The 226,606-nt window shown below is 51.9% G+C and carries 229 protein-coding genes, 2 tRNA genes, 7 pseudogenes and 1 riboswitch (1 of these 239 cut by a window edge); of the genes and pseudogenes, 96 read left to right on the top strand and 142 right to left on the bottom strand.

Going from position 1 to position 226,606, the window contains the following annotated elements; all coding sequences use genetic code 11:
• Both serA and rpiA read right to left on the bottom strand, forming a co-directional pair.
• Positions 1-433, bottom strand: the start of a protein-coding gene (serA, locus tag ACLJPE_RS10825; protein WP_001151627.1) for a phosphoglycerate dehydrogenase. The gene continues 800 nt to the left of window position 1, outside the view; 433 of the gene's 1,233 nt are visible here — the first part of the coding sequence; its start codon is at positions 431-433; the stop codon falls past the left edge of the window.
• Between the two features lie 266 nt (positions 434-699).
• Positions 700-1,359, bottom strand: coding sequence for a ribose-5-phosphate isomerase RpiA (gene rpiA / locus ACLJPE_RS10820; RefSeq protein WP_000189741.1), 660 nt, complete (start codon positions 1,357-1,359; stop codon positions 700-702).
• Between the two features lie 153 nt (positions 1,360-1,512).
• On the opposite strand from rpiA, the gene argP reads away from it, so the two are divergent.
• Positions 1,513-2,406 carry a DNA-binding transcriptional regulator ArgP gene (gene argP / locus ACLJPE_RS10815; protein WP_000828345.1) on the top strand — a complete coding sequence of 298 codons (894 nt, stop codon included), beginning with the start codon at positions 1,513-1,515 and terminating at the stop codon, positions 2,404-2,406.
• A 167-nt stretch (positions 2,407-2,573) separates the two neighbouring features.
• Here the strand turns inward: argP and ACLJPE_RS10810 are convergent, their stop codons facing one another.
• The 6 genes from ACLJPE_RS10810 to epd form a co-directional block, all read right to left on the bottom strand.
• Positions 2,574-3,320 carry an oxidative stress defense protein gene (locus ACLJPE_RS10810; RefSeq protein WP_000669854.1) on the bottom strand — a complete coding sequence of 249 codons (747 nt, stop codon included), beginning with the start codon at positions 3,318-3,320 and terminating at the stop codon, positions 2,574-2,576.
• 93 nt (positions 3,321-3,413) lie between these two features.
• Positions 3,414-4,049 (bottom strand): arginine exporter ArgO, encoded by a 636-nt coding sequence (gene argO / locus ACLJPE_RS10805; protein WP_000626876.1) that lies wholly within the window; start codon positions 4,047-4,049, stop codon positions 3,414-3,416.
• A 200-nt stretch (positions 4,050-4,249) separates the two neighbouring features.
• Entirely contained in the window at positions 4,250-5,110 is an 861-nt protein-coding gene (locus tag ACLJPE_RS10800; protein ID WP_000389833.1) for a small-conductance mechanosensitive channel MscS, read from the bottom strand.
• Positions 5,111-5,332: 222 nt separating this feature from the next.
• The gene (fbaA, locus tag ACLJPE_RS10795) at positions 5,333-6,412 is read right to left on the bottom strand and encodes a class II fructose-bisphosphate aldolase (protein WP_000034386.1); all 1,080 of its coding nucleotides are present in this window, start codon (positions 6,410-6,412) and stop codon (positions 5,333-5,335) included.
• A gap of 101 nt (positions 6,413-6,513) precedes the next feature.
• Positions 6,514-7,677, bottom strand: coding sequence for a phosphoglycerate kinase (gene pgk, locus ACLJPE_RS10790; RefSeq protein ID WP_000111274.1), 1,164 nt, complete (start codon positions 7,675-7,677; stop codon positions 6,514-6,516).
• A gap of 21 nt (positions 7,678-7,698) precedes the next feature.
• Positions 7,699-8,745, bottom strand: coding sequence for an erythrose-4-phosphate dehydrogenase (gene epd, locus ACLJPE_RS10785; protein ID WP_001630718.1), 1,047 nt, complete (start codon positions 8,743-8,745; stop codon positions 7,699-7,701).
• A gap of 373 nt (positions 8,746-9,118) precedes the next feature.
• Here epd and ACLJPE_RS10780 point away from each other — a divergent pair, with 373 nt between their 5' ends.
• The 5 genes from ACLJPE_RS10780 to ACLJPE_RS10760 are packed head-to-tail and all read left to right on the top strand — an operon-like array spanning position 9,119 to position 12,204.
• Positions 9,119-9,544, top strand: coding sequence for a PPC domain-containing DNA-binding protein (locus ACLJPE_RS10780; RefSeq protein WP_000218562.1), 426 nt, complete (start codon positions 9,119-9,121; stop codon positions 9,542-9,544).
• Between the two features lie 25 nt (positions 9,545-9,569).
• Positions 9,570-10,148 (top strand): ECF transporter S component, encoded by a 579-nt coding sequence (locus ACLJPE_RS10775; RefSeq protein ID WP_023233412.1) that lies wholly within the window; start codon positions 9,570-9,572, stop codon positions 10,146-10,148.
• Positions 10,149-10,856 carry an energy-coupling factor transporter transmembrane component T gene (locus ACLJPE_RS10770; RefSeq protein WP_000553266.1) on the top strand — a complete coding sequence of 236 codons (708 nt, stop codon included), beginning with the start codon at positions 10,149-10,151 and terminating at the stop codon, positions 10,854-10,856.
• Positions 10,844-11,521, top strand: coding sequence for an ABC transporter ATP-binding protein (locus tag ACLJPE_RS10765; RefSeq protein ID WP_001530229.1), 678 nt, complete (start codon positions 10,844-10,846; stop codon positions 11,519-11,521). Before ACLJPE_RS10770 ends, ACLJPE_RS10765 begins: the two co-directional genes overlap by 13 nt.
• The gene (locus tag ACLJPE_RS10760; RefSeq protein ID WP_000956933.1) at positions 11,515-12,204 is read left to right on the top strand and encodes an energy-coupling factor ABC transporter ATP-binding protein; all 690 of its coding nucleotides are present in this window, start codon (positions 11,515-11,517) and stop codon (positions 12,202-12,204) included. Before ACLJPE_RS10765 ends, ACLJPE_RS10760 begins: the two co-directional genes overlap by 7 nt.
• Here ACLJPE_RS10760 and ACLJPE_RS10755 read toward each other — a convergent pair.
• The 7 genes from ACLJPE_RS10755 to tkt form a co-directional block, all read right to left on the bottom strand.
• Positions 12,173-12,889: a nucleoside/nucleotide kinase family protein gene (locus tag ACLJPE_RS10755; protein ID WP_000401540.1), complete on the bottom strand. Its 717-nt coding sequence runs from the start codon at positions 12,887-12,889 to the stop codon at positions 12,173-12,175. The two genes, ACLJPE_RS10760 and ACLJPE_RS10755, sit on opposite strands and share 32 nt — an antisense overlap.
• The gene (locus ACLJPE_RS10750) at positions 12,874-13,395 is read right to left on the bottom strand and encodes an MltR family transcriptional regulator (RefSeq protein WP_001530277.1); all 522 of its coding nucleotides are present in this window, start codon (positions 13,393-13,395) and stop codon (positions 12,874-12,876) included. The genes ACLJPE_RS10755 and ACLJPE_RS10750 overlap by 16 nt, the downstream gene beginning before the upstream one ends.
• A gap of 213 nt (positions 13,396-13,608) precedes the next feature.
• Positions 13,609-14,580: a class II fructose-bisphosphatase gene (glpX, locus tag ACLJPE_RS10745; protein ID WP_001519647.1), complete on the bottom strand. Its 972-nt coding sequence runs from the start codon at positions 14,578-14,580 to the stop codon at positions 13,609-13,611.
• Positions 14,577-15,851, bottom strand: a complete 1,275-nt coding sequence (locus tag ACLJPE_RS10740; RefSeq protein ID WP_039512844.1) for a zinc-binding dehydrogenase — start codon at positions 15,849-15,851, stop codon at positions 14,577-14,579. The genes glpX and ACLJPE_RS10740 overlap by 4 nt, the downstream gene beginning before the upstream one ends.
• Before the next feature lie 23 nt (positions 15,852-15,874).
• A complete protein-coding gene (locus ACLJPE_RS10735) occupies positions 15,875-17,254 on the bottom strand; it encodes a PTS mannitol transporter subunit IICB (protein ID WP_000400411.1) in 1,380 nt (459 codons plus the stop codon).
• Positions 17,255-17,281: 27 nt separating this feature from the next.
• A complete protein-coding gene (gene cmtB, locus ACLJPE_RS10730; protein ID WP_001518319.1) occupies positions 17,282-17,725 on the bottom strand; it encodes a PTS mannitol transporter subunit IIA in 444 nt (147 codons plus the stop codon).
• A gap of 311 nt (positions 17,726-18,036) precedes the next feature.
• Positions 18,037-20,028 (bottom strand): transketolase, encoded by a 1,992-nt coding sequence (tkt, locus tag ACLJPE_RS10725; RefSeq protein WP_000098648.1) that lies wholly within the window; start codon positions 20,026-20,028, stop codon positions 18,037-18,039.
• Positions 20,029-20,303: 275 nt separating this feature from the next.
• Here tkt and ACLJPE_RS10720 point away from each other — a divergent pair, with 275 nt between their 5' ends.
• Positions 20,304-21,062, top strand: coding sequence for a M48 family metallopeptidase (locus ACLJPE_RS10720; RefSeq protein WP_023233413.1), 759 nt, complete (start codon positions 20,304-20,306; stop codon positions 21,060-21,062).
• A gap of 100 nt (positions 21,063-21,162) precedes the next feature.
• On the opposite strand, the gene speB is transcribed toward ACLJPE_RS10720, so the two are convergent.
• The 5 genes from speB to ACLJPE_RS10695 form a co-directional block, all read right to left on the bottom strand.
• Entirely contained in the window at positions 21,163-22,083 is a 921-nt protein-coding gene (speB, locus tag ACLJPE_RS10715; RefSeq protein WP_000105550.1) for an agmatinase, read from the bottom strand.
• A 227-nt stretch (positions 22,084-22,310) separates the two neighbouring features.
• A complete protein-coding gene (gene speA, locus ACLJPE_RS10710) occupies positions 22,311-24,287 on the bottom strand; it encodes a biosynthetic arginine decarboxylase (protein WP_001278580.1) in 1,977 nt (658 codons plus the stop codon).
• Positions 24,288-24,295: 8 nt separating this feature from the next.
• Positions 24,296-24,427: an acid stress response protein YqgB gene (yqgB, locus tag ACLJPE_RS10705; protein ID WP_000729109.1), complete on the bottom strand. Its 132-nt coding sequence runs from the start codon at positions 24,425-24,427 to the stop codon at positions 24,296-24,298.
• 85 nt (positions 24,428-24,512) lie between these two features.
• Positions 24,513-24,662 (bottom strand): hypothetical protein, encoded by a 150-nt coding sequence (locus tag ACLJPE_RS10700; RefSeq protein ID WP_001751809.1) that lies wholly within the window; start codon positions 24,660-24,662, stop codon positions 24,513-24,515.
• Between the two features lie 59 nt (positions 24,663-24,721).
• Entirely contained in the window at positions 24,722-25,021 is a 300-nt protein-coding gene (locus ACLJPE_RS10695; protein ID WP_001543499.1) for a hypothetical protein, read from the bottom strand.
• 55 nt (positions 25,022-25,076) lie between these two features.
• Between ACLJPE_RS10695 and metK the strand changes: the two genes are divergently transcribed.
• From metK to ruvX, 8 genes are all read left to right on the top strand, one after another.
• Positions 25,077-26,231: a methionine adenosyltransferase gene (gene metK, locus ACLJPE_RS10690; RefSeq protein ID WP_001062140.1), complete on the top strand. Its 1,155-nt coding sequence runs from the start codon at positions 25,077-25,079 to the stop codon at positions 26,229-26,231.
• A gap of 492 nt (positions 26,232-26,723) precedes the next feature.
• Positions 26,724-28,118, top strand: a complete 1,395-nt coding sequence (gene galP / locus ACLJPE_RS10685) for a galactose/proton symporter (RefSeq protein ID WP_001113171.1) — start codon at positions 26,724-26,726, stop codon at positions 28,116-28,118.
• Positions 28,119-28,196: 78 nt separating this feature from the next.
• A complete protein-coding gene (locus tag ACLJPE_RS10680) occupies positions 28,197-28,694 on the top strand; it encodes a SprT family zinc-dependent metalloprotease (RefSeq protein ID WP_000856775.1) in 498 nt (165 codons plus the stop codon).
• A 94-nt stretch (positions 28,695-28,788) separates the two neighbouring features.
• Positions 28,789-29,496: a deoxyribonuclease I gene (endA, locus tag ACLJPE_RS10675; RefSeq protein WP_000286124.1), complete on the top strand. Its 708-nt coding sequence runs from the start codon at positions 28,789-28,791 to the stop codon at positions 29,494-29,496.
• Between the two features lie 76 nt (positions 29,497-29,572).
• The gene (rsmE, locus tag ACLJPE_RS10670; protein WP_001222488.1) at positions 29,573-30,304 is read left to right on the top strand and encodes a 16S rRNA (uracil(1498)-N(3))-methyltransferase; all 732 of its coding nucleotides are present in this window, start codon (positions 29,573-29,575) and stop codon (positions 30,302-30,304) included.
• A gap of 19 nt (positions 30,305-30,323) precedes the next feature.
• On the top strand, positions 30,324-31,271 hold the full coding sequence (gene gshB / locus ACLJPE_RS10665; protein WP_000593248.1) for a glutathione synthase: 948 nt from the start codon (positions 30,324-30,326) through the stop codon (positions 31,269-31,271).
• 215 nt (positions 31,272-31,486) lie between these two features.
• On the top strand, positions 31,487-32,050 hold the full coding sequence (locus tag ACLJPE_RS10660; RefSeq protein WP_001053167.1) for a YqgE/AlgH family protein: 564 nt from the start codon (positions 31,487-31,489) through the stop codon (positions 32,048-32,050).
• Positions 32,050-32,466, top strand: a complete 417-nt coding sequence (gene ruvX, locus ACLJPE_RS10655) for a Holliday junction resolvase RuvX (protein ID WP_001285491.1) — start codon at positions 32,050-32,052, stop codon at positions 32,464-32,466. The genes ACLJPE_RS10660 and ruvX overlap by 1 nt, the downstream gene beginning before the upstream one ends.
• 31 nt (positions 32,467-32,497) lie before the next feature.
• Here ruvX and ACLJPE_RS10650 read toward each other — a convergent pair whose 3' ends face one another.
• The gene (locus ACLJPE_RS10650; protein WP_000098340.1) at positions 32,498-33,199 is read right to left on the bottom strand and encodes an IclR family transcriptional regulator; all 702 of its coding nucleotides are present in this window, start codon (positions 33,197-33,199) and stop codon (positions 32,498-32,500) included.
• Between the two features lie 131 nt (positions 33,200-33,330).
• Positions 33,331-34,311: a type IV pilus twitching motility protein PilT gene (locus ACLJPE_RS10645; RefSeq protein WP_001055645.1), complete on the bottom strand. Its 981-nt coding sequence runs from the start codon at positions 34,309-34,311 to the stop codon at positions 33,331-33,333.
• A gap of 17 nt (positions 34,312-34,328) precedes the next feature.
• Here ACLJPE_RS10645 and ACLJPE_RS10640 point away from each other — a divergent pair, with 17 nt between their 5' ends.
• Genes ACLJPE_RS10640 through hemW form a run of 5 tightly spaced genes read left to right on the top strand, consistent with a single transcriptional unit; the run spans position 34,329 to position 37,635 of the window.
• Positions 34,329-35,033, top strand: coding sequence for a YggS family pyridoxal phosphate-dependent enzyme (locus ACLJPE_RS10640; RefSeq protein WP_000997812.1), 705 nt, complete (start codon positions 34,329-34,331; stop codon positions 35,031-35,033).
• Between the two features lie 18 nt (positions 35,034-35,051).
• Entirely contained in the window at positions 35,052-35,618 is a 567-nt protein-coding gene (locus tag ACLJPE_RS10635) for a YggT family protein (RefSeq protein WP_001094848.1), read from the top strand.
• Positions 35,615-35,905 (top strand): DUF167 family protein YggU, encoded by a 291-nt coding sequence (gene yggU / locus ACLJPE_RS10630; RefSeq protein ID WP_001277203.1) that lies wholly within the window; start codon positions 35,615-35,617, stop codon positions 35,903-35,905. Before ACLJPE_RS10635 ends, yggU begins: the two co-directional genes overlap by 4 nt.
• Positions 35,906-35,912: 7 nt before the next feature.
• On the top strand, positions 35,913-36,506 hold the full coding sequence (locus ACLJPE_RS10625; RefSeq protein ID WP_001174769.1) for an XTP/dITP diphosphatase: 594 nt from the start codon (positions 35,913-35,915) through the stop codon (positions 36,504-36,506).
• Positions 36,499-37,635, top strand: a complete 1,137-nt coding sequence (hemW, locus tag ACLJPE_RS10620) for a radical SAM family heme chaperone HemW (protein WP_023214414.1) — start codon at positions 36,499-36,501, stop codon at positions 37,633-37,635. The genes ACLJPE_RS10625 and hemW overlap by 8 nt, the downstream gene beginning before the upstream one ends.
• A gap of 90 nt (positions 37,636-37,725) precedes the next feature.
• Here the strand turns inward: hemW and ACLJPE_RS10615 are convergent, their stop codons facing one another.
• The 5 genes from ACLJPE_RS10615 to trmB form a co-directional block, all read right to left on the bottom strand.
• Positions 37,726-38,733 carry a DUF1202 domain-containing protein gene (locus ACLJPE_RS10615; protein ID WP_023233416.1) on the bottom strand — a complete coding sequence of 336 codons (1,008 nt, stop codon included), beginning with the start codon at positions 38,731-38,733 and terminating at the stop codon, positions 37,726-37,728.
• A gap of 132 nt (positions 38,734-38,865) precedes the next feature.
• Positions 38,866-39,912, bottom strand: a complete 1,047-nt coding sequence (gene ansB, locus ACLJPE_RS10610) for an L-asparaginase 2 (RefSeq protein WP_000394189.1) — start codon at positions 39,910-39,912, stop codon at positions 38,866-38,868.
• A 188-nt stretch (positions 39,913-40,100) separates the two neighbouring features.
• Complete coding sequence (locus ACLJPE_RS10605; protein WP_039512848.1) at positions 40,101-40,820, bottom strand: DUF2884 domain-containing protein; 720 nt, start codon at positions 40,818-40,820, stop codon at positions 40,101-40,103.
• Between the two features lie 49 nt (positions 40,821-40,869).
• Entirely contained in the window at positions 40,870-41,196 is a 327-nt protein-coding gene (locus ACLJPE_RS10600; RefSeq protein ID WP_001107559.1) for a YggL family protein, read from the bottom strand.
• The gene (gene trmB / locus ACLJPE_RS10595; protein WP_000786890.1) at positions 41,196-41,915 is read right to left on the bottom strand and encodes a tRNA (guanosine(46)-N7)-methyltransferase TrmB; all 720 of its coding nucleotides are present in this window, start codon (positions 41,913-41,915) and stop codon (positions 41,196-41,198) included. Before trmB ends, ACLJPE_RS10600 begins: the two co-directional genes overlap by 1 nt.
• 154 nt (positions 41,916-42,069) lie before the next feature.
• Between trmB and mutY the strand changes: the two genes are divergently transcribed.
• The 4 genes from mutY to ACLJPE_RS10575 all read left to right on the top strand — a co-directional run bounded on the left by mutY (position 42,070) and on the right by ACLJPE_RS10575 (position 46,096).
• Positions 42,070-43,122 carry an A/G-specific adenine glycosylase gene (mutY, locus tag ACLJPE_RS10590; protein ID WP_001148959.1) on the top strand — a complete coding sequence of 351 codons (1,053 nt, stop codon included), beginning with the start codon at positions 42,070-42,072 and terminating at the stop codon, positions 43,120-43,122.
• A gap of 27 nt (positions 43,123-43,149) precedes the next feature.
• Positions 43,150-43,425, top strand: a complete 276-nt coding sequence (locus ACLJPE_RS10585) for an oxidative damage protection protein (RefSeq protein WP_000091706.1) — start codon at positions 43,150-43,152, stop codon at positions 43,423-43,425.
• A gap of 112 nt (positions 43,426-43,537) precedes the next feature.
• Complete coding sequence (gene mltC, locus ACLJPE_RS10580) at positions 43,538-44,623, top strand: membrane-bound lytic murein transglycosylase MltC (protein WP_000976289.1); 1,086 nt, start codon at positions 43,538-43,540, stop codon at positions 44,621-44,623.
• Positions 44,624-44,839: 216 nt separating this feature from the next.
• Positions 44,840-46,096, top strand: coding sequence for a nucleoside permease (locus tag ACLJPE_RS10575; RefSeq protein ID WP_001049804.1), 1,257 nt, complete (start codon positions 44,840-44,842; stop codon positions 46,094-46,096).
• 61 nt (positions 46,097-46,157) lie between these two features.
• On the opposite strand, the gene ACLJPE_RS10570 is transcribed toward ACLJPE_RS10575, so the two are convergent.
• Entirely contained in the window at positions 46,158-48,293 is a 2,136-nt protein-coding gene (locus ACLJPE_RS10570) for an ornithine decarboxylase (RefSeq protein ID WP_023207650.1), read from the bottom strand.
• 424 nt (positions 48,294-48,717) lie between these two features.
• Between ACLJPE_RS10570 and ACLJPE_RS10565 the strand changes: the two genes are divergently transcribed.
• Both ACLJPE_RS10565 and ACLJPE_RS10560 read left to right on the top strand, forming a co-directional pair.
• Positions 48,718-49,425 (top strand): DUF554 domain-containing protein, encoded by a 708-nt coding sequence (locus ACLJPE_RS10565; RefSeq protein WP_000234466.1) that lies wholly within the window; start codon positions 48,718-48,720, stop codon positions 49,423-49,425.
• Positions 49,426-49,530: 105 nt separating this feature from the next.
• A tRNA-Phe gene (locus tag ACLJPE_RS10560) sits at positions 49,531-49,606 on the top strand.
• Positions 49,607-49,764: 158 nt separating this feature from the next.
• Here the strand turns inward: ACLJPE_RS10560 and ACLJPE_RS10555 are convergent.
• From ACLJPE_RS10555 to ripC, 4 genes are all read right to left on the bottom strand, one after another.
• On the bottom strand, positions 49,765-50,145 hold the full coding sequence (locus tag ACLJPE_RS10555; protein ID WP_000582672.1) for a VOC family protein: 381 nt from the start codon (positions 50,143-50,145) through the stop codon (positions 49,765-49,767).
• A gap of 64 nt (positions 50,146-50,209) precedes the next feature.
• Entirely contained in the window at positions 50,210-51,535 is a 1,326-nt protein-coding gene (gene ripA, locus ACLJPE_RS10550) for an itaconate CoA-transferase RipA/Ict (RefSeq protein WP_000982337.1), read from the bottom strand.
• A 24-nt stretch (positions 51,536-51,559) separates the two neighbouring features.
• Complete coding sequence (gene ripB, locus ACLJPE_RS10545; RefSeq protein WP_001094308.1) at positions 51,560-52,087, bottom strand: (R)-specific enoyl-CoA hydratase RipB/Ich; 528 nt, start codon at positions 52,085-52,087, stop codon at positions 51,560-51,562.
• 23 nt (positions 52,088-52,110) lie between these two features.
• Positions 52,111-52,953 (bottom strand): itaconate degradation C-C-lyase RipC, encoded by an 843-nt coding sequence (gene ripC / locus ACLJPE_RS10540; RefSeq protein ID WP_001112897.1) that lies wholly within the window; start codon positions 52,951-52,953, stop codon positions 52,111-52,113.
• Between the two features lie 91 nt (positions 52,954-53,044).
• Between ripC and ripR the strand changes: the two genes are divergently transcribed.
• On the top strand, positions 53,045-53,923 hold the full coding sequence (gene ripR / locus ACLJPE_RS10535; protein WP_000423177.1) for an itaconate degradation transcriptional regulator RipR: 879 nt from the start codon (positions 53,045-53,047) through the stop codon (positions 53,921-53,923).
• A 47-nt stretch (positions 53,924-53,970) separates the two neighbouring features.
• Here the strand turns inward: ripR and ACLJPE_RS10530 are convergent, their stop codons facing one another.
• Both ACLJPE_RS10530 and ACLJPE_RS10525 read right to left on the bottom strand, forming a co-directional pair.
• Positions 53,971-55,710 (bottom strand): arylsulfatase, encoded by a 1,740-nt coding sequence (locus ACLJPE_RS10530; RefSeq protein WP_000745174.1) that lies wholly within the window; start codon positions 55,708-55,710, stop codon positions 53,971-53,973.
• 68 nt (positions 55,711-55,778) lie between these two features.
• Positions 55,779-56,963 carry an anaerobic sulfatase maturase gene (locus ACLJPE_RS10525; RefSeq protein ID WP_023207651.1) on the bottom strand — a complete coding sequence of 395 codons (1,185 nt, stop codon included), beginning with the start codon at positions 56,961-56,963 and terminating at the stop codon, positions 55,779-55,781.
• 511 nt (positions 56,964-57,474) lie between these two features.
• Between ACLJPE_RS10525 and ACLJPE_RS10520 the strand changes: the two genes are divergently transcribed.
• Positions 57,475-58,158, top strand: a complete 684-nt coding sequence (locus ACLJPE_RS10520; RefSeq protein WP_039512853.1) for a helix-turn-helix transcriptional regulator — start codon at positions 57,475-57,477, stop codon at positions 58,156-58,158.
• A gap of 104 nt (positions 58,159-58,262) precedes the next feature.
• Here the strand turns inward: ACLJPE_RS10520 and ACLJPE_RS10515 are convergent, their stop codons facing one another.
• The 4 genes from ACLJPE_RS10515 to ACLJPE_RS10500 form a co-directional block, all read right to left on the bottom strand.
• On the bottom strand, positions 58,263-58,820 hold the full coding sequence (locus ACLJPE_RS10515; protein WP_000100109.1) for a DUF3156 family protein: 558 nt from the start codon (positions 58,818-58,820) through the stop codon (positions 58,263-58,265).
• Complete coding sequence (locus tag ACLJPE_RS10510; protein ID WP_039512856.1) at positions 58,798-60,297, bottom strand: APC family permease; 1,500 nt, start codon at positions 60,295-60,297, stop codon at positions 58,798-58,800. The genes ACLJPE_RS10515 and ACLJPE_RS10510 overlap by 23 nt, the downstream gene beginning before the upstream one ends.
• 208 nt (positions 60,298-60,505) lie before the next feature.
• Positions 60,506-60,880, bottom strand: coding sequence for a cupin domain-containing protein (locus ACLJPE_RS10505; RefSeq protein ID WP_000542983.1), 375 nt, complete (start codon positions 60,878-60,880; stop codon positions 60,506-60,508).
• 14 nt (positions 60,881-60,894) lie between these two features.
• Complete coding sequence (locus ACLJPE_RS10500; RefSeq protein WP_001092825.1) at positions 60,895-62,196, bottom strand: NAD(P)/FAD-dependent oxidoreductase; 1,302 nt, start codon at positions 62,194-62,196, stop codon at positions 60,895-60,897.
• Between the two features lie 161 nt (positions 62,197-62,357).
• Here ACLJPE_RS10500 and ACLJPE_RS10495 point away from each other — a divergent pair, with 161 nt between their 5' ends.
• Complete coding sequence (locus tag ACLJPE_RS10495) at positions 62,358-63,842, top strand: NAD-dependent phenylacetaldehyde dehydrogenase (RefSeq protein WP_001286383.1); 1,485 nt, start codon at positions 62,358-62,360, stop codon at positions 63,840-63,842.
• Positions 63,843-63,977: 135 nt separating this feature from the next.
• Here ACLJPE_RS10495 and iraD read toward each other — a convergent pair whose 3' ends face one another.
• The 5 genes from iraD to ACLJPE_RS10470 form a co-directional block, all read right to left on the bottom strand.
• On the bottom strand, positions 63,978-64,358 hold the full coding sequence (gene iraD, locus ACLJPE_RS10490; RefSeq protein WP_001543513.1) for an anti-adapter protein IraD: 381 nt from the start codon (positions 64,356-64,358) through the stop codon (positions 63,978-63,980).
• Positions 64,358-64,843, bottom strand: a complete 486-nt coding sequence (locus ACLJPE_RS10485; protein WP_039512860.1) for an Hcp family type VI secretion system effector — start codon at positions 64,841-64,843, stop codon at positions 64,358-64,360. The genes iraD and ACLJPE_RS10485 overlap by 1 nt, the downstream gene beginning before the upstream one ends.
• Positions 64,844-65,567: 724 nt before the next feature.
• Complete coding sequence (locus ACLJPE_RS10480) at positions 65,568-66,491, bottom strand: polysaccharide deacetylase family protein (RefSeq protein ID WP_023207655.1); 924 nt, start codon at positions 66,489-66,491, stop codon at positions 65,568-65,570.
• Positions 66,492-66,529: 38 nt separating this feature from the next.
• A complete protein-coding gene (locus ACLJPE_RS10475; protein ID WP_000089258.1) occupies positions 66,530-67,408 on the bottom strand; it encodes a carbon-nitrogen hydrolase family protein in 879 nt (292 codons plus the stop codon).
• A 312-nt stretch (positions 67,409-67,720) separates the two neighbouring features.
• A complete protein-coding gene (locus tag ACLJPE_RS10470; protein WP_000428463.1) occupies positions 67,721-68,317 on the bottom strand; it encodes a TetR/AcrR family transcriptional regulator in 597 nt (198 codons plus the stop codon).
• A gap of 374 nt (positions 68,318-68,691) precedes the next feature.
• Between ACLJPE_RS10470 and uidA the strand changes: the two genes are divergently transcribed.
• Genes uidA through uidC form a run of 3 tightly spaced genes read left to right on the top strand, consistent with a single transcriptional unit; the run spans position 68,692 to position 73,174 of the window.
• Positions 68,692-70,503 carry a beta-glucuronidase gene (gene uidA, locus ACLJPE_RS10465; protein WP_023207656.1) on the top strand — a complete coding sequence of 604 codons (1,812 nt, stop codon included), beginning with the start codon at positions 68,692-68,694 and terminating at the stop codon, positions 70,501-70,503.
• A complete protein-coding gene (gene uidB, locus ACLJPE_RS10460) occupies positions 70,500-71,873 on the top strand; it encodes a glucuronide transporter (RefSeq protein WP_001075549.1) in 1,374 nt (457 codons plus the stop codon). The genes uidA and uidB overlap by 4 nt, the downstream gene beginning before the upstream one ends.
• Positions 71,874-71,908: 35 nt before the next feature.
• A complete protein-coding gene (gene uidC, locus ACLJPE_RS10455; RefSeq protein ID WP_000712675.1) occupies positions 71,909-73,174 on the top strand; it encodes a glucuronide uptake porin UidC in 1,266 nt (421 codons plus the stop codon).
• A gap of 79 nt (positions 73,175-73,253) precedes the next feature.
• Here the strand turns inward: uidC and ACLJPE_RS10450 are convergent, their stop codons facing one another.
• Positions 73,254-74,558, bottom strand: a complete 1,305-nt coding sequence (locus tag ACLJPE_RS10450) for an MFS transporter (RefSeq protein ID WP_000784371.1) — start codon at positions 74,556-74,558, stop codon at positions 73,254-73,256.
• A 404-nt stretch (positions 74,559-74,962) separates the two neighbouring features.
• Here ACLJPE_RS10450 and uxuA point away from each other — a divergent pair, with 404 nt between their 5' ends.
• The 3 genes from uxuA (at position 74,963) to uxaC (ending at position 79,154) form a co-directional block, all read left to right on the top strand.
• Positions 74,963-76,147: a mannonate dehydratase gene (gene uxuA / locus ACLJPE_RS10445; protein WP_000815491.1), complete on the top strand. Its 1,185-nt coding sequence runs from the start codon at positions 74,963-74,965 to the stop codon at positions 76,145-76,147.
• Positions 76,148-76,257: 110 nt separating this feature from the next.
• On the top strand, positions 76,258-77,730 hold the full coding sequence (locus ACLJPE_RS10440) for a fructuronate reductase (RefSeq protein ID WP_000437125.1): 1,473 nt from the start codon (positions 76,258-76,260) through the stop codon (positions 77,728-77,730).
• Positions 77,731-77,741: 11 nt separating this feature from the next.
• Positions 77,742-79,154 (top strand): glucuronate isomerase, encoded by a 1,413-nt coding sequence (uxaC, locus tag ACLJPE_RS10435; protein WP_000190182.1) that lies wholly within the window; start codon positions 77,742-77,744, stop codon positions 79,152-79,154.
• A gap of 299 nt (positions 79,155-79,453) precedes the next feature.
• Here the strand turns inward: uxaC and ACLJPE_RS10430 are convergent, their stop codons facing one another.
• Both ACLJPE_RS10430 and gss read right to left on the bottom strand, forming a co-directional pair.
• Positions 79,454-80,509, bottom strand: a complete 1,056-nt coding sequence (locus ACLJPE_RS10430; protein WP_000475253.1) for a methyl-accepting chemotaxis protein — start codon at positions 80,507-80,509, stop codon at positions 79,454-79,456.
• Between the two features lie 669 nt (positions 80,510-81,178).
• Positions 81,179-83,035, bottom strand: a complete 1,857-nt coding sequence (gene gss, locus ACLJPE_RS10425; RefSeq protein ID WP_000033690.1) for a bifunctional glutathionylspermidine amidase/synthase — start codon at positions 83,033-83,035, stop codon at positions 81,179-81,181.
• Between the two features lie 226 nt (positions 83,036-83,261).
• Here gss and yghU point away from each other — a divergent pair, with 226 nt between their 5' ends.
• Positions 83,262-84,128, top strand: coding sequence for a glutathione-dependent disulfide-bond oxidoreductase (gene yghU / locus ACLJPE_RS10420; RefSeq protein ID WP_000774852.1), 867 nt, complete (start codon positions 83,262-83,264; stop codon positions 84,126-84,128).
• Between the two features lie 67 nt (positions 84,129-84,195).
• On the opposite strand, the gene ACLJPE_RS10415 is transcribed toward yghU, so the two are convergent.
• The 14 genes from ACLJPE_RS10415 to ACLJPE_RS10350 all read right to left on the bottom strand — a co-directional run bounded on the left by ACLJPE_RS10415 (position 84,196) and on the right by ACLJPE_RS10350 (position 96,174).
• Positions 84,196-84,906, bottom strand: a complete 711-nt coding sequence (locus ACLJPE_RS10415; protein ID WP_001630769.1) for a molybdate ABC transporter substrate-binding protein — start codon at positions 84,904-84,906, stop codon at positions 84,196-84,198.
• Positions 84,906-85,958 (bottom strand): ABC transporter substrate-binding protein, encoded by a 1,053-nt coding sequence (locus ACLJPE_RS10410; protein WP_001032017.1) that lies wholly within the window; start codon positions 85,956-85,958, stop codon positions 84,906-84,908. Before ACLJPE_RS10410 ends, ACLJPE_RS10415 begins: the two co-directional genes overlap by 1 nt.
• A 75-nt stretch (positions 85,959-86,033) precedes the next feature.
• A complete protein-coding gene (gene hybG, locus ACLJPE_RS10405) occupies positions 86,034-86,282 on the bottom strand; it encodes a hydrogenase maturation factor HybG (protein ID WP_000334890.1) in 249 nt (82 codons plus the stop codon).
• Positions 86,283-86,309: 27 nt separating this feature from the next.
• Positions 86,310-86,651 (bottom strand): hydrogenase maturation nickel metallochaperone HypA, encoded by a 342-nt coding sequence (gene hypA, locus ACLJPE_RS10400; protein ID WP_000544945.1) that lies wholly within the window; start codon positions 86,649-86,651, stop codon positions 86,310-86,312.
• Positions 86,644-87,132 (bottom strand): hydrogenase-2 assembly chaperone, encoded by a 489-nt coding sequence (gene hybE, locus ACLJPE_RS10395; RefSeq protein ID WP_000004951.1) that lies wholly within the window; start codon positions 87,130-87,132, stop codon positions 86,644-86,646. Before hybE ends, hypA begins: the two co-directional genes overlap by 8 nt.
• Entirely contained in the window at positions 87,125-87,619 is a 495-nt protein-coding gene (locus ACLJPE_RS10390; RefSeq protein ID WP_001221960.1) for a HyaD/HybD family hydrogenase maturation endopeptidase, read from the bottom strand. Before ACLJPE_RS10390 ends, hybE begins: the two co-directional genes overlap by 8 nt.
• The gene (hybC, locus tag ACLJPE_RS10385; RefSeq protein ID WP_000083045.1) at positions 87,619-89,322 is read right to left on the bottom strand and encodes a hydrogenase 2 large subunit; all 1,704 of its coding nucleotides are present in this window, start codon (positions 89,320-89,322) and stop codon (positions 87,619-87,621) included. The genes ACLJPE_RS10390 and hybC overlap by 1 nt, the downstream gene beginning before the upstream one ends.
• The gene (hybB, locus tag ACLJPE_RS10380; protein ID WP_000017678.1) at positions 89,319-90,497 is read right to left on the bottom strand and encodes a Ni/Fe-hydrogenase cytochrome b subunit; all 1,179 of its coding nucleotides are present in this window, start codon (positions 90,495-90,497) and stop codon (positions 89,319-89,321) included. Before hybB ends, hybC begins: the two co-directional genes overlap by 4 nt.
• Positions 90,487-91,473 carry a hydrogenase 2 operon protein HybA gene (gene hybA, locus ACLJPE_RS10375; protein ID WP_001081721.1) on the bottom strand — a complete coding sequence of 329 codons (987 nt, stop codon included), beginning with the start codon at positions 91,471-91,473 and terminating at the stop codon, positions 90,487-90,489. Before hybA ends, hybB begins: the two co-directional genes overlap by 11 nt.
• Positions 91,474-91,475: 2 nt before the next feature.
• The gene (hybO, locus tag ACLJPE_RS10370) at positions 91,476-92,594 is read right to left on the bottom strand and encodes a hydrogenase 2 small subunit (RefSeq protein ID WP_000145429.1); all 1,119 of its coding nucleotides are present in this window, start codon (positions 92,592-92,594) and stop codon (positions 91,476-91,478) included.
• Between the two features lie 189 nt (positions 92,595-92,783).
• Entirely contained in the window at positions 92,784-93,071 is a 288-nt protein-coding gene (locus ACLJPE_RS10365; RefSeq protein ID WP_001059141.1) for a DUF2623 family protein, read from the bottom strand.
• Between the two features lie 84 nt (positions 93,072-93,155).
• A complete protein-coding gene (locus tag ACLJPE_RS10360; protein ID WP_001238434.1) occupies positions 93,156-94,799 on the bottom strand; it encodes a methyl-accepting chemotaxis protein in 1,644 nt (547 codons plus the stop codon).
• A gap of 306 nt (positions 94,800-95,105) precedes the next feature.
• Complete coding sequence (locus tag ACLJPE_RS10355) at positions 95,106-95,600, bottom strand: TIGR00645 family protein (RefSeq protein ID WP_000439335.1); 495 nt, start codon at positions 95,598-95,600, stop codon at positions 95,106-95,108.
• Positions 95,601-95,670: 70 nt separating this feature from the next.
• A complete protein-coding gene (locus ACLJPE_RS10350) occupies positions 95,671-96,174 on the bottom strand; it encodes an ESA_00282 family adhesion-associated protein (protein ID WP_001084409.1) in 504 nt (167 codons plus the stop codon).
• 103 nt (positions 96,175-96,277) lie between these two features.
• Between ACLJPE_RS10350 and ACLJPE_RS10345 the strand changes: the two genes are divergently transcribed.
• From ACLJPE_RS10345 to ACLJPE_RS10335, 3 genes are all read left to right on the top strand, one after another.
• Positions 96,278-96,688, top strand: a complete 411-nt coding sequence (locus ACLJPE_RS10345; protein ID WP_000936443.1) for a hypothetical protein — start codon at positions 96,278-96,280, stop codon at positions 96,686-96,688.
• On the top strand, positions 96,675-97,079 hold the full coding sequence (locus ACLJPE_RS10340; protein ID WP_000665657.1) for a hypothetical protein: 405 nt from the start codon (positions 96,675-96,677) through the stop codon (positions 97,077-97,079). The genes ACLJPE_RS10345 and ACLJPE_RS10340 overlap by 14 nt, the downstream gene beginning before the upstream one ends.
• Before the next feature lie 123 nt (positions 97,080-97,202).
• On the top strand, positions 97,203-98,087 hold the full coding sequence (locus ACLJPE_RS10335) for an SDR family oxidoreductase (protein WP_000019032.1): 885 nt from the start codon (positions 97,203-97,205) through the stop codon (positions 98,085-98,087).
• Between the two features lie 112 nt (positions 98,088-98,199).
• Here ACLJPE_RS10335 and exbD read toward each other — a convergent pair whose 3' ends face one another.
• Positions 98,200-98,625 (bottom strand): TonB system transport protein ExbD, encoded by a 426-nt coding sequence (exbD, locus tag ACLJPE_RS10330; protein ID WP_001251476.1) that lies wholly within the window; start codon positions 98,623-98,625, stop codon positions 98,200-98,202.
• Positions 98,626-98,631: 6 nt separating this feature from the next.
• A complete protein-coding gene (gene exbB, locus ACLJPE_RS10325) occupies positions 98,632-99,366 on the bottom strand; it encodes a tol-pal system-associated acyl-CoA thioesterase (protein WP_000527859.1) in 735 nt (244 codons plus the stop codon).
• Positions 99,367-99,617: 251 nt separating this feature from the next.
• Between exbB and metC the strand changes: the two genes are divergently transcribed.
• Together metC and yghB are read left to right on the top strand one after the other, a co-directional pair.
• Complete coding sequence (metC, locus tag ACLJPE_RS10320) at positions 99,618-100,805, top strand: cystathionine beta-lyase (RefSeq protein WP_000130270.1); 1,188 nt, start codon at positions 99,618-99,620, stop codon at positions 100,803-100,805.
• A 139-nt stretch (positions 100,806-100,944) separates the two neighbouring features.
• Positions 100,945-101,604, top strand: a complete 660-nt coding sequence (yghB, locus tag ACLJPE_RS10315) for a DedA family general envelope maintenance protein YghB (RefSeq protein WP_000268441.1) — start codon at positions 100,945-100,947, stop codon at positions 101,602-101,604.
• A gap of 63 nt (positions 101,605-101,667) precedes the next feature.
• Here yghB and ACLJPE_RS10310 read toward each other — a convergent pair whose 3' ends face one another.
• A complete protein-coding gene (locus ACLJPE_RS10310) occupies positions 101,668-102,567 on the bottom strand; it encodes an AraC family transcriptional regulator (RefSeq protein ID WP_024133738.1) in 900 nt (299 codons plus the stop codon).
• 192 nt (positions 102,568-102,759) lie between these two features.
• Between ACLJPE_RS10310 and yqhD the strand changes: the two genes are divergently transcribed.
• The 4 genes and pseudogenes from yqhD to ACLJPE_RS10290 all read left to right on the top strand — a co-directional run bounded on the left by yqhD (position 102,760) and on the right by ACLJPE_RS10290 (position 107,007).
• Positions 102,760-103,923: an alcohol dehydrogenase gene (yqhD, locus tag ACLJPE_RS10305; protein ID WP_001058720.1), complete on the top strand. Its 1,164-nt coding sequence runs from the start codon at positions 102,760-102,762 to the stop codon at positions 103,921-103,923.
• 105 nt (positions 103,924-104,028) lie between these two features.
• Entirely contained in the window at positions 104,029-104,856 is an 828-nt protein-coding gene (gene dkgA, locus ACLJPE_RS10300; protein WP_000013100.1) for a 2,5-didehydrogluconate reductase DkgA, read from the top strand.
• 165 nt (positions 104,857-105,021) lie between these two features.
• A pseudogene (locus ACLJPE_RS10295) lies at positions 105,022-106,507 on the top strand (DASS family sodium-coupled anion symporter).
• 44 nt (positions 106,508-106,551) lie between these two features.
• Positions 106,552-107,007 (top strand): HIT family protein, encoded by a 456-nt coding sequence (locus ACLJPE_RS10290; RefSeq protein WP_000128242.1) that lies wholly within the window; start codon positions 106,552-106,554, stop codon positions 107,005-107,007.
• A gap of 135 nt (positions 107,008-107,142) precedes the next feature.
• Here ACLJPE_RS10290 and ACLJPE_RS10285 read toward each other — a convergent pair whose 3' ends face one another.
• The 10 genes from ACLJPE_RS10285 to ACLJPE_RS10240 form a co-directional block, all read right to left on the bottom strand.
• The gene (locus ACLJPE_RS10285; protein ID WP_001274458.1) at positions 107,143-109,314 is read right to left on the bottom strand and encodes a YgiQ family radical SAM protein; all 2,172 of its coding nucleotides are present in this window, start codon (positions 109,312-109,314) and stop codon (positions 107,143-107,145) included.
• A gap of 134 nt (positions 109,315-109,448) precedes the next feature.
• Positions 109,449-110,870 carry a DUF4459 domain-containing protein gene (locus ACLJPE_RS10280; RefSeq protein ID WP_000710523.1) on the bottom strand — a complete coding sequence of 474 codons (1,422 nt, stop codon included), beginning with the start codon at positions 110,868-110,870 and terminating at the stop codon, positions 109,449-109,451.
• A gap of 64 nt (positions 110,871-110,934) precedes the next feature.
• Positions 110,935-112,359, bottom strand: coding sequence for a hypothetical protein (locus ACLJPE_RS10275; RefSeq protein ID WP_000384556.1), 1,425 nt, complete (start codon positions 112,357-112,359; stop codon positions 110,935-110,937).
• Between the two features lie 15 nt (positions 112,360-112,374).
• On the bottom strand, positions 112,375-113,280 hold the full coding sequence (locus tag ACLJPE_RS10270) for a hypothetical protein (RefSeq protein ID WP_306291964.1): 906 nt from the start codon (positions 113,278-113,280) through the stop codon (positions 112,375-112,377).
• 858 nt (positions 113,281-114,138) lie between these two features.
• Entirely contained in the window at positions 114,139-114,870 is a 732-nt protein-coding gene (locus ACLJPE_RS10265; RefSeq protein ID WP_223148965.1) for a hypothetical protein, read from the bottom strand.
• A 40-nt stretch (positions 114,871-114,910) separates the two neighbouring features.
• Entirely contained in the window at positions 114,911-116,323 is a 1,413-nt protein-coding gene (gene ftsP / locus ACLJPE_RS10260; RefSeq protein WP_000010658.1) for a cell division protein FtsP, read from the bottom strand.
• A 73-nt stretch (positions 116,324-116,396) separates the two neighbouring features.
• The gene (gene plsC / locus ACLJPE_RS10255; protein ID WP_000965733.1) at positions 116,397-117,134 is read right to left on the bottom strand and encodes a 1-acylglycerol-3-phosphate O-acyltransferase; all 738 of its coding nucleotides are present in this window, start codon (positions 117,132-117,134) and stop codon (positions 116,397-116,399) included.
• Between the two features lie 256 nt (positions 117,135-117,390).
• Positions 117,391-119,649, bottom strand: a complete 2,259-nt coding sequence (gene parC, locus ACLJPE_RS10250; RefSeq protein WP_001281852.1) for a DNA topoisomerase IV subunit A — start codon at positions 119,647-119,649, stop codon at positions 117,391-117,393.
• A gap of 110 nt (positions 119,650-119,759) precedes the next feature.
• Complete coding sequence (locus tag ACLJPE_RS10245) at positions 119,760-120,626, bottom strand: GyrI-like domain-containing protein (RefSeq protein WP_039514374.1); 867 nt, start codon at positions 120,624-120,626, stop codon at positions 119,760-119,762.
• A 71-nt stretch (positions 120,627-120,697) separates the two neighbouring features.
• Entirely contained in the window at positions 120,698-121,090 is a 393-nt protein-coding gene (locus tag ACLJPE_RS10240; protein WP_000731552.1) for a YgiW/YdeI family stress tolerance OB fold protein, read from the bottom strand.
• A 151-nt stretch (positions 121,091-121,241) separates the two neighbouring features.
• Between ACLJPE_RS10240 and qseB the strand changes: the two genes are divergently transcribed.
• From qseB to ACLJPE_RS10220, 4 genes are all read left to right on the top strand, one after another.
• Positions 121,242-121,901, top strand: a complete 660-nt coding sequence (gene qseB / locus ACLJPE_RS10235) for a quorum sensing response regulator transcription factor QseB (RefSeq protein WP_001221574.1) — start codon at positions 121,242-121,244, stop codon at positions 121,899-121,901.
• On the top strand, positions 121,898-123,247 hold the full coding sequence (gene qseC / locus ACLJPE_RS10230) for a quorum sensing histidine kinase QseC (RefSeq protein WP_000779334.1): 1,350 nt from the start codon (positions 121,898-121,900) through the stop codon (positions 123,245-123,247). The genes qseB and qseC overlap by 4 nt, the downstream gene beginning before the upstream one ends.
• Before the next feature lie 106 nt (positions 123,248-123,353).
• Positions 123,354-123,935 carry an NAD(P)H-dependent oxidoreductase gene (locus ACLJPE_RS10225; protein ID WP_000065414.1) on the top strand — a complete coding sequence of 194 codons (582 nt, stop codon included), beginning with the start codon at positions 123,354-123,356 and terminating at the stop codon, positions 123,933-123,935.
• Between the two features lie 31 nt (positions 123,936-123,966).
• Entirely contained in the window at positions 123,967-124,281 is a 315-nt protein-coding gene (locus tag ACLJPE_RS10220) for a putative quinol monooxygenase (protein WP_000958587.1), read from the top strand.
• Between the two features lie 124 nt (positions 124,282-124,405).
• Here ACLJPE_RS10220 and parE read toward each other — a convergent pair whose 3' ends face one another.
• Genes parE through nudF form a run of 5 tightly spaced genes read right to left on the bottom strand, consistent with a single transcriptional unit; the run spans position 124,406 to position 128,810 of the window.
• Complete coding sequence (gene parE, locus ACLJPE_RS10215) at positions 124,406-126,298, bottom strand: DNA topoisomerase IV subunit B (RefSeq protein WP_000195318.1); 1,893 nt, start codon at positions 126,296-126,298, stop codon at positions 124,406-124,408.
• A gap of 27 nt (positions 126,299-126,325) precedes the next feature.
• Positions 126,326-126,907 (bottom strand): esterase YqiA, encoded by a 582-nt coding sequence (gene yqiA, locus ACLJPE_RS10210; protein ID WP_000105725.1) that lies wholly within the window; start codon positions 126,905-126,907, stop codon positions 126,326-126,328.
• Entirely contained in the window at positions 126,907-127,734 is an 828-nt protein-coding gene (cpdA, locus tag ACLJPE_RS10205; RefSeq protein WP_000444735.1) for a 3',5'-cyclic-AMP phosphodiesterase, read from the bottom strand. The genes yqiA and cpdA overlap by 1 nt, the downstream gene beginning before the upstream one ends.
• Positions 127,735-127,758: 24 nt before the next feature.
• The gene (locus tag ACLJPE_RS10200) at positions 127,759-128,181 is read right to left on the bottom strand and encodes a DUF1249 family protein (protein WP_000833404.1); all 423 of its coding nucleotides are present in this window, start codon (positions 128,179-128,181) and stop codon (positions 127,759-127,761) included.
• Positions 128,178-128,810 carry an ADP-ribose diphosphatase gene (gene nudF, locus ACLJPE_RS10195; RefSeq protein WP_001231950.1) on the bottom strand — a complete coding sequence of 211 codons (633 nt, stop codon included), beginning with the start codon at positions 128,808-128,810 and terminating at the stop codon, positions 128,178-128,180. Before nudF ends, ACLJPE_RS10200 begins: the two co-directional genes overlap by 4 nt.
• A 200-nt stretch (positions 128,811-129,010) precedes the next feature.
• On the opposite strand from nudF, the gene tolC reads away from it, so the two are divergent.
• The 3 genes from tolC (at position 129,011) to ACLJPE_RS10180 (ending at position 132,539) form a co-directional block, all read left to right on the top strand.
• A complete protein-coding gene (tolC, locus tag ACLJPE_RS10190; protein WP_001663008.1) occupies positions 129,011-130,486 on the top strand; it encodes an outer membrane channel protein TolC in 1,476 nt (491 codons plus the stop codon).
• A gap of 212 nt (positions 130,487-130,698) precedes the next feature.
• Positions 130,699-131,370 carry a DUF1190 family protein gene (locus ACLJPE_RS10185; RefSeq protein ID WP_000831528.1) on the top strand — a complete coding sequence of 224 codons (672 nt, stop codon included), beginning with the start codon at positions 130,699-130,701 and terminating at the stop codon, positions 131,368-131,370.
• Between the two features lie 5 nt (positions 131,371-131,375).
• On the top strand, positions 131,376-132,539 hold the full coding sequence (locus ACLJPE_RS10180) for a glutathionylspermidine synthase family protein (protein ID WP_000442834.1): 1,164 nt from the start codon (positions 131,376-131,378) through the stop codon (positions 132,537-132,539).
• A 61-nt stretch (positions 132,540-132,600) separates the two neighbouring features.
• Here the strand turns inward: ACLJPE_RS10180 and ygiD are convergent, their stop codons facing one another.
• Positions 132,601-133,389 carry a 4,5-DOPA dioxygenase extradiol gene (ygiD, locus tag ACLJPE_RS10175; RefSeq protein WP_023213913.1) on the bottom strand — a complete coding sequence of 263 codons (789 nt, stop codon included), beginning with the start codon at positions 133,387-133,389 and terminating at the stop codon, positions 132,601-132,603.
• Between the two features lie 140 nt (positions 133,390-133,529).
• On the opposite strand from ygiD, the gene zupT reads away from it, so the two are divergent.
• A complete protein-coding gene (gene zupT / locus ACLJPE_RS10170; RefSeq protein ID WP_000115874.1) occupies positions 133,530-134,303 on the top strand; it encodes a zinc transporter ZupT in 774 nt (257 codons plus the stop codon).
• Between the two features lie 66 nt (positions 134,304-134,369).
• Here the strand turns inward: zupT and ACLJPE_RS10165 are convergent, their stop codons facing one another.
• On the bottom strand, positions 134,370-134,546 hold the full coding sequence (locus tag ACLJPE_RS10165; protein WP_000469257.1) for a hypothetical protein: 177 nt from the start codon (positions 134,544-134,546) through the stop codon (positions 134,370-134,372).
• Between the two features lie 399 nt (positions 134,547-134,945).
• On the opposite strand from ACLJPE_RS10165, the gene ACLJPE_RS10160 reads away from it, so the two are divergent.
• The 3 genes from ACLJPE_RS10160 to dsbI are packed head-to-tail and all read left to right on the top strand — an operon-like array spanning position 134,946 to position 138,125.
• A complete protein-coding gene (locus ACLJPE_RS10160; protein ID WP_000460259.1) occupies positions 134,946-136,742 on the top strand; it encodes an aryl-sulfate sulfotransferase in 1,797 nt (598 codons plus the stop codon).
• A 19-nt stretch (positions 136,743-136,761) separates the two neighbouring features.
• The gene (locus ACLJPE_RS10155; protein WP_000096230.1) at positions 136,762-137,433 is read left to right on the top strand and encodes a thiol:disulfide interchange protein DsbA/DsbL; all 672 of its coding nucleotides are present in this window, start codon (positions 136,762-136,764) and stop codon (positions 137,431-137,433) included.
• 14 nt (positions 137,434-137,447) lie between these two features.
• Positions 137,448-138,125 carry a protein-disulfide oxidoreductase DsbI gene (gene dsbI / locus ACLJPE_RS10150; RefSeq protein WP_000345576.1) on the top strand — a complete coding sequence of 226 codons (678 nt, stop codon included), beginning with the start codon at positions 137,448-137,450 and terminating at the stop codon, positions 138,123-138,125.
• A 170-nt stretch (positions 138,126-138,295) separates the two neighbouring features.
• Here the strand turns inward: dsbI and ribB are convergent, their stop codons facing one another.
• Positions 138,296-138,949 carry a 3,4-dihydroxy-2-butanone-4-phosphate synthase gene (gene ribB / locus ACLJPE_RS10145; protein WP_001076978.1) on the bottom strand — a complete coding sequence of 218 codons (654 nt, stop codon included), beginning with the start codon at positions 138,947-138,949 and terminating at the stop codon, positions 138,296-138,298.
• Positions 138,950-139,054: 105 nt separating this feature from the next.
• Positions 139,055-139,253, bottom strand: a riboswitch (FMN riboswitch).
• Between the two features lie 132 nt (positions 139,254-139,385).
• Between ribB and ubiK the strand changes: the two genes are divergently transcribed.
• Positions 139,386-139,682: a ubiquinone biosynthesis accessory factor UbiK gene (gene ubiK / locus ACLJPE_RS10140; RefSeq protein ID WP_000566824.1), complete on the top strand. Its 297-nt coding sequence runs from the start codon at positions 139,386-139,388 to the stop codon at positions 139,680-139,682.
• A 73-nt stretch (positions 139,683-139,755) separates the two neighbouring features.
• Here the strand turns inward: ubiK and glgS are convergent.
• Positions 139,756-139,964, bottom strand: a pseudogene (glgS, locus tag ACLJPE_RS10135) (cell surface composition regulator GlgS).
• A gap of 257 nt (positions 139,965-140,221) precedes the next feature.
• On the opposite strand from glgS, the gene ACLJPE_RS10130 reads away from it, so the two are divergent.
• From ACLJPE_RS10130 to ACLJPE_RS10120, 3 genes are all read left to right on the top strand, one after another.
• Entirely contained in the window at positions 140,222-140,842 is a 621-nt protein-coding gene (locus tag ACLJPE_RS10130) for an OB-fold-containig protein (protein WP_000171744.1), read from the top strand.
• Positions 140,843-140,860: 18 nt separating this feature from the next.
• Positions 140,861-142,540 (top strand): flotillin family protein, encoded by a 1,680-nt coding sequence (locus ACLJPE_RS10125; RefSeq protein ID WP_000342882.1) that lies wholly within the window; start codon positions 140,861-140,863, stop codon positions 142,538-142,540.
• A gap of 239 nt (positions 142,541-142,779) precedes the next feature.
• The gene (locus ACLJPE_RS10120) at positions 142,780-142,839 is read left to right on the top strand and encodes a type I toxin-antitoxin system Ibs family toxin (RefSeq protein WP_001804776.1); all 60 of its coding nucleotides are present in this window, start codon (positions 142,780-142,782) and stop codon (positions 142,837-142,839) included.
• Positions 142,840-142,998: 159 nt separating this feature from the next.
• Here the strand turns inward: ACLJPE_RS10120 and hldE are convergent, their stop codons facing one another.
• From hldE to ACLJPE_RS10105, 3 genes are all read right to left on the bottom strand, one after another.
• The gene (gene hldE / locus ACLJPE_RS10115) at positions 142,999-144,432 is read right to left on the bottom strand and encodes a bifunctional D-glycero-beta-D-manno-heptose-7-phosphate kinase/D-glycero-beta-D-manno-heptose 1-phosphate adenylyltransferase HldE (protein WP_000867682.1); all 1,434 of its coding nucleotides are present in this window, start codon (positions 144,430-144,432) and stop codon (positions 142,999-143,001) included.
• Positions 144,433-144,479: 47 nt separating this feature from the next.
• On the bottom strand, positions 144,480-147,323 hold the full coding sequence (glnE, locus tag ACLJPE_RS10110; RefSeq protein ID WP_023136696.1) for a bifunctional [glutamate--ammonia ligase]-adenylyl-L-tyrosine phosphorylase/[glutamate--ammonia-ligase] adenylyltransferase: 2,844 nt from the start codon (positions 147,321-147,323) through the stop codon (positions 144,480-144,482).
• Between the two features lie 117 nt (positions 147,324-147,440).
• Positions 147,441-148,742, bottom strand: a complete 1,302-nt coding sequence (locus ACLJPE_RS10105) for an inorganic triphosphatase (protein WP_031601749.1) — start codon at positions 148,740-148,742, stop codon at positions 147,441-147,443.
• 241 nt (positions 148,743-148,983) lie between these two features.
• Here ACLJPE_RS10105 and ACLJPE_RS10100 point away from each other — a divergent pair, with 241 nt between their 5' ends.
• The 3 genes and pseudogenes from ACLJPE_RS10100 to ACLJPE_RS10090 all read left to right on the top strand — a co-directional run.
• Positions 148,984-149,598 (top strand): TIGR04211 family SH3 domain-containing protein, encoded by a 615-nt coding sequence (locus tag ACLJPE_RS10100; RefSeq protein WP_001125344.1) that lies wholly within the window; start codon positions 148,984-148,986, stop codon positions 149,596-149,598.
• 62 nt (positions 149,599-149,660) lie between these two features.
• On the top strand, positions 149,661-150,902 hold the full coding sequence (locus ACLJPE_RS10095; protein ID WP_000708458.1) for a multifunctional CCA addition/repair protein: 1,242 nt from the start codon (positions 149,661-149,663) through the stop codon (positions 150,900-150,902).
• Between the two features lie 20 nt (positions 150,903-150,922).
• A pseudogene (locus tag ACLJPE_RS10090) lies at positions 150,923-151,007 on the top strand (hypothetical protein); the annotation flags it as partial.
• On the opposite strand, the gene bacA reads toward ACLJPE_RS10090, so the two are convergent.
• Together bacA and folB are read right to left on the bottom strand one after the other, a co-directional pair.
• Entirely contained in the window at positions 151,006-151,827 is an 822-nt protein-coding gene (bacA, locus tag ACLJPE_RS10085) for an undecaprenyl-diphosphate phosphatase (RefSeq protein WP_001281933.1), read from the bottom strand. The pseudogene ACLJPE_RS10090 and the gene bacA overlap by 2 nt on opposite strands.
• A 97-nt stretch (positions 151,828-151,924) precedes the next feature.
• Positions 151,925-152,284 (bottom strand): bifunctional dihydroneopterin aldolase/7,8-dihydroneopterin epimerase, encoded by a 360-nt coding sequence (folB, locus tag ACLJPE_RS10080; protein WP_000355776.1) that lies wholly within the window; start codon positions 152,282-152,284, stop codon positions 151,925-151,927.
• 106 nt (positions 152,285-152,390) lie between these two features.
• Between folB and plsY the strand changes: the two genes are divergently transcribed.
• Both plsY and ACLJPE_RS10070 read left to right on the top strand, forming a co-directional pair.
• The gene (gene plsY, locus ACLJPE_RS10075; RefSeq protein ID WP_001272785.1) at positions 152,391-153,008 is read left to right on the top strand and encodes a glycerol-3-phosphate 1-O-acyltransferase PlsY; all 618 of its coding nucleotides are present in this window, start codon (positions 152,391-152,393) and stop codon (positions 153,006-153,008) included.
• 37 nt (positions 153,009-153,045) lie between these two features.
• Positions 153,046-153,108: pseudogene (locus ACLJPE_RS10070) on the top strand (hypothetical protein); the annotation flags it as partial.
• Between the two features lie 123 nt (positions 153,109-153,231).
• On the opposite strand, the gene tsaD reads toward ACLJPE_RS10070, so the two are convergent.
• Positions 153,232-154,245 carry a tRNA (adenosine(37)-N6)-threonylcarbamoyltransferase complex transferase subunit TsaD gene (gene tsaD, locus ACLJPE_RS10065; RefSeq protein WP_001264389.1) on the bottom strand — a complete coding sequence of 338 codons (1,014 nt, stop codon included), beginning with the start codon at positions 154,243-154,245 and terminating at the stop codon, positions 153,232-153,234.
• A gap of 227 nt (positions 154,246-154,472) precedes the next feature.
• On the opposite strand from tsaD, the gene rpsU reads away from it, so the two are divergent.
• The 3 genes from rpsU (at position 154,473) to rpoD (ending at position 158,666) form a co-directional block, all read left to right on the top strand.
• Positions 154,473-154,688 carry a 30S ribosomal protein S21 gene (gene rpsU, locus ACLJPE_RS10060; RefSeq protein WP_001144069.1) on the top strand — a complete coding sequence of 72 codons (216 nt, stop codon included), beginning with the start codon at positions 154,473-154,475 and terminating at the stop codon, positions 154,686-154,688.
• A 235-nt stretch (positions 154,689-154,923) separates the two neighbouring features.
• Positions 154,924-156,669, top strand: a complete 1,746-nt coding sequence (dnaG, locus tag ACLJPE_RS10055; RefSeq protein WP_000918865.1) for a DNA primase — start codon at positions 154,924-154,926, stop codon at positions 156,667-156,669.
• A gap of 14 nt (positions 156,670-156,683) precedes the next feature.
• A complete protein-coding gene (rpoD, locus tag ACLJPE_RS10050; protein WP_001120159.1) occupies positions 156,684-158,666 on the top strand; it encodes an RNA polymerase sigma factor RpoD in 1,983 nt (660 codons plus the stop codon).
• Positions 158,667-158,789: 123 nt separating this feature from the next.
• Here rpoD and mug read toward each other — a convergent pair whose 3' ends face one another.
• The gene (mug, locus tag ACLJPE_RS10045; protein WP_000237776.1) at positions 158,790-159,296 is read right to left on the bottom strand and encodes a G/U mismatch-specific DNA glycosylase; all 507 of its coding nucleotides are present in this window, start codon (positions 159,294-159,296) and stop codon (positions 158,790-158,792) included.
• Positions 159,297-159,421: 125 nt separating this feature from the next.
• Here mug and ACLJPE_RS10040 point away from each other — a divergent pair.
• Positions 159,422-159,497 (top strand) — tRNA-Ile (locus ACLJPE_RS10040).
• A gap of 157 nt (positions 159,498-159,654) precedes the next feature.
• On the opposite strand, the gene ACLJPE_RS10035 is transcribed toward ACLJPE_RS10040, so the two are convergent.
• The 27 genes and pseudogenes from ACLJPE_RS10035 to ACLJPE_RS09905 form a co-directional block, all read right to left on the bottom strand.
• On the bottom strand, positions 159,655-159,873 hold the full coding sequence (locus ACLJPE_RS10035) for a DNA-binding transcriptional regulator (RefSeq protein ID WP_023223216.1): 219 nt from the start codon (positions 159,871-159,873) through the stop codon (positions 159,655-159,657).
• Positions 159,874-159,912: 39 nt separating this feature from the next.
• The gene (locus ACLJPE_RS10030; RefSeq protein WP_052322956.1) at positions 159,913-161,106 is read right to left on the bottom strand and encodes a phage late control D family protein; all 1,194 of its coding nucleotides are present in this window, start codon (positions 161,104-161,106) and stop codon (positions 159,913-159,915) included.
• Between the two features lie 2 nt (positions 161,107-161,108).
• Positions 161,109-161,573, bottom strand: coding sequence for a phage tail protein (locus ACLJPE_RS10025; RefSeq protein WP_023252154.1), 465 nt, complete (start codon positions 161,571-161,573; stop codon positions 161,109-161,111).
• A gap of 11 nt (positions 161,574-161,584) precedes the next feature.
• Positions 161,585-164,014, bottom strand: a complete 2,430-nt coding sequence (locus ACLJPE_RS10020; RefSeq protein ID WP_023252153.1) for a phage tail tape measure protein — start codon at positions 164,012-164,014, stop codon at positions 161,585-161,587.
• Positions 164,007-164,126 carry a GpE family phage tail protein gene (locus tag ACLJPE_RS10015; protein WP_000763326.1) on the bottom strand — a complete coding sequence of 40 codons (120 nt, stop codon included), beginning with the start codon at positions 164,124-164,126 and terminating at the stop codon, positions 164,007-164,009. Before ACLJPE_RS10015 ends, ACLJPE_RS10020 begins: the two co-directional genes overlap by 8 nt.
• Positions 164,127-164,158: 32 nt before the next feature.
• Entirely contained in the window at positions 164,159-164,440 is a 282-nt protein-coding gene (locus tag ACLJPE_RS10010; RefSeq protein ID WP_023223220.1) for a phage tail assembly protein, read from the bottom strand.
• A 62-nt stretch (positions 164,441-164,502) separates the two neighbouring features.
• Positions 164,503-165,021 (bottom strand): phage major tail tube protein, encoded by a 519-nt coding sequence (locus tag ACLJPE_RS10005; RefSeq protein WP_023223221.1) that lies wholly within the window; start codon positions 165,019-165,021, stop codon positions 164,503-164,505.
• Positions 165,022-165,033: 12 nt separating this feature from the next.
• Positions 165,034-166,221, bottom strand: a complete 1,188-nt coding sequence (locus ACLJPE_RS10000) for a phage tail sheath protein (RefSeq protein ID WP_023223222.1) — start codon at positions 166,219-166,221, stop codon at positions 165,034-165,036.
• Between the two features lie 129 nt (positions 166,222-166,350).
• On the bottom strand, positions 166,351-166,875 hold the full coding sequence (locus tag ACLJPE_RS09995) for a tail fiber assembly protein (protein WP_023252152.1): 525 nt from the start codon (positions 166,873-166,875) through the stop codon (positions 166,351-166,353).
• A 2-nt stretch (positions 166,876-166,877) separates the two neighbouring features.
• Positions 166,878-167,879 (bottom strand): annotated as a pseudogene (locus ACLJPE_RS09990) (phage tail protein); the annotation flags it as partial.
• A gap of 15 nt (positions 167,880-167,894) precedes the next feature.
• Positions 167,895-167,984: pseudogene (locus ACLJPE_RS09985) on the bottom strand (tail fiber protein); the annotation flags it as partial.
• A gap of 72 nt (positions 167,985-168,056) precedes the next feature.
• Positions 168,057-168,623: pseudogene (locus ACLJPE_RS09980) on the bottom strand (phage tail protein); the annotation flags it as partial.
• A 7-nt stretch (positions 168,624-168,630) separates the two neighbouring features.
• Entirely contained in the window at positions 168,631-169,164 is a 534-nt protein-coding gene (locus ACLJPE_RS09975) for a phage tail protein I (RefSeq protein WP_023223225.1), read from the bottom strand.
• A complete protein-coding gene (locus ACLJPE_RS09970; RefSeq protein ID WP_023252150.1) occupies positions 169,157-170,065 on the bottom strand; it encodes a baseplate assembly protein in 909 nt (302 codons plus the stop codon). The genes ACLJPE_RS09975 and ACLJPE_RS09970 overlap by 8 nt, the downstream gene beginning before the upstream one ends.
• Positions 170,066-170,069: 4 nt before the next feature.
• A complete protein-coding gene (locus tag ACLJPE_RS09965; RefSeq protein WP_000213440.1) occupies positions 170,070-170,417 on the bottom strand; it encodes a GPW/gp25 family protein in 348 nt (115 codons plus the stop codon).
• Complete coding sequence (locus tag ACLJPE_RS09960; RefSeq protein WP_023252149.1) at positions 170,414-171,055, bottom strand: phage baseplate assembly protein V; 642 nt, start codon at positions 171,053-171,055, stop codon at positions 170,414-170,416. The genes ACLJPE_RS09965 and ACLJPE_RS09960 overlap by 4 nt, the downstream gene beginning before the upstream one ends.
• A gap of 68 nt (positions 171,056-171,123) precedes the next feature.
• Positions 171,124-171,573, bottom strand: a complete 450-nt coding sequence (locus tag ACLJPE_RS09955; RefSeq protein ID WP_039514381.1) for a phage virion morphogenesis protein — start codon at positions 171,571-171,573, stop codon at positions 171,124-171,126.
• Positions 171,566-172,033, bottom strand: coding sequence for a phage tail protein (locus tag ACLJPE_RS09950; protein ID WP_023252147.1), 468 nt, complete (start codon positions 172,031-172,033; stop codon positions 171,566-171,568). The genes ACLJPE_RS09955 and ACLJPE_RS09950 overlap by 8 nt, the downstream gene beginning before the upstream one ends.
• A complete protein-coding gene (gene lysC / locus ACLJPE_RS09945; protein WP_072102654.1) occupies positions 171,996-172,241 on the bottom strand; it encodes an Rz1-like lysis system protein LysC in 246 nt (81 codons plus the stop codon). The genes ACLJPE_RS09950 and lysC overlap by 38 nt, the downstream gene beginning before the upstream one ends.
• Complete coding sequence (gene lysB / locus ACLJPE_RS09940) at positions 172,141-172,554, bottom strand: Rz-like lysis system protein LysB (protein ID WP_023252146.1); 414 nt, start codon at positions 172,552-172,554, stop codon at positions 172,141-172,143. The genes lysC and lysB overlap by 101 nt, the downstream gene beginning before the upstream one ends.
• Positions 172,551-173,060, bottom strand: a complete 510-nt coding sequence (locus ACLJPE_RS09935) for a lysozyme (protein ID WP_024150039.1) — start codon at positions 173,058-173,060, stop codon at positions 172,551-172,553. Before ACLJPE_RS09935 ends, lysB begins: the two co-directional genes overlap by 4 nt.
• Positions 173,044-173,265: a hypothetical protein gene (locus ACLJPE_RS09930; RefSeq protein WP_039514383.1), complete on the bottom strand. Its 222-nt coding sequence runs from the start codon at positions 173,263-173,265 to the stop codon at positions 173,044-173,046. The genes ACLJPE_RS09935 and ACLJPE_RS09930 overlap by 17 nt, the downstream gene beginning before the upstream one ends.
• Entirely contained in the window at positions 173,256-173,459 is a 204-nt protein-coding gene (locus ACLJPE_RS09925) for a tail protein X (RefSeq protein WP_001100637.1), read from the bottom strand. The genes ACLJPE_RS09930 and ACLJPE_RS09925 overlap by 10 nt, the downstream gene beginning before the upstream one ends.
• A complete protein-coding gene (locus tag ACLJPE_RS09920; protein WP_000177982.1) occupies positions 173,459-173,959 on the bottom strand; it encodes a head completion/stabilization protein in 501 nt (166 codons plus the stop codon). Before ACLJPE_RS09920 ends, ACLJPE_RS09925 begins: the two co-directional genes overlap by 1 nt.
• Positions 173,960-174,056: 97 nt before the next feature.
• The gene (locus ACLJPE_RS09915; protein ID WP_039514384.1) at positions 174,057-174,815 is read right to left on the bottom strand and encodes a terminase endonuclease subunit; all 759 of its coding nucleotides are present in this window, start codon (positions 174,813-174,815) and stop codon (positions 174,057-174,059) included.
• Between the two features lie 3 nt (positions 174,816-174,818).
• Complete coding sequence (locus ACLJPE_RS09910) at positions 174,819-175,979, bottom strand: phage major capsid protein, P2 family (RefSeq protein ID WP_023252143.1); 1,161 nt, start codon at positions 175,977-175,979, stop codon at positions 174,819-174,821.
• A 31-nt stretch (positions 175,980-176,010) separates the two neighbouring features.
• Complete coding sequence (locus ACLJPE_RS09905) at positions 176,011-176,874, bottom strand: GPO family capsid scaffolding protein (protein WP_023252142.1); 864 nt, start codon at positions 176,872-176,874, stop codon at positions 176,011-176,013.
• Positions 176,875-177,038: 164 nt separating this feature from the next.
• On the opposite strand from ACLJPE_RS09905, the gene ACLJPE_RS09900 reads away from it, so the two are divergent.
• The 3 genes from ACLJPE_RS09900 (at position 177,039) to ACLJPE_RS09890 (ending at position 180,334) form a co-directional block, all read left to right on the top strand.
• A complete protein-coding gene (locus ACLJPE_RS09900) occupies positions 177,039-178,808 on the top strand; it encodes a terminase ATPase subunit family protein (RefSeq protein ID WP_023252141.1) in 1,770 nt (589 codons plus the stop codon).
• Positions 178,808-179,845 (top strand): phage portal protein, encoded by a 1,038-nt coding sequence (locus ACLJPE_RS09895; protein WP_039514385.1) that lies wholly within the window; start codon positions 178,808-178,810, stop codon positions 179,843-179,845. The genes ACLJPE_RS09900 and ACLJPE_RS09895 overlap by 1 nt, the downstream gene beginning before the upstream one ends.
• A 219-nt stretch (positions 179,846-180,064) precedes the next feature.
• Positions 180,065-180,334: a hypothetical protein gene (locus tag ACLJPE_RS09890; protein WP_039514386.1), complete on the top strand. Its 270-nt coding sequence runs from the start codon at positions 180,065-180,067 to the stop codon at positions 180,332-180,334.
• Positions 180,335-180,364: 30 nt separating this feature from the next.
• Here ACLJPE_RS09890 and ACLJPE_RS09885 read toward each other — a convergent pair whose 3' ends face one another.
• A complete protein-coding gene (locus ACLJPE_RS09885) occupies positions 180,365-180,559 on the bottom strand; it encodes a hypothetical protein (RefSeq protein WP_039514388.1) in 195 nt (64 codons plus the stop codon).
• Here ACLJPE_RS09885 and ACLJPE_RS09880 point away from each other — a divergent pair.
• Entirely contained in the window at positions 180,558-180,989 is a 432-nt protein-coding gene (locus tag ACLJPE_RS09880; RefSeq protein ID WP_039514389.1) for a hypothetical protein, read from the top strand. The genes ACLJPE_RS09885 and ACLJPE_RS09880 overlap by 2 nt on opposite strands.
• Before the next feature lie 139 nt (positions 180,990-181,128).
• Here ACLJPE_RS09880 and ACLJPE_RS09875 read toward each other — a convergent pair whose 3' ends face one another.
• The 12 genes from ACLJPE_RS09875 to ACLJPE_RS09820 all read right to left on the bottom strand — a co-directional run bounded on the left by ACLJPE_RS09875 (position 181,129) and on the right by ACLJPE_RS09820 (position 187,852).
• Positions 181,129-182,079, bottom strand: coding sequence for a reverse transcriptase family protein (locus tag ACLJPE_RS09875; RefSeq protein WP_039514390.1), 951 nt, complete (start codon positions 182,077-182,079; stop codon positions 181,129-181,131).
• Positions 182,057-182,365, bottom strand: a complete 309-nt coding sequence (locus ACLJPE_RS09870) for a helix-turn-helix domain-containing protein (RefSeq protein WP_072035437.1) — start codon at positions 182,363-182,365, stop codon at positions 182,057-182,059. Before ACLJPE_RS09870 ends, ACLJPE_RS09875 begins: the two co-directional genes overlap by 23 nt.
• 36 nt (positions 182,366-182,401) lie before the next feature.
• A complete protein-coding gene (locus ACLJPE_RS09865) occupies positions 182,402-182,557 on the bottom strand; it encodes a hypothetical protein (protein ID WP_165489869.1) in 156 nt (51 codons plus the stop codon).
• 426 nt (positions 182,558-182,983) lie between these two features.
• Positions 182,984-183,424: a DinI family protein gene (locus ACLJPE_RS09860; protein ID WP_039514394.1), complete on the bottom strand. Its 441-nt coding sequence runs from the start codon at positions 183,422-183,424 to the stop codon at positions 182,984-182,986.
• Between the two features lie 116 nt (positions 183,425-183,540).
• Entirely contained in the window at positions 183,541-185,781 is a 2,241-nt protein-coding gene (locus ACLJPE_RS09855) for a replication endonuclease (protein ID WP_039514395.1), read from the bottom strand.
• A gap of 13 nt (positions 185,782-185,794) precedes the next feature.
• Positions 185,795-186,103 carry a DUF3850 domain-containing protein gene (locus ACLJPE_RS09850; protein ID WP_077917723.1) on the bottom strand — a complete coding sequence of 103 codons (309 nt, stop codon included), beginning with the start codon at positions 186,101-186,103 and terminating at the stop codon, positions 185,795-185,797.
• A complete protein-coding gene (locus tag ACLJPE_RS09845; protein ID WP_039514397.1) occupies positions 186,100-186,327 on the bottom strand; it encodes a TraR/DksA family transcriptional regulator in 228 nt (75 codons plus the stop codon). The genes ACLJPE_RS09850 and ACLJPE_RS09845 overlap by 4 nt, the downstream gene beginning before the upstream one ends.
• A complete protein-coding gene (locus tag ACLJPE_RS09840) occupies positions 186,327-186,560 on the bottom strand; it encodes a DUF2732 family protein (RefSeq protein WP_001550180.1) in 234 nt (77 codons plus the stop codon). The genes ACLJPE_RS09845 and ACLJPE_RS09840 overlap by 1 nt, the downstream gene beginning before the upstream one ends.
• A 66-nt stretch (positions 186,561-186,626) precedes the next feature.
• A complete protein-coding gene (locus ACLJPE_RS09835) occupies positions 186,627-186,827 on the bottom strand; it encodes a hypothetical protein (RefSeq protein WP_001550179.1) in 201 nt (66 codons plus the stop codon).
• Positions 186,814-187,041 (bottom strand): phage filamentation protein Fil family protein, encoded by a 228-nt coding sequence (locus tag ACLJPE_RS09830; RefSeq protein ID WP_039514399.1) that lies wholly within the window; start codon positions 187,039-187,041, stop codon positions 186,814-186,816. The genes ACLJPE_RS09835 and ACLJPE_RS09830 overlap by 14 nt, the downstream gene beginning before the upstream one ends.
• 7 nt (positions 187,042-187,048) lie before the next feature.
• Positions 187,049-187,558: a phage regulatory CII family protein gene (locus tag ACLJPE_RS09825; protein ID WP_020316738.1), complete on the bottom strand. Its 510-nt coding sequence runs from the start codon at positions 187,556-187,558 to the stop codon at positions 187,049-187,051.
• 30 nt (positions 187,559-187,588) lie between these two features.
• The gene (locus tag ACLJPE_RS09820; protein ID WP_001630878.1) at positions 187,589-187,852 is read right to left on the bottom strand and encodes a hypothetical protein; all 264 of its coding nucleotides are present in this window, start codon (positions 187,850-187,852) and stop codon (positions 187,589-187,591) included.
• Positions 187,853-187,984: 132 nt separating this feature from the next.
• Between ACLJPE_RS09820 and ACLJPE_RS09815 the strand changes: the two genes are divergently transcribed.
• From ACLJPE_RS09815 to ACLJPE_RS09805, 3 genes are read left to right on the top strand one after another with little or no spacing between them, the layout of a single operon-like run.
• Positions 187,985-188,560, top strand: a complete 576-nt coding sequence (locus ACLJPE_RS09815; protein ID WP_039514402.1) for a phage repressor protein CI — start codon at positions 187,985-187,987, stop codon at positions 188,558-188,560.
• Positions 188,560-189,597, top strand: a complete 1,038-nt coding sequence (locus ACLJPE_RS09810; protein WP_039514404.1) for a tyrosine-type recombinase/integrase — start codon at positions 188,560-188,562, stop codon at positions 189,595-189,597. Before ACLJPE_RS09815 ends, ACLJPE_RS09810 begins: the two co-directional genes overlap by 1 nt.
• Position 189,598: 1 nt before the next feature.
• The gene (locus ACLJPE_RS09805; protein ID WP_039514423.1) at positions 189,599-190,924 is read left to right on the top strand and encodes a HEPN domain-containing protein; all 1,326 of its coding nucleotides are present in this window, start codon (positions 189,599-189,601) and stop codon (positions 190,922-190,924) included.
• Between the two features lie 303 nt (positions 190,925-191,227).
• Here the strand turns inward: ACLJPE_RS09805 and ACLJPE_RS09800 are convergent, their stop codons facing one another.
• Positions 191,228-191,995 carry a siderophore-interacting protein gene (locus tag ACLJPE_RS09800; protein ID WP_000213762.1) on the bottom strand — a complete coding sequence of 256 codons (768 nt, stop codon included), beginning with the start codon at positions 191,993-191,995 and terminating at the stop codon, positions 191,228-191,230.
• 231 nt (positions 191,996-192,226) lie between these two features.
• Here ACLJPE_RS09800 and ACLJPE_RS09795 point away from each other — a divergent pair, with 231 nt between their 5' ends.
• Positions 192,227-192,874 carry a PadR family transcriptional regulator gene (locus tag ACLJPE_RS09795; protein WP_089082083.1) on the top strand — a complete coding sequence of 216 codons (648 nt, stop codon included), beginning with the start codon at positions 192,227-192,229 and terminating at the stop codon, positions 192,872-192,874.
• On the opposite strand, the gene ACLJPE_RS09790 is transcribed toward ACLJPE_RS09795, so the two are convergent.
• Positions 192,871-194,439: a methyl-accepting chemotaxis protein gene (locus ACLJPE_RS09790; protein WP_000478462.1), complete on the bottom strand. Its 1,569-nt coding sequence runs from the start codon at positions 194,437-194,439 to the stop codon at positions 192,871-192,873. The genes ACLJPE_RS09795 and ACLJPE_RS09790 overlap by 4 nt on opposite strands.
• Before the next feature lie 387 nt (positions 194,440-194,826).
• The gene (locus tag ACLJPE_RS09785) at positions 194,827-196,347 is read right to left on the bottom strand and encodes a PAS domain-containing methyl-accepting chemotaxis protein (protein WP_023212682.1); all 1,521 of its coding nucleotides are present in this window, start codon (positions 196,345-196,347) and stop codon (positions 194,827-194,829) included.
• A 429-nt stretch (positions 196,348-196,776) separates the two neighbouring features.
• Between ACLJPE_RS09785 and ygjG the strand changes: the two genes are divergently transcribed.
• Together ygjG and ACLJPE_RS09775 are read left to right on the top strand one after the other, a co-directional pair.
• Complete coding sequence (ygjG, locus tag ACLJPE_RS09780; RefSeq protein WP_001520281.1) at positions 196,777-198,156, top strand: putrescine aminotransferase; 1,380 nt, start codon at positions 196,777-196,779, stop codon at positions 198,154-198,156.
• A 170-nt stretch (positions 198,157-198,326) separates the two neighbouring features.
• Complete coding sequence (locus ACLJPE_RS09775; protein WP_039514406.1) at positions 198,327-200,345, top strand: NADPH-dependent 2,4-dienoyl-CoA reductase; 2,019 nt, start codon at positions 198,327-198,329, stop codon at positions 200,343-200,345.
• Between the two features lie 80 nt (positions 200,346-200,425).
• Here ACLJPE_RS09775 and rlmG read toward each other — a convergent pair whose 3' ends face one another.
• Positions 200,426-201,562 carry a 23S rRNA (guanine(1835)-N(2))-methyltransferase RlmG gene (rlmG, locus tag ACLJPE_RS09770; protein ID WP_000019989.1) on the bottom strand — a complete coding sequence of 379 codons (1,137 nt, stop codon included), beginning with the start codon at positions 201,560-201,562 and terminating at the stop codon, positions 200,426-200,428.
• An 85-nt stretch (positions 201,563-201,647) separates the two neighbouring features.
• On the opposite strand from rlmG, the gene ACLJPE_RS09765 reads away from it, so the two are divergent.
• The 14 genes from ACLJPE_RS09765 to ACLJPE_RS09700 all read left to right on the top strand — a co-directional run bounded on the left by ACLJPE_RS09765 (position 201,648) and on the right by ACLJPE_RS09700 (position 212,052).
• Positions 201,648-202,145 carry a M48 family metallopeptidase gene (locus ACLJPE_RS09765; RefSeq protein ID WP_000202966.1) on the top strand — a complete coding sequence of 166 codons (498 nt, stop codon included), beginning with the start codon at positions 201,648-201,650 and terminating at the stop codon, positions 202,143-202,145.
• Between the two features lie 151 nt (positions 202,146-202,296).
• Entirely contained in the window at positions 202,297-202,989 is a 693-nt protein-coding gene (locus ACLJPE_RS09760; protein ID WP_023214012.1) for a vancomycin high temperature exclusion protein, read from the top strand.
• An 88-nt stretch (positions 202,990-203,077) separates the two neighbouring features.
• Complete coding sequence (locus ACLJPE_RS09755) at positions 203,078-204,076, top strand: Gfo/Idh/MocA family protein (protein ID WP_000617682.1); 999 nt, start codon at positions 203,078-203,080, stop codon at positions 204,074-204,076.
• Positions 204,077-204,345: 269 nt separating this feature from the next.
• Entirely contained in the window at positions 204,346-205,314 is a 969-nt protein-coding gene (locus tag ACLJPE_RS09750) for a TerC family protein (protein ID WP_001098833.1), read from the top strand.
• A 254-nt stretch (positions 205,315-205,568) separates the two neighbouring features.
• A complete protein-coding gene (sstT, locus tag ACLJPE_RS09745; RefSeq protein ID WP_000235360.1) occupies positions 205,569-206,813 on the top strand; it encodes a serine/threonine transporter SstT in 1,245 nt (414 codons plus the stop codon).
• 449 nt (positions 206,814-207,262) lie between these two features.
• A complete protein-coding gene (yqjA, locus tag ACLJPE_RS09740) occupies positions 207,263-207,925 on the top strand; it encodes a DedA family general envelope maintenance protein YqjA (RefSeq protein ID WP_000422137.1) in 663 nt (220 codons plus the stop codon).
• A 3-nt stretch (positions 207,926-207,928) separates the two neighbouring features.
• Positions 207,929-208,312, top strand: coding sequence for an EnvZ/OmpR regulon moderator MzrA (gene mzrA / locus ACLJPE_RS09735; RefSeq protein ID WP_000917516.1), 384 nt, complete (start codon positions 207,929-207,931; stop codon positions 208,310-208,312).
• A 144-nt stretch (positions 208,313-208,456) separates the two neighbouring features.
• Positions 208,457-208,825 carry a DUF1090 domain-containing protein gene (locus ACLJPE_RS09730; RefSeq protein WP_000877297.1) on the top strand — a complete coding sequence of 123 codons (369 nt, stop codon included), beginning with the start codon at positions 208,457-208,459 and terminating at the stop codon, positions 208,823-208,825.
• A 41-nt stretch (positions 208,826-208,866) separates the two neighbouring features.
• The gene (locus ACLJPE_RS09725) at positions 208,867-209,172 is read left to right on the top strand and encodes a YqjD family protein (RefSeq protein WP_000031219.1); all 306 of its coding nucleotides are present in this window, start codon (positions 208,867-208,869) and stop codon (positions 209,170-209,172) included.
• 2 nt (positions 209,173-209,174) lie between these two features.
• Complete coding sequence (locus tag ACLJPE_RS09720) at positions 209,175-209,573, top strand: phage holin family protein (protein WP_000785626.1); 399 nt, start codon at positions 209,175-209,177, stop codon at positions 209,571-209,573.
• The gene (locus tag ACLJPE_RS09715) at positions 209,570-209,869 is read left to right on the top strand and encodes a YqjK-like family protein (RefSeq protein WP_000095496.1); all 300 of its coding nucleotides are present in this window, start codon (positions 209,570-209,572) and stop codon (positions 209,867-209,869) included. The genes ACLJPE_RS09720 and ACLJPE_RS09715 overlap by 4 nt, the downstream gene beginning before the upstream one ends.
• 247 nt (positions 209,870-210,116) lie before the next feature.
• Positions 210,117-210,509: a DoxX family protein gene (locus ACLJPE_RS09710; RefSeq protein WP_001592732.1), complete on the top strand. Its 393-nt coding sequence runs from the start codon at positions 210,117-210,119 to the stop codon at positions 210,507-210,509.
• A 67-nt stretch (positions 210,510-210,576) separates the two neighbouring features.
• Positions 210,577-211,563 carry a glutathione S-transferase family protein gene (locus tag ACLJPE_RS09705; protein ID WP_023217464.1) on the top strand — a complete coding sequence of 329 codons (987 nt, stop codon included), beginning with the start codon at positions 210,577-210,579 and terminating at the stop codon, positions 211,561-211,563.
• Positions 211,564-211,686: 123 nt separating this feature from the next.
• Positions 211,687-212,052 (top strand): DUF805 domain-containing protein, encoded by a 366-nt coding sequence (locus ACLJPE_RS09700; protein WP_000384139.1) that lies wholly within the window; start codon positions 211,687-211,689, stop codon positions 212,050-212,052.
• 38 nt (positions 212,053-212,090) lie between these two features.
• Here the strand turns inward: ACLJPE_RS09700 and yhaJ are convergent, their stop codons facing one another.
• Positions 212,091-212,987 (bottom strand): DNA-binding transcriptional regulator YhaJ, encoded by an 897-nt coding sequence (gene yhaJ / locus ACLJPE_RS09695; protein ID WP_001041026.1) that lies wholly within the window; start codon positions 212,985-212,987, stop codon positions 212,091-212,093.
• A 104-nt stretch (positions 212,988-213,091) separates the two neighbouring features.
• Here yhaJ and ACLJPE_RS09690 point away from each other — a divergent pair, with 104 nt between their 5' ends.
• The gene (locus tag ACLJPE_RS09690) at positions 213,092-213,793 is read left to right on the top strand and encodes a pirin family protein (protein ID WP_000633549.1); all 702 of its coding nucleotides are present in this window, start codon (positions 213,092-213,094) and stop codon (positions 213,791-213,793) included.
• A gap of 23 nt (positions 213,794-213,816) precedes the next feature.
• Positions 213,817-213,981 carry a hypothetical protein gene (locus ACLJPE_RS09685; protein WP_000039326.1) on the top strand — a complete coding sequence of 55 codons (165 nt, stop codon included), beginning with the start codon at positions 213,817-213,819 and terminating at the stop codon, positions 213,979-213,981.
• Positions 213,982-214,093: 112 nt separating this feature from the next.
• Here ACLJPE_RS09685 and ACLJPE_RS09680 read toward each other — a convergent pair whose 3' ends face one another.
• The 8 genes from ACLJPE_RS09680 to tdcA form a co-directional block, all read right to left on the bottom strand.
• Positions 214,094-215,404, bottom strand: a complete 1,311-nt coding sequence (locus ACLJPE_RS09680) for a serine dehydratase subunit alpha family protein (protein ID WP_000463082.1) — start codon at positions 215,402-215,404, stop codon at positions 214,094-214,096.
• A gap of 25 nt (positions 215,405-215,429) precedes the next feature.
• Positions 215,430-216,761, bottom strand: a complete 1,332-nt coding sequence (locus tag ACLJPE_RS09675) for an amino acid permease (RefSeq protein ID WP_000443189.1) — start codon at positions 216,759-216,761, stop codon at positions 215,430-215,432.
• 315 nt (positions 216,762-217,076) lie between these two features.
• Positions 217,077-218,441, bottom strand: a complete 1,365-nt coding sequence (gene tdcG / locus ACLJPE_RS09670; RefSeq protein ID WP_000622071.1) for an L-serine ammonia-lyase — start codon at positions 218,439-218,441, stop codon at positions 217,077-217,079.
• A gap of 69 nt (positions 218,442-218,510) precedes the next feature.
• Positions 218,511-220,805, bottom strand: a complete 2,295-nt coding sequence (gene pflB / locus ACLJPE_RS09665; RefSeq protein WP_000867316.1) for a formate C-acetyltransferase — start codon at positions 220,803-220,805, stop codon at positions 218,511-218,513.
• A 33-nt stretch (positions 220,806-220,838) separates the two neighbouring features.
• Complete coding sequence (tdcD, locus tag ACLJPE_RS09660; RefSeq protein ID WP_001527989.1) at positions 220,839-222,047, bottom strand: propionate kinase; 1,209 nt, start codon at positions 222,045-222,047, stop codon at positions 220,839-220,841.
• Between the two features lie 66 nt (positions 222,048-222,113).
• Complete coding sequence (tdcC, locus tag ACLJPE_RS09655; RefSeq protein ID WP_000108129.1) at positions 222,114-223,445, bottom strand: threonine/serine transporter TdcC; 1,332 nt, start codon at positions 223,443-223,445, stop codon at positions 222,114-222,116.
• A gap of 20 nt (positions 223,446-223,465) precedes the next feature.
• Complete coding sequence (tdcB, locus tag ACLJPE_RS09650) at positions 223,466-224,455, bottom strand: bifunctional threonine ammonia-lyase/L-serine ammonia-lyase TdcB (protein WP_000548368.1); 990 nt, start codon at positions 224,453-224,455, stop codon at positions 223,466-223,468.
• 97 nt (positions 224,456-224,552) lie between these two features.
• Positions 224,553-225,491, bottom strand: a complete 939-nt coding sequence (gene tdcA, locus ACLJPE_RS09645) for a transcriptional regulator TdcA (protein ID WP_001094907.1) — start codon at positions 225,489-225,491, stop codon at positions 224,553-224,555.
• Between the two features lie 713 nt (positions 225,492-226,204).
• On the opposite strand from tdcA, the gene ACLJPE_RS09640 reads away from it, so the two are divergent.
• The gene (locus ACLJPE_RS09640; protein ID WP_024799110.1) at positions 226,205-226,432 is read left to right on the top strand and encodes a hypothetical protein; all 228 of its coding nucleotides are present in this window, start codon (positions 226,205-226,207) and stop codon (positions 226,430-226,432) included.
• The last annotated feature ends 174 nt before the right edge of the window (positions 226,433-226,606 follow it).

Genomic DNA, 226,606 nt, shown 5'->3' with positions numbered 1-226,606 from the left:
CCGCCGCCAGTTTATTCCATACGCCGCGGTGCGCTTTGGCGTTCGCTTCCGGCACGCCGCGCAGCAGCAGCAATAGCTCGCCAATCACCAGCTCCGCCACGGAACGGGTATTCGAGAATGGCGCGTTAAAGACCGGAATGCCGCGTTTTGCCGCCGCATTTAAATCCACCTGGTTGGTGCCGATGCAAAAGCAGCCAATCGCCACCAGCTTCTCTGCGGCGTTAATCACTTCTTCTGTCAGATGAGTACGGGATCGCAGACCGATGAAGTGGGCATCGCGGATGGACGCTTTCAACTGTTCAGCGTCCAGCGCGCCCTTGTGATATTCAATGTTGGTGTAACCTGCCGCACGAAGGCTTTCCAGCGCCTTTTGATGCACCCCTTCAACCAGCAGAAATTTAATTTTATCTTTCTCCAGCGATACCTTTGCCATTTCCCCGATCCTGTCTTTTTTTGCCATCTGATGTTGTGTGTGGATTTGCATCCGTCCTTCAACATATCAAAAAAAATTATCACGGCAATATGAACGTTTGCGCCAGCGTCGTGAAGGAATCGCATACAGCGGGAAATAGCAGATGAAAATACCGGGAATAACTTTTTCTTTGGAGGGATCGGCAGGGCAAACGATTAAACGTGATACATGTCACCAAATTTGCCCTGACCGAATTTTTTACGCGGCAGGAAATACGCCTGGCGGGATCATTTTACGATGGTTTTCACCCCGTCCGGCGTGCCGATCAGTGCGACATCGGCGCCACGGTTGGCGAACAACCCTACGGTCACGACGCCCGGAATCGCGTTAATGGCGTTTTCCAGCGCGATGGGATCAAGGATTTCCATCCCATAAACATCCAGAATCACGTTGCCGTTATCCGTGACCACGTTCTGACGGTACTCCGGACGCCCGCCCAGCTTCACCAGTTGACGAGCGACCGCGCTGCGCGCCATCGGAATCACTTCGACCGGCAACGGGAATTTGCCAAGAATATCCACCTGTTTAGAGGCATCCGCAATACAGATAAATTTCTCCGCCACGGAAGCAATAATTTTCTCACGGGTTAATGCCGCGCCGCCGCCTTTGATCATCTGCATATGACCGTTGATTTCGTCCGCGCCATCGACATAGATACCCAGGCTATCCACTTCGTTGAGATCAAACACATGAATACCGAGGCCTTTGAGTTTTTCAGTCGAGGCGTCCGAGCTGGAGACCGCGCCTTCAATCTGGCCTTTCATTGTGCCCAGCGCATCAATAAAGTGTGCGGCCGTTGAGCCTGTACCAACGCCCACAATGGTGCCGGGCTGTACATACTGAAGTGCCGCCCATCCTACCGCTTTTTTCAGTTCATCCTGCGTCATAGATCGTTTCGCCTGTGGTGTGAAAATACAGCCGCATTATAGAACATTGTCGGGAAAAATCTCCGTGTCCGTACACAGGCTACGGATTTCATCTGTACCGACGGCAAATTTATGTCATAGTGCGGAAAAAAATAACAGGAGCATGACACAACAATGAAACGTCCGGACTACAGAACACTACAGGCGCTGGATGCCGTTATACGTGAACGAGGATTCGAGCGCGCCGCCCAGAAGCTGTGCATCACACAATCCGCCGTCTCACAGCGCATAAAACAGCTTGAGAATATGTTCGGACAACCGTTGTTGGTGCGTACCGTTCCTCCTCGCCCCACGGAGCAAGGGCAAAAATTACTGGCTCTGCTGCGTCAGGTTGAACTGCTGGAAGAAGAGTGGCTGGGCGATGAACAAACCGGCTCTACACCGCTGCTGCTGTCGCTGGCGGTTAACGCCGATAGTCTGGCGACCTGGCTGCTTCCGGCGCTGGCGCCGGTGCTGGCGGACTCCCCTATCCGTCTCAATTTACAGGTGGAAGATGAAACGCGCACGCAAGAACGTCTGCGGCGCGGCGAGGTGGTGGGCGCGGTGAGTATTCAGCATCAGGCGCTGCCCAGCTGCCTGGTAGACAAACTGGGCGCACTCGACTATCTGTTTGTCGCGTCAAAGCCGTTTGCCGAGCGCTATTTCCCCAATGGCGTTACCCGGTCGTCGCTGCTGAAAGCGCCCGCCGTCGCGTTCGACCATCTGGATGATATGCATCAGGCCTTTTTGCAACAGAATTTCGATCTACCGCCCGGCAGCGTGCCGTGCCATATCGTTAATTCATCCGAAGCGTTTGTACAGCTTGCGCGTCAGGGCACGACCTGCTGCATGATCCCTCACCTGCAGATTGAGAAAGAGCTGGAAAGCGGCGAGTTGATCAACTTAACGCCTGGTTTGCTACAGCGCCGGATGCTTTACTGGCACCGCTTTGCCCCGGAAAGCCGGATGATGCGCAAAGTGACCGACGCGCTACTGGAGTACGGGCACAAGGTGCTGCGTCAGGATTAGCCTCTCTATGAATGCCGGATGGCGGCGTGAACGTCTTATCCGGCCTGCATAACCCATTATTCTCCCGCCACTTCTTTGAAATTCATCACAAAATCATTGCGTTCAGGCGGCAAAAACCGAGAACACCGGGAGAAAACGCGGCCTGGAAGCGCCCAGGCCGGGCGAGATTACTGCGTGCTGGCGGCCGTTGTCGACGTCTGCCCTGTTCCAGGTTCAAGCTGGAATACCACATCGACCTGATCGTCGAACTGAATGGTCGGCTGCTCGTAAGTTTCCTGCGCGGATACCGGCGCAGCATCTGCGGCTTTCATCATTCGCACCACCGGACTCGGCTGATAATTAGAGACATGGTAACGAACGCTGTAAACCGGCCCCAATTTGCTGTTAAAACCGGCTGCCAGCGCTTGCGCCTGATGAATCGCGTCATCAATGGCGGCTTTGCGGGCCTTGTCTTTATAGGCGTCCGGTTGCGCCACGCCCAGCGATACCGAACGAATCTCGTTCAGACCCGCCTTCAGCGCGCCGTCCAGCAGCGAATTGAGTTTATCTAACTGACGCAGCGTCACTTCAACGGTTCGCACCGCGCGATACCCTTTCAGAATGCTTTTACCGTTTTGGTAATCATAATCCGGCTGCGTGCGCAGATTCGCCGCGCTAATGTCTTTTTTCGCAATCTGATTTTGCTCAAGGAAGGAAAGATATTGCGCCACGCGCTCATCGGCCTGCTTCTTCGCCGTCGCCGCATCCTTCGCCGCGACGTTCACTTCAATCGCTAAGGTGGCGATATCAGGCACAGCATCGACGCTTGCCGTACCGGAAGTCACGATGTGCGGGCCTTCCGGCAATTCGCTTGCCTGCGCCGACATTGCACTTAAACCCACTAATGCCGCCAGGGCCATCACTTTGAACTTCACAGTCTCTCCTCCATATTGCAGTCATTGCCCTGATATACAGGGCGCATGCAGGCAAGCTTAGCGGATATCGGCCTGTTGTCCATCAGACAACGCTTAGTTGAAAAGCGCGTGCATATGCGCGACGCCTTCCCGCGCCAGTTGGAAGGCGATAAGCCACATCACCACCCCAACCAGAATGTTGATAATGCGTTGAGCTTTCGCCGTACGCAGTCGAGGCGCAAGCCAGGCCGCCAGTAGCGCTAACCCAAAAAACCATAAGAACGACGCGCTAATCGTGCCGAGAGCAAACCAGCGCTTTGGCTCCATAGCCAGTTGCCCGCCGAGACTGCCCAACACGACAAACGTATCCAGATAAACGTGCGGATTCAGCCACGTTACCGCCAGCATCGTAGCAATAATTTTCCAGCGCCCCTGCTTCATCACCTCGGCGCTGGCCAGCTCCAGATTACTGCTCATTGCCGTTTTCAGCGCGCCAAAACCGTACCATAACAAGAACGCGACCCCGCCCCATGTGACCAGCGCCAGCAGCCACGGCGACTGCATCAGCAACGCGCTGCCGCCAAAAATACCGGCGCTGATCAGGACTAAATCACTTAACGCGCAAAGCAGCGCTATCATGAGGTGGTACTGGCGACGAATTCCCTGATTCATCACAAACGCATTTTGCGGGCCAAGCGGAAGGATCATGGCGGCGCCAAGGGCAAGCCCTTGAAAATAATAAGATATCACGTTAACTACCCTGAGCTGTTTTTCTTAAAGGCAGACTATAGCGCGGGAATATTATTAGCGGAAATTGATAATTTTAATCACTAATAAGAAAAGCTAATGAAGAGACTGAATAACGGATGGCGGCTACGCTTATCCGCTCAATAACCAGAGAATACTGGAGGCGGATAAGCGCAGCGCCGGCAGGCAGCGCGGGAGAAAAATTACTCCGCGGCGTTATCTTTCACACGTTTAAAATTGACGTCCATCTGCGGGTACGGGAAGCTAATACCAGCGGCGTCGAATTCACGTTTAATACGTTCCAGCACGTCCCAGTAGACATTTTGCAGGTCGCTGCTTTTACTCCAGACACGCACCACAAAATTAATTGATGAGGCGCCCAGCTCATTCAAACGTACCGTCATTTCGCGATCTTTTAAAATACGATCGTCGGACTCGATAATCGTCGTTAGCAGCTGTTTCACCTGATCGATATCCGAATCGTAGGCCACCCCAATAATGAATTCGTTACGGCGAACCGGCTCACGAGAATAGTTGATGATATTTCCCGCGATAATTTTGCCATTCGGAATCACAATAATTTTGCCGTCTACCGCGCGCATTGTCGTGGAAAAGATTTGCACGTTCAGTACCGTACCGGCAACGCCGCCCAAATCGACATACTCACCGGCGCGGAACGGACGGAACATAACCAGCAATACCCCAGCCGCAAGGTTAGAGAGCGATCCCTGTAATGCCAGGCCAACGGCTAAACCGGCGGCGCCCAGTACGGCAATAACCGAGGCGGTTTGAACCCCCACGCGACCCAGAGCCGCAATCAGCGTAAAAGCGATAACCCCATAGCGCACCAGCGCAGAAAGAAAGTCGGCCACTGTCGCATCAATATGACGCGCACGCATCAGACGATTTACCGTATTGGAGATCACGCGCGCTACAATCAAGCCGATGATGATAATAGCGATAGCCGCAACAATATTCACAGCATAGCTGAGCAATAACGCCTGGTTGCGTACCAGCCAGGTGCCCGCACCATTTATGCTGTCGACAACATTCAAATCTTCCATTCAATATTCCTTGGTCATAGCAAAACAAGCAAATGAGATCATTCTCACGAAAAGAACTTTTTAAAGGTAAACAAAAACAGAGGAATATGCCATTTTTCGGCATCATCCCAAAAAAGGCAGGTACACTGTGAGTTGGCCGGATGAAAGCGTTAACGCCGCTCTCCGGAAATAACGATAAAAAAATGGCTTCCCGAGGGAAGCCATTTTAATCAACAGACTACATTACAGAACGTCAATCGCGTTCAGTTCTTTAAATGCTTTTTCCAGACGAGCGATCATCGAAGTCTGGCCAGCACGCAGCCATACGCGCGGGTCATAGTATTTCTTGTTCGGCTGATCTTCGCCTTTCGGGTTGCCCAGCTGGCCTTGTAGATACGCTTCGTTTTCTTTGTAGTAGTTCAGAACACCTTCCCAGGTTGCCCATTGGGTATCGGTATCGATGTTCATTTTCACTACGCCGTAGCTTACGGAGTCTTTGATTTCCTGAGCAGTAGAACCGGAACCGCCGTGGAAAACGAAGTTCAGGCTGTTGTGCGGCAGGTTGTGTTTCTTAGAAACATAGTCCTGAGAATCACGCAGAATGGTCGGGGTCAGAACCACGTTACCCGGCTTGTAAACGCCGTGTACGTTACCGAAGGAAGCGGCAATGGTGAAACGCGGGCTGATTTTGCTCAGCTCAGTGTACGCGTAATCAACGTCTTCCGGCTGGGTGTACAGGGCAGAAGCGTCCATGTGGCTGTTGTCCACGCCGTCTTCTTCGCCACCGGTGCAACCCAGTTCGATTTCCAGAGTCATGCCAATTTTGGACATGCGCGCCAGGTATTTGGAGCAGATTTCGATGTTTTCGTGCAGAGACTCTTCAGACAGGTCAATCATGTGAGAAGAGAACAGCGGTTTACCGGTCGCTGCGAAGTGTTTTTCACCCGCGTCCAGCAGACCGTCGATCCACGGCAGCAGTTTCTTGGCGCAGTGGTCAGTGTGCAGGATAACCGGAACACCGTAGTGCTCAGCCATCTGGTGAACGTGATGCGCGCCAGAGATAGCGCCCAGGATTGCCGCGCCCTGAGGTACGTCAGTTTTCACGCCTTTACCCGCGATGAAGGAAGCGCCGCCGTTGGAGAACTGAACGATGACCGGCGCTTTAACTTTTGCAGCGGTTTCCAGAACAGCGTTGATGGAATCAGTGCCCACGCAGTTAACTGCCGGCAGAGCAAAATTGTTTTCTTTTGCTACCTGGAACACTTTCTGTACGTCATCACCAGTGATCACGCCTGGTTTTACGAAATCAAAAATTTTAGACATGTTTCGTTGTCCTGTATCGTCGGGCTTTGGGAAAAAACACGGGCCGCCCTGAATGTCAGATCGGCAATAAATCAACGGGCAGGAATCCCTGCCCGTAACGATTACTTCTTAGCGCGCTCTTCGAGCATCGCTACGGCTGGCAGAACTTTACCTTCCACGAATTCGAGGAATGCGCCGCCGCCAGTAGAAATGTAGGAAATTTTGTCAGCAATGCCGAACAGGTCGATTGCCGCCAGGGTGTCGCCGCCGCCAGCGATGGAAAACGCTTCGCTATCAGCGATGGCATTCGCCACGATTTCAGTCCCTTTACGGAAGTTCGGGAACTCAAACACGCCAACCGGGCCGTTCCACAGAATGGTTTTGGCATTCTTGAGGATTTCAGCCAGCTGCTGAGCGGAAGCATCGCCGATATCCAGGATCTGCTCGTCTTCTTTCACGTCGTTAACGGATTTCAGAGTCGCCGGTGCGGTTTCGGAGAACTCGGTGGCAACGCGAACATCGGTCGGAACCGGGATATCGCAAGTGGTCAGCAGACGTTTTGCTTCGTCAACCAGGTCAGCTTCGTACAGGGATTTACCGACACTGTGGCCCTGAGCGGCAACGAAGGTGTTGGCAATACCACCGCCGACAATCAGCTGGTCAGCGATTTTAGACAGGGAATCCAGAACGGTCAGTTTGGTAGATACTTTAGAACCACCAACGATAGCCACCATCGGACGAGCCGGTTCTTTCAGCGCTTTACCCAGCGCATCCAGTTCAGCGGCCAGCAGCGGGCCTGCGCACGCGACGTCAGCAAATTTGCCGATACCGTGGGTAGAAGCCTGCGCGCGGTGCGCAGTACCAAAGGCGTCCATCACGAATACGTCACACAGGGCGGCATATTTTTTAGACAGCGCTTCGTCGTCTTTCTTTTCGCCTTTGTTAAAGCGAACGTTTTCCAGAACCACCAGCTCACCTTCGGCCACGTCAACGCCGTCCAGGTAATCTTTAACCAGGCGAACCGGGTTAGACAGTTTGTCTTTCAGGTAGTTAACAACCGGCAGCAGAGAGAATTCTTCGTTGTACTCGCCTTCGGTAGGACGACCCAGGTGGGAAGTTACCATCACTTTCGCGCCCTGTTTCAGAGCCAGTTCGATGGTCGGCAGAGAGGCGCGGATACGCGCGTCGCTGGTCACTTTCCCTTCTTTAACAGGTACGTTCAGATCCGCACGGATAAAAACGCGTTTCCCGGCCAGATCCAGATCGGTCATCTTAATTACAGACATGGTGAATCCTCTCAATGATGCTTAAAGTTTTGTCGACGCTGACGCGTCGAGCCTGAAACCAACTGCGGCCATCGCTAACGTGGTGTCGAGCATCCGGTTAGCAAAGCCCCATTCATTATCGCACCAGACCAGCGTCTTGATCAGGTGGGCGCCACTGACCCGGGTTTGCGTGCCATCAACAATGGCGCTGTGCGGGTCGTGGTTAAAATCTATCGAGACCAACGGTGATTCCGTATAGTCAACTATACCATGAAATGCACCTTGTGCTGCTTTTTGCAGCAACTGGTTGACTTCACTGGCTTTTACTGGTTTTTTCACCGTCACGCTTAAATCGATCGCCGTCACATTAATGGTTGGAACGCGCACGGCAATCGCCTCAAAACGATCGTTAAACTGCGGGAATATACGCGTAATACCTGCCGCCAGTTTCGTATCTACCGGGATAATCGACTGGCCGGCCGCGCGCGTGCGCCGTAGATCGGAGTGATACGCGTCGATCACCTGCTGATCGTTCATCGCGGAGTGGATCGTCGTGACGGTACCAGACTCGATGCCGTAAGCATCATCCAACAATTTAATGACGGGAATTATGCAATTCGTGGTACAGGACGCGTTTGAGACAATACGATGTTCCGCACGCAGTTGGTTCTGGTTCACGCCAAAAACGACGGTGGCGTCAAGATCGTTGCTGCCCGGATGAGAAAAGAGCACTTTCTTCGCGCCAGCGGCAATATGCGCCTCGCCATGCTCCCGGTTGCCATATACGCCCGTACAATCCAACACGATATCCACGCCCAGTTCGCGCCACGGCAGATCCGCCAGCGTTCGTTCATGCAGAATACGAATGACATCGTCGCCGACAAAAAGCTGCTCGCGCTCATGGCGAACCTCCCATGCAAAACGCCCGTGGCTGGTATCGTATTTCAACAAATGCGCCATGCCTGCGGCATCCGCCAGCTCGTTGATGGCCACCACGGTAATTTCCGCCCGACGTCCGGATTCATACAAAGCACGAACCACGTTACGCCCGATGCGACCAAAGCCATTAATCGCTATGCGTACGGTCATAGGTCTCCTGCAAGGCTATCCCGATTCAGATGAGGCTGACAGAGTAATGCAGCTCATCGTCGAGTAAAACCTCACCTGTCGCAAACTGCGACTGATTGGTTAATTGTCGAACATTTAATTAACTGAAACGCTTCAGCTAGAATAAGCGAAACGGGGAATAAAAGGAATGTTTGTCCAGTCGAAGAAGACAGTTATCTGACCTGCATCACATTTCATGGCCGCTTACGCTGCAATTTATTCCATATTTAAGAATCACCAGTACATCCGTCAGATCTTTTCATCGCCGCGTCACAAATACTGATTTATATCAGAAAGCGCTGCCGCCAGCGTCTATATTATCAGCGCCACGTCCGAGTCTCGGAGTCCTGTAACGATGACTGTATCTCACCACAATGCCTCTACAGCGCGCTTTTACGCGCTTCGTCTGCTTCCCGGCCAGGAAGTGTTTTCCCAATTACACGCCTTTGTGCAACAGAACCAATTACATGCCGCCTGGATTGCAGGGTGTACCGGCAGTCTGGCCGATGTTGCGCTGCGTTATGCCGGGCAAGAGGCGACCACATCGCTCACCGGCACGTTTGAAGTTATCTCGCTAAACGGCACGCTTGAATTGACCGGCGAGCATCTACATCTCGCGGTATCAGATCCCTACGGAGCCATGCTCGGCGGCCATATGATGCCAGGGTGTACCGTGCGTACCACGCTGGAACTGGTTATCGGCGAACTACCAGCGCTGACGTTCAGCCGTCAACCGTGCGCCATTTCCGGTTATGACGAACTGCATATTTCTTCCCGTTAATTGACGACTCTTTAAGAGGTACTTTATGACGCGTCGCCCGTTTTCCAGCCAGTCTCTGGTGCTGATTGTCATCGCTATTGCCATCAATATGATTGGCGGACAGCTTATTAGCATGTTGAAGCTGCCTATTTTTCTCGACTCGATCGGCACCTTAATTAGTGCGGTGCTGTTAGGGCCGTTCATCGGCATGTTGACTGGGCTTCTGACCAACTTGCTGTGGGGGCTTCTTACCGACCCTATCGCTGCCGCGTTTGCCCCGGTAGCGATGGTTATCGGTCTGGTCGCCGGGTGGCTGGCGCGCGCAGGCTGGTTTCGTACCCTGCCCAAAGTGGTCGTCAGCGGCGTCGTCATTACGTTAGCGGTGACGCTGGTCGCCGTACCGCTTCGTACCGCGCTTTTTGGCGGCGTTACCGGTAGCGGCGCTGATTTATTCGTCGCCTGGATGCATTCAATGGGCCAAAACCTGGTAGAGTCGGTCGCGATTACCGTCATAGGCGCTAATCTGGTCGATAAAATTCTGACGGCGATCACCGTTTGGGTGCTGCTGCGTCAGCTACCGTTACGTACGACACGGCATTTTCCTGCGATGTCAGCCGTACGCTAAATGCATCCGTTTACCTCGTTAACCTTATGGGCGCTGGCGGCCTGCACCACGCTGCTACTCCCTGCGCAAACCGTGCTCCCGGTTTATAGCGCGGCGGCCTTCCTCTGTCTGCTGGCGCTGAAATCAACGCGGCGGCGGGCGAAGTATGTCGCCTGGCTGATGCTGTCTTTAGGGTTTGGGCTATGGCTGGTACATGGCGGTTGGCTAACGGAATGGATAAGCGGGCAGCCTCGCGATCCGCAACGCTGGATATATGCCGTTACGCTATGGCTACGCCTGCTGGCGATCGTGTCGACGTCGCAGCTATGGATGCAGTATGTGCCGGTTCAGCGGTTTATTCGCGCCCTGTTCGCTTCACGTCTGCCCCCCGGCATCGCTTACCTGTTCGCTGGCCCGCTGCTGGTCGTCGAACAGCTCAAACGACAACTGACGATCGTTTATGAAGCCCAGCGCGCGCGCGGCGTACCTCTGGATGAAGGCTGGTATCAGCGGCTACGGGCGATGCCTGCGCTGATCGTGCCGCTTACGCAAAATGCGCTTAACGATCTGACAATACGCGGCGCGGCGTTGGATATGCGGGGGTTTCGGCTGCATCGAGCCCGAACCACGCTGTGGGCGCCGAAAGATAGCGTGTTACAACGGGTTGCGCGGTATGGCATGGTACTGCTAATACTGGCGGAAGCGGGAGTATGGATATGGTTACGTTAGAGCAGTTTCGTTATCTTCCGTCCGATGCGACACGCCCGCCGGCATGTTTTGATTTCCACTATTCAACACCCGGAATAGTGGCAATAGTCGGCGATAACGGCAGCGGAAAAAGTACGCTGGCGCAACTGATGGCTGGCTGGTATCCGGATTATCTTCCCGGCGATATTGACGGCACAGGCTTACTGCTTGGCGTCCCTATCGGGCGGCTCCCGCTGGTAGAACAGTCGCCCACCATCCAGTTGGTGCAGCAATCGCCATATTTACAGCTTTCCGGCTGTACCTTTAGCGTAGAGGAAGAGGTGGCGTTTGGCCCGGAGAATCTCGGCCTCCATGAAGCGGAAATTCTACGGCGCATTGACGAGGCGCTGACCCTGACAAACTGCCAGTCGTTACGCCATCGCCATCCCGGCACGCTCTCCGGCGGCGAAACGCAGCGGGTAGTGATTGCCAGCGCGCTTGCCATGCAGCCCAGGCTATTAGTTCTTGATGAAGCCTTCAGTCGGCTGACGTCAGCGGCCACCGGGGCGCTGCTGGAACGGTTACAACAGTGGGCGCTGGAACGTCATTCTCTCATTGTGCTTTTTGAGCGTAATCATTTTCCTTTTCTGACGCGATGCCAGCGGGTATGGCAATTGCGTGACGGAGCGCTAACCCCATTATGTTGACGTTAAATCAGGTCGCTTATCGCTGGCCGAATGCCGCAGCTGACTGTCTGCATGCTATCTCGCTTGAACTTCAGGACGGCGAATGGCTGGCGTTGACCGGCGATAACGGCGCGGGAAAATCAACGCTGTTACGGATTATGTCCGGCCTGCTTTCCCCCACTTCCGGCTCGGTAACGCTTAATGGAGAGCCGATTTCGCAGCTTAAAAATCGTCAACGCGCCGCCGCTATCGGCGTACTCTTTCAGGAAGCGGAAAACCAGATTTTCCACAGCAATGTCGCGCAAGAGGTCGCTTTTGGGCTGAAACTACAACGCTTATCGGCGGAGGAAATTTCACGGCGCACGCAGGCCGCGCTGCGGTTATGTCAGCTAACGGACGTCGCCGAGGCGCACCCGCTCGATCTGCACGCCGCGCAGCGCCGGATGGTGGCGGTCGCCAGTCTGGAGGCGATGGCGCCGCCTGTGCTATTGCTGGATGAACCCAGCCGGGATTTTGACGCCCACTGGCTAACCGTATTTGAACACTGGCTGGCGACATGCCGGGCACGGGGAACCAGCGTCGTGGCGATTAGCCATGACGCTGCGTTTACCCGGCGTCATTTTTCACGGGTGGTACGGCTGCATAATGGCGCGATAACGCCGCGTAACATCATTAAGGACACGCCATCCGATATTCGCCCGTAGAGGTCATTTCCAGCATGAGATCGGCTGGCAGGCTACTTTCCAGCACCCGGCGCACATTTGGGCCGTCGGTGCGTTCATAAAAGGTTTCCGCCTCCGCCTGTGATAATCCTCCCGCCAGTTTACGTCCAATCAACCGGGCGCGTAAGGTTTCCGCCGGGGCGCGAATAAATAATGAGAAATCGCAAAACTCCGCTAACGCGCGCCATCTGTCGTCATCCCGCAGGAGCCAGTTTCCTTCCACAATCACGATCGGCGCCGTGACCATAACAGCGTGTTCCACCGGGTCGTGCCACTGTCGGTCGTACTGCGGCCAGGTCGCTTCGCCAGCCCGCACCAGACGCAGATTTTCCGCCAGCTTATCAACGTCAAAGGTTTCCGGCGCGCCTTTACAGGCACGTAAATGATGCGCCTCCAGCCAGCGGTTATAGTAATGAAAGCCATCCATGGGAAGCGTTTGAATTTCCGGCAGGCCAGCATCCTGACGAGAGAGATATTCCCAGAAGGTGGTCAGCGTGGATTTGCCTGTGCCGGGCGGCGCGCTAAGAAAAACGATGGTACGGCGCTCAGGTTTAGCGGCATGTATTTTAGCCAGTTGTTGCAGTAAGGGCTTGTGAACCTTCTCTATTTCATCATCATGATAATGTGCTTCAACGTGCAGCCCATTAACCGTTAATGCGATTTCCACGGCGTTAATTCCTTTAAAATTGTCGTTACCGCCAGCGCCATCGCCGTTTTGACCATACCGGTAAAGCGCACCTCAGACCACGCGGCGAAGTCGGCAAACTTCATCGACTCCAGCGCGCCATATAAGGGCGCATTACGGGTAATACAGTTAACGTTACTGATGAAGTCCCAGGTAATGTCGTCGGCAAAACCGGGAATCGCGTCCTGTTCATGCAGGTACTGATAAAACTGAGAAAAATGGGTGATGTCAGCGTAGAGCCATTTATCCATTTTCCCCAGCGCATAAATCAGACGTAATGCAACGTCGATATCGTCAAGCGGCCCGCTTTGGGCGAGTAACGGCTTCACTGCATATTCCACAATTTCTTCATCATTATCGACAAACAGCGACGGCAGAAAGCGCTTAATGCCCTGGAGCAAAATGTTATGTGCCGTCGTCATAAACGAAAGTAAATTATTTTGAGCATCCAGTTGCTCAAGCACATCGTCTTCTGTCAGCGTCGTCATTTGTGTCCCGATATACTCATCGTCTTTCAAGCTACAGGTGGGCGTGGACTTGCCACCGTCCTTCATCCTGAAAAGCCCAGAGTATATACCCTAAATAATTCGAGTTGCAGACAAGCGGCAAGAGAGAGAACCACCAGGAGCTTACATAAGTAAGTGACTGGTGTGAACGCGCGTCGCCAACGTACTTGCAACGTGAAGAATGACGGGGATAAGTCACCATGAATGCAGAGAGTCTATAATATTACACGTTCGATCTGCGCTACCAATCAGTAAAGTTTGCGTGCGCACACCGTTCGCAACCCGTTGGATCCCGTTAACCAGATCGCCGCCCGTAACGCCCGTCGCGCTAAAGAGAATGTCGTTACCGGCAGCCAGTTCGTCAAGGGAGTAGACGCGGTTAACCGCAACGCCCATTTCTTCGCAGCGTTGACGCTCCTGTTGCGCCACCAGGCGGTTGTCAGCGTTGTCCCCTTTCGCTTCACAAAAGTCGAGCAGCTCCGCCTGCATATCACCGCCCAGCGCTTTTACCGCACAGGCGGAAATTACGCCTTCAGGCGCGCCGCCAATGGTATACATCAGATCATAAGGGTTATCCTGCAAACAGGTCAGGACGCTGGCCGCTACATCACCATCGGGGAGAGCGAATACCTTAACCCCAAGTTGCGTCGCCTGTGTAATGGCCGGTTTCAGCCGCGGTTTATCTAACGTGACCATACGCAGATCCTCCAGCGGCTTATTTAGCGCCCTGGCGACATTTCGCAGATTATCGGTTAACGATAACGCCAGATTGATCACGCCTTTCGCCTGCCGATTTACAACCAGCTTTTTCATATACATATCGGGCGCATGTAACAAGCTGCCCCGGGGCGCAAACGCCATGACGGCCAGCGCATTACTTTGTCCCATGGCGACCATTCGGGTGCCTTCTATAGGATCGACGGCGATATCCACCTCCGGCCCCTCGCCGTTACCCACCTCCTCGCCAATCCATAACATGGGCGCATGATCGATCTCCCCCTCGCCGATGACGATCCGCCCACGGATGGCGATATCATTCAATGCCTGTCGCATCGCGGTAACAGCCAGCCCATCAATTCTGTTCTTATCGCCGCATCCCGTTTGCGGCCAGGCAGCCAGTGCTGCCTGCTCCGTAATGCGAAATAGCGGCCATGCCAGAGACATCATGCCGCCTCCCCGATATCCACGCCAAATTGCGCCAGCAGGTATCTTTCCGCTTTTTCGTTCCAGATGCCGTGCGTCTCTTCAACCAGACGCGCCAGCTTCCTGAACAACGGATCCGTTTTTCCTTTTTCGGCGAAATCAGTAATCGCCGTCAGCGGCATGGTGACGCCGTTATAGATAAGCTTCTTACCGCCGGGAATATCCGGCAGGTTGAGTACGGTGTCCGGTACTGCATCCAGCCCACCAATATGCGTCACCATGAATGAAGGCTGAAGCTGTCCTGTTGCGCTTAACGTAATAGCCTCTTTCATATCCTCCGTGGAGCCGCCGGATGTCCCTACGACATGGGTACTGTTGTAATGCACATTGTAGAAATTAAACGGTACCTTGAACTGGCTATCTGTCGGCCCGGCAAAGAAATTCAGGCAACCGTCTTCGGCGAGAAGATCGTCAGCCATTTCAACGACGGACGGAACGGCGGCATAAACAAAGACATCATCAAATCCTGCGCCATCGGTTAATGTCCGAAGTTGCGCAGCAGGATCAGCCATGCCCGCGGTATTCACATAGATAAGCTCAATGCCCTTCTCAGCGGCCTGTTTGACCGGCAGCAGTTTTTTAGCCTGCGCCAGGCGGGCTTCATCGATATCGACCACCACAACTCGCGCCGGCTGGATCCCGCCGTTAATGGCATAATCAATCGCGCCAATGCCCATCGGTCCGGCACAGGCCAGGAGCGCGATATTACCGCCGGGTTTGACTCCCATCCGATGTTCATAAACATAAGGTGTTGTATGGTAATTGGCGTTATAAGCGCCAATAATGCAGCACATCGGTTCCGCCAGCGATGCCGCGGCAAAATATGAGCCGTGATACGGTAAAACACAGCCCAAATTAATCGCTACTTCCGGGATTATCATGTACGTGGCGTTACCGCCAAAATATTCGTAACTGTAGCCAGCAGAATAACCGCTCGGCAGGCCCATCGCCGGTTGTAAAACAAAACGCTGTCCTTTTTTATATTTATCAGTCAGATTTTTTCCTACTTCGACGATAATTCCAGCACATTCATGCCCCGTAATGACTGGATGATTTTCCAGATCATCTGGCACTCGTTTATGTTCACTGCCTAATAAAGCGGCTTTCCAGGTAGAGAGACATACGCTGTCGGAAATTACGCTTACGAGCAGTTCATTCTCCGTAATGTCGGGTAATTCAAACTCACGGATACGGACATCCCGCTTGCCATATATAGCAGCTACTTTCGTTTTCATATTTACTCCAGAAACCTGAAATATTAATTCGATGTCAAATGGTTAAATAAATCATCAAGGCACGGATCGCCAATATAGTTTTTAATAAGTATTAAGGGCTTATCGCTGACTCGCTTAACCCGTCCTTCAAGGCTGGCGTGGGTAACGATAATATCGGCATCATCCGGTACATTTTCGATAGCGTAATGTTTAACGTCGATAGTCAGGCCCGCCTTTTCCAGACGTCGGCGGAACGTTGTGGCGCCCATTGCGCTGGAGCCCATCCCCGCATCGCAGACAAAGGCGATACGTTTCACGTCGCGATATGAAAATTTGCCTTCTTGCTTCATGGCTTTCACCGCTTTAGCGGAATCACTAAAAGTATCTTCGCTGTCGGCTTCGCTACTTTTTTCCATTTTCAAAATGAAAGCGGTGATAATAAAGGTCACTGCCGTTCCCGCCGTTACGCCAGCAATCGTAGCAAGGAAAGAACCTTTCGGCGTCAGCGCCAGGTAAGCGAAAATTGACCCCGGGCTTGGCCCTGCAACCAGGCCGCCATCCAGCAGGTTAAACACCCATGTTCCGCTCATCCCGCCGGCAATCATGGCGATGAGTGTTAATGGCTTCATCAGCACATAGGGGAAATAGAGCTCATGAATCCCCCCGAGGAAATGGATAATCATGGCGCCAGGCGCAGATTTCTTTGCCATTCCTTTGCCGAATAGCGTAAAGGCAAGCAGCAAACCTAAGCCAGGCCCCGGGTTAGAGGCCACCATAAAGAAAATGGACTTTCCGGTTTCCGACGCCTGTTGCATTCCCAACGGATAATAAACGCCCTGATCGATGGCATTGTTCAAAAAGAGGATTTTTGCCGGTTCATTGATTAAAGACAGCAGCGGCAGATAGCCCGCATGTACCAATGATTCAATACACTCCTTCACAAAGTTATTGGCAATAAGTACCGCCGGACCAATCACTTCAAAACCCAGCAGGCACAAAATCATCCCGGCGATACCCAGCGAGAAGTTATTAATCACCATCTCAAAACCGGCGGGAATCCGCTTCTCCAGCAACCGATCAATATATTTAATGACCAGACCGCCGAGAGGCCCCATAATCATTGAGCCAAGAAACATGGGGATATCAGCGCCGATGATAACGCCAATGGTGCCAATTCCCCCCATCACGGCGCCACGCTTTCCACCGACCAGATGTCCACCGGTAGAACCAATCATTACCGGCAGTAAATAGGTAATCATCGGGCCGACAATTTTGGCGAAATGCTCGTTTGGCATCCACCCGGTTGGAATAAATAATGCAGTGATAAAACCCCAGGCAATAAAAGCGCCGATATTGGGAATGACCATCGCGGTCAAAAATCCCCCAAAAGCCTGGACCTTTGCACGAGCAGACTTGTGTTCCATATTAATATCCTGTAAAGGAGAGAATAATTATGCGCGAGCTATAATATCCGCCAGCTCTTTTTCTGATTTCGCAGCTAATAACGCCGCTAAAACATCCTCTTCACATAATAGTTCGCTTAACGCCTGGATAGCGCCAATATGTGAATCTGAATCTGCTGCTGACAGGCCGATTAATAATTTTATGCCGTCATCCTCGTCGGTAAACTGCACATCCTGCCTGAGCAATGTTAATGACATCCCGGTTTTTAACGCGCCGCATTCGGGGCGAGCATGAGGCATCGCGACACCAGGTGCCAGAATATAGTAAGGACCATTACTGATTGTTGAATCTTTGATAGCCTGAATATAATTTTCATTTATATAACGATTAGCCAAAAGAGATGACATGGAAAAATCAACAGCTTCCTGCCAATTTTGTGCCAATGGCCTTATTGTAATAGATGCTTCAGGAAAATAATCTATTAACCGCATAAACTATCCTTATTTTATTTTTAGGGTACAACTTGTCGTTAAAAATAAAATACGCGGGCGGCAAAATGAAATCAATCCAGGCGAAAAAGCGAGCGCTTAAAATGACATGATTATAATTTATCTATAAAACAACCTGTTATAATTATAAAAATAAAAAGCAAGCTTCATTTTGTGATGTTAATTGCAAATTCAATAAATAATAAAATATCAAAATTGTGATAAAAATCACAAATAAAGCATTGTTAGCGATAAAATAAATGTATCTAAAAAAATGGGTCGCCGAAGCGACCCGTTTCATGCCGTATTAAGGATTACAGCAGCGCTTTCGCTTTGGCGATCACGTTGTCCACCGTGAAGCCAAACTCTTCAAACAGCAGCTCTGCCGGAGCAGACTCACCGAAGGTGGTCATCCCGACAATAGCGCCGTTCAGGCCGACGTATTTGAACCAGTAGTCAGCGATACCCGCTTCAATCGCCACACGCGCAGAGACCGCCTTCGGCAGCACGGATTCACGGTAAGCCGCATCCTGTTTGTCGAACGCGTCGGTGGACGGCATGGAAACCACGCGCGCCTTCACGCCTTCGGCAGTCAGTTTTTCGTAAGCGGCAACCGCCAGCTCAACTTCTGAACCGGTCGCAATGAAGATAATCTGCGGCTGGCCCGCACAATCTTTCAGTACGTAACCACCGCGGGCGATATTCGCCAGTTGCTCTTCAGTACGTTCCTGCTGCGCCAGGTTCTGACGGGAGAGGATCAGCGCGGTTGGGCCATCCTGGCGCTCTACGCCATATTTCCACGCCACCGCGGATTCCACCTGGTCGCACGGACGCCATGTGGACATGTTCGGCGTTACGCGCAGGCTTGCCACCTGCTCGACCGGCTGGTGCGTCGGGCCATCTTCGCCCAGACCGATGGAGTCGTGGGTGTACACCATCACCTGACGCTGTTTCATCAACGCTGCCATACGCACTGCGTTACGGGCATATTCGACGAACATCAGGAAGGTGGAGGTGTACGGCAGGAAACCGCCGTGCAGGGCGATACCGTTGGCGATAGCGGTCATACCGAATTCACGCACACCGTAGTGAATGTAGTTACCCGCTGCGTCTTCGTTGATAGCCTTAGAACCGGACCACAGGGTCAGGTTAGAGGGCGCCAGGTCTGCAGAGCCGCCGAGGAATTCCGGCAACAGCGGACCGAAGGCTTCGATGGCATTCTGGGACGCTTTGCGGCTGGCGATTTTCGCCGGGTTAGCCTGCAGTTTAGCGATGAATTCATTCGCTTTCGCATCGAAGTCAGCCGGCATGTCGCCTTTCATACGACGGGTGAATTCAGCAGCTTCCTGCGGGAAGGCTTTCTCATAAGCCGCGAATTTCTCGTTCCATGCGGATTCTTTCGCCTGGCCGGCTTCTTTCGCATCCCACTGGGCGTAGATTTCAGACGGGATTTCGAACGGCGCGTATTTCCAGCCCAACTGTTCGCGGGTCAGCGCGATTTCCGCGTCGCCCAGCGGCGCGCCGTGGGAATCGTGGGTACCCTGTTTGTTCGGCGAACCGAAACCGATGATGGTTTTGCACATCAGCAGGGACGGTTTGTCAGTCACGGCGCGAGCTTCTTCCGTGGCGCGTTTAATGGCGTCGGCATCGTGACCGTCAATGCCACGGATAACGTGCCAGCCGTAGGCTTCAAAACGTTTCGCGGTGTCATCGGTGAACCAGCCTTCAACGTGACCGTCGATAGAGATACCGTTGTCATCATAGAACGCGATCAGTTTGCCCAGTTTCAGAGTACCAGCCAGAGAGCACACTTCGTGAGAAATGCCTTCCATCATGCAGCCGTCGCCCATAAAGACGTAGGTGAAGTGGTCAACGATGTCGTGGCCAGGACGGTTAAACTGCGCCGCCAGAGTTTTCTCGGCAATCGCCATCCCGACGGCGTTGGCAATACCCTGACCCAGCGGGCCAGTAGTGGTTTCAACACCAGCGGTGTAGCCCACTTCCGGATGACCAGGGGTTTTTGAATGTAGCTGACGGAAATTCTGCAGTTCGGACATCGGCAGGTCATAGCCGGTGAGGTGCAGCAGACTGTAAATCAGCATTGAGCCGTGGCCATTGGACAGCACAAAGCGGTCGCGGTCGGCCCAGGACGGGTTGGTCGGGTTGTGGTTCAGGAAATCACGCCACAGGACTTCGGCAATGTCAGCCATACCCATCGGGGCACCCGGGTGACCGGATTTGGCTTTCTGTACTGCGTCCATGCTCAGCGCACGAATAGCATTGGCAAGCTCTTTACGTGAGGACATTTTGACTCCAGATCGGATGTTGAAAGGCCATGCCCGTAACGACTTGACGACAGCGCGTTTTGGGCTACGCCGGAAAATTTGCCAACAATTTACCCCAAGCCGCGCGTCATGTACATGGAACATCCTTTTACCGCTTCAGAAATCTCCGGATCGTGCTCGCATGTTGCGCAATTAGCTAACTTGCCTGCCATGCTTTTCTTTATACTTAACCCAGGCGCTAATTCATCTGCAACGGGCGCATTTCAAAATAATATTAATTCGTATGGAAGAGAAAAATGAAAATTCGCGCTTTACTGCTTGCTTTGGGCATGGCGGCGGTGCTGACCGGTTGCCAGAATATGGACTCTAATGGACTGCTTTCTTCGGGCGCTGAAGCTTTTCAGGCCTATACGTTAAGCGATGCGCAGGTAAAAGCGTTGAGCGATCAATCCTGTCAAGAGCTCGACAGCAAAGCGAAAATCGCGCCGGCGAGCAGCGAATACACTAAACGACTGGCAAAAATTGCCGCCGCGCTGGGGGATAACATTAACGGCCAGCCGGTGAACTATAAGGTTTACGAGACGAAAGACGTCAACGCGTTTGCCATGGCGAACGGTTGTATCCGCGTCTACAGCGGACTGATGGATATGATGACCGACAACGAAGTTGAAGCCGTGATCGGCCATGAAATGGGCCATGTCGCGCTGGGTCATGTAAAGAAAGGGATGCAGGTCGCGCTGGGCACTAACGCCGTGCGCGTCGCGGCGGCATCGGCAGGAGGAGTTGTCGGCAGCCTGTCGCAATCACAGCTTGGCGATCTTGGCGAAAAACTGGTGAACTCGCAGTTCTCTCAGCGTCAGGAGTCCGAAGCGGATGATTATTCTTACGACCTGTTGCGCAAACGCGGTATCAGTCCGGCAGGACTCGCTACCAGCTTTGAGAAACTGGCAAAACTGGAAGCGGGTCGTCAAAGCTCAATGTTCGACGATCACCCGGCGTCCGCCGCACGCGCACAGCATGTGCGCGATCGTATGAGCGCGGACGGGATCAAATAACCCCCGAACAGTGCCGGATGGCGGCGTGAACGCCTTATCTGGCCTACAAGCATCAATCAGCTGTAGGCCGGATAAGCGCAGTGCCATCCGGCAAAACAACTTACTCGCCCTTCTTCGCCGCCTGGATATAGAGCATTTCTAATGCCAGCGTCGCGGCCGCCAGAGCGGTGATCTCTGACTGATCGTAAGCCGGCGCGACTTCCACTACATCCATACCGACAATGTTCAGATCTTTCAGACCGCGTACCAGTTTAATGGCGCGATCGGAGGTCAAACCGCCGATCACCGGCGTACCGGTGCCAGGCGCAAACGCCGGGTCCAAACAGTCGATATCAAAGGTCAGATAGACCGGCATATCGCCGACGATCTGTTTCACCTGAGCGAGAATATCATCCACGCCGCGATCGTTGACCTGGCAGGCATCCAGCACGGTAAAGCCATTGTCTTTGTCAAACTCAGTGCGAATACCGATCTGTACCGAATGATGCGGATCGATCAGGCCTTCTTTCGGCGCGGTGTAGAACATCGTGCCGTGATCGAATTCGCAGCCGTTAGCGTAGGTATCGGTATGCGCGTCAAAATGTACCAGCGCCATTTTGCCAAAATGTTTCGCGTGGGCGCGCAGCAGCGGCAGCGTGACGAAGTGGTCGCCGCCGAAAGAGAGCATACGCTTGCCTGCAGACAGCAGTTTTTCAGCGTGCGCCTGTAATTTTTCGCTCATTTCACGGGCATCGCCAAACGCATACACTAAATCGCCGCAGTCTACGACGTTCAGGCGCTCGCGCATGTCAAAATTCCACGGGAAACGGTGATGTTCCCAGGCGAGGTTGGTCGACACCTGACGGATCGCCGCCGGGCCATGACGACCGCCAGCGCGACCGGACGTTGCCATATCAAACGGTACGCCAGTGATCACCCAGTCGGCATCGCTGTCATACGGCTGGAAGTTCATTGGCAGACGTAAAAAACCAAACGCATTAGAAACCAGTGAGTTATCGTACTGATGACCTAAGGTGCTCATGTCCTGACCTCTTTTAGAGTCGTTGCATTAAAACAGATGAAAAAAATCCCCTCCGCGTCGTTAAACCCGACGAGGAAGGGATTGATTTGTAAATCGCTATTGCGGCGAATTATCGCCGTTAATTCATACGGGTTCAAGTGAGTATAGCATTCTGCCGGGTGGTGGCTTTACCTTATCCAGCCTGCATTCGTAGGCCCGGTAAGCGCAGCGCCACCGGGCATCAACGGCTACTCATCTTCAAGATAAGTATAACCGTACAGTCCCGCTTCAAATTCCTCAAGGAACTGCTGCTGCAACGCATCGTCCAGATCCGTCTGTTTTACCTGGTCGCGGAAATGCGTTAACAGCGTTTTCGGATCCAGTTGCACATATTGCAGCATATCCGCAACGGTATCGCCTTCGTCCGACAGCTCAACCTCGACGCTACCATCCGGGAAAACAAACACATCAACCGCTTCAGTATCGCCAAACAGGTTGTGCATGTTACCGAGGATCTCCTGATAGGCGCCGACCATAAAGAAGCCGAGCATCGGCGGATTCTCTGGATCGTATTCCGGCATCGGCATCGTCGTGGCGATACCGTCGCCATCGATATAGTGGTCAATAGCGCCATCGGAATCACAGGTTATATCCAGCAGCACGGCACGACGTTCCGGTACCTGATCTAACCCTTCCAGCGGCAGTACAGGGAAGAGCTGATCGATTCCCCACGCGTCCGGCATTGACTGGAACAGCGAGAAGTTGACGTACATTTTGTCCGCCATCCGCTCTTGCAGTTCGTCGATAATCGGACGATGCGCACGGTTTTGCGGGTCCAGTTGCTTCTGCACTTCATGGCACATGCTGAGATAAAGTTGCTCCGCCCAGGCGCGCTCCTGCAAACTAAACGCGCCGGAAGAGTAGCCGATATGAATATCGTGCAGATCCATTTGGCTATCATGCAGCCATTCACGCAGCGAGCGGCGAGTGCCTGGCTTATGCATCTCCTGCCAGGTTTCCCAGAGATTTTGCAGCGCGCGCGGCGCATCTTCAGCAGGGGCAGTCGGATCCGTGTATTCGTTACGCTCCACGCCGATAATGTTAGAGACCAGTACCGTATGGTGCGCAGTGACGGCGCGGCCAGACTCGGTAATCACCGTCGGATGCGGTAAACCATGCTCTTCGCAGGCATCGCCAATCGCCCAGATGATGTTATTGGCATATTCGTTCAGGCCATAGTTCACCGAACAGTCGGACTGCGAGCGGGTACCTTCATAATCCACGCCCAGACCGCCGCCCACGTCGAAGCACTGGATATTAACGCCCAGCTTATGCAGCTCAACATAGAAACGCGCGGACTCGCGCACGCCGGTCGCGATATCGCGAATGTTCGCCATCTGCGATCCCAGGTGGAAGTGCAACAATTGCAGACTGTCCAGACGCCCGGCGTCACGCAGGGTCTCCACCAGTTGCAGCACCTGGGTCGCCGCCAGGCCGAATTTTGATTTTTCGCCGCCGGAGGATTGCCACTTACCGGACCCCTGAGAAGCCAGACGCGCACGCACGCCCAGGCGAGGAACCACGTTCAGGCGCTCGGCCTCTTCCAGCACAATCGCGATTTCAGACATCTTTTCGATGACCAGATAAACCTTATGGCCCATCTTCTCGCCAATCAGCGCCAGCCGAATGTATTCACGGTCTTTATAACCATTACAGACGATCACGCTACGGGTCATGCCGGCATGCGCCAGCACCGCCATCAATTCCGCTTTCGACCCCGCTTCCAGCCCCAACGGTTCACCGGAATGGATAAGGGACTCGATCACGCGGCGATGCTGATTGACCTTAATCGGGTAAACGAGGAAGTAGTCGCCGTTATAACCGTAAGATTCACGCGCACGCTTAAACGCCGCGTTAATTGAACGCAAACGGTGTTGCAGGATCTGCGGGAAGCAAAACAGCGCCGGCAGACGCTGACCTTGCGCTTCGCGCGCTTTCACCAGTTTGGCAAGATCGACACGCGCTTCCGGTACGTCGGGATCGGGGCATACGCTAATATGGCCCAGCTCGTTGACGTCGTAGTAGTTATTGCCCCACCAGGCAATATTGTAAGTGCGCAGCATCTTGCTGGCTTCCTGGGAGCTCATTGCAACCTCCTGCATGGAGCGTAGTACACCCTGTTCGCCTGCTGACGAAGGCGAACCCATAGACATGTCGTCAGACATAGCGAACCTCAATTTTTATTAGCAAGTGTAAAACAGTTGACCACTATCGCAATCCGAAGACGCGATAACAACCCATAGACAAGCGGATTTTCCAGCAGATAGCGCTGATGCTCCGCCTGCGCGACCGGTTTCTTTTTCATATCATTGTAAACACGTAACCGAACTCACAGATAACGGTTCGGCGAAACCACGAGAAAACTCTTGCGTTAACAAGAGCGCCCTTGTTCAGTCTTCAGCGCCATTGCCAGCTCTGGAATCCTGAGAAGCGCCGAGATGGGTATAACATCGGCAGGTATGCAAAGCAGAGATGCAGATTGCGGGGGACATGCGCGCACCAGAACGATGCGACAAATTCAGCAGAATACAACGGTTCATTATCTCGTATCACCTCCACGGCCGCCTCGTAAGACGAACCCACAAGCCAAAGCAACGTTTTAACCCGGCTGGAAGTGGCGACACGAAGAAAACGTCGTGTGCTTTTGTATGAGCCGCGCGTCGCGTTTTATACCCAGAACGCAGAAAAAAAGCAAAGCATAAATGCGCATAATGTCAGCATTATCAGAAACGTTTACCGCCTGATTTTGACCGACATTGCGACGGCCTTCAAAAAAAGCTGGAAATTGGGCGAAGAAGTGACCTAAAATAGCCGTCCAGATGTTAATCCATCCATACTGATTAACACTCAGACTGCCAGTGTCAGTGACCTTCAGACTCATGGTAGAATCTTCTGTCATGACTATTCCGCACAACAGTTTGAGCTAACTAAATTCTCCTTAGGTGAAATTAAATATGGCAAAACACCTTTTTACGTCTGAGTCCGTATCAGAAGGGCATCCTGACAAAATCGCAGACCAAATCTCTGATGCCGTGTTGGATGCTATCCTGCAACAGGATCCGAAAGCACGCGTCGCCTGTGAAACCTACGTTAAAACCGGCATGGTTTTAGTTGGCGGTGAGATCACCACCAGCGCCTGGGTCGATATCGAAGAGATCACCCGTAATACGGTGCGCGAAATTGGCTATGTGCATTCCGACATGGGCTTTGACGCCAACTCTTGCGCAGTACTGAGCGCAATTGGCAAACAGTCTCCGGATATCAACCAGGGCGTTGACCGCGCAGACCCGCTGGAACAAGGCGCGGGCGACCAGGGCCTGATGTTTGGCTACGCGACAAATGAAACCGACGTACTGATGCCTGCGCCAATCACCTACGCGCACCGTCTGGTACAGCGTCAGGCTGAAGTGCGTAAAAATGGCACCCTGCCATGGTTGCGTCCGGATGCAAAAAGCCAGGTCACTTTCCAGTATGACGACGGCAAAATCGTCGGTATCGACGCCGTGGTTCTCTCTACGCAGCACGCAGAAGATATCGACCAAAAATCGCTGCAAGAAGCGGTGATGGAAGAGATCATCAAACCCATTCTGCCGTCTGAATGGTTAAATACGTCCACTAAGTTTTTTATCAACCCAACCGGTCGTTTCGTTATCGGCGGCCCGATGGGCGATTGTGGTCTGACCGGTCGTAAGATCATCGTTGATACATACGGCGGTATGGCGCGTCACGGCGGCGGCGCCTTCTCCGGTAAAGATCCGTCTAAAGTTGACCGTTCTGCAGCTTACGCTGCGCGTTATGTCGCGAAAAACATCGTGGCGGCAGGTCTGGCGGATCGCTGTGAAATCCAGGTCTCCTACGCTATCGGCGTAGCGGAGCCGACGTCCATCATGGTGGAAACGTTCGGTACTGAAAAAGTGCCTGCTGAACAGTTGATTCTGCTGGTACGCGAATTCTTTGACCTGCGCCCGTACGGCTTGATTCAGATGCTGGATCTGCTGCACCCGATCTACAAAGAAACTGCGGCTTACGGCCACTTCGGTCGCGAAAACTTCCCATGGGAAAAAACCGACAAAGCGCAACTGCTGCGCGACGCTGCCGGTCTGAAATAATCGCCCGCGCCTGACGCTGTTTGTCAGTCAGGTAAACCATACTGTACTTATCAAGGCCAGCGCCCTGCTGGCCTTTATCATTACTGATACACGCAACGTTATCAGATATTCCAGTGTGTATTTATACTGACCTTTTTGTGATGCGCAGCACAATCCACTCTCCCCTTTCGTTTCTTCGACTACACTTTTTATCATTCAGTTTCAGTCATCATGAAAGCGGTTACATTCATTTTCATTAAGAACTGACCACATCACTATCGGTATGCTAATTCTGCGATGAAAATATTACATAATTTTTCAACTTTGTCTGAATACCAGGCGATTGATATGGTTATAAGATTATTAAAACTATTATTTTTCAGATAATTAAATAATCACCGAGATAAATAGTAGTGTAAACGATTACACCATTGTGATTAGCCTCACATCTTTTTACGGCGTACTCACCTACTCTTAACATCGATAAAATTGCTAACCCAACCGGAGGGCATAATGCCTGACAATAAAAAACAAGGGCGTTCCAACAAGGCCATGACATTTTTTGTCTGCTTTCTTGCAGCCCTGGCAGGATTACTTTTTGGCCTGGATATCGGCGTTATCGCCGGTGCTTTACCCTTCATTACCGACGAGTTTCAGATTACCGCACACACTCAGGAATGGGTGGTCAGCTCCATGATGTTTGGCGCGGCCGTCGGCGCTGTCGGCAGCGGCTGGCTCTCCTTTAAGCTGGGTCGTAAAAAAAGCCTGATGATCGGCGCTATCCTGTTCGTCGCCGGTTCGCTGTTCTCCGCTGCGGCGCCTAACGTTGAAGTCCTGATTATTTCTCGCGTGCTGCTGGGTCTGGCCGTCGGCGTCGCTTCCTACACCGCACCGTTGTACCTGTCCGAGATCGCGCCGGAAAAAATTCGCGGCAGTATGATCTCAATGTACCAACTCATGATCACCATCGGGATTCTGGGCGCTTATCTGTCCGATACCGCGTTCAGCTACAGCGGCGCATGGCGCTGGATGCTCGGCGTGATCATCATCCCGGCCATTCTGCTGCTGATCGGCGTCTTCTTCCTGCCGGACAGCCCGCGCTGGTTTGCGGCAAAACGCCGCTTCCATGATGCTGAACGCGTCCTGTTGCGCCTGCGTGACACCAGTGCGGAAGCAAAACGTGAGCTCGATGAAATTCGCGAAAGTTTGCAGGTTAAACAGAGCGGTTGGGCGCTGTTCAAAGAGAACAGCAACTTCCGCCGCGCCGTGTTTCTTGGCATTTTGTTGCAGGTCATGCAGCAATTTACCGGGATGAACGTCATCATGTATTACGCGCCGAAAATCTTCGAACTGGCGGGGTACACGAATACCACGGAGCAGATGTGGGGCACCGTTATTGTTGGTCTGACTAACGTGCTGGCAACCTTCATCGCTATCGGCCTGGTTGACCGCTGGGGCCGCAAGCCGACCCTGACGCTGGGCTTCCTGGTCATGGCGATTGGTATGGGGATTCTGGGTACGATGATGCACATCGGCATCCATTCGCCGTCTGCGCAATACTTCGCTATCGCTATGCTGCTGATGTTCATCATTGGATTTGCGATGAGCGCTGGTCCGCTGATTTGGGTACTGTGCTCCGAAATCCAACCGCTGAAAGGCCGCGATTTCGGCATCACCTGCTCCACCGCGACCAACTGGATCGCCAATATGATCGTCGGCGCAACGTTCCTGACCATGCTGAACAATCTGGGTAACGCCAACACCTTCTGGGTCTACGCTGGCCTGAACGTGCTGTTTATCCTGCTGACCCTGTGGCTGGTGCCGGAAACCAAACACGTTTCGCTGGAACACATTGAACGTAACCTGATGAAAGGTCGTAAACTGCGCGAAATCGGCGCCCACGACTAATCCCTCCACGCTTCCTCCTGCCACAGGGGGAAGCGTTTTTCTTGCAGTCCCTCTTCCGTCGCACTATTCTCTGCCGCTATGAAAACCCCTCGTCTCCCTATCGCTATTCAGCAGGCCGTAATGCGCCGCCTGCGGGAAAATCTCGCCCAGGCGAACCTCAAGCTCGATAGACATTATCCGGAGCCGAAACTGGTGTATACGCAACGCGGCACCTCGGCGGGCACCGCCTGGCTGGAGAGCTACGAAATCCGCCTCAACCCGGTGTTACTGCTGGAAAACATCGACACCTTTATAGCAGAGGTCGTGCCGCATGAACTGGCGCATCTGTTGGTGTGGAAGCACTTCGGACGCAAGGCTCCGCATGGCAAGGAATGGAAGTGGATGATGGAAAGCGTGCTGGGCGTTCCGGCCAGACGTACTCATCAATTTGCGCTGCAATCCGTACGGCGCAATACCTTTCCCTACCATTGCCAATGCCAGCAACATCAACTCACCGTCCGCCGTCACAATCGGGTAGTACGCGGCGAAGCGGTTTATCGTTGCGTTCACTGCGGCGAACCACTGGTCGCCGGGTAGTTCCCGAAACGTCCGGGAACTTTCCTGAGCGGACTGATTGCATACAGACACAACTTTCGTTACGTTGCGGGCTCGTTTTGCTATGGAGTGTGCAATGTACCGTAATTTTTCTTTTGCCGCTGCGTTGCTGGCCGCAGCGTTTTCAGGCCAGGCCCTGGCCGATGGCATTAACAATTTTTCTCAGGCCAAAGCGGCGAGCGTCAAAGTCAATGCCGACGCGCCCGGCAGCTTTTACTGCGGGTGCCAAATCCGCTGGCAGGGTAAAAAAGGCGTCGTAGACCTGGAGTCCTGCGGCTATAAGGTGCGTAAAAACGAGAATCGCGCCAGACGCATTGAGTGGGAGCACGTTGTCCCCGCCTGGCAATTCGGTCATCAGCGCCAGTGCTGGCAGGACGGCGGGCGAAAAAACTGCGCTAAAGACCCGGTCTACCGCAAAATGGAAAGCGATATGCATAACCTGCAACCCGCGATTGGCGAAGTAAATGGCGATCGCGGCAACTTTATGTATAGCCAGTGGAACGGCGGCGAAGGTCAGTACGGGCAGTGCGCCATGAAAGTGGATTTCAAAGCGAAGCTCGCCGAGCCGCCCGCCCGCGCCCGTGGCGCAATCGCCCGCACTTATTTTTATATGCGCGACCAATACCAACTGAAACTTTCCCGCCAACAAACGCAGCTGTTTAACGTCTGGGATAAGCAGTACCCCGTTACCGCCTGGGAGTGCGAGCGCGATGCGCGTATCGCGAAGGTCCAGGGTAATCATAATCCCTATGTGCAACGCGCTTGCCAGGCGCGAAAGAGCTAACCTACACTAGCGGGATTCTTGTTAACCCATGCCCTGGATAGCCAAACGCCGGGGCCATGACGCGGATTTTTTTATTATGCGTATTCCCCGCATTTATCACCCTGAATTGTTGACGTCCGGTACGCAGATTTCGTTATGCGAAGATGCGGCCAACCATATTGGTCGTGTACTGCGCATGGGACCGGGACAAGCGTTACAGCTGTTTGACGGCAGTAATCAGGTATTCGATGCTGAAATCATTAGCGCCAGTAAGAAAAGCGTTGAAGTGCAAGTGATGAAAGGCGAAATCGACGATCGTGAATCGCCGCTACATATCCATCTGGGCCAGGTGATGTCGCGCGGTGAAAAAATGGAATTTACTATCCAGAAATCGATCGAACTGGGTGTAAGCCTCATTACGCCACTGTTCTCTGAGCGCTGCGGCGTTAAACTGGATAATGAACGTCTGAACAAAAAGCGCCAGCAGTGGCAAAAGATCGCCATCGCCGCCTGCGAACAATGCGGGCGTAACCGGGTGCCGGAAATTCGCCCGCCGATGGCTCTGGAAGCCTGGTGCGCCGAGCAAGATTCCGGGCTGAAGCTCAATCTTCATCCGCGCGCCCATGCCAGCATCAACACTCTGCCGCTGCCGGTTGAACGCGTCCGACTGCTGATCGGCCCGGAAGGCGGGCTGTCGGCGGACGAAATCGCGATGACCGCGCGCTATCAGTTTACTGATATTCTGTTAGGACCTCGCGTTCTGCGTACTGAGACAACCGCGCTCACCGCCATTACCGCGCTACAGGTGCGTTTTGGCGACTTAGGATGAAGCGTTAACGGAGAAAATAATGATCAAGCTCGGCATCGTGATGGACCCCATCGCACACATCAACATCAAGAAAGACACCAGTTTCGCTATGCTGCTGGAAGCCCAACGTCGTGGTTATGAACTTCATTATATGGAGATGGCCGACCTTTATCTGATTAACGGCGAAGCCCGCGCCCGCACGCGAACGTTGAGCGTGGAGCAAAATTACGATAAATGGTACGAGTTCGGCAGCGAGCAGGAGATTAAACTCGCCGATCTGGACGTCATTTTGATGCGCAAAGATCCGCCGTTTGATACCGAGTTTATTTATGCGACCTATATTCTGGAACGCGCTGAAGAGGAAGGGACGCTTATCGTCAACAAACCGCAAAGCCTGCGCGACTGTAATGAAAAACTGTATACTGCCTGGTTTGCCGACCTGACCCCGGAAACGCTGGTAACGCGCAATAAAGCGCAGCTCAAAGCGTTTTGGGAAAAGCATGGCGATATCATTATGAAACCGCTGGACGGTATGGGCGGCGCGTCCATTTTCCGCGTTAAGGAAGGCGATCCTAACATAGGCGTTATTGCCGAAACGCTGACCGAGCTGGGCAACCGCTACTGCATGGCGCAGAACTATTTGCCCGCTATCAAAGATGGCGATAAGCGCGTTCTGGTCGTCGACGGCGAGCCGGTGCCTTACTGCCTGGCGCGTATTCCGCAGGGCGGCGAAACCCGCGGCAACCTGGCGGCTGGTGGTCGCGGCGAACCCCGTCCGTTGAGCGAAAGCGACTGGGAAATCGCCCGCCGCGTTGGGCCGACGCTTAAAGCCAAAGGGCTTATTTTCGTCGGTCTGGATATTATCGGCGACCGCTTAACGGAAATTAACGTGACCAGCCCAACCTGCGTGCGTGAAATTGAAGCGGAATACCCGATCTCTATCACCGGGATGTTGATGGACGCCATCGAAGCGCGTCTGGCGAAGTAAAGGTTTATTGCCCGGTGGCGTGCGCTTACCGGGCCTGAGCAATCACGCCGCCCCGGTCGGATAAGGCGGCGCATCAGCATCGCCATCCGGCAGTCTATTGCCCGATAAGGCAGCCGTCCTTTGGCAAAAGACGGCTTATATGAGTGACAACCGTCCGCTTTCCCCACATACTGAACGCTGTCGTTTTTTTGAACCAGGAAACAGAACCTCTGACAATGAATTTACAGCATCACTTTCTTATTGCCATGCCTGCGCTCCAGGACCCGATTTTCCGCCGTTCCGTGGTGTATATTTGCGAGCACAACCAGGACGGCGCTATGGGGATTATTATTAATAAGCCTTTGGAAAATCTGCAAATTGAAGGGATTCTGGAAAAACTAAAAATTACGCCGGAACCGCGCGATTCGGCAATTCGTCTTGATAAAGCCGTGATGCTCGGCGGTCCGCTGGCGGAAGATCGCGGATTTATTCTCCATACTCCGCCGTCACGTTTCGCCTCCAGCATTCGTATCTCAGACAATACCGTGATTACCACCTCCCGCGATGTGCTGGAAACGTTAGGTACCCAACAACAGCCTTCCGATGTGCTGGTCGCGCTGGGCTACGCCTCCTGGGATAAAGGCCAGCTTGAACAAGAGTTGCTTGATAACGCCTGGCTTACCGCGCCCGCCGATCTCAATATTTTGTTCAAAACGCCCATTGCCGAGCGCTGGCGCGAAGCGGCAAAACTTATTGGCATTGATATTCTGACCATGCCTGGCGTTGCGGGGCACGCCTGATGAGCGACACCTTACTGGCCTTTGACTTCGGCACAAAAAGCATCGGCGTTGCAATAGGACAACGTATTACCGGCACCGCCCGTCCGCTTCCGGCAATCAAAGCACAGGACGGCACGCCCGACTGGACGCTCATTGAACGTTTGCTGAAAGAGTGGCAGCCGGACGAAATTATTGTCGGGCTACCGCTCAATATGGATGGCACTGAACAACCGCTGACGGCGCGCGCACGTAAATTCGCCAACCGTATTCATGGGCGTTTCGGGGTAACTGTCACGCTGCACGATGAACGACTCAGCACCGTTGAAGCACGCTCCGGTCTGTTTGAACGAGGTGGGTATCGCGCACTGAACAAAGGCAAAGTGGACTCGGCCTCCGCCGTGATTATCCTCGAAAGCTATTTTGAACAGGGGTATTAAAGCCGTTTTTGTCAGCAGGCGGATAACGCGGTCACGGTTGCCAGGCTTGCTGGGCAATACGCTGGTTTAATGCCTTCAACGCCTGTAAACGCGCAGCCGCCTCCGCCTCATCAATCCGCCACATTCCCGCAAAGGCCAGCGCTGCGGCGTGCTTGCCTAGCGGTTGCGCCATAGAAACTTCACCATCAGCGTGATGCCACAGCACGTATCCCCGCTGGCGCTGCTGCGCCACATGCGGCGCCAGATTACGCCACTGCTCCGGAGTAAAACGCTGCATTAGCGCCTCATCGCTTTCTGCCGCCAGTAACGCCACTCCTGTTACCGACTGCCAGACCGGGCACATGCGAAACCCCGCCAGCGCCTGACTTCCCTGCGAACCCGGCGTAGAGTGATAAATATAGATAATCTGGTCTTCCCATAGCACGCCTAATGCCACCACGATGTCTTTGGGCGCATGGCGCTCAAGGATAGGCAACGCATGGGAGAACAGCGCTGAACCGCGAATCGCCTGCACCGCCAAAGCATGAATGCCTGGCCCGGGCAAATAGCGTCGGTGCTCATCCTGCATCGTGAGTCCAATAGAGGCCATCGTCATTAACAGGCGATTAACGCGCGTGGTGTTAATATCCATCAGCCGGGCAAGCTCGCGACATCCGATAGCTCGGTCGCTGGAGACCAGATATTGCAGACAGCGAATGCCATCTATCAGGCTTTGATTCGGTTGTGATGACATCGTTAAATGACTTCGCTGTGGTTTTAACAAAGCTGCGATTTTAACGCCGGTTCGCCAGGATACAAGCCTGTATACCGTTCAATCCACCGCGCCAGTCAACACTTTCCTCCCCCCCTACGCCGCCATCTTCGCTACAGTCGTCCCTGCGCCTGACGCCATTGCGCGCTCTGGGCGAATGTCATCATCCCCTGCTGCTGCCCGGTTTGTATCACGTGGGCCAACTGATGGAGTTTGCCTTCACGGATCAAATTCCCTGTGGCTGGCGTATTAATCAGTAATTCAAACAACGCCACGCGCCCATCCTGTCTGTCGACCTCCAGTTTTTGTGATAGTACGGCGCGCAGACTACCCGCCAGTTGACTGCGTATCGGTTCTTTTTCCTGCGCCGGAAAACTATCCACTAATCTTTCCACCGCCTGCGCCGCACCGCGAGTATGCAGGGTTGCCAGTACCAGATGCCCAGTTTCCGCCGCCGTCAGCGCCAGGCGAATGGTCTCGCTGTCACGCAGCTCTCCCAGTAAAATGACATCGGGATCTTCACGTAACGCCGCGCGCAGCCCGGCGGCAAAAGTGGCGCAATGCTGGCCGATTTCCCGCTGCTGTATCAGGCAACGCTTGCTGGTGTAACGGTATTCAATAGGATCTTCCAGCGTCAGGATATGTTTATCGGCATGTTGATTAAGATATCCCACCATCGCCGCCAGCGTGGTGGACTTCCCGCAGCCAGTAGCGCCAGTGACCAGAATCAGTCCGTTCTCGCTGGCAAGCAGTGCGGGTACTATCGGCGGCGTCTGGATTTCCGCCAGATCAGGACAACGCTCGGGCAATAGCCGTAGCGCCAGCGACGTTCCCTGTTGATGTGTGAACGCACTGGCGCGCAGGCGCCGCGTGCCAGACAGCGAGACGGCGAAATCAAGCTGGCCGTGCGTTCGCCACTGATATTGTTGCGCATCATTAAGCCAATCAAGCAGAAGCCTGTCGACATCAGGCGCGGTAAAAGGCGCGTTCTCCATGCGTCCTTGTTTGCGCCATCGCGCAGGCCAGGCGTTACACAGGTGTAGATCCGAGACGTTATGCTTTACACTAAGCGTCACAATTTCTTCCATATTCATATAAACATCCTCGGAAAATGAACGATATCGCGCATAACCTGGCATACATCCGGGACAAAATCTCCGCCGCGGCGACGCGTTGCGGCCGCTCTTCAGAAGAAGTTACGTTGCTTGCAGTGAGTAAAACCAAACCTGCGAGCGACATCGCAGAAGCCATTGCCGCCGGACAACGGGCATTTGGTGAAAATTATGTACAAGAGGGGGTGGAAAAAATCCGCCACTTTCAGGAAGCGAAAGTGGAAGGCCTGCACTGGCACTTTATAGGCCCTTTACAGTCCAACAAAAGTCGGCTGGTGGCCGAGCATTTTGACTGGTGTCATACCATCGATCGCCTGCGTATCGCCTCGCGTCTGAGCGAACAGCGTCCGGATAATCTGCCGGCGCTAAATGTTCTGATCCAAATTAATATCAGCGATGAAAACAGCAAATCAGGCATTCCGCTGGCGGAACTGGATGAGCTGGCCGCTGCGGTGGCTACACTGCCGCGTCTGCGGCTTCGCGGACTGATGGCGATTCCGGCGCCAGAGTCAGATTATGTAAGGCAGTTTGAAGTCGCACGTCAAATGGCTGTAGCATTTGCCGGGCTGAAAGCGCGCTACCCTGACGTTGATACCCTATCTCTGGGTATGAGCGACGATATGGAAGCCGCGATTGCGGCAGGTAGCACAATGGTGCGCATCGGCACCGCTATCTTTGGTGCTCGTGATTACACAAAAAATTAAGGAAAACTGAGGAACGCCATGAATACGTTGACCTTCCTGCTCTCAACGGTAATTGAGCTGTATACCATGGTGCTATTATTGCGCGTGTGGATGCAGTGGGCCCGCTGTGACTTTTACAACCCTTTCTCCCAGTTCGTGGTGAAAATTACGCAGCCCATCATCGGACCGCTGCGTCGTATTATCCCGCCAATGGGGCCGATTGACAGCGCTTCCCTGCTGGTGGCGTTTATTCTTAGCGTTATTAAGGCGATAGTGCTGTTTAAGGTAATTACGTTTCAGGCGATTATCTGGATTGCCGCGGTGCTTATCTTGCTTAAAACAATCGGCCTGCTGATCTTCTGGGTGCTGCTGGTCATGGCTATCATGAGCTGGGTGAGCCAGGGTCGTAGCCCGATTGAATATGTATTGATTCAGCTTGCCGAGCCGCTGCTCAGCCCGATTCGCCGTATACTGCCTGCGATGGGCGGCATCGACTTCTCGCCGATGGTTCTGGTGCTGCTGCTGTATGTCGTTAATATGGGGATCGCTGAAGTCTTACAAGCGACAGGCAACATGTTGCTGCCGGGGCTGTGGATGGCGTTATGAGTGCTGTGACTCGCTGCGAAGACGGTCTGGTGTTACGGCTTTATATTCAGCCGAAAGCCAGCCGCGACAGTATTGTGGGCTTACATGGCGACGAGGTGAAAGTCGCCATTACCGCCCCGCCGGTTGACGGTCAGGCAAACAGCCATCTGATCAAGTTTCTCGGTAAACAGTTTCGCGTGGCGAAAAGTCAGATCGTCATCGAAAAAGGCGAGCTGGGCCGTCACAAACAGGTAAAAATTATTCACCCGCAACAGATCCCGCCGGAAATTGCGGCGTTAACTGAGTAGGTATCCCATGCAAAAAGTTGTTCTCGCAACCGGCAACGCCGGTAAAGTGCGCGAGCTCGCGTCGCTGTTAAGCGATTTTGGGCTTGATGTGGTAGCGCAAACGGAACTGGGCGTTGACTCCGCGGAAGAAACCGGCCTGACGTTTATTGAAAACGCGATTCTCAAAGCGCGCCATGCCGCTAAAATGACCGGTCTGCCCGCCATTGCCGATGACTCCGGTCTGGCCGTTGACGTTTTAGGCGGCGCGCCGGGTATCTATTCCGCGCGCTATTCTGGCGAAAACGCGACAGATCAGCAAAATCTGGAAAAACTGCTGCATACTCTACGAGATGTTCCGGACGACAAACGCCAGGCGCGATTCCATTGTGTGCTAGTTTACTTGCGTCATGCCGAAGATCCCACACCGATAGTCTGTCACGGTAGTTGGCCTGGTGTCATTACTCGCCAGGCGGCCGGAAATGGCGGATTTGGCTATGATCCCATTTTCTTCGTACCGTCTGAAGGCAAAACCGCCGCAGAACTGACCCGTGAAGAAAAAAGCGCGATTTCCCACCGTGGACAAGCGCTCAAGCTCCTGCTGGATGCGTTACGCAATGGCTAAACTACCGCCGCTCAGTCTTTATATTCATATTCCCTGGTGTGTACAAAAATGTCCATATTGCGACTTCAATTCCCATGCGTTGAAGGGCGAGGTGCCGCATGACGACTACGTCCAGCATCTGTTAAGCGATCTGGATGCCGACGTCGCCTGGGCGCAAGGGCGTGAAGTAAAGACCATTTTTATTGGCGGCGGTACGCCAAGCCTGCTTTCCGGGCCGGCGATGCAAACGCTGCTGGACGGCGTGCGTGCGCGCCTGAATCTGGCGGCGGATGCGGAAATTACCATGGAAGCGAACCCCGGCACGGTCGAAGCCGACCGCTTCATCGACTATCAGCGCGCCGGCGTAAACCGGATCTCCATTGGCGTGCAGAGCTTTAGTGAGCCTAAGCTGAAACGTCTTGGCCGTATTCACGGTCCACAAGAGGCGATGCGGGCAGCAAGACTGGCAAATGGGCTTGGGCTACGCAGCTTTAACCTCGACTTGATGCATGGATTGCCGGACCAAACGCTGGAAGAGGCGCTGAACGATTTGCGACAGGCGATTGCGCTTAATCCGCCGCATCTCTCATGGTATCAATTGACGATTGAACCCAACACTTTGTTCGGTTCGCGTCCGCCGGTTTTACCGGACGATGACGCACTGTGGGATATCTTTGAGCAGGGCCACCAGTTATTAACCGCTGCTGGCTATCAGCAATACGAAACGTCGGCCTATGCCAAACCCGGTTATCAGTGCCAGCATAATCTGAACTACTGGCGCTTTGGCGACTATCTGGGGATTGGCTGCGGCGCCCACGGTAAAGTCACCTTCCCGGGCGGCAGGATCCTGCGCACCACCAAAACCCGTCACCCACGCGGTTATATGCAGGGACGTTACCTGGAAAGCCAGCGTGACGTGAGTGATGACGATAAACCCTTTGAGTTCTTTATGAATCGTTTTCGGTTGCTGGAGCGCGCGCCTCGCGCCGAATTTGTCGCCTATACCGGGCTTACGGAAGCGGTTATTCGTCAGCCAATCGACGAGGCTATTGCCCAGGGCTACCTGACCGAATGCGAGCAATACTGGCAGATTACCCGGCACGGTAAACTGTTTTTAAACTCTCTTCTTGAGTTGTTTCTCGCGGAATAACAAGGATAAGCCTGTCGCGCCAGCGGGTAAAATACCTGATGGCGCGACGCTTACCGACCTGTGGCGGTTAATGCGCCGCCGGCAAGCGCATTATTTAATAACCCCTTTACGACGCAAATCGTCCGTATCTTTTTTCCAGCGCTCGTAACCGTCATTAATATCCATGATTTTCATGCGGATATCACTCTGTTGCATCTGAAGTTTCTGTACCGCTATATTCAGCGGATATTGTCCTTTCTCTAACGTTATCCAGTCATTCTGCGCTTTTCGACGCAGCTCTTCTGATTTCAAAAATACCTGCCGCCGTTGCTCGTGTATGTCTAAATCTCTTTTCTGCTGAATAGCCGCTTCATTGCACGGCTCACTCTGCTTACGGCACGCGTCTAATACCGGTTGATAGACCTCTTTTTCGTATTTCTCGGCATATACGCTGCTATCGTTGGCTTTTACATAATCATCGCGCTCTTTTAACGTCTTTTTAAACGCCTCGGCGCGGGTCAACGGTTTCCCATCAGCGCCTTTTCCCCAATATGCGTCCGCTTCTTTTTTAGCTACCGCTATTTTCTTATCCAGGGCAGAGAGTTGTTCTTCAAGACCGGGGATCGACGCTTTCTGCGCACGCCAGGAGGCTTCAATGTTGCCAAACCGATAGTTAAAGTCATCACTGTTGACGATCAGGTATTTATCATTCGTTTTAATGTCGTCAATAGCCCGGCCCTGATCGCTGGCTGCCATTTGTAATGAGTAATAGCTCACCGTCCAGCCAGAGGCTGGCGTCCCTTTGCTGGTCAACATGGCAGAAAATTTAACGGGACGATCTTTGGTCCAGGTTTTTTCAACAAAATAATAATCCGCCGCCATACCAACGCCGGTATACATATCTTCACGGGAAGAAATATCCCCTTCGGCAGACCAGGTGGCCTGATTGCCCCTCGAATCAAGATTTTTTAAGGTAATGGAATCCAGTTTAAGTATGCCGTGGTACTGCTTACTAAACTGTTCTTTTAAGATGTTATCGGAGGGTTGAGCAACCTCTGCCCAACTATAGCCTGAAATCAGGGCAAACAGCGCTGCGCCAGCAATCCATTGTCGAACCACTTGTGGACCTCCCGTCCAGAGACATGACGCCCACGATTATCATAACCATGATGATAATTAGCAAGATAATAGTGTTGATTGTGCGAGAGGTCTTCCAAAGATAGCCCCGGCCTTCCGACCGGGGCATTATCTTTAATACTGATTGAACATCGTCTGGATCTGTTTTGGATCTTTAGTCTGGGTTAACGCCAGTTGCAGTAAGACACGCGCTTTTTGCGGGTTCAGCGTGCCAGAGGCGACAAAGCCGTATTTTGCATCGTCCACTTCCGCATCCTGCGTGGTTGCGCCAGTCGGCACACGTGAAGAACGCACCACTACCGTACCGTTGTGCGCAGCGGTCGCCAGGGTATCAAAGACCGTTTTATACAGGTTGCCGTTACCCACACCTGCGCTCACGATCCCGTCATAACCCGCGTCTACCAGCGCTTTTGCCGGCAGATCGGACGCATTCGCATAGTTATAAACGATACCGACTTTCGGCAACGCGGTCAGCTTCGACACGTCGAACGGGGTGGAGGTGGTATGTTTACGCTCTGGCGTACGCTGGTAGTCAATTTTACCGTTGTGGATATAACCCAGCGGGCCGTAGTTAACCGCTTTGAACGTCGCCACGTCAGTCGTATTGGTCTTAGTGACGTCGCGTCCGTCCATGACGGTATCATTCATTACCACCAGCACGCCGCGGTTGGCAGACTGTTTATCAGCCGCTGTTACTACCGCATTATAGAGGTTGAACGGGCCATCTGCGCTCATTGACGTGGAAGGGCGCATCGCGCCGACCAGTACCACCGGTTTATTGCATTTCACGGTCAGATCGAGGAAATAAGCGGTCTCTTCCATCGTATCAGTACCGTGGGTAATCACGAAACCGTCGGTGCTGTCGCACTCGGTATTGATTTTTTTCGCCAGCGTGAGCCAGACTTCATCGTTCATATCCTGCGAGCCAATGTTAACGACCTGCTCGCCTTTCACTACCGCAATGTCCTTCAATTGAGGAACGGCATCCACCAGATTTTCGACACCGACTTTACCTGCCGTATAATTTGATTTTGTTGCTGAATCACCGCCGCCAGCGATCGTTCCGCCGGTCGCTAAGATGGTGATATTCGGTAAAGCGAACGCTGCGCCGCTGAAACCCATTACCAGAGCAGCTAATGCCGTTTTCCTGAAAAACTCCATGTTATATCTCCAGTTATGTCAACTGGTCGCATTATCCCTATATTGCAGACGAATAATGTGACGCCATACGATTAACCAGCGATATATATCCAACAGAGAGTATTTTTTAGAGATGGATAACAAAATGCAGGAAAAAACAGAATAAAAAGGCGCAGATACGATCTACGCCATTGTTTAAAAAGGAAAGATTACTTCAGGCTGCCAACCAGCGCTTTGCGGCTATCTTCTAAGGTTACTACGCGGCTACAGACATCTTTGCCAAACTGCTGGAAATCTTTCTCCTGATTTTTCCATTCATTCTGGATAGCGGTTTGCAAACCACCGAGGCTGCCCATCACGCCCTGTAAAGGATTGCCGCCGCCTTTAAGCACCGCTTTGGCGCCCATTTCGTTAATGCTGTCCTGCAAAATACCGCCCATCGCCTGATTCACCAACTGCTGACCGTCGGCACGCACCTGGTCGATAGCCTTATAGTTGAACGTCAGGCCGTCCGTACGATGTTCGATAATACGGTTCATTTGCGCTTTTAATTGCGCATCAAGCTTCGTCAGACGGCTACGCATGTTGCTGCTTTCGCCCACCTCTTTAGCGATGATTTTATCCAGCGCCACGCGGCCTTTTTCGACGCGCGATCGGGCGCCCTCATCAATCCACGGCAGCGCGCTTCGCAGTTCCGCCTGGTAATCTTTCGCTTGCTCGCGTTGCGCGGCGCTAAGGGTGTACTGCTTACCGTTGTACATCACATTGCCGTCCGGCGTGATCACCAGGTTGCCGTTTTCACCTTTCACCTGCACCGTTTGTGGACTCAGGATCACATCGTCACGCGGCGTGACGCTGCATTTGTAATCTGCATGAGCGGCCATCGCCGTAAACGTTAGCACTGCCGCCAGCAGCGTTTTGCGCATCATAACTTTCCCTCAAGACAAAGCGGGCCGGCATTTGCCGACCCTGTACTCATTAGTCCCACCAAACGTCGAAAAGTTCGCTGGTTCGGACTTCTTCAAGGTTGCGCGCTTCCAGCCACTTACGCACAATCGCCTGATGTTCTTCGGTACATTTACCGATTTCCTGCATACAAATCAGCCCTTCCCAGGCCAGGTAGCCGCTGCCGTCAAACGCCAGTTTATTAGGCTCAATAACGTCATTAATAAAGTCATCGACAGTCTTATCGATCTGCTCTTCAGATGTACCTTCCGGAAAACGCCATGCCACCGAAAATCCTAATTCCTGGAATTCGTCAATGTGCATTTTTTTACGCAGACGACGACTACGGTTCTTTGCCATTATTTCACCCTCTCGAACATTAAGTCCCATACGCCATGACCAAGACGATGGCCACGTTGTTCAAATTTCGTTACCGGGCGCGATTCCGGGCGCGGTACATAATCATTGCTCTCTGACAGATTTTTGTACCCGTCGATAGAAGACATGACTTCAAGCATGTGTTCCGCATACGCTTCCCAGTCGGTCGCCATATGGAAAACGCCGCCCAATTTCAGCTTGCTCAATACCAGTTCAGCAAACGGCACCTGAACGATACGGCGTTTATTATGACGCGCTTTATGCCACGGGTCAGGGAAAAAGAGCTGAACCATCGATAAAGAATTGTCAGGAATCATTTTATGCAACACTTCTACCGCGTCGTGGCACATGACGCGCAGGTTTTCAACGCCCTCTTCATGAGCGGACGCCAGACATGCGCCGACGCCGGGCGAATGCACTTCAATGCCGAGGAAATTCTGCTCCGGGCGCGCTTTCGCCATCGCCACGAGAGACGCCCCCATGCCAAAACCAATCTCCAGCGTCACCGGCGCTTCGCGACCAAACAACGTGGCGAAATCTACCGGCGCTTCGCTGAACTCGACGCCCATCACCGGCCAGTAGTTTTCCAGCGCGTGTTCTTGCCCCTTTGTCAGTCGCCCCTGGCGACGAACAAAACTACGAATACGGCGCAGCGGGCGACCGTTTTCATCAAATTCCGGTGAAATGACGTCGTTTTTCATAAAAGTGTAGTCTGCTGTGTTTGAGTTCTGAAAACGGGCATTATCCAAAGTTAGTTGCCGGATGCAAGCATGAAGCGCACTGCGGAAAGTTCCGGTTTACACCCTGCGGCCTCTGTGCTGCAATCTTGCCCCCGGCAATAATGAATGAGTTTCCATGCAAGCGTCTCAATTTTCAGCCCAGGTTCTGGACTGGTACGACAAATACGGGCGGAAAACGCTGCCCTGGCAAATTAACAAGACGCCTTACAAAGTATGGCTCTCGGAAGTCATGTTGCAACAAACGCAGGTGACGACGGTGATTCCTTACTTTGAGCGATTTATGGCGCGCTTTCCCACGGTGACGGATTTAGCGAATGCGCCGCTGGATGAAGTGCTCCATTTATGGACCGGGCTCGGCTATTACGCCCGCGCGCGTAATTTGCATAAAGCGGCGCAACAGGTGGCGACGCTTCACGGTGGAGAATTCCCGCAAACTTTTGCCGAAATCGCCGCGCTACCCGGCGTCGGGCGTTCAACCGCCGGCGCGATTCTCTCCCTCGCGTTAGGTAAACATTATCCGATTCTTGATGGAAACGTTAAACGTGTGCTGGCTCGCTGTTATGCTGTTAGCGGCTGGCCTGGAAAAAAAGAGGTGGAGAATACGCTGTGGACGTTGAGCGAGCAAGTGACGCCCGCACGCGGCGTGGAGCGTTTTAATCAGGCGATGATGGATCTGGGCGCGATGGTTTGTACGCGTTCAAAGCCAAAGTGCACCCTGTGTCCGCTGCAAAACGGTTGTATCGCCGCTGCGCATGAAAGCTGGTCACGCTATCCGGGCAAGAAACCGAAACAGACGTTACCGGAGCGGACGGGTTACTTTTTATTGTTACAGCATAATCAGGAGATTTTCCTGGCGCAGCGCCCTCCCAGCGGTTTATGGGGCGGACTCTACTGCTTCCCGCAGTTCGCCAGCGAAGATGAATTACGTGAATGGCTGGCGCAACGGCATGTTAACGCTGATAATTTGACCCAGCTTAACGCGTTTCGCCACACATTTAGCCATTTCCACCTGGATATTGTGCCTATGTGGCTTCCCGTGTCGTCACTGGACGCCTGCATGGATGAAGGCAGCGCGCTCTGGTATAACTTAGCGCAACCGCCGTCAGTCGGACTGGCGGCCCCCGTGGAGCGCTTGTTACAGCAGTTACGTACCGGAGCGCCAGTTTAACGCCCCGGTCGATGAAGAGGATGACTTATGAGCAGAACGATTTTTTGTACTTACCTGCAACGCGACGCTGAAGGGCAAGATTTTCAGCTCTACCCTGGCGAACTGGGAAAACGTATCTATAACGAGATCTCTAAGGACGCGTGGGCGCAGTGGCAGCATAAGCAGACCATGTTGATTAACGAGAAAAAGCTCAACATGATGAACGCCGAGCACCGTAAGCTGCTGGAACAGGAGATGGTGAGCTTCCTGTTCGAAGGCAAAGACGTTCATATCGAAGGTTATACGCCGGAAGATAAAAAATAGGCCCGTTGCTGAATGAGGCTGCGCTTATTCGGCCTGTGAGTTATGCCGGATAAGCTCTTAGCGCCGCTGCCCGGCAACATGGCATAACGACAACACAACATGCACTCCCGGAATGATGAAAAAATTACTCGCGCTTGCTGTTATTGCGCCGTTGCTCATCTCCTGCTCCAGTTCGACCAAAAAAGGCGAGACGTATAATGAAGCCTGGGTCAAGGATACCAACGGCTTTGATATTTTGATGGGGCAATTTGCCAACAATATTGAAAATCTGTGGGGATATAAGGAAGTCCTGATCGCCGGGCCGAAAGACTACGTCAAATATACCGATCAGTTCCAGACCCGTAGCCACATCAACTTTGATGATGGGACCATTACCGTTGAAACCATCGCCGGGACGGAACCTACCGCACATCTGCGCCGGGCCATTATTAAAACGTTGCTCATGGGTGACGACCCAACCTCCGTCGATCTTTACTCCGATGTCGATGACATAAAAATTTCTAAAGAACCCTTCCTGTATGGTCAGGTCCTCGACAATACCGGCCAGCCTATTCGCTGGGAAGGCCGCGCCACGACATTCGCGGATTACTTGCTGAAAACGCGGCTCAAAAGCCGCAGTAACGGCCTGCGTATTATTTACAGCGTCACCATTAATCTGGTGCCGAACCACCTTGATAAACGCGCGCATAAATACATTGGCATGGTACGCCAGGCCTCCCGTAAATACGGCGTTGACGAGTCGCTGATTCTGGCGATTATGCAAACGGAGTCCTCGTTCAACCCGTATGCGGTCAGCCACGCGGATGCGCTGGGCCTGATGCAGGTGGTGCAACACAGCGCCGGGAAAGATGTTTTCCGTTCTCAGGGTAAGTCCGGCACGCCAAGCCGTAACTTCCTGTTCGACCCCGCCAGCAATATCGATACCGGCACAGCGTATCTGGCGATGTTGAATAATGTCTATCTGAGCGGTATTGAGAATCCGACGTCGCGGCGCTATGCGGTCATTACCGCCTACAATGGCGGCGCAGGCAGCGTATTACGCGTATTCTCGAACGATAAAATTCAGGCCGCGAATATGATTAACCGCATGTCGCCGGGGGATGTGTACCAGATATTAACCACCCGACATCCATCTGCGGAGTCGCGCCGCTATCTGTATAAGGTGAATTCCGCCCAGCGATCGTATCGCCGCCGATAAACCATCGCATCCCGCCTCTGGCTGGCACAGGACAGCGGCGGGAAAGGCAAAAGTGTTAACTCCGTCACCATTTTACCTTGCAATCAGAAATTGTTTGCAAATATTTGTCACAGGTAACAAAAAAAGCCCGCCTCTCATTGATAGAATCACACCAAATCACAACGGCAAATGTGCCTTTTAAAACATTCATCCGCTCTCAGGTGTGAGGAAATTAACATGAATCTTAAGCTGCAGCTTAAAATACTTTCTTTTCTGCAGTTCTGTCTGTGGGGAAGCTGGCTCACTACCCTGGGCTCGTATATGTTCGTCACCTTAAAATTTGACGGCGCATCTATTGGCGCAGTTTATAGTTCACTGGGGATTGCCGCCGTCTTTATGCCGACCTTGCTAGGCATTGTGGCTGACAAATGGCTGAGCGCGAAATGGGTCTATGCCCTGTGTCATGTTGTCGGCGCCATCACGCTATTCATGGCCGCGGAAGTCACTACGCCTGGGGCGATGTTCTTTGTGATCCTGCTTAACTCGTTGGCCTATATGCCGACGTTGGGCTTGATCAATACCATATCGTATTACCGCCTGCAGTCTGCCGGCATGGATATTGTGACTGACTTCCCGCCTATCCGTATCTGGGGCACCATTGGCTTTATTCTGGCGATGTGGGGCGTGAGTTTCTCCGGTTTCGAGCTGAGCCATATGCAGCTTTATATCGGCGCGACGCTTTCCGTTCTGCTGGTACTGTTTACCTTTACCCTGCCGCACATTCCGGTGGCGAACCAACAGAAAAACCAGAGCTGGACATCAATGCTGGGCCTTGACGCTTTTGCGCTGTTTAAAAATAAGCGGATGGCGATTTTCTTCATCTTCTCCATGATGCTGGGCGCGGAACTGCAGATCACCAACATGTTTGGCAACACCTTCCTGCATAGCTTTGATAAAGATCCGCTATTCGCCAGTAGCTTTATCGTGCAGCACGCCTCGGTGATGATGTCGATTTCGCAGATTTCTGAAACGTTATTCATCCTGACCATTCCGTTCTTCCTGAGCCGTTATGGTATTAAGAACGTTATGCTTATCAGTATTGTGGCGTGGATGCTGCGTTTCGGCCTGTTCGCTTATGGCGACCCGACGCCGTTCGGTACCGTTCTGCTGGTACTGTCGATGATTGTGTACGGCTGCGCCTTCGATTTCTTCAACATTTCTGGCTCGGTGTTTGTCGAAAAAGAAGTACGCCCGGAAATCCGCGCCAGCGCGCAGGGAATGTTCCTGATGATGACCAACGGCTTCGGCTGTATCCTGGGCGGCATTGTGAGCGGTAAAGTGGTGGAGTATTACACTCAAAACGGCATTACCGACTGGCAGACCGTGTGGCTCATCTTCGCAGGCTACTCGCTGGTGCTGGCCTTTGCGTTCGTAGCCTTGTTCAAATACAAACACGTTCGCGTTCCGGCAAGTTCGCAACCCGTTGCACATTAATTCTTGCCCTGTTTCGCAGGCCGGATAAGGCGTAAATGCCTTATCCGGCCTGCAGGCAACGTTACTTTAAAACATATCCGTACAAGCGTTGAATTCCATCGGCATCAGTCTCGCTATATACCCCCTGCAATTCAGGCGAAAAACCGGGCAACAGATTGATGCCCTCTTCCAGCGCCAAAAAATAACGCTGCGCCGCGCCGCCCCAAATCTCCCCCGGCACCACGCACAGTACGCCCGGCGGGTATGGCAATGCCCCCTCGGCAGCAATACGCCCGTCCGCCTCGCTGATACGCACCAGCTCTACATCGCCGCGAATAAAGGCGCTGTTGGCGTCCTGTGGGTTCATCGCCACATGCGGCAGGCTTTCTTTGCGGAACATCGCTTTTTGCAGATCCTTAACGTCAAAGCTAACGTACAGGTTGTGCATCTCCTGACATAGCTCACGCAGGGTGTAATCGCGGTAGCGCACCGGGTATTTCTGAAAAACCGTCGGCAATACATCCGCAAGCGGCGTATCGTCTTCAATGTGTCGTTCAAATTGCGCCAGCATCGCGACCAGCCGCGCCAGTTTCTCTTCGCTCTCAGCGGGTGTCAGCAAGAACAGAATCGAGTTGAGATCGCACTTCTCAGGCACAATACCGTTCTCACGCAGATAGTGGGCGAGAATGGTCGCCGGGATGCCGAATTCGGTGTACTGCCCACTATCGGCATCAATACCTGGCGTGGTCAGTAACAGTTTACAGGGGTCGACAAAATACTGGTCATCCGCATAACCCTCAAAGCCATGCCATTTCGCCCCGGGCTCAAAACTGAAGAAACGACGATTGCTGGCAATGGTCTCCGTCGGATATGCCTGCCACGGCTTGCCGTCAACCACCAGTGGGATAAAGGGCTGAAGCAGTTTGCAACGGGCGAGAATGGCTTTACGCGCGTCAATGCCCAGCGCAACGCACTCCGCCCACAGGCGGCGACCGCTCTCCCCTTCGTGGATTTTGGCATTGATATCCAGCGCCGCAAACAGCGGGTAGAACGGACTGGTCGAGGCGTGCAACATGAAGGCGTTGTTCAGGCGTTTGTGCGGGCAAAAACGCGCCTGGCCGCGAATATGGTTATCTTTTTTGTGGATCTGCGAGGTTTGTGAGAACCCCGCCTGTTGCTTATGTACCGATTGGGTCACAAAGATCCCAGGGTCGTTTTCATTAAGCTCCAGCCGCAACGGCGAGGTATCCGCCATCATATTGATAAACTGCTCATAGCCTACCCACGCGGAGTCAAACAGAATGTAATCGCAGAGATGCCCGATTTTATCCACCACCTGACGGGCGTTGTAAATAGTGCCGTCATAGGTACCCAGCTGAATGATCGCCAGGCGGAACGGACGCGACGCATCGGCGCTTTCCGGCATCACGTCACGAATCTGGTCGCGCAGGTACGTTTCATCAAAACAGTGCGCATCAATGCCACCGATAAAACCAAACGGGTTACGCGCCGCTTCAAGATAGACTGGCGTCGCCCCGGCCTGAATCAGGGCGCCGTGGTGGTTGGATTTGTGATTATTACGATCAAACAGCACCAGATCGCCGCGCGTCAGCAGGGCGTTGGTGACCACTTTATTCGCCGCCGAAGTCCCATTCAGCACAAAGTAGGTTTTATCCGCATTAAACACTTTTGCCGCAAATTTCTGCGCGTGTTTGGCAGAACCTTCATGTATGAGCAGATCGCCAAGTTTCACATCGGCGTTACACATATCCGCACGAAACAGGTTTTCACCAAAAAAGTCATAAAAATGGCGGCCTGCGGGATGTTTTCTAAAAAACTCGCCATGCTGGTGCCCCGGGCAAGCAAAGGTACTATTCCCCATGTCGACATACTGGGTCAGGGTGCCATAAAAGGGCGGCAGAAGTTCCGCTTCGTAGCGACAGGCAGCGTTTTCCAGCTCCAGCCATTCCTGCGCGTTCCCGCCTATTACCGCCGTGACGCCGACAGGCGCGCTGACGGGTTCATCCGCAAGCATAAACACCGGCAGGTGAAAACCGGTGCGTTTAAGCAACGCCAGAATACCGCTACGGCTGTCAGCAGTGGTAATGACGACTGCGGCCACATCGGTAAAGTCTGTACTGTCCAGCGCCACTACGTTTCGGTGGGTGGAGAGACGGGGGATGAGTTCACCGCTGGCGGCAATATTCATTGATTTCATAAGCGCAAATACCCGTTTCGGGAGTAGAGTAACCCCGGACAAGGCCGATGCCTTGCCCAACGAGATGCCGGGTCAAACTGGATACCAGCTCCGACCGCCAGACATCAGTAAAAACAGACTGTTTCTGATTTTACTGTTGTCCTGCAGTGAGCGTGCGCTGCCCTCACCGCATAGCGGGGATGACAAAAAAAAGGAAAGAAAGGGGCAAACCTCGCGCAGTCAGGCGACAGTGAAGACAATATAAAGGCGCTATGTTCATCCCGGCGAGCCCCATGCTGGCAGGAGAAATTTCACGCAATCATGGCACCTTTCACCAGACGGCGCAAGGTAAAATCAGCGCTCTATACGTCACAGATAATCAAGCTATTAACAGCTTAATCGCGTGATAATAAGGCAATTTGAAAGACAAATAACAGGAGTCATTGTGGTAATTGGACCTTTTATTAACGCTGGCGCAATTTTATTCGGCGGCGTTATTGGCGCGCTGTTAAGTCAGCGTCTGCCAGAACGGATTCGCGTCTCAATGACGTCTATTTTTGGTCTGTGCTCTCTGGGTATTGGCATTCTGCTGGTGATGAAGTGCGCTAATCTTCCGGTGATGGTGCTGGCGACGCTGGTCGGCGCGCTTATCGGCGAGTTTTGTTTGCTGGAAAAAGGCATTAATGGCGCAGTCGCGAAAATCCAACAATTATTTATGGCATCGGGTAAAAAGCCGACACACGACTCATTTATTCAAAGTTACGTCGCTATCATTGTACTTTTTTGCGCCAGCGGCACCGGTATTTTCGGCGCGATGCATGAAGGGATGACTGGCGATCCAAACATTTTGATCGCTAAATCTTTTCTGGATTTTTTCACTGCCATTATTTTCGCCTGTTCGCTTGGCATCGCCGTTTCGGCGATTTGCGCGCCGATGTTGATTATCCAGTTAACGCTTGCCGCCTGCGCCACCCTCATTCTTCCGTTGACCACGCCGGCAATGATGGGCGACTTTAGCGCTGTGGGCGGACTGCTGCTGGTGGCGACCGGCTTGCGTGTATGTGGAATCAAAATGTTTCCGGTAGTGAATATGCTCCCGGCGCTGTTGCTGGCGATGCCGATTTCCGCCGCATGGGCGATGTTTTTTGCCTGATTCTGCGTGCAATAGCAACAAAGTGGTGATAGATTGTGCAGTCTACGTTGATTTGAAGAAATTTCGTTGACGAAGCGAGGCGATTACGGTTTAATGCGCCTCGTTGCCCGGATAGCTCAGTCGGTAGAGCAGGGGATTGAAAATCCCCGTGTCCTTGGTTCGATTCCGAGTCCGGGCACCACCTTTCCTTTTTTATGCTTTCTTATGAATTCCTCGATGTCTTCAAGTCAATAAGTTTGAACATAGACTCTTTCCAGAAATTATTGCCATATGATCTCCATTAGACCAATATAAACGGATGCGTGATCATAATAAAGGCAGTAATAGTAAGTTTTAACATTAAACATACTGCGAAATTTCAATTAAGTTTCCATCAGGGTCCCTGATGTAGATAGACATTATCTCGCCTGTGGCTCCAGTTCTCTCAACCGGGCCTTCAACAATGGGAATGCCTGCCTGTAAGATCTCAGACACAACATCATTTATCGGTGTCGATGTAATAAAACATAAATCGGCAGATCCCGGCGTTGGTCTACTCGCTTTTGGTTCGAACTCCATTTCTTGCTGATGGAGGTTAATTTTTTGCGCTCCAAATATTAACGCTTTTCTGTTTTGTTTAAATGTTACCGCAGAAAAACCAAGTACCTCTTCGTAGAATCTTATTGTGGTTGATATATCAGATACCGTTAATACAAGGTGATCAATTCTGTCAATTATCATTTGAATAGACTCATGATGTTTATATTTTAGGGATGCTACATTAAAAAATAGCATTAACCTACTTTTAAATCAGATGCATTTTTTTTGCATCTACTCTAAGTTGCTGCCGAAAATTGGGATGTGCCAATTCAATGATGCTGAGCGCACGCTCGGTTGAAGAGAGCCCCTTCAGGTTTACGGAGCCAAATTCAGTGACTATCCAGTGCGTATCCGTTCGTGGGGTTGTTACAGGCCCCTCAAGGCGGGGAACAATACGAGAAATCGTATCATTCGCGGCCGTTGAGCGGGTCGTAATAATGGAACGACCTCCTTTAGATGCATATGCGCCTCTGACAAAATCCAATTGCCCTCCTGAAGCGCTGTACTGGTGTCCAAGCAAATATTCAGAGTTACAGGCACCAGTGAGATCGATTTGTAAGGTAGCGTTAATGGAGACAACATTCTCATTTTGCGCAATGATCCCCGGATCGTTAACATAATCGACAGGCCGACTAAAAAAAGAGGGGTTGTCGTTGAGATAGTCATACATATCCTTTTGTCCCATAGCAAAAGTAAATACAGACATTCCCCGGTCGATATTTTTACGCTGGTTGGTAACGACGCCTTGTTGAATCAAACTTACCAACCCCGGATTCAGCGCCTCTGTATGGACCCCCAGATCATTATGTTCCTTGAGCGCATTACAGATGAGCTCCGGTAATGCGCCGACCCCCATCTGGAGACAAGCGCCATCTGGCACAAGAGAAGCGATAATCTGACTGATAGCAATATCTTCGGCTACGGCAGTACGTATTGGTAGTTCAATTAAAGGGACATGGTTTTCAACAATGGCGTCAATTTCTGAAATATGGATTGCAGCACCTTCTCCATGAACGCGCGGCATATATTTGTTAACTTCGACAATAAGCTTTTTAGCTGTCCTCGCAATCCGGGTGGAATAATCGTTTCCAGTTCCAAAATTAAAATAGCCATACTTATCCATAGGGGACACGGTGTGAATAAAGGTATCAATACCAATATCATCAGCCAGTAATCGCGTCGCCTGATGAAAATTTGAAGGTACATAGTTAACTATTTTTCGCCCGGAACTCTCAATCCCCTGACGTATTAAAGCCCGTTCAATACCGGTAATAAACATACTGTAGAGATGAATATAGTCACTTAGCTCATAACGGAAAATAGTGTTCCCGGCAATGCTGGCTGTTTCATAACAGTAAACCCGCAGATCGTTGATTTCTCCCCTTTTCGCTCGCTTTGCCAGCGCATTCAGCAAAGCTGGAGGCTCTGCTGCAAACATTCCCATAGAGAGGTGACTGCCGGAGGTAATTAAAGTAACCGCCTCGTCAGGCGTCACGCATTTTTCGGCATACACTGCATTAACATTCATCATGACTCTAAACCTCAGGGCGATTTCTCAATAAGCGGCGTCTTCTTCAGGCGAACATCCACAGCAATAAACTAACATTGTTCGTTCGAAGCGCATGACCTCTACACCATTCTGGTTAATACCACATGTCCGAACGGTAACGATGCCTTGTCCCGGGCGACTATTTGACAGGCGTTTGCTGAGTACAGTGCTTTCAGCATAAAGTGTATCCCCTGCGAAAACCGGATGGACGGCTTGTACCTTATCCCAGCCAAGATTGGCCACGACCCTGGCGCTGACAGTACGCACGCTCATACCGGTTAAAAGCGCCAGAGTGAACGTTGAATCAACCAGTAACTTTTTCCATTCCGTTTTGCTGGCGTAAGCCGCATCGAAATGGACCGGCTGCACATTGAGAGTGAGCAGGGTAAACCACACATTATCGGCGTCCAGAACCGTCCGGCCGGGACGATGTTCAAAAACATCACCGGGATGAAAATCCTCCCAGTAAAGACCCGAAATTTCTCGGTAGCGCCCCTCGCTAATGGTTTTATAAGCGGGTAATAACGTGTTCATAATCAATTCCTCTGTTAATAAAATCAGGAAAAGATCCCTGCCCGGGCGAGTAATCTCCGGGCCTGACGGGCAACGGCTGCATCTATCATCATGCCGCTAACGATCCCGACGCCTTTGGCATTCTCTGTCAGTACTGCACGAGCATGATTAATTTCTGCCGTTGTAGGAGTAAATGCGGCGTTGATTACACTAATCTGAGCGGGGTGAATAGCCGATTTTGCAGAAAAACCAAAACTGAGCGCCTGCAGCGTTTCCTCTTTCAGACCTGAAAAATCGCCTATATCAAAGAAGGGAGCATCTATTGCAAGAAGCCCTTTCATAGCGCAGGCAGCCACTATTCTGGCCCGCGCCAGCGCAAGAGGCTCCCAGGCGGGTGTGGCGCCAATGTCAGCCGCCATATCTGCGGCGCCAAACATCAACCCGCAGAGTCTGGGGGTGGCGTCCGCAATAGACTCTACGGCATTAAGCCCAACAACTGACTCAATAATGCCAATAAGGCGAGTATCAGAACCAGCCATCATGATAAGACTATCCACGATTTGCAGGTGCGCGGCTGACTCTGTTTTCGGAAGAATAATGTAATCAGGAAAAAAACGGCATTCCAGTAACATATGCAGGTCTTCAATGCCAGCATGAGTATTCATTCCATTAATTCTTAATGCTATTTTCAGCGATGAGTTTGGTCGGGATGAAAGGAACTGCATCGCAATTTTCCGGGCCTGCGCCTTGTCATTCGGGGTGACGGAATCTTCAAGATCGATAATAGAAATGTCCGCCGCACTTTCAACTGCTTTTATGAAACGTTCTGGTCGAATTGCTGGGGTAAAAAGCCAGCTACGTGTCGGTGTATGAGAAATATCGGGCATATTGCACCTCCTGTTAACCTCACTATGCGCTCGCCGGTTTCATTCTTCCAATATATGATGGTGCCATTCTTAATTGCTTTTGGAGATGAGGATGGAACTGCGCCATATTCGCTATTTTCTCGCCGTCGCTGAAGAGCGGCATTTCACGCGGGCTGCGACAAAAGTAGGCATAGGTCAGCCGCCGCTAAGCCAACAGATTAAGGATCTGGAAAGAGAGCTGGGAGCGCAGCTATTCCGGAGAGTGCCTCATGGCGCGGAATTAACCGAGGCTGGAAAAGCATTTTATGATGTTGTTAAAGGGATGCCTGCTACCGCGACAAGAGCCGTGCTGGCAGCGCAGCGTGTTGCCAGGGGGGAATCGGGCGTGTTAAGGGTGGGTTTTACTGCCTCTGCGGCATTTAACAGTGTGGTGCCCGGCGCAATCCGTACTTTCAAGCGGGCTTATCCTGACGTTCGTTTGCAGCTTGAGGAAGGAAATACAACTCAACTGGCTGATGAATTGAATGAAGGATCGCTGGATGTTGCCTTTCTGAGACCCGGTTTTACAGGCAATGAACGGTTCCAGCTCAGGTTACTGTCTGAAGAGCCAATGGTTATTGTGCTGGCAGAAACGCATCCTGCTGCGGCGTGTAAACAGATTGCACTCTCGATTCTCAAAGATGAGTTTTTTTTACTCTTCCCACGTGAAATCGGCCTGTCGCTTTATGACGCAGTGATCGAGGCCTGCGGTAAAGCGGGCTTTGAACCGAAAATTGGTCAACTCGTGCCGCAAATTTCGTCAGTCATTAACCTTGTGTCGGCAGAGATGGGTGTGTCGATGGTTCCAGATTCAATGAGACAGGTTAATGTCAAGGGAGTAGTATACCGCCCCGTTGCAGACCAGATGCCCGTCGCAAAGTTGGCTCTGGCATACCGGCGCGGCGATACATCGCCAACGCTGAGAAACTTCATCCTGAAAGTCACTGGCTGAATGCAGTTACGTGAGCGTTGAATAATCATTTAAAACGTAACCAATAATTATTGGTCCGATTTTGTGTCTAAAGGAATCGCTAACGGAGCAGGAACTGGCTGCAATGTCTGTGGATCGACAGCCAGATAACGCCCGGTTTTACTGTCGATACCCACATAATCGATAAGCTTGCCTTTGGCATAAAGCACCATTGTCTGTTTTGCAAATGCCTCATATGCACTGCTCAGTATTTTCACTTTATCCACATAATCTGCTGCGAGATTATGCGTTTCCAGGGGGTCACGTTGCAGGTTGAATAATTCCCATGGCGCATTACCCGCCTGTGGGAATACTGTGACAAGACGACGCAATTTCCATTCCCCATCTATCCAGGCCGCCTGATTATGGAGTTCAACACCATATTGTGTGCGAGGCGCGTGCAGACTTTCACCGGTCAGATAGCGTTTAAAACTCACGCCGATCATTGGCAGTGTCGGTCTTTCAGATAATGATTTACTGACATCAATACCTGCAAATTCATAGAGCGTGGGCGCGACATCATACGCCGCCATTGTGGCGTTATCTATGGCGCCATTATGGATGATACCAGGACCGGAAATCATAAAACTGGTATTAATTCCCCCCTGACCGCTGGTCGTTTTGTGATAGCGACCATAAGGCGCATTGCTGACATCAGCCCAGTGGGGACCGTAAGAGATAAATGAATTTTTACGACCAATATTTTCGTAACGATTATCGAATTGCTTCCAAAAATCCGGTTCAGATTCATAGTGAAAGCCCTCCGCCGGATTCACCCCATTATCACTTAAGAAGACCAGAATCGTGTTTTTATCGCGCCCGGTCTTTTTTAACGTCTCAATAACGGTACCAATCTGTGCATCCATATTGGCGATCATAGCAGCGTAAACCTGCATCACCTTCGCCGTATATTTCTGCTGTTCCGGGGTCATCGCCTGCCATTCTTTATCAAGTTCCAGTCCTGGCAGAGGTATGTCATCACGCAGGAAACCCAGTTTCTTCAAACGAGCAATACGCTGACGATAGACGTCTGCATAGCCCTGTTCATACTGACTTTTAAAACGACTAATCCATTCATCCGGTGCCTGCAGAGGATCATGTGGCGCAGTAAAGGCCAACCACGCGAAGATAGGTTGTTCCCGTGGCGTCTCGCTGATCCAGCGATTAATCTGGCTGGCATAGGCTTCGCTGGAGTAAAAACTGGAGGGCAGTGAAATGCGCTGATTGTCACGGGTATAATAGGTATGAAATATCTCCACGGTTCCCAGCGGCACGGCATCATCAAAGTGACTGGCGCCTCCCCCCATCAAGGCGAAAGAATGACGAAAGCCTCGATCTTTTGGCGTCGAGCCTGGCGTAAAACCAAGATGCCATTTACCCGCCATCAGCGTATTGTAACCAGCATCTTTAAAGCGTTCAGCCATGGTCGTCACCCGATCAGTCAGGCGCAATTCATAGCCTTCCTTACCTATGGTATTTTCATACCACCACATACCGCCTATACCTGCTTGCTGACTGGTGTTCCCGGTTAATAGCATCGCACGGGCGGGAGCAGACATGGGAGACGTGTAATATTGACTCATCCGCACGCCGTTCTCAGCCATCGCCTGCAAATTAGGCGTTGGGATTTCCCCACCGAAGGGAGTGATATCAGAATATCCCATATCATCAGCGATAATCACGATAATATCAGGACGTTCGTTTTGCGTACTGTGCGCCGTACCGGAGAAGATAATGCTGAGTGTGGCAAGTGTTACTTGTTTTTTCACGGCTTATTCTCCATTTCAGACTACGGATGTTGTACAAGAGCGGCGGGCAAATGCGGCAAGATGGACCATCAGCCCGAAAATCTGCCCATAACGTCAGCACGCCAGGCTTTCAGTCCATTCAGATTCCGGGGCCAGGCGCGTAGCGGAGCCAGAATCTCAGTGAAAAAAGAGTAATAGCCGCTACAAAGTCGGTTGTAGCCGGCACTGTTGATATGTGCGGGGCAGCCTCCCTGGCAGACTATTTTCACAGAACACCGTTGACACTCCCGGCGCTGGCTTTTCTTAATACCAAAGGGAAGCCGGGTTGCGGTATCTACGGCTGGCGCTAACATATTATTAGAAAGCTGTCCCAGGTAATGCTGGCTATTAATCAGATGATCGCAGGCATAGAGTTTGCCGTCCGGCTCCATGACCAGATTCGTTCCGCAGCGGGCGGAATGGACACAGGTGGCGCTGATATGCGTAAAATATTGTGCCCATGCCTGTTCAATGTTGATCACAAAAACCCGTCCCATATCGCCGCGTTTGCGCCATTGACGCCAGATATCAATCATGAAACGCCCCCAGTTATCCGCACTCAATTGGTAATTTTGCTGTAGGGCGTTGCCTTCGTTCATCAGTGGCTGAAATTGCAGATAACGAGCGCCAAGGCTAACAACATGATCGTAGATGGCTGCCGCATGGTGAGCCATGTCATCATGCACGACAATCAGTACGTTAAAATCGACTCGATAGTGTTGTAACAATGTGATTCCCCGCAACACCGCCGGATAACTGGACTCGCCGCGTTTGCCCGGACGATGGTAATTTTGCAAGTCTTCACTGCCCTCAAGACTGATGCCAATAGTAAAATTATTGTCGCGAAACAGACGACACCAGGCATCGTTTAACAACGTCGCGTTCGTTTGCAGACTATTACTGATCGTCACGCCGTCAGGCGCATATCGTTGTTGAAGCGCTATTACCTTTTTATAAAAACCGATTCCGGCTAAAAGCGGTTCACCGCCTTGCCAGACAAAATTAATTTCACGCGCACTGGCAGGTTGCGCCGCAATATAGCGACAAATAAAAACCTCCAGCGTTGATTCATTCATTTTTTCTACGGGCGTTTCGCCCTGTGGGTAATAACAATAGCGGCAGGCCAGATTACACGCAGGGCCTATGGGTTTTGCCAGAATATGGAAGGGTATCTGCGCGCGATATTCAGTCATTACGGGGATTTGTTGTTGCCGTAATGTGTTGAGATTCAACATTATTCTGTCCTGTAATTATCATTTCTGATGCGGAGACATGACTCACATTTCGCAATAGCGTCCGTCTGGTGCTGCGGGCAGAATGCCGAAAGCGGGCTGTATCTATTGATACACCGGTTTTCTGCATAGCGCATGACGCTATTGAAACGTTATTTAGCAAATCCTGTCTGAACCAGAAATTAAGTCTCTGTTAACCTGCGCTATTACAGAAAATCATAGAACAGGCATCTCAAAAGAATATCGTCCTGAAGGACGAGAACCCACGGCATTTTCAGGAGATGAGTCAACCGCGACAGAAAAAAATTATATTAATAATTTTTAATTATTTTTTAGAAAACCAAACAGGATTTAAATTAAAACTGTTTTATTTCAAATAGTTATAAAAAATACCGTAACACGCGTCACATTATTAACATGTGAATGATTGTGTTAACCGAATGTAAATTGTATGTTTCAACACACCACTATTTTACTGCGCCCCGGCACGCTCATCCGGATGGAAGGAGATAACATGTCAGCCTTATCAACTACTGGCCATAATGACGGGATCACTCTCCATTGCTTACAGAGCATTGCGCAACTCATTCCTCTATCGTCGGCGGTTTTTTATCGTGTTAATGCTTATTTAAAGCCAGAGGCCTATGTTTTACATAACATTTCTAATAACACACACCAACAATATCTGGAGCATTTTCAACCATTAGACCCGCTATCGCCTTCCCGGTTCGGCCAACAGGTTGTTACCGTAGCGACGATGACGCCCGGTATCTGTGCCCGTCATCGCCATTATTATCATGAATTTATGCTACCTAATCATGTGTGCGACATGATTGAGATCTTTATTCGTCGGGGCCATCGTATTATCGCGGGCATTTCATTAATGCGCGATATACCTTTTTCCAGCGAAGAGCGTTTGCGAGCCCAGGCAGTACAACCATTACTGGGACTGGCAATTCATGATTCTCTTCAGGAAGACAACAATCTGGCGTCAATATTGACCGCAAAAGAGCGTGAAATTGTGGGAATGGTCTGCGAAGGGGCCAGTAACAAATTGATTGCCCGTCAGTTGAATATATCTCTCTCAACAGTGAAAACGCATTTACGCAATATTTTTGCTAAAACAGAAGTGATAAATCGCACGGAACTGGTTTCCCGAACCAGAATGTCCTCGGTACAACATTCACTGAATATGTGAAAGCGTTCTTTTTACCCCGCGTCAAGTGCGGGTCTTTTCCCCATGTGTCATATATGCCTGAATTAATACCATTCTCTGAGCTGATGCCTCAATAAAATGTCATATTATCTGGCGTCGGTATCCTGTTGCAGCCATTGATTCATGGCCTGATTGATCATATTTATCACACTAAGCAGAAGAACACGCTGGTGCCGCTCAAGCCGCAGATAACGGCGCAGCGGCGGCATTTTACAAACCACTTCGCTAGCAGCCCATAGCTCAATGCTGCAATACCATTCCTTATGATGTAAAACCAGCGTAAACCGACGATAATCCAGTTCACTCAGTGCCTGTTGTAAATTGGGGAAACGATTAAGATAGTTAATCAGCCCGGCGGTACTTTTGCTGCCAGTAAAAATGACGGGATAACGTTTCAGCCATCCGGGCTGATGAACGCGAATTTTGCCCTGCAAAGGATAATTGATTGTGCCTTTCACCCTGAATTCACAACTGTGAATACTGGCCATGAATAATCGTTTTTGCTGAACATGGCAGATAACCTGGGTAAATGCATTCAGATGCAGCACGGCGCTATGTTCGGTCAATTTTTCACAACGCCAGCCGCTCAAATCACGTAACACCATGTTCATTAATGTGCTCTTAAACCAGGGGACGGAGGACATCTGGCGTCATCTCTTCATTGTTTCGCTTTTCATAATTGCCCATCGCCCGTTCCACGACCTCTTCTACCGGAAGTGGGAGGAAAGGATTAACCCGTTGCACACATAATGTCCAGAATAAGGCATAGGCGGCAGTCAATCCAAGCATAATACCGAATGGTATAAGTACATCCCGACTGTTCATTCCTGGAGGTGCGATATTAATAATGGCGATAATAATACCCACGCTCGAAATAATCTGAGGTAAGGGGAACCAGGGGGCCCGGTAAGCGCGTGGCAAATCGGGGCGCCGAATACGTAAGATAACGACCGATAACGTTACCAGCAGATAAGCTACCCCCCAGGCGCAGACCGCAGCGAGGATCAGCGGAACAATGTGGTCGATATCACCGTTCAGATACCAGGCATGTAAACAGGGGATCGCAACACCGAAAGCGATGGCGATGACCGGTGTTTTAAAGCGGGGGTGCAACCAGGTCAGAAACCGCGGCAAAGCGCCGTCCAGCGCCATGCCGTATATAATACGCGGTACTGCCGCCATCAGCGTATTAATCGTCGCACATCCCGCTAACAACAACCCCACGCCCAGCCAGTATTGCCCGACATGTCCCATGACACGATTGGCGAAGGCCGGAATAGCCATCGGCGTATCCAGTAAAAAGATATGGTTTGCCGCATCGACAACCACATTATTTACCTGCCGGTTAATCGCAGCGCCATAGAGGAACATACAACCTGCCACCGCTAAAAGGCCAAGCGCCATCGCTCTGGGAATCGTACGATGCGCTTTTTTAATTTCCGGCGCCATTGGCGTTACCAGTTCACAACCGACGAACATAAACATCGCCATGCCAATATAACCAAACAGACCAGAAAGATTACTGACATCAAGCGGTGCGCCAAACCACCCAGAATGATGAGTGACCGGGGATAACAGGATCCCGCATAAACCGAAGATGGTCAGGGTAGTCCACATACCGAAAGTAAGAAATACTTCCACCTTGCCAAATACTTCAACACCAATGGCATTCAGTAACCCGAAAACCACTACCATGCCGACGCCAACCATCCAGGTATTGTGCTGCATGGCCACGTGTTCGCTAACAGACTCAAAGTTCACCAGCACCATGACGCCAGCGAGAATCGTTTCTGCCGTGCCGGCAAAAATGTGTACGATCAGGTAAGCGCAAAGCGCACCGGTGATAGCGAAAAAACGCCCCATTCCGCAGGAAATATAGTCGTAGACGGAGCCAGTTGTGGGAATAAGCGTTGCCGCTTCGGCAAAGGTGGTAATCTGCGCTTGCATCATAATAAATGCCAGTAATACCGCAAGGGCAAAGGTATCTCCCCCTGAGCCAAAACCACTGGTCACGGTCAGGATCACCGGGCTTGCCATAATCAGCCCGACGGAGCTGGCAAGCGTCGTGGGGAAACCAATAACGCCACGTTCAAGATGGCTGGCAAGTCTGTTTTTAAACATGGTCAACCTCTTCACTATTATTACAACAATAAATTACCGCTCCGGAATAACGCTTATTTATGGCAGGCAGCGCATCTAACAGGTATCGTCCTGAAGAGGGATAACGGTAAATAACGTTGTGAAGCCGTCCCCGCATGCGCTAATAGCAAGTGGGGAGCGCGTTATTCTCCCCAGTGATGCCAACGCTACTGACGAACAATTAAAGGATTCAATCCTGTTTATGGCTTTCAACGTTTGCCAGATAATGTTTTACAAAACGGGGCGTTAAAACTTTCCATGCCACTTCGGTTCCCTGTTCAACAAACCAACTATCGCCCGGTGAAAAACGTATCGGTTCCTGACCAGCGACAGTGAGTTCCACTTCCCCTTCCAGCACGGTTGCGTGCTCGGTAAAGGGATAAATCATCGTGAAACCGCCGCGGGTCGATGAAAACAGTCCACAGGTAAATACATCCTCAGGTTTACCATAAATCATCGCGACGGCGACCTGGGGATCGCCTTCTGTTGGCAACGCCCCCAACAGGCTGACACTCCCGACTGGCTGTAATTCAGGAACAGGTTGATTGAGTTTAAAAGCGTGCATTAATGTTCTCCTGGTTAATTCCGGCCTTTCCAGAAACCGGCTGTTTGATGTATCAGTTTTCCCGCACTGACCAGTAATAGACGTAGACTGTCGCGACCATAAATTGTCGCGTGGGGAATGCTACTCATCAGACGATACCGCTCGGAACCGCCATTTATTCCTTCGGCCAGGATTTTGCATACAATATGGGAAGGCGTGACGCCAAATCCGGAATAACCCTGAACATAAAAAACATTATTGTGTTCACGAAGCGTGCCAATCTGCGGAAACAGATTCGCGCTACAGGCCATCGGTCCGCCCCAGGCAAAATCGATTTTAACGTCTTTTAAATAAGGAAAGACCTCCGTCAACAGAGTGCGGTTCCAGGCAGCAAAATCGTGCGGGGTATATTCAAGAAACCTTGTGGCGCTGCCAAACAGCAGACGGTTTTCTTTTGTGAGACGGTAGTAATTTATCACCGGGCGGATATCACTAAAAGCCCCGCGCAAGGGACTGATCCGCTCAACAAGCTCGCTGGAGAGAGGTTCTGTAGAGACCTGATAAGAATAAGTAACCAGCGTTTTCTTATAAATTTCTGGTTCCAGATTATTGAGAAAACTATCACAGGCCCACAGCAATTTGGCTGCTTTTACGCTGCCCATCGCAGTACGTACCCGCACAGTTTTACCGTAACTGACCTCAACCACAGGTGAATATTCGAATATCTTCACCCCCAGCGAATTCGCAGCCTGAGCGGAGCCCAGCAATAAATTCAGCGAGTGGACATGCCCTCCCCCCATATGCTTGAGAACACCGCAGTAGACGTCGGAACCGATAACCTGCTGCACGTCTTTACCGGTATAGAGTTCAATATCGTCTTCCGGCGTAGCGGCTTTGAATTCTTTTTCCCATTGTTGCAGCGTTTTTAACTGCCGCTGGTTGTAGGCCAGATAACCATATCCGGGGACAAAATCAGCATCAATATGGTATTTACGAATTCGCTCCCGAATAATACCTGCGCCGAGGTTCGAGATTTTAAACAGCGTCTCCATTCCCGCTGCGCCTACATATTTTTTAACGGCTTCGATGTCGTGACCTATACCGGCCATCACCTGACCGCCGTTTCGTCCGGTGCCGCCATACCCAAGATGACGGGCTTCCAGAACGACAACATTAGTGATCCCCTGCTCCGCCAGTTCCAGCGCGGTATTGATGCCTGAAAAGCCACCGCCAATGATCACCACATCGGCATCAATATCCTCTTGCAGAGCAGGAAAATGCAACGGGTATTTTTTCGTCGCGCCGTAGTAATTCAACGCATCGATTTTTGTATTCATCGCGTTACCTTGTCATCACGCTTGACTAAGACCGCTATCACAGCACGGTAACGTTTTACAAAATATCGTCCGGAAGAATGACGTTCTTTGGAACGATATTCAGCTCCGAAAAAGTATGTTGGGATGGAAAAACGTACATTCCTGACCTACAGGCACTTCTGATGAGCGATGTGACATTACTTGCCGAAGTAACGACTTTTTTACGCCAACGACACGGACAATTTATTGCAGGTGAACGTCAGGCCGGAAACGGCACGAACTTTTCGGTCACTAACCCAGCCACCGGCAAAATCATCGCCGACGTTGTGTCGGCAACCCCTGCGCAGGCAGAAGAGGCCATGCAGAGCGCCAGACGGGCGTTTGATGTCTGGCGTAAAATGCCAACGTTACAACGCGGCGCATTACTGCTGAAACTGGCTGATACTCTTGCCGCTCATCGTGAAGAGTTAGCTCAGCTGGAAAGCGTCTGTTCAGGTAAAACGATTCTGCTGTCGCGCGGTCTTGAACTCGATCAGTCAGTGGCTTTCCTGCGTTACTTTGCCGGTTGGGCAGGAAAAATAACCGGTGAAACGCTGAATGTCTCCCTGCCATCAATGGGAGAAGAGAGATACACAGCGTTTACCCAACGCCAACCCATTGGCGTGGTCGTCGGTATTGTGCCGTGGAATTTCTCAATTATGATTGCTATCTGGAAGCTGGCCGCAGCGCTGGTATGTGGCTGCACCATCGTCATTAAACCAAGTGAATATACCCCGCTGACACTGCTGCGAGTCGCTGAACTGGCTAAAGAGGCAGGTTTCCCTGATGGCGTAATTAACGTGGTAAACGGTGCTGGCGGTGAGATAGCGCAACAGCTGATCGCGCATCCAGATTGCGCCAAAGTGAGTTTCACCGGGTCAGTCGCGACAGGTGAGAAAGTCCGGCGTTCGGCAACATCGTCAGGAAAACGCGTTACCCTCGAACTGGGAGGGAAAAATGCGGCGCTGTTTCTCAATGATCTCTCGGCACAAGCCATGGTCAACGGTATTCTTGAAGCCGGTTATCTGAATCAAGGACAGATTTGTGCTGCCGCAGAGCGTTTTTATCTGCCCCAGGAAAAACTGGATACGGTCATGACGCTCCTCAGGCAACGGTTATCGGAGATCGTGCCCGGCTCGCCTTTAGATGAAAAAACGGTGATGGGCCCGCTGGCGAATCAGGTTCAGCTTGAAAAAGTGCTGCGTCTGATTCAACTCGCACGGGAAGAAGGGGATACCATTGTTTACGGCGGTGAAACTTTACCCGGCGAAGGGTACTTTTTACAGCCGACGGCGGTAAAAGTGCGTAGTAAAAACAGTACGCTGATGCACGAGGAGACCTTTGGCCCTGTCTGTAGCTTTATCGGTTATCAGAATGAAAAAGAGGCGCTTTCGCATATCAACGCTTCGCCATTTGGCCTTGCAGCAAGTGTGTGGTCGGAAAATATGTCTAAGGCATTACGCTACGCTGAAGATATTGATGCTGGCATGGTGTGGGTCAATATGCATACCTTCCTCGATCCTGCGGTACCCTTTGGAGGGATGAAAGGATCGGGCATTGGTCGTGAATTTGGTAGCGCGTTTATTGATGACTATACCGAACTTAAATCTGTCATGGTCCGTTATTAACCATCCTGAAAATGATGCAGGCAGATCAACCATACCGAAAGGTGGACTGCCTGCCTGATTATCAGGTTCGCTCGCTGCGTTTTATTGCTTTTGGGGTAATGTAAAACGCCCGGCCCGGCGTTCTTTTCTGCATTACTAGCGCCATCTACCGTTAGAGTAGGCTATCTCCAGTCTTAACGGTTCAGACTCATCCTGTAACATCGCTTCCAAAGACAACGCCAGCGTCTGATGATGGGCATCTTTTACACTGACTTTCAGCATGTTGATGCTCGGTTCATAACGTAAAATAGCAGCGCGAAGCTCACGGCAAAACCAGTTGAGAACCCGTTTGTCACCCACATTCACCTCGTGCCATTCCGGCATACCCCGAGTGAGCAGCGGCGGTAATGTCTCGCCACCTGCCACAGCGCAAGAGTTGAATAAACACATTAACTTGCGGCGTACCAATTCATGTGGGCTTATCCCCTCAACCAAGAGCCTGTCGAATAGCGCGACCGGAATGGTTGGCGTCATCATCATTTCCCTATCTGGTCCATCGCCAGATCCCATACTGACGTTCTGGACTCCTGTTGAGCGCCGTCTGATTTCTCGGCAGTGATTTGCCATTCGATTTTCGTGAAGTTCAGCGACATCGTTTCCACCGACTTACCGCCGGCGCCGCCGCTAACACTGAGTTGTGATATCAGCACGTTTGTCAGGGTATAAACGATAAGCGACCGCATTTTGCCGTCGTCATTGCGGCACAACGTCAGCACCGCGGTTCTAATTAGCCTCCCGCTACAGCAGTACTCATTGAGCACAGGCGTGGCGAGGTCGACAAATTTGGTGAGCGACATTTCACCAACATGCGCACGCCCGGAAGTCCGCTCAGTGAGGCTAACATCGTTATTTACCTGCATTACCACATTGTGGCTATAAGACATGATCTCTATCTGATCTTCAAAGCCTTCAACCTGGCTTTCGCCTTTGATATTGTCGAGCTTTAAAAAAATCGCATCCATGATTTATCTCCTTGTTGATCAGGTGGCAGTTCAGCAGCCAGACGAATACCAGCGGCCAACGCTTGTGACTCTTATTAAAAGCGCAACTACCAAAAAACACAGCGTGAAAAGCGCCAGGTTTGCATGGATTTTGCCAACGTTTACCCGCGTCTGATGAACGTTATTCCGCTGGTTGCAATGCAATAGAGGGTTTTGGCCCGCTGTGGCCAAATACAATTGAGGTTATACTGAACGCTCTCTGCCATATTCAATCCCTTTTATCGCAAAGTATCCCTGGTGCCGGTATCATAGCGTCGTTATTCAAAAATTGACATTTCAGAATAATAATCAGCTATATATAAAAAACACATCAAAAAGCAAATATCAACTTAATTTTTACTTATTTAATAAAAAACCACAAATTGATTTACATCAATTAACACATACAAAAACACTAAAAATCAAAGCGTTAAATAAAAATCAATCACTATGGGACTTTTATTTTTCTTAATACTCAAATTATAAATGTTATTTGCTTATTTTCCTGTGAACACAAAAAATGATTTAAATCAAAAAACAAACTATTCTCGTTGATTAACGTTTTGACCGAAATAAAAAAGATTTTATACGTCCCGGGATAGTCTCCCTTTCTGATGGACAATATGCATTACCGAGCGGGCAAACAGGTAACTTCTGCCCGGGTAATCCGTTACCCGACTGATATTAACATTGTCATGAGGTGATATCATTTGCCTAGCCAGCCATAATCATCCGGAACCGGCGCTACGCCACGAACATCAGGACGGAGCATTTTTTGTCGATCCTCTTCGTCATCCACCCAGACACTGGCTATCTCTTCACAGGTTGCAAACCATACGCCATCATACCCTTTAATATGTTCAATCAAACGTGACAACATCATCATATGATGCCCATGACCGATTATCTGCGGATGAAGAGCCATCGCATATAAACCGTTTTCCTGATGGTTATAAGCATAGGTAAAAATATCCTTCCAGCGTCGCAGAACACCGTCAGTATCGCTCATCCCCTCCTGGTTGCCGGTATACGCCAGTGCGGGAAAATCATCCAGATACCAGCTAACAGGGATTTCCAGAATCGCGCTGGCCGGGCCTGCGATATTTCCCGTTTCCCAATTCACCTGCCAACGTTGAGGATGGTAAGGCACAAGATCTCTCGCCATCAGGCTACTGTCATAGAGAAAACCGGCTTCCTCCAGAAGATCCAGCGTATTCTCGCTATAATCCCAATAGGGAGAACGGTATCCCACAGGGCGTATGCCAAAATGTCTTTTATAACAGGCGAACGCCAGATCCATAAGTCGGCGTTCTGTATCACGATTCACCAGAGTCGGATTTTCATGATAGTAGCCATGGTGAGCGATTTCATGCCCGGCATCAAAAATCGCTTTACTGATTTCCGGGAAGGTGTCTACAGTGTGTCCGGGAATAAAAAAGGTGGTTTTGATATTATTTTCTTTGAACAATTTCAGAAGCCTTGGTACGCCAACTTGTGCACCAAACTCTCCTCGTGACATAAAGGATGGCGACGGTCGATTAAATCCGCCCAGCCATAAAGACTGAGCATCTACATCGACACCAAGATTGACCGCAATCCTTTTACCCTCAGGTAATTTTAAATATCCCATAACGACCTCCAGCTAATACATAGAAGGGACACATTCTGTTATTTAATGTGTGATGGCCAGATATTATATATGCCTGCTTTTCTGCGTCTGTCCTTGAACGTTGTTGCTGCCCCACCAAGTCTATTTTCATATAGAACATCGAGGTTAATTTCTCCTGAAATGACATCCTCTTGATTGACGTGCGCCTCTGCGATAATACCTTGTGGATTTTTCCACACGACATCACAGGGGCTTAAAATTGAACTTCGGGCCCAGCAGCCTGGCAGTGGTCCACCCGGGTTTCCGCCCAGGCAACAGTGAACAAGATAAATTTGATTTTCAATACAACGTGCGTGGCAACAATGCCTGACTCGCCAAAATCCCTGTTCAGTAAACGTAGCGGAAGGCGTTAAAATTAACTCCACACCCTGTTCCGCCAGCGTCGCGGCACACTCCGGTATTTCTGCTTCATAACAAATATTAAAACCCACCTTTGCAAATGGCAGTTGAAAAACAGCCATTTTATCGCCTTCCTGAGTATACCAACCCCGTTCAGCCGGGAAGATATGCGTCTTACTGTGGGCATAATGTTCGCCATCGGGTCCCCATATATGCGCAACATTCTCATAGCGATCTACTCCGGTCTGCTCCAGATGAGAGCCAGCAATAATGAACTGTCCTCTTTCTTTCGCTTCCTGTTGAAAAAGCTGCTTATAGGCATCCGTGAACTGATCAATTAAAGTAAGGTGTGAAATGGGTCTTTCTTGCCATTTTTTCAATAATGTAAATAACTCAATGGTAAATAGCTCCGGGAAGATAACGACATCAGCCCCCTGACTTTTATTAAGAAGTATCCTTACCTTTGTTATGAAATCTTCAAAAGTGTTTATTTCGGTAACAATATACTGACAGGCTGAAACAGTAAAATTACGTGACATCGTGATATCCCCGGCATGAAATTTAAACTTAAATTAACGTATAGCGCATGGAGAATATTAGGGAGCGGACATTACGACATCAGGTTATTTTTTGTGAAGCTGCGCAAAATATATGGAGAAAAGAGTAGAAGCATTGAAGCTTTATTTACATAAAGGGGACTTTATCGATGATCGCAGCGAGACAGAGAGTCGATAAAAATCCAGGCGAAAAACAATAACCCTTACCACAATATTATTTTCATCATCTAAAAATAATCAGGCAAACTAAATGATAACGCGCTCGTATAAAACGAACGCGTATTTTTACCGACACTAGCTTGCAGAGTTGCATTTTAGTAGCCCGGTTAACATAGTTCTTAACGTCGTCGCAAAACTGACGTGCCGGGCATTCTCAGCAGAGCTGCTATCCGATAAAACACCATACGTGGTAGCTAATAATAGCCTTGCCGCCATTTCTTTATCCACATCGGCGCCAATTTCCCCCTTCGCCTGCGCATCGTTAAAACGTGCAACCAGCGAGGCGATAATAGTGTGGTATTTATTGGTTAGCATTTCCGCGACCTGAGGATTACGCATCCCTTCAGCCATAATCTCTACGACCAACGCCCGCTGCGCGCAGTCTTCACGCGTGACGGCAATAGTTGACTCCACCAGATAATCCACCAGCCCAACGCCCTCCAGCGGCTCACGAAAATGGGTTAGTGCTCTTTCCTGATCTTCTAAAATAATGGCTTCAATCAGGGCCTCTTTAGAGGGGAAGTGATGATAGAGTGTGCCGGGGCTCATGTCGCTGGCCTTACAGATCGTTTTCATTGATGTACTGTGAAAACCGTTTTCAGCAAAACACTGCCTGGCGGCGCGTAAAATTCGCATCCGCGTCGGTAGTGATTCGGTAAGTTTATTCTCCATTACGTTGACCCATTTTTCACTCTGCGTGGTGGCAGTGTACCCGGGCGCACTTCAGGCGCCTACTCTTCATCCTATTTTCTTTGATCCTCATGATATCCCTCCCGCCCCCTCCCCCTCACTTCCTGTATAAAAAACAGTAGAACGAACGTTCGATTGAACATTTTTTGCCATATGTCAACGGATGAAAATGGTTTTATGTGACAAAAGAAACAAAAATCAGGTTGCAATCCTGTTTTTTTTGATCCGCCTTAAGATCCTTCCTTTCTGCATTTTCCCTCTCGATCGCTGCGTGATAACTATTGCCTCAGACAACTGGTTAACTTGTTTTATTGCTGGTTGACCAATGAAAATTCGTCAGGATTAAGGAGTGAACAATGTTACGTCCCGTAGAAACCCAGAGCCGCGAAATCAAAAAACTTGATGGACTGTGGTCGTTTTGCACGGATGCAGACGATTGCGGTATCGCGCAACAATGGTGGCGACAACCGCTCCCCCAAAGCCGCGCTATCGCCGTACCGGGTAGTTATAACGATCAGTTTGCCGATGCAGAGATCCGCAACTATGTCGGCAATGTCTGGTATCAGCTCAACGTCCGCATCCCCAAAGGCTGGGAGCATCAACGCATCGTTCTACGTTTTGATGCCGTCACGCATTATGGAAAGGTATGGGTAAATGACCACGCCGTGATGGAACACCAGGGAGGCTATACACCTTTCGAAGCGGATATCAGCCACCTGGCGGCAGCCGGAGAGAGCATACGTATCACAGTATGCGTCAATAACGAGCTGAGCTGGCAGACTATCCCTCCGGGGGTGGTGACCCGTGATGAAACGGGGAAAAGGCAGCAATCATACTTCCATGATTTCTTTAATTACGCCGGTATCCACCGTAGCGTCATGCTCTACACCACACCAAAAACGTTTGTTCAGGATATTACGGTGACGACGGAGGTCGCGAACGATCTCTCCCGGGCCACACTGAGCTGGCGGGTGGAGGCCAACGGTGAAGTACGCGTAGAACTGCGGGATGCCGGGCAGCATATTGTCGCCTACGGCGAAGGGGCAAAGGGCGAATTACAGATAGCAGCGCCACGATTATGGCAACCGGGCGAAGGATATCTGTACGAGCTGCGGGTTATCGCACAGCATCAGGACGAACGTGATGACTATCCGCTTCGGGTAGGAATCCGTAGCGTAGCGGTAAAAGGCGAACAGTTTCTGATAAATCATAAACCTTTTTATTTTACCGGCTTCGGTCGCCATGAAGATGCCGATCTACGAGGGAAAGGATTTGATAACGTGCTGATGGTACACGATCACGCGCTAATGTCGTGGATTGGCGCCAACTCTTATCGCACGTCGCACTATCCTTACGCCGAAGAGATGCTCGACTGGGCGGACGAGCATGGCATTGTCGTCATTGATGAAACAGCAGCTGTTGGTTTCAATCTCTCTTTAGGTATCGGCTTTGATTCCTGCGAAAAACCGAAGGCGCTATACAGCGAGGAAGGCGTCAATGATGAAACACAGCGGGCGCATCTCAAGGCTATTCAGGAATTGATCGCCCGCGATAAAAACCATCCCAGTGTGGTGATGTGGAGTATCGCGAATGAGCCGGATACCCGTCCAGAAGGCGCCAGAGACTATTTTGCGCCACTGGCGCAGGCCACGCGCGAACTGGACCCGACCCGCCCTATAACCTGCGTGAACGTCATGTTTTGCGATGTGGAAACCGACACCATCACCGACCTCTTCGATGTGGTGTGCCTGAACCGCTATTACGGTTGGTATGTACAAAGCGGCGATCTTGCGAAAGCAGAAAAAGTGCTGGAGAAAGAGTTACTGGCCTGGCAAGAGAAACTCCACCGCCCCATCATCATGACGGAATATGGCGTCGATACGCTGGCAGGGCTGCATTCGATGTACAGCGACATGTGGAGCGAAGAGTACCAGTGCGCCTGGCTGGAGATGTATCACCGAGTATTCGATCGCGTTAGCGCCGTTGTCGGCGAGCAGGTCTGGAACTTTGCCGATTTCGCGACTTCACAGGGCATTATGCGCGTCGGCGGTAATCGAAAAGGGATTTTTACCCGCGACAGAAGACCAAAATCGGCGGCCTTTATACTGCAAAAACGCTGGACCGGTATGACCTTCGGCGAAAAGCCACAGCAGGGAGAGAAATTATGAACCAGCCGCTTTCCTGGCGCGTTATCGTAGGCTACAGCCTGGGTGATGTTGCCAATAATTTCGCCTTCGCCATGGGGGCGCTGTTCCTGCTAAGTTATTACACCGACGTCGCAGGCGTCGGTGCCGCCGCTGCCGGTACGATGCTCTTACTGGTACGAATATTTGACGCCTTCGCCGATGTGGTGGCGGGACGCATAGTAGATAGTGTAAATACCCGCTGGGGGAAATTTCGCCCGTTCCTGCTGTTCGGATCGGCGCCGTTAATGCTGTTTAGCGTACTGGTATTCTGCGTCCCGGCAGAGTGGAGTCATAGCAACAAAGTTATTTACGCATATCTCACCTATATGGGACTTGGGTTCTGCTATAGCATGGTCAATATTCCCTATGGATCGCTGGCGACGGCAATGACTCAGGAACCGCGTTCGCGCGCCCGTCTCGGCGCGGCGCGCAGTATTGCGGCCTCGCTAACGTTTGTCTGTCTGGCCTTCCTGATCGGGCCGCGTATTACTCATTCCAGCCCGACAGAAATGGCGTCGGTCTACCTCTTCTGGACCATTATCCTGGCCATTGCCGGTATGGCGCTGTATTTCATCTGTTTTAAATCTACCCGCGAAAACGTGGTGCGTATCGTCGCGCAGCCGTCGTTAAAAATCAGTCTGCAAACGCTTAAACAGAACCGCCCGCTAATGATGCTTTGTACCGGCGCGCTATGCATTCTGATCTCGACCTTCGCCGTCAGCGCATCGTCACTGTTCTATGTACGCTATGTTTTGAATGATACCGCCCTTTTCTCGGTTATCGTGCTGGTACAAATGCTGGTAGGTTCTGTGGCGTCAGCACCTCTGGTTCCCCGTCTGGTGGCGAAGATAGGTAAGAAGAATACCTTCCTGGCGGGCGCCTTAATGGGCACCCTTGGGTATTTGCTTTTCTTTTATATGTCTGACCATTCAGTGCCCGTGGCCTTAACCGCTCTGGCGATTGCCGCTATTGGCCAGGGGATCACCATGACGGTAATGTGGGCGCTGGAGGCGGATACCGTGGAGTACGGCGAATATCTCACGGGCGTGCGCATAGAAGGTCTAACGTACTCGCTATTTTCTTTTACCCGTAAATGCGGCCAGGCTATCGGCGGTTCTATTCCGGCCTTTATTCTTGGGTTAAGTGGCTATATCGCCAATCAGACGCAGACGCCGGAAGTCATTACCGGTATCCGGATGTCTATATCGCTCATACCGTGCGGCTTTATGTTACTGGCTTTTATTATTATTTGGTTTTACCCATTAACGGATAATAAATTTAAGGAGATTGTTCAGGAGATAGATAAACGAAAACAGTCACAGCAACAACTTATTAAAGATTTTAATAAATAGCTTTTCGATAACAATAATATACAACAGGTTAAACAATGAAAAAATTCGCGAAGATAGCGGCTATTCCAATAGCAGTAGTCGCGGCCTGTCCTTCTGCCCTGGCCCTACAAATTTCTGATGATGAGTCCGCCTTACGTTTTAGACTGAAAAATGAGTTACGAAGAGCTGATAAGCCCAGCGCGGGCGCAGGCAGAGATATTTATGCCTGGGTTCAGGGTGGGTTAATTGATTTTAATAGCAGCTATTATTCACAACGGATCGGCGTCGAGGGTAGCGCGTATTATGTTTATAAACTCGGTGCTCGCGATAATATGAGTACGCGCTGGTACTTAGACGGACACGAGAGTTTCGGCTATGTGCTTGGCGCAATAAAAATAAAGCCAACAGAAAATAGCCGCTTAAAAATAGGTCGTTTTGGCACCGATTATAGTTATGGCAGCCTCCCCTGGCGAATTCCACTCATCGCCAGCAGCTCACAACGCACGCTACCGACCGCTTCCGAAGGCGCGCTGGGCTACCTGGCGCTGACGCCAAATGTAGAGTTCTGGGCAATGTGGCGTACCCGCGTTTTTCAGTGGACAGACTCAACGACCGGTATTCGCAATGAAGGCGTCTACAACAGTAAAACGGGTCAATATGATCATCATCGTCCACGCGCATTTTTCGCCGCCAGCTGGCACGACGAGAGCAGCCGCTATTCCATAGGCGGCTCGCAGCAAAACGATGTCTCCCGTCAGGTACAGGGTATCTTTGAAAAACGGATACCACTAGACGATGGTTATGCCCTGAAAGGCGAGCTGCTCGGTTTTTACGCCCGGCTGGAGGGGCTAAGTCGTTCATCCACCCAGCCTAATGAGACCGGGTTGGTTAGCGCTCAGTTTACCTGGAGCGCCCCCTGGGGCAGCCTGTTTGCCAGCGGCGGCTATCTGCAACACGCCATGAACGGCGCAGTGGTCGATACCGATATTGGTTATCCCTTCTCTTTAAGCCTCGATCGCAACCGGGAAGGCATGCAGTCCTGGCAGGCGGGCGTTAATTACCGTGTTACGCCACAGCTCACCATGACATTCGCGCCTGTCGTCACGCGCGGTTATGAGTCCAGCCAGCGCGCTGTTCAAATTAAGGGGTTGGGTCTGCTGGGAGCCATAAATTATCGTATTGAAGAGGGGCCGCTAGAGGGCATGAACATTTTTCTTGCCGCTGACAAAGGGCGCGAAAAACGCGACGGTAGCGCGCTGGGCGATCGCTTGAATTACTGGGATGTGAAGATGAGCATCCAGTATGATTTTATGCTCAGGTAAGATGAAGACGGCCACCCGAAGGTGGCCGTTAGAGGCCGGTAGCGCTTTCGCTTATCAGGCCTGTGAAACCGAGACAGCTTTAGCGGTGAGACGCCAGCGGCTGTTCCGTCATTGGCGGGTGGTGCTTTTCCGGATCTTTAATCAGTACCCACAGGATGATGGCGCCGATAATATCGAACAGACTGAGTGCAATGAAGAACGGGCCGTAACCGATAATAGCGACCAACGCCCCCATAAACAGGTTGAAGCTTAACTGTCCCATCCACGCCGCAGATCCTGCCAGACCGGCAACCGTCGCGACCTCATTTTTCTTGAACAGGTCAGCGCTCATGGTAATCACGACGGTAGACAGCGTCTGGTGCGCAAAACCGCCAATACTCATCAATGCAATGGCGACATACGGGTTAGTCGTAATGCTGACAAAACCGATCGAAATCATCAAAACAGCGCCGATGGTAAAGCTACAACGACGCGCATTGATCGTGGTCATGTGCATCTTTTCCATGAAGAACTTCGCCAGGAAACCGCCTGCAACGCAGCCAAAGTCCGCCGCCAGGAACGGCAACCAGGCAAACATGGCGATCTCTTTTAACGGCAGATGCATCACGTTAATCAGATACAGCGGCATCCAGAAACTCAGCGTTCCCCATGCCGGGTCAGCCAGAAAACGGGTAATCGCCAACGCCCAGAAGTTACGCTTTTTAACGATCTCTTTAACGGCCGGTTTTTTGTTATCGTCCTGGAGATAGCTTTCCTGGCCGTCTTCGATATAACGCAGCTCTTTGTGGGTGATCCACGGGTGTTTATTTGGCGAGTTATAAATCAGGAACCAGGTGATGGCGAACAGCACGCCGATCCCACCGGTAATCACAAACGCCATTTCAGTACCGATGCCGCTATCAGCAAAGGTCAGCATCGCCCAGACCACCAGCGGCGGCGCCAGCATCGCGCCAATCGAAGTACCGATATTAAACAGCCCCCCCGCAATACCGCGTTCTTTCGTCGGGAACCATTCGGCGCTGGCTTTAATCCCGGCCGGAATCGCCGACGCTTCGGTCAGCCCCATCAGACCACGCAGAAATGCCAGGCTTATCCAGCCGCCGGCCAGCGCGTGCGCCATGTTGATCAGCGACCACAACAAGGCAAAGATAAAGAAGCCGATTTTCAGTCCGATGACATCCATCAAATAGCCGGTGATCGGCTGCGCAATGGTGTAACAAAGCTGGAAGGCGCTCACCACCCAGGAATATTGTTGCTCATCAAAATGGAGTTCTTTCATCATCGCTGGCGCCGCAACGCTAAGCGAGCTACGGGACAGGTAGTTTACGATGGTCCCTACGCAGACCAGGCCGATAATCCACCATCTTAATTTTGTCATCTTCATGATAAAGCCTCGTTAAAAAACATTAGCTCCGCGCCGTCTGACCTGTAGCGGGAAAACTGAAATCACAAAAATTGGTTGACCAATCAATATTTTCTCATCCGGACCGGTCAAAATCTGGCGGCAACTCCCGCACTTAGTATTCTTGAAATAAATACATCAACTCATTTCAAGTTGAATGGTGAATGCTTTTCACCCAGTAAAAATTGACACAGATCAAATAAATAAAATTGGCAGACCGTGAATGATGATATTTGTGATTTGGTTAGCCAATTTAGACAATAAGGTTGACATGAGAAAATTTTTGGTTGAATTTAGGAGCCAGAACGGGTTTACAAAGCACGTTTCGATGTTGGCTGGCAATGGGTCAACCACGAAGACGTTATCGCAAGAAGAGGAAACGAGATATGAAACAAACCTGGCGCTGGTACGGACCTAACGACCCGGTAACGCTGTCAGATGTACGCCAGGCTGGCGCAACCGGCGTGGTAACGGCGTTACACCATATCCCGAATGGAGAAATTTGGTCGGTAGACGAGATCCAGAAACGTAAAGCAATCGTTGAAGAGGCGGGTCTGGAGTGGTCTGTGGTAGAGAGCGTACCTATCCACGAAGACATCAAAACCCACACCGGTCAGTACGATTTATGGATCAAAAACTACCAGCAAACGCTACGTAACCTGGCGCAATGCGGTATCTATACGGTTTGTTATAACTTTATGCCGGTGCTGGACTGGACACGTACGGATCTGGAATACGTATTACCGGATGGTTCCAAAGCGTTGCGTTTTGACCAGATTGAATTCGCCGCGTTCGAACTGCACATCCTGAAGCGTCCGGGAGCAGAAGCCGACTATACGGCAGAAGAGATTGCTCAGGCAGAGCGGCGTTTCGCCACCATGAGCGAGGAAGACAAAGCACGTCTGACCCGCAACATTATTGCCGGTTTACCTGGCGCGGAAGAAGGCTATACGCTGGAGCAGTTCCGTCAACACCTGGCGACGTATAAAGATATCGATAAAGCAAAACTGCGTGAACATTTTGCCTATTTCCTGAAAGCCATTATTCCGGTTGCCGACGAGGTTGGCGTGCGTATGGCCGTTCACCCTGACGATCCGCCGCGCCCTATTCTCGGCCTGCCGCGCATTGTCTCTACCATTGAAGATATGCAATGGATGGTGGAAACCGTTAATAGCATGGCGAACGGCTTCACCATGTGTACCGGATCTTACGGCGTGCGCGCCGACAACGATCTGGTTGATATGATCAAGCAATTTGGTCCGCGCATCTACTTTACGCATCTGCGTTCTACGCTGCGCGAAGAGAATCCGAAGACCTTCCACGAGGCCGCCCATTTGCACGGCGATGTGGATATGTATGAAGTCGTTAAAGCGATTGTGGAAGAAGAGCACCGTCGTAAAGCCGAAGGTAGCGACGATCTGATCCCGATGCGCCCGGACCACGGTCATCAGATGCTGGACGATCTGAAGAAGAAAACGAATCCGGGTTATTCCGCCATTGGCCGTCTGAAAGGGCTTGCGGAAGTCCGCGGCGTCGAACTGGCTATCCAGCGCGCTTTCTTTAGCAAATAACCTTCTTTCGCATGGCGCGACGCGTCATGCGATTTCCCCTACTCAATGCAATAGCAACATGCCTCGCCCCGGAGATCGCGGGCGAAGACGTCGAATGACAGGAGTTTGCAATGGAACAGAATATCGCCACCGCCCAGGTTTCCGTCGCCCGCCCAAACTGGGACAAATCACGTCTGGTATCCCGTATTGTGCATCTGGGCTGCGGGGCGTTTCACCGCGCGCACCAGGCGCTCTTTACTCATCATCTACTGGAAAAGAGCGACAGCGACTGGGGCATTTGTGAAGTGAACCTGATGCCGGGTAACGACGCGCGGCTGATCGCGAACCTGAAAGCGCAAAATCTGCTGTACACCGTTGCAGAACGCGGCGCAGAAAGCACCGAACTGAAAATTATCGGTTCAATGAAAGAAGCGCTGCACCCTGAATTCGACGGTCATGCAGGGATTCTGGCGGCAATGGCGCGCCCGGAAACCGCCATCGTCTCCTTAACCGTGACCGAAAAAGGCTACTGCACCGACCCCGCCAGCGGCGAGCTTGATGTCAATAACCCGCTGATCCAAAACGATCTTGCCCATCCACAGCAGCCTAAATCCGCCATTGGCTATATTGTCGAAGCGCTAAACATGCGCCGGGAGCAAGGACTGAAAGCTTTTACCGTGCTGTCGTGTGATAACGTGCGCGAGAATGGTCACGTCGCGAAGGCTGCCGTCCTCGGTCTGGCAAAAGCTCGCGATGCCGCCCTCGCCGCATGGATTGCCGACAATGTGACCTTCCCCTGCACCATGGTTGACCGCATTGTTCCGGCAGCGACCGAAGAGACGCTACAACTGGTTGCCGACCAGTTAGGGGTTTATGATCCCTGCGCTATCGCCTGCGAACCCTTCCGCCAGTGGGTCATCGAAGATAACTTTGTGAATGGTCGCCCGGACTGGGACACCGTCGGCGCGCAATTCGTTGCAGACGTCGTACCGTTTGAGATGATGAAGCTGCGTATGCTTAACGGCAGTCACTCTTTCCTCGCCTATCTGGGTTATCTCGGCGGGTATGACACTATCGCCGATACCATGACCAACCCGGCTTACCGTCGCGCGGCGCTGGCGCTGATGCTTGATGAACAAGCGCCGACGTTGTCAATGCCGGAAGGCACCGATCTGGAAGGGTATGCGAATTTGTTGATTGCGCGTTTCACTAACCCCTCGTTGAAACATCGCACCTGGCAGATCGCGATGGATGGCAGTCAGAAACTGCCGCAGCGTTTGTTGGACCCGGTACGTCTGCACTTACAACAGGGCGATGACTATCGCCACCTGACGCTGGGCGTCGCCGGATGGATGCGTTACGTCGGCGGTGTCGATGAACAAGGTAAAACCATTGATGTCGTCGATCCGCTGCTCGCGCAGTATCAGGCGATTCATCAGCAATATCAGACGCCGGAAGAACGCGTTCGCGGGCTACTGGCCATCGAATCTATCTTTGGCAGCGACCTGCCGAAGAACCACGAATTTGTGCAAGCCGTTACCGACGCTTACCAACAGCTATTGCAGAACGGCGCGAAAGCCACGGTAGAAGCGCTGGCTAAGTAAGGAGATAAATCATGGCTACGTTTATGACTGAAGATTTTCTACTTAAAAACGACATTGCCCGCACGCTGTACCATAAATACGCCGCGCCCATGCCGATTTATGACTTCCACTGCCATTTAAGTCCGCAGGAAATCGCCGACGATCGCCGTTTCGATAACCTCGGTCAGATCTGGCTGGAAGGCGACCACTATAAATGGCGAGCGCTACGAAGCGCAGGCGTGGATGAGTCGCTGATCACCGGCAAAGAGACCAGCGATTATGAAAAATATATGGCCTGGGCCAATACCGTACCAAAAACGCTGGGCAATCCGCTGTATCACTGGACGCACCTTGAACTACGCCGTCCATTTGGCATTACAGGTACGCTGTTCGGACCGGATACCGCGGAAAGTATCTGGACGCAGTGTAATGAGAAACTGGCGACGCCGGCCTTTTCCGCGCGCGGTATTATGCAGCAGATGAATGTGCGGATGGTCGGAACCACCGACGACCCGATAGATTCTCTGGAATATCACCGCCAGATAGCCGCCGACGACAGCATTGATATTGAAGTCGCGCCAAGCTGGCGCCCCGACAAAGTTTTCAAAATCGAACTGGACGGCTTTGTCGATTACCTGAGGAAACTGGAAGCGGCGGCAGATGTCAGCATTACCCGTTTCGACGATTTACGTCAGGCGCTCACTCGCCGTCTCGACCATTTCGCCGCCTGCGGCTGTCGCGCGTCCGATCATGGCATTGAAACGCTGCGATTTGCGCCGGTGCCCGACGACGCGCAGCTTGACGCCATTCTGGGCAAACGTCTGGCTGGCGAAACGTTGAGCGAACTTGAGATCGCCCAGTTTACCACGGCGGTGCTGGTCTGGCTGGGCCGTCAGTACGCCGCGCGCGGCTGGGTGATGCAGCTACATATTGGCGCGATCCGTAATAATAATACCCGTATGTTCCGCCTGCTGGGGCCGGATACCGGCTTTGACTCCATTGGCGATAATAACATTAGCTGGGCGCTCTCCCGTTTGCTCGACAGTATGGATGTGACCAATGAACTGCCCAAGACTATCCTCTATTGCCTGAACCCACGTGATAACGAAGTCCTGGCGACCATGATCGGTAACTTCCAGGGGCCGGGAATTGCCGGAAAAGTGCAGTTTGGTTCCGGCTGGTGGTTTAACGATCAGAAAGACGGGATGCTGCGCCAACTGGAGCAACTGTCGCAAATGGGACTGTTAAGTCAGTTTGTCGGGATGCTGACCGACTCCCGCAGTTTCCTTTCTTATACGCGACATGAATATTTCCGTCGTATTCTCTGTAACCTGCTGGGACAGTGGGCGCAGGACGGAGAGATTCCTGATGATGAAGCGATGCTAAGCCGTATGGTTCAGGATATCTGCTTCAATAATGCCCAACGTTATTTCACGATTAAATAATCGCTATTAATCTGTGAGCACAGGTTTCAGGTATTCCGAGGGGCAGGAAGGCGGTAAGAGAGTGAGAAATTTAGCAGTAACGCACTTTTCCAGCCAAAGTCTGGCCGCCGATAAAAAGCAAAGAGGTTGCTGATTAATCCCGAATCACTTACTAAGGTAAGTGATTCGGGTGAACAAACACAGCCATCTTCTGCGTCATGCTTCTTTTCTCTGTCCGGAATAACTCCAGTGCAGAAAGTGCGATACATCAGTCCTGTTGATGATGGCTCCTGTTGGTTATACGGTAATAACTCATGACTTCACAGTGTGGTTTCTTTTAACAAATCGACAGCCAGCATTTCCAGCTGGTTAACCACCTCATTACTGGATCGCTCCATTCTGTCAAGTTCTTGCGACATCGCATTCATATCGCCTGCGGCAAAATAGTTCAGCGCAGAGTGACCAGCGGTATGCACCTCTTTATGCGGCGCTTCCAGACTACGGAAACTGTAGTAATTGCTAAACTGCTGCCCTTCGAAACCATAGTACCATTTCCCCAGCCGACACTGATCGTGCATCGTTATTTTACTGTTTATGTCTTTATTTAAGAGTAATTTGTAGACTTCCATTTTCCAGATAACATGGTCAACTTTGACAATATTCAAAAACTGCACCGTAGAGATGTACTGCATGACCGATTTCATGCTCAGCGATTTATCGATGACGATGCCAATAGACTCCACAATTTGATTTATGTTAGTCGTAATATTATCAATAACCGGCTGTTGGTTATCCAGCACCTCACTCACTCTGGCCGTATTATCTTTGATTACAGAGGTTAACGTACTGACGCTTTTCGAACTGTGTTTAACATCTTCGGACAGGTTTTTCACCTCTTTCGAAATAACGCTAAAACCACGCCCGGCATCCCCTACGCGCGCGGCCTCGATCGCGGAGTTAATCGCTATCAAATTGGTCTGGTTAGCGATCTTCTGTATCTCTTTAATACACGCATTAATTTGCGTTAAGGAGGTATTTAAGTCGCCCATACGACAGCCAATATCCGATGAAGTCGTGCCAATTTCGGTGATAAATTCCACGAGCGATTTTAATGAACTTCTGGCTTTATCATTCTGTTCGTTAAGTTCATTAATGCGTTCTTTTTCAATGTTGAGCTGCTCACAGGACTTAATGATGGCATTACGAATGATATCGATCGTCGAGATCCCCATCAGAATTTTTTGACACAATATCCGCTCATAAGGCTCAGGAGTATCCACCACCACGTCAGACGCATTAGCGCCAGATTCTGCTGGCGGCGGTATTTTTACAACATTATTATTCCAGTGGCGCAAGCCTAATACTTTTTTAAACATATACCATTCTCCTTATTATATGTGGACATCCTGATCTATGCCTGGATAAAGTATTATCAACTCATGCTAACATAATGAAAAATCGGCTGTCATCTGCCATAGCCATACGTTCACCAGAATAAGACAAAACGTCCACCAAACTTAAATAATTACAAAGTAAACTATTCAACAATACTATTAATAGTCATAATGGAAGTCGCTTCGCTTTATACGGAAATATTATTTACAAGGCTGACAACAATAGCTGAATAATAATTAACTGCATTTACTTAGGTGTATCTATATCTCGGCCCGAAGATTGCAGACAGGGTTTAAACGCAAACTTTTGCGATAGAAAAATAACCTAACGTAAACTTTTTATATGACTAACAATATCATTTAAACTCGTCAATATATTATGCTGTCCGTTTACCCGCCAAACAGGCATGACCTAAATCCAAAGGGATAGGGGCGGCGTAACCAGCCGCAAAAAGTACCGATTAGACGAAAATCAGGAAACGGATGCGCCAACGCGGCGAGCGTCACCGCCTGCGTCAGAAAAGTTAAGAATAATTTGTGATATTATTTCTCATATGTTACCAGTAAATGGCAGGCTGACAGCCGTTCGCTGGTAAACACAACAGGCGGGATATCGGCACCCACGCCGATATCCCGACGAGAATGACCCCGTTACGCTTTGATGACAATTAACGGTTCAATATCGCTCTCTTTTTTAATGACTAATGAATCATCGCCGCGCAGGCACGTACCGCCGTAGTTACCGCCCACGGTAAACGTACAGACCTGAATATACTTCCCGGCGACCTTCGGCAGGCACCACAACTGCTGATAGATATTTTTCTGCGTGGCGAACTTGCCGCTGGTTTTATCCAGGAGCTCTTCCTGATGGCTCACCAAATCAATATTACTACCGCAACGTCCGGCAATCGGTTTTACCGCATAGCCGGTCTGCACCAGCTCATCGTTAACGGTAAAATCCGTGTCGAGCAAATAGCGATGATGTGGGAAGAGCGACCACAGGATGGGCAGGATCGCTTTGTTACCCGGGATCACCGTCCACAGCGGTTCAAACACCAACACTTCCGGGCGCAGTAATACATCAATCAGCCGGACTTCATTTTCCGGGTGCCCGGTACGAATAGGCACTGCGGCGTACTCCGTCTCGCTGACTTCGCGTATCTGCTCCATCGCCGTTTCCCACGCCCAGGTTTTCCAGACACAATTCACCAGCCGTCCGTCGCCATCAATCAACTGCCCGGCGTCATCCCAGCGCAACTCGCCCAGCCCGCGGAGAATTTTGCTCGCGAAGCCGGCCTGATGCAGCGCCTGCTGCATAAACTGCGCGTGATAGTCCTCCTCGATATCATCATCCTGCATGATATGGACGAAAGGACGCGCTTTACTGTGTTTCCAGGCGCCTGCCAGCTCGTTAATTAAGCCCTCTGCCGGGTTATGCCCTTTACCGGTATAGCCCTGCTCAGCCCATTTTTCGAGAATTAATCCCGCTTCGGTATGGCATGATGCGGAATCGGCATTGTATTCATAGACTTTCAGCCCGCGTTCATCCATGCAGAAATCCATACGACCGGTGATCATATGGTGACGACGGCGCTGCCAGGAGAGACGCAGGCGCGGCCAAAGAATTTTGGGGATATCGAATAGCGCCAGCAGATTATCGTCTTTTAAAACTTTGTCCGTGGCGTGCAGGTACATCAAATGCAACTCATTGGTCGCTTTGATAAGCTCCTGTTCAGCGCTCTCGGTGATGGTAAAATACTGGTACGGGTCCTGATTGATAACGTGTCCGTTCGCCTGTACATAGGCTTTTTGTAACGGATCGCGCTCATCCAACCACTGACCGTCAAACTGACCTTTCTCTGGCAGTCTTGCGCCGCGAATCGCCAGCGACTGATTCGCGATGTCAGGCTGTGACAAACTGTATTGCGTGTCGTCGGTCTGGATCATCCAGCCTAAAATCGTCGTGTCATCAAAGGTGTCGCGCAGGGTGTAACACCCGTTTTCTACGACCATTTCCAGTTCGCGAGTCCACTGCTGCCCTGGCGGCAATGGCGTGTGGATAACGTTTTGCTCAGCAATACGAATTTTGTTATCCAGGAGTTGGGTGATAATCGCGACGTGCCCGGTTTCGTTAAACTCGCCGCCCTTTTGCCAGATGAGCAGCGCCCCGGCCTCCGGCGCGCGCGGCGAACCGTTCGGGAAGGCCTGCAAAGGCAAAATATTGTCATTCACGACCTCGCGCAGAAAACGCAGCGAGAAGATTTCCCAGGCCATGCCGACGTCAGTAAAAACAACGCCATAATTCAGAAAGAGAAAACGGCGGGCAAATTCCACGCACTGCCATTTATGCCCCATGTATTCATCGTCGATGTAGCTACGAAAAGCTGCGTCGTCGTCGTCCCACGGATCGAGGGAATTGTAATCTGAAGAGTAGATCGCTACGCCGCCGGGGGCGTAACCCAATAATGTCCCGAAGGGGGCATCCTGACTGGTGGTTCCTTTGCTCATGCACTTACCTCAAAACAAGACCGCCTGAGCAGCCTGGCGTGATTTCGCTCTGATTGTCTGCTCTGTGACACTAACCGGACAGAGGTCGACATAATCATACACCTCAATAAGGCACACTGAGGCCAGAAGGTTAAAATTTCACTCGCCGGAATGTCCCAATCGGTTAAATGTCCGGTTAGCAAGCTGCTACACTGCTTCAACACCACCACAGTGAAGGCAGGTCAATATGGCAGATAATACTTATCAACCCGCAAAAGTCTGGACGTGGGATAAATCCGGCGGCGGCGCGTTCGCTAACATTAATCGCCCGGTTTCCGGCCCGACGCACGACAAAACGCTGCCCGTCGGCAAACATCCGTTACAGCTCTATTCGCTGGGGACGCCTAACGGCCAGAAAGTGACCATTATGCTGGAAGAACTCCTGGCGCTGGGCGTGACTGGCGCCGAATATGACGCCTGGTTGATTCGCATCGGCGAGGGCGATCAGTTCTCCAGCGGCTTTGTTGACATCAATCCGAACTCAAAAATCCCGGCGCTGCGCGATAACTCACACAACCCGCCGATTCGGGTTTTTGAGTCGGGCGCAATTCTTGTTTATCTGGCGGATAAGTTTGGCCATTTCCTGCCGCAGGATCTGGCTAAGCGCACAGAAACCCTTAACTGGTTGTTCTGGCTACAGGGCGCGGCACCGTTCCTCGGCGGCGGTTTCGGTCATTTCTATCATTATGCGCCGGTAAAAATTGAGTACGCCATTAATCGCTTCACCATGGAAGCCAAGCGTCTGCTGGACGTGCTGGATAAGCAGTTAGCTCACCACCCGTATGTCGCGGGAGAAGAGTACACTATTGCCGATATGGCCATCTGGCCGTGGTTCGGTAACGTGGTGCTGGGGAATGTCTATGATGCAGCGGAGTTTCTGGATGCCGGAAGTTATCAAAACGTACAACGCTGGGCGAAACAGGTAGCCGAACGTCCGGCGGTAAAGCGGGGGCGCATTGTCAACCGGACCAACGGCCCATTGAACGAACAGCTTCACGAACGCCATGACGCCAGCGACTTCGAAAACCATACCGAAGATAAACGTCAAAGTTAAACCATAATGCCGGATGGGGTAGTAATGTCGTCATCCGGCATGGTATTCCCTGCTGACGCTTCGCTTATCAGTTCTGCGAGTGTGTCATATTCGGCACTTCACTAAACCCATGTTGCATGAGAATCAACCTCGCCCGTGCTGATAGTAAAAAGTCGGCAAGCGTTTTTCCCTGCTCGCTCAGGCAGGCAAAGCCATATTCAGCCACGGGATTATAAGGTTCCGGGATATCAACCACTCGCAGCGAATTAACCAGCCGTAGCCTGGGAGCATAGCTGGCATAGCCAATAAAGATATCGGTGTAATCATGATTGATGAGCCATTCCGCCGCCAGCCGACCCGCCGGTAACGGCAAAGTCTGCCTGCCGCCAACCAGCGCTACCGCGCGTTTTCGGACCGCTTCGCCCTCCTTGCCCATCCGCGAAAAAAGTTGCTGCGTATAATCGCCGGAAGGATCGCAACCTGCTGTTGAGGTGCCGATCCGCAGATCCCGCCGGGTTAACAGCGACAGCCAGTCCTCGCCTTCACGCATCGCCTGTGCCCGCACGCTCAGACACAAACGGTTCGTCGTAAAAGGCGCGACCCGCAGCGCCCGCCCGCTTTCCAGCAGCGCCTGCGGATGCGCCAGGTTCGCCGAAGCAAAAAAGTCGCACGCTTCGCCCGCTTCGATGCGTTCACGTAACAACCCCGCCGGACCGAAATCACATACCGCATCCGCCTGAAACGCCGCCATTAGCTGCGGCCAGACGACACGCAAGCTCCCCGCAGCCAGTATTCGCATCACTGTACGCCCTGATAGTCAGTACGGTAAAAACGTTGATACCAGTCGTTAGCGGCCTTTTGCATGTCAATATCGTGGAATTTTTCCGGATAGAGTTTTTTCGCCATCCACAGTTCGCCGATTCCCACCGCCTCCGGCATCGGATATCCCCAGGCTTTGGCATAATCCGGCATCAGGTAAACCCGATGATGCTTCACCGCGTCAATGACCTGCCACTGGGGATTGTGCAGGATCTCATTGACGACCTTTGGATAGCGATTCTGGACAAAGATCACCTGTGGATCCCAGGCGATCACCTGCTCCATTGTCACCTGCTTAAAGCCTTTCACCGAGGATGCCGCTACATTCAGCGCCCCCGCATGGGCCATCATCAGACCGGTATATTTACCGGAACCGTAGGTGGTTAGCTCCGGATTCGCCATATAGGCGCGAACCCGCTCATTTTCAGGAACCGACTGCAAACGGTCGCTGACCATTTTGCGACCTTTATCCATCGCCTCAATCAGCGCTTTCGCCTCCTGCGGTTTATTGACGATATCGCCAATCAGCGTTATTCCTTCACGCAGCCCGCGGTTGTAAGCCTGCTCTTCATCGGCCAGGGTCGGGTTCATTTTAGCCTGCTCGCCAGCAACATCATGGCGCAGCGAAATCGCCACCACCGGAATGCCAAGACGGCTGATCTTGTCGATCATCTCCTGTGGAGCGTAATTCGTGACAAACACCACCTGCGGGCGCAGCGCCACCAGTTTTTCAGGATCAACGTGCGTTAGATCGCCCAGCGAGGCTTTTTGCGCCAGTTCCGGTGCCAGACGCGCATAGCCGTCGCCTAATTGCTGTTTCCAGTTCGCCATGACCCCAACGATTTTGTCAGTGGCATTCATCTGTACAAGGAGATTGAGCGTTTGATGCTGGAGCACCACCACTCTGTCGACGGTGTCGGGAACCGTGACCTGGCGGCCAAGTTGATCGGTAAAAGTACGTGCCGCCTGTGACATTAACGGCCAGCAAAAAAGCAACGCCAGCAGAGAGAGCTGGCGCAAAAATTTATTCATAGGTTTCGCCCCATAATCGATATATAAATAATTATACAACGATTATAGAGCGATATAACAGAGGTGATTAAGGGATCACGCGCTGGTGATGTCGTACTCCATGCGGCGCAGCGCATCTAACGTGGCTTTCGCTTCGTCTTCGTCAATGATGCTCATCGCAAAGCCAACGTGTACCAATACCCATTGCCCTATTAGCTCGGCTGGCTTACCTTCACAAATCAGAGCAATATTGACATCACGTTTGATGCCACACACTTCCACCTGCGCAAGCTGGTGAATATCATCTCCGACGGCCAGCACCTGACCGGGGACGCCAATACACATAATTAACCACCTGAAATAAAATGCGGGTTATTCGACCTCAATACTTTTTACTTTCAACGAATCGCCGGTATCCACCCGCAGGCGATCGCCATGACAATGCGGACATTGCGCGTCATGCCTGAGAATTTCCACCACCTGACTGCAATCCCAGCACCAGGCCTGGGCCGGTCTGTAGTCGATGTGCAATTCGCACCCTTGCGCTAAAGTCCCCTGGCAGGCGATGTCAAAGCTGAAACGAACCGCGCGCTCTTCAACGCACGAAAGCGCGCCTATCTCCAGCCATACGCCGGTGACGCGCGCCACGCCGTGCTGTTCTGCCTGCTGCTGAATAATTTCAACGGCGCTTTGGCAAAGAGACAGCTCATGCATTCTCACAGCTCCGACGGCCAAACAGCAACGCGCGCCGGCTTGTCTGCGGCGCATCAGGATTGCTTACCGGCAGGGATAACAGCATCCGCGCGCAGTCATCCGCCAGCCGGACGCCCTCTTCCGGCGACAGGCTACGGGAAAGCGGCGACATCAACGAGCAGGCAAGATATTGCGAAACGCCTTCCAGTTCGCCAACGGTAAAGGTCATCGTGCCATAAGGCAGTTGCAGACCGAGTTTTTCACCGACGGTACGCCCGGGCCAGATCTGGTCCGGGCCAGGGAAGATTAATGCGCTTAACATCCACGGCGTAATTACCGTGCCCGTCCATTGTCCTTCAAACAACGTAAAATCAGAGACATGCACAGGCATAGTCGGATGCAGAAACGAAAGATCGTGCATCGAACGATGGGCTATCTCTTCAAATGCCGCCTGAACCCGGGCGACGGGCGCCGTGTCGAATCCGGAAAACGTTTCAGACATGCGCCGTCTCCTTAGGAATTGCTTCGACGCCGGATTCACGCAGCGCAGCAAGAACCTGCTCAAGCGCAGGTTCAATCATCGCCTCGACGGTTGGCGTTAAGCCGATGTGCGGTTCCAGCGACTGTGGAATAACGCCGACCAGGGTCAGTTTCTTCGGAAACTCGCCGGTAAAGCGGAGGGCCGACAATACGTCGGCCAGTCCAAGCTGATGGGGGGAGATTTTGTTGGTGAACAACGCCGGAACTTCATCGTCGCGCAGTACCATAATGGTTCCCGGCGCGTTCTTTTTCGACACGATGGCGTCGGCAATGATCAAATGATCCCGATTCGCCATATCGCCAAGAAGTTCCATTCCCGCCGTACCGCCATCCAGAATCTCAACGAAATCCGGCAGGGTGTATCGTTGCTCTAACGCTTCAACAATACGCACCCCGATGGCTTCATCGGTCAGCAAAATATTGCCGACCCCTAAGACTAATATCCGCATTACAAAACCTTCACCGAGACCACTTCATTGCCATCGGCGTCCACCACGTGTACCGCGCACGCCATGCAAGGGTCGAAGGAGTGGATGGTACGTACCACTTCCAGCGGCTTCGCCGGATCGGCGATCGGCGTACCGACCAGCGACTGTTCGTACGGCCCCACGTCATCGTTGAAGTTACGCGGACCTGAGTTCCAGGTCGATGGCACCACTGCCTGATAGTTACTGATAATACCGTCTTTAATCACCATCCAGTGAGACAGCATACCGCGCGGCGCCTCCAGGAAGCCCACGCCTTTGAACTCGCCCGTCGCCGGAATGTTCGGCTTCACAAACGTGGTGTAATCGCCTTTGCCGATATTTACAATCAGCGCGTTGTATTGATCCTGCAATACGTTTTGCAGTTCACAACAGTGAACGGTACGCCCGATGATACGACCCAGCGTAGAGTGAAGTTGCGCCATTTCCAGCGTTTTGCCGGTCAGCTTCTGATAAAGCGCAATGATTTCATTGAGCTTGGTCTGGGTGGATTCACGACCTGCAGCCAGTTTACACAGCATGTTCGCCAGCGGCCCGACTTCGACGGTTTTGCCGTAGAATGTCGGCGACTTGACCCATGAGTATTTACCGTCATCCGACCAACCGTCGTAAGCCGGAATCGTGGTGCCTTCCCACGGTGCCTGCGGCGCTTCATCTTTATACCAGGCGTGCTTCGCGCTCTCCTGAATACCTTTAATCAGGAACTCGTCGGAGTGAGAGGTGATCGGACGGTATGTCGACAGATCGGCATTGGTAATGTAACCGCCCGGGAACAGGAAACTGCCGTTTTTACCGTCGGTCGGGAATTCCGGCGCGCTCAGGTAGTTCACCGCGCCTTTGCCGCGCTCCAGCCATTCCGGATAGTAGGCCGCGATGACTGCGGTATCCACTTTATACACCTGCTCGACAAAATCGCTCAGCTTATCGATAAACGATTTGATGTACATCAGGCGTTCAAGGTTCAACGTACCGATGCTGTCGAGATTGATCGGGTTCGCCACCCCACCGACCGCCAGGTTCTGGATATGCGGCGATTTACCGCCCAGCAACGCCACCACGCGGTTAGCGTCACGCTGACATTCCAGCGCCTGCAGATAGTGGGCGACCGCAATCAGGTTGACCTCCGGCGGTAACTGCATTGCCGGGTGCCCCCAGTAGCCATTGGCGAAAATACCTAGCTGACCGCTGGCGACAAGATCCTTGATCTTGTTCTGAACTTTCGTGAACTCTTGCGCGCTGTTCAGGTGCCAGCTCGACACGCCATCCAGCATCGCGGAGGCTTTTTCCGGATCGGCTTTCAGCGCAGAGGTAATGTCCACCCAGTCCAGCGCAGAGAGCTGGTAGAAATGGACAATGTGGTCATGGGTGGTATGCGCCGCCAGAATAATATTACGGATATACTGCGCGTTGACGGGAACATCAATATTCAGCGCGCTTTCCGCCGCACGAACGGAGGAGATCGCGTGAGTTGTCGTACAAACGCCGCAAATACGTTGCACAATCATCCACGCATCGCGCGGATCGCGGTTCTTCACGATCTCTTCCATACCGCGCCACATGGTGCCGGACGCCCATGCTTTGGATACGACGCCGTTCTCAATTTCGCAGTCAATGCGTAAATGACCCTCAATACGGGTTACCGGATCAATAGTAATTCTCTGGCTCATGCTTTGCTCGCCTCATGACGATTATGATCGTTTTGTTTTAAAGGAGGAAGTATCGGCAGTAGACGAATGAGTACGATGTATGCACAAATCTCAATGGCCACAAAACCAATAGAAATCAACAATTCTTCCCAGGTTGGGAAGTAGTGGTAGCCGCCACCCGGGTTGAATGCCACCAGCGAATAGGTCAGACGCCACGTCGCGCAGCCCAACAGCGCGCTCAGCGCCGACAGGTACAGCATACGAGAGTCATTACGCAGTTTCGCCACACGCAGCACCACTAACGGGAAGACCATCAGGACGACTTCAATCCAGAACATAGCGGAGTAAAAATCGCCGGCAAACGCATAGGACAGCTTGTCGCGATAAATCAGTTCGCCAAAGCGCAGGACGACGAAAATCGCCAGCAGCACGCTGATGGTATTCGTCAGCTTAACAAACAAATTTTTCTCATCCGGACCGTTTCCTTTCAGGCCTGCCTGAACCAGCGAACCCTCAAATATGACAATGGAGAAGCCCATGATAAACGCGGTCAGAACCGAGAACAGCGGCAGCATTTCATAGCTTTGCCATAGCGGATGTACTTTATAGCCCGCCGAGATCATCAATGACCCCATTGAGGACTGGTGCATCGTCGGCAGCAGCGCGCCCAGCGCGATAATAAAGAACATCACCTTATTCAGACGCTTGAGCGACACTTTCCAGCCCAGACGTTCAAACAGGGCAGGCGCAAACTCCAGCGCCATCACGCCGATGTAGATGGTCATACAGACCGCCGTCTCAAACAGTACCGAGTTCACGTTGAAGTGACCTGGAATGTAGAAGTACGGCAGGTTCCAGTAACGACCGACGTCGATAGTGATCGACAGGCCGCCCAGCGAGTAACCAAACAAGCTTGCCAGCAACGCCGGGCGCACCAACGGATGGTATTGCCCACGGTTAAAGACATACACCGCCCATGCCAACGCCCAACCGCCGCAGGCAAAGCCGGTGCCGATCAACAGGTCAAAGGCAATCCAGACGCCCCACGGGAAACCGCCGTTCAGGTCGGAAACGGAGCCCAACCCGAAGACCAGACGCTTCACGATAAGGAGCATACACAGGACGATTAACGGTCCAAAAATAATGACCGGTTTACTGATGATTTTTCCGCCCAGCGGTTTTGGATCATGACTCATGATCGTCTCCTCCATCGTGATGGTCGTTTTTGCTATTACGACGAACCAGCACGGTTAAGCCCGCCAGCGCAGCCAGGGGTAGTATCATGCCTTTATAAAGCGTGTGTTGAACATGCTCGGAGCGCGCTCCGGTTGAAAGGTCATCCAGCTTCGGCAGATCCAGATCTTCATAAGGAACGCCTGTCAGCACCAGCACCTGAGTACCACCGCCCTCTTTTTCACCGTAGAGGTGTGGGTAGTATTTAGGCACCGTATGCAGATAGGTGTCGTCCGTTTTCAACGTCTGGCGCGGATAGTGATATTCACTGCCTGGTTTGAGGGCCAGACGTTTTTTCGCTTCCGCCATCAGCTCTTCACGAGTACCGAAAATGACGGCCCCTGCCGGACAAACTTCCACGCACCCAGGCAAACCGCCTTTATCCAGACGCTCAACGCCTTTCTGGTTACACAACTCACACTTGTGAAGCGCGCCAAACGGGTTGTTGTAGTCGTACTTAGGTACGTTGTACGGACAGGCGACCATACAGTAACGGCAGCCGGTGCAGACATCTTTGTCATAGTGGACGATGCCGGTTTTCGGATCTTTTTTCAGCGCCGACACCGGACAAACGGAAACGCAGTTAGGATCGACGCAGTGCATACACTGTTTCTTGATGTAGGCATAGCCGTTCTCTTCCTGATCTTTGTTCACGCCCGTGCCGCTACGCCATACCTGGATAATGTTATTGGTATACGGCGACAGTTTGTCGTTGTTCGACCAGGTCTGCTCCCCTTCCGGGTTACGCGCCGGGAAGTTGATATCCTGACACTTTGTGACGCAGGCCTGACAGCCCACGCACAGAGTGGAGTCATACAGCATGCCCAGCGAACCTGGAATCGGCGGACGGTTTTCTGCAGCCGCATGGCTGACAGACGGCGCGGCGCCCAACAGCAATGCTCCACCGGAGGCTGCTTTAATAAAGTCACGTCTGTTCACGGTTATTCTCCCCGTGAGTCAGCGTTATCTTTCTTTTGCTGACGCCCCAGTTCACGTACCGCCATCACGCTGACGCCGGCAACCAGACCGACTACGCCGCCAAGCAGACCGACAGCGCCCGCAGAGATATTGCCGCCTTCTTTCATATTGACGTCAGGTTTCTCTGAACGCGGAGTTTGGTTTTCGACATGAGCAAGCTGGTGAATACCCTTATGGAAGCCGATACCTTCTTCATTACAGCCATAGCAAGGATGACCGATCGCCACTGGCCAGACGCCGCCAACGTCGCAGAACTGTAGCGTAGAACAGTTGCCCCAGGTTTCCGGCCCTTTACAGCCAAGATGGTAGAGACACCAGCCCTGACGGTGGCCTTCGTCGCCAAATTCTTTGGCAAAACGGCCTGCGTCGAAGTGTGGACGACGTTCGCAATGCTCATGAATCAGACGGCCATAGGCAAAGGTTGGACGATTTTTCGCATCCAGCTTCGGCGGCGTGCCGTAAGTGATGATATGCGCGACGGTCGCCAGGAAGTTATGCGGGTTTGGCGGACAACCTGGAATATTGATAACCGTTTTGCCCGGTAAGACTTCCTGCAGACTGACAGCGCCGGTTGGGTTTACGCCAGCCGCAGCAACGCCGCCCCATGCCGAGCAGGAACCGATAGCGATAATCGCGGCTGCGCCGTCAGCGGCTTTGCGGATGTGATCCACGATCGGCTCGCCGGCAACCATGCAGTAGATACCGTTATCTTTTAGTGGGATAGAACCATCCACCACCAGAACATATTGCCCTTTATACTTCTCCAGAGCGTTATGTTTGTTTTCTTCGACCTGGTGACCGAATGCGGCGGAAAGTACCTCGTGGTATTCCAGAGAGATGGTCTCCAGAACGAGGTTTTCAACGGTTGGGTGTGTAGCACGAAGCAGTGATTCGGTACAACCGGTACACTCCTGAGCGCCAATCCAGATAACGGGCGGACGCTGTGGATTGGATACCGATTCTGCCATTTCTGCGGCGGCTTTGCTACTGAGCCCCATAGTAGCGGCCAGTGCTGCACAAAGCTTCATGAAATCACGACGGTTAATGCCGTGAGAAGTGATGAGAGTATTATCTCCAGTCATTTTATAGTTATTCCGTTACGAAGACCTGGCTTTTATTTTGCACTGTTCGCGAAGAAGTTATTGCGATCGGTACGCCATTTACCACACTTTTTTTATGGTTATGTGCGCCATAATACTTCGACGGAACAGTAAAACGAAGGGAAGAGGCGATAGTGTAATTAATTAAAGCAAGATAATACCCCTGTTGGATCAACCTTCGAGTCGATAACCGGCCATAAAGAAGCGAACCGCCATCCCGGAATGATTCTCTTTAAAGAAATCCATCACCATTTCTTTATCCAGACCATAGCGACGCGTCAGAATTCCGGCCTCCCACGCGCTAAGTTGACGATCGCCGGTCTTTTCGAACATACGGTGTGTAAAACCCAATACAAAGCCACGTTTATACTCAGAACAGAAATTCACCGCATGATGCGCGCTATATGCATATGGCGCGTTCAACCCGGCCATTAACCCTTTCCCAAAATGATTATTCATCTGACCTCCTTAGTCGCTATATAATAAATTATATAGCGACTGGTTAAATGAAGGCCAGCGCATTACGCGCTTTTTTGCTTCACATCAGAAGGAAACCCATTCATCAGTAGACTGTGCAGGAGCCGACGCCATTCTCTGAACGCCAGGCGCCGCTTTCGCCGTTACGCGTTGTTGCGGCTCACTAGCGGAAAGCCGGAACTGCTGTACGGAGCGTTGCAAATCCTCCGTCTGCCGTTCCAGCGCCGCCGCCGCCGCGGAAACCTGCTCAACCAGCGCGGCGTTTTGTTGCGTAACGCTATCCATTTGCGTGATCGCCACGCCAACCTGAGAGATACCTTTACTCTGCTCTTCGGAGGCGGACGCGATCTGTTTCATAATCGTCGTCACTTCCGTGACGCCGCGCAGGATGGCGTCCATCGTCGCGCCGGTCTCCTGGACCAACTGCGCGCCCTGCGCTACGCGACGTACCGATTCGCCAATTAAGGCTTCAATTTCTTTCGCCGCCCCCGCGCTGCGGCTAGCCAGGTTACGTACCTCACCGGCGACCACCGCGAAGCCGCGTCCCTGCTCGCCCGCTCTGGCCGCTTCTACCGCTGCGTTCAAGGCCAGAATATTGGTCTGGAAAGCAATACTATTAATCACGGTAGTAATTTCGGCGATCTGCTGCGAACTGGCGGAAATACCGTTCATTGTTTCTACCACATCGGAAACCAGTTCACCGCCTTTTCCTGCCGTTAGCGAGGCGGCATCCGCAAGCTGACTCGCCTGGCGGGCGTGTTCGGCGTTCATTTTCACCGTTGCGGTAAGCTGTTCCATGCTGGCGGCAGTTTCTTCCAGCGCGGCGGCCTGTTCTTCCGTTCGGGAAGAGAGATCGTTATTACCGGTAGAAATTTCCGTCGCGCCGCGCCAGATATTGTCGCTTCCGGCGCGGATCGTACTCACGGCTTCGCGTAAACTGTCCTGCATCGCGCGCAGTAGCGGCACCAACCGGCCTACGCAGTTACGCCCCAACGCTTCAATCGGCTGGCTAAGATCGCCTTGCGCGATACGCTGAAACTGCTGACGGATGCGCTCCAGCGGTTTCACCATCATTGCAACCAGATAGCGATCGGTAAAAATCAGGATAGCAATGCCCAGAATCACCGCCGTGATAAGCAGGATGCGGATGGTATAGGTTTTACCATCGACCATCACACGTGTGTTATCCAGCATGGCGCCAGCTTCATGACTAAACCGTTCCGCGCTGGCGCCGAACGCGCGACTGAGTGCGGGCGTGACCGTACTGGCATGTTCGCTCCAGGCGGTCAGCGATCCTTGCTGCGCCAGTTGCATTTGAGGAACGACGCCTTTCTCCAGCAAGGCCTGCCAGTTGGACAACACCTCCCTTGAGATATCAGGGTTCATCGGCCCTGGCGATAGCGCTTTCATCTCCTCCAGCTTCTGACGCATATTCTCGAGCGACTGCCGGGCGGGCGCAAAATCGGGCGTGCCGCCGCCGATTTTTACATCCATCGCGCGGCTAAGGCGGGTAACAAAGCGGAAATATTGATCGTTACCCTGGCTTAGCACCGTCATTTGCCGCACAAGATGCCGGTCAATATCATTTCCTTCCGAAACTTCGGATAAAGCATGGACGCTGTATAACCCCACCCCCGACCAGAGTAGACAAAAAAGTCCCAGTATCGTCAGCATGACCATACGAATAGTAAAGTTTTGCAGCAAACGCATATGAATTTCCTTGCTGAATATAAGAGATTAGTCATCAGATGATGACGCACTCTCGTTATCGGCAAGGCGCGGAGAATATATAATGCATTCTCCATTTTTTTACAGTTATCGCCGTTCACGTACCCGTAGATGTTATATATCTGTGAACGCAGAGAAAATCTTTCAGTCTTATTACTGAGTAAATGAATAGATGTAGTAAAAATATTGCGTAAGACTGCAGGGAGACGGTTATCTACCGCTAAAGAAGCGCTGTTTTACAGCCGGGCTCAGCGTCCTTTGCCCGGCTGCCCCGCCGTTGACGGCGGCTCAATGGTTATGCCGCGTCAATCTGTCCAGATAGCCCATCACGAATGCCGACAGGACAAAGGTCAGATGAATGATGACATACCACATTAATTTGTTATCCGGGACGTTTTTCGCGTCCATAAACACGCGTAACAGGTGAATGGAAGAGATAGCGACTATCGATGCCGCCACCTTATTTTTTAGCGAAGTCGCATCCATTTTCCCCAGCCAGTTCAGCTTCTCCTTGCCCGCAGAGATATCCAGCTGAGAGACAAAATTCTCATACCCGGAGAACATGACCATTACCAGCAATCCGCCAACCAGCGTCATATCAACCAGCGATAACAGCACCAGGATCAGATCGGCCTCCGCCAGGGCAAAAACGTTCGGCAGAACGTGTAGAATTTCCTGGAAAAATTTTAGCGCTAAAGCGATCAGCGCCAAAGAGAGGCCAAAATACACTGGCGCGAGCAGCCAGCGAGACGCATACATTACATTTTCAAGAAAGCGTTCCATAGGGACCTGTCAGGTAACTAAAATCAGCAACAGTATATCTCAACCATGCAACATCAGATCAACATGCCAGTTAAATCTCATCCGGTTTAACCTGTGGACGCTGATATTCCGGCCATACCAGCGCGACCAATGCCGGGTAGGCCTCAAGACTGAACTCCCGAAAACACTGACGTAAATTCAGGACGTCCAAATCCGAATACGGCACCTTTTCTCCGTTCAGACAACGCTTCTTAATATTGTCGTAATACTTATAAACGGCAGAGTTAAGGTCGCTGCAACGACGCTGTGCGTCAAATAATCCAGGCGTTTCATTCAACTCAGTCATTGTCATTCGTTTTATCGTTGCATGAAGGAAATCGATATATTCATGGTTAACGCGCCAGTACCATACCGGCGTTATCGAATTCATTAATACTGAGAAATGATCTTCGCCCTCTTCCTTTGTCATGGGTTCAGTTTGATTTAAATTTACGATTTTTCCACCAGGACGTTTTTTATTAACCTCCCACATCAGGAAGAGTATCGCGCCGGTCAGTAATAGCAATATAATAACAGAATAAAAAATACTGTTCATAGCAGGCTCCATTTTTTTTGATTTTAAAATTACACCATGTTATTGTCAACGAAACCTACACTATTAAAAATAGTATACCACTGATCGTAAAGGATATTTAGTCATGCTTCCTGAGCATCTGGTTTCCTCTCATTTTCGCCTGTCATCGCCGCCCCCTGAAGCCACAGAAAACAGTAAAAATTTGCCTAAGGGAAAGACAAAACTCAGCGATTACGAGCCCGATATTTTAATTAGCGCTAACGCTGCCGGGCAACACAGAAACGTATTATTTGAAGAACGCGACCGTCATATTAAAGAACGTCTGTATTGTGTGGCTAAAATTGAAACGTTTGCCCGCCTGATAAACGCACTACAGGCAGAAGGCGATATTGATGCCCAAATGCTAAGTAAAATACTGGCGGATAAAACCGCAATGATAAATGAAAAAGGCAATGCCATTTGGCTTAATTTAATCACTCGCGAAACCAATATGCCGCTATTTTATTCACTGGAAGATAAAGATGAAAGAAGTTGAAGACAATAACGTTTATTTGGCTTTAGACAACCATAAAAGTGATGAATTTATCTTAAAGCAAAATCTTGCAGCGCTAATCGCCAGTAAAAATGCCACCCTGGAAAAGGTAACGCAGGAGGTGGTATCCATACCGGCGGCGTTAGTACGCCTGAAGTGGCAAAACCGACGGGAGATGTATGCGTTACAGGTCAAAGAGGAGATTTATGGCGCGACCATCAATGCCATTATCGAGCAGCATCCTGAATTACGAGACAAAATTATGTCTCGTCTTGAAAGTGACTGGCAGCATCTGCTGGCTCGCGAGACGGCAACCTTACGTCTGACGCGTAAGCTTTCCGATGGCGACTACCGGACGCGCAACGTCACCACCGTCGCACGGCAAGAAAAATAACCTTCATGGCTAGTTAACTCTGTTGTGAATACGGGCGAAGCATAAGGATCGTTCTGATTCTCCCTCTTACGGTAGTAAAAGTGTCTACGCTTAAAGGGTGTTCAACCTGAAGGGAGAAGCTCAATGTCTCATCTATACGACCCTACCACGCAGTATTACACCGGCGAGTATCCTAAGCAAAAACAGCCGGCGCCCGGCGTCCAGGCGAAAATGACGCCTGTTCCTGACTGTGGTGAAAAAAGTTATGTCGGCAGTGGTCGCCTTAAAGATCGTAAGGCGCTGGTGACAGGGGGCGACTCCGGGATTGGGCGCGCTGCCGCTATCGCTTACGCGCGTGAAGGCGCAGATGTCGCGATCAACTATCTGCCAGCGGAAGAAGAGGACGCCCAGCAGGTTAAAGCGCTGATTGAGGAGTGCGGCCGTAAAGCGGTGTTATTGCCAGGCGATCTTAGCGACGAATCTTTCGCCCGTTCGCTGGTCCATAAGGCGCGTGAAGCGCTGGGCGGGCTGGACATTCTGGCGCTGGTGGCCGGTAAACAGACGGCAATCCCGGAGATAAAAGATCTGACCAGCGAGCAATTTCAGCAAACCTTCGCCGTTAACGTTTTTGCCCTGTTCTGGATAACCCAGGAAGCAATTCCGCTGCTGCCAAAAGGCGCCAGTATTATCACGACGTCGTCTATCCAGGCGTATCAGCCCAGTCCGCACCTGCTGGATTATGCGGCAACCAAGGCGGCAATCCTCAATTACAGCCGTGGCCTGGCGAAACAGGTGGCGGAAAAAGGAATTCGTGTGAATATTGTCGCGCCTGGCCCTATCTGGACAGCGCTGCAAATTTCCGGCGGTCAAACCCAGGATAAAATTCCGCAGTTTGGTCAGCAGACGCCAATGAAGCGGGCCGGCCAACCGGCAGAGCTGGCGCCGGTGTATGTCTATCTGGCAAGCCAGGAATCCAGTTACGTTACCGCAGAAGTGCACGGCGTGTGCGGCGGGGAGCATTTAGGCTAACGCATGAAGTCGATTAAGATGGCGCACTTCTGTTAAGCAAGGCGCCATCTTAGGCAATAAAAAAGCCGGGTGGCGACTTCGCCTTACCCGGCCTACAGCGTCAGCAGAATACTTATTTCGCTTTCGCGGTCTCTTCGCCGACCAGACCAATCTTGAGATAGCCCGCCTGATGCAGCATATCCATCACTTTCATCAGGGTTTCATACTCTACGGTTTTATCCGCGCGGAAGAAAATCGTAGTATCCTTTTTCCCTTCCGTCAGGGCCGTTAGCTCGGCAATCATCGTATCATCCGTCACCGGATCGTTACCGATAAACATGGTGTTATCCGCTTTCACCGACAGATAAACCGGTTTTTCCGGGCGCGGCTGTGGCGTACTGGTAGAAGCGGGCAGATTTACCTTGACGTCCACCGTCGCCAGCGGCGCAGCCACCATAAAGATAATCAGCAGAACCAACATGACATCGATAAACGGCGTCACGTTGATTTCATGCATTTCGCCGTTGTCATCCAGGTTCTCGTTAAGACGCATTGCCATGACGCATTACCCTACCCGTAATTTCTGCGCGGCGCGTACCGGCTGCGCACTGGCGCTCGCATTCAGATCGAGATCGCGGCTTTGCAGCAGCAATACCTGCGCCGCCACGTCGCCCAGCGTCGCTTTGTAACTGCCTATCTGACGTGCGAAGATGTTGTAAATGACAACCGCCGGGATCGCGGCCACCAGCCCAATCGCCGTCGCCAGCAGCGCTTCCGCAATACCAGGAGCGACCACCGCCAGGTTGGTGGTCTGCGTTTGCGCAATACCGATGAAGCTATTCATAATGCCCCATACGGTGCCAAACAACCCGACGAAGGGGGAAATGGCGCCGATCGTCGCCAGATAACCGTTGCCTCGTCCCATGTAGCGGCCAACTGCTGCGACGCGACGTTCCAGACGGAAGCCGGTACGTTCTTTAATCCCTTCGTTATCTTCGCTGCCCTGAGAGAGTTCCAGTTCATTCTGCGCTTCATTGATGAGCTGTGCGCTGAGACTTTTTGCACTGAAACCTGCCGCAATGTCGGAAGCCTGATCTAAAGAGCGCGCATCGGCTAATTGCAGTTGTTCACGCTTTAAGCGGCGCTTTTGAGTGAAAAATTCAACACTTTTACTGAAGAAGATAGCCCAGGTGACGACTGACGCCAGAATCAGACCAATCATCACGCACTTCACGACAATATCGGCGTGCTGATACATACCCCAGACGGAGAGATCCGTCTGCATCAAATTATTACCCACTCTGTATCTCCAGGACGCAAATCACAAAATCTGAGCATAATAATATCAAAACGGCGTCGAATTGATAGTCGTTCTCATTACTATTTACATACTGCCGCACCTTTACTGCTTTTTCTTTGCGCTTACGCATTAAAAAAGCCACCTGTTTTTATTTTGGCAAAATTTTCATCTGTATCACACGTCGCCAGGGTGCAGATGGTTATATTCATGCTAGTTTAGACATCCAGACGGTTAAAATCAGGAAACGCAACATGACGGATAAACAGTTGGATACCAAACTGGTAAACGCAGGACGCAGCAAAAAATACACGCTTGGCTCAGTGAATAGTGTGATTCAACGCGCTTCTTCACTGGTGTTTGACACCGTCGAGGCCAAAAAACACGCTACCCGCAATCGCGCCAACGGCGAATTATTTTACGGACGCCGGGGAACGCTGACCCACTTTTCGCTCCAGGAAGCCATGTGTGAACTGGAAGGCGGCGCCGGATGCGCGCTCTTCCCGTGCGGCGCGGCGGCGGTCGCCAACACCATTCTGGCATTCGTTGAGCAGGGCGACCACATCCTGATGACCAACACAGCCTATGAACCCAGCCAGGATTTCTGCAGCAAAATTCTCGGCAAACTGGGCGTGACGACAAGCTGGTTCGACCCGCTCATCGGCGCTGATATCACGCAACATATTCAGCCGAACACGAAAGTCGTATTTCTGGAATCCCCCGGTTCTATTACCATGGAGGTACATGATATTCCGACCATTGTCAGTGCGGTCAGACGCGTCGCGCCAGAAGCCGTCATCATGATTGATAATACCTGGGCGGCTGGCGTTCTGTTCAAAGCTCTGGAGTTCGATATTGATATCTCTATCCAGGCGGGCACTAAGTATCTGATTGGTCATTCTGATGCGATGGTCGGTACTGCCGTTGCAAATGCGCGTTGCTGGGAACAATTGCGGGAAAACGCCTATCTGATGGGGCAAATGCTCGACGCCGACACGGCTTATATGACCAGCCGCGGTTTGCGCACGCTCGGCGTCCGACTGCGCCAGCATCAAGAAAGCAGCCTCAAAATCGCCGCATGGCTGGCGAACCATCCTCAGGTCGCGCGCGTTAATCATCCGGCCCTGCCGGGTAGCAAAGGTCATGCGTTCTGGAAACGAGACTTTACAGGCAGCAGCGGTCTGTTCTCCTTTGTGCTCAATAAAAAGCTGACCGAGGCAGAATTATCAGCCTATCTGGATAACTTTTCGCTGTTCAGTATGGCCTACTCCTGGGGAGGCTACGAATCGCTGATTATTGCTAATCAGCCGGAACAGATCGCCGCGATTCGTCCCGCAGGCGGCGTAGATTTTACCGGTACGCTGGTTCGGGTGCATATTGGTTTAGAGAGTGTTGATGATTTGATCGCTGATTTAGCCGCCGGCTTCGCCAGAATTGTGTAAAGTTGCCGGGGATGGACATATATGCAGACAATTTCCGTGGAAAAGTCTGCGTTTGTTGCGTCCGGGATCAAGGCATCCCGGACGATTCAGGAGTACAATAGGCAGATAAAAGCGTAAATGCTGTTCCACAGGAAAGTTCATGGCTGTCATTCAAGATATTATCGCTGCGCTCTGGCAACATGATTTTGCCGCGCTGGCGAATCCACACGTTGTTAGCGTCGTCTACTTTGTCATGTTCGCCACGCTATTTTTAGAAAACGGTCTGCTGCCAGCGTCATTCTTACCCGGCGATAGTCTGCTACTACTGGCAGGCGCGTTGATCGCCCAGGATGTGATGCATTTTTTGCCGACGATTGGCATTCTCACCGCCGCGGCCAGTCTCGGCTGCTGGCTAAGTTATATCCAGGGACGCTGGCTCGGTAATACGCGTACCGTCAAAGGCTGGCTGGCGCAGCTTCCGGCAAAATATCATCAGCGCGCCACCTGCATGTTTGACCGTCACGGTTTGTTAGCGTTGCTTGCCGGGCGCTTTCTGGCGTTTGTCCGCACTCTGCTGCCAACAATGGCGGGTATTTCCGGCCTGTCCAACCGCCGGTTTCAGTTTTTTAACTGGTTAAGCGGCCTGCTGTGGGTGACTGTCGTGACCAGCTTCGGCTACGCGCTCAGTATGATCCCGTTTGTTAAGCGCCATGAAGACCAGGTAATGACATTTTTAATGATCCTTCCCGTCGCGCTACTGGTCGCCGGGCTGTTAGGTACGCTGGTCGTGGTGATTAAAAAGAAATACTGTAACGCCTGACGTATCCATAATCGGCCAGGATGGCCCGGTTACGCTTCGTTGCCCCGTGGCGGGATGCCCCACTTAGCTCCCTTGCATTGTCCGCATTCTTGCCGCATCTTCGCCCGGCGTAACGCCAAAATAACGTTTAAACTCCCGGCTAAACTGCGATGCGCTCTCATAGCCGACCCGCATCGCCGCGGCGCTGGCCTTCATACCGTCGTGAATCATCATCATCCGCGCTTTATGCAGTCGGTAGCTTTTTAAATACTGCAACGGCGAGGTGCTGGTGACCGCCTTAAAATTATGGTGAAACGCCGACACGCTCATGTTCGCTTCTGCCGCCAGTTGCTCAACATTCAGGTTCTCGGTGTATTTCATTTCGATCTGTTTAAGTACGCGACTGATCAGGCTAAAGTGCGTCTGGCGACTAACCAGTGCAAGCAGCGCCCCGCCGCGCGGTCCCATCAGCACATGATAAAGAATTTCGCGAATAATCTGTTTTCCCAGAATCCGCGCATCCAGCGGGCGCTCCATCACATCCAGCAATCTTTCCACCGCGCATAAAATCTCGTCCGACAGCGTGGCGGAGTTAATCCCACTGGCCGCCATCGGCAACTGGAAACGCTCATCTTCGCCAATGTCCATGAGCAACTCTTGCAGTTGCAGCACATCAATGTCGAGCCGAATACCGGCCAGCGGTACCTCGGGCGTCGCCCAGGTCTCGCATTCAAAAGGGAGCGGCACGGTCAGTAAGAGATATTCATTAGCGTCATAACGAAACTTGCGCTTGTTAATATAGCCAATTTTATGACCGGAAAAGAGAAATATGATGCCAGGCTGATACATGACCGGCGTGCGCGGCCCCGGTTCAACACCATACAACAGACGAATGCCCGCCAGCTGCTCGCTGATTATTTTATCATTATTTTTTAAATGATTAATTTTATCAGCCAACTGTAAGCAAATTGCTTCACGATTCATAACGCGCCATTTTTTCATCAAATCCACTCCGCTGGATTGTGCGCATTTTTAGCGATTTTCTCCAGCATTCTGGAGAAATAGGCAAAACATTGGCAGAAATGTGCATTGAGAGACATCCCTCACAAGACCACAATGATGGCCATCAGGCAGACAGCCGCCTGCCCTCTTTTTACCCACATAAGGGAATGAGCAATGAACAATTTCAAATTACATACCCCTACCCGCATTCTGTTTGGTAAAGGCGCTATCGTCGATCTCCGCGATCAGATCCCGCAGGACGCCCGCGTGCTGATTACCTATGGCGGCGGTAGCGTGAAAAAGACCGGCGTACTGGCGCAAGTTCAGGAAGCGTTAAAAGGACTGGATGTTCGGGAGTTTGGCGGTATTGAACCGAACCCGTCCTATGAAACGCTGATGAAGGCCGTGCAGCTTGTGCGCGACGAAAATATTACCTTTCTGCTGGCCGTTGGCGGCGGTTCCGTACTGGACGGCACCAAATTTATCGCCGCAGCGGCGCAATATACGGACGGCGTCGATCCGTGGCACATTCTGGAAACCGGCGGTACTGAGATTCGTAGCGCAATCCCGATGGGGTCTGTGCTGACCCTACCGGCAACCGGCTCAGAATCGAACGCCGGCGCAGTCATTTCCCGTAAAACCACTGGCGACAAACAGGCCTTCCACTCCTCGTTCGTGCAACCGGTGTTTGCCGTACTGGATCCGGTCTACACCTATACATTGCCGCCACGCCAGGTTGCGAACGGCGTCGTGGATGCTTTCGTCCATACCGTTGAGCAGTACGTCACTTACCCGGTTAACGGCAAAATTCAGGATCGTTTCGCCGAAGGCATTTTACTCACACTGATCGAAGAAGGTCCCAAAGCGCTGCAAGAGCCTGAAAACTATGACGTCCGCGCTAACGTGATGTGGGCCGCTACTCAGGCGTTGAATGGCCTGATTGGCGCTGGTGTTCCGCAGGACTGGGCGACGCATATGCTGGGCCATGAGCTTACCGCGATGCACGGTCTCGATCATGCCCAGACGCTGGCTATCATTCTGCCTGCGCTATGGAACGAAAAACGAGACGTTAAACGTGCAAAACTCCTGCAATATGCTGAACGTGTATGGAATATCACCGACGGTTCCGACGACGAGCGTATTGATGCCGCCATTGCCGCCACCCGCCGTTTCTTTGAACAGATGGGCGTGCCTACCCACTTGTCCGATTACGGTCTGGATGGCAGCACTATTCCGGCGCTACTGGCTAAACTTGAGGCGCATGGATGCACAAATTTAGGTGAAAATCAGGATATTACGCTGGATGTCAGCCGTCGGATTTATGAAGCGGCGCGCTAAGGTTTTTTCGCCTCTGACTTTCGTTTTTGGCCATTTCGTCCAGACTTAAGTCACTTAGTCTCGCCGGACCCGACTCCGGCGAGCCAATTAAAAGAGGAACACATCATGGCTAATCCAACCATTATCAGGCTACAGGATGGCAACGTAATGCCACAACTTGGGCTGGGAGTCTGGAAAGCAAGCAATGAAGAGGTGATCGCGGCGATTCATAAAGCGCTGGAGGTGGGCTATCGATCGATTGATACCGCCACAGCATATCAGAATGAAGAAGGCGTCGGCAAAGCGCTAAAAGCAGCGAGCGTGGCGCGGGAAGAGCTGTTTATCACCACCAAGTTGTGGAATGACGATCAAAAACGTCCCCGCGAAGCCCTGCAGGAGAGTCTGAAAAAACTGCAGCTTGATTATCTCGATCTCTATCTGATGCACTGGCCCGTACCGGCTATCGATCACTATGTCGACGCCTGGAAAGGCATGATCGCGCTGCAAAAAGAGGGGCTGGTAAAGAGTATCGGGGTCTGTAACTTTCAGATCCATCACCTCCAGCGTCTGATCGATGAAACCGGCGTTACCCCTGTGATCAACCAGATCGAGCTTCACCCCTTGATGCAACAGCGCCAGCTACATGCGTGGAATGCGACGCATAAAATCCAGACCGAGTCCTGGAGCCCGCTGGCGCAGGGCGGCGAAGGCGTATTCGATCAGAAAGTGATTCGCGAACTGGCGGATAAATACGGCAAAACGCCCGCCCAGATTGTTATTCGCTGGCATCTGGACTGCGGGCTGGTCGTCATTCCGAAATCCGTCACCCCTTCCCGTATCGCGGAAAACTTTGCTGTCTGGGATTTCCGTCTCGATAAAGATGAATTAGGCGAGATCGCAAAACTGGATCAAGGAAAACGCCTCGGCCCCGATCCGGATCAGTTCGGCGGTTAAGCCGGATTTATCGCACGTCATGCCCGACAATGTCGTCGGGCTTTTTTGCATTCAGAAACATTAAGAAACAATTACGCGCATTTAACAGTATATTTCTCCTACACACAAGCGCATAATTATTCTGATTTTGTGAATATTTATTCATATTTATTATGAATTTACTTAATACATATAAAATATTTATGGATGTGTGATTGTGGCGGAAAAAAAATCTCAGGGCGTCAAATGGCTCCCATTAATTCTTATTCTGGTTATCGCCGCCGGACTGTGGCAGCTAACGCCCCCTTCCGGGTTAAGCGCGCCGGCCTGGCATTCCGCGATTATTTTTGTCGCGACGATCGCCTCTATCGTGGCGAAAGTGCTGCCTATTGGCGCGGTCGGTATTATCGGCATCACCGTCTTTGCGCTCGCCTATGCTGCCGGCGACAAAACGGCCAGCGGCGCGATTACCACGGCGTTGAGCGAGCTGAACAGTTCGTTGATCTGGCTTATCGTCGTCGCCTTTATGATTGCCCGTGGGTTTATCAAAACCGGACTGGGTCGGCGTATCGCCCTACAAATGATCCGTCTGTTAGGTAAACGAACGCTGGGCCTGGCTTATGGTCTGGCGTTTGCCGATCTGATCCTCTCCCCCGCGATGCCCAGTAACACCGCGCGCTGCGGCGGCGTGATTTACCCGATCGCCGACTCGCTGGCGCGCAGCTTTGATTCACATCCGGAAGATGAGTCTCGCAGCAAAATCGGCACCTTTCTGATCACCTGTATTGGCAATGTTAACGACGTCACCGCCGCACTGTTTATGACCGGTTATACGGGTAACCTGCTGGCGGTAAAACTGGCGGCGAACGCCGGCGTTACGTTGAGCTGGGGAAGCTGGTTTATCGCCGCGCTCCTGCCTTGCCTGGTCTCTCTTCTTATCGTCCCGCTGCTGGTCTACTGGCTGACCCGTCCGGAAATTAAACATACGCCGGATGCGCCGGATCTGGCGCGCAAAGAGCTGGCGCAAATGGGCAGTATGGCGCGCGGCGAGTGGCTCATGCTGGCGACCGTCGGCGTGTTGCTGGTGCTATGGATTTTTGGCAGCTCGCTCGGCGTGGATGCCACGACGGCCTCTTTTGTCGGTCTCTCGATTTTATTACTGAGCGGCGTGCTCACCTGGGAAGACGTTAAAAGCGAAAAAGGCGCCTGGGATACGTTGATTTGGTTTGCCGCGCTGCTGATGATGGCTAACCAGTTAAAGAAACTAGGATTCACCAGCTGGTTTGGCAACCTGATTGGCGACAGCATCGGCAGTACGATGCATGGAACCAGTTGGATAATCATTCTGCTGCTGCTTAACGCAGCCTATTTTTATACCCACTATTTTTTCGCCAGCGGCAACGCGCAGATCGCCGCGCTGTATGCGGTGTTTCTGGGTGTCGGTCTGCATCTGAATATACCGGCAGCGCCGATGGCGCTTATGCTGGCGTTTACCAGCAGCCTGTACTGCTCTCTTACACAGTATACCCACGCACGCGGCCCCATTCTTTTTGGCGCCGGCTATGTACCGACGGGCGTCTGGTGGCGAACGGGATTTATTATCAGCCTCTTTAATCAGGCGGTCTTTTTGACAGTCGGCCTCGCATGGTGGAAAGTGTTAGGGTTGTATTAAACGCTTAACGCATCGATAAGCCCCTCGGTTAACGGAGAAATGGAATGACCTGCATTTTCTGTCAAATAGTTGAAGGTAAAGCACCTTGTCATAAAGTTTGGGAAGATGAGCATCACCTGGCTTTTTTGTCGATTTTTCCGAATACCGATGGGTTTACCGTAGTGATCCCGAAAAAACATTACCCCAGCTACGCGTTCGATCTACCGCCGCAGGCGTTAGCGGACCTGATGCTGGCGACCCAAAAAGTGGCTAAGAAACTGGATAAGGCTTTCCCGGATGTCAGTCGTACGGGAATGTTCTTCGAAGGTTTCGGTGTAGACCATGTGCACAGTAAATTAAGCCCCATGCACGGTACTGGCGATTTAACCCACTGGAAACCGATTGAATCGCGGCAGAATAAATTTTTCGAACAGTATGAAGGATATCTGTCGTCACACGATCATGAACGGGCGGATGATGAAAAACTGGCCGCGCTGGCGGCCAGAATTCGTGAGGCATAAATACGGCGCACTTCTGCCGGATGGTGTTCGGCCTGGGTCGATCTGTGGGCCTGATAAACACAGCGCCATCAGGCAAAATAATCGCTGGATCGCGGCTTCGCCTTATCCAGCCTGACAGGATACCTGTAAAACCGTTTAACGCCCCGCGCCTTTCCCGCGCTTCTTATTCGCAGCAAGCCCCTGCCGCTGATGTTCCACTGGCGTATGCTTGGTCAGCGCCGGGCGGGTATTGCGGTTCTGGCGACGCGCTTCGCGCATCTCTTCAATGGTCGGCGCAGGCACCAGACACTCACGGCGACCGCCAATCAAATGCTTTTTCCCCATCGCTTCCAGCGCCTGGCGAATCAGCGGCCAGTTCGCCGGATCGTGATAACGCAGCAGTGCCTTATGCAGGCGACGTTGCCTGTCTCCCTTCGGCACCACCACATCTTCACTCTTATAACCAATTTTACCCAGCGGGTTTTTGCCGGTGTAATACATGGTGGTCGAATTCGCCAACGGCGACGGGTAGAAGTTCTGCACCTGATCCAAACGGAAGCGGTGGCGCTTGAGCCACAGCGCAAGATTCACCATATCCTCGTCCCGCGTGCCCGGATGCGCGGAGATAAAATACGGGATCAGATACTGCTCTTTTCCGGCCTGTTTAGAGTAAAGGTCAAATAACTCTTTAAAGCGATCGTAGCTGCCCATACCCGGCTTCATCATTTTCGACAGCGGACCTTCTTCAGTATGCTCCGGGGCAATCTTCAGATAGCCGCCCACATGATGGCTCGCCAGCTCTTTAATGTAGCGAGGATCTTCTACGGCGATGTCGTAGCGCACGCCGGAGGCAATTAAGATTTTCTTAATGCCTTTCAGCTCACGGGCGCGGCGATAAAGATTGATCGTCGGCGTATGGTCAGTATCCATATGCGGACAGATATCCGGATAGACGCACGACAGGCGACGACAGGTCTGCTCCGCACGCGGCGACTTACAGCGCAGCATATACATGTTCGCGGTAGGACCGCCCAGATCGGAGATCACGCCGGTAAACCCCGGCACCGTGTCGCGGATCGCTTCGATCTCGTTGATAATAGAGTCTTCCGAGCGGCTCTGAATGATGCGCCCTTCATGTTCAGTGATCGAGCAGAAAGAGCAGCCGCCAAAGCAGCCGCGCATGATATTGATCGAAAAGCGGATCATCTCATAGGCCGGAATACGGGCATTGCCGTAAGCCGGGTGCGGCACACGCTGATACGGCAGCGCAAACACGCTATCCATCTCTTCAGTGGAGAGCGGTATGGCGGGTGGGTTGATCCAGACATAGCGGTCGCCGTGTTTTTGCATCAGCGCCCGCGCGCAGCCAGGGTTAGTTTCGTGATGCAGAATACGCGACGCATGGGCGTACAGCACCTTGTCGCCTTTCACCTTTTCAAAGGATGGCAACAGGATATAGGTTTTTTCCCACGGCTTCGGACGCGGCGGCTGCACGGTAATCGCCTTAGCTTCTTGCTTTTTCGGCGCGACCGGCTTGTTATCCGCGCACGGCAGATCCTCGCCATAGGGATGGGGAATTGGATCGATTTTACCCGGCGTGTCCAGACGAGTGGAGTCGACGCCGCTCCAGCCTGGCAGCGCTTCTTTAACCATAATCGCAGTGTTACGCACATCACGAATCTGATCGATGGTTTCGCCCATTGCCAGACGGTGCGCCACTTCCACCAGCGGACGCTCGCCGTTGCCAAACATCAGCATGTCGGCTTTGGAATCGACTAACACTGAACGACGCACAGTATCAGACCAGTAGTCGTAATGCGCGGTACGGCGCAGACTGGCCTCAATGCCGCCAAGGATCACCGGGACATCTTTCCACGCTTCTTTGCAACGCTGGGTATAGACCAGCGTGGCGCGGTCCGGGCGTTTGCCCGCGACGTTGTCCGGGGTGTAGGCGTCGTCATGGCGCAGCTTACGGTCGGCGGTGTAGCGGTTGATCATCGAGTCCATGTTGCCGGCGGTGACGCCGAAGAACAGGTTCGGTTTTCCCAGACGCATAAAGTCGTCTTTGCTGTTCCAGTCCGGCTGGGCGATGATCCCCACGCGGAAGCCCTGCGCTTCCAGCATACGACCGCAAATCGCCATGCCGAAGCTCGGATGGTCGACGTAGGCGTCGCCGGTTACCAGAATGATGTCGCAGCTATCCCAGCCAAGTTGATCCATCTCGTCACGTGACATCGGCAAAAACGGCGCCGGCCCAAAGCAGGCGGCCCAGTACTGCGGCCAGGAGAAAAGGTCGCGATCCGGTTGGATCAGGGAGATAGCGCTCATATTGCTTCCAAAACGATTGGCAAAAAAATAATCAAAGGTCGGGGATTATAAGCCGGAATGGAAGATAAATCGAATTGATTGGTGAGGCTGCACTCTGTAGCGGGGCCGATTGCCTGCCCCGCCGGTTATCGTACTTATGGACGAACAGGCATATCTGCTACTTTGATAATAGGATTTTGTTCTTCGAGCAAATTCAACAGTACCGGCGTGACATGATACATGGATTCTGCAATCATGACTTTCCCTCGCAGGGTGATTTTCTTTCCTATAAACCGTTGATAATAGTTGTATTTTTCAGGGGGAAGAATGAGCTGGACATAGCGATCCCAGTCAGGTTGATCCGTCATGGCACCAGCCACACACTGAAGGTTTATTGTTTTTAATTCGAGATCTTTATCCGAGTGTTGGCCTTGATTATCTTCAATGACGTGCTCGCGTTTGACCATCATACCTTCCAGTTCAATCGTGTCACCCTCTTTGTTGCAGGAAGAATCAAAGTTCACATAAGTGAGAACATATTTCCCTTTCTTTTCATCAAACTCAAAAGTGGAATTGTAATAAATACCTAAAGGTTCGCTGTATAAAAAGGAGTAGCGCTTATAGCTCTCAATATCTCGTTGACAGTTTCCGCCGCCATTGATCATTAAGTCTCTGTATTTTTGCCATACTTTTTCTAAATTGATTGGCTGATCTACGCCAGTCGTAAGGTATTCTGCCGTATTGTCCATAACATATTTGATATTATTCGCTTTCAGCGCCTCACAAAAATCGGTTGTGTTCTGAATATACAGCGCCTTTTTACGCTGTGACTCAGGAGAAAGCAGCTTTTTGAGGAGTTTGATATTACGATGTTCTGTCTTGGTAATGAGGTAATCAACGTTCGCATAGCGTGGGCGATACCACGGCTGCTGTCGGAAGTACCGTTCCATCTCACCGCCCGGTCTGAAAATATAACCGTGGCGAGCATAAATCTCATTAAGCATAATTTTAAGATCGGCTATCGAGGTTGCGCTGGTTTGCACGCTTCTTACAGGAAGCCAGGTCCGCGAGGCTTCAGGAAATCGACCTTCCAGCGTGATGTGCTCTATCTGCGGTGCAAAAGCAAGATAGCTGCCGTAATCTAACAGCGTTCCCTTTGCCCCCATAGGAATGAGCCCTTTTCTTTTAGGCGTCACGAGAAAATCGATACAGCGCATATGTTCACTTCCAGTAATCACCGAATGGTCATTCTCTTGTTCAAAAAACTGGATATCACACCACGGCGCGCCACTCATCGTAGAAAAATCGTCAGGAACCACGCGCTGCCATTTTCGAACGTCGGGCAACTCAGCGTAAAATCCGAGCCACTCATCTGCAGTGGCGGTATAATCATCGTTTTCGCTGCCATAAAAGGGTTCGCGACTGTCACCGAAAAAGGTAAAGTCATTTAGTGTGTAGTCTGTGACCTTGTCCTGAAAATAGATTTTTTTATTTTCGAACTCAGGGCGGAATTTTAGTTCCGCATTAGCTGAGAAGATAAACAGGCACACAAATATAAATAAAAAACATTTTTTCATTATTTACCACTCCCTGTATTTCTATTAACAATCAATGTAATTTCAATTATCAGAGCACGGCATATCAGTCTAAATCGGCGCACTGCTGTGCTAATTTTATACGCGCATTGGTACGCCGCGTATCTTCTGGTGGATACACCTTATCGATCATTGCGTTAAGCTTGTTACAGTCCAACCAAGCCATCCGGTAGGCAGTCATCAGGCTATGTATTTCATCCTGGTAATCAAGGCTGGCTACAATAAGGGCTTCCGGCAACGCCGTATGTTGCTGTTGCATACTTTGCAGTATCCCCGCCAGAATATCCGGCGGCAGCGCGTCCTCTTTCGAGGCTGTATGCAATGTGCGTGAAATCAGGAAATTCCAGCCGTCCGTCAACTTATCCTGAGGGATGTGCTGCCAGTTCAGCATCTGCCCTTTCACCAACGCACGCAGCGTCTCGCCATCCGCATCACTAAACAGCGACGCCAGCAGATTTTTATTCGGATAAAGTGATTGTCCCAGCACCTGCGGCGTCAGTTTTATCTGGGCAAGCAGCGCTTTAGTTTGCCCCTGCAACAAGAAATAATATGCGCGATACAGCGGATTTTGCGCTTCACGCCGCTGCCAGAAAAAGGCCAGAGTCTCTTTATCCTGAAGCTGTATCGCCCCCGAATAGGCTTCATCGGTGAGGAGATCGGGCATGACCCGTAGTAGAACGTCGGCCATCTCAAAAAAAGTCTGGCGAAATCCCTCAGGCTTAAAATGGGGCGTGGGGAGATATTCCAACGGATTTTGCTGCCGTACGATGGTGCGATTTGCCTGCGCCTGCTGAGAGTCGCCCGTGAGCTGCTCGCTAAAAATACGCACCGCAGTGATATTGCCACTCTCAAAAGCTGCAAAAAATGGCGCATTGACGAAATAGCCATCTTCCCGCGAAACACTAAAAGGCGATGCCACACGTGCAGTCAGAGCGCGCAAGTTTTTTTCTGATATGCCTGGCGCTTTTACCGCCTGAACCAGTGTCTGTTCCAACATACTGTTATCATGAATGCTCTCTAACTGGTCCAAGTCGCCTGCCTGAACCTGCCTGAGCAACTGCGCAATATTTTGCTGTTGCCATTGATGGCTAATAGCACGCCACAGCTCCGGCATCACCGGGCACAGCACCCCAATGAACACAATATGGCACAGTAGCCATGCGGGCCACGGCTTGCGCAGCCAGGTTCCCAGCAGCAGCGCGGGCAGCAAGCCCGCCCAACTCAGAATCGGCAACAGGAGCATCAACATCCATACCGTGCCTGTTTGGCTCAACAACTGGGTGTACTGCAACGTGAGTAACAGCAATACCACGACTGCCCACTGTGGTAGTAATACCCACAGCAAAATCTGTCGGCTGCGTTTTTTGGAAAACATCAGGATCAGCAGTGATGCCACCGCAGCGGCATACCCCCACGGTAGAATACAAAACATCAGCAGTTCAGAGCCAAGCCATCGATTAATATAATCCATTTACTATTCCTTTAGTCACTTCGCGACTGGACATAGCACATTCAGCCGTTGCCGCGTATCGTTTCGTGCTTGTTCGCCCCCCGCCACTGAAGCATTCAACACCTCACGCAATTGCTCACAGGAAAGCCCAGCCTGTAAAAAAGCGGCAGGAAACGTCGGTGTCCAGGGAAGATAGTGGGCGATTTGCTCGTTGGATAACGCTTTCTGCGCTTGCATCGCCTTAATGATCTGTATCAGCAATGCGTTCTCTAACGCTCCACCACGCAGTCGCAATATGGCCTGATGCAGAGGCTCATTATTTCCGTCTTCCATTGCTCGTTTCCAGTCCACTACGTTTGCATCAATAAGCGACTGAATCATTACCAGATTGCCATTGCTCAGTATGAAAGTGAGCAGGTTTTCACGATCCCACCTCTCAATCGGCGGTGTGATCAATATTTCTGGATTATGGGTTACCTCGCTTATTAGCGGTTCCGTTTTGGCTAACAACACCATCGCTTCGAGCCTGCGCAGAGGAATAGTGGGCGGATGTTTCTGCCAAAAATAAGCAACCAACTCGGTGTTACGTTGGATAATGGGATAAATATAGACAGCATCATTCAACAGTTCTGGCATAATATTCAGCAATAGCTGACTAATTTCTAGTCTGTACTGCTCGCGATACTGTGATATATAGTTAGATTTATAAAGCGTCAGCAGTGGATTTTCTTTACGAGCGACAATGTTGCGATTCTCTCTGGCGGAAGATGTCTCGCCCACCAGTTGCTGGCTAAAAAAGCGTACTATCGGTACGTTATGTTGGCGAAGAGCGGTGACAAATGGCGTATAAAGAAATTCGGCATTCGGGATCGCCGCTTTAGGGCAAGATTCTGCCGCTGTCAAAAATGGCGAAATACCTCGTATTTTAGCCAGATAACGCAATAAATTTTCCGGTGTATCGCGGTGTTCTGCAGCCAGCGTCAAAACACTTGCCAATTGATAACAAGAGGCATCCTGCAAAACCTGAACATCCCCCTTCGCGCGCTCAAACAGTCGGGTAATTTTATAGTTATTCCAGTCTTCACCAATGTGATGCCATAATCGCGGGCCGTCCATCACATAAACGAAAACGAACAAAAAAATAGTATGGGACACGATAGTTCCCAGAATAAAAAATGGAGACTCTCGACTAGAAAAAATAGCAATTATTATCGAGGGCATCAATCCTAATATCAATAAATATACGATATAAATATTTTTTGAATCGATCCAGAATAATCCTCCCCACAATATACAAACAACGCTCACCTGCGGAAGAACAACACGCAAGAAAACCCGCCGATAGCGCAAAGAATCAAATGCGCCGACAATTAACCTCAATAATACGACGCCATAAATCCCCCACGCGCTCATCAATATTACTGAGTCCCACATCATCCACGCAAATGATTCAACCATAAAGCATCCTTACTTTCCATGCTCACTACCGAATTCAAATCTCTCGTTTCTATTTTCTGATAACACAGCAAGCTAAACGCACTAATAACTATAGCCAATACGATGATTGTATATATTGCCCAGCACGGTGGATATTATCATCAACAACAAACTCCATCCGTTTCCAAAATTCATTATTGCCCGTTATTTTTTCTGATGATAAAACACATCGAATTCAAACTGCCATGAGAAAGGTTTCGGTTTGTTGCTATTATCAAAGGCAACGGCTTGCGCATACAGTTCGTCCGTCAATAATTCCGGCACGACGCTAATCAAACTGGTACAAATATCTCGCGCCAAAAGTTATTGTTGCAGAAAAATTTGTTCGTCAGCCATACTATCATTAAAAATACGATTCAGTAGGTCCAATAATGGATTGTTTTGTAAGAGCTGATGCCGATATTGCTTTGCCTGTACAGAATCGCCAATAAACCAGGAGGCAAACGCCCCAACGGCAGGGCGATTAAGCCGGTCGATGGCCAAAACCAACCAAATTTTTTCAGTTCCGTCCGCAATATCAAAAGGGGAAATGCGTTTTGCGAGATGCTCAATCCGCCTATTCGTCCACCAATCCCCTGCGTTTTGCGACTGCATTGCTTGCGACATCAAATGATTTAAAAAAGAGCGGTCATCGGTCGTATCGATTTTTTGTAACAGCGTTTCTTCCGCCGCCTGCTGTGCCTGATAGGCATCGCGCCGATGATGCCTCTCGAGAATATCCCCTATGTGCGCTAACAACAGCAGCAATACGACCGCATGGCACCCGGCCCAAAGGTGGTGTGGTTGGCGTAATCGGTGGCTAAACAGTAGCGCCAGCAATAAACTAAGCCCCAGTATCCACCCTGCGCCAATCGGGAAGAAAAGCGTTTCATCACCCGCAGCAAACCATAGCAAAAGAACCAGCGTAATCTGTGGCAAAGCAATCCACAGCAACACGCGACGAGGCGTTTGGAACAAAAAAGCCAGGCAAATAACAATGAAGAACAGAATAAGATAGCCGCTGCAGTAAACATCCAGAACGTCAGCAGCCGCCATCCCTCCTCACTGATTCTCATCGAATATCACTGGTCCGCCTTTACGACGCCGGATTCACCAGCATTTGCCCAATCGAGCCGCGGTCGGCCATTTCCAGCGTCTGGCTATTGAAATAGAACGGGAAGTGCGGCCAGGACGGCTGACCGTAGTAGACCAGCAGTTCGACTTGCCCATCCACCCAGACGGTATCTTTCCAGCCTCTATCTTCCGGGAACGGCATAGCGCCGTTGACGTTACGAATCAGGAAAGAGACGCCCTCAATATGGAACGACTGCGGCATATCGGCGCGTACCGTCCAGCGCTCCCAGGTGCCTTGTTGGGCCGTAATATCAATGCGATTCACATCCCATAGTTGGCCGTTAATCCCCGGATCGTCACCAAGACTGATGTCCCGGCTGCGGACAGGCGCGCCGCTCATGATCTCCGTCGGCAACAGACGCATCGGAAGATTATCGGTCACCAGCGGCAGCAATCCGGTTGGTCGTAACGTCAGCACCAGGGTAGAAACCAGAATACTGGAAGGCTCAAAGAAACCGCGAATCCGATCGACTATACTGGCCGCCTCCCCGCAGGTGATCGAGACTTCGTCGCCGTTGGTCATATCAACCAGGATTTCACGTCGCTCGCCGGGCGCCAGTGACAACTGTTTGACGGAAACCGGCGCAGGTAAAAAGCCCTGATCGCCTGAAATCACATGCAGCGCCCGGCCATCGCTCATCTGAAGCTGATAGCGCCGCGAGTTCGAGGCGTTCAACAACCGTAACCGCACCCAGCCGCGGGACACTTCGACATAGGGGCTTTGCGCGCCGTTCACCAGCAGCGTATCGCCGACAAAACCACCGCTTCCCGGTTCGCTGTACTCCGGCGTCCCAAAGTTATCCAGCCGCTTATCCTGGATAATGACGGGAAAATCATCCACGCCGTAATGGTTCGGAATGGGCAGCGTTTTACTGATGTCGTCTTCGACCAGCCACATTCCGGCCAGGCCGTTATACACCTGCTGCGCGGTACGGTTAGGCGTGTTAGCGTGATACCACAGCGTCGCGGCGCTCTGACGAATCGGCAACACCGGCGCCCAGTCCGCGTTCGGCGACATCATACGCGCCGGGCCACCCATCAGCGGCCCCGGTACCAGTAAACCAGCAACCGTCATGGAGACATTTTCCGCCAGGCGGTTGCTATAGATGAGTTTAACGTCATCGCCTTTCCAGACGCGGATTGTCGGCCCCAGATAACGACCGTTCACTCCCCAGACCGGCGCGCGCGTGCCTTGCGTAAAGGACCAGTGCGCTCGCTGTAGCGTCATAAACAACGGCTGCCCGCGACGGGACTCCAGCAACGGCGGAACAGGCAACGGCTGTTGCTGACCGGCAGCATTCGCCCTGAGGGGAATCGCGCCTGCACATAGTGCGATTCCCGATGCCTGAAGAAACTGACGCCGACTGAATGACATATAAGCTCCATGTAAAACAGGCTAAAGAGTTGTGCCTGAAAAAATGATTTCTACAATAACAGAGTAAGGCTGCTTAAACCTTACCGGTCGCTTCACGTTCCGCAACCTCTTTATCAAGTTCCGCGATTTTTTGCTCCATTAACGCACGGCAGTGGGCCGCCAGCTCGCGAACCTGATCTTTACCATATTCGCTGACGTCGACTGGCGGCAGCATTTCCACAATAACCAGTCCGTTGTTCAGGCGGTTTAGATTGACTTTGTTAGAGGTGTTGGAAACGCAGACAGGAATGATCGGCACACCAGCCGCGATAGCCGCATGAAACGCGCCGGTTTTAAACGGCAGCAGACCGCGTCCCCGGCTACGCGTACCTTCAGGGAACATCCAGATAGAAATACGGCGCTTTTTAAAATGGTTAACCACTGCCGCAATGGTGCTATGCGCTTTGGCGCGGTTATTACGGTCAATCAACAGATTACCGGTCAGCCAGTACAGTTGCCCAAAAAACGGGATCCAAAGCAGGCTTTTTTTCCCCACCGTCACCGTTGGCGGCTGCACAATATTCGACGCCGTGACCATATCATAATTATTCTGGTGGTTAGCGATATAGATAGCATTGCCATAGCTTTCCGCGTCGGCGGGTTTGCGGCACTCCACTTTCAGGCCAAACAGCGGGGCCAGACGACCGAACATATGTCCAAACGTCGCCACGTGTTTTGGGTTACGTGGGCTGAAAAGGCAGTAAATAGAACCGAAAACACAGACCAGAATGGAGTAAATAACGGTAACAATAAGACGAAAAATATATAGCATAACAACCTCTGAAGGCCTAAGAGCCCGGCATTCTACGTCACCTGAAATTCAGGTTAGGATTTTGGTAAGTGTGGCTCTCTGGAAAAACGTATTGTTAATCGCAATGCACGAATAAACAACGGTTTTACGGGAAATTTTAATGTTAATCCGATCTGAAACCGTAGGCCGGATAAGACGCTACTGCGTCGTCATCCGGCAACGGCAGAGCGCTGGATGGCGGCTTAAATGCCTTGTCCGGCCTACGGGTGCCCCTGTCTTACTCTTCGCTGTCGCCATGACTTACGCGATGCGGTGAATCAATCTCAATGCGATCGATACGCTGCAGGCCGCGCATTAATGTGCCACGGCGTCCGCGTTCGCCGACCACCTTTTGTAACTCTTCAGGGCGCAGTTTGATTTTGCGCTTCCCGACATGGATAGTCAGAGTGCTTTGTGGCGGCAGCACGTACAGGTGCGCCAGTCCATCATCGCCTTTCGCCGCTTCCGCAGAGGGGATATTAATGATCTTATTCCCTTTGCCTTTCGACAGCTGCGGCAGAGAGTCAACCGGGAACATCAACATCCGTCCGGCCTGGGTAATCGCCAGCAGCATATCGTGCTCGTCTTCAATCACCAGCGGCGGCATGACGTGCGCATTTTCCGGCAGTGTAATCAACGCTTTACCGGCACGGTTACGGGCAACCAGATCGTTAAACGTACAAACGAAGCCATAGCCCGCATCCGACGCCATCAGCAGTTTCTGGTCATCGCCTTCCATCAGCATATGCTCTACGGTCGCCCCCGGCGGCAGCGTGAGTTTGCCGGTCAGCGGTTCGCCCTGCCCGCGCGCCGACGGAAGCGTAATGGGATCAATAGCATAGCTGCGACCGGTGGTATCAATAAACACCACCGGTTGATTGCTCTTACCTTTCACCGCGGCTTTAAAGCTGTCGCCCGCTTTATAGTTAAGCCCCGGCGCATCAATATCATGACCTTTGGCGCTGCGCACCCAGCCCATCTGCGACAGCACGATAGTCACCGGTTCGGACGGCAGCATATCGTGTTCGCTCATCGCTTTAGCTTCTTCGCGCTCACGCAGCGGAGAACGGCGATCGTCGCCATAGGCATCGGCGTCCGCCTGTAGTTCTTTTTTCAGCAAGGTATTCATTTTGCGTTCAGACGCAAGAATGCCCTGCAACTGGTCCCGCTCTTTTTCCAGCTCGTCCTGCTCGCCGCGAATTTTCATCTCTTCCAGTTTGGCGAGATGGCGCAGTTTCAGTTCGAGAATCGCTTCCGCCTGGGTTTCGCTGATGCCGAAACGCGACATCAGCGCGGGTTTCGGCTCATCCTCGTTACGGATAATCTCGATCACTTCATCGATGTTGAGAAACGCCACCAGCAGACCTTCGAGGATATGCAGGCGTTTAAGCACTTTCTCCAGACGATAGTTCAGACGACGGCGCACCGTGTCGCGACGGAACGCCAGCCACTCGGTGAGGATCTCCAGCAGGTTTTTCACCGCCGGACGACCATCCAGACCGATCATGTTCAGGTTAATACGGTAGCTTTTTTCCAGATCGGTGGTGGCGAACAGATGGTTCATCACCTGCTCCATATCCACACGGTTGGAGCGTGGGACAATCACTAAACGCGTCGGGTTTTCGTGATCCGATTCATCGCGCAGGTCGTCCACCATCGGCAGTTTTTTATTACGCATCTGCGCAGCAATCTGCTCCAGCACTTTCGCGCCAGAGACCTGATGCGGCAGCGCGGAAATTACCACGGCGCCGTCTTCTTTGGTCCATACCGCGCGCATACGCACGGAGCCCCGCCCGTTTTCGTAAATTTTACGAATTTCCGCACGTGGGGTAATGATCTCCGCTTCGGTCGGGTAATCCGGCCCCTGGACGATATCCAGCAGCTGATCCAGCGTCGTTTTCGGCTGCTCAATCAGCGTAATCGCCGCTTTCGCCACTTCGCGCAGGTTGTGCGGCGGGATATCTGTTGCCATGCCCACCGCAATACCGGTGGTGCCGTTCAGCAGGATGTTCGGCAGACGCGCCGGTAACATTTTCGGTTCCTGCATCGTGCCGTCGAAGTTTGGCACCCAGTCCGCCGTCCCCTGCCCCAGCTCGCTTAACAGCAGCTCGGCGTATTTGGACAGGCGAGATTCGGTATAACGCATTGCCGCGAATGACTTCGGATCATCCGGCGCGCCCCAGTTCCCCTGGCCATCGACCAGCGGGTAACGGTAAGAGAACGGCTGCGCCATCAGCACCATGGCTTCATAGCAGGCGCTGTCGCCGTGCGGATGATACTTACCCAGTACGTCACCGACGGTACGGGCGGATTTTTTAAATTTAGCGCTGGCGTTCAGCCCCAGCTCTGACATCGCATAGACGATGCGGCGCTGTACCGGCTTCAGGCCGTCGCCAATAAACGGCAACGCACGATCCATGATCACGTACATGGAGTAGTTTAAGTAGGCGTTTTCCGTAAATTCATGTAGCGCAAGGCGCTCTGCCATATCGCTCATTAACAGGGGATCCTCAATCTGCATGCTGACCGTTCGGACGGCAATATTGCCGCAGATAATACCCTATCTCACGGTCTGAGTCACAAACCGTGAGACAGGTTGCGAGGAAGTTAACGAAGCGGCAGATAGATATCCGTCAGCAGCTCATGTTCCGCGACCTCATGGACGAAATTCAGGTACTGGAAGAAGACCGGAAAATCGCGCAGCGTCTCGCCGCTGGCCGGTAGCCATTCGCGGAATAAATACCACACGCTCTCCGGGAGGCTGTCGAGCGATCCCTGATGGCGTACCACCGCGCAGCGCCCGCCAGGAATCTCGCTATTCACCACGCCAACGTCATTTTCGGCTATCGGCTGGTGGACGCTGCCGCAGATATCAAAGCGGAATTGATCCGGCGGCGTCGTCTGCGGGTCGTGCCAGGCAATACCAAAAGTTTGACTGCTGGCAATCGGCGACTGGCCCGTTTCGCGCCGCCATGCAATAAATTTCGCCGCGCTGGCGTTGACCTTATCCGGATGCCCCAGATGCGTCAGCATCGCGACGCGGGTAGGTGGAAATTCAACGATTTTTACGTCCATGACATGCTGCTCCTGTAACGCAAGTTTAGGAACGCGTTGGTGCCAGGCCAGCCAGTCCGGCGATTGCCGAAACCGGTGCGGGCTTTGACCAAACGCGGTTTTGAAAGCACGTGTGAACGATTCCGGATTCTGGAACCCGGCATCCAGCGCGATATCGATAACTTTATCCTGCGGGTTAAACGCCAGCCGCCATGACGCGCGGCGCAAACGCAACCACTGGATATAGCGATAGAGCGGAAGCCCGCTCCAGGCGGTAAACTGCCGGTGAAAATGAAACGGCGAGCTGTGCGCCATCCGGCTTAACGCCTCAATCGACAGAGGCTCATCCAGATGACGCTCAATGTGGTCGCAAACGCTCCGCAGACGTTCGGAATAAGCCGCGCTGATCAGGTCATTCATCACTGCCTCCTTGTGGCCTATTCTGCCCACCGGGCGGCTGTGAATCCTGACCGATCTTGCGCAATGTGGGATTACGGATTCACTTTACGAATCTGTTTTACGTCGATTTCGACAGAGTTCCAGTCTTTATCCACTTCGCCCTGAATTTCAACGGTATCCTGCGGGGTTACGGTCAGGCCGTTCCAGCGCTTGTGGTCAATATCCACATTGATAGTACCGGTCGCATCTTTAAACACATACAGGTCGTCGGAAATGCGCTCGACGATATTCCCGCGCAGCGTTACCCACGCATCGTCACGCAGCGATTTAGCGCTCTCTACCGTCGTGCTGCTGCCGTTCGGGCCGACAAATCCGCCGCCTTGCGTTTGCGTCGCCGACGGGCCGGAGAAACCGCCCTGCTGAGCCGCCAGAACCGGGGTAGAACACAGTGCCATAACGGCAACGATTGCAGCTAATTTTTTCATGATTACTTTTCCCTTTCATGTCGTTTCAGATCCATTTAATAAGGTAATCCTTAACAACTTCTTAAGGCAAAAAAAGAATCTTTTTTTCTGTACATCGCCTGCGGCGACAAGGTTAACTGACGGTAACGCGAGTTACCGCAAGGAAGAACAGATGCGAATTTTACTGGTAGAAGATGACACACTTATTGGCGATGGCATAAAAGCGGGCCTGAGTAAAATGGGTTTCAGCGTCGACTGGTTTACCGAGGGACGTCCGGGCAAAGAGGCGCTTTACAGCGCGCCTTATGATGCGGTTATTTTAGATTTGACGCTGCCAGGCATGGACGGACGGGATATTTTGCGCGAATGGCGCGAAAAGGGTAAACAGGAACCGGTCCTGATCCTGACGGCGCGCGACGCGTTAGCAGAGCGCGTCGAGGGGCTACGTCTGGGCGCCGATGACTATTTATGTAAACCTTTCGCGCTCATTGAGGTCGCCGCCCGTCTGGAGGCGCTGGTACGCCGCGCCAGCGGTCAGGCCAGTAGCGAATTGCGCCACGGCCAGGTGACGCTCAATCCAGGCAATCTCGTCGCGACGCTTGCCGGCGAACCGCTGGCCTTAAAACCAAAAGAGTTCGCGTTGCTGGAACTCTTACTGCGCAACAAAGGTCGCGTGCTGCCGCGCAAGCTTATTGAAGAGAAGCTGTATAACTGGGATGACGACGTGTCCAGCAATGCAGTGGAAGTCCATGTTCATCATTTACGCCGCAAGCTCGGCAGCGAATTTATTCGCACCGTACACGGCATCGGCTACACCCTGGGTGACGCATGAAATTGACGCAACGTCTCAGCCTGCGCGTCAGGCTGACGCTTATTTTCCTGATTCTGGTCTCCATCACTTGGGCAATTTCCAGTTTTGTGGCCTGGAGAAAGACGACGGATAATGTCGACGAGCTGTTTGACACACAGTTGATGTTGTTCGCCAGACGGCTTAGCACCCTCGATCTTAACGAGATCAACGCCCCGCAGCGCATGGCGCATACGCCAAAGAAATTAAAACATGGGCATATCGATGACGATGCGCTGGCATTCGCCATCTTTTCCGCTGACGGCAAAATGTTGCTGCATGATGGCGACAACGGCCAGGATATTCCGTATCGCTATCGCCGGGAAGGTTTCGACAATGGCTATCTGAAGGATGACAACGACCTCTGGCGTTTTTTGTGGTTGAACTCGGTGGACGGTAAGTATCGTATCGTCGTCGGTCAGGAGTGGGATTACCGCGAAGATATGGCGCTGGCGATCGTGGCGGCGCAATTAACGCCGTGGCTGATCGCCCTTCCCTTCATGCTGCTGATTTTATTACTCCTGCTTCACCGCGAGCTCAGACCGTTGAAAAAACTGGCGCAGGCGCTGCGCTTCCGGTCGCCGGAATCGGAAACGCCGCTCGACGCCAAAGGCGTACCGAGCGAGGTTCGCCCACTGGTCGAAGCGCTTAATCAGCTTTTTAGCCGCATCCACTCCATGATGGTGCGCGAACGGCGATTTACCTCCGACGCTGCCCATGAATTGCGCAGCCCGCTGGCCGCGCTGAAAGTACAAACCGAGGTGGCGCAGCTCTCGGGCGACGATCCGCTCTCACGCGATAAAGCGCTGACCCAGCTCCATGCGGGGATCGATCGCGCCACGCGGCTGGTCGATCAGCTACTGACATTATCGCGTCTCGACTCGCTCAATAATTTGCAGGATGTAGCGGAGATTTCGCTGGAAGAGCTGCTGCAGTCCGCGGTGATGGACATTTATCATCCGGCGCAGCAGGCGAATATCGACGTGCGTTTACAGCTTAACGCCCATGACGTCATACGTACCGGCCAGCCGCTACTCTTAAGCCTGTTAGTGCGTAACCTGCTGGATAATGCGATTCGCTACAGTCCGCAGGGCAGCGTCGTCGACGTTACCTTACACGCCCGCAGCTTCACCGTCAGAGATAATGGCCCCGGCGTAGCGCCAGAGATTCTGACGCATATCGGCGAGCGTTTTTACCGCCCGCCAGGCCAAAGTGTGACTGGCAGCGGTCTGGGATTATCAATCGTCCGTCGCATCGCTACGCTGCACGGCATGACGGTGTCGTTTGGCAACGCCGCGGAAGGTGGATTTGAGGCCGTAGTAAGTTGGTAACAGAGACTTTTGCCAAAAACGCAAAAGACTTTGCACATTTTGCTAATTTCACCACACCGCCCGTCAGCGTAGAATCAGCAGCAAACGCATTTCTTGAGGACACAAAATGAGTAACATCCTGATTATCAACGGGGCGAAAAAATTCGCGCACTCCAACGGCCAGTTGAATGACACCCTGACCGAAGTTGCCGATGGGCTGCTGCGCGATCTGGGTCATCAGGTTAAGATCGTCCGCGCCGACAGCGACTATGACATTAAAGAAGAGGTGCAGAATTTCGTCTGGGCTGACGTGGTGATTTGGCAGATGCCAGGCTGGTGGATGGGCGCGCCATGGACAGTAAAAAAATATATGGATGATGTCTTTACCGAAGGTCACGGCACGCTCTATGCCAGCGATGGCCGCACGCGTTCCGATGCCGCTAAAAAGTACGGTTCCGGCGGTCTGGCGCAGGGGAAAAAATATATGCTGTCACTGACGTGGAACGCGCCGATGGAAGCATTTACCGAAAAAGATCAGTTTTTCCACGGCGTAGGCGTAGATGGCGTCTATCTGCCCTTCCATAAAGCCAACCAGTTCCTGGGCATGGACGCGCTACCAACGTTTATTGCCAACGACGTGATTAAAATGCCGGATGTTCCGCGCTATACCGCAGAATATCGCAAGCATCTGAGCGAAATTTTTGCTTAACTGGTCATCCTGGAATTAGAAGGAGTTAACCATGCTTACCGTCATTGCCGAAATTCGCACGCGTCCGGGCCAACATCACCGTCAGGCCGTCCTCGACCAGTTTGCGAAAATTATTCCAACCGTTCTTAAAGAAGAGGGGTGCCACGGTTACGCGCCGATGGTGGATCATGCCGCGGGCGTGAGTTTTCAGACTCTGGCGCCTGACTCGATCGTGATGATTGAACAGTGGGAAAGCGTTGCGCACCTTGAGGCGCATCTGCAAACCCCGCATATGAAAGCCTACAGCGACGCGGTAAAAGACGATGTGCTGGAAATGAATATTCGTATTCTGGAATCCGGCGTTTAAGTTATTACCCTCGTCTGACGTCGCCCTGATGCGATGCGCAAGTGTCGCCATCAGGCTGCGGCGTCATGTCGGATTCGCTTATCCGGCCTGCGGCATGCAGACCAGATAAAGCGTGCAACAACCGTTACACGTCGAGATCCGCGAGATCGCCTTTTTCCTGTAGCCAGTTGCGTCGATCTTCAGAACGTTTCTTCGCCAGCAGCATATCCATCATCGCGTTAGTACGCTGATCGTCTTCATCGCTAATGGTGAGCTGCACCAGGCGGCGAGTATTTGGATCAAGCGTGGTTTCGCGTAACTGCATCGGGTTCATTTCTCCCAGGCCTTTGAAACGCTGTACGTTCGGCTTGCCTTTCTTACGCTTCAGTTGTTCCAGTACGCCCGCCTTCTCTTCTTCCGTCAGCGCGTAATAGACCTCTTTACCCAAATCGATACGGTATAGCGGCGGCAGCGCGACGTAGACATGACCATTCTTCACCAGCGCGCGGAAATGTCTGACAAACAGCGCGCAAAGCAGAGTAGCGATATGCAAACCATCGGAGTCCGCATCCGCCAGGATACAGATCTTGCCGTAGCGCAGCTGACTCAGATCGTCGCTGTCCGGATCGATACCGATCGCCACGGAAATATCATGCACCTCTTGCGAGGCCAGCACTTCATCGGAAGAGACTTCCCAGGTGTTAAGGATCTTACCTTTGAGCGGCATGATCGCCTGATATTCGCGATCGCGCGCCTGCTTGGCGGAACCGCCTGCCGAATCCCCTTCCACAAGGAACAGCTCGGTCCGATTAAGATCCTGCGCGGTACAGTCCGCCAGTTTCCCCGGCAACGCCGGACCGCTGGTGAGCTTTTTGCGCACCACTTTTTTTGCGGCGCGCAGTCGCCGCTGCGCGCTGGCAATCGCCATCTCTGCCAGTTGTTCCGCCGCCTGCACGTTCTGGTTCAGCCACAGGCTGAAGGCATCTTTCACCACGCCGGAAACAAATGCCGCACATTGACGCGACGACAGACGCTCTTTGGTCTGCCCGGCAAATTGCGGGTCCTGCATTTTCACGGAGAGCACATAAGCGCAGCGATCCCAGATATCTTCCGCCGACAGTTTAACGCCGCGCGGCAGAATATTGCGGTATTCGCAAAATTCGCGCATCGCGTCGAGCAGGCCCTGGCGCAGACCGTTGACGTGCGTCCCCCCCTGCATGGTCGGGATCAGGTTGACGTAGCTTTCCGTCAGTAATTCGCCGCCTTCCGGCAGCCACAATAGCGCCCAGTCAACCGCTTCCGTTTCACCGTTAAAATTACCGATAAACGGTTTTTCCGGCAGCGTCGGCAGGCCGTTTACCGCTTCGCCCAGATAGTCGTTCAGGCCATCCTGGTAGCACCAGCGCTGCTCGCTGTTATTCACTTCATCTTTAAAAGTGATTTCCACGCCGGGACACAGCACCGCTTTTGCTTTCAGAACGTGCATTAAGCGAGAGACAGAAAAACGCGGGCTGTCGAAGAAACTTTCGTCGGGCCAGAAATGGACGCTGGTGCCAGTATTACGTTTACCGCAGGTGCCGACAACCTGCAAATCCTGCACTTTTTCGCCGTTTTCAAACGCGATGTTATAGACCTGACCGTCGCGGCGCACGGTCACTTCCACGCGCTTTGACAGGGCATTCACTACCGAAATCCCCACCCCATGCAGACCACCAGAGAACTGATAGTTCTTATTGGAGAATTTACCGCCGGCATGAAGTCGACAGAGGATCAGTTCTACCGCCGGAACCCCCTCTTCCGGATGGATATCCACCGGCATCCCGCGTCCGTCGTCAATCACTTCCAGCGATTGATCGGCATGTAAAATGACATCCACGCGTTTGGCGTGACCTGCCAGTGCTTCATCCACACTATTATCAATCACTTCCTGACCCAAATGGTTGGGGCGGGTCGTATCGGTGTACATCCCCGGGCGGCGGCGTACCGGCTCAAGCCCAGTGAGTACCTCAATGGCATCAGCGTTATAAGTTTGCGTCATGGTTTAATTAGCAATTCGAATTGATTGTCAGCAACTGTGCAGTCCAAGAAAATCGACAATCTGGTTGAAATAATCTTCGAAGCCCGTGAATGCGTGATTACCACCCTCGGTCACTGTCTGACGGCAGGAGGCGTAATATGCCACCGCCTGGCGGTAATCCAGCACTTCATCGCCCGTCTGTTGCAGTAGCCAGATCAGGTCCGGCGCTTCCAGCGGGTCAATCTGCATGACTTTAAGATCATAAATATGGCGAGACTCTAGCACATATTGCTGCCCGGTGTAGGGGTTCTCGTTCTGACCGAGATAGTCGGTCAGTAATTCAAAGGGCCGCACGGCGGGATTCACCACCACAGCCGGCAGCATAAAACATTGCGACAGCCAGGTGGCGTAATAACCACCCAGCGACGATCCTACCAGCCCTAATGGCGCACCGCCATGCTCAAGCACGAGAGATTCCAGCAACTCCGCCGCATCGGCAGGATACGGCGGGAGTTGAGGGACGATCATCTCAACATGCGGATGACGCTCCGCCAGCCAGTTTTTTAGCTGGCACGCTTTTGCCGAGCGAGGGGAACTGTTGAATCCGTGCAAATAGAGAAGCGTAGACATCAGTATCCTTCCGAAGCGGTATCGGGTCGGAACCGGGTATCCTGCAGGCGATGCACTTCCGTCTCCAGGACGCCGTTCGCCCGGAGCTCCAGCGTACGCCAGCCCGGCGCGATAGTATCCAGCGTAAAGTTCGCGCAGTGTGGTTTGAACTGTACGCAGGTTGACGGCGACGCCAACAGACGGCGACCGTTCCAGTCAAGATCCAGCTCCTGGTGAATATGTCCGCATAACAGATATTTTACACGCGGGAAATTCGCCAGCACGCTATCCAGCTCACCGGCATTACGCAAGCTGTGCTGATCCAACCAACTGCACCCTGCCGGCAACGGATGGTGGTGCAAAAGGAGCAATGTCTGTCTCTCTGGCGCATCGGCGAGCTTACGCTCAAGCCATTCCAGTTGGAACTCGCTCAGTTCGCCATGCGGGACGCCAAACACCTGGCTATCCAGCAACAAAATCTGCCATTGTTCACCGATTAACACGCGTTTAGCCGGGGAAATCCCCGCCTCTTGCAGCGCGCTGTACATTGCCGGCTGAAAATCATGATTGCCCGGTAGCCAAACGCAAGGCGCGCGAAAGCTTGCGATACCCTCAGCAAAATGCTGATAAGCCGCAGCGGATTGATCCTGCGCCAGATCGCCGGTGGCCACGATCAGATCATATTCATACTGTTGCGCCCGAATAGCCTCCAGCACGGCCTGGTAACTTTCCCAGGTATTGACGCCTAACAGCGTTTCATGCTTTTCGGCAAACAGGTGAGTATCTGTAATTTGTAAAATCCTGACTCGGGCCTCACCAGCCAGAGGTAGGGTTAACAGGCTTTCCAAATGGTGTCCTTAGGTTTCACGACGCTAATAAACCGGAATCGCCATCGCTCCATGTGCTAAACAGAATCGTAGCCAGTCGGCCAGAAACTGATTAATTTGATGCTTTTCGTCGCGTTGATGCAACTTTTTATTTGGATAATCATACCGCGCTTTGAAGCGAAAGATCTGCTGGCTTGAACACACTTCAGCCACCATCGCATCATGGTAGAGGCGCACCGTCAGCGACGGCAGGCTCCAGTAGGTGATGGCTGGCGCCGTTTGCTCGATCGTTACAAGCGTAGTGTATCGGGTCGATTCCACAATCGTTAACCGATATTGTACGTTGCCCACCTGATAGCTCACCGTTTCACCGGGGGCGTCATTGCGCGGCAGCAGGCGGCGCAATTGCGAAAAATTGGTTTCGCACAAACGCATCATTTCTGGGAAGTCAGGTGTATAACGCTTCATTTTTTCCACTCGTTTTTTAACTCTTGATGATGCAACTGAAGCCATTGCAAAGCGATGACTGCGGCTGCGTTGTCGATTTTCCCCTCTTCTACCCACTGGTATGCCTGTTCCCGGCTTACCACATGAACCCGAATATCTTCGTTTTCATCCGCCAGACCATGAATACCTGCCGCGGTCGTGGCGTCCACTTCACCCACCAGAATAGATGAGCGCTCGCTGGTTCCTCCTGGACTCGCCAGGTAACTGATGACCGGTCGGGTGCGGCCTACGGTCAGCCCCGCTTCTTCCATCGCCTCTCGCCGGGCGACCGCCTCAATGGTTTCGCCTTCTTCTATCATGCCGGCGACCATCTCCAGCAGCCACGGCGTAACGCTTGTGTCATACGCGGCAATACGAATCTGTTCGACCAGCACCACCTCGTCGCGTTCAGGGTCAAAGGGTAGCAAGACGGCGGCGTGCCCGCGCTCAAAAATTTCGCGCTTTACCTCGCCACTCATTTCTCCGTTGAATAAACGATGGCGGAATCGATACACATCCAATGAAAAAAAACCGCGATAGCGCGTTTCCCGTGCAATAATTTCTACATCGCTTTTGGTGAAAGTAACTGGCAAGTTGTCTGATTTACGCATTGTGCTGCCCTGCTAGCAATAATGATTAAATGATGAATTTCAAGGGTGGTTGACTGCTGTTTTATCACCCTTGTGGTAAATTGGTGCCAATTAAGGCTCGTATGGCACGTAACGCCAACTTTTTGCAGTGGCGGATTCTGCTAGAATCAGCAATTATTTTTACAAATTGATCAGCGCTAAATACTGCTTCACAACAAGGAATGCAAATGAAGAAATTGCTCCCCATCCTTATCGGCCTGAGCCTGTCGGGGTTCAGCACACTAAGCCAGGCAGAGAACCTGATGCAAGTTTATCAGCAAGCACGCCTGAGCAACCCGGAATTGCGTAAATCCGCTGCCGATCGCGATGCTGCATTCGAAAAAATTAACGAAGCGCGTAGTCCTTTACTGCCGCAACTGGGTTTGGGTGCCGACTACACCTACAGCAACGGTTATCGCGATGCGAACGGTATCAACTCCAATGAAACCAGCGCTTCCCTGCAATTAACGCAGACGCTATTTGATATGTCGAAATGGCGTGGGCTCACCCTGCAAGAAAAAGCAGCAGGCATTCAGGATGTCACCTATCAGACCGATCAGCAGACGCTGATCCTCAATACCGCGAACGCGTATTTTAAGGTATTGAACGCTATTGATGTGCTTTCCTATACCCAGGCGCAAAAAGAGGCTATCTACCGTCAGTTAGATCAAACGACGCAACGTTTTAACGTGGGTCTGGTCGCCATTACCGACGTGCAAAACGCCCGTGCGCAATATGATACCGTACTGGCGAATGAAGTGACCGCCCGCAACAACCTGGATAACGCGGTAGAAGAGCTGCGCCAGGTAACCGGCAATTATTACCCGGAGCTGGCGTCGCTTAACGTCGAGCATTTTAAAACCGACAAACCCAAAGCTGTTAATGCGCTGCTGAAGGAAGCGGAAAACCGTAACCTGTCGCTGTTGCAGGCGCGTTTAAGTCAGGATCTGGCGCGCGAACAAATCCGTCAGGCGCAGGATGGCCATCTGCCGACGCTGAATTTAACGGCCTCAACCGGCATTTCTGATACCTCTTATAGCGGTTCTAAAACCAACTCCGCCCAGTACGACGATAGCAACATGGGGCAGAATAAAATCGGCCTGAACTTCTCCCTGCCGCTGTATCAAGGCGGGATGGTTAACTCGCAGGTAAAACAGGCGCAGTATAACTTCGTCGGCGCAAGCGAACAGCTGGAAAGCGCGCACCGTAGCGTGGTGCAGACCGTACGTTCTTCCTTTAACAATATTAACGCCTCCATCAGCAGCATCAACGCGTATAAACAGGCAGTCGTTTCCGCGCAAAGTTCTTTGGATGCAATGGAAGCCGGTTACTCGGTCGGTACACGTACCATTGTTGACGTACTGGATGCCACCACCACTCTGTATGATGCCAAGCAGCAACTGGCCAACGCGCGTTATACCTATTTGATTAATCAGTTAAATATCAAATATGCGCTCGGTACGCTGAACGAGCAGGATCTGCTCGCGCTTAACAGTACGTTGGGTAAACCTATCCCGACGTCGCCGGAAAGCGTAGCGCCGGAAACGCCAGAGCAGGATGCTGCCGCAGACGGTTATAATGCCCATAGCGCCGCGCCGGCAGTACAGCCGACCGCCGCTCGCGCCAACAGCAATAACGGCAATCCATTCCGGCATTGATAAGTTATTCGCTGGCGCTGCGCTTATCAGACCTATGCCCTTGTAGGTCTGGTAAGCGCGGCGCTACCTGTCATAAAGCCGCGCCTGAACGTAAGACAACGTAAAGATCCTGCTATTCCGCCGCATTCTCGCCTTTTCTCGCTTCAATTTCGACCAGTCATCCTCTATTCTGAACGCATGTTGTATTTACCACTGGGTCCTGGAAGACAAATATGAAACGGACAAAATCCATCCATCACGCATCATTTCGCAAAAGCTGGAGCGCGCGGCATTTAACGCCGGTCGCCCTGGCGGTTACGGCTGTTTTTATGCTGGCTGGCTGTGAAAAAAGCGATGAAACCGTATCGCTGTATCAAAACGCTGATGACTGTTCAGCGGCGAATCCGGGCAAAAGCGCGGAATGTACAACCGCGTATAACAATGCGCTGAAAGAGGCCGAACGTACTGCGCCTAAGTACGCTACACGCGAAGATTGCGTCGCTGAGTTTGGCGAAGGTCAGTGCCAGCAAGCGCCTGCACAGGCTGGCATGGCGCCGGAAAATCAGGCGCAGGCCCAACAATCCAGCGGCAGTTTCTGGATGCCGCTTATGGCAGGTTACATGATGGGGCGTCTGATGGGCGGCGGCGCAGGCTTTGCGCAACAGCCGCTGTTTAGCTCGAAAAACCCGGCCAGCCCTGCATACGGCAAATATACCGATGCGGCAGGTAAAAACTACGGCGCGGCGCAACCGGGCCGGACAATGACCGTACCGAAAACCGCGATGGCGCCGAAACCGGCCACCACAACAACCGTTACCCGCGGCGGTTTTGGCGAATCCGTCGCCAAACAGAGCACCATGCAGCGTAGCGCTGCCGGTACTTCAACACGTTCGATGGGCGGCTGATACGCATGGAAAGAGTCAGTATTACCGAGCGCCCGGACTGGCGCGATAAAGCGACTGAATACGGGTTTAATTTTCACACTATGTATGGTGAACCGTACTGGTGTGAAGACGCTTATTACAAGTTAACGCTCGCTCAGGTGGAAAAACTGGAAGACGTTACCGCCGAGCTGCACCAGATGTGCCTCAAGGTAGTAGAACGCGTCATCGCCAGCGATGAGCTGATGACGAAGTTTCGTATTCCAAAACATACCTGGGGTTTTGTTCGCCAGTCCTGGCAAACGCAACAACCGTCGCTCTATTCCCGCCTCGATCTGGCCTGGGACGGCATCGGCGAGCCTAAGCTGCTCGAAAATAATGCCGACACGCCAACGTCGCTGTATGAAGCGGCGTTTTTTCAGTGGATTTGGCTGGAAGATCAGATCAACGCGGGCAATCTGCCGGAAGGCAGCGATCAGTTTAATAGCCTGCAGGAAAAGCTGATTGAACGCTTTGCTGAACTTCGCGAGCAGTACGGTTTTCAGTTGCTGCATCTCACCTGCTGTCGCGATACGGTTGAGGATCGCGGCACCATTCAGTATTTACAGGATTGCGCGGCCGAAGCGGAAATCGCCACCGAATTTCTCTATATCGACGATATTGGTCTGGGGGAAAAAGGCCAATTTACGGATCTGCAGGATCAGGTCATTGCGAACCTGTTCAAGCTCTATCCGTGGGAATTTATGCTGCGCGAGATGTTTTCCACCAAGCTGGAAGATGCCGGCGTGCGCTGGCTGGAACCGGCCTGGAAAAGCATTATCTCCAATAAAGCGTTATTGCCGCTGTTGTGGGAGATGTTCCCGGACCATCCGAATCTGTTGCCTGCGTATTTCGCCGAAGACGAACATCCACAAATGGATAAATATGTCGTGAAACCGATCTTCTCCCGCGAAGGGGCGAACGTATCGATTATTGAGAACGGTAAAACGATCGAATCCGTGGAAGGCCCGTATGGCGAAGAGGGTATGATCGTGCAACAGTTCTATCCGCTGCCAAAATTCGGCGACAGTTACACCCTGATTGGTAGCTGGCTGATTAACGATCAACCCGCCGGCATTGGTATCCGTGAAGATCGGGCGCTGATCACCCAGGATCTCTCCCGCTTCTATCCGCATATTTTTGTCGAAGGATAGATTTTCCTGTAAGCCCGATGCGCGTTGCGCCATCGGGCAATCATTCCGCGCCTTACCCGGCCTACCCCACCTGCACCGACAACATACTTATACTGCCCATCTCAATACCGTCGACCGGGATGGTGATAGGTTCCTTGCCGTCCCAGGCGCCAAGTACATATAGCAAAGGTAAAAAGTGCTCCGGCGTCGGGTTCGATAAGGCCCCCCCTTCATGTTGCAGATAATTCACCAGCGGGTGCTGTTCTACCGGCCCCTGCCACGTCAGATTGGCTTTCACAAAGTCATTAAATGACGCCGCCCAGGGATACGGTATATTGTCACCGTGCCAACGCACAGTCCGCAGGTTATGAACCACATTCCCGCTGGCCACCAGCATCACGCCTTCGTCACGCAGCGTCGCCAGCTTACGACCCACCTCAAAATGCCATGCCGCCGGTTTGGTACTATCAACACTAAGCTGCACCATCGGGATATCCGCATTCGGGTACATCTTGATCAATACGCCCCAGGAGCCGTGATCAAATCCCCACGACTCTTTATCGAGCGCGACGGGAACGGGAGCCAACAGTTCAACCAGACGCTGCGCCAGCGCAGGCGATCCAGGGGCCGGATAATGCGTGTCATACAACGCCTGCGGAAAACCGCCAAAATCATGGAGAGTTTGCGGCCTTTCCATCGCTGTGACGCCCATCCCGCGGGTATACCAGTGCGCCGACACCACCACTATCGCCTGCGGTCGCGGTAGGGCTTCCCCCAATCGCCGCCAGGCGCGGGTATAATCGTTATCGTCCAGCACGTTCATCGGGCTGCCATGCCCCAAAAACAATGCTGGCATACACGTTAAAGACATGATGTTATCCTTACAGGAAAGACATTTTGTTAACATCACCATACGCTTTCTTCACGGTGGAAGAACTCAGATAACTATGATGAAGATCATCAGTTATTTTGAAGGTCAGGTTCGGACGGCAAATTGATAAGGAGTAATGGATGTCAGTACCACTTATTCTGACCTTACTGGCGGGCGCCGCCACCTTTATTGGCGCGTTTCTTGGCGTTCTCGGCCAAAAACCGTCTAACCGCGTGCTGGCTTTTTCGCTGGGCTTCGCCGCAGGGATCATGCTGCTCATCTCACTGATGGAGATGCTGCCCGCCGCGCTTGATACCGAGGGAATGTCGCCCGTACTGGGCTACGGGATGTTTATTATCGGCCTGTTGGGCTACTTCGGGCTGGACCGCCTGCTTCCTCACGCTCATCCGCAGGATCTGGTACAAAAAAGGCAGCAGCCGCTTCCCGGCTCGATAAAACGCACTGCGATTTTATTGACGCTCGGCATTAGCCTGCATAACTTTCCGGAAGGGATCGCCACCTTTGTCACTGCCAGCAGCAATCTTGAACTGGGTTTCGGCATCGCACTGGCGGTGGCGTTGCACAATATTCCTGAAGGTCTGGCGGTTGCCGGTCCGGTTTATGCCGCGACGGGCTCAAAACGTACCGCGATTTTTTGGGCCGGTATCTCCGGCATGGCGGAAATTCTTGGCGGCGTGCTGGCGTGGCTGATTTTGGGTAGTCTGGTTTCGCCAATCGTTATGGCGGCTATCATGGCGGCAGTCGCCGGTATTATGGTGGCGCTCTCCGTCGATGAACTGATGCCGCTGGCAAAAGAGATCGATCCTAACAATAACCCCAGCTATGGCGTGCTTTGCGGTATGTCCATCATGGGGCTCAGTCTCGTCATTTTGCAGACGATAGGTATCGGTTAAGGGAAACCTCGCGCCGGATGCAGGCCTTTAGCCAGGCAACATCCGGCTGCCCGTCAAGGATATGCGCTATTTCTGCTCATTCATCACGCTGTCGCCTTCGTTCGTCTGGCGAAAACGTTTCGTTCGCGCTTCAAGTAATGCATCTCTGTCTTGCCGAAACGCTCTGCAATAACGCTTCATATGGCAAATATACCCTACTACCACCAGAACGATTAATATTATCCAATACCAGGCAATAAACATCCTTTTTACCCTTAAAATTTAACATCACTAAACATTTAACGTTAAAATTTCACATACCCTTATTTTGACGTATTCATATACTGGCATATTTGTGGAACAAATAAATGATTTTGATCATATAAATCAGTGGTGAAACACAATAATGAAAGAGGTATTAAGCAGAAAACAATGTCGATAAGATCACACTTCGTACTAATTTATATTGTTCTTAAAATATCACACTCCTACTATCGACTCACTCAGGCAATTAAAAAATATTGATACAAAATATACTTTAAAATAAGTAATAGCATCATGACTTATATTTAAAGACCAATCATTTACCTCATTTATCATTAATAAAAACATAGTATATTCAGAAGTATTATATTTAGAAGTTGTATATAAGGAGATATATCCATGTTTGACCAATACCGGAAAACAATACTTGCCGGTGCCGTCGCACTGACATGCGGACTCACCGCAGCCAGTACGTTTGCCGCAGGTTTTCAACCGGCGCAGCCCGCAGGGAAATTAGGCGCAGTCGTTGTCGATCCTTACGGTAATGCCCCTCTCACCGCACTGGTGGAATTAGATAGCCATATTATTTCAGACGTTAAAGTTACTGTACATGGCAAAGGGGAAAAAGGCGTTCCCGTTACTTATACCGTTGGGAAAGAGTCTTTAGAAACCTATGACGGTATTCCTATTTTTGGCCTTTATCAGAAATTTGCCAACAACGTCACGGTAGAATATAAAGAAAACGGCAAAGCCATGAAGGATGACTATGTGGTGCAGACGTCCGCCATCGTCAACCATTATATGGATAACCGTTCTATTTCAGATCTCCAGCAAACGAAAGTTATTAAAGTCGCGCCAGGATTTGAAGATCGTCTTTATCTGGTAAATACCCATACCTTTACGCCGCAGGGCGCTGAATTTCACTGGCACGGCGAAAAAGATAAAAATGCGGGCATTCTTGATGCCGGTCCGGCGGGCGGTGCTTTGCCTTTCGATATCGCCCCTTATACGTTTGTGGTCGACACCCAGGGTGAATATCGCTGGTGGCTGGATCAAGATACCTTCTACGACGGCCACGATATGAATATCAACAAACGCGGCTATCTGATGGGTATTCGTGAAACGCCTCGCGGCACCTTTACCGCGGTGCAGGGCCAACACTGGTACGAGTTTGACATGATGGGGCAAATTCTTGCCGATCACAAACTGCCGCGCGGGTTCCTGGATGCGTCTCATGAATCCATCGAAACCGTGAACGGCACCGTACTGCTGCGCGTCGGCAAACGCGATTACCGCAAAGAAGACGGCATACATGTTCATACGATTCGTGACCAAATCATTGAGGTCGATAAGTCTGGCCGCGTAGTAGACGTTTGGGATTTAACCAAAATCCTCGACCCTATGCGTGATGCGCTGCTCGGCGCGCTGGATGCGGGCGCAGTATGCGTGAACGTCGATCTGGCCCATGCCGGACAGCAGGCGAAACTCGAACCGGATACGCCGTATGGCGATGCGCTTGGCGTTGGTGCCGGTCGTAACTGGGCGCACGTCAACTCTATCGCTTATGACGCGAAAGACGACTCCATCATCCTTTCTTCCCGCCATCAGGGTATTGTAAAAATTGGTCGCGATAAGCAGGTGAAATGGATACTGGCACCGTCTAAAGGCTGGAATAAGCAGCTAGCCAGTAAATTGCTGAAACCGGTAGACGATCATGGTAAGCCGTTGACCTGTGACGAAAACGGCAAGTGTAAGGACACCGATTTCGATTTCACCTATACCCAACATACGGCATGGCTTTCCAGCAAAGGCACGTTAACGGTCTTTGATAACGGCGATGGTCGCGGCCTGGAGCAACCGGCTCTACCGACCATGAAATATTCCCGTTTTGTCGAATATAAGATCGATGAGAAGAAAGGCACCGTACAACAAGTTTGGGAATACGGTAAAGAACGTGGATATGATTTCTATAGTCCTATTACCTCGGTTGTTGAATATCAAAAAGACCGCGACACCATGTTCGGCTTTGGCGGTTCTATTAACCTGTTCGACGTTGGTAAACCCACAGTCGGCAAACTGAATGAGATTGACTATAAAACGAAAGAAGTGAAAGTTGAAATTGATGTGCTGTCGGATAAACCCAACCAGACTCACTATCGTGCATTACTGGTTCATCCAACGCAAATGTTTAAATAAATCACGGGAAGGAATTAATATGTCATCTAAATGGATTACCTCTTTATTTAAAAGCGTAGTATTAACCGCGGCATTGGTCACTCCTTTTGCGGCATCGGCTTTTACCGAGGGCACAGATTATATGGTTCTGGAGAAACCGATTCCTAATGCGGATAAAACGCTGATTAAGGTATTTAGCTACGCCTGCCCTTTCTGCTACAAATATGACAAAGCCGTAACAGGTCCGGTTTCTGATAAAGTAGCCGATCTCGTTACGTTCACCCCGTTCCACCTGGAAACAAAAGGCGAATATGGCAAACAGGCCAGCGAAGTATTTGCAGTCCTGATCGCTAAAGATAAAGCTGCCGGGATTTCGTTATTTGATGCTAAATCACAATTCAAAAAAGCGAAGTTCGCCTGGTACGCGGCTTACCATGATAAGAAAGAGCGCTGGTCAGATGGGAAAGATCCGGCAGCATTTATTAAAACCGGGCTGGACGCCGCAGGCATGAGCCAGGCTGATTTTGAAGCGGCGCTGAAAGATCCTGCCGTTCAGGAGACTCTGGAAAAATGGAAAGCCGCCTATGACGTTGCCAAAATTCAGGGTGTTCCGGCTTACGTCGTCAACGGCAAGTACCTTATCTATACCAAAAACATCAAATCCATCGATTCTATGGCTGAACTCGTCCGGGAACTGGCCACTAAAAAATAAGCAGGGAAACGATTATGGATTTTATTAAGGGATTATGGCGAGACCTACGCGCAAGACCAGTAGATACGCTGGTGAGATGGCAGGAACAGCGCTTTCTGTGGCTGTTAATGGCCATCGCGATGGGAGGGTTAATTATCCTGGCGCACTCGTTCTTCCAAATCTATCTCTACATGGCGCCGTGCGAACAGTGTGTTTACATTCGTTACGCGATGTTTGTGATGGTAATTGGCGGGGTGATTGCGGCGATAAATCCCAAAAATATCGTGCTGAAGCTGATTGGCTGCATCGCGGCGTTTTATGGCAGCATTATGGGCATTAAGTTTTCTATTAAGCTTAATGGTATCCATCATGCGGTACATAATGCGGACCCCGATTCACTTTTTGGCGTGCAAGGATGTTCGACTGATCCGACCTTTCCTTTCAACTTACCGTTGGCGGAATGGGCACCGGAGTGGTTTAAACCTACCGGAGACTGCGGTTATGACGCGCCTATCGTCCCTGATGGCGTAACGCTCAGTAGCGTACAGCAGTGGTTTGTCGATCTCTACCAGCAGTCTGAAGGCTGGTATCTGCTTCCGCCCTGGCACTTTATGAACATGGCACAGGCATGTATGTTGGCCTTTGGGTTGTGCCTGATTCTGCTGCTGGTGATGAGCGGCGCCTGGGCATTGAAACTGGCCAGAGGCAAATAACCTGAATAGATAAACCAAAGCAGAGGTCTGCATTCAGGCCTCTGCTTTTCTCACAATAATTTTACCATTCAGCTTATTCGTCGTTCTTTGAAACTGAACAGTATGGCACCGAAGGAATACAAAAAAGCCGATGACATCTCATCGGCTTTTTTCAACCATGATCCGTTCGATCAGCTGGCTTTGCGCTCATGCGCCTGGCGGTAAGCCACCAGATCTTCAATCGTGACCACCGCCATATTATGCTGGCCTGCAAACGCGATACACTCCGGCGCGCGCGCCATCGTCCCATCGTCGTTAGTCAACTCGCACAGTACACCTGCAGGTTTAAAACCAGCCAGCGTCATCAGATCGATGGTCGCCTCCGTATGACCGCCGCGCGTCAGCACGCCGCCCGCCTGAGCGCGTAGTGGGAAAACGTGCCCCGGACGGTTAAGATCGGACGGTTTTGCGCCATCCTTAATTGCCGCACGCACCGTAGTGACACGGTCAGCGGCGGAAACGCCGGTGGTCACGCCTTCTGCGGCTTCAATGGTCACGGTAAAACCGGTGCCGTAGGCGCTGGTGTTGTTTTCCACCATCATTGGCAAGTCGAGCTGCTTACGACGGTCTTCAGTAATGCACAGGCAAACAATACCGCTACCGTGACGAATGGTTAACGCCATCTGTTCTACGGTCATCGTCTCTGCGGGGAAAATCATATCGCCTTCGTTTTCACGATCTTCATCATCAAGCACCATCACACCGCGTCCTTCACGCAGCGCATCCAGTGCAAGTTCAACACGTTCAAAAGGCGTACCAAAAGAGGAAAGTAGCGTCTGATTCATGGTAAAAAAACCTCATTAACATTATGGTTACCAGAATCAGGGCAGTCTTAGGAGTGCCGACAAGCGGCAAAAAAATAACGTGAGCGGGTCCATGCCCGACTGGATCGTTACCCTCTCCCATCCGGACTTTAACCGTCGGCCCCGGAATTACACCGGATCTGCTGACCTTTTCGCTATGGCAAAAAGCGCTCGCGGGCTTTCAACCTGCTCTCCGCGTTCCGTCACGGCGCGCCGTGATGAGAAATGCGTTAAACATCGCTGATTTACCGCCGGTGGGGAATTTCGCCCCGCCCTGAGAATAAGCGGGTTAACTATAACGCTATTGATTACCTTCATCAACGCCTTTACTCCGTATGACGTCACACAATTCTGGTTTATGGCGTCCACATATCGCACTACAATAAGAGCTAACACTTACCAGTTCAGGGAAACCACAATGATTGACCCGAAAAAAATTGAGCAAATCGCACGCCAGGTTCATGAGTCAATGCCGAAAGGTATTCGCGAGTTCGGGGAAGATATCGAGAAAAAAATCCGTCAAACGCTGCAATCTCAGCTGACGCGTCTCGATCTGGTGAGCCGCGAAGAGTTTGATGTCCAGACTCAGGTCTTGCTGCGCACCCGGGAAAAACTGGCGCTGCTGGAGCAACGCCTCAGCGAACTGGAAGCTCGCGACAAGCCTGAAGAAGTAAAACCTGCGCCCGCCATCCCGCCAGTCGATCCACAAGAGTAAAAACGTGAACGGGCCTGACGGCCCGCTCATATAAGATCTGAATAATGCCCTGCACCTGTAAAGGGAGCCTGCATTAGTGTTCTAATTCTAACCTTTTCGCCTGAGTCGCCTGCTGGCAGTAAAGCGCGTAACGCTTGCAAAACCGTCGCGGTGCTCCTCGTCCATATTGCCGGTTACCGCCTGGATATCAACAGGACGCCCCTCCGCCTGCATTCTGGCAAAACTGCGCGCCAGAAAATCGAAATTATTTAATGAATAGACGTTATTGTTGTTCATCAGCATACCCTCCAGTTATTGAATTCTGTTAAGGCTATATGCTTTTTCTAATTTCAGTATTTCCCTATATGTACGGCGGTTTTATACATAACGTGCGCAAATTTAATGCGCAAAATCACAATATTCACCAAAGATAGCGACGGATAAATCGCTTTTCGGACTTAAGGAGATATGGGTCACATGATATTGTAACGCAATGAAATAACAAGCATGAAAATTATCACGCGAACACCCTTCTGAAGGCGGCGACAAGGATAGAAAATATGACCTTATTTGCGGAGTATAACAGCCCCTATCTGTTTGCCATCGCGTTCGTTTTCTTTATCGGCGTGCTGGAGATGATTTCTCTGATTTTTGGCCACTTTCTTTCAGGCACGCTCGACGCCCATCTCGATCATTATGACGCCCTGTCATCTGGCCCTGCGGGCCAGGCGCTTCATTATCTGAATATTGGACGCGTTCCCGCCCTGGTCGTCCTCTGTCTATTGGCTGGTTATTTCGGCCTCTTCGGTATCCTCATCCAGCATGGCGGGATCATGCTCTGGCAAGCGCCGCTCAGCAATCTGCTGCTGGTCCCGTTGAGCATTGTCCTGTCGGTCTTTGCCGTGCATTACAGCGGAAAAATCCTCGCGCCCTGGCTACCCAGAGATGAAAGCTCCGCCCTCAGGGAAGAGGAATTTATCGGCGGCATGGCGATTATTACCGGCCACGCCGCCGTCGCCGGTACACCTTGCGAAGGAAAATTTACCGATAAGTTCGGCCAGATTCACTATTTACTGCTGGAACCCGAAAAGGGAAAAGAATTTAAAAAAGGAGACAAGGTGCTGATTGTCTGCCGACTTTCCGCAACGCGTTATTTGGCTGAGCGTACCTTCTATGTCTAATTGAGAGGAACTTACATAATGGATGATGTTTTTGGCATATTGCCATCATGGATGTTTACCGCCATCGTTGCGGTTATCGTCTTACTAATTATCGGGATCATTTTTGCTCGCCTCTATCGCCGCGCATCTGCGGAACAGGCGTTTGTCCGTACCGGGCTTGGCGGGCAAAAAGTGGTGATGAGCGGCGGCGCTATTGTGATGCCAATCTTTCACGAAATTATTCCGATCAATATGAATACCCTAAAACTTGAGGTCAGCCGTGCTACCGTCGACAGCCTGATCACCAAAGATCGTATGCGCGTTGACGTGGTCGTTGCTTTCTTCGTGCGTGTAAAACCCTCTGTTGAAGGTATTGCCACCGCCGCACAAACGCTTGGCCAGCGAACGCTGTCGCCGGAAGATCTGCGTATGCTGGTTGAGGATAAATTCGTTGACGCCTTACGCGCTACCGCAGCCCAGATGACGATGCATGAGCTACAGGACACGCGCGAAAACTTCGTTCAGGGCGTACAAAACACCGTTGCGGAAGATTTGTCGAAAAACGGCCTGGAGCTGGAAAGCGTCTCATTAACCAACTTTAACCAAACGTCCAAAGAGCATTTCAATCCAAACAACGCCTTTGATGCCGAAGGGCTGACGAAACTGACGCAGGAAACCGAACGCCGCCGTCGTGAACGTAATGAAGTGGAACAGGATGTGGAAGTAGCGGTGCGCGAAAAGAACCGCGACGCGCTTGAGCGCAAGCTGGAAATCGAGCAGCAAGAAGCCTTTATGACTCTGGAGCAGGAGCAACAGGTTAAAACCCGCACCGCCGAACAAAACGCCAAAATTGCCGCTTTTGAGGCCGAGCGCCATCGTGAAGCAGAACAGACGCGCATTCTTGCTGAGCGGCAGATCCAGGAGACGGAGATCGAACGTGAGCAAGCAGTACGGTCCAGGAAAGTTGAGGCCGAGCGTGAAGTACGTATTAAAGAGATCGAACAGCAACAGGTGACAGAAATCGCCAACCAGACGAAATCTATCGCCATTGCCGCCAAATCCGAGCAGCAATCACAAGCAGAAGCGCGCGCCAACGACGCGCTGGCCGATGCGGTTCGCGCCCAGCAAAACGTAGAAACCACCCGCCAGACCGCCGAAGCGGATCGCGCCAAGCAGGTCGCTCTGATCGCCGCGGCGCAGGATGCGGAAACCAAAGCGGTCGAACTGACCGTTCGGGCAAAAGCAGAGAAAGAAGCGGCAGAATTGCAAGCCGCCGCCATCATCGAACTGGCGGAAGCAACGCGTAAAAAAGGTCTGGCGGAAGCCGAAGCGCAACGGGCGCTGAATGACGCTATCAACGTACTATCTGACGAACAAACCAGCCTCAAATTTAAACTAGCGCTCTTACAATCGTTGCCTGCTGTTATTGAGAAGTCTGTTGAACCGATGAAATCCATCGACGGCATTAAGATTATTCAGGTCGATGGCCTCAATCGCAGCGCGACGGCGGGCGACGTCGCCGCTGGCGGCGCTAACGGGGGAAACCTGGCGGAACAAGCCTTATCTGCCGCGCTCACCTATCGTACCCAGGCACCGCTGATCGATTCGCTGTTAAACGAGATTGGCATCGCTGGCGGCTCGCTAAAGGCGCTGACCACGCCGTTGGTTTCATCGGCAACGGATGAGATTAATCGCGAAGCAACGGTAAAAGAGCAATAACTCCCCGCTATATCTCCTGTCCCTGGCCATAAGGCCGGGGATTTTTTTATCTTTTTTCCACCTTGTCTGTACAAAGCGTTATGACCAGCAGGCCATTTTGCGTGGGCGATCCAGTAACGCAAAATCGGCGGGATAAAGCCCTTGCGCCAGACAGGCCACTCACCAACAATCGCGATGTCAGCAAGGGGCTGAAACGGGAAAGCCCCTCCCGAGGAAGGGGCTTTAATAAGGAAAGGGTTATGATGCACCAGGTCATCATACTGATTGTTCTGTTACTGATAAGTTTCGCAGCTTACTAACAGACAATCAGAGGGGGGAGAGATCCCCTCTCACCCTTATTCCTTTACTTTAGGTCGAAAAAAAAGCAGCGTCAACCGCGAGATACGCGTCGAAACAAAATGTCCGACGCGCCTTCAAAATCAGCGCCCGCCGCGTCTGTAACGCCTGATGACGCGGTTTTACTTCTCGCTCTCGGTCTGGATCTTTTTGATGATATTGGTCGTGGAACAACCATCTTCGAAGTTCAGCACCATGACTTCACCGCCGTTGGCCCAGACCTCTTCGCTGCCCGCGATCTCTTCCGGCTTATAGTCGCCGCCTTTTACCAGCAGATCCGGCAGAATACCGGCAATCAGTCGTTGCGGCGTATCCTCTTCAAAAGAGACAACCCAGTCGACCGACTCCAGCGCGCCCAGCACGATCATACGCTGTTCGAGCGGATTAACCGGACGGCTTTCGCCTTTCAGACGTTTAGTCGAGGCGTCACTATTGACCGCAACAATCAGGCGGTCGCCCAGTTTGCGCGCGTTCGCCAGATAAGAGACGTGGCCCGCGTGCAGAATATCGAAAACGCCGTTGGTCATGACCACTTTCTCGCCACGCTTACGCGCGCTGGCGACGGCCTGTCTCAACTCCTCTTCGGTCATAACGCCGAAGCCGGTATCCGCGCGTCCGCGCACTGCGTTTTCCAGCTCAATAGGGGAAACCGTTGACGTCCCGAGTTTACCTACCACTACGCCCGCCGCCGCATTGGCGAAATAACACGCCTCCTCCAGGGTATTTCCCGCCGCCAGCGTCGCCGCCAGCACGCCGATCACCGTATCGCCCGCACCGGTAACATCATAAACTTCCTGCGCCTGCGTCGGCATATGTAGCGGCGCTTTATTCGGTTGCAGCAGCGTCATTCCCTGTTCGGAACGCGTGACCAACAGCGCGGAAAGGTCATAATCGGCAATGAGTTTCATGCCACGTTCAACCAGTTCGTCTTCGCTTTTACATTTCCCCGCGACCGCCTCAAATTCAGAAAGGTTTGGCGTCAGCAGCGTGGCGCCGCGGTAACGCTCAAAATCCGTTCCTTTCGGATCGATGAGCACCGGCACGCCCGCCTGGCGCGCCAGGGAAATCATAGTCTGCACGCTGGTCAGAGCGCCTTTGGCATAATCGGACAATACCAGCGCGCCGATCGATCCCAGCGCCTGGTTGATACGCTCATGCAACGGCTGCGGGTCCACGCCCTCAAAGCCTTCTTCAAAATCAAGACGAATGAGCTGCTGATTACGTGATAGCACGCGCAGTTTGGTAATTGTCGGATGCGTCGGCACAGAAACGAAGTCGCACTTCACATTGACCTCCGCCAACGTTTTGCTCAGCGCGCGCGCGGCGTCATCAATACCCGTCAGGCCGACCAGACGGGCGTTCGCTCCCAGAGACGCAATGTTCATCGCCACGTTCGCCGCGCCGCCCGGACGTTCCTCAACGGTATTTACCTTAACCACGGGCACCGGCGCTTCCGGTGAAATACGGCAAGTGGGGCCATACCAATAGCGATCCAGCATTACATCACCCACAACCATGACGCCTGCACGTTCAAACGCTGGCAGATTTACTTTCATTCCTGTCTCCTGAGAGATTCAAAATTTGCGCGCGATAATAGCATAATTCAAACGGCTACCAGCCACTTCCGCCAGCTTGCCTGCACCAGCGCGCGCTCTTTGCTAAAACACGTCTGCGCCACATGACCGGGAAGCTCCTGCAACGCCAGGTGGTGCAGTTCATCACGCAGTGTGGTGTAGGCTACCGTCAGCGCCTGCGCTTCGTGTTCATCCATAATGCCGTTTTGCGCCAGAAGCTCCAGGATGCGCACGTTATCAGACCAGCGCGTTAATTTAGGTTTTTCATGAGCGTAGCGCAGTACCAGATATTGCGCGATAAACTCAATATCCGTAATACCGCCTTCATCAGCTTTAATATCAAAACGATCGCGATGCTTATTACCGAGATGCGCCCGCATTTTCTCGCGCATTTCACGCACTTCAGTCTGCAATGTCTTGCCGTCGCGCGCCGTCGTCATGATAGTGCGGCGCACCGCATCAAACTGTGAGGTAAGCTGCGGGTCGCCATATACCACGCGAGCGCGTACCAATGCCTGATGTTCCCAGGTCCAGGCTTCATGCTGCTGATAATCGGCAAACGCGTCCGCTGAAGTCACCAGCATTCCCGCCGCGCCAGAGGGGCGTAGACGCGCATCCACCTCATACAAAATGCCGGAGGAGGTACGCGTACTGAACAGATGCATAATGCGCTGCGCCAGGCGCAGATAAAACTGCCGCCCGTCGATTTCGCGTTCGCCGTTGGTCATGACGTCCATCGGACAGTCATGCAGGAAGATGAGATCCAGATCGGAACTGTAGCCCAGCTCCCATCCGCCCAACTTGCCATAACCGACAACCGCAAACCCCCGCCCCTGGCGCTCGTCCAGATGCGCTGGCTGACCATAACGCGCAACCATTTGCGTCCACGCCTGCTGCACCACAGCATCAATCATCGCCTCCGCCAGCCATGTGAGGTGATCGCTCACTTTCATCACCGGCAGCGTACCGGCAATATCCGCCGCCGCAATCCGCAAAAGCTGTGCCTGTTTAAACTGGCGTAATGCCTCCAGTTGTTGTTCTTCGTCTTCTTCCGGTACGCGCAGCAAATATTGGCGTAATTCGTCGCGGTAAGCGTCGGTAGCCGTCGGCTGATAAAGCGTGCCGGGGTCGAGCAGTTCATCAAGCAACAACGGATAACGCGCCAGTTGGCTCGCTATCATTGGCGAAGCGGCGCAGAGCATAATCAGGTGTTTCAGCGCGCCGGGAAATTCGCTCAGCAGCTCCAGATAGGTGGTGCGAGTGACAATCCCCGCCAGCAACGGCGTTATCCGCGATAGCGTAACAGCGGCGTCTTCGCGGGAACAAACGTCAGCAAGCAGGTGCGGCATCAGTTGGTCCAGCACTTGCCGCCCGCGCGGGCCGATAGGGCGTTTATCCAGTTCCTTACGGAAGTCAGCGATGAGGGTCAGAACTTGTCGCCGATCCTCATCGGCTAAATGCGCCAGCACTGGCGTCGAATCATCCTCCTGTAGCGCATCCTGCCATACTTCACGCCACGGCTCTGAACGTTCTTCCTCCTGCGGGGTATCGGCTTCATCATCGCCAATTAATTCGTTGAATACGCGGCGTACATTAGCCATATGATCCGTCAGTTCGCCAACAAGCTGCGGCCAATTCTCCGCCTTCATTCCCCAGGCCAGCCGCGCCCGATTCAGATCGTCGGCAGGCAGCGTTTGCGTCTGTTCGTCATTGATGCTTTGCAGCAGATTCTCCAGACGACGTAGAAAAAGATAGGCCACGCGCAGTTGCGCCACGTCATTCTCAGGCAGCAAATGCAGCGCAGCGATAGCATCCAACGTCGGCAGTAACGAACGCGACTGTAGCGACGGCTCGCGTCCGCCGCGGATCAGCTGGAATACCTGCACGATAAACTCAATTTCACGAATACCGCCCGCGCCAAGTTTAATGTTGTCTTTCAAACCGCGGCGTCGCACTTCGCGGGCGATCATCCCTTTCATATTGCGTAGCGACTGGATGACGCTGAAATCGATATAGCGGCGGAAAACGAAAGGTCGCAGCATGGCGCGTAATTCACGAGACCAGGCGTCGTCGTTATCGCCCATTAGCCGCGCTTTCACCATAGCGTAGCGTTCCCAGTCGCGTCCTTGTTCTTGATAGTAATCCTCCAGCGCGGCAAAACTCAGGACCAGCGGGCCGCTGTCGCCAAACGGTCGCAGGCGCATGTCCACCCGATAGACAAAACCATCCATTGTGGGCTGATCCAGCGCTTTGATCAGCCGCTGCCCGAGACGCGTAAAAAACTGGGCGTTATCGAGTTCACGGCGCCCGCCCCGGGTCTCGCCATGTTCCGGCCAGGCGAAAATCAGATCGATATCAGACGAAAAATTCAGTTCGCCGCCGCCCAGCTTGCCCATGCCTAAAATCAACAGCGGCTGCGGAACGCCCTGCGGGTTACAGGGGGTTCCCCATTCGCGGCAACAGGCGGCATACAGCCAGTCACGCGCCCCCACGATGAGCGTCTCCGCCAGATGGCTCAACTGTTGTAAAATAGTCTCGTCGTCCACCAGCGACAGCGTCTGCGCCCAGGCGATGCGTATCATGATGCGACGACGAAAAAGCCTCAGTTCACGCATCAGCGAGGCGTCGTCACAGACACCTGCCAACGCCTCCTGTAACCAGCCAGCATAATGTCGCCATTCATCAGCCTGCGGCGATGCGGATTCCAGTTCGGCAAGCCACTCCGGATGCGCTATCACGCTATCCAGCGCAAAATCGCTAAATGTAAGTACTGACTTCGCCTGCACGCTAAGCGATGTCTCAGTAAATCCTTCTGGTAGGCGCTCAACAACGGTCTGCCAGTACTGCGATAAGGGTGAAGAGAGCGGCGTCATTTAGGGGATATCCTTTAAATAATGCCGGATGGCGGCATTTCGCCTGACCCGGCCTACAAGTCCGCATACCGTAAGCCTGATAAGCGCAGCGTCATCAGGCGCTTTCTACGGTTCTGATTATCGTTTTCCGCTGTGCAACCAGAACGGCTGCTGGTTAATGGCCTCATTACGGAAATGTTCAATTTCAATACGTTGTCCGGTAATAATGGCGTGACGCAATCCCTGCCAGTTCTCCAGCCATGCCTGCGCGATCATCGCATCATAATACCCAGCCAGCAGTAAAACGCTGTCGATATCGCGAGTCAAACGCGGCAACTGGTCGCGATACTTATCACCCAGCGGTTGTCCAAAGACTTTTTTTAATTCAGCAGCATGACGAGAAAGATGAATGTCGGCGAAACGCTTAAAAGAATCGGCCATTTTGGCCTGCGCCTTCGCGTCCAGAAATGGCTGCCAGGCTTTCGTCACCAGCCATTCCGTCAATGCCAGTTTTGCCATCGCCGTTTGCGTACTATAAACGGCTGTGACGGCGGACACCGCGGATGTCATCGTCGCTTCCGCCTGGGTAAGTAGATCACGTAAGTGAGCGCTCGCTTTACGTGGAACAATGCCACCAAAAAGCATTAAGGCATGGCGCACTAATCCCATAGCATCCAGCACGTGTTCTTTCGCCGACTCGTCGCCGCGCAGCCAGAGCTCTTCATGGTACTGCCACTGTGACAACGCCAGATCCAGCGAGGCCTCCAGCCCTTGCTCTACCGTGGCTTTCGCGACGGTCCGCAGAATTGTCGTTGGTGTATCCTCTCGCGGCGCATTCCCCTGCGCCAGATGATAACCTCGCGCCGCCTTACTCAGACTGCCCTGACGCAAACCGGTTTGCGACAGCAGTTGCTTCGCCAGTTTTAACACGGCGCGCGTATCGCCGCGAAGCAACTCAAGCTCCAGCTCACAAATCGGTTCGGCAAACTCGCCCGCTTTTACGTCGCCGAGATCGAGCGCAATTTCAATCCTGCTGCCGTCAACGTCCAGACACCATTTTTCCCGGTAAAAATCGGTACTGAACAGCGGCTGTACGCTTGATGCCAGGCCGGCGGGCAGGTTACCATCCGGCCAGACCTCCGCCGGAAGTTGCGTCAGATCCAGCACGGGTTCGCTTAGCGCGACATTGTATTCGGGTCGCTGGTGCAGCCCGCCCGTTACCCGGCCGGCAATTTTCATGGTCATTTCATAGCGCCCATTTTCACCACGAATACGCAGCCCCATATCATGGCGGCGTAGCCAGTTATCAGGCGTTTCGAAGTAGATATTCAGCAACTGGCTGGGCGCATGATGCTCACCGCCGAGCGTATGAAGATGATTTCGCAGCGCATCTACGGCGTCGTGATTGACGATAAACTTTAATTCGATTTCCTGAGCCATGGCCTTGTACTTATGGGTTATGTCACATCTGGGAAGATTCTTGGCGAACTTACCCGCATTATTTTTGTCAGTAGATAGTATTTTGCGCCAAATTGCCATGCAACGAGCAATTTGACGGGCGTAAAAGTTTGACGTAGCGGCAAAGGCGACACAGATGATTCCGATTGATGTCGACTACTTTGCGTAGCGACACTGATGCCGTTACTATCGTTCCACTTTCTCTGACAATAACGACAGCCTGATGCCAAAATTACGCCTGATTGGACTAACTTTACTTGCGCTTAGCGCCACCGCCGTCTCTCATGCTGAAGAGACGCGTTACGTTTCTGATGAACTGAATACCTGGGTCCGCAGCGGTCCGGGAGATAATTATCGCCTTGTGGGTACCGTCAACGCCGGCGAGGAAGTCACGCTCTTACAGAGCGATGCCAACTATGGTCAAATCAAAGACAGTTCTGGTCGTACTGCCTGGATACCGTTAAAAGAACTGAATACTACGCCAAGCCTGCGTACCCGCGTGCCGGATCTGGAAAATCAGGTCAAAACGTTGACCGATAAACTCAACAATATTGATACCACGTGGAATCAGCGCACCGCCGATATGCAGCAGAAAGTGGCGCAAAGCGACAGCGTCATCAACGGGCTAAAAGAAGAGAACCAGAAGCTGAAAAACGAGCTGATTGTCGCGCAGAAAAAAGTTAGCGCCGCGAATCTGCAGCTGGATGACAAACAGCGCACCATTATTATGCAGTGGTTTATGTATGGCGGCGGCGTATTGGGTATTGGCTTGCTGTTAGGGCTGGTGCTGCCGCATATGATCCCAAGCCGTAAACGCAAAGACCGCTGGATGAACTAAATCGCCTTCTCTGCGGCACTGTCTTATCATTAGAGGATGATCGTTTTTAAAAGGAAAGTGGCGTGAAGATTTATCTGGTCGGTGGTGCGGTTCGGGATGCGTTGTTAGGGCTACCGGTTAAAGATAAAGATTGGGTCGTTGTCGGCGCCACGCCGCAGGAGATGCTTGATGCGGGCTACCAGCAGGTAGGCCGTGATTTTCCTGTGTTTCTCCATCCGCAAACTCACGAAGAATACGCGCTGGCGCGTACCGAGCGTAAATCCGGTTCCGGCTACACGGGCTTCACCTGTTATGCCGCGCCGGACGTTACCCTGGAAGCCGATCTCCAGCGTCGCGATCTGACCATTAATGCTCTGGCGCGCGACGATGACGGCCAGATTATCGACCCTTACCACGGGCGCCGGGATCTGGAGGCGCGTCTACTGCGCCATGTCTCCCCCGCGTTTAGCGAAGATCCCTTGCGCGTATTGCGCGTGGCGCGTTTTGCCGCCCGTTACGCTCATCTGAGTTTCCGTATCGCCGATGAAACACTGTCGCTAATGCGCGACATGACCGCGGCAGGCGAGCTGGAACATCTGACGCCGGAACGGGTATGGAAAGAGACGGAAAATGCGCTTACCACCCGCAATCCGCAGGTTTACTTCCAGGTATTGCGCGACTGCGGCGCCCTGCGCGTCCTGTTTCCGGAAATCGACGCCCTGTTTGGCGTACCCGCGCCGGCAAAGTGGCATCCGGAAATTGATACCGGAGTTCATACGCTGATGACGCTGTCGATGGCCGCTATGCTCAGTCCGCAGCTTGATGTCCGTTTCGCCACGCTTTGTCATGATCTTGGCAAAGGCTTAACGCCGAAAAACCTCTGGCCGCGCCATCATGGCCACGGCCCGGCGGGCGTGAAACTGGTCGAACAGTTATGCCAGCGTTTGCGCGTTCCCAATGACCTGCGTGATTTAGCTAAACTGGTCGCCGAATACCACGATCTGATCCACACCTTTCCGATACTCCAGCCGAAAACGATCGTTAAGCTGTTTGACGCCATTGATGCATGGCGTAAACCGCAGCGCGTCGAGCAGATTGCGCTGACCAGCGAGGCCGATGTCCGTGGACGTACCGGATTTGAAGCGTCGGATTACCCGCAGGGGCGCTGGCTGCGCGAAGCCTGGCAGGTGGCGCAGGCGGTACCGACGAAAGAGGTGGTGGAGGCCGGATTTAAGGGCATTGAGATTCGCGAGGAGCTGACAAAGCGACGAATTGCAGCGGTCGCCAACTGGAAAGAGAAGCGCTGCCCGAACCCCGCCAGCTAAACGCCATCCGGCACGATAAATTGCCTGATGGCGCTGCGCTTATCAGACCGACAAAACAGTTAGGCCGGACAAGGCGGTACGCCGCCATCCGGCAGGTCAATCATCAGAAGAAGACAACGTAAACGGCAGCCGCCACCACAAAGCGGTAAATCGCAAACGGAATAAACGAGATACGCTTAATCAGTTGCAGGAAGGTCTTGATGGCGATCAGCGCCACCACAAACGCCGTCACAAAGCCCACTGCGAACATCGGAATATCCGCTGCGGTCAGGAATGACCAACTTTTGTAGAGATCCAGAACCGTTGCGCCCATCATCATCGGCACAGCCAGTAAGAACGAGAACTCAGAGGCGGCGTAACGGCTGACGCCCATCAGCATCCCACCGGAAATGGTCGCTCCGGAACGCGAGAAGCCCGGCCACAGCGCCAGACACTGGAAACAGCCAATCATAAACGCCTGACGATACGTCATATCATCCAGCCCCGGCGCGCGCGGTTCTTTCGGCTTCAGGCACTCGGCGGCAATCAGCAACAGACCGCCTACCACCAGCGCGTACATCACGTTAATCGGGTTAAATAGCGACTTGATCGTGTCATGAAAGACTAACCCCAGCACCACCGCCGGAATCATGCCCAGCAGGATGTGAATCAACGTTAATCGACCTTTACTTTCACCTTCACGCTGTAGCGGGCGGCCAAAGTGAATACCGATGAGACCAAACAACCGCCGCCAGAACATCACCACGACCGCCAGAATAGATCCAAGTTGAATCACCACTTCGAATGTCTTGGCCGTATCGCCTTCAAACCCCAGCAGATGACCCACAATAATCATATGGCCCGTGCTGGATACCGGCAAAAACTCCGTCAATCCTTCGACCACACCCAAAATTGCCGCTATCAGCAGCGAGTGCATATCGCTCATCAATAAACCCCTAAAATGAAAAACACTGCAAAAATGGATCTCGCGTTAAGACCCCATATATAACCGTTTGGTTTAAAAAATATAAAATTATTTATTTTTATTTCAGATTATTGCCACGCTCAATAATTACCCCTACGTTCGCCGCGCGCGCGACGGCGCCAGGCTTGCTCAGTTTGATGCGAACCCACGGAGAATTGAATCGGCTAAGCAGCAGATCCGCCACCTCTTCCGCCACGCGCTCGACCAGAGCAAAACGCCCGCCTTCGACATGATTTATCACCGTGTCGGCGATATCCGCATAACTTAGACAATCTGCGACATCATCGCTTTTCGCCGACTTGCGGTTATCCCATGCCATTTCGATATCGAACACCAGTTTTTGCTCGATAGTCTGTTCCCAGTCGTAAACACCGATAGTGGTGATTACCGAAAGTTGCTCTATAAATACAATATCCATCACGACCTGCCTGCTTTTTGGCTAACCCGGATACCACTTCCGGCGAAATGTGCGTATTATCCACAGAAATAGTAAATAAAACGACACTTTCAATACGGAACAGCTTATGAGTGCAATCGCGCCTGGAATGATCCTCTTCGCGTACCTCTGCGGCTCAATTTCCAGTGCCATTCTGGTTTGCCGCATCGCCGGGCTGCCCGATCCGCGTGAAAGCGGCTCCGGCAACCCGGGCGCGACGAACGTATTACGAATCGGTGGCAAGGGAGCGGCTGTCGCGGTACTTATTTTTGACATCCTTAAAGGCATGTTGCCCGTCTGGGGCGCGTATGCGTTAGGCGTTACCCCTTTCTGGCTGGGGCTTATCGCTATCGCCGCCTGTCTGGGGCATATCTGGCCGGTCTTTTTTGGCTTTAAAGGTGGGAAAGGCGTAGCAACCGCATTTGGTGCCATTGCGCCCATCGGCTGGGATTTAACCGGCGTTATGGCTGGCACCTGGCTGCTGACGGTCCTGTTAAGCGGTTATTCATCGTTAGGGGCGATTGTCAGCGCCTTGATTGCGCCGTTTTACGTCTGGTGGTTTAAACCGCAGTTCACCTTCCCGGTATCGATGCTGTCATGTCTCATTTTGCTGCGCCATCATGACAACATCCAGCGTCTGTGGCGTCGCCAGGAGACGAAAATCTGGACGAAGCTGAAAAAGAAACGCCAGAAAGATTCGGAGTAGTTTTTTACGCTATGCCGTGCCTGCGCATCGCCGGATAAATAGCTCGGTGATAGGCGTACATATCGAATCCGCCGCGCGTCACCCTTCCACCATTGGCGTGGTTAGGCGCGATTTTCGGCCTGATCTTCCTGGTGCTGCTGATCGTCACCGAGCTGTTGTGGATGCCCGTCGTTTTACTGTAAACCCGTTGGGGCGGCATGATGTTGCCCCCCTTTTTCCGCTTTTACGCCGCCGGCAGCTCGGCCAGCGGCCAGCGCGGACGTACCGTTACGCCAAGATCCGCCGTAACGCCCGCTTTAAACCGCACCATTCCGGCATAGGCGATCATCGCCCCGTTGTCAGTACAAAACTCCGGACGCGCATAGAACACTTCGCCGCGGCGTTTTTGCATCATTTCGGCAAGCTTCGCACGCAGCGTGCGGTTAGCGCTGACGCCGCCCGCCATGACCAGACGCTTAAAACCGGTGCTTTCCAGCGCGCGCTTGCACTTGATCATCAGCGTATCCACGACCGCATCTTCAAAAGCGCGCGCGATATCAGCGCGAGTTTGTTCGTCGTCGCCATTACTACGAATGGTGTTAGCGGCAAAGGTTTTCAGACCGGAAAAACTAAAATCCAGCCCCGGGCGATCGGTCATCGGGCGCGGAAAGACAAAACGCCCCGCCGTCCCCTGCGACGCCATTTTCGACAGCATCGGGCCGCCAGGATAATCCAGCCCCAACAATTTGGCGGTTTTATCAAACGCTTCACCGGCGGCATCGTCAATCGACTCTCCCAGCAGTTCGTACTGACCGATTCCGGTCACGCTAATGAGCTGCGTATGTCCGCCGGAGACCAGTAGCGCCACAAACGGGAAATCCGGAGGGTTATCTTCCAGCATCGGCGCCAGCAGATGACCTTCCATATGGTGTACAGGAATGGCCGGCACATTCCAGGCAAATGCCAGCGAACGCCCGACGGTTGCGCCGACCAGCAGCGCGCCGACCAGGCCCGGGCCTGCGGTATAGGCCACCGCGTCGATATCGCTCGCCGTCAGACCGGCTTCTTTTAATGCCGCCTGAATCAGCGGCACGGTTTTACGCACATGATCGCGGGAAGCCAGTTCAGGCACTACGCCGCCGTAGTCAGCATGTAATTTCACCTGACTATACAATTGGTTGGCTAACAGACCTTTTTTGTCGTCGTAAATAGCGATGCCGGTTTCATCGCAGGATGTTTCAATACCCAGTACACGCATGACTTGTTTTACCTCGCTCTAATACCGCGCAGTGTAGGTCGAATGCGGGTGGATGTATACCCTCAGTCCCGACTTCGTGTATACTCCCTCACCTTATAAAAGTCCCTTTCAAAAAAGGCCGCGGTGCTTTACAAAGCAGCAGCAATTGCAGTAAAATTCCGCACCATTTTGAAATAAGCTGGCGTTGATGCCAGCGGCAAACCGAATTAATCAAAGGTGAGAGGCACATGCCGGTAATTAAAGTACGTGAAAACGAGCCGTTCGACGTAGCTCTGCGTCGCTTCAAGCGTTCCTGCGAAAAAGCAGGTGTTCTGGCGGAAGTTCGTCGTCGTGAGTTCTATGAAAAACCGACGACCGAACGTAAGCGCGCTAAAGCTTCTGCAGTGAAACGTCACGCGAAGAAACTGGCTCGCGAAAACGCACGCCGTACTCGTCTGTACTAATCTTTTGAGAGCGGGCTGCTCTCAATTCAGATCGAGTTGTAGTTGTAAGGCCGTGCTTCCGAAAGGAATGCGCGGCTTGTTTTCGTTTATGCATTAGCATATACACAAAATCATTCATGCTGCGTCCAGGCGGCAAGAGAGCAAGTCCCCGGCGCTTACGCAAGTCAGCGACAGGGGTGAGCGAACGTAGCCAACACTACGGCAGCCTGAAGAATGACGTGTATAAAAGGGGCATATGGCTGGACGAATCCCACGCGTATTCATTAATGACCTGCTGGCGAGAACCGATATCGTCGATCTGATCGACGTGCGCGTAAAACTCAAGAAACAGGGCAAGAACTATCACGCGTGTTGTCCATTCCATAATGAGAAAACCCCTTCTTTCACCGTAAACGGTGAAAAACAGTTTTATCACTGCTTTGGATGCGGCGCGCATGGCAATGCGATCGACTTTTTGATGAATTACGACAAGCTCGAATTTGTCGAAACCGTCGAAGAATTAGCGGCCATGCATAACCTGGAAATTCCCTATGAAGCAGGCACCGGGCTTAGCCAGATAGAGCGCCATCAACGGCAAAACCTCTATCAGTTGATGAATGGTCTGAATGACTTTTATCAGCAGTCGCTAACCCATCCTGCGGCAAAACCTGCGCGTGACTATCTGCAAAAGCGCGGTCTGAGCGCTGAAATTATTCAGCGTTTCGCCATTGGCTTCGCGCCGCCTGGTTGGGATAACGCGTTAAAGCGCTTCGGTAATAACAGCGATAACAAGGCATTGTTGCTGGATGCCGGAATGCTGGTCAATAACGAGCAGGGCAGCACTTACGATCGTTTCCGTAATCGGGTCATGTTCCCTATTCGGGACAAACGCGGCAGGGTGATTGGTTTTGGCGGCCGAGTTCTGGGGAACGACACGCCGAAATACCTTAACTCTCCGGAAACGGACATTTTCCATAAAGGCCGCCAGCTATATGGTCTTTATGAGGCTCAGCAATATAGTGCTGAACCGCAACGCTTGCTTGTGGTCGAAGGTTATATGGATGTCGTCGCACTAGCGCAATACGACATTAACTATGCGGTCGCTTCGCTGGGTACCTCAACCACGGCAGACCATATGCATATGTTATTCCGGGCGACGAACAACGTGATTTGCTGTTACGACGGCGACCGGGCTGGCCGTGATGCCGCCTGGAGAGCGCTGGAAACAGCAATGCCTTATATGACCGACGGTCGGCAGGTACGCTTTATGTTTTTACCTGACGGCGAAGACCCGGATACGCTGGTGCGTAAAGAAGGCAAGGCGGCTTTTGAAGCGCGGATGGAGCAGGCGCAGCCGCTCTCTACATTTCTGTTTAATAGCCTCCTGCCGCAGGTGGATTTAAGCTCGCCGGATGGCAGCACGCAGTTAGCCGCACTGGCGCTGCCGCTCATTAATCAGGTGCCTGGCGACGCGCACCGTATTCAGCTGCGCCAGACGTTGGGGCTGAAGTTAGGCATTTTCGATGATAGTCAGCTTGATCGTTTAGTGCCAAAACAGGCGGAAAGCGGCGTTTCCCGCCCGGCTCCGCAGCTAAAACGCACGACCATGCGTATACTGATAGGATTACTGGTGCAAAATCCGGATCTCGCGCCGTTAGTGCCGCCCTTAGACGCGCTGGATCAGAATAAGCTGCCGGGACTTGGCTTATTTAAAGAATTGGTCAAAACTTGTTTGGCTCAGCCAGGTCTTACTACCGGACAACTTCTGGAACTCTACCGTGGCACAAATGATGCTGCGACCCTTGAAAAATTATCGATGTGGGACGATATAGCAGATAAGGCGATTGCCGAAAAGACCTTTACCGACTCACTCAACCATATGTTTGATTCGCTGCTGCAACTGCGACAAGAAGAGCTGATCGCTCGCGATCGCACTCACGGTTTAAGCAGCGAAGAACGCCGAGAGCTCTGGACGTTAAACCAGGAGCTGGCCAGAAAATGAATTTAACGGCTTAAATGCCGCATATCGATCGGGAAGCCCCCGACAGCCGCAGTGAGAGGCAGCGGCCAAAATATAAGTATGCCCTCGCTTTAAATGTCGACAGCTATACCGTCGACACCAATCAAACGAATAAGTGTGGATACCGTCTTATGGAGCAAAACCCGCAGTCACAGCTGAAACTTCTTGTCACCCGTGGTAAGGAGCAAGGCTATCTGACCTATGCTGAGGTCAATGACCATCTGCCGGAAGATATCGTCGATTCAGATCAAATTGAAGATATCATCCAAATGATCAACGACATGGGTATTCAGGTAATGGAAGAAGCGCCTGATGCCGATGATCTGCTGCTGGCTGAAAATACCACCAGCACCGATGAAGATGCGGAAGAAGCTGCTGCACAAGTTCTGTCCAGTGTTGAGTCTGAAATCGGTCGTACGACTGACCCGGTACGCATGTATATGCGTGAAATGGGCACTGTTGAACTGTTGACCCGGGAAGGCGAAATCGACATCGCTAAACGTATCGAAGACGGGATCAACCAGGTTCAATGCTCCGTTGCCGAATACCCGGAAGCCATTACCTATCTGCTGGAACAGTACGATCGCGTTGAGGCTGAAGAGGCTCGTTTGTCCGATCTTATCACCGGCTTTGTCGATCCGAACGCGGAAGAAGAGATGGCGCCGACCGCAACTCACGTCGGTTCTGAACTCTCCCAGGAAGACCTGGATGATGACGAAGACGAAGATGAAGAAGACGGCGACGATGACGCCGCCGATGACGACAACAGCATTGACCCTGAACTGGCACGCGAAAAATTCGCTGAGCTGCGCGCGCAATACGTCGTTACGCGCGACACCATCAAAGCGAAAGGCCGCAGCCATGCTGCCGCGCAGGAAGAGATTCTGAAGCTGTCTGAAGTGTTCAAACAGTTCCGTCTGGTACCGAAGCAATTCGACTATCTGGTCAACAGTATGCGCGTGATGATGGATCGCGTGCGTACTCAGGAACGTCTGATCATGAAGCTCTGCGTCGAGCAGTGCAAAATGCCGAAGAAGAACTTTATCACGCTGTTTACCGGTAACGAAACCAGCGAAACCTGGTTCAACGCCGCTATCGCGATGAACAAACCGTGGTCGGAAAAACTGCACGATGTCGCGGAAGAAGTGCAACGCTGTCTGCAAAAACTGCGGCAGATTGAAGAAGAGACCGGTCTGACCATCGAACAGGTGAAAGACATCAACCGTCGCATGTCCATCGGGGAAGCGAAAGCCCGCCGTGCGAAGAAAGAGATGGTTGAAGCGAACTTACGTCTGGTTATTTCTATCGCTAAGAAATACACCAACCGTGGCTTGCAGTTCCTTGACCTGATTCAGGAAGGCAACATCGGTCTGATGAAAGCGGTAGATAAGTTTGAATACCGCCGCGGCTACAAGTTCTCCACCTACGCTACCTGGTGGATCCGTCAGGCGATCACCCGCTCTATCGCGGATCAGGCGCGCACCATCCGTATTCCGGTGCATATGATTGAGACCATCAACAAGCTCAACCGTATTTCTCGCCAGATGCTGCAAGAGATGGGCCGCGAGCCAACGCCGGAAGAGCTGGCTGAACGGATGCTGATGCCGGAAGATAAAATTCGTAAGGTGCTGAAGATTGCCAAAGAGCCTATCTCCATGGAAACGCCGATCGGCGACGATGAAGATTCGCATCTGGGTGATTTCATCGAGGATACCACCCTCGAGCTGCCGCTGGACTCTGCCACTACCGAGAGCCTGCGTGCCGCCACTCACGACGTTTTGGCTGGCCTGACCGCTCGTGAAGCGAAAGTGCTGCGTATGCGTTTCGGTATCGATATGAACACCGACCACACGCTGGAAGAAGTGGGTAAACAGTTCGATGTTACCCGCGAACGTATCCGTCAGATCGAAGCGAAGGCGCTGCGTAAACTGCGCCACCCGAGCCGTTCTGAAGTGCTGCGCAGCTTCCTCGACGATTAATTCGCCGTACAGGTATAAACGCCGCCGCAAGGCGGCGTTTTTTTATCAGGCCATGCGCAAGCGCCCTATTTGGCCTGCAGAATTTCTACACAGCGCGAGTATTCGCGCCCTCATTCCCCATTGCTATAGCCCACGCATAATGAGCGCTTGATCCAGTTCGCGATAGGCCTCGACCAGTTTTTCCGTTTTAATTCGGTTTAAGCCGCTGGGATTCGGCAACACCCACACCATCGTCGCGCCAATGGCGATCTTTTGTTTACCCCAGGCGATACCACGCTGGCTGAATCCCTGTTCAAAAGCCTGTTTACCAAGCACCGCCAGCGCTGCGGGCTGGTAGTCCTCTATTTTTTCAATCAGGTTGCGTCCGCCGCTACGTAATTCATGCAACTTCACCTCAGTCGCTTGTACCGTCGGTCGATCGACGAGTTTCGTTACCCCGCAGCGAAAATCCAGTAATTTTTCCGCCTCTTCCGGTTTCAACTGTCGATCGGTGAAACCGGCCAAATGAATAACTTTCCAAAAACGATTCGCGGGATGCGCAAACGGAAAGCCGGTATTCGCCGAGGAGAGTCCCGGATTGATGCCGCAAAAAACCACCCGTAGCCCTGGCGCCAGTATGTCCTTAACCATTATTACTCCTGAGCAATACAACGTACTTTAAGTATAACGGGTTGAAAACACATTGTTTATAAAAACAGCACCCGCACGGTTACGGCTGGATTACAGCGTAAAGTTACATTATAATCCACCGCCACGGCCCCTTAGCTCAGTGGTTAGAGCAGGCGACTCATAATCGCTTGGTCGCTGGTTCAAGTCCAGCAGGGGCCACCAAATTTTAGCTTTATAATCATATAATTAAGCCACTCTAGCGAGTGGCTTTTTTGTTATCTTGTTTTCGAGTGGCGATGAAATGGCGGTGGATTTTTTACCACCACTTTCATGAGCACATAAAAAAACCCGCGCGCGGCGGGTCTTTAGAGAAAACTAATCAGAGCCACAATGGCCGCTGACCACTCACCGACGGGTGAGGTGGCGCCGGAATTATTGTTCCCGGTGTAACAATAAAACGTTCTACAGACTCCATCGTTACGAATGTGCAACTGCAATTAATATTCGTACATTGATGATAACGCTCTTTAGTATTCTCGCTAAGATAGCGACTGGTACGAGCATGCGCTGCATGCTGGCATTTTGGACAATGGAACATGCCACCTCCACGCATTCACAAAAAGTGAATTAATAATACTCAGTTATTCACCATTTGAGAACCATTTTCTTCCGACTCATATTCTATGCCGGAAAGCATGACCTCGAGCTCTACAGTCGTCGTGAAGCCATTCCCGCCTAGATTATGGGTCACCTTACTGATTATCCACGACTGGTCATCGATGACGCTCTTAAAGCCCGAGACCCTGACCGGCATTTCGGGATAAATATCTTCCCGACCAGTTGCCAGCGTGATTGAGAACTCCGCAACGCCACGCTGTAATTTATCCCACTTCGCCTGAGCCGCGCGCATCGCTTGCGCCTTTGTCGCGTAAATGGTCGTCAGTGCGAAAACGTTGTCAGCCTCACCGGCCATATATTCACCCTCGCGGGCTTCCTGCTCTTTCTTCTTTTTCGCTGCGGTTTTACTGCTCACGACTTTTGCTTTCGGGTGCTGTAGCGCCCGGAGGTGTTGCTCTTTTGGCTTGCGCTTCAGCTTCACCGCTTGCTTTTGCTTCGCCGGTTTTGGGTCTTTGGTGTGCAGCCATTTAGCCGTTACGCCCGTGTAAGCACCACGGTCAGCAATAGCAAACTGATGCCGGTCGCCGTCACTGCGTTGGATAGTAATCAGAGGGATAGCTTTTCCGCTGGCCGTCGTACCACTTCCCGCTTTGAGCATCAGCAATTTACCCGCCTTGACCGATACCGCGCCGCCGTTGCGTTCCGCGAGGCGAGTCAGGAAAACAGCGTCGGATTCCTGCGACTGGTCGATATGCGGAATTTTTATCCCGGCAAGAGAATCCGCGACACTGGCCGTTAATTTATTCCGGACGGCTATCGCGCTGACGATAACGCCGAGTGTGGTGTCGTGCCATGATTCCTCGCGGCGTGAATTGAGCGTTCCGCGAAAATCAGCGCTACGGGCGCGAATGGTCACCGTATCCGGTGCCCCCCGGTGCTCCACCTCATCGACGGTAAATCGCCCCTTACCAACGAGCGCGAAGCCTTTCCAGCCGAGATACAGTGACAGCACCGCGCCGCGAATCGGCAGCGCGACAAGCCCGTCAGAATCATCGAGTTCAATATCGAGCTGGTCAGCTTCAAAGCCCCGGTTATCCGTCATCGAGAGATTAATCAGCCGGTCGCTGATATTGCCGGTGATATCTTTGCTTTCCAGTGTCAGCATAAAATCGGGCGTCAGTGTGCCCCCCGCGCCGGTGATAATATCCAGCATGATTAAGCCCCCACCTTAGACAGCAGATCGCCCGCTTTACCGACAAGACTCTCGGCCTGTTTTCCGATATCGCCATAGACCGCCGCGAGCGATTCATCGACACGGGTCAGTGACAGAGTGAAGCTGATTTTTCGTGGCGACCCGTCCTCAAAAAATACCGTGCCGGTCTCCGAGACATTGCTGACAATAAACATCCCGTAAATCCAGCCTGAGCCTGAAATAAGCGGCCATGCTCGCCCCTGCTCGGCCATCGCATAAAGCGTCAGCATCGAAAACTTGCCGCCGGTCAGCTCAGGATAAAGGTCACCGCTCAGGGTGATTTTGTCCTCCCCTTCACCGAGATACTGAAAAGCGTCACGCTTCCCGATGCGGGAGTTTGACGCCCAGCTATAATCCGCGCTGCGCTGCATGCTCTGATAGGGCAACGTCTGACGCATAAAAACAAACATACCTAGTGCCAGCATCATAATCGGTCTCCTTAGTCATGCATCATGCTTGCGCGGGCTTTGGCGCGTTTCTCACGCTCATATTTTTCTAAGGCATCCTGCAAATCATTACCTAACCGACCGCCCGGCATACCGTTGCCCGGCACGTTGATTTGATAGGTTGGCCGACTCTGGTCGATGTAGGTTTTACCGGCGGGTGCCGTGACTGGCTGATAGCTGTTGTAAGAGCTGATAGCCGGGCTATAGCCGTTCTGCGTCGCCGCACTAGCTTTCGCCGCGGTCTGGTCAAGCGAGCTGGATTCTTTGTTGATAACCCCGAGCTTTTCGAGCACCCAGTCAATCCCGCTTCGCAGCTTGTTAAAGGCGTTAAGCGGCATCAGCAGCGCATCAGCCAGCGCCTGACCGAACATGACACCGACGTTACGGCAACTGTTCAGCGTGTCCTGAGTCGCTTTTACCGGCGCTATCAGGTCTTTAAACCACTGCCAGACGCCGCGAAGTTTCTCCCCGAGGCCGTCAAAGACGGGTGCCAGCGGCGCGAACATTTCCCTGACCGGCGCAAAGGCGCTCATCAGCCCCTCGATAACACCACCGAAAAAGGCGCTGACAGGCTCCCAGTATTTGCGAATCAGCAGCGCGCCAGCGACAACCGCCGCCGCAACGGCCACGACCGGCCACGTAATAGCACCGATTGCGGCGACAACCCCGCCACTGATTGTCGTAAAGACAGCACCAAGTGCGCCAGCAGCAGCGATGATGGCGTTAATACCGATAATAACCGGCCACGCAACAAGACCGATTGCCCCTATAACCCCCACAACACCGATAGCCGCCGCTGAAATAACCCCAAGCGTCGTCGCCAGTGATTTATTTTTTTGTATCCAGCCATCAAGTTTTAAAACATAACCGGTCGCCGTTTGTACCAGCTTACGCAAGGATGACTCTTGCTGGTCAAACAGGTCTGTTCCGACCGCCTCATAAGCTGACTGGAACTCTTTAAAGTCGCCGCCGAGGTTGTCCTGCATGACCTTGACGAGCTCAGCCGTTTTACCGTCAGATGCTTTAAGCGTGGCGGTAAGCTGGTCCAGCTTACCGCTTGAGGCTGCAGTCATTAATACAGCAGCAGCTGAGCTTGCCTCTTCACCGAATATGGTTTTCATGTATTCAGCGCGCTGACCGGTACCGAGATTATTTTTCTCAAAGCTCCGCTGCATTTCTTTCAGAATGGTAAATATTGGGCGCGTGTTCCCCATACCATCAGCCGTTTTTACGCCGAGCTCTTTAATAGCGTCATACGCTCTTCCCGTAGGAGCCTGTAGGCGACTTAACACAGCGCGGCTCCCCGTACCCGCCATCGAGCCTGTAATTTTGGCGTCATGCAGTGCGCCGACCATTGCGGCTGTTTCTTCGATACTGACCCCGGCATTTTTCGCCACCGGCGCGGCATAGGTCAGCGCATCACTCAGGCCGTCAAAGTCGGCGGCGGTTTTGTTCATCGTCATCGACAGAACATCACCGATATGGGCGACCTTATCGTTTGAGAGCTGGAATGCAGAGCGCATCCCCATCAATAACCCGGCGTTCTCTTCCATCGTTCGACGGTTTGCGAGCGCCATATCAAGCGTCACTGGCGTAGCCGCCTGAATAGCAGCGGTATCACCACCGGCTTTTGCAATAATAATCTGAGCACCGGCAGCATCATCAGCCGACGCGGCTGTGTTATCACCGAGTTGACGCGCCTGTTTGCGGAGCGCCACCATATCAGCTGAATCTTTTTCGACGCCGAGAACAGCCTGAAGCTCAGAGTTTTTCTGGGCAAAATCATAACCGGGTTTCATTAGTGCAACACCGGCGAGAGTACCTGTTGTTGCCATACCTACCCCGGCAGCGCCCATCGAGGCGGCATTCCCTGCCAGAGCCTTCCCTGCCTGATAGCGTTTTTGTACTGCACTCAGTTTCGCCTGTTGCGCGCTGACGCGCGCCAGTGCTTCACGCTGTCGGTTAAGCTGTGCGGTCGTTTCGCTGATATTATTTTTCAGGCGGTTTTCATCATTCGTAAGGTTGCGGGTATTTATCCCCGCTTTACCGAGCTCGGCCTGTTGCCGCTTAACTGACTGCGTGAGACTGTTATATTTCGTCTGTAACCCATCAGCCGCGCGTTTCGCTGACTCCAGCACTCTGGCCTGTGCCGCTGTTGGCCGTTCCGTATTTTTAAACTGCACCGCCAGCGCTTCAGCTTCCTGTTTTGCTTTTTCCAGCGACTGACCGGTTACCGCCAGTTGCGCACTGGTTTTACGAAAACCGTCTATTTTCGATGCCTGACCATTCAAATCACGCAGGGATTGCTGAGTCGTGCGGATATCACCAGACAGCGATTTACTCGCCGTCTGGATCGCTTTAAAGGGTCGGGTCGCCTGGTCGACAGCTTTCAGCAGCACTTCGAGTTTTAGGTTATTACTCATTCGTGTTTCCGCTTCGCTGTAGCGCTTTTTCGCGCCAGTTGACGAGCTCGGTCAGGCTCATGGGATAAAGGTCTGATGGCGACCAGTGGAAAATGACCGCTATGTCAGCCATCAGGTCATCGACCGAGAGTTTTTTCGGGAAGGTTACGCCGCCGAACTCGGTGACAAAAAACCGACCACCTTACCGGCAAACGACAACAGGTCGGGCAGCTCCAGCGCGGCGGCTTCCTGCTCGGTCAGCGACGGCATGGTCATGCGCGGCAGCACTTTAATCAGCGCATCGACGTCAGAATTTGCGACAGATGCCAGGCTGACGCCGCGAAGGGTTCCGGCACACGGTTTTAACAGGGTGACATCGGAAATAACCTGCTCACCGCGCTTGATGGGTTTAATCAGAGTGACTATATTTTCGTTAGTTTTTTCCATGATATTTCTCGTTAAATTCAGGTTTCAGGATGACCGGCCAGCCATGCTGACCGGGACAATAATTACAGGCCAATATTCTGTCGGTGTGCCTCGAGCATGTCGGTACCGTTCACCATTTCGACGAGATTCACGGTGTCGATTTCGACCATATCTTTACCGTTGAGGGTCAGCTTGTAGTACGAGCACTCGAGCGAGATTTTCGACTCAGTGTCTTCGCCCTGCTTGGCTTCGCCGAGGTCGATTTCTTTCTGACGGCCACGGAGAACAACCTCAACCGGCACGGTCTCGCCGGTGTCATCACGCTGGTAAGACCCGGCAAAACGTAGCGGCACGGAGGCCGTACCGGTGGCGGCATATAACGACCAGACAGCATCATCAGGAAAACCGCCGAGCGAGATTTCAGCCGACAGCGCATCGTCATCGAGGCCAAGGTCAACCGAGGCTGAGCCATTCATCCCGCCGCCGCGATACTTCTCGAGCTTGCGGGTTAATTTTGGCAACGTGACGGACTGCACGACGCCGAGATAACTCACCCCGTCGATAAACAGGTTCATCAGTTTGAGCTTGCGCGGTAATGCCATTTGTCAGGCTCCTTATTTGCTGTTGACGGACGAGATAAGATTCGCCAGATATTTATCGGTGATGCGCTGGCGTAAGGTCAGGTGCTCGAGTGGTGGCACGGGCGTATAGTCATAATCGATAAACAGTTTCCCGGCTTTCAGGGATTCTTTGCTGTTGGCCTCTTCGTCAAACCAGCACGTCGCATCGATGATGTAACCGCCGCTTTTCAGCTCGCGGAATTTCGCGTTGATGCCGTCGATAATGTCGCGAATCAGTGTCGCGGTAATGGGCTTATCGTTCGCCCACATATGCCCCTCGGCCATTGTGTCGGCGATGACCTGTGCCGTGCGGGTGTAGTTCTCAAACTGAAACAGCGGGTCATCAGAGCAATTACGGTTACCCCAGAAGCGGAAGCCATCAGAACGAATCAGCGTGGTAACACCGGCCTCATTCAGCAGGTCGGCATCGGTGCCTTTTTCCTGCAAATCCCAGAAGACCGACGCGCTGATACCGGTGACCTCATTGACGCCGACGTTTGACAGGGTTTTGTGCCAGCCGGTGTCATTGTCAATTTTGGCGCGCAGACCCAGCGCGATGGCGGTAGCGTAGCTGGTCGTTGTGGCGCTGGCCGTGGTATCCCATCCGAGGAACTCAGGCCAGATAATCATGAGTTCGCGCGCGCTGAAATTCTCACGATAGGCAATGACGTCAGAAATGGTTTTACAGCCCCACGCGCTGACATAGGCGAAAGCGCGCAGTTTCTGAGCCACGGAGACAAGCGCGGTCGCCACCTCCTGAGTATCGAGACCCGGCACACCGAGGATACGGGGCTTCACGCCGGTGACCGCTTTCGCCGTTAACAGCGCTTTCAGCCCGGTGTATTTGCCGTTCTCATCCGTGGTGCCGATGATGTTAGAAATGGTTTGTGCCTGTGCCTCTTCGTCGTCGCCGGTACCCTCTGCGACACGCACGACAACAACAACCGGTTTTGACTGGTTAGCGATGAGCTGTAAGGATTTTTTCAGGGTACCTTTAGTACCGGCTTTTGCGATGGCGCTTTGTGGGTTGGTAATCAGCACCGGCTCATTGAGCGGAAATGCCCCGGCGTCAGCATCGCTGGCCGTGCAGACCATGCCAACGACCGCTGTTGATACCGTCGAGATTGTGCGGGTGCCGTCGTTAATTTCGACGACCTCGACACCGTGATGATAATCACTCATCCATTTAACTCCGTTAGTTGGGGTGAGTGATATTGTCGGATGTACGTTTACAGGGGGCTATTTGTCAGGGTTGGGTAAGGGGTGATACAACAGACGGGAAAAGAAAAAGCGGGCAGGTGCCCGCCTGAATTATTCCGGCAAAGGTGGCCACTCAACATCAGGGGCATAACGCAAATCCAGTCGGCGCAGCTTTGTTCGGTATTCACGTAGCGCAGTGAGTTCGGATAATTCGTCAGCCGTTATGTCGTCATCATCCTGAGCCTCTACAAGCTGATTGATTTTTACTGTAACCGACTCCATGCGCCTGTCGCGCTCTGCCGTCGCTAAAGCAACATAATCAATCTGCACAGGGGCAATAACGCCGTTGCTGTAGGTAAAATTACCAGGCTTGAAACCATCAGGAATATCAGTATCAGCGAATTCCACAACAGAGCAATTCAGCGGAAATAGCTTTGTCACATCTTTATCCGCAGAAATAATCAGTCCTGTTTTGTCATACTGGATTTTCAGCGTATCGGGCTGGAATAACTTCTGTAACACATACCAGTCAACACCTGATTCATCCTGGATAAACTGAATACTGCAGTTCTCTGATAATTCCTGCTGAACAGGGGTTAATTCCGTTGTTTTAGTGAAATTTTTAAAATGTCTCATTTTTATGCCCCCGCCGTATACCACTGACCATGCACTTTAAGCTGTAACAAGCGTCGTTGAATTCTGTCTGGTGTATCGTTCGAGTCTCCATTCTCAACACCTGTAATGACGTAACCTAACTGGTCTGCAAATCCGGGCGAACGATATACGTTTCCATGCTCAACAGCACCGAAACGGATGGACTGAACATACCCACTTAGCATGTCCGTTGTGGCAAGGAATACACCAGAACCATCGTCATGAAGCATAAATGGCTTTGTTTTGTCGTTCTGGTACACACCGACCATGGTGATGTATTGTCGTAACGGTCTGCCTGCAATATACGCACTCAACCAGCCAGGCCCGCTGCCTGTGCCCCATATATCGCCGTAAACATCGCCGTTTTTGTTGAATATCGCATTTCCGGCCTGCAAATTTTCAGCAGCTGCGATAACACCGAGTCGGGTGCTGATATATGCCCGGATAGCCAGGTCTTCTGAGTTCTGAAATCCGATACCATTCCATGACTTAATGTTCAGATTGTTACCATTAAAACCTGCACCATCAACGTCACCTTTAGCCATCCCACCAGTGCCATCCCCAACCGTAACCAGGGTATCGCCACGCATATTTGGAGCAGAAATACCCCCCGTAAAGGCGCCCCCCTCCAGCATCGCCACTTGACGCCATGAGGTAATACCCGCTCCTGTTCCGTGACCAAACAATACGTTATTGCCACTGACTGCAAGAACATCCACAACAGTGGTCGGACTTACCACCTCGCTAAGGGTAATAATTTGCCAGAAACTTACCTGGTCTGGCGCATCAGGTGCCTGATGTGCGCGCATAAACTGACAGCCTGTAGCCGCCCTGGCACCAATTGATGTTCGGTCAATTGCGTCACTGACAAATGTTCCCGCGAGGAACCGGCCATCACCTTTGAAAAGCACATTTCCCAGTCCAATATTATGAACAAACAGAGGTTTATCAGGAATATCAGCGCCGTTCCTTTCTTTCGCGAGTCGCGCGCTGGCATTCTCCATTGCGATTTTCACCGCTTTCGGCGTCGCCGCGAGCGCCTCAGACACGCTGTCGGTTGCACTGCTGAGCTGGATGACACCCTTTTGCACCGTGGTTGCGTCCTGAGCTGTGTATTTACCATTAGCAAGGTCATACGCCGCCTTAACCGCTTTCGGCGTTGCTGCGAGCGTCTCAGACTCGCTGTCGGTCGCACTGCTGAGCTGCGTGAAACCCTTTGCGGTGAGCGTGGCGTCAGGATGACGGCGGGACTGCTCATGCTCAGCGAGCTTATCGTCGACATAGTCCTGTGTTGCCATCACCGTTGAGGTATCAATCGTCAGCTCGACTGACTCGATATCGCTTACCATGATGACCATACGCACGGTCTGTGCGCGGCCTGACCCCTCATCAAGTTTAGGTTTATAGCTTTCCGCCATGTTACCGACGGCAATCAGCGTGCCAGTGTCGTCATAGAGCCCCATTTCGCGCATCCAGAAACCACCGGTTTCAGGCGGGATAAGCAGCTCCGCGACCACATAATTTTGATGCTTATTGTCCTGGCTGATTTTGTTCAGTTTATAGCGCCAGACTTCATTGACGAGCTTTGTCTGGTTGGCATCAGGCACCGGCAATGTACCGTCGCCGATTGCCATCGCCGTAAAATTCACTTTTTTCCCGTTCGGGACGGTCGCTGCAGCCAGCTTGATTGCACCGGCTTTGGTGATGACCGTTTTATATTTTACTGTCATTGTCCTCTCACTTATCCGGGTAAACCGTGATGATGTCGCCGTCATACGTCAGCGCGCCGGTGTACAGATAGCCCGGCACATCCTGAATAATATTGAGGCCGATAAGATGCCGGCTGGCTGGCTTTGCATCCGCAATGAGTCGCTCCATTTCGTAATACATTTCTTCAGTGATGCCGGTCTCTAAAACACCGATATCAAGACGAAACGTGCCGGGCGGGTCATTGGTCTCCCACCACTCAGACACGTTAATCAGATATCCGAGCGGCTCAACCACACGCCGGACTGCGCCTATCGTCCCTTTGTGGCAGTGGATGTAATACGCGCTGCGAATAACGTCACGCTTGGTTTCTTCCGGCCAGTTCTCATCCCAACGGTCAACGGAAAACGCCCACGCCAGCCACGGCAAAAGGTTTGCAGGACAGGAATCAGGGCTCCACAGACGACGCAGCGGGACGGGGGTGTTTTCGATTTCCGCACATGCACGTGCCGCCGCCACCTCAAGCGGCGACGAGCCCACCGGCAACAGCCGCGCATTACTCATCAGAGCCCCCTATCGCAATGTGATAATCACTGCAAAATGACGCCTGAGTCTTATCAAGCACAATGTCAGCGACCGGCGTGGAAAGCTCGACACGCTGGATCCCTTCAACATGCAGCGCGGCATAAATGGCCGAGAGCCGAATGTCCCGCCCCAGCCGGTGCTGCGCGCTGATATAGGCTTTTAGTTTCGCTTCAGCCGCCGCCCGGATGGGCTCACTTTCCGGCCCCGGATAGATAAAAATCGTTGCCCGAATCTGGTAATCAACAATCTCAGCTGACTGAACTGTCACACGGTCAGCAACCGGTCTGACGTTCTCATCATTAAGTGCATTACGCACGACTGTCAGGAGTTCATCGGATGCGGCACCATTATCATGTCGGGAGAGCACCGAAATCGTCACACAGGCTGGCGACGGGCTGATAACTGAAATATCCGCGACTCGCCCGTCAGCGCTGCGACCATGAAATTCATAGGCACCCGTTGAGCCCGCCACACTCATCCCTTCAAAAGCCTGCTGGATGCGAAGACGAAAATCAGAGTCTGATTCCATCACCGCCGCCACTGGGGGAATTGCCGATTTATCAGCCGGTGTGATAACCAGCCGTTCGACGTTGAAGTTTGCGCCGATGACGTCAAGGTCGTTGCCCTCTGCGTAAGCCAGCGTGACCGCCTTTGCCGCATTATTTACACGCTGACGCCAGATAACCTCCCGATAGGCGTTTTCTTCCAGGTACTTCACCACTGGCTCAGACTCGAGGGCGAGCGTCCGGGCAATGGCGTCCTGTTGGTCTTCAGGATAAAGAGACACGAATGTCGCCTTACGCTCAGCAAGGATGGTTTCAAAATCCAGCGTTTCCACAACGTCAGGTGCGGGGAGCTGGCTCAGGTCGATGGTTGCCATAAATTCAACTCACAGGGATAGTCAGTGACAGGGTTTTGCCGGTATCCCGGGTCTCGCCGGTCAGCTCAACAATCATCTGACCGTTAAACTGACGTTCTACCGTCAGCGAGCTGATGCTGATGCGCGGCTCCCACTTCAGCAGCGCCATATAACAGGCGCACATAATTTGCAGCCTCAGCGCGTCGGTCTGCGGCATATCAATCAGGGAGAACAACAGCGAGCCATAATCACGGCGCATCACGCGAGAGCCGACCGGCGTTCGCAAAATATCGCCACAGCTCTGACGGATATGATCGGCGTCAGTGATGGCGCGCCCGGTCTCGCGATTCATGCCGATATATCGGGTCGTCATTTCGTGCCCTCCGTCCAGTCATCCCCGCGCTTAATACCACCGTGACCGTGGTCATCGACCTGCACGCCGTTTGATTTAAATGTACCGTCGGTGTGTTCGATGTTTCCGCGCATGGTGCCGCCTTGTTGTACCTCAAGCGTCGCCGTCGTCAGTTTGTTGGTGCAGACCACTTCCGGGGTATCGAGGGTGATGCGGGTCTCGGCTTTCACCATCACCAGAGGTACCGTCGCGGTGATGGAATCCGACGCCGTAACATCTGCGGTTTTAATGCCGCTCACAGTCAGTGCGCCGGTCTCCGGCTCGTACTCGATAACAGCCCCGTCAGGAAAGGTGATGTGAAATGCATCAGCCGATGCCGACGGCGCAGGGTGGTCATCAGAGAAAATACCGGGGAGCACAAAAGCGGTGTCGAGCTCACCACCGACGGCCAGCAGTAAAACCTGCTCACCCACAGACGGAGCCCACCAGACACGTGAGCGACCGGCGCGCGTGGTTAGCCACTGAAGCCAGTCGGTAACAATGCCGCCAGTCTGGACACGACAGCGCCCGTCATCGAGGTCAACTTCGACGACGACGCCGGTGCGTATCAGGTTTCGAAGGAGGCGTAAAGCGTCCTGAAGAGTTGCGCGAGTATTCATACAAGGAAGGATGCCGCCCGGTGCTCTGAGCGGCAATTGATGCGGGTTTTACTGTCGATGACACAACGCTAAACGGACAATTTAGCGATAATTATTTCCTCCACTGCCTGACGGTCTTCGTCATTAAACCCGATGAGCGGTCGGGCATCGTACTGCACCGGCGCACTGTTTCGCCCTGGCTTATCCTTGAGGCCGTACTGATGCACATTCGCCATCCGTTGTACCTTGCCGGTAAATTCCACGACCGCCGCGTCATTCCCCGCTGAGGCTTTCATAAAACGACTGGTGCGGAGTTTGGCGAACATTTCCCGCTTAACCCGGCCTTTTTTGGCTTTTACCGGCTGGCGTTTTCGGGCGGCGTAAGGTGTGCCGTCCGGTGCTTTCTGCGTTTTAATCCGGCGCTGTTGACGGGCTCGCAGAGTCTTCGCGATATCTGCGGCCATTCTGTGACGGGCAGAAGGTGACAGCGCCGCTATCAGCCCCGCGAGCTTATCGTCAAAGGGTTTAAAGTCATTCATGCATTCGACTCACGAGCTCACCGTTAACATACAGTTCAACCGGCCGGGTAACGGGTTCCGGCGGCTGCGGCTCTTCAGCCTGTTCGACTTGGAGCTTATCCCCCTGCTCTTTAACGAGGGTGCGCTCGGTCAGCATCAGGCTGATACTGATATCAGCGCTGTCGTTGTCGTTGATATCGGCAAAATAGGTGAATCCCTTTTTACGCCCTTCATCGGTCGTCATAATGTCAGCCTGATGGATGCGCAGCCACGCCTGAATCGGGACGAGTAACAGCTCGATATCATCCGTGAAATCGGTCACCACCACATTCAGCGTGTACCGGTTCTCAAACGACAGCGACGTCGCCAGCGTCGAGGCTAGATTCCCGTTGTCGATAAAGACACGCATCATATCGGGGTTTCGTGCCAGCACCGGCACGGCGTCAGTTAAGGCTTTTCGCAGACTTTTCGGCTTGTACATCGATTTTATCCTGGCAATTTTTTATCGTTCTGACCTGAAGCGCACAGCGCTCGAGGGCGCTTTCGAGCTGGCGTATATCCGCGCTCAGGTCACCATTGGTGGACGGGTCACTTCCCGGCATCGGGCAGAGGCTGACCCTCGGGCATGCGTTGTAGACAATCACCGGCGTCGGCACAGGCGGCGCGCTGGTGCAACCGGCGCACAGCATCAGGTAAATCAGCGCTATACCAGCGGCGAAGCTGTTCATTTTCATTGAGTAACCTCGTAATGGTCTGTTCCCGGCGTTGCGCCCGCGCTCCGGCATCGATGAGCTCACCGCGCAGTAAGACCTGAGCGGTCTCATTTTCCCCACGGATACGGGAGGCCGTTTTAAGCTGGCTTTTCAGCATGGTAATCAGCGTTTTTTGTTCACCGGCGACCTTGTTCGCCCGTTCAAAGGAGCGGGTCAGACTGGTGTTTTCGTGGCGCATCCAGAGCAGCCCGGCCACCGCCAGCACTAACAGCACGACTATCGTTTTCATTTCGCCCCCTTCAGGCAGTAGGTGCGCTCGCGAAAGCGGCGATTTTCGAGCCCGGTATTACGCTCACCATTCACAAACACCCAGCGGGTGAGCTGGTCACAGGCTTGCCACCATTGCCGGTGTTTCAGGTGATACACCAGTGTTGAGCGACAGGCCGCGCCGGTACCGACGTTAAAAGCGAAGCTGACCAGCGCGTCATAGACGGCGGGTGGCATTTCAACAGGCACACAGACCGCGAGTCGTTTCTCGACGTTCAGCACATCAGCGACCAGATTCGCGGCGGCTTCCTTCTCGGTGATATCCCGTTTCGGTACCACCCCGGCAGTGTGGCCGATGCCTGACGTCCACACACCGGCGCTGCACTGGTAAGGGCGCAACCGGCAACCCTCGAGGTCGGCAATCAGCGCGAGCCCCTCCGGCGAGGTGTGAAGCAAACGAAAATCAGGCACCAGTGCCGCCAGCGCCAGCACGACGGCCACACTGCAACGTTTAACGAATGAGCCCACGAATAACCCCCTTATCAATCCCCATCGAGACGAGATAGCGGTATTTCTTTCGCTGGTACCAGAAGTTAACCAGCGCGGTAAAAATGGCGCAGCTTCCCCCGACATAAAGCGCGAGCCGTTCCGGTGTCTGCGTACCGAAATACGCCAGCTCCACTGACAGCCAGTAGGTCAGAAAGGTTGTGATTTTATCCACAGTCAGTCCCATAAATTCACGGTCTCCGATACCGGTGCGGCGTCGACTTCAGGCAGACTGACCGCCGTGCCATGTGGCAGGACGACACCCAGCTCAGCGAGCCCCGGATTAGCCAGCAATACAGCCTCGACCACACCTTCAGTGCGCCCGTAATGGCGCTGACATAACGTGTCGAGCGTGTCGCCCTGATGCGCGATGACGTTCATCAGATTTGCCCCACGATGCAGCGCGCTTTGTCCTGGATACGGGCAACCGACCAGCGCATGTCACGCCACATTTCATCGATGGTGTCATCGATGCTGTCGGCCTTTTTGTCACCTTTGGCGCTGGCATCAACGCCCCGGTAACGCTCGTACAGCGTCGCGGTCGTCATCGAGCAAACAGCGTTGAAGTAGTGAAAAACCCGCACACTTTCGCCGTCGAGCTCATCCGTCGGCACATCCTCGAGGCGCTGATAACCGGCGGCGAGCTGAAGGTCGCGCCAGTCGGTTAACTCGGCATTGGTCTCGGCCATCGCGGTTTTAATCGCCCGGCGCAGACGCACCGGCGTCACGGTCTGCTCGAGGCGCATTTCTTCGCGCATGCGCTTCGGATCAACATCCGGGAAAAAGGCCGTGTTTTTAATCACCGGCTCGTCGACCGGCACCGGCGGGATGACCATCGGGTCGCGCTGTTGCGCCGGGTTATTCATCACAATCATGGTCATGAGTACCTCAGTAAATAGGTGGGCGGTGGACGCCGGTCGCAGTTACGGTGAATCACCGACATTGACCAGCGTGCCGCCCGGCGCGGGGCGCGTTCTGTTAACCGGCGACTTTCTTCGGGCGTCCACGCCCTCGTTTCACCGGTGAATCTTGTTTTTTCGCGGGTGCCTTTTTCGCGGCTTTCGGCGCTGTTTTTTTGACGGCGACCGGTTTCGGGTTTAGCTCACGAGTGAGGGTCTCAATGTCCTTTCTTACCCCGGCGTTGGTGTCGAGCTGTAAGGCGCGTTGCAGGTGCGCCAGCGCATCAGGAAGCTGACCGGCATCACGCAGGGTCAGACCGGTGACCTTATGCAGCCGGGCGCGCACTTCGTCAGGCATATCGGCGGCATCGGTCAGCCCGATGACCTCAAGCAGTTGCGCAGCGTCGACCGGCTCACCGGCAATACGGGCGCTGGTTGCCGCGAGTGCGACCTCTTCGGCCAGCATGTATGGGGTGGTGCGGGAATGATTTTCCGGCATCGACAGACCGAAACGCAGCGCATAGCGCGCAATCTCAATCGCGCCGGTGATATCCCCCGCATCAAGACGCCAGAGCATCACCGTCATCAGAATGTCATCCTGTGCGCCGGTGCCGCTTTCCAGTACGCCAGCGACCCACGGCAGGTACAGCGGGAGTATTTCGCGTTTCTTATCCGCTTTGCGTTCTTTAGAACGAATTGCTGATAGCGTCCGGCGGTCTGCGGCCAGCTTGACGAGCATTTGCTCGTAAGGTGAGGCATGACGCAGCGGGGCGTTATCCCGCTGCGATGCCCTGATAGCCGAGACCCGCATCGCGTGACGCTGTGCGGGGGTTGACATCGGTTATGCCTCCTTGCCGTCAGTGGTGCCGGTTTCAGCCGGTGCGCTGCCTGTCAGAGACTGCATCGCTTTGACCATTGCCGCCGCAAAGACTTCCGCGCTCACTGGTTCAGTGGTGGCGGGTTCTTCCGGCTCGAGGATCTCGATATTTTCAATCAGGCAACCGGCCTCGTAGTCCTCGATAACGAAATCGACTTTGACCTGTTCGTAGTTTTCCACCTGGTCGAGTTTCGGATTTTCGACGATGTGGCGGCGGTGGCCGTCCTCGTACAGATAAATCGAAATGTTATCCAGCGTTGTAATGAAAACGCTGTTTGCCGGGAAGAACGGCGCGCGCACCGCCTGAAGCTGACCGATGGTTTTCTGGCTGATAATCAGCTCACCGGCGAGCTGTTCGCTGTTCGCCTGGAATTTGTTAATCATCGGGAAGTATTTGTCGGTCAGGATACGGCGACCACAGATGACAACCATTTCCGGGTTCTCACGGTGAATTTCCGCGACCAGCGACTCGAAAGCATCCATGACCAGCGCGTCGAGGTTGGCGTAATGCCCACCTTTACCCACTTTGATGGTGTTCGAAATCACGGTACCGTCAGCGTCGGTGATGCTGGACATCACACGCTCAGGCGCGTCGTTGCGGTATTTCTGCAACCAGCCGACAGCCACATCCTGAAGCAACGGGTTTTTGCTACGGTCAGACGTCGCCGCCCGGCTCACGCCGTTAAAGCCGATGGTGATGTAGTCCAGCGCCTGACGCTTGATGATGGCGTTACGGATCCGAATCTGGAAATCCTGAAAACGCGCCCACAGGTCGAGCTTGTTGTACTTCAGGTGATAGTCGAAGTTCACCGGATGACAGAAATAGCGGTACGCATCCATTTTCGCGAAATCAGCGGTCTTACGCTCGACGCCACCGTCGGTATCAGCGGTGCTGGCAATGGAGCCGGTCACATCGATGCCGACTTTCTCTTCGGTCAGCTCGCCAACGGTTACCATGTTGATGAGCTTCAGGAAGCTGGACGACTGCTGGATTTTGTCAAACAGGGTCTGCGTCACCGACGGCTCGACGGTGAATTTTTTGTTGAGGTCGCTGACCTCGATGCCGTTCAGTTCAGCGATGCGGCTCAGGTACTGATTAAATTTAAAACGGGTGTCTTTACGCATGGCGTTTCATTTCCTTCGGAGTTATCAGGGGTTAGCAGTCAGTCAGCGAGGAGCCCGCTGAATCACCGTCACCACCGGTGCTTAACTTGCGGCGCGCCTGTGATTTGCTTTCGGTGTTTTCCAGCGTGGTGGTCAGGGTGCTGAATTGCTGCGAGGTGGCGTCGGCCTGTTCGGCCAGCGCTTTTTTGACGTCGGCAAGCTCGGTTTCAATGGCACTGAAACGCACCTCGGCGCTTTCGCCGCCGGTCTGCACCCGCTCGGCGATGGCGGTCACGGCTTCATGTACATCACTGAAACGCGCATCGTCGTCAGTCTGTTTACGGCTGAAGATGCCTTTCACGGTGTCGCTGAGTTTGGTCAGCAGGGTGTCGGGCAGGTCTTCGAATTCCAGCTCGGCAAGGGTTGCCACTGAGAAGAAATTCTCAGGGCTGGCTTTAAATCGGTTGAGTGGGTTGTGTTTCGCGGTACGGCAAAACTCAAGATATTCAGTACCGAGGCTTGCCGGGTCGTCAGTGACGGCCAGACCAACCAGATAGCATTTTCCGCTGTTGGCAAAGTTCGGTTGAATTTCCATTGAGGTATAGACTTTTTGGCCTGCCTTATTCATCGCGACGAGGTCATCGGTCGGCGTGATTTTGGCAAACAATGCCAGCTTGCCATTGAGCGCTGAATCATCGTCAATAACTTCGGCTTTCAGCTCAGCCACATCGCCATAGCGTTTAAATACGCTGTCAGGCAACAGGCCGCGCAGGTGCTCGAGGTTAATACGGCAACCGTAGACGCGCGGGTCATACGAATCAGCCATCTCCTGAATATCAGTCGCACTGATGACGCGACCGTCGCAGGTGTCACCCTCGACGCCGATGCGAAACCATTTCGAAACTTTTTTAGCCATGAGTCAGGTGTCCTGAGTTGGGTTATCGGGTCGGATGTAGTTTCCCGACTCCCTCCCTCGCCAGCCACCGGTTACAGAAGTGCAACCCCTGACACAACATGGGGTTAGCGATTCATCCCCCCTGAATCTTTAGCCTTGCCGTGTACTCATCACAGTGAGGTTTTATGACCACTACCAACGACACATCACTACTCAGCGACCCGCGACGACAGGCCGCGCTTTTGTTCTGGCAGGGCTATTCCGTGCCACAAATCGCGGAGCAGTTACAGGTCAAGCGTCCCACGGTGCAGAGCTGGAAACAGCGCGATAAATGGGAAGAAACCGCCCCGTTAAACCGGGTCGAGTTCACGCTCGAGGCGCGGCTGATTCAGCTCTATGCAAAGCCTGACCTGACGGCTCACGACTTTAAGGTCGCGGATTTTCTGGCGCGCCAGATGGAGCGCCTCGCGCGGGTTAACCGCTACGGCCAGACCGGCAACGAAGCGGATTTAAACCCGAACGTAGCCAACCGCAACAAAGGGGAAAAGAAGAAGCGGAAAAAGAACTTTTTCAGCGAAGAGGCTATCGAGAAACTCGAAGAGATTTTCCTTGAGCAGTCTTTCGACTATCAACTCGAATGGTGGCGCGCCGGGCTGGCGCACCGCATCAGGCACATCCTGAAATCGCGACAGATTGGCGCGACGTTCTATTTTGCACGTGAGGCACTGTTACAGGCGCTGAAGACCGGCCACAACCAGATATTTTTGTCGGCCAGTAAGACGCAAGCCTATGTATTCCGTAAATACATTATCGCCTTTGCCCGACAGGCTGGCGTCGAGCTTACCGGCGACCCGATTGTGCTCGGCAACAATGGCGCGGAGCTGATGTTTCTCGGTACCAATGCCAACACGGCACAGAGTCACAACGGCGACCTGTATGTCGACGAAATTTTCTGGATCCCCAACTTCCAGAAACTGAAGCGCGTCGCCGGGGGCATGTCTTCACAGGAGCATTTACGCACGACCTATTTCTCGACCCCCTCATCGCTGGCACACGGTGCTTACCCGTTCTGGTCGGGTGAGCTGTTCAACAAGGGACGCTCAGACAAGAGCGAGCGCGTCGATATCGATATCAGTCACGCCGCACTCGCGAAGGGCGTCGCCTGTCCTGACGGTCAGTGGCGACAGATTGTCACCATCGAGGACGCACTCGCCAAAGGGTGCACCCTGTTCAACATCGATACGCTGAAGCGCGAGAACAGTGTCGATGAGTTCCGCAACCTGTTTATGTGCGAGTTCGTCGACGATAAAGCGTCGGTATTCCCGTTCGAAGAGCTGCAACGCTGCATGGTCGACAGCCTCGAAAAATGGGAGGACTACGCGCCATTTGCCGACCGGCCATTCGGTCACCGCCCGGTGTGGATTGGCTACGACCCGTCATTACGTGGCGACAGCGCCGGGTGCGTCGTTATTGCGCCTCCGGTCGTTGCCGGTGGCAAATTCCGCATCCTCGAGCGCCACCAGTGGAAAGGGATGGACTTCGCCCAACAGGCCGAATCCATTCGCGAGCTCACGCAGAAATACACCGTGGAATATATCGGCATCGATGCTACCGGGCTCGGTCAGGGCGTTTTCCAGCTCGTGCGGTCTTTCTACCCGGCTGCACGTGAAATCCGCTACACGCCGGAAATGAAAACCGCAATGGTGCTGAAAGCAAAAGACACCATTCGCCGCGGTTGCCTCGAGTACGACGTCAGCGCGACCGATATCACGCAGTCGTTTATGTCTATCCGCAAAACCATGACCAGCAGTGGTCGCAGCTCGACCTATGAGGCCAGCCGCACCGAGGAAGCCAGTCACGCCGATCTCGCCTGGGCAACCATGCACGTATTAATTAATGAGCCGCTGACCGCCGCGACCGGTGAGCAGTCATCCAGCATCATGGAGTGGAACTAATGAGCAAGAAACGCAACAAGCGCCAGCAGCCGCCGCGCCCCCAAAACCACACAGCCGCACCGGCACAGAGCATGGAAGCATTCACTTTTGGTGAGCCGACGCCGGTACTCGACCGCCGCGATATTCTCGATTATGTCGAGTGTATCGATAACGGCCAGTGGTACGAGCCGCCGGTGAGCTTTTCCGGGCTGGCGAAGAGCATGCGCGCCGCCGTGCATCACAGCTCGCCGATTTATGTGAAGCGTAATATTCTGGTGTCGACCTACATCCCGCACCCGCTGTTATCCCGTCAGGACTTCACCCGATTTGCGCTCGACTATCTGGTGTTTGGTAATGCGTTTATCGAAGAGCGTCGCAGCCTGACCGGCAAGCCGTTAAAACTGGAAACCTCACCGGCGAAATACACCCGCCGTGGCATCGAGGATGACGTGTACTGGTACATTCAGAGCTACACACAGCCGCACCAGTTCGCGCCCGGCTCCGTCTTCCACCTGCTCGAGCCCGATATTAATCAGGAGCTTTACGGGATGCCGGAATACCTGAGCGCACTCAATTCAGCCTGGCTGAATGAATCGGCGACCCTGTTCCGTCGCAAGTATTATCAGAACGGCGCGCATGCGGGTTACATCATGTATGTGACCGACGCCGCGCAAAGCAGCACCGACGTCGAGGCACTGCGAAAGGCGATGCGCGACTCGAAAGGACTCGGCAATTTTAAGAACCTGTTTTTTTACGCGCCGAATGGTAAAGCAGACGGGATTAAAATTGTGCCACTGAGCGAAGTCGCCACGAAGGATGATTTTTTTAATATCAAGAAAGTCAGCGCCGCTGACCTGCTCGACGCGCACCGCATTCCATTCCAGCTTATGGGCGGTAAGCCCGAGAACGTCGGCTCAGTGGGTGACGTTGAGAAGGTGGCAAAGGTCTTTGTGCGTAACGAGCTGACCCCGCTACAGGCGCGGTTTATGGAGTTGAACGAATGGGCGGGTGAAGAAATTATCCGCTTCGAAAAATACAGTCTCGGCGACGACGAGTAACCCCACCCACAGCCGCCCGTCGTGGCGGCTTTACCCCCACCGCACACAACGCCCTCAGCGCCACGACACGCCGTCGCCGCTTCGCTTCACCTCGTTATTCACCCACGACCACGACAACGCCACAGGGACGCGCTCAGGCGCTGAAAAAATAAAATAAATACCCGCCTCAGCGCGCAATGCTTTCCCCGCCACGCCTGCCCGCTTTATGGGTCGGTTTTAATGCAGGTGCACGAACACGCCGGAGGCGCGCCAGCACTGGCGGCGCTCACACGTGACGAGGGAGGAAAACGCATGCGATTCGATGCAGTAATGCATGCGGAGCTAAAAATGGCAGAAAATACGGAAAAAACGCATAAAAAAACCGGCATTCAGGGTGCCGGTTTGAGTCGTGTTTATTGCGGTTACTGGCCGCGCAATGCGCCAATAATACTGTTAAGGCAACAACTGGCAACAATCAACAAAAAAACCGTCGTCCACGGATTTTCATAAACGAGAGATAACATATTGATAAAGATCCTTTTATTTGTGCATTCTGATGTGATTTAAAAGGTGTTTGATAACGACTGTGAGCTCATCTTTACTGGCTTGCTCGACCATTTTTGCGGTGTAGCTTTCCACCTCACGAGAACTCAGGTCGTTATTTGAGGCCATTACAGTGAGCTTCTTTGCCCAGTCGGCAAACGGGTCTTTAACTGATAAAAGGGAATTATGCATGTCTAAAAACCTCGAATTATTTAACCAGCAGACGGCTGAAATCTTTGCGGTACTGTGGGATAACTTCCCGGTACAACAGGTCATTACCTATGAAAAATTTAACGCCGCGCTACCTGATGACTACTTTGACCAACTTAACTCACCGGAAATGAAAGCATTAAATCAATTGCGTAGTGTGGTTGAGGGCACATTCACTTTTCTAAAAGAAAATGGCTACATTCAGTATGAAACAGACCATCAGACCTACTTTCGTGATGTGCGGCTGACCGAGAAAGCGCTCGCGGTACTCAATAAAAAACCCGAGGCACTCGGTGGTACTGAAACAATGGGCGATAAAATTATCAGTGCGGTGAAAGACGGGACACCGGGTGTCATTGCCGGTGCGGTAACAAACCTGCTAACTCTGGGTGTCAATCTGGTAACCGGCTAACGCCTCGCGGGGCGAGTTGTTCAACCCCGCCAGCACTGAAAGCAAGTTTCGGTGCTGGCGACGTTATTGTAATTAGTTATCTCTACTGAACTTAAATCATACTCGCGTTAAAAGATATACAAGCACTGCATTCAAAATTTTAACTTGCAGTATTCACTTTTAAAGTGAGTACTTTTGATTTATAGCGTTGTTCAATGACACCCATTGAATGCAAACGACCAAAGAGTGTTTTCGCAATAGATGTTTCTTTCGCATTTTCCGCATCTTTGATTATTTTCCAGTATTCAATATCCCTTGCCATTAATCGATGTTGCTCATTTCTAACCTTTAAAACATCACCTAATACAATAATACCTGTAACCAACTTAGGTTGGTCCTTAGCATATAATTTCGTTTTAGTTGGATGCATGATATGCCCATGTTTGCTGATAACCTTACGAATTACAGCGCAGAATAATCGATTTACGTTAGCACCCGAGAACGTAAGATCATCAACATACACAGTCATTTTAACCTTTAACTTTTGGCAAAGTTCATACATCTCACCAAACATTCTAGAGTTTGCAAAGTAGGCCAAAGGCATACTGATCCGACTTCCTGTTGGCAACCGGTCATGACAGGTGCATATGTGCGACAAAATATCAGCAACGTCAGATGACGTTTTCATCACTGAAAAGAAAAATGAAAATATCATTATCCTAGTTGTTGAAGGGAAAAATGCCTTAATATCAGTTGTCATCATCTTTTCATGGTTAAGATGAGCTTTAGCATTCGTCACATTAGAGCACCTCTTCTTCCCCGAATGCAGATATTCTGGTAAAGCAATACGTGACAATAAACTTGCAATTCTCGTATGTACTACATCTAATTTATCTAAAGGCTTTTGTATTTTCCGTGATTTGCCTTTTTTAGACAGTTGATCGAAAACGGAGTAATTACCTTCATCATTTTTCAAAATAGATAAATCATTAACACTAATACAAAGAAGTCCTGCAAGCTTCTTTTTGCTTTTGAGTTTATAAAATGGCGAATCCATTACGCCATAAGACTTGTTTTTAGTGGAGATCTTAAGCTTTTTCCGTTTTTTCATTTTTATTACTTACCCACTCTACGATATCCAGAACTTTACCAGCTAAATTCAAACGTAATCGTTTAGACAGACGCCCTTGAGTGCCTAAGGATTCTGAAAAAAATACTAAAGAGGATACTGGTATGTCGAAATGGGATGCATAACGCTGTAAGATTTCAATCGACGGAGACCAAACCCCGCTTTCTAGATCTACTATTCTATCTTTTGGAATACCTAAAGATGCTGATAAATCAACTAATGACTCTTTATGGTATTGCCTTATCAAACGAAGGGCTTTATGTAACATTGGCAACTCCACATTATTGAAACTAGGGAGGACGCATTACTCATCTCCCCCTTCAAAGCGATCAACTAATCGAGTGATTAGATCAAGTAGTCGGATACCCCACTTAATCGCCTCCCAAGCAAAAGCGATCCACTTCTTCCGGTTTGACTTGCTCTGCGCCTGCTGTTCGTTGGTTAATTTATCATTTTTCATGATTTTCTCCTTATGCCCATGGTGTGCAAACGTATGTTTGCTCCAGCACCATGGTTCGCCCTCATAAGGATGAGATTGAACAGCACTAGCCCCCTGCTCCACGAACCCTTGGTCGCCCAAAGGGTTCGAATACCCATACGCCATACCATCTGAGCCAGCGATGACTCTTACGAGCTGTGTCGCTGCGAGGCCCTGAGGCGTTGCGCGGGGTAAATGTTAGAAAGCGTAAGCTTTCCACGGACATAAATGCCCAATTGATGGCGTTATATCTCACTAACTAACCAATAGAAACATCATATCAAGTTATCCGCTCCGCTTAAGAGCACGAGTTATAACATTTTTACATAAAAAAATAATTTTTATAGTCATTTATAATAATTAAGTTTAATTAAATTCACTGAGTAAAAATGCGATGGACGCATTGCATTAACGCCAGCTCTCATCTTCCCAAACTTCCTGAAGAATAGCGTCCAGCGCTTCGCGGTCTGAATCCTTATCGAACCCCATCAACTCAACACCAGTCATAGAACCTTTCTTGACATTAACGCGAGTTGAAGGAAAAACTGACTGTATTCGCTTGGTCAATTCACTCTGAAAAGCATCAATCACCGGTTGGCCGATTATTTGGTCTTTATCTAATGTGATATTTACTCTCACTTTGCCCTCCTTCGCAAAGGTTTCATCAACTGGCGGCGCGGAAAAAACAACAGAAAAATTATTGTTTTTCATTAAGTTGCCTCTTGCTATCTCCGCAATTAAATTCAATGCGATTTCACGGTCTCTTTCCTGACAAGTCCCTTCAGCCGTCAGACGAGCAATCATTTCGACCCGCTCAATCATAACGTGCTGACTTAGCTCTCTATCCACACAACCTCCACCACGAGATACTGTATAAACATACAGTATCACGTATTGATAAAAAATGTGAAGAAAAAAAAGCCGCAAATACACTGTATGTACATGATATGGATGAGTATTAACGCTTAAATTTCCTTTGTTAGCTCCGCTAAAACCGCAACACGATTGAGGATCTCTATAGCTTTGGTCCGATACTCCTTAGCTATCACCTGATGTGATGGCGCTGCGGTAAATATTTCTCCTTTGGCCGTTCCGCGTAGCCATTTGCCATCAAAGCAACTTTTACCACCAGACATCAGGTGAAGGGCTTCGCCCCGGCTGATTGTGATGCCGGTTGTCAGATGTATCTCATCGATAGTTTTCGCTATAGCTGCGTTTTGCTCACCCGTTCCGTGGATGAATTTTCGCCGTATTGCTGGCTTTTGCTTCCTAAGTCGGTTGGTCAGCTCTCGTCTTTCACGCCGACTCAAAGGTTTTGTTAAATCCAGTATCGGTGGATCGTATTCGCTTCCCGTACAGTTATTGACAGAACTCCGAGAGGGCGCAGGAGCGCCCTTAACGTCAACGGCCAAATCAACGGCACGTTTTGGAACAATCTTCCACTGAGTGAGCCGGGTTAGAATAGGAGAGCCAGCACCTATCGAGGCATCGTAGACGCCTTTGATACACACAGTTTCTTCGCCGTACTGATTAAATTCAGTTCGAGGCTCATACAATGTACGTACTTGTAAATCGTCACGGCGAACGAATGGTCCGCCTTGAGCATTCACATAATCAGCCCAGCGGCCATAGTGGGCTGCATCATGCACTGCGGCGAATTCAACACTAAGCGCCCTGGCTGTTTCAGGGTCAGCCATTCTGCGTAGTTCCCTGTATACCGTCACCGGCGCACCGCCAATAAACTGAAACTGACGGATGTGCCAGCGCGCCGCCCATGCAGAAACAGCTGGAGCAGACTCTTTTAATAACTCACCACTTTCATCGTCGGTTTCGCCATCGAGAGCATATCCGTCGATATTTTTGGAAATGTATTTAGCGACATAGCCAGTAGCGCTGCCCTTTTCCGGGTCAATGGCTTCGGCATGAAAACGCGCCTTTTTGGCTTTGTCGCTTCTCAGTTCATGGCGGTCTTCCTCCCACGCATAATCACGGATGATGAGGCGCACACGCTCGACGTCTTCCGGCAACATGAACATCAGCATGTGCCAATGCGGCGTTCCGTCGTGATGAGGCTCGGCAACACGTATGCCAAAAATGCGGATTTCTTCCCTGTGTAGCTTGGCGCGAATACGAGCCCAAAGACCGGTGAGATAGCTCTGCGTGTCTGACGGGCTTGCTCCGTTCCATTTGCTGTTACGGTAGCCAGCTTTGGTGGTAGCGTGATATTTAGACGGTGCAGTCAGAGTATAAAACTCCCCGACATAACCGAGCTCATTACAGATATTTTCAAACCCACGGATACGAGCCATCAGCTCGCAGCGGCGTATTTCTGGATTAGCGACCGAACCGTCGAATTTTTCAATTAGGCTGATGCGATTACCGTATTCGTCTTCGAGATCCAGTCCCTTGAGAAATTCGCGTGTGCGGCGCTTCTGCTCGCGCCAGTCAGTCACGCAGCTTTTACTCGCGTAGGCATGCTTTTTCTTACTGACGTTGCCAACAGCAATTTGCAGATGTTCGCGCCATGCAGACGCAATACGACGTAAACGGCCGCGCCACCAAACCTCATTAAACATGCGCATTACTGCCGGTGCGATTTCATCCTCGCCAAAATATTTTTTAGTCACACGCTCCCATTTCGGCGGTGTAACGTTGAATTGCAGGGAAATAAAACCGGCGCGCATGTACCAGGTGTAAAGCGTTTTGAGCTCGCTAAATCCTGCGTCATCAATGTCAGCCAGTTCAGCGCGAATAAAATTGGCGATATCAGCGGCCAGCAGGTCAATGTCGGCGCGCGACATATCCGGGAGGCGGTTAAATCTGGCGACCATATTGACCATGCGTGACGCCAGATATTGCATAAGCTGGGTATCAAAATGACCATCGAAAACAGCGCCTGATACATTGCTGTTAATACCCGCGCACTCGTATTTTTTTGCGACCAGTTCAAGACGCGGCAATGCCTTTTTGCAGAAGCTGATTAAAAAAGCATTGGCTCGTTGACTCCCCTGATTTTGTTCCAGCACCGCAGCGGTTCGATAAACATCAAAACGCACGCACTCGGGCTGGAGAGAAAGCACCTTTCTCGCATGCAGCAAAGCCGCGAACATACGGTCGCGGCGATACTGTTGGTCATAGGTAAGATATGGGCTGGCTATTGCCGACCGTGGGGCATTCCACGGAAACGCGTAAACTACACCCGTCATTTATTCTTCCGTGTCAGTATGATGCACATAATAGCTCCCTCAGCTTTGCTGCAAGAATTTCAATAGCATATTCATTAGGGAAGAGAGAGATTGAAAGAATTACCAAATTAGTTCCAGATTGAATGTAATCTCTTACTGGTAAAATATGAGTTATTTCGACCAGCACTACATTTGAGGTGCATTCATTACGAAACTCATTCAATAAAAGGTAATCACCACAACGGAAATTACGGTCATCTACTCGCAGTTCTGCTTTTTTTGTTCCATCGCATACTGCTTCGAAATGTTCAGTAGTTATCTTTAAACAATGAATAGTTCTCATACTGAGCCTCCGATGTAATGTTTGCCTTTCAGTTCTGCAATCTCTTGACATGTGACGCAGCACTGTACACCTAGAATTGCGCGGCGACGGGCTGACGGGATTGGCAGATCGCAATCAATGCAGTGAAGCCGAGAAATACCCGTTTTTTTATTGCGCGCGTTACGGATATGCCGTTCGCGGTCTTCCTGCTCACGCTGTTGTGCTAAATCCATTGCGTCGGCCATTAGTGCAGCTCCTGTGATTCGTTCTCAAAGCGGGCTGCTTCACGGCGCAGTAGTTCGGCCGCTTCTTTACCGGTCATATCTGAATTGGTAATGTGAACGGCCAGAGCTTCGAGACGGATTGAAACGGCGAGAGCGCGGTCTTTGCGCTCTTCTTTTTTGGCTTCTTTAAACAAAGACTCCAGCACGTGGTCGCCAGCACTACTCGGCGTTGATAAATAAATAGTTCGACTCATATATCCTCCTTATTTTTGGCAAAAGAATGCCCGGCGGGTTTACGCCAAGTAATTACGTTTAATTAATTAACTATATCCAAATACAACAGCAGGCTTACTTTTTAACTGCTTGATGATTTCGGCTTTTAATCCATCCTTAAATTCTTTGCAGCACTCCCACTCAGGGTCAACGCGAAGTATTGCGCCATCGCGGGTTTTAATTTCAAAACCTTCCTCCATATTTGGAATCATGGCACCCAAAACAATTCTTAATTCATCGCGTGACATGTTTCACTCCTTTAATTACAAAGTGGACAATACGAATAATTAAAAAACCTGACGATTTCGGCGACTTTGTTTTCAGCCCTTTTAATAATTCGGACTGTGAGCGGCACGGGTGCCAGCGCTTGCCGTCCTTACCTGCGACCCAGCCGTGACCGTAGTGCATGCCGGGGCTTTGCTTAACGAGCAAAGACGCAAATGATGGTTCACTTTTCAGCATACGCACCTCAAATCAGCCCGAATGATGCGCCGATACCGCTCATGGTATCGACCACGCTCGACATAGCGGGATTAGTCTGCAGACGCGCATGCAGCGCCAGTGCCGACAATGACAACATGCGAATGCCAGCATTAACGCTTTCAATCATGTTGTGTTTACGGGCAGAGGTTAGACGTTCATCAGATACCGCCCCACTCGCCAGTTCGCCGAGTTCACGCATTGCGCGCATGACATAAGACTGCAATTTGTCTTTAGCCAGCTCATTAACCGGCACGCATGGCAGGCAGTGAATCTGCGCCAGAAAACCATCAACAAGTGTTGAGTCTTCGGTCAGGTCTGTCAGCAGCCACAATTCAGGCGGCGTGAACTGGTGAGGCTGTTCCGGGTTGAGCTTGTTACGTAACGTTTGAACATTCATACCCGCACGCTCGGCCAGCTTCGCCATGTTGTGACGCTGCGCAAAAGCGCGGCATGCTTCGTCATAGTGCGGATGTTTGGAAACCTGAAAATCAAACATGTTGCATCCTTACAATTCACATAAAGTGAATTAAGCACCGATGACGAGTTGAAAACGGGAATGACCTAACGCCTTACGCAGTTGCTCTTCTTTCCAGCGTGCGTAATAAATTCGAATCGGACCACCTGCTTTCTTGCAACCTTTACGGATGGTACGAGGTTCGATTGGTACACAAGGATTGTCGCCTGTTGTCCAGCGATAAGCGGTACGTTCAGAAACACCCTCAAGCTCTGCGAATTGCTGCAGAGTAACGATAGGTGCAGGCACTTTGATGATTGCGATTTCAGAAGCCATGTTGCATGATTCCCATTTTGACAATGTTTGCAATCAATGGCCTCTGTTTGCCAACTTTTGCCACTGATTGCCCGAATTACCAACGATATTAATACTCAATTGAGTATTAGTAAATACCCAAAGGAATAAATTTTGATACTTGATACTCAGGTGAATAACGACGAGTTACTGGATAGGATTTGTCAAGTATATGGTTTTACTCAAAAAATCCAGCTAGCCCGGCACTTCAATATTGCCGCCAGTTCCCTACAAAATCGCTACACGCGAGGCACTGTTTCTTATGATTTCGCCGTACAGTGCGCACTAGAAACCGGAGCAAGCCTGCTATGGCTTCTTACGGGGCAAGGCTCTCAATATGATGGCAAACCGTCTCCAACGGATCCGAAAACGATAGTCTCCTTCACTCTGAGTGATGGAAAACTCACAGAAAATTCACCATTGAGTATTGATGCCAGTTTTTTTAGCAAGCAAATGTCAAAAGGTATTGCTGTTCGCGCTGATGGAAAGCTGCACTTCATAGAACAAGATGCCTCACTTTCTGATGGCCTTTGGTTGGTTGATATTGAGGGGACTACCAGCATCAGAGAATTGACGCTCCTACCCGGCAAAAAATTACACGTTGCGGGCGGCAAAGTACCATTTGAGTGCGGGATAGATGAGATTAAAACGATTGGCCGTGTAGTGGGTGTATACAGCGAGGTTAATTGATGACTGTCCGTAAAAATCCGGCTGGCGGCTGGATTTGTGAGATCTACCCAAATGGTGCAAAAGGCAAACGTATCAGAAAGAAATTCGCAACTAAAGGCGAGGCTCTGGCGTTTGAACAGTACACCGTTCAAAACCCATGGCAGGAAGAAAGGGAAGACAGGCGCACGTTAAAAGAACTGGTTGATTCATGGTATAGCGCTCATGGTATTACGCTGAAAGACGGCTTGAAACGCCAGTTAGCCATGCACCATGCTTTTGAGTGTATGGGAGAACCACTCGCACGCGATTTTGATGCGCAGATGTTTTCCCGCTACCGAGAAAAACGGTTAAAGGGTGAGTATGCCCGTTCAAACAGAGTGAAAGAGGTATCGCCTCGCACGCTTAACCTTGAGCTGGCCTACTTTCGAGCGGTATTCAATGAGCTAAATCGCCTCGGAGAGTGGAAGTATGAAAATCCGCTGAAAAATATGCGCCCATTCCGCACTGAAGAAATGGAAATGGCCTGGCTCACAAAGGAGGAAATCGCAGCGCTTCTTGACGAGTGCAAACGACACGAACATCCTGATTTAGTATCAATCGTGAAAATATGTCTTGCGACTGGTGCTCGTTGGTCTGAGGCCGAAGGACTCAAGAAAACACAGCTATCAAAATATAAAATTACTTATAACTACACTAAAGGTAAAAGGAATCGCACAGTACCAATCAGCAAAGAACTTTATGAAGAATTACCTGCTAAAAACAAGGAGCATGGTAGCTTATTCCAGAATTGCTATGGTGCTTTTCGTTCGGCACTACAACGTACTAACATTGAATTGCCTGCCGGACAACTTACGCATGTATTGCGCCACACCTTCGCCAGCCACTTTATGATGAATGGTGGCAATATTTTGGTTTTGCAGCGGGTACTCGGACATACAGATATCAAAATGACTATGCGCTATGCGCACTTTGCGCCTGAACACCTTGAAGATGCTGTAAAACTGAACCCTCTACGTTATCAAAACAATAATTCAACACTGGAAAAAGATGGAGCCTAACGTGGCAACGAAAAAATACGAACTAACAAAGGAGTATTCCTTCCATGGCGAATTTTGGCAGTCTCCTGATAATAATCAAGGCAGATTTTCGGCACAAATAGAATACTCGCCATATCAAGGATTGATTTTAGATTATTGTATTTCTGATAGTGATAGTCCCGATACATGTGATAGATTATATGGGGTATTAAACACAGGTGAGTTATGTACTTTAATCGGTCCATTCAATTTCTCTCATGGTAATTTTCATTTTGGTAAAGGAACGACCCTGACGGGGCGACATGGATTTCCTATAATGCTTTTCAGTGGATTTTATGATGAAAATACAAAAATAAAACATTGTGATTTATCTCTACATGGTCTACAGGAATTCATTCACCCTCAAGGTTTTATCAATCAATTAAAATTTTCAGAACAACCAATTTTTACTGCGGAAGGAAGTGACTGGAAACTTCGACTTGTTAACAATGCAACATTTAACGCAATTGGTGACAATCTATCAAATATAATAAACTGTCAAAACAAGCATGCTCTAGAGAAATTTTACGTAAGTTTACAAGAAATTAAAAAATCATATCCCGATGCTTTTTTCTCTATCAGAAAAACTCTCACTTTTTACTATCGATTAGAATCCAAAAATCAAACAAAAATAAATGACTTCATATCAATGAGTTGGAATGTATCAGGGTTACTTTCAATTCTTATTGATAAGCCAGTACTACCAGAAGAACTATACTTCAAATTTGAAGGTAGTGATTTTAGAACCCCCTGTCTTTTATCAACCCGCTTCGAGCAAAGAACGATCGATCTTGCTCTTAAGCAAATAAATCATCGCTTCCTGCCAATTAACTGGAAAAACATTAATATTAAAGAGGTATTCTGTAAATGGTTTGAGCTCGCAGATAGATATGTATCATTAACGGCAACCTATCAATATGAAACAGGTTTCAGAACACTACATGAAGCTCATGCTGATATTATACTATTTGCAACCCAACTAGAAGCAATAAATTTAACTATGGGAGGTTCAAAAAATGAAAAATATATAAAACCCATCAATGAATATGCCTCTCCATTGCTCAAGCAAAAACTTGAACAGTTTTTTATAAAAATCAACAGTGAATCATTAGGCGCAAATATTGCCACGCTTAGAAATGAACTTGCACACGTTGATCGCAATAAAAAACTAATGAAAGCATTAACTATTGGTGATTATATTAAAATCGGTATGTATCTCAAAATTATCGTGACCTCTCATTTACTTTCAAATTTAGGTATTGATAAAGATAAAATTGAAAAATATCAAAATCAGGTAGCACCAGAATAATACGTCTAGACGATGGTTGCTTTCACTCATACTTAAAGAAAAACGATAATTATTAGTTTCTGAATGGCGATAAAGTGGCGGTAGAAATGGTGAATAATGGATAATCATTGGCAAACAATGGCAATCTATGTCAATGATAAATAAAGTAAATCATTGATTTTCAATTGTTCCGATAGGAACTCATAATCGCTTGGTCGCTGGTTCAAGTCCAGCAGGGGCCACCAAATTTTAGCTTTAAAATCATATAATTAAGCCACTCTAAAGAGTGGCCTTTTTGTTTCTGACAGGGCTCGCCCCATACCGCTATTTACGATGCCAATAGGCTGCCGCACGTACCAGGTGTGGATCAAACCCCTTTTCAAAGCACTGACTTAAACGTTTTACCGTTTTGCCTTCGCCAGTAATCCAGATGAAATAGTCTGATTCTGGTATTGTCAGCTGCGACAGGCGCGTTTGCATTACCTGTTCATCGCCGCCAACAACATATTCCACAGTAATATCCGTCAAATGGGCAAGATAATCGCGATATGCGGCATCCTGAATGCTCACCAGCGCGGTTACCGCAGGGCGCGCAGGCAGACGACTAAGCGATTCCAGACGACGACGCAGCGCAGGCATACCGGACTCATCGCAGACATAAACCTGACAGGCATAATCCTCCGGCACCACCAGCGAACCGCGCGGCCCGCCGATCGTCAGTGTATCGCCTTCACGGGCTTCCATTGCCCAACGGCTGGCTACGCCGCCATCGTGGATAAAGAAATCCAGCGCCAGCTCGCGACGCGCCTCATCATACAGCGGCGTGTAATCCCTGGAGACCGGACGAACGCCCTCCCCCCAGATAATACCTTCCTCAGTGACTGTCGGAGGCGTAAAGCGACAGCCTGGCTCAGGGAAAAAAACTTTCGTGTGATCGTCAAAGCCCAGGGAGGTAAAGCCGTCCAGCGCCTCGCCGCCAAGTACGATCCGCTGAAATCCTGCGCTAATACGTTCTACCCGCAGAACGGTCAGCTCGCGAAAACGCAGTTCATTACGAACACGCTGTGGGTAGCGTACGGATGATGTCGTCATTTTTTGCCTTCGTGAAGTAATACGATATATCTAAATTAAAGTTTTAAATGATAATGATTGTTAATCAGTAAAAATGCAACTGTTTTTTGATAGTGTTCTGGTAACGCGTCACTAACTATAACTTTATAATAAAACTTTATAAATCAACACATTATATCAACAAGCGTTTTTACCCTTGCTAAAACCCATCATTTAGATATAAATTAGATATATCTAAATAAGCAGGAGGCAATGATGCAAAATCAACATGAAGGGTGTTGCAAAAACCGGAATCATAAGCACGATGGTTGCTGCAAAGATCGAGAACATCAGCATGAAAGCTGCCATAGCGCGCATCAGCATGAGAACACCAGTTGCGGCGGCGAACACCGTCACGGACACGGCTGTGGTCGTCATGGACAGGGCGGTGGTCGACGTCAGCGATTTTTTGGCCACGGGGAACTTCGGCTGGTCATTCTTGATATCCTGACCCGGGACGCCAGCCACGGCTATGAACTGATTAAAGCGATAGAAAACCTGACGGGGGGCGGCTATACGCCAAGCGCTGGTGTGATCTACCCTACGCTGGATTTTTTACAGGATCAGCAATTTATCACGATTAGCGACGAAGAAGGCGGGCGGAAAAAAATCGCGATTACCGCGAACGGCGCGCAATGGCTTGATGAAAATCGCGAACACCTGACGCATATTCAGGCGCGGCTAAAAGCCCGTTGTGTGGGCATGGAGTTACGTAAAAATCCGCAGATGAAGCGGGCGCTGGATAACTTCAAGGCCGTGCTGGATCTGCGGATAAACCACAGCGATATCAACGACGCGCAAATCAAACGCATTATCGGCGTGATTGATCGCGCGGCGCTGGAAATCGCCGAACTGGATTAAGCGGGCTGCGTGTCCTCTTCGCGGACGCGGAACACGTTAACCAGCTCTTTTAAATGTAACGCCTGTTCGTTCAGCGACGCTGCGGCGGCAACAGACTCTTCCACAAGGCAGGAGTTTTGTTGCGTGGCGGCGTCAATCAGGCCAATCGCGCTGTTAATCTGCGAAATACCGTCAGTTTGCTCGCGGCTGGCCTGCCCAATCTCACGTAATATCACATCCATCTCTTCGACGTTATCCACCATGCCATTAATCAGGGCGCTGGCTTTCTCCACCAGGTGCATCCCTTCCTGAGTCTGACTGGTTGAATCTTCAATCAAATTACGGATTTCACTAGCTGACGAGGCACTCTTTTGCGCCAACTGGCGAACCTCTCCGGCGACAACGGCAAAACCGCGCCCATGTTCGCCCGCTCGCGCCGCTTCAACCGCCGCGTTCAGCGCCAGAATATTGGTCTGAAAGGCAATGGAATCAATGATATTGATGATATCCGACATACGATTTGCCGTATCGTTAATGACGCGCATTTTCTGCGTCACTTGATTCATCATCTCCCCATTGTTTTTCACCACGCTGGCGGCGCCGGCAGAGAGTTTGGTCGCTTCACTGGTATGATCGGCTGTGTTTTTAACCGTGGCGGTAATCTGTTCCATCGACGCCGCCGTTTCTTCAACCGAGCTGGCCTGCTCTTCCGTACGCGCCGCCAAATCCTGGTTACCGGCGACAATTTGCGCCGCCGCTGTGGAGATACTTTCCGAACCGTTTTGCACTTCCTGTACGATATCCAGCAGACGCGTTTTCATCGCCATTAATGCTTGCAGTAGTACGCCTGTTTCATCTTTATAGTCTGTGGTGATATGACGAGTCAGATCGCCATCGGCAATCGCCTCGGCAAAGCGTACTGCGTCATCAAGCGGCCGGGTAATAGAACGCACAATATACCATCCCATTACGCCTCCGGCGGCGATGCTTATCAGCGCTAAAGTGATTAACAGCGTCCGATTATTTTTAAAATCCTCTTTGACCTGCACGCTCGCCTCATGCATCTGCGCGTCCTGAACAGCGATAAGTTCCTGGACTTTGTCCTTATAGACTTTTTGCACCTGCACCGTTCTGGTCATCATCTCCTGAATGGCCGCCTGACGATTATTGCTTTGAATATCTTTCAAAATACGGAATCTGGACTCCAGATATTGCTGGCGCGCTTCACGGATCTCATTAATGATTTTCTGTGAATCCGCATCGTGACTATTTTCCCTGGAAAGCTCATCCAGTAACGCCGAAATACGCTGGCTTATCTCACTGAGTTCTTTCTGCGAGCTCTGGCTCCAGCGCCCCTCTTCATCCAGTAACATGAGCTGCTGCGCGATGATGAAATCATTAAAATTATCGATTAACAGATTGGCTTTTACCGTGGTGGGATAATCATTGGTAATAATGTCCTGCATACCCGTATTAGCCCGATCAAGGCTAAACAAAGACAGAGCGGAACTCACCACCATGAGAACAATGAATAAGCCAAAGGCCATAAATAATTTTGAACGTATTTTAATGTTATGCAAAAACATATTTTCTCCCTGGGATTGCATATCCTCATACAGGAAGATTTATCGGCAATAATGTTACTAACTTTATGATATTGATCGCTTTTTATTTCGGAACATTATTAGTAAGTAATTTTTATTGTTCACAGAAAGATGAACCAAAAGTGACATAAATTGGCACTAATAATGAAAGAAATACGCTAAAAGGTTAACCATTTCTTATTTATCAACTGAGCTTATACCTATTAATAGGTAGACAAGGGAGAAGGAATAAATATCACATTATTTTTAACATCACAGGCCACTGATACTCTCTGTGATGGCAGGCACCGCCTTCTATCAGAGCGCATCCGCCCGGTAAGCTTGTTGCTACCGGGCGGATGTCATTACCGTTGCTACCTACAAATAAACTTAATGCAGTACCGTGACCGCATCCTCCAGCCGGCTGGCACGGTGTTTTACCATTGCGGAGACTTGTGTGCTCTCTTCCACCAGCGCCGCATTTTTCTGGGTTATGCGGTTCAACTCGTCCACGGCGCGAGTCAGGCTGGAAAGCCCATCTGTCTGTTCCTGCGTCGACTGACTGATCCGTGCGATAAGCAGGGTGACATTTTGCACCTGGGCTACAATGTCATCCATGGTACGGCCTGCGGCGTGAACCTGCTCGGAGCCTGACTGCACCTTTGTTGCGCTGGCATCAATTAATTTACGAATATCGTTCGCCGCGTTAGCGCTGCGGCTGGCAAGATGGCGTACCTCGCCAGCAACCACGGCAAACCCTTTCCCCTGCTCGCCCGCTCTCGCCGCTTCTACCGCCGCATTCAGCGCCAGGATATTCGTCTGAAAAGCGATATCGTTAATTAGCGTGGTGATCGTCCCGATACGTTGCGTACTGTGAGCGATATCATCCATCGTTTTAATCACCGTATCCATCGCCTCACCTCCCTGAGTCGCCGCACTACTGGCCGCCATGGAAAGCTTATCCGCAGCGGAAGCCGTCTCGGAATTGAGCTTCACGGACTCCGCCATCTGGTTCATGGTCGTTACCGTTTCCTGAACATTCTCCACGGTCTGACGGGTGTGTTCGTTCAGATCATTGTTACCCTTCGCCAGCCTTTCACTGCCGTTTCTGACGCTGGAAACCTGACTTGATACGTCATTGATCAGCCAGCGGCACATCAAGCCAAGCTGCCCCACGGCCCTCAGCATCAGCCCCAACTCATCGCTGCGATTAAGATGTTGTACGCTGTTGCGTTCGCCGGTCGCCACTTTCAGCGCCTGCGTCGCCACATTTTCAATGGGACGCACAATTTGCCATTCAAATAGCGCCGTACCTGCCAGCATCGCCAACGCGCCCAACAGCAACGCCTGCCATGAGGCATCCGTACCGAACAGCGCCAACGCCAGCATTACGGCCATTAGCCCCATAATGCTACGCACTCGCCAGCGAACAGGCATAGCGGGCAGTTTGCCCAGCAAGCCCTGACGAACCACCAGGCCTTTATGAATACGTTTACTACACCGCCCTTCATTTAGCGCCTGATATAAAGGCTCGACGGCGGCAATCTCATCATCCGTGGCGCGGGTACGGATCGACATATATCCCGTCACACGCCCTTCACGTATCATCGGTACCGCGTTGGCCCTCACCCAATAATGGTCGCCGTTTTTACGCCGGTTTTTCACAATGCCGCTCCACGGTTCGCCCTGTTTTAGGGTGTACCACATATCTGCGAAGGCAGCTTTCGGCATATCCGGATGACGCACCAGATTATGTGGCTGCGCCAGTAACTCGTTTAACTGATAGCCGCTCACCTGGACAAAAGTGTCATTGGCGTGAGTGATATAGCTTTCCAGGTCGGTCGTAGACATCAGAGTGGTATCATCATCCAGCGGGGTATTTAGCTGGCTGACGTAGGGATGAGAAGACATGATAGCGTCCTGTGCAGGTTATCTGGATGTTAATTTTTCGCTCAGATGTTATTTCGGCGCTAATCTATTTATCTTTAGTTGTTAAAATTGCTCTGGATCGCAATTTGCGATTAATCCTTAATATTTGTACGATTTTCACCTCATCCTGCGCCTTATTTTCATTATGAAATTGTTTAGCATGGACAACCTTTTTCTTTAAAATCTGCCCTGGCTCACCTTTTTCTCACGCCGCCGTTAACGCAACACACCGTAAACCATAAAACAAGATCTGCTCAAAATGCATCCAATTGTTAACACATAACATTAAATGTTGTGTAAATGTGATTATTCCTGGTGTTTATCCCGATTTTCACTATGGGCTTAGACCCCCGCTAATCCCTGCAATACTTAATTCAGTATCATGTGATACACGGCCCTCTGGAGCTCATTTTGAACAGGTTACCTTCCAGCGCATCGGCTTTGGCCTGTAGCGCGCACGCACTGAATCTCATCGAGAAGCGAACGCTAAACCATGAGGAAATGAAAGCACTAAACCGAGAGGTCATTGACTACTTTAAAGAGCATGTAAATCCAGGATTTCTGGAATACCGGAAATCTGTTACCGCCGGCGGGGATTACGGAGCCGTAGAGTGGCAAGCGGGCAGTTTGAATACGCTTGTCGACACCCAGGGGCAGGAGTTTATCGACTGTCTTGGGGGGTTTGGCATCTTTAACGTGGGGCACCGTAATCCTGTTGTGGTATCCGCCGTCCAGAATCAACTCGCAAAACAACCTCTCCACAGCCAGGAGTTACTTGACCCCTTGCGGGCGATGCTGGCAAAAACGCTGGCGGCGCTGACACCGGGGAAACTCAAGTACAGCTTTTTCTGTAACAGCGGCACCGAATCCGTCGAAGCGGCGCTAAAACTGGCAAAAGCGTATCAGTCGCCGCGCGGCAAGTTTACCTTTATCGCCACCAGCGGCGCATTTCACGGCAAATCATTGGGCGCGCTCTCCGCCACGGCCAAATCCACCTTCCGCAGACCCTTTATGCCTTTACTGCCGGGCTTCCGCCATGTGCCGTTTGGCAATATCGACGCGATGAGCATGGCATTTAGCGAAGGCAAAAAAACGGGCGACGAGATAGCAGCCGTGATTCTGGAGCCAATTCAGGGTGAAGGCGGCGTGATCCTGCCGCCGCAGGGATACCTGACAGAGGTACGTAAGCTCTGTGACGAATTCGGTGCGCTGATGATTCTGGATGAAGTACAAACCGGCATGGGGCGTACCGGCAAGATGTTTGCCTGCGAGCACGAAAATGTGCAGCCTGATATTCTGTGTCTGGCGAAAGCCCTGGGCGGCGGCGTGATGCCGATTGGCGCCACCATCGCGACTGAAGAGGTGTTTTCGGTTCTGTTCGACAACCCCTTCCTGCATACCACCACTTTTGGCGGTAATCCGCTGGCTTGTGCTGCCGCGCTGGCGACCATTAACGTCCTGCTGGAACAAAATCTCCCGGCCCAGGCGGAACAAAAAGGCGATACGCTCCTGGATGGTTTTCGACAACTTGCGCGTGAATATCCCAATCTGGTACACGATGCGCGCGGCAAAGGTATGTTGATGGCCATTGAATTTGTCGATAACGAAACGGGCTACCGTTTTGCCAGTGAGATGTTCCGTCAACGCGTGCTGGTCGCTGGTACGCTGAATAATGCGAAAACAATTCGTATTGAGCCACCGCTCACGCTAACCATTGAACTGTGCGAACAGGTATTGAAATCAGCGCGTAATGCGCTGGCGGCGATGCAGGTGAGCGTTGAAGAGGTTTAAAAACGATGCCGGATGGCGCTGTGCTTATCCGGCCTGTTTTCCCCGGGTCGCAGCCTCTTTTTTGAATCCCATCACAATCACCACATTCCCCTTTTCCCTTTTACCTCGCGACGGCTACAGTAGTAACTCATCCGACCACATAACAATAATTTTACATACTGGATACGCTTATGAGCTACCCATCGCTGTTCGCCCCGCTCGATCTGGGCTTTACTACTCTCAGAAACCGCGTGCTGATGGGAGCGATGCACACGGGTCTGGAAGAACATCCTGATGGCGCTGAGCGCCTGGCGGCATTTTATGCCGAGCGCGCGCGACACGGCGTAGCGTTAATCGTCACCGGCGGTATTGCGCCCGTTCCCTCCGGGGTCGTGATGACCGGCGGTGCGATGCTGAACGATGCCAGCCAATTAACGCCTCACCGCGTGGTGACCGATGCCGTACATGCGCAAGGCGGTAAAATCGCGCTGCAAATTCTGCACACCGGACGTTACAGCTATCAGCCGCACCTGGTCGCGCCGTCGGCAATTCAGGCGCCAATCAACCGCTTTATGCCGCACGAACTGACGCATGATGAAATCTTGCAGTTAATCGACGACTTCGCGCATTGCGCGCAACTGGCGCGGGAAGCAGGCTACGACGGCGTAGAGGTGATGGGATCAGAGGGCTATCTGATTAATGAATTTCTCACCCGGCGAACTAACCATCGCGATGACGAATGGGGCGGCGACTATACCAGCCGTATGCGCTTCGCGGTTGAGGTAGTACGCGCGGTACGCCAGCGGGTAGGGAACGACTTTATTATTATCTATCGCCTGTCGATGCTCGATCTGGTGGAAAATGGCGGCACGTTCGACGAAACGGTACAACTGGCGCAAGCCATTGAAGCCGCAGGCGCAAGCCTAATTAATACCGGCATTGGCTGGCATGAGGCGCGAATCCCGACCATCGCCACGCCAGTACCGCGTGGCGCCTTTAGCTGGGTGACGCGGAAACTCAAAGGTCATGTGTCGGTTCCGCTGATCGCGACCAATCGCATTAACGATCCGCAGGTCGCTGAGAGGATCCTGACGCGCGGCGATGCCGATATGGTGTCGATGGCGCGTCCCTTCCTTGCCGATGCCGAATTCCTGACTAAAGCGCAATCCGGACGCGCAGATGAGATCAACACCTGTATCGGCTGTAATCAGGCCTGTCTGGATCGGATCTTCATCGGCAAAGTGACCTCCTGTCTGGTGAACCCACGCGCCTGTCACGAAACCCACATGCCGATAACGCCGGCCATACGCAAAAAGAATCTGGCCGTTGTCGGCGCAGGCCCTGCGGGGCTGGCTTTCGCGATTAACGCCGCGTCGCGCGGCCATCATGTCACGCTGTTTGACGCCCAGAGTGAAATTGGCGGTCAGTTTACTATCGCCAGGCAGATCCCGGGTAAAGAAGAGTTTTACGAAACGCTGCGCTACTACCGTCGAATGATCGATATTACTGGCGTTACGCTGAAACTGAACCAACAGGTGAACGCAGAGGATCTTCAGCCGTTTGACGAAGCGATCCTCGCCTGCGGAATAGTACCGCGCCGCCCGCCGATAGACGGTATCGATCATCCAAAAGCATTGACCTACCTGGAGGTATTGCGCGATAAAGCGCCGGTTGGTAAACGAGTGGCGATCATCGGCTGCGGCGGGATCGGTTTTGACACGGCCATGTATCTGAGCCAGCACGGCGAATCCACCAGCCAAAATATTGCTGAATTTTGTACGGAATGGGGAATTGATACCAGCCTGCAACAGTCAGGCGGTCTGCGCCCGGAAGGCCCGCGCCTGGCACGTAGTCCACGGCAAATCGTCATGCTGCAACGCAAAGCCAGCAAGCCGGGCGAAGGGTTAGGTAAAACCACCGGCTGGATCCATCGCGCGACGTTACTGGCGCGCGGCGTGAAGATGATCCCGGCAGTCAGTTACCAGAAGATCGACGACGACGGATTACATCTCTTGATCGGCGGCGAACCGCAGTTGCTGGAAGTGGATCATGTGGTGATCTGCGCCGGACAAGAACCCCGCCGCGAGCTGGCAGACCCGTTACGCGCCGCAGGTAAAACGGTACATCTTATCGGCGGATGCGATGTCGCGATGGAGCTGGATGCCCGACGGGCGATTGCCCAGGGCACCCGACTGGCGCTGGAGATTTAACGACTTTGCCTGATGGCGCTGCGCTTATCGGGCTTACACCGTCATACCGGTTTTATAGGCCGGTATGACGCTTGAGCGCCTTATCGACGGCGTCCCTGCTTCACCGCTTTCAAAATAACAAATTTATTGTTGGTTGCTATCGTCGCACAATTACCGAAAATCTTCTTCAGCTTGTGGAAATAGTCCAGATGGCGGTTCGCCACAATATACAGTTCGCCGTTGATTTTTAGGCAGCGGCGGGCATGATGGAACATCTCCCAGGCGATATTATCCGTCAGCGCATGTTTCTGGTGGAACGGCGGGTTGCAGAACACAGCGTTAAAACGGAACGGCTCCACACCGGAGAGCGCATTGTTGATCATAAATTCGCAGCGTTCGAACGCTTCCGGCAGGTTCGTTTCTACATTCAAACGGCTGGAATCTACCGCCATCGGCGATTCATCGACAAATACCACGTTCGCCTGCGGATTTTTCGCCAGTAAGCTCAGGCCAATCACCCCATTGCCGCAGCCGAGATCGACAATCTCCCCGTCGAGGTTTTCCGGCAAATGCTGCATAAAGAAGCGCGCGCCGATATCCAATCCGGTACGAGAAAACACATTCGCGTGGTTGTGAATCGTCCAGCCTGTATCTTCCAGTTTCCAGCTTAGCGTTTGCGGCGCGTCGGCCAGTTGCGGATGACTGAATGTACAGTTAATCAGGCGCGCTTTCTTCCACGCCAGCGTCGTCGTGGTTGGGCCCAGCACTTTTTCAAACAGTTCCAGCGTAGAGGTATGAATATCACGCGCTTTCGCGCCGGCGATAATACGCGTTTGCGCCGTAACGACCTTACGCAAAGCGCGTAACTGCTGTTCCAGCAACGCCAGTGTTTTCGGTACCTTAATCAATACCACGCCCGGCGCCTGCGGGTAGTCAGCGGTACTGTCGAGAAACGTTACGCTGGACTCCGCGATGCCGTTATGGCGTAAATTCTCTCGCGTACCCAGTTCGCTTAAATACGAATCGCCAATACTGTATGGCGAATGCTCCGCCAGCGCACAGCTTAGCGCGCCAAACGTATCATTCAGGATCAGCACCGGGCCGCGAATTTCCGTCTCATCCAACTGTTGCAGCAGATACTCATCGGCCGCCTCCCACGCCAGAAGCGGGTTAACATCATCCGTTTGCGGAAAACGTTTCAGCGTCAGTGAACGGAAACCGTCGTCTACGTGGCTCATTAGGCCTCCTGAATGGTAAAATTGCGGCGTTATCCCTGAAAAGGGTGCGTGAGTATACACTTTTTATCAGCAACATGGAGCTTTGATGACCTCACTAACTTACCTTCAGGGGTATCCGGAACATCTCCTTGCCCAGGTGCGCGCCTTAATCGCCGAGCAGCGCCTGGGAGCAGTGCTGGAAAAACGTTATCCCGGCGCGCATGATTACGCCACTGACAAAGCGCTATATCACTATACTCAGGAACTGAAAAGTCAGTTTCTGCGCAATGCGCCGCCCATTAATAAAGTGATGTATGACAGCAAGATCCATGTGCTGAAAAATGCGCTGGGACTGCATACCGCTGTCTCGCGCGTTCAGGGCGGCAAGCTCAAGGCAAAGGCGGAGATCCGCGTCGCCACCGTGTTTCGTAACGCCCCGGAGCCATTCTTACGGATGATTGTGGTTCACGAGCTGGCGCACCTGAAAGAGAAAGATCATAACAAAGCGTTTTATCAGCTCTGCTGCCATATGGAGCCGCAGTACCATCAACTGGAGTTTGATACGCGACTGTGGCTGACGCATCAGGCGCTGTCGGCACAATAAATTCTGAAAATGCCCCTTCCCCCGTATCTTTTTAACGGCGTGGGCATAAAATCGGCGCGTTCACATTTCGCTCATTGCCTGCCGCCACGTCAAGGATGACGATCTGTAGAGGGTATTTTTTATCCACCGCCAACGGAACCGCGCAACAACCATGCTCTCACAATGTGCCCGTTTTATCCGCCGCCTCTGTTTTACACGCCGGGCGTTAACAGTGGCGTGTTTTCTGCTTGTCGCAGCAGGCGTCGCGCTTTTCTATTCCAACTGGCTTATCGTCAACGCCTCGCAGCATCTGACATGGAATGACATTCAGACCGTTCCCGCCCGCAACGTCGGGCTGGTGTTAGGCGCTAGACCCGGCAATCGGTATTTTACCCGGCGGATTAATACTGCCGCCGCGTTGTATCACGCCGGTAAAGTGAAGTGGCTGTTAGTCAGCGGCGATAACGGCAAAAAAGAGTACGATGAACCTTCGGCGATGCAGCAGGCGCTGATAGCGAAAGGTGTGCCGGAAGCGGCCATTTTTTGTGATTATGCCGGATTCTCCACGCTGGACTCCGTAGTTCGCGCCCGGAAAGTGTTTGGCGAAAGCCGCATTACGATTATCTCGCAAGCATTCCATAATCAACGGGCGATCTGGCTAGCGCAACAATATGGCATTGACGCTATCGGCGTTAACGCGCCGGATCTGAATAAAAGGCACGGAACCTACACACGACTTCGGGAAAAGCTGGCGCGGGTTAGCGCGGTGCTGGATGCCAAAATTTTGCACCGTCAGCCTAAATATCTGGGCGCAGGCGTCACTATTGGGGCTGATAGCGCACACGGGTGCCCTTCTCGCCAGTAAAATGCCAGAGTGCGTCGCAGCGCACTGGCAAGGGCGGAAAGGCGTGCTACATTGACGAAAAATCCCTTTCTGGAGTCCGCTGACGTTTATGATACGTTTCGCTGTAATTGGGACTAACTGGATCACGCGCCAGTTTGTCGACGCCGCCCATGAAACCGGCAAATTCAGGCTCGCCGCCGTTTACTCCCGTAGTCTTGAACAGGCGCAGTCTTTCGCAAATGATTATCCCGTCGAGCATCTGTTTACCTCGCTGGAAGCGATGGCGCAAAGCGACGCGATAGAGGCGGTTTATATCGCCAGCCCGAACTCCCTGCATTTCTCCCAGACACAGCGCTTTTTGCAGCATAAAAAACATGTCATGTGCGAAAAGCCGCTGGCTTCTAACCTGGCGGAGGTTGATGCCGCTATCGCCTGCGCGCGCGATAACCAGCGGGTACTGTTTGAAGCCTTTAAAACCGCCTGCCTGCCCAATTTCCTGCTGCTGCGGGAATCGTTGCCGAAAATCGGCAGAATGCATAAAGCATTCCTAAATTACTGCCAGTACTCTTCACGTTATCAGCGCTATCTGAACGGCGAAAACCCGAATACGTTTAATCCGGCCTTCTCCAATGGTTCGATTATGGATATCGGGTATTACTGTCTGGCGTCGGCGATCGCGCTATGGGGCGAACCGCGCAGCGTTCAGGCGTCGGCGAATTTATTGGAAAGCGGAGTAGATGCGCACGGCGTCGTGGTTATGGATTACGGCGATTTTAGCGTCACGCTACAGCATTCCAAAGTCAGCGACTCGGTACTGGCCAGTGAAATTCAGGGCGAGAGGGGATCGCTGGTCATTGAAAAGCTGTCGGAATGCCAGAAAGTGTGTTTTGCGCCGCGCGGCGCGCTGATGCAGGATCTGACCCAGCCTCAGCATATTAATACCATGCTGTATGAAGCCGGGGCGTTTGCCCAGCTTATTGAAAACCACGCCGTGGAACATCCGGGGTTGTCGCTAAGTCGCGCCACGGCAAAATGGCTGACAGAAATACGCCGTCAAACCGGGGTCATCTTCCCGGCGGACGATCTGACCCATCCCCTTACTGCGTAAAATTATGTAAATTATATGTTACAGGTCATTGACTCTACGCGTGGCCTGTCATACTTTGTTACGCGCAAAGGGGAGTAACTTCATTGCCGGTCGATCGTCATTACGATGTGTGCAAAACCACATCCGGTCACCGGGCAGCCATAAAGGAATGCGTCAGCGTATTCCTTTATTGTTGTAAGTGAGACCTTGCCGAATGGCAAGGTCTATGCATAAAAGCAGCGGCTAATGCCATTCGGCGTTAGCCGTTTTTTTTTGCATAGGGAGAAATAATGAATACTGTTGGTACGCCATTATTATGGGGTGGATTCGCGGTTGTTGTGGTGATAATGCTATCCATCGACCTGTTGTTGCAGGGACGCCGTGGCGCACATGCGATGTCGATGAAACAAGCAGCAGGATGGTCAATCCTGTGGGTAACGCTCTCGCTACTGTTTAACGCTGCTTTCTGGTGGTATCTGGCTGAAACGCAAGGGCGCGAAGTTGCTGACCCGCAGGCATTGGCGTTCCTTACCGGCTATCTGATTGAAAAGTCGCTGGCCGTAGATAACGTCTTTGTCTGGCTGATGCTGTTTAGCTATTTCTCCGTCCCTCCGGCTCTGCAACGCCGGGTGCTGGTGTATGGGGTTCTTGGCGCGATCGTGTTGCGTACTATCATGATTTTCGCCGGTACCTGGCTTATCACTCAGTTCGAATGGCTGCTGTATGTGTTCGGCGCCTTCCTGCTGTTTACCGGCGTAAAAATGGCGCTGGCGAAGGAAGACGAATCCGGCATTGGCGAAAAACCGATGGTGCGTTGGCTGCGCGGGCATCTGCGTATGACCGATACGATCGAGAACGAGCACTTTTTCGTACGTAAAAACGGCCTGCTGTATGCCACGCCGCTGCTGCTAGTGCTGATTATGGTTGAGTTCAGCGATGTAATCTTCGCCGTTGACAGTATTCCGGCGATCTTTGCGGTCACCACCGACCCGTTCATCGTACTGACCTCTAACCTGTTTGCCATCTTAGGGCTGCGCGCGATGTACTTCCTGCTGTCCGGCGTGGCGGAACGCTTCTCGATGCTGAAATATGGTCTGGCGGTCATTCTGGTCTTTATCGGTATTAAGATGCTGATCGTCGACTTCTACCATATTCCTATCGCGATTTCGCTGGGCGTAGTGTTTGGCATTCTGACCATTACGCTGGTGATTAACGCCTGGGTTAACCATCAGCGCGATAAGAAACTACGAGCGCAATAATCTTTTATCGGGGTAAACCTGCCCCGTCAAAAACGCCCGGCAGCGCACACCTGTCGGGCGTTTTTGTTTAACATGTCACAATACTGTTAATATAAAGTTATAAAACATGATCACAGCAAAAAATCCAGGATATTTCGCTTCCCGAACCTTCAACTTTCCTTATACTCAACCAGGCAAACACTTTGTTACATCCTGAAAGATGCGCCGTAAGAGCGTGCAGGGGATGACCAGCAACACAATACAAGGAATATGAAATGGCTACGCAACGAGCATCAGGGCTACTGCAGCGTTTAGCGCAAGGCAGTCTGGTTAAACAAATTTTAGTGGGTCTGGTACTGGGGATTTTACTGGCATGGATTTCTAAGCCTGCGGCGGAAGCGGTTGGCTTGCTTGGCACCCTGTTCGTCGGCGCCTTAAAAGCGGTCGCCCCCGTTCTGGTGCTGATGCTGGTAATGGCCTCGATCGCCAACCACCAGCACGGTCAAAAAACCAATATTCGCCCTATTCTCTTTCTTTACCTGCTAGGCACCTTTTCAGCCGCGCTGGCGGCCGTTGTGTTCAGCTTCGCCTTCCCTTCAACGCTGCATCTGTCCAGTAGCGCCCAGGATATCGTGCCGCCGTCCGGCATTGTAGAAGTCCTGCGCGGTCTGCTGATGAGCATGGTGTCGAACCCCATCGACGCGCTGCTGAACGCTAACTATATCGGGATTCTGGTGTGGGCCGTCGGCCTGGGATTTGCCCTGCGTCATGGCAATGAAACCACCAAAAACCTCGTGAACGATATGTCTAACGCCGTGACCTTTATGGTGAAACTGGTGATCCGTTTCGCGCCAATCGGTATTTTTGGTCTGGTTTCATCAACGCTTGCAACCACCGGCTTCTCCACCCTGTGGGGCTATGCGCACCTGCTGGTCGTCTTGATTGGCTGTATGCTGCTGGTCGCGCTGGTGGTCAACCCGCTGTTGGTATTCTGGAAAATTCGTCGCAACCCTTATCCGCTGGTGTTCGCCTGCCTGCGTGAAAGCGGCGTTTATGCCTTCTTTACCCGCAGCTCTGCCGCCAATATTCCAGTGAATATGGCGCTGTGCGAAAAACTGAATCTGGACAGGGATACTTACTCCGTTTCCATTCCGCTGGGCGCCACCATCAATATGGCCGGCGCGGCAATTACCATTACGGTTCTGACGTTGGCGGCAGTTCATACGTTAGGCGTCCCGGTGGATCTGCCTACAGCGCTGCTGCTGAGCGTGGTGGCCTCGCTGTGTGCTTGCGGCGCCTCCGGCGTGGCAGGCGGTTCATTGCTGCTGATCCCGCTGGCGTGCAACATGTTTGGCATCCCGAACGATATCGCGATGCAGGTAGTAGCGGTCGGCTTTATTATCGGCGTATTGCAGGATTCGTGTGAAACGGCGCTGAACTCATCTACCGATGTTCTGTTCACTGCGGCAGCCTGCCAGGCAGAGGACGAACGTCTGGCGAATAACGCCTTGCGTAGCTAAGTGATTATCGATGCCGGATGGCGTATGCCATCCGGCGTAACGATAGATCTGAATCTCCCAATCCATAGGCTGTGACGGAAAGCGAATTGATATTCACGCGCGACATCCTCGCGTAACGTTATATGTAGATGGCGTCTGCCGCGGCGCTCGGTCAGCGTAAAGTATAAAGTGTCAGCCTGTGTAAATCCTCTCGCCACCCTCCCTTGCGATAAGCAAAATCAAAGCTCAACGACGCGTAATTTCTATAACGGACTTCGTTGACCTTTGTTACAATTAGATGCATTTTGAATTTTTGTGTGTTAGTGCTTGCTTACTTCACAACTTAACAAGGAATAGTTCAGGCCGCGAATTTGCCGTTTCCGCAACGCTGATAAAAACTCCAACTCTGTTGCGGCAGTGCAAACCTCAGATCACCGGCGTGACGTTAACCGATTCTCCAGGAATACTGAATGGAACTACTGACTCAATTGCTGAATGCCCTGTGGGCTCAGGACTTTGAAACACTGGCCAATCCTTCTATGATTGGCATGTTGTATTTTGTGTTATTTATGATTTTGTTTCTGGAAAATGGGCTGCTCCCTGCCGCCTTTTTGCCTGGCGACAGCCTGTTGATCCTGGTCGGCGTGCTGATCGCCAAAGGCGCGATGGGTTTTCCACAAACCATTTTGCTGCTTACCGTCGCGGCCAGCCTGGGTTGCTGGGTGAGCTATATTCAGGGCCGCTGGCTGGGGAATACCCACACCGTGCAAAACTGGCTCTCTCATCTCCCCGCACATTATCATCAACGCGCCCATCACCTTTTCCATAAACACGGCCTGTCGGCATTATTGATAGGCCGTTTTATCGCGTTTGTCAGAACGCTGCTGCCCACCATTGCCGGCATATCCGGCCTGAATAACGCGCGCTTTCAGTTCTTCAACTGGATGAGCGGCTTGTTGTGGGTACTTATCCTGACGTCGCTGGGCTATCTGCTGGGTAAAACGCCCGTCTTTATGAAGTATGAAGATCAGTTAATGTCATGCCTGATGCTGCTGCCCGTGGTGCTGCTTTTTTTTGGCCTGGCGGGTTCGCTGGTCATGCTGTGGAAAAAGAAGTATGGGAGCCGGGGATAACTTATGCTTAAACCACGCATAACTGCCCGACAACTCATTTGGATCAGCGCTTTTCTACTGATGCTGACCATACTCATGATGACGTGGTCAACGCTGCGTCAGCAAGAGTCGACGCTGGCCATTCGCGCGGTTAACCAGGGCGCCAGTATGCCAGACGGCTTCTCAGTTCTGCATCATCTGGATGCGAACGGCATTCATTTTAAAAGCATTACGCCTAAAAATGACATGTTGCTCATTACCTTCGATTCCCCTGCGCAAAGCGCCGCAGCAAAAACGGTACTTGATCAAACGCTGCCACACGGTTATGTCGTCGCTCAGCAGGACGATGACAACGAAACGGTACAGTGGCTGTCCCGCTTACGGGAAAGCTCACACCGCTTTGGCTAATCTCCAGGAATCCGAATCATATCACTCACTTTGGTGATTTCATTGTTTAATGACTATGATTAATAAAGCGGTGTTTAACCCACCGCGTTATTATCGGGATCACCGCCCCGGACAACGGGTCCGAACATAAGGGAAAGTTCAGGAATGAAATACCGCATCGCTTTGGCTATCACGCTTTTTACACTTAGCGCCGGTAGCTACGCTAATTCGCTTTGTCAGGAAAAAGAGCAGGATATACAAAAGGAAATTAGCTACGCTGAAAAGCACAACAATCAGCGCCGTATTGAGGGTCTGAACAAGGCGCTCAGCGAAGTACGCGCTAATTGTACTGACAGCAAGCTACGCGCCGAGCATCAGAAAAAGATCGCTGAGCAAAAAGAAGAGGTAGCCGAACGCCAACGTGATTTAGCCGAGGCAAAAGCAAAAGGCGATGCGGATAAAATAGACAAACGTGAACGTAAGCTGGCCGAGGCTCAGGATGAGCTAAAAAAACTTGAGGCCAGAGACTACTAAATTAACGCCGAATGTAAATACTCACTCACCTGGAGAAAACTATGTCGAAAGATAACACTACGGAACATCTGCGCGCTGAGTTGAAATCCCTGACCGATACGCTTGAAGAAGTGCTGAGCTCTTCGGGCGAAAAGTCGAAAGAAGAGTTGAGTAAGATTCGTAGCAAAGCCGAGCGCGCGCTGAAAGAGAGCCGTTACCGCCTGGGCGAAACGGGTGATGTGATTGCCAAACAGACTCGCGTCGCCGCCGCCCGCGCCGATGATTATGTGCGCGAAAATCCCTGGACAGGCGTAGGCATTGGCGCCGCTGTCGGTCTGGTGTTGGGCGTACTGCTGACGCGTCGTTAATTATGGCGGACTCTCGACAGGCACAAGGACCAGGCAAAAGCGTACTGGGTATCGGGCAGCGGATTGTCACCATTATCGTTGAGATGGTGGAAACCCGGCTGCGACTGGCGGTAGTAGAACTGGAAGAAGAGAAGGCGAACCTCTTTCAGCTTTTGCTGATGGTAGGTCTTACCATGCTCTTCGCGGCGTTTGGCTTAATGAGCCTGATGGTTCTGGTCATCTGGGCTATCGATCCTCAGTACCGTTTGAACGCGATGATCGCTACCACAGTTGTGCTGTTAGTGCTTGCGCTAATCGGCGGCATCTGGACTTTGCGCAAAGCGCGTCAGTCCACGCTATTGCGCCATACGCGGCACGAACTGGCTAACGATCGGCAAATTCTGGAGGACGATCAGTCGTGAGCAGCAAAGGCGAACGCGAAAAACGTAAAGCGCTGCTTCTCAGTCAGATCCAGCAGCAACGGCTGGATCTGTCCGCCAGTCGTCGCGACTGGCTGGAGACCACCGGCGCGTACGATCGCGGCTGGAATACGGTGTTAAGCCTGCGCTCCTGGGCGCTGGTCGGTAGCAGCGTAATGGCCATCTGGACCATCCGTCATCCTAATATGTTGGTACGCTGGGCGAAACGCGGCCTGGGTATCTGGAGCGCCTGGCGCCTGGTAAAAACTACCCTCCGTCAACAACAGCTCCGCGGTTAATATCTTTTCTTTTATAGCATCGCGCCATCAGGTTATCGCCCTATTACACCTGGTGGCGCGATACTTTTATGCATATCGTCTCTTTATCAATCACTCAAATTTTTTGAAAAAATTTGGCAATTTTCCTTGCTAACAATTCCTGTACGCCACGTTTATGATTCTCTCCAGCGATAACAATGACGCGCTAAACCGCGCCATTGCTCATGAAAATAGCAGCAGCAGCCGAATCGGCCTCCTGGAGAATAAAATGAAAAAATTAGAAGATGTTGGTGTACTGATAGCGCGTATTTTAATGCCAGTTCTGTTTATTACCGCAGGATGGGGAAAAATTAGCGGCTATGCGGGCACACAACAGTATATGGAAGCGATGGGCGTACCAGGATTCCTGCTGCCGCTCACCATACTGCTTGAGTTCGGCGGCGGTCTGGCGATTCTGCTGGGGTTCCTCACCCGCACCACTGCGCTTTTTACCGCTGGTTTTACGTTGCTGACGGCATTGATCTTCCATAGCAATTTTGCAGAAGGTGTAAACTCGCTGATGTTTATGAAAAACCTGACCATTGCCGGCGGATTCTTATTACTGGCGTTAACCGGGCCTGGCGCGTTCAGCCTTGACCGTCTGCTGAATAAAAAGTGGTAAGCAATCTATACTCAATTAAAAAAGCGAGGGAATAGCGCCTCGCTTTTGTCATCTGAAGGAGAGAGACATGGGACAACTGATCGATGGCGTCTGGCACGACACCTGGTATGACACCAAATCTTCCGGGGGGAAATTTCAGCGTTCAGCGTCGGCTTTCCGCAACTGGCTTACCGCTGACGGCGCGCCCGGACCTTCCGGCGAAGGCGGATTCGCCGCAGAAAAAGATCGTTACCATCTGTACGTTTCCCTTGCCTGCCCCTGGGCGCATCGCACGCTCATTTTCCGTAAACTGAAAGGTCTGGAGCCGTTTATTCCGGTTTCCGTCGTGAATCCATTGATGCTGGAAAACGGCTGGACGTTTGATGATACTTTTCCGGCGGCCACCGGCGATACCCTCTATCAGCATGAATTTCTCTACCAGTTGTATCTGCACGCCGATCCACACTACAGCGGCCGCGTCACCGTACCGGTCTTATGGGATAAAAAAAATCATACTATCGTCAGCAACGAGTCCGCCGAAATCATTCGTATGTTTAACTCCGCCTTCGATGGGCTAGGCGCTAAAGCCGGGGATTACTATCCCCCCGCGCTGCAAAGCAAAATTGACGAGTTAAACGGCTGGATTTATGACAACGTTAATAACGGCGTTTATAAAGCAGGCTTCGCCACCAGCCAGCAAGCGTATGATGAAGCGGTAGAAAAGGTATTTACTGCGCTGGCGCGCCTGGAACAGATTCTCGGACAGCACCGCTATCTGACGGGCGACCAGTTGACCGAGGCGGATATCCGCTTATGGACGACCCTGGTACGCTTTGATCCGGTTTACGTGACTCATTTCAAGTGCGACAAATACCGAATCAGCGACTACCTGAATCTGTACGGTTTCCTGCGCGATATCTATCAAATACCGGGCATTGCTGAAACCGTTAATATGGACCATATTCGTCACCACTATTTCCGTAGCCATAAAACGATTAACCCCACAGGTATCATTTCTATCGGACCGTGGCAGGATCTGCTCGAACCTCACGGGCGCGACGTGCGCTTTGGCTAATTTCAGGCGTCCTCCGGGACGCCTTATTAATTAATACCACAAATATTTACCAGCATTTCATTCGCGGCTATTCTTAGTTTGATTACTTTAAAAACAAGTGATTGAACCATTATTGAGGCGAAAATGGATTGGTATTTAAAGGTTTTAAAAAATTATCTGGGATTTGGCGGCCGCGCGCGACGCAAAGAGTACTGGATGTTTATTCTGGTCAATATCATCTTTACCTTTGTGTTGGGCCTGCTGGACGCCATGCTTGGCTGGCAACGCGCCGGGGGTGAAGGCGTTCTGACCACCATTTACGGCGTTCTGATCTTTTTACCGTGGTGGGCCGTGCAGTTCCGTCGTCTGCATGACACTGACCGCTCCGCATGGTGGCTACTGTTGCTACTTATCCCCATTATCGGCTGGCTTATCATCATCGCGTTCAACTGCCAGAATGGTACGCCAGGCGACAACCGCTTCGGCCCCGACCCGAAACGTTTTTCCTGATGGCGGCGCGGCGCCGCTTTTAAAGCGCCGCGCGCTATTTATTTTCCGGCGAATAGCTTAGGTATTTCCCGCAGGCACCAGGCTTTTGCCTCCCCCATACTGTCGCGCCGCCAGGCCATAATAATATCGATTTCGCTGGTCGATTCCGGGCTGACCACGCGTAGCCGCCCTTCGGCAATATCCTGTTCCACCATCGAATATGGCATAGTCGCGACGCCAAGCCCGGCCAGCAGCGCCTGACGTTTATCTTCAATCGTGCTTACCGTCAGACGTGGCTGCTTATCCAGCAGTTGCACCGTTAATACCGGCCGCTCGCGCGCGGTATCCGCTACCGCTACGCCGCGGTATTTAACCCGCGTCACTTCCGAAAGCGGCTCCGGCTCCTGATGAATAGGGTGGTCAGGCGCGGCGACATACACATTCATTAACGTATACAACTTACGGGAGTTAATTTCCGACGACGATCGAAAATGCATATCCGGGGCGATAACGATATCCGCCCGTCCCTGCTCAAGCCGCTCCCATGCGCCAGCCAGTACTTCGGTAATCAATGAAAGCTGCGTATTGGCTTTAGCGGCCAGCCGGTCGATCAGTGGAAAAAAAGCAGGCGTCGGTACCAGAGCTTCAGTGACCAGCGTCAGATGCGTTTCCCAACCGCGGGCCAACGCTTCAGCATCCGTTGTTAACTTGTCTGCCGCTTCCAGCAATACCCGCCCGCGTTCCAGCAGCATACGTCCGACGTTGGTGAATTTTGTACGATGGCCGGAGCGATCGAACAGTACAACGTCCAACTCTTCTTCCAGCTTCTGCATGGTGTAACTCAGCGCGGAGGGCACCCGCCCCAACTCATCAGCCGCTGCGGCAAAACTGCCCCGGCGGTCAATGGCGTCCATCACACGCAATGCTTCAAGCGTCAGCGCTCTCTCTTTAGCCATAACGTTCTCATTCAGGAAATTTGAACATACCGGGCAGAATATCTGGCTAACAATGCAGCGTCCAGCCCCTTAACATAAAAGGAAGTAAAGAGAGGTTAATAACGATGATTACGACCCGAACCGCCAAACAATGTGGACAGGCAGACTACGGATGGCTACAGGCCCGCTATACCTTCTCCTTTGGACACTATTTCGACCCTACACTGCTGGGCTACGCGTCGTTGCGCGTACTGAACCAGGAAGTGCTGGCGCCGGGCGCCTCTTTTCAGCCTCGAACTTATCCAAAGGTGGATATTTTAAACCTGATTCTGGACGGCGAAGCGGAATACCGCGACAGCGACGGCAACCATGTACAGGCTAAAGCGGGCGAAGCGTTGCTGCTCGCCGCGCAGCCGGGCATTAGCTACAGCGAACATAATCTCAGCAAAGTTAAGCCGTTAACCCGAATGCAACTGTGGCTTGACGCCTGTCCTGAACGGGAAAACGCGCTGGTACAAAAAATCCCACTCCTGGCGGCGCAACAACAGCTTCTTGCCTCGCCCGACGGTGAGCAAAACAGCTTACAACTGCGCCAACAGGTCTGGGTACATCATATTACGCTGGAGAAAGGCGAATCGCTTAATTTCCAGCTTCACGGGCCGCGCGCCTATTTGCAGTCGATTCACGGTACGTTCCACGCGATGACGCACAACGAAGAACGCGAGGCGTTAACCTGCGGAGATGGCGCATTTATTCGTGATGAACCTAACATTACGCTGGTTGCCGATACGCCGCTGCGCGCATTACTGGTAGATTTACCGGTGTAGCCAGCCAGAAAAGGAGTCGCAAGATGAGCAAAAAATCGGCGAAGAAACGTCAGCCCGTGGTAAAACCTGCCGTACAGGAGGCGATGAGCGCCACTGTGCCGCTGGGCTATGAAGAGATGCTAACCGAACTGGAAGCCATCGTGGCGGACGCCGAAGCCCGGCTGGCAGAAGAAGAGGCCGCAGCCTGAAATCATGCCGGATGGCGGCGCAAGCGCCCGATCCGGCTTAGAACAGGTAGACCCGATAAGCGCAGCGCCATCGGGCAACACGCTGCCCCGACGTCATGCCGGGGCGTTATTATTAATGCGCTTTACTGGCCATAATCTCGATGATCTGCTTGTCTGTCTGCTGCATTGAGCGACACGCCAGCGAACACAAATTCGAAATAGATTGTTCGACATTGTGCGCCACAATCCCTTCGTTTCCGGTCACCGCCGTATCATCCAACGCCATCAGTACGGCTTTCCACGCCGCCGACGCGCTGGTAGAGACTTTCATCGCACAGCTATTCGACGCGCCATCGCAAATCATCCCGCTGACATCGCCGATCATACTGCTGATAGCCATTGCGATAGTGTCATAACGACCATCTATCAGCCACGCCATACCCGCCGCCGCGCCCATCGCCGCCGTAGTTGCCGCGCACAGCGCCGACAAACGCGGAAGCTGATGGTGAATATAGATAGCGCTCAAATGCGATAACATTAGCGCGCGCGCCAGGCGCTCGTCATCGGCACCGACATGTTCAGCAACCACCATGACTGGCACCGTGGCGGTAATCCCCTGGTTGCCGGAGCCGGAGTTGCTCATCGCGGGCAACGTGGCGCCGCCCATTCTGGCGTCTGACGCCGCGCTGGTACGGATCAAAATCGCCGTGGAGAGATCTTTCGCCAGCAGACCGCGATCGCACTGTTTGGCCAGCGTCGAACCGATATGCAGCCCCCAGGAACCACGCAGTCCCTCCTGCGACAACGCGCCGTTTAGCCTGGCCGCATCCAGAATAAAGCGGATAGCGTCAAAGGGCACCGCATTCACAAACGCCAGGATCTCTTCCAGCGAGGTATGAGACAGCACTCCCAGCGGCGAGGTTTTTTCTTCTTCCTGCGCATTATCGGCCTGGGTAAATACCACGCCCTTGTCGGTTTCTATCCGCACAATGTTTGTATGATCGCCGACGATCGTGACACATGCCCAGCTATTGCCGCTATACACTTTCGCCCGTGAAAACAGGATATCGTTACATGGCTCCTGCAACATCACTGCGACATGTCCGGCGGCCAGCATCGCTTTTGCATTGGCAACGGCTTTAGCGGAAGCGTCTTTTAACACCTCCAACCCGGCTTTCGCATCACCGCCCAACGCGCCAAGCGCCGCGGCGATCGGTAGCCCTACCATTCCCGTTCCTGGAACGGTAACGCCCATACCATTTTTCATCAGATTAGGCGAAACCCACGCGTCAATGCGTTCAACTGTGCCGTCAAGTTCAGCCGCCGCCGCCGCTGCCGCCAGCGCCAGTGAAATTGGCTCAGTACACCCCAGCGCCGGTTTTACTTCTTCCTGTACGGCCAGGATAAAACTTTGCCACAATGGATTTATTTTAGATTCAAACATAACAACAACCTTAATCTCAGGTATATCAAGAGAATGCCAGGAACGGAGAAACGCATAGCAGCAGACCGGTAATAATAATCAGGTACAACGAAGCGCCTTTATATTTGTGCAATGCGGGAACCTTGTAGACCAACCATGCCGGAATTAAACAGCCCACCATACCGAAGATAGGGCTACAAATAGAGGTGAAGCTCAGTACCGGCGCGTTGAGCACAATGGCGCTCCAGGCCAGCAAAATAGCGAAAATCATAATGCCGCGCTGTACCAGATTTTCCTTAATCTTCTCGGCGGGCATTTTGCGGCGCAGGATATTCATCACAATGCCTTGCGTCGCTTCGCGGAATCCTAAGTAAACGCCAAAGAAGGCGGTCATGACGGCAAAGATGTTCAGAATTACGCTAACCACTTTGACCCAGCCAGCGCCATCGCCGCTAATAAACTGCGCGGCGATCGCCAGGGCGGAAATATTCTGCTCGTAGGCTTTCACCGCTTCGTCATGCCCCATCGCCAGGGTGAAGGAAACCGCATAGAAAAAGACGGTAACGAACAGGACGCCAAACGCGATATTCATGGCGCGCAACGCTTTATGACGTGCGACCTCAATAGATTTTTCGCGTGAACGGTAAGAGATCACCATTGGGCTTAACGTCTGGATAAATAAAATCGAGGTCAGCGTAAATGGCAGGGTAATAATGGCGTTTTTAATCAGCAGGGCCATCGGCGGCAGCGCGCCAATGTTATACAGATGCCACATACCCACCATGGAGACGCCCAGCGCCGCTACTACCAGTAGCTTGGTCAGCACCATGCCGGTGGAAATTTTGAACAGTAATTTTTCACCGCGTGAGGAAATCGCCACCAGGATGCAGATCAGCACCAGACCATAAAACGGACTATCGGAAAGTAATCCTTCCGTTACGCCGAAAGTATGCAGATAAGAGGCGCTGTCGTTAGTAATCGCCGTAGAATAGACGAACATCCAGATGACGAGCATTACAAAGTACAGCGCGCCTAATAAAATACCCCAGTTTTTGCCCAGATAGCCGCTGATCACGCTGGGGTAGTCTTTACATTCCGGGGATTCCGCCAGCGTATTAATAAACAGCCGCTGGAACAGGTACATGGCCGGATAGCCAATAATAGAAGAGAGTAAAAAGACCCAAAGTCCCATCAGGCCAACCTGGACAGGAAGAAAAACGATCCCTGCGCCGATCGCCATCCCGATACTCATAATGACCCAACCGGTGTCGGTACTATCAAATTTGATGGCTTCACGCCATTCGCTTTCTGTCATCCCTGCCCGACGCGCCGGGGCTGATGCGTCGAGGATTACGCTGGTATTACTAGCCGATTCCATAAAATTCTCGCTCAATGTGTAGGTAGAGGTTTTTTTTATTTTTCGTGCCGCAGCAAGGCGATATGCAGAACGTGAGGTGCAGGTACTTTCTTGTAATAAGAAAATCATACGCGCACGATAAGAGAAAAACTTACCAATAAAACACCTGCATTTCTTATGGGTTAAGAATTCTTTTCTATTTACTATTGGTTTAATGTTGTTATTTTCTCTATTTGACGCACATCACAACAAAAAAGGGCGCACATTGGTGCGCCCTTTTCTCAGCTTCTGTCTTCTGCGTTATCCCATAGCCTGCTCACTCTGCGCCTGTCGGGCCTATCCACAAACGACTTTAATCGCCAGACCGCCGCGCGACGTCTCGCGATATTTGTCGTTCATGTCTTTACCCGTTTCGTACATGGTTTCGATCACTTTATCGAGCGAAACCCGCGGCTCAGAGGTACGGCGTAGCGCCATTCGCGCCGCATTTACCGCTTTAACGGCGTTAATCGCATTACGTTCAATACAAGGGATTTGTACCTGACCCGCCACCGGGTCACAGGTGAGGCCAAGGTTATGCTCCATCGCAATTTCCGCCGCAATACAGACCTGCGCCGGGCTGCCGCCCAGCAGTTCTGTCAGCCCCGCCGCCGCCATCGAACACGCGACGCCAACCTCGCCCTGACACCCCACTTCCGCGCCGGATATCGAGGCGTTCATCTTGTACAGCATGCCAATCGCCCCCGCCGACAGCAGATAGCGGGCGATAGAGTTGGCATTGACCGGACGGCGGAATTTGTCGTAATAGGCCAGCACCGCAGGAATAATGCCGCACGCGCCGTTGGTCGGCGCGGTGACCACTCGCCCGCCCGCCGCGTTCTCTTCGCTCACGGCCAGGGCGAACATGTTAATCCAGTCGATGACGTTCATCGGATCGCGGGAGAGATTATCGCTGGAGACCAGCAGACGCCGTAACGCTACCGCGCGGCGTGGAACGTTCAGCGGCCCCGGCAGCACGCCCTCAGTATTCATGCCACGTTCAATTCCGGTCGCCATCACCTGCCAGATGCGGGCAAAGCCAGCGTCAATCTGCTCTTTGCTCCGCAACGCCAGTTCATTTTGCATCATCAGACCGGAAACCGAGAGCCCCTGTCTTTCACACAGCGTCAGCAGTTCGCTGGCGGAATGAAAATCATACGGCACCGATTTTTCTACGTCGTGCGACTGACCAAAGCGTTCCTCTTCGACAATAAAGCCGCCGCCAATAGAGTAATACGTTTTGTGTAAAAGCGGCGTTTGCCCGTGCCAGGCGGTAATTCGCATACCGTTTTCATGGCGCGCCAGGGTTTCAGCGTGAAAGAGAATACTGTCGGCGACGGGAAAATCCACCACATGCGCGCCACCCGCCACCGATAAACGGCTGCTGCGGGCAACCTCCTGGATAAACGCCGGAATGCTATCAATATTGACATCCTGCGGCGTATTGCCTGCCAGGCCCATAATGATGGCGGTATCGGTCGCGTGGCCTTTGCCCGTCAGCGATAGCGATCCGTAAAGATCAACCGTGATGCGCGTCGTTCGCGGCAGGTCGCCGCTGTCGATCAGCCGATCGATAAAACATTTTCCTGCATTCATTGGCCCTACGGTATGGGAGCTTGAAGGTCCAATGCCAATCTTAAAAATATCAAATGCGCTAATCATATCTCCCCCTAAGATTACCGTTCAGTGAAGATCCGTCGCGGGGCGATCCACACGATCGCCCCGTTCACGTTACATCGCCTGAGTAAAGGTGCGCGAAATAACGTCCTGTTGCTGCTCACGAGTCAGCGCATTGAAGCGCACGGCATAGCCGGAAACGCGGATCGTCAGGTTCGGGTAGTTTTCCGGATGTTCAATCGCATCCAGCAACATTTCACGGTTCATGACATTGACGTTCAGATGCTGCCCGCCTTCTACCTGTGCTTCATGATGGAAATAGCCGTCCAGCAGGCCGACAAGATTGGTTTTCCGCACCGCATCTTCTTTCCCGAGCGCCGCAGGCACAATCGAGAAGGTGTACGAAATACCGTCTTTGGCGTAGGTAAACGGCAGTTTCGCCACCGACGTCAGCGAGGCTACCGCCCCTTTGCGGTCACGACCATGCATCGGGTTCGCCCCCGGCGCGAATGGCGTTCCGGCGCGGCGTCCATCCGGCGTATTGCCGGTCTTCTGCCCGTACACGACGTTCGAGGTGATGGTCAAAATGGACTGCGTCGGCACCGCATTGCGATACGTCGGCAACACGCTAATTTTTTGCATAAAGCGTTTCACCAGGTCGCAGGCGATGCTGTCCACGCGCTCATCGTTGTTGCCGTACTGCGGATACTCGCCTTCAATAGCGAAGTCGATGGCAAGGCCATTTTCGTCGCGAATCGGCTTCACCTGAGCGTACCTGATGGCGGACAGGGAATCCGCCGCCACCGACAGTCCGGCGATGCCGCACGCCATCGTCCGATACACATCACGGTCGTGCAGCGCCATCAGCGAAGCTTCATAGCTGTACTTATCGTGCATGTAGTGAATGATGTTCAGCGCGCTAATGTACTGCACCGCCAGCCAGTCCATAAAATGGTCGAGGCTCTCCATTACTGCGTCGTAATCCAGCACCTCATCCGTTAACGGCGCGGTTTTCGGCCCGACCTGGATTTTCAGTTTCTCATCAACGCCGCCATTGATAGCGTACAGCAACGTTTTGGCAAGGTTGGCGCGCGCGCCGAAGAACTGCATCTGCTTACCGATGACCATCGGGCTGACGCAACAAGCGATGGCGTAATCGTCGCTGTTAAAATCGGTACGCATTAAATCGTCGTTTTCATACTGCAAAGATGAGGTCACGATGGAGACCTGCGCAGCATATTTCTTGAATGCCACCGGCAACGCTTCAGACCACAGTATGGTCAGGTTCGGCTCCGGCGCTGGCCCCATCGTGTGCAGGGTATGCAGATAACGGAAGGAGTTCTTCGTCACCAGCGTGCGGCCATCAAGCCCCATCCCGCCAATAACTTCGGTGGCCCAGATCGGATCGCCGGAAAAGAGCGAGTCAAATTCCGGCGTGCGCAGGAAGCGCACCATGCGGATCTTCATGATGAAATGGTCGATCAGTTCCTGCGCCTGCTGCTCTGTCAGAAGGCCCGCGTTGAAATCGCGCTCAATGTAGATATCAAGGAACGAGGCGGTTCTTCCCAGCGACATTGCACCGCCATTTTGCGATTTTACCGCCGCCAGATAAGCGAAGTAGAGCCACTGTACCGCTTCCTGCGCGTTTCGCGCCGGGCGGGAGATATCGTAGCCGTATTTCGCCGCCATCTCCTGCATTTGCAGCAGCGCGCGACGATGCTCCGCCAACTCCTCACGCAGGCGAATCGTCGCCTCAAGATTCTGTCCCCGCTCCAGATTCGACTGCAGGTCGGCGAATTGCAGCTCGCGTTCGCGCACCAGATAACGGATGCCATACAGCGCGACGCGGCGATAATCGCCAATAATGCGCCCGCGACCATAACCATCCGGCAAACCGGTTAATACGCCGGATTTACGGCAGCGCAGCATATCCGGCGAGTAAACATCGAATACGCCCTGATTATGGGTTTTCCGCAGGTCGGTAAAGGTATATTCAAAATCGGCGTCCATTTCGCGGCCATAAGCGTGGAATGAACTTTTAATCATGTTAACGCCGCCAAACGGATGCAAAGCGCGTTTAAGCGGCTTATCCGTTTGTAAACCAACGATTTTTTCCAGATCTTTTTCAATATATCCCGCATCGTGCGCGGTAATCGTCGTCGCGATGTTGGTATCGAAATCCACCGGCGCATGGGTCGCGTTCTCGATACGTATTCCCGCCATCACCTTTTCCCACAACGCCGTGGTCGCTGGCGTCGCGTCGGCGAGAAAAGATTCATCCCCCTCATAGGGCGTATAGTTATGCTGAATAAAATCACGGACATTAATTTCTTCTTTCCAGTCCGTACCTTTAAAATCACGCCATGCTTCGGCATACAGCATATCGCTGGTATCGATATTTACCTTCATGAAAAATAATCTCTCTACAGAACAGCCGTTAAGTTATGCAAATTCCACTGGTGCTTTCACGTTGCCTAAATGAATGGCATCAAGAGCAATCATTTTCTCTTCATTCGTGGGAATAACAGCGCAAATAACCTGAGAAGGGTTAGCGGAAATAATGCGCTCGCCGTGAGAATTCGGCTGCTTATTCATTTCAACGTCTAACGTAAGCCCCAGCACGCCCAAATGTTCAATTACCAACTGGCGAATTAATACTGAATTTTCACCAATACCGCCGGTAAAAATAATGCCATCCAACCGATGTAACGATGCCGCGTGTCCGGCAATATGACGGGCGATACGGTGGACAAATGTTTTTATCGCTAACCGGGCGCGCTCATGTCCTTCGTGCCAGGCTTTTTCCAGGACTCTAAGGTCGGATGACAACCCGGAGATGCCGAGCAAACCGGACTCTTTATTCACCACTCGCTCCAGATCGCTCAACGTCTGCCCGGTTTCTTTGGCTATCCACGCCATCGCGCCGAAATCAACGTCGCCGCTGCGAGTGCCCATCATCAGCCCCTCAAGCGGCGTCATCCCCATTGAGGTATCCACGCTCTGACCATTGCGTACCGCGCAGATAGACGCCCCATTGCCCAGATGCGCGACAATCAGACCCGAGTTTTTTTCATCGAGATCGAGTAGTTCATACGCGCGCCGCGAAACATAGCGATGCGACGTACCGTGAAAGCCGTAGCGACGCACACCCAGGCTGGAAAAATACTCCCACGGCAATCCGTACAAATAGGCTTCCGGCGCCAGCGTCTGGTGGAAACTGGTATCAAATACCGCCACCTGACGCACGGCCGGGAAAAGGTGCCGCGCCGCGTCAATGCCGCTTAAATTAGCGTAATTATGCAGCGGCGCCAAAGGCGATACCCGACGAATATTATCGATAATCTCATCGGTAATAATGACGGACTGTGTAAATAGCTCTCCACCGTGCGCAATACGGTGACCAATTAATGCCACGCTATCCGTTAAATCACGTTTTTCCAGCTCAAAGGCAATGGCTTTTAACGCGTCCTCATAATTAGAGTGCGCGAGGTGTATCGGCTTATCGCCATTAATAGATAAAAAGGCGTTTTCAGTATTCATCCCATCTGCTATTCCCGCCATTAAAACATCACAGGTAGCGACATCCAGTACAGAGAATTTGATAGAAGATGAGCCGCAATTAATGACCAGAACGACCGGAAATTCATTCATGTAGTGCCCCCGTCGATGTCAGCCTGCGTCCGCGCCCTGGGGCGAAACGCAGGCTAAACGTGAGGATTAGAACAATTTGTAGACAATATTCAGGATGGTCAGCAGACCAATCAGGGTGACGAACACGTTATCCAGACGACCACGGTACTTCGCCAGCGACGGCGCTTTACGAATGGCGTACATCGGCAGCAGGCATAACAGCGAGGCGATAATCGGCGCGCCCATCGCTTCAATCAGGTCCAGAATGTTCGGGTTTGCGTAAGCTACGACCCAGGTAGACCCCATAATGAAGATCATGCTGATGGTGTTAAGCTTGCCCATAGAGACTTTGGTTTTATCGCCTTTATAACCGAATTTCAGCACCAGGCCGTTCAGCCCTTCCAGCGTCCCCAGGTAGTGACCGAAGAAAGATTTGAAAATAGCAACCAGCGCGATGATAGACGCGCCATACTCCAGCACCGTTGCAAAAGTAGATTTTGTCCCCGACAAAGAGGCGAAATGGTTGGCCAGGTAGGAAAGTACCGGAATGTTCTGCGCTTTCGCATCCGCCATGTTCTGCGGAGAGAGCGTAAACAGGCAGCTAAAGGCGAAGAACATCACCACGGCGACCATCAGCATACTGGCGCGCGAGATGATCTGTGAACATTTCCGCTCGGTAAATTCGCGACCAAACTCTTTCTCATACTCTTCACGCTTAGACACCACGAAGGAAGAGACGATGGGCGAAAAGTTAAAGGAGAACACCATGATAGAGATGCCCAGCCACACCGTAACCAGTATGCCATCATGCCCGGTCAGCGCGATATTACTGAGATCAACCTGATCAATAACCGCCGAGTTCCAGTAAGGAATCAGCGATAATGAGATTAGCACCAGACTGGCGATAAACGGCCATACCAGGTAACTCATCACCTTAACCATCAGATCTTTACCAAACCAGATCACAAAGGCCATCAGCAGCAGCAAGAACAGCGCCACGAAACCGCGATTCAACGCTGGCATCTGCAACTGGTTTTCCCAAAACGTCATGAACGTATTAGTAATGGTGACGCCATAAATCCACAGCAGCGGACAAATCGCAAAGAAGTAAAGGAACGTGATAACTACCCCGCCCGTTTTACCAAAGTGCTCTTCGACCGTTTCCGTAATATTGCCGGACGGATTAGATCCGGATAAACACAGACGCGCCAGCGCCCGGTGACAATAGAACGCAATGGGGTAAGCTAAAACCAGCATCAGCAGAATGGGGATAAGCCCGCCAAACCCGGCGCGGATAGGGAAAAACAGCACCCCGGCGCCAATGGCGGTACCAAATAAACCCAGCGTCCACGTCGTGTCCGATTTACGCCATGACGACTGTTTTGCCTGGCTGGATACAATGCTATCAGTAGTACTCATATCCTATCCTCACGAAAAGATTAAGCGTCAACTAAACCCGTAATTTGTGATACACGAGAAAGATCGATATTGCCGCCAGAAATAATACTGACCGTTTTTCTGTTCTGAATATGGCTATCTAATTTCCCGCTTAATAGTGCGGCGCAGGCCAGAGCGCCAGCGCCTTCAGTAATAACCTTATTGCGCTGAATTAAAGCGATCATGCTGTTACGAATTTCATCTTCGCTAACCAGGACAATGTCATCGACTAATTCACGAACGATTTCATAGGTTAAATTACCCGGGCGGGAGACATCACAACCATCCGCCAGGGTGCCGGTCGTTCGGTGCGTGGTTATTTCGCCAGCGTAATAAGACGCCGCCATACCGTGAACATTTTCGGCCTGTACGCCGATAACTTTAATGGTCGGGTTAATCGATTTAATCGCAATGGCAATACCTGCAATTAAACCGCCGCCGCCAATAGGCACGATGACATTATCGACATCGTACAGATCTTCCATAATTTCCAGACCAATAGTGCCCTGTCCGGCAATGACTTTTGGATCGTCGTAAGGCGGAATAAAAATGCGGCCTTCGGTTTCGACAATTTCACTCACCTTAGCAATGGTGTCATTGAAGTTGTCACCGTGGAGCACCACTTCCGCCGAATAATCACAGGTGGCCGCCACTTTTGACTTTGGCGCGCCCTTCGGCATCACGACTTTGCCGTCAATACCCAGCATTGCGCAAGAAAGAGAAACGCCCTGTGCATGATTACCTGCGGAACAGGCCACGACGCCTTTACGTTTTTCCGCCTCCGTTAACGAGCTAAGTTTGTTAAAAGCGCCACGAATTTTAAATGAACCCGTACGCTGCATATTTTCAAACTTGAGAAATATTTCGCCTTTGCAACGTTCACTAAAATAGTTAGAGCGAGGCATTCCCGTTTTATATATCTTCCCCGCCAGTCTTTTTTTCGCTTCGAGGATATCTTCAATTGCAACCGGGAGATCGTATGTAATGTGCATTATAACCTCTTAACCTAGGTATTAAAAATAAGTTACCGTTGCCCACTGTTCAAAAGAAACAGTTGGCGTCAATCTCGCTAAATATGTTTATTCCATATCATTCAATTTCTATTAACTGCCTGCGTCTGCATCCATTATATGATGAATATTGCTTAGCCAATTCTACTAATACTGAAGCGGCTTTTTTGATACGATAATTTTTAGACCATACCGCCGCATAACGTGCGACGGGTAACGTGTCTTTTATGGGTATCGTGATAAATTGATTAGAGCCAAAAGGCGTGGTCATATCGCAGGGAATAACAGTTAAGAAATCAGCATTGAGAACAAGATTATATATTGTGACAACGGAATCTGTTTTAACAATGTTTTCGATGCTGATGCCATTTCGTTGTAGAGTGGTGAGTAATTCGCTGTAGTAGCCCATATTCGTTTGCGGCAACACCCACTGTTCGTCCTTTAACGATTCCAGTGTGATGGTGCCGGTGCATGTTCGGGACTTGCTGGCTACCAGGACAAACTCTGATTCAAACAGCGGCTCGACATGCAGATCCTGTAGCTGCATTTCATTACTGAGCGTACCAATAGCAAAGTCCAGCCGCCCGTCGCGCAGGGCCGGCAGGAATGAAGAGAGCTGGGCTTCGTACATGGATACCTGCGCTTTTGGAAAGACCTCTTTGAACTTATGAATCATATCGGACATGAAGGTAAAGCCAATCAGCGAAGGAAAACCAAACGAGACGTCGACAACGGTATTGCACGTCATACTGTTCATCTCGTTGATCATGTTTTTCATTTCGCGGGTGATAGATTCAGACCAGGAAAGCAGTACCTGTCCCGCTTCGGTCAACGTAACGCCGGTATTTTTGCGTACAATTAGCTCAACGCCAAAATAGGCCTCAACATCGCTAATGATTTTACTGACGGCGGGCTGGGTTAACCCTAACGATTTTGCGGCAGAACCGATAGAACCACTTCTAATGACTTCCTGAAAGACCACCAAATGCTGTGTTTTAGGGAGAACAAGAGTATTCATATCTACCGCTCTGAAATAACATTGTGAACGGCAGGAAGTGTAGCAAATTAAATCTTAAAGGTTATGTGCGACCACTCACAAATTAACTTACCGCAATTTTTACATGGTCTTTATTAAATAAAGAAAACCTATTATTTCAATAGATTACAAAAATAAAACAGCAACTTAGTCTGATTTCAATCAAAAAATAGGGTCGGGATAACGATATATTATGGCGATAACCAGCCTATTTTATCTCCTATTTTCGACATCCCATGAAGACGATATTTCAATCAATTACGGGACATTTTATCGACAATTCCAGCGTTAAATTTAAAGCGTAATTTCTCAAATTTAAGTATAAACCGAAGGTAAATGCGCTTAAAAACCGTTACGCGTCACATTTTTTTACCTTATTTGTTTGTAAAGAAACATTTAATAAAATTTTAACCAAAATATTTCATACATTTAATTTTCATTTACAACAAATAATTTACACCGCTTTCTTGCTTTTTTTCAGGATGTAATTTTGTGAAAGAAATCGATTGCTTTTCACTTCAACTAAAAAGAGCGCAGTCTATAGCGTTTTGTGTTTCTCATCACAAAAACGAATAATATTATGTCACCACGACTGTCAATTAATTGCCGGATGGTGACGCTGGCGTCTTCTGCAACCTCTATACCCTTCACCGGCCTGATAAGCAAAAACCCGCCGAAGCGGGTTTTATGAAGAGGTGAAACTGACCGATAAGCCGCTTTCTTTCGGGTATAGCGTCGTGGACAGCCATTCATCCTGCCGCCCGGTAAAAGCAAAAACCCGCCGAAGCGGGTTTTATGAAGAGGTGAAACTGACCGATAAGCCGCTTTCTTTTGGGTATAGCGTCGTGGACAGTCATTCATCCTGCCGCCCTGTAAAAGCAAAAACCCGCCAGCTTACACTGACGGGTTTTATGAAGAGGTGAAACTGACCGATAAGCCGCTTTCTTTTGGGTATAGTGTCGTGGACAGTCATTCATCCTGTCGCCCTGTAAAAGCAAAAAACCGCCAGCTTACACTGACGGGTTTTATGAAGAGGTGAAACTGACCGATAAGCCGCTTTCTTTTGGGTATAGCGTCGTGGACAGTCATTCATCCTT

Source organism: Salmonella sp. SAL04196, from assembly GCF_046550835.1.
GTDB classification, from domain to species: domain Bacteria; phylum Pseudomonadota; class Gammaproteobacteria; order Enterobacterales; family Enterobacteriaceae; genus Salmonella; species Salmonella enterica.
The sequence above is the reverse complement of the archived record's forward strand: the minus strand, read 5'-3'. Positions and strand labels throughout refer to the sequence as shown.

What these genes read in the sequence shown, in the direction of transcription:
- rpiA (WP_000189741.1), bottom strand. Translation starts at nt 1,359, where the DNA reads ATGACGCAGGATGAACTGAAAAAAGCGGTAGGATGGGCGGCACTTCAG.
- argP (WP_000828345.1), top strand. Translation starts at nt 1,513, where the DNA reads ATGAAACGTCCGGACTACAGAACACTACAGGCGCTGGATGCCGTTATA.
- ACLJPE_RS10800 (WP_000389833.1), bottom strand. Translation starts at nt 5,110, where the DNA reads ATGGAAGATTTGAATGTTGTCGACAGCATAAATGGTGCGGGCACCTGG.
- fbaA (WP_000034386.1), bottom strand. Translation starts at nt 6,412, where the DNA reads ATGTCTAAAATTTTTGATTTCGTAAAACCAGGCGTGATCACTGGTGAT.
- pgk (WP_000111274.1), bottom strand. Translation starts at nt 7,677, where the DNA reads ATGTCTGTAATTAAGATGACCGATCTGGATCTGGCCGGGAAACGCGTT.
- epd (WP_001630718.1), bottom strand. Translation starts at nt 8,745, where the DNA reads ATGACCGTACGCATAGCGATTAATGGCTTTGGTCGCATCGGGCGTAAC.
- ACLJPE_RS10780 (WP_000218562.1), top strand. Translation starts at nt 9,119, where the DNA reads ATGACTGTATCTCACCACAATGCCTCTACAGCGCGCTTTTACGCGCTT.
- ACLJPE_RS10775 (WP_023233412.1), top strand. Translation starts at nt 9,570, where the DNA reads ATGACGCGTCGCCCGTTTTCCAGCCAGTCTCTGGTGCTGATTGTCATC.
- ACLJPE_RS10770 (WP_000553266.1), top strand. Translation starts at nt 10,149, where the DNA reads ATGCATCCGTTTACCTCGTTAACCTTATGGGCGCTGGCGGCCTGCACC.
- ACLJPE_RS10765 (WP_001530229.1), top strand. Translation starts at nt 10,844, where the DNA reads ATGGTTACGTTAGAGCAGTTTCGTTATCTTCCGTCCGATGCGACACGC.
- ACLJPE_RS10760 (WP_000956933.1), top strand. Translation starts at nt 11,515, where the DNA reads ATGTTGACGTTAAATCAGGTCGCTTATCGCTGGCCGAATGCCGCAGCT.
- ACLJPE_RS10750 (WP_001530277.1), bottom strand. Translation starts at nt 13,395, where the DNA reads ATGACGACGCTGACAGAAGACGATGTGCTTGAGCAACTGGATGCTCAA.
- glpX (WP_001519647.1), bottom strand. Translation starts at nt 14,580, where the DNA reads ATGATGTCTCTGGCATGGCCGCTATTTCGCATTACGGAGCAGGCAGCA.
- ACLJPE_RS10740 (WP_039512844.1), bottom strand. Translation starts at nt 15,851, where the DNA reads ATGAAAACGAAAGTAGCTGCTATATATGGCAAGCGGGATGTCCGTATC.
- ACLJPE_RS10735 (WP_000400411.1), bottom strand. Translation starts at nt 17,254, where the DNA reads ATGGAACACAAGTCTGCTCGTGCAAAGGTCCAGGCTTTTGGGGGATTT.
- cmtB (WP_001518319.1), bottom strand. Translation starts at nt 17,725, where the DNA reads ATGCGGTTAATAGATTATTTTCCTGAAGCATCTATTACAATAAGGCCA.
- tkt (WP_000098648.1), bottom strand. Translation starts at nt 20,028, where the DNA reads ATGTCCTCACGTAAAGAGCTTGCCAATGCTATTCGTGCGCTGAGCATG.
- ACLJPE_RS10720 (WP_023233413.1), top strand. Translation starts at nt 20,304, where the DNA reads ATGAAAATTCGCGCTTTACTGCTTGCTTTGGGCATGGCGGCGGTGCTG.
- speB (WP_000105550.1), bottom strand. Translation starts at nt 22,083, where the DNA reads ATGAGCACCTTAGGTCATCAGTACGATAACTCACTGGTTTCTAATGCG.
- speA (WP_001278580.1), bottom strand. Translation starts at nt 24,287, where the DNA reads ATGTCTGACGACATGTCTATGGGTTCGCCTTCGTCAGCAGGCGAACAG.
- yqgB (WP_000729109.1), bottom strand. Translation starts at nt 24,427, where the DNA reads ATGAAAAAGAAACCGGTCGCGCAGGCGGAGCATCAGCGCTATCTGCTG.
- ACLJPE_RS10700 (WP_001751809.1), bottom strand. Translation starts at nt 24,662, where the DNA reads ATGAACCGTTGTATTCTGCTGAATTTGTCGCATCGTTCTGGTGCGCGC.
- ACLJPE_RS10695 (WP_001543499.1), bottom strand. Translation starts at nt 25,021, where the DNA reads ATGACAGAAGATTCTACCATGAGTCTGAAGGTCACTGACACTGGCAGT.
- metK (WP_001062140.1), top strand. Translation starts at nt 25,077, where the DNA reads ATGGCAAAACACCTTTTTACGTCTGAGTCCGTATCAGAAGGGCATCCT.
- galP (WP_001113171.1), top strand. Translation starts at nt 26,724, where the DNA reads ATGCCTGACAATAAAAAACAAGGGCGTTCCAACAAGGCCATGACATTT.
- ACLJPE_RS10680 (WP_000856775.1), top strand. Translation starts at nt 28,197, where the DNA reads ATGAAAACCCCTCGTCTCCCTATCGCTATTCAGCAGGCCGTAATGCGC.
- endA (WP_000286124.1), top strand. Translation starts at nt 28,789, where the DNA reads ATGTACCGTAATTTTTCTTTTGCCGCTGCGTTGCTGGCCGCAGCGTTT.
- rsmE (WP_001222488.1), top strand. Translation starts at nt 29,573, where the DNA reads ATGCGTATTCCCCGCATTTATCACCCTGAATTGTTGACGTCCGGTACG.
- gshB (WP_000593248.1), top strand. Translation starts at nt 30,324, where the DNA reads ATGATCAAGCTCGGCATCGTGATGGACCCCATCGCACACATCAACATC.
- ACLJPE_RS10660 (WP_001053167.1), top strand. Translation starts at nt 31,487, where the DNA reads ATGAATTTACAGCATCACTTTCTTATTGCCATGCCTGCGCTCCAGGAC.
- ruvX (WP_001285491.1), top strand. Translation starts at nt 32,050, where the DNA reads ATGAGCGACACCTTACTGGCCTTTGACTTCGGCACAAAAAGCATCGGC.
- ACLJPE_RS10650 (WP_000098340.1), bottom strand. Translation starts at nt 33,199, where the DNA reads ATGTCATCACAACCGAATCAAAGCCTGATAGATGGCATTCGCTGTCTG.
- ACLJPE_RS10645 (WP_001055645.1), bottom strand. Translation starts at nt 34,311, where the DNA reads ATGAATATGGAAGAAATTGTGACGCTTAGTGTAAAGCATAACGTCTCG.
- ACLJPE_RS10640 (WP_000997812.1), top strand. Translation starts at nt 34,329, where the DNA reads ATGAACGATATCGCGCATAACCTGGCATACATCCGGGACAAAATCTCC.
- ACLJPE_RS10635 (WP_001094848.1), top strand. Translation starts at nt 35,052, where the DNA reads ATGAATACGTTGACCTTCCTGCTCTCAACGGTAATTGAGCTGTATACC.
- yggU (WP_001277203.1), top strand. Translation starts at nt 35,615, where the DNA reads ATGAGTGCTGTGACTCGCTGCGAAGACGGTCTGGTGTTACGGCTTTAT.
- ACLJPE_RS10625 (WP_001174769.1), top strand. Translation starts at nt 35,913, where the DNA reads ATGCAAAAAGTTGTTCTCGCAACCGGCAACGCCGGTAAAGTGCGCGAG.
- hemW (WP_023214414.1), top strand. Translation starts at nt 36,499, where the DNA reads ATGGCTAAACTACCGCCGCTCAGTCTTTATATTCATATTCCCTGGTGT.
- ansB (WP_000394189.1), bottom strand. Translation starts at nt 39,912, where the DNA reads ATGGAGTTTTTCAGGAAAACGGCATTAGCTGCTCTGGTAATGGGTTTC.
- ACLJPE_RS10605 (WP_039512848.1), bottom strand. Translation starts at nt 40,820, where the DNA reads ATGATGCGCAAAACGCTGCTGGCGGCAGTGCTAACGTTTACGGCGATG.
- ACLJPE_RS10600 (WP_001107559.1), bottom strand. Translation starts at nt 41,196, where the DNA reads ATGGCAAAGAACCGTAGTCGTCGTCTGCGTAAAAAAATGCACATTGAC.
- trmB (WP_000786890.1), bottom strand. Translation starts at nt 41,915, where the DNA reads ATGAAAAACGACGTCATTTCACCGGAATTTGATGAAAACGGTCGCCCG.
- mutY (WP_001148959.1), top strand. Translation starts at nt 42,070, where the DNA reads ATGCAAGCGTCTCAATTTTCAGCCCAGGTTCTGGACTGGTACGACAAA.
- ACLJPE_RS10585 (WP_000091706.1), top strand. Translation starts at nt 43,150, where the DNA reads ATGAGCAGAACGATTTTTTGTACTTACCTGCAACGCGACGCTGAAGGG.
- mltC (WP_000976289.1), top strand. Translation starts at nt 43,538, where the DNA reads ATGATGAAAAAATTACTCGCGCTTGCTGTTATTGCGCCGTTGCTCATC.
- ACLJPE_RS10575 (WP_001049804.1), top strand. Translation starts at nt 44,840, where the DNA reads ATGAATCTTAAGCTGCAGCTTAAAATACTTTCTTTTCTGCAGTTCTGT.
- ACLJPE_RS10570 (WP_023207650.1), bottom strand. Translation starts at nt 48,293, where the DNA reads ATGAAATCAATGAATATTGCCGCCAGCGGTGAACTCATCCCCCGTCTC.
- ACLJPE_RS10555 (WP_000582672.1), bottom strand. Translation starts at nt 50,145, where the DNA reads ATGATAATTGACAGAATTGATCACCTTGTATTAACGGTATCTGATATA.
- ripA (WP_000982337.1), bottom strand. Translation starts at nt 51,535, where the DNA reads ATGATGAATGTTAATGCAGTGTATGCCGAAAAATGCGTGACGCCTGAC.
- ripB (WP_001094308.1), bottom strand. Translation starts at nt 52,087, where the DNA reads ATGAACACGTTATTACCCGCTTATAAAACCATTAGCGAGGGGCGCTAC.
- ripC (WP_001112897.1), bottom strand. Translation starts at nt 52,953, where the DNA reads ATGCCCGATATTTCTCATACACCGACACGTAGCTGGCTTTTTACCCCA.
- ripR (WP_000423177.1), top strand. Translation starts at nt 53,045, where the DNA reads ATGGAACTGCGCCATATTCGCTATTTTCTCGCCGTCGCTGAAGAGCGG.
- ACLJPE_RS10525 (WP_023207651.1), bottom strand. Translation starts at nt 56,963, where the DNA reads ATGTTGAATCTCAACACATTACGGCAACAACAAATCCCCGTAATGACT.
- ACLJPE_RS10520 (WP_039512853.1), top strand. Translation starts at nt 57,475, where the DNA reads ATGTCAGCCTTATCAACTACTGGCCATAATGACGGGATCACTCTCCAT.
- ACLJPE_RS10515 (WP_000100109.1), bottom strand. Translation starts at nt 58,820, where the DNA reads ATGTCCTCCGTCCCCTGGTTTAAGAGCACATTAATGAACATGGTGTTA.
- ACLJPE_RS10510 (WP_039512856.1), bottom strand. Translation starts at nt 60,297, where the DNA reads ATGTTTAAAAACAGACTTGCCAGCCATCTTGAACGTGGCGTTATTGGT.
- ACLJPE_RS10505 (WP_000542983.1), bottom strand. Translation starts at nt 60,880, where the DNA reads ATGCACGCTTTTAAACTCAATCAACCTGTTCCTGAATTACAGCCAGTC.
- ACLJPE_RS10500 (WP_001092825.1), bottom strand. Translation starts at nt 62,196, where the DNA reads ATGAATACAAAAATCGATGCGTTGAATTACTACGGCGCGACGAAAAAA.
- ACLJPE_RS10495 (WP_001286383.1), top strand. Translation starts at nt 62,358, where the DNA reads ATGAGCGATGTGACATTACTTGCCGAAGTAACGACTTTTTTACGCCAA.
- iraD (WP_001543513.1), bottom strand. Translation starts at nt 64,358, where the DNA reads ATGATGACGCCAACCATTCCGGTCGCGCTATTCGACAGGCTCTTGGTT.
- ACLJPE_RS10485 (WP_039512860.1), bottom strand. Translation starts at nt 64,843, where the DNA reads ATGGATGCGATTTTTTTAAAGCTCGACAATATCAAAGGCGAAAGCCAG.
- ACLJPE_RS10480 (WP_023207655.1), bottom strand. Translation starts at nt 66,491, where the DNA reads ATGGGATATTTAAAATTACCTGAGGGTAAAAGGATTGCGGTCAATCTT.
- ACLJPE_RS10475 (WP_000089258.1), bottom strand. Translation starts at nt 67,408, where the DNA reads ATGTCACGTAATTTTACTGTTTCAGCCTGTCAGTATATTGTTACCGAA.
- ACLJPE_RS10470 (WP_000428463.1), bottom strand. Translation starts at nt 68,317, where the DNA reads ATGGAGAATAAACTTACCGAATCACTACCGACGCGGATGCGAATTTTA.
- uidA (WP_023207656.1), top strand. Translation starts at nt 68,692, where the DNA reads ATGTTACGTCCCGTAGAAACCCAGAGCCGCGAAATCAAAAAACTTGAT.
- uidB (WP_001075549.1), top strand. Translation starts at nt 70,500, where the DNA reads ATGAACCAGCCGCTTTCCTGGCGCGTTATCGTAGGCTACAGCCTGGGT.
- uidC (WP_000712675.1), top strand. Translation starts at nt 71,909, where the DNA reads ATGAAAAAATTCGCGAAGATAGCGGCTATTCCAATAGCAGTAGTCGCG.
- ACLJPE_RS10450 (WP_000784371.1), bottom strand. Translation starts at nt 74,558, where the DNA reads ATGAAGATGACAAAATTAAGATGGTGGATTATCGGCCTGGTCTGCGTA.
- uxuA (WP_000815491.1), top strand. Translation starts at nt 74,963, where the DNA reads ATGAAACAAACCTGGCGCTGGTACGGACCTAACGACCCGGTAACGCTG.
- ACLJPE_RS10440 (WP_000437125.1), top strand. Translation starts at nt 76,258, where the DNA reads ATGGAACAGAATATCGCCACCGCCCAGGTTTCCGTCGCCCGCCCAAAC.
- uxaC (WP_000190182.1), top strand. Translation starts at nt 77,742, where the DNA reads ATGGCTACGTTTATGACTGAAGATTTTCTACTTAAAAACGACATTGCC.
- ACLJPE_RS10430 (WP_000475253.1), bottom strand. Translation starts at nt 80,509, where the DNA reads ATGTTTAAAAAAGTATTAGGCTTGCGCCACTGGAATAATAATGTTGTA.
- gss (WP_000033690.1), bottom strand. Translation starts at nt 83,035, where the DNA reads ATGAGCAAAGGAACCACCAGTCAGGATGCCCCCTTCGGGACATTATTG.
- yghU (WP_000774852.1), top strand. Translation starts at nt 83,262, where the DNA reads ATGGCAGATAATACTTATCAACCCGCAAAAGTCTGGACGTGGGATAAA.
- ACLJPE_RS10415 (WP_001630769.1), bottom strand. Translation starts at nt 84,906, where the DNA reads ATGCGAATACTGGCTGCGGGGAGCTTGCGTGTCGTCTGGCCGCAGCTA.
- ACLJPE_RS10410 (WP_001032017.1), bottom strand. Translation starts at nt 85,958, where the DNA reads ATGAATAAATTTTTGCGCCAGCTCTCTCTGCTGGCGTTGCTTTTTTGC.
- hybG (WP_000334890.1), bottom strand. Translation starts at nt 86,282, where the DNA reads ATGTGTATTGGCGTCCCCGGTCAGGTGCTGGCCGTCGGAGATGATATT.
- hypA (WP_000544945.1), bottom strand. Translation starts at nt 86,651, where the DNA reads ATGCATGAGCTGTCTCTTTGCCAAAGCGCCGTTGAAATTATTCAGCAG.
- hybE (WP_000004951.1), bottom strand. Translation starts at nt 87,132, where the DNA reads ATGTCTGAAACGTTTTCCGGATTCGACACGGCGCCCGTCGCCCGGGTT.
- ACLJPE_RS10390 (WP_001221960.1), bottom strand. Translation starts at nt 87,619, where the DNA reads ATGCGGATATTAGTCTTAGGGGTCGGCAATATTTTGCTGACCGATGAA.
- hybC (WP_000083045.1), bottom strand. Translation starts at nt 89,322, where the DNA reads ATGAGCCAGAGAATTACTATTGATCCGGTAACCCGTATTGAGGGTCAT.
- hybB (WP_000017678.1), bottom strand. Translation starts at nt 90,497, where the DNA reads ATGAGTCATGATCCAAAACCGCTGGGCGGAAAAATCATCAGTAAACCG.
- hybO (WP_000145429.1), bottom strand. Translation starts at nt 92,594, where the DNA reads ATGACTGGAGATAATACTCTCATCACTTCTCACGGCATTAACCGTCGT.
- ACLJPE_RS10365 (WP_001059141.1), bottom strand. Translation starts at nt 93,071, where the DNA reads ATGAATAATCATTTTGGGAAAGGGTTAATGGCCGGGTTGAACGCGCCA.
- ACLJPE_RS10360 (WP_001238434.1), bottom strand. Translation starts at nt 94,799, where the DNA reads ATGCGTTTGCTGCAAAACTTTACTATTCGTATGGTCATGCTGACGATA.
- ACLJPE_RS10355 (WP_000439335.1), bottom strand. Translation starts at nt 95,600, where the DNA reads ATGGAACGCTTTCTTGAAAATGTAATGTATGCGTCTCGCTGGCTGCTC.
- ACLJPE_RS10350 (WP_001084409.1), bottom strand. Translation starts at nt 96,174, where the DNA reads ATGAACAGTATTTTTTATTCTGTTATTATATTGCTATTACTGACCGGC.
- ACLJPE_RS10345 (WP_000936443.1), top strand. Translation starts at nt 96,278, where the DNA reads ATGCTTCCTGAGCATCTGGTTTCCTCTCATTTTCGCCTGTCATCGCCG.
- ACLJPE_RS10340 (WP_000665657.1), top strand. Translation starts at nt 96,675, where the DNA reads ATGAAAGAAGTTGAAGACAATAACGTTTATTTGGCTTTAGACAACCAT.
- ACLJPE_RS10335 (WP_000019032.1), top strand. Translation starts at nt 97,203, where the DNA reads ATGTCTCATCTATACGACCCTACCACGCAGTATTACACCGGCGAGTAT.
- exbD (WP_001251476.1), bottom strand. Translation starts at nt 98,625, where the DNA reads ATGGCAATGCGTCTTAACGAGAACCTGGATGACAACGGCGAAATGCAT.
- metC (WP_000130270.1), top strand. Translation starts at nt 99,618, where the DNA reads ATGACGGATAAACAGTTGGATACCAAACTGGTAAACGCAGGACGCAGC.
- yghB (WP_000268441.1), top strand. Translation starts at nt 100,945, where the DNA reads ATGGCTGTCATTCAAGATATTATCGCTGCGCTCTGGCAACATGATTTT.
- ACLJPE_RS10310 (WP_024133738.1), bottom strand. Translation starts at nt 102,567, where the DNA reads ATGAATCGTGAAGCAATTTGCTTACAGTTGGCTGATAAAATTAATCAT.
- yqhD (WP_001058720.1), top strand. Translation starts at nt 102,760, where the DNA reads ATGAACAATTTCAAATTACATACCCCTACCCGCATTCTGTTTGGTAAA.
- dkgA (WP_000013100.1), top strand. Translation starts at nt 104,029, where the DNA reads ATGGCTAATCCAACCATTATCAGGCTACAGGATGGCAACGTAATGCCA.
- ACLJPE_RS10290 (WP_000128242.1), top strand. Translation starts at nt 106,552, where the DNA reads ATGACCTGCATTTTCTGTCAAATAGTTGAAGGTAAAGCACCTTGTCAT.
- ACLJPE_RS10285 (WP_001274458.1), bottom strand. Translation starts at nt 109,314, where the DNA reads ATGAGCGCTATCTCCCTGATCCAACCGGATCGCGACCTTTTCTCCTGG.
- ACLJPE_RS10280 (WP_000710523.1), bottom strand. Translation starts at nt 110,870, where the DNA reads ATGAAAAAATGTTTTTTATTTATATTTGTGTGCCTGTTTATCTTCTCA.
- ACLJPE_RS10275 (WP_000384556.1), bottom strand. Translation starts at nt 112,359, where the DNA reads ATGGATTATATTAATCGATGGCTTGGCTCTGAACTGCTGATGTTTTGT.
- ACLJPE_RS10265 (WP_223148965.1), bottom strand. Translation starts at nt 114,870, where the DNA reads ATGGCGGCTGCTGACGTTCTGGATGTTTACTGCAGCGGCTATCTTATT.
- ftsP (WP_000010658.1), bottom strand. Translation starts at nt 116,323, where the DNA reads ATGTCATTCAGTCGGCGTCAGTTTCTTCAGGCATCGGGAATCGCACTA.
- plsC (WP_000965733.1), bottom strand. Translation starts at nt 117,134, where the DNA reads ATGCTATATATTTTTCGTCTTATTGTTACCGTTATTTACTCCATTCTG.
- parC (WP_001281852.1), bottom strand. Translation starts at nt 119,649, where the DNA reads ATGAGCGATATGGCAGAGCGCCTTGCGCTACATGAATTTACGGAAAAC.
- ACLJPE_RS10245 (WP_039514374.1), bottom strand. Translation starts at nt 120,626, where the DNA reads ATGAATGACCTGATCAGCGCGGCTTATTCCGAACGTCTGCGGAGCGTT.
- ACLJPE_RS10240 (WP_000731552.1), bottom strand. Translation starts at nt 121,090, where the DNA reads ATGAAAAAATTAGCTGCAATCGTTGCCGTTATGGCACTGTGTTCTACC.
- qseB (WP_001221574.1), top strand. Translation starts at nt 121,242, where the DNA reads ATGCGAATTTTACTGGTAGAAGATGACACACTTATTGGCGATGGCATA.
- qseC (WP_000779334.1), top strand. Translation starts at nt 121,898, where the DNA reads ATGAAATTGACGCAACGTCTCAGCCTGCGCGTCAGGCTGACGCTTATT.
- ACLJPE_RS10225 (WP_000065414.1), top strand. Translation starts at nt 123,354, where the DNA reads ATGAGTAACATCCTGATTATCAACGGGGCGAAAAAATTCGCGCACTCC.
- ACLJPE_RS10220 (WP_000958587.1), top strand. Translation starts at nt 123,967, where the DNA reads ATGCTTACCGTCATTGCCGAAATTCGCACGCGTCCGGGCCAACATCAC.
- parE (WP_000195318.1), bottom strand. Translation starts at nt 126,298, where the DNA reads ATGACGCAAACTTATAACGCTGATGCCATTGAGGTACTCACTGGGCTT.
- yqiA (WP_000105725.1), bottom strand. Translation starts at nt 126,907, where the DNA reads ATGTCTACGCTTCTCTATTTGCACGGATTCAACAGTTCCCCTCGCTCG.
- ACLJPE_RS10200 (WP_000833404.1), bottom strand. Translation starts at nt 128,181, where the DNA reads ATGAAGCGTTATACACCTGACTTCCCAGAAATGATGCGTTTGTGCGAA.
- nudF (WP_001231950.1), bottom strand. Translation starts at nt 128,810, where the DNA reads ATGCGTAAATCAGACAACTTGCCAGTTACTTTCACCAAAAGCGATGTA.
- tolC (WP_001663008.1), top strand. Translation starts at nt 129,011, where the DNA reads ATGCAAATGAAGAAATTGCTCCCCATCCTTATCGGCCTGAGCCTGTCG.
- ACLJPE_RS10185 (WP_000831528.1), top strand. Translation starts at nt 130,699, where the DNA reads ATGAAACGGACAAAATCCATCCATCACGCATCATTTCGCAAAAGCTGG.
- ACLJPE_RS10180 (WP_000442834.1), top strand. Translation starts at nt 131,376, where the DNA reads ATGGAAAGAGTCAGTATTACCGAGCGCCCGGACTGGCGCGATAAAGCG.
- ygiD (WP_023213913.1), bottom strand. Translation starts at nt 133,389, where the DNA reads ATGTCTTTAACGTGTATGCCAGCATTGTTTTTGGGGCATGGCAGCCCG.
- zupT (WP_000115874.1), top strand. Translation starts at nt 133,530, where the DNA reads ATGTCAGTACCACTTATTCTGACCTTACTGGCGGGCGCCGCCACCTTT.
- ACLJPE_RS10165 (WP_000469257.1), bottom strand. Translation starts at nt 134,546, where the DNA reads ATGTTTATTGCCTGGTATTGGATAATATTAATCGTTCTGGTGGTAGTA.
- ACLJPE_RS10160 (WP_000460259.1), top strand. Translation starts at nt 134,946, where the DNA reads ATGTTTGACCAATACCGGAAAACAATACTTGCCGGTGCCGTCGCACTG.
- ACLJPE_RS10155 (WP_000096230.1), top strand. Translation starts at nt 136,762, where the DNA reads ATGTCATCTAAATGGATTACCTCTTTATTTAAAAGCGTAGTATTAACC.
- dsbI (WP_000345576.1), top strand. Translation starts at nt 137,448, where the DNA reads ATGGATTTTATTAAGGGATTATGGCGAGACCTACGCGCAAGACCAGTA.
- ribB (WP_001076978.1), bottom strand. Translation starts at nt 138,949, where the DNA reads ATGAATCAGACGCTACTTTCCTCTTTTGGTACGCCTTTTGAACGTGTT.
- ubiK (WP_000566824.1), top strand. Translation starts at nt 139,386, where the DNA reads ATGATTGACCCGAAAAAAATTGAGCAAATCGCACGCCAGGTTCATGAG.
- ACLJPE_RS10130 (WP_000171744.1), top strand. Translation starts at nt 140,222, where the DNA reads ATGACCTTATTTGCGGAGTATAACAGCCCCTATCTGTTTGCCATCGCG.
- ACLJPE_RS10125 (WP_000342882.1), top strand. Translation starts at nt 140,861, where the DNA reads ATGGATGATGTTTTTGGCATATTGCCATCATGGATGTTTACCGCCATC.
- hldE (WP_000867682.1), bottom strand. Translation starts at nt 144,432, where the DNA reads ATGAAAGTAAATCTGCCAGCGTTTGAACGTGCAGGCGTCATGGTTGTG.
- glnE (WP_023136696.1), bottom strand. Translation starts at nt 147,323, where the DNA reads ATGACGCCGCTCTCTTCACCCTTATCGCAGTACTGGCAGACCGTTGTT.
- ACLJPE_RS10105 (WP_031601749.1), bottom strand. Translation starts at nt 148,742, where the DNA reads ATGGCTCAGGAAATCGAATTAAAGTTTATCGTCAATCACGACGCCGTA.
- ACLJPE_RS10100 (WP_001125344.1), top strand. Translation starts at nt 148,984, where the DNA reads ATGCCAAAATTACGCCTGATTGGACTAACTTTACTTGCGCTTAGCGCC.
- bacA (WP_001281933.1), bottom strand. Translation starts at nt 151,827, where the DNA reads ATGAGCGATATGCACTCGCTGCTGATAGCGGCAATTTTGGGTGTGGTC.
- folB (WP_000355776.1), bottom strand. Translation starts at nt 152,284, where the DNA reads ATGGATATTGTATTTATAGAGCAACTTTCGGTAATCACCACTATCGGT.
- plsY (WP_001272785.1), top strand. Translation starts at nt 152,391, where the DNA reads ATGAGTGCAATCGCGCCTGGAATGATCCTCTTCGCGTACCTCTGCGGC.
- tsaD (WP_001264389.1), bottom strand. Translation starts at nt 154,245, where the DNA reads ATGCGTGTACTGGGTATTGAAACATCCTGCGATGAAACCGGCATCGCT.
- rpsU (WP_001144069.1), top strand. Translation starts at nt 154,473, where the DNA reads ATGCCGGTAATTAAAGTACGTGAAAACGAGCCGTTCGACGTAGCTCTG.
- dnaG (WP_000918865.1), top strand. Translation starts at nt 154,924, where the DNA reads ATGGCTGGACGAATCCCACGCGTATTCATTAATGACCTGCTGGCGAGA.
- rpoD (WP_001120159.1), top strand. Translation starts at nt 156,684, where the DNA reads ATGCCGCATATCGATCGGGAAGCCCCCGACAGCCGCAGTGAGAGGCAG.
- mug (WP_000237776.1), bottom strand. Translation starts at nt 159,296, where the DNA reads ATGGTTAAGGACATACTGGCGCCAGGGCTACGGGTGGTTTTTTGCGGC.
- ACLJPE_RS10035 (WP_023223216.1), bottom strand. Translation starts at nt 159,873, where the DNA reads ATGTTCCATTGTCCAAAATGCCAGCATGCAGCGCATGCTCGTACCAGT.
- ACLJPE_RS10030 (WP_052322956.1), bottom strand. Translation starts at nt 161,106, where the DNA reads ATGCTGGATATTATCACCGGCGCGGGGGGCACACTGACGCCCGATTTT.
- ACLJPE_RS10025 (WP_023252154.1), bottom strand. Translation starts at nt 161,573, where the DNA reads ATGATGCTGGCACTAGGTATGTTTGTTTTTATGCGTCAGACGTTGCCC.
- ACLJPE_RS10020 (WP_023252153.1), bottom strand. Translation starts at nt 164,014, where the DNA reads ATGAGTAATAACCTAAAACTCGAAGTGCTGCTGAAAGCTGTCGACCAG.
- ACLJPE_RS10015 (WP_000763326.1), bottom strand. Translation starts at nt 164,126, where the DNA reads ATGGCTGACATAGCGGTCATTTTCCACTGGTCGCCATCAGACCTTTAT.
- ACLJPE_RS10010 (WP_023223220.1), bottom strand. Translation starts at nt 164,440, where the DNA reads ATGGAAAAAACTAACGAAAATATAGTCACTCTGATTAAACCCATCAAG.
- ACLJPE_RS10005 (WP_023223221.1), bottom strand. Translation starts at nt 165,021, where the DNA reads ATGGCATTACCGCGCAAGCTCAAACTGATGAACCTGTTTATCGACGGG.
- ACLJPE_RS10000 (WP_023223222.1), bottom strand. Translation starts at nt 166,221, where the DNA reads ATGAGTGATTATCATCACGGTGTCGAGGTCGTCGAAATTAACGACGGC.
- ACLJPE_RS09995 (WP_023252152.1), bottom strand. Translation starts at nt 166,875, where the DNA reads ATGAGACATTTTAAAAATTTCACTAAAACAACGGAATTAACCCCTGTT.
- ACLJPE_RS09975 (WP_023223225.1), bottom strand. Translation starts at nt 169,164, where the DNA reads ATGAGTAATGCGCGGCTGTTGCCGGTGGGCTCGTCGCCGCTTGAGGTG.
- ACLJPE_RS09970 (WP_023252150.1), bottom strand. Translation starts at nt 170,065, where the DNA reads ATGGCAACCATCGACCTGAGCCAGCTCCCCGCACCTGACGTTGTGGAA.
- ACLJPE_RS09965 (WP_000213440.1), bottom strand. Translation starts at nt 170,417, where the DNA reads ATGACGACCCGATATATCGGCATGAATCGCGAGACCGGGCGCGCCATC.
- ACLJPE_RS09960 (WP_023252149.1), bottom strand. Translation starts at nt 171,055, where the DNA reads ATGAATACTCGCGCAACTCTTCAGGACGCTTTACGCCTCCTTCGAAAC.
- ACLJPE_RS09955 (WP_039514381.1), bottom strand. Translation starts at nt 171,573, where the DNA reads ATGAATGACTTTAAACCCTTTGACGATAAGCTCGCGGGGCTGATAGCG.
- ACLJPE_RS09950 (WP_023252147.1), bottom strand. Translation starts at nt 172,033, where the DNA reads ATGTACAAGCCGAAAAGTCTGCGAAAAGCCTTAACTGACGCCGTGCCG.
- lysC (WP_072102654.1), bottom strand. Translation starts at nt 172,241, where the DNA reads ATGCTGTGCGCCGGTTGCACCAGCGCGCCGCCTGTGCCGACGCCGGTG.
- lysB (WP_023252146.1), bottom strand. Translation starts at nt 172,554, where the DNA reads ATGAAAACGATAGTCGTGCTGTTAGTGCTGGCGGTGGCCGGGCTGCTC.
- ACLJPE_RS09930 (WP_039514383.1), bottom strand. Translation starts at nt 173,265, where the DNA reads ATGGGACTGACTGTGGATAAAATCACAACCTTTCTGACCTACTGGCTG.
- ACLJPE_RS09925 (WP_001100637.1), bottom strand. Translation starts at nt 173,459, where the DNA reads ATGAACGTCATCGCGCATCAGGGCGACACGCTCGACACGTTATGTCAG.
- ACLJPE_RS09920 (WP_000177982.1), bottom strand. Translation starts at nt 173,959, where the DNA reads ATGACCATGATTGTGATGAATAACCCGGCGCAACAGCGCGACCCGATG.
- ACLJPE_RS09915 (WP_039514384.1), bottom strand. Translation starts at nt 174,815, where the DNA reads ATGTCAACCCCCGCACAGCGTCACGCGATGCGGGTCTCGGCTATCAGG.
- ACLJPE_RS09910 (WP_023252143.1), bottom strand. Translation starts at nt 175,979, where the DNA reads ATGCGTAAAGACACCCGTTTTAAATTTAATCAGTACCTGAGCCGCATC.
- ACLJPE_RS09905 (WP_023252142.1), bottom strand. Translation starts at nt 176,874, where the DNA reads ATGGCTAAAAAAGTTTCGAAATGGTTTCGCATCGGCGTCGAGGGTGAC.
- ACLJPE_RS09900 (WP_023252141.1), top strand. Translation starts at nt 177,039, where the DNA reads ATGACCACTACCAACGACACATCACTACTCAGCGACCCGCGACGACAG.
- ACLJPE_RS09895 (WP_039514385.1), top strand. Translation starts at nt 178,808, where the DNA reads ATGAGCAAGAAACGCAACAAGCGCCAGCAGCCGCCGCGCCCCCAAAAC.
- ACLJPE_RS09890 (WP_039514386.1), top strand. Translation starts at nt 180,065, where the DNA reads ATGCAGGTGCACGAACACGCCGGAGGCGCGCCAGCACTGGCGGCGCTC.
- ACLJPE_RS09880 (WP_039514389.1), top strand. Translation starts at nt 180,558, where the DNA reads ATGTCTAAAAACCTCGAATTATTTAACCAGCAGACGGCTGAAATCTTT.
- ACLJPE_RS09885 (WP_039514388.1), bottom strand. Translation starts at nt 180,559, where the DNA reads ATGCATAATTCCCTTTTATCAGTTAAAGACCCGTTTGCCGACTGGGCA.
- ACLJPE_RS09875 (WP_039514390.1), bottom strand. Translation starts at nt 182,079, where the DNA reads ATGAAAAAACGGAAAAAGCTTAAGATCTCCACTAAAAACAAGTCTTAT.
- ACLJPE_RS09870 (WP_072035437.1), bottom strand. Translation starts at nt 182,365, where the DNA reads ATGTTACATAAAGCCCTTCGTTTGATAAGGCAATACCATAAAGAGTCA.
- ACLJPE_RS09865 (WP_165489869.1), bottom strand. Translation starts at nt 182,557, where the DNA reads ATGAAAAATGATAAATTAACCAACGAACAGCAGGCGCAGAGCAAGTCA.
- ACLJPE_RS09855 (WP_039514395.1), bottom strand. Translation starts at nt 185,781, where the DNA reads ATGACGGGTGTAGTTTACGCGTTTCCGTGGAATGCCCCACGGTCGGCA.
- ACLJPE_RS09850 (WP_077917723.1), bottom strand. Translation starts at nt 186,103, where the DNA reads ATGAGAACTATTCATTGTTTAAAGATAACTACTGAACATTTCGAAGCA.
- ACLJPE_RS09845 (WP_039514397.1), bottom strand. Translation starts at nt 186,327, where the DNA reads ATGGCCGACGCAATGGATTTAGCACAACAGCGTGAGCAGGAAGACCGC.
- ACLJPE_RS09840 (WP_001550180.1), bottom strand. Translation starts at nt 186,560, where the DNA reads ATGAGTCGAACTATTTATTTATCAACGCCGAGTAGTGCTGGCGACCAC.
- ACLJPE_RS09835 (WP_001550179.1), bottom strand. Translation starts at nt 186,827, where the DNA reads ATGTCACGCGATGAATTAAGAATTGTTTTGGGTGCCATGATTCCAAAT.
- ACLJPE_RS09830 (WP_039514399.1), bottom strand. Translation starts at nt 187,041, where the DNA reads ATGCTGAAAAGTGAACCATCATTTGCGTCTTTGCTCGTTAAGCAAAGC.
- ACLJPE_RS09825 (WP_020316738.1), bottom strand. Translation starts at nt 187,558, where the DNA reads ATGTTTGATTTTCAGGTTTCCAAACATCCGCACTATGACGAAGCATGC.
- ACLJPE_RS09820 (WP_001630878.1), bottom strand. Translation starts at nt 187,852, where the DNA reads ATGGCTTCTGAAATCGCAATCATCAAAGTGCCTGCACCTATCGTTACT.
- ACLJPE_RS09810 (WP_039514404.1), top strand. Translation starts at nt 188,560, where the DNA reads ATGACTGTCCGTAAAAATCCGGCTGGCGGCTGGATTTGTGAGATCTAC.
- ACLJPE_RS09800 (WP_000213762.1), bottom strand. Translation starts at nt 191,995, where the DNA reads ATGACGACATCATCCGTACGCTACCCACAGCGTGTTCGTAATGAACTG.
- ACLJPE_RS09795 (WP_089082083.1), top strand. Translation starts at nt 192,227, where the DNA reads ATGATGCAAAATCAACATGAAGGGTGTTGCAAAAACCGGAATCATAAG.
- ACLJPE_RS09790 (WP_000478462.1), bottom strand. Translation starts at nt 194,439, where the DNA reads ATGTTTTTGCATAACATTAAAATACGTTCAAAATTATTTATGGCCTTT.
- ACLJPE_RS09785 (WP_023212682.1), bottom strand. Translation starts at nt 196,347, where the DNA reads ATGTCTTCTCATCCCTACGTCAGCCAGCTAAATACCCCGCTGGATGAT.
- ACLJPE_RS09775 (WP_039514406.1), top strand. Translation starts at nt 198,327, where the DNA reads ATGAGCTACCCATCGCTGTTCGCCCCGCTCGATCTGGGCTTTACTACT.
- rlmG (WP_000019989.1), bottom strand. Translation starts at nt 201,562, where the DNA reads ATGAGCCACGTAGACGACGGTTTCCGTTCACTGACGCTGAAACGTTTT.
- ACLJPE_RS09765 (WP_000202966.1), top strand. Translation starts at nt 201,648, where the DNA reads ATGACCTCACTAACTTACCTTCAGGGGTATCCGGAACATCTCCTTGCC.
- ACLJPE_RS09760 (WP_023214012.1), top strand. Translation starts at nt 202,297, where the DNA reads ATGCTCTCACAATGTGCCCGTTTTATCCGCCGCCTCTGTTTTACACGC.
- ACLJPE_RS09755 (WP_000617682.1), top strand. Translation starts at nt 203,078, where the DNA reads ATGATACGTTTCGCTGTAATTGGGACTAACTGGATCACGCGCCAGTTT.
- ACLJPE_RS09750 (WP_001098833.1), top strand. Translation starts at nt 204,346, where the DNA reads ATGAATACTGTTGGTACGCCATTATTATGGGGTGGATTCGCGGTTGTT.
- sstT (WP_000235360.1), top strand. Translation starts at nt 205,569, where the DNA reads ATGGCTACGCAACGAGCATCAGGGCTACTGCAGCGTTTAGCGCAAGGC.
- yqjA (WP_000422137.1), top strand. Translation starts at nt 207,263, where the DNA reads ATGGAACTACTGACTCAATTGCTGAATGCCCTGTGGGCTCAGGACTTT.
- mzrA (WP_000917516.1), top strand. Translation starts at nt 207,929, where the DNA reads ATGCTTAAACCACGCATAACTGCCCGACAACTCATTTGGATCAGCGCT.
- ACLJPE_RS09730 (WP_000877297.1), top strand. Translation starts at nt 208,457, where the DNA reads ATGAAATACCGCATCGCTTTGGCTATCACGCTTTTTACACTTAGCGCC.
- ACLJPE_RS09725 (WP_000031219.1), top strand. Translation starts at nt 208,867, where the DNA reads ATGTCGAAAGATAACACTACGGAACATCTGCGCGCTGAGTTGAAATCC.
- ACLJPE_RS09720 (WP_000785626.1), top strand. Translation starts at nt 209,175, where the DNA reads ATGGCGGACTCTCGACAGGCACAAGGACCAGGCAAAAGCGTACTGGGT.
- ACLJPE_RS09710 (WP_001592732.1), top strand. Translation starts at nt 210,117, where the DNA reads ATGAAAAAATTAGAAGATGTTGGTGTACTGATAGCGCGTATTTTAATG.
- ACLJPE_RS09705 (WP_023217464.1), top strand. Translation starts at nt 210,577, where the DNA reads ATGGGACAACTGATCGATGGCGTCTGGCACGACACCTGGTATGACACC.
- ACLJPE_RS09700 (WP_000384139.1), top strand. Translation starts at nt 211,687, where the DNA reads ATGGATTGGTATTTAAAGGTTTTAAAAAATTATCTGGGATTTGGCGGC.
- yhaJ (WP_001041026.1), bottom strand. Translation starts at nt 212,987, where the DNA reads ATGGCTAAAGAGAGAGCGCTGACGCTTGAAGCATTGCGTGTGATGGAC.
- ACLJPE_RS09690 (WP_000633549.1), top strand. Translation starts at nt 213,092, where the DNA reads ATGATTACGACCCGAACCGCCAAACAATGTGGACAGGCAGACTACGGA.
- ACLJPE_RS09685 (WP_000039326.1), top strand. Translation starts at nt 213,817, where the DNA reads ATGAGCAAAAAATCGGCGAAGAAACGTCAGCCCGTGGTAAAACCTGCC.
- ACLJPE_RS09680 (WP_000463082.1), bottom strand. Translation starts at nt 215,404, where the DNA reads ATGTTTGAATCTAAAATAAATCCATTGTGGCAAAGTTTTATCCTGGCC.
- ACLJPE_RS09675 (WP_000443189.1), bottom strand. Translation starts at nt 216,761, where the DNA reads ATGGAATCGGCTAGTAATACCAGCGTAATCCTCGACGCATCAGCCCCG.
- tdcG (WP_000622071.1), bottom strand. Translation starts at nt 218,441, where the DNA reads ATGATTAGCGCATTTGATATTTTTAAGATTGGCATTGGACCTTCAAGC.
- pflB (WP_000867316.1), bottom strand. Translation starts at nt 220,805, where the DNA reads ATGAAGGTAAATATCGATACCAGCGATATGCTGTATGCCGAAGCATGG.
- tdcD (WP_001527989.1), bottom strand. Translation starts at nt 222,047, where the DNA reads ATGAATGAATTTCCGGTCGTTCTGGTCATTAATTGCGGCTCATCTTCT.
- tdcC (WP_000108129.1), bottom strand. Translation starts at nt 223,445, where the DNA reads ATGAGTACTACTGATAGCATTGTATCCAGCCAGGCAAAACAGTCGTCA.
- tdcB (WP_000548368.1), bottom strand. Translation starts at nt 224,455, where the DNA reads ATGCACATTACATACGATCTCCCGGTTGCAATTGAAGATATCCTCGAA.
- tdcA (WP_001094907.1), bottom strand. Translation starts at nt 225,491, where the DNA reads ATGAATACTCTTGTTCTCCCTAAAACACAGCATTTGGTGGTCTTTCAG.